211 protein-coding genes, 4 tRNA genes and 3 pseudogenes (1 of these 218 cut by a window edge) are annotated in these 230,686 nt (G+C 66.0%); 114 read left to right on the forward strand and 104 right to left on the reverse strand.

Going from position 1 to position 230,686, the window contains the following annotated elements; translation table 11 throughout:
* Together TX76_RS00005 and TX76_RS00010 are read left to right on the forward strand one after the other, a co-directional pair.
* The coding region (locus TX76_RS00005; RefSeq protein ID WP_049898123.1) for a polysaccharide deacetylase family protein at positions 1-1,337 on the forward strand (1,337 nt) is incomplete at its 5' end.
* 526 nt (positions 1,338-1,863) lie between these two features.
* Positions 1,864-2,052, forward strand: a complete 189-nt coding sequence (locus TX76_RS00010; RefSeq protein ID WP_049898125.1) for a hypothetical protein — start codon at positions 1,864-1,866, stop codon at positions 2,050-2,052.
* 85 nt (positions 2,053-2,137) lie between these two features.
* Here the strand turns inward: TX76_RS00010 and TX76_RS00015 are convergent, their stop codons facing one another.
* The gene (locus tag TX76_RS00015) at positions 2,138-3,226 is read right to left on the reverse strand and encodes an asparagine synthase-related protein (RefSeq protein WP_049898127.1); all 1,089 of its coding nucleotides are present in this window, start codon (positions 3,224-3,226) and stop codon (positions 2,138-2,140) included.
* A 246-nt stretch (positions 3,227-3,472) separates the two neighbouring features.
* Positions 3,473-4,186, reverse strand: coding sequence for a class I SAM-dependent methyltransferase (locus TX76_RS17380; protein WP_154018961.1), 714 nt, complete (start codon positions 4,184-4,186; stop codon positions 3,473-3,475).
* Between the two features lie 119 nt (positions 4,187-4,305).
* Between TX76_RS17380 and TX76_RS00025 the strand changes: the two genes are divergently transcribed.
* The 3 genes from TX76_RS00025 to TX76_RS00035 all read left to right on the forward strand — a co-directional run bounded on the left by TX76_RS00025 (position 4,306) and on the right by TX76_RS00035 (position 7,361).
* Positions 4,306-5,217, forward strand: a complete 912-nt coding sequence (locus TX76_RS00025; RefSeq protein ID WP_049898129.1) for a glycosyltransferase family A protein — start codon at positions 4,306-4,308, stop codon at positions 5,215-5,217.
* 208 nt (positions 5,218-5,425) lie between these two features.
* The gene (locus TX76_RS00030; RefSeq protein ID WP_228842266.1) at positions 5,426-6,268 is read left to right on the forward strand and encodes an alkaline phosphatase family protein; all 843 of its coding nucleotides are present in this window, start codon (positions 5,426-5,428) and stop codon (positions 6,266-6,268) included.
* Between the two features lie 127 nt (positions 6,269-6,395).
* A complete protein-coding gene (locus TX76_RS00035; RefSeq protein ID WP_079890695.1) occupies positions 6,396-7,361 on the forward strand; it encodes a glycosyltransferase in 966 nt (321 codons plus the stop codon).
* 12 nt (positions 7,362-7,373) lie between these two features.
* Here TX76_RS00035 and TX76_RS00040 read toward each other — a convergent pair whose 3' ends face one another.
* On the reverse strand, positions 7,374-8,588 hold the full coding sequence (locus TX76_RS00040; RefSeq protein ID WP_049898131.1) for a glycosyltransferase family 4 protein: 1,215 nt from the start codon (positions 8,586-8,588) through the stop codon (positions 7,374-7,376).
* Between the two features lie 176 nt (positions 8,589-8,764).
* Positions 8,765-9,685 carry an alkaline phosphatase family protein gene (locus tag TX76_RS00045; protein WP_049898132.1) on the reverse strand — a complete coding sequence of 307 codons (921 nt, stop codon included), beginning with the start codon at positions 9,683-9,685 and terminating at the stop codon, positions 8,765-8,767.
* 136 nt (positions 9,686-9,821) lie between these two features.
* Between TX76_RS00045 and TX76_RS00050 the strand changes: the two genes are divergently transcribed.
* From TX76_RS00050 to TX76_RS00075, 6 genes are all read left to right on the forward strand, one after another.
* The gene (locus tag TX76_RS00050; protein ID WP_267462351.1) at positions 9,822-10,940 is read left to right on the forward strand and encodes a glycosyltransferase family 4 protein; all 1,119 of its coding nucleotides are present in this window, start codon (positions 9,822-9,824) and stop codon (positions 10,938-10,940) included.
* 249 nt (positions 10,941-11,189) lie between these two features.
* Positions 11,190-11,747 carry a DUF4330 family protein gene (locus tag TX76_RS00055; RefSeq protein ID WP_049898134.1) on the forward strand — a complete coding sequence of 186 codons (558 nt, stop codon included), beginning with the start codon at positions 11,190-11,192 and terminating at the stop codon, positions 11,745-11,747.
* A 502-nt stretch (positions 11,748-12,249) separates the two neighbouring features.
* Entirely contained in the window at positions 12,250-13,362 is a 1,113-nt protein-coding gene (locus tag TX76_RS00060; protein ID WP_154018963.1) for a hypothetical protein, read from the forward strand.
* A 197-nt stretch (positions 13,363-13,559) separates the two neighbouring features.
* Positions 13,560-14,684, forward strand: coding sequence for a glycosyltransferase family 4 protein (locus TX76_RS00065; protein WP_049898136.1), 1,125 nt, complete (start codon positions 13,560-13,562; stop codon positions 14,682-14,684).
* Positions 14,685-14,789: 105 nt separating this feature from the next.
* Positions 14,790-16,298: an oligosaccharide flippase family protein gene (locus TX76_RS00070; RefSeq protein WP_049898137.1), complete on the forward strand. Its 1,509-nt coding sequence runs from the start codon at positions 14,790-14,792 to the stop codon at positions 16,296-16,298.
* Positions 16,299-16,487: 189 nt separating this feature from the next.
* Entirely contained in the window at positions 16,488-17,606 is a 1,119-nt protein-coding gene (locus tag TX76_RS00075) for a glycosyltransferase family 4 protein (RefSeq protein ID WP_049898140.1), read from the forward strand.
* Positions 17,607-17,676: 70 nt separating this feature from the next.
* Here TX76_RS00075 and TX76_RS00080 read toward each other — a convergent pair whose 3' ends face one another.
* Entirely contained in the window at positions 17,677-18,441 is a 765-nt protein-coding gene (locus tag TX76_RS00080; RefSeq protein ID WP_079890697.1) for a DapH/DapD/GlmU-related protein, read from the reverse strand.
* A 73-nt stretch (positions 18,442-18,514) separates the two neighbouring features.
* Complete coding sequence (locus TX76_RS00085) at positions 18,515-19,471, reverse strand: hypothetical protein (protein ID WP_049898142.1); 957 nt, start codon at positions 19,469-19,471, stop codon at positions 18,515-18,517.
* 326 nt (positions 19,472-19,797) lie between these two features.
* On the opposite strand from TX76_RS00085, the gene TX76_RS00090 reads away from it, so the two are divergent.
* The 3 genes from TX76_RS00090 (at position 19,798) to TX76_RS00100 (ending at position 24,207) form a co-directional block, all read left to right on the forward strand.
* On the forward strand, positions 19,798-21,714 hold the full coding sequence (locus TX76_RS00090) for a sialate O-acetylesterase (RefSeq protein ID WP_079890698.1): 1,917 nt from the start codon (positions 19,798-19,800) through the stop codon (positions 21,712-21,714).
* A gap of 381 nt (positions 21,715-22,095) precedes the next feature.
* Entirely contained in the window at positions 22,096-23,730 is a 1,635-nt protein-coding gene (locus tag TX76_RS00095; protein WP_049898146.1) for an alkaline phosphatase family protein, read from the forward strand.
* A gap of 285 nt (positions 23,731-24,015) precedes the next feature.
* A complete protein-coding gene (locus tag TX76_RS00100) occupies positions 24,016-24,207 on the forward strand; it encodes a hypothetical protein (RefSeq protein ID WP_049898147.1) in 192 nt (63 codons plus the stop codon).
* Here the strand turns inward: TX76_RS00100 and TX76_RS00105 are convergent.
* Positions 24,200-25,714, reverse strand: a complete 1,515-nt coding sequence (locus TX76_RS00105; RefSeq protein ID WP_195155963.1) for an ArnT family glycosyltransferase — start codon at positions 25,712-25,714, stop codon at positions 24,200-24,202. The genes TX76_RS00100 and TX76_RS00105 overlap by 8 nt on opposite strands.
* A gap of 357 nt (positions 25,715-26,071) precedes the next feature.
* Here TX76_RS00105 and TX76_RS00110 point away from each other — a divergent pair, with 357 nt between their 5' ends.
* From TX76_RS00110 to TX76_RS00135, 6 genes are all read left to right on the forward strand, one after another.
* On the forward strand, positions 26,072-27,151 hold the full coding sequence (locus TX76_RS00110; RefSeq protein ID WP_049898151.1) for a metallophosphoesterase family protein: 1,080 nt from the start codon (positions 26,072-26,074) through the stop codon (positions 27,149-27,151).
* Positions 27,152-27,228: 77 nt separating this feature from the next.
* Positions 27,229-28,413: a glycosyltransferase family 4 protein gene (locus TX76_RS00115; RefSeq protein WP_049898153.1), complete on the forward strand. Its 1,185-nt coding sequence runs from the start codon at positions 27,229-27,231 to the stop codon at positions 28,411-28,413.
* 140 nt (positions 28,414-28,553) lie between these two features.
* Positions 28,554-29,930, forward strand: a complete 1,377-nt coding sequence (locus TX76_RS00120) for a hypothetical protein (RefSeq protein WP_049898154.1) — start codon at positions 28,554-28,556, stop codon at positions 29,928-29,930.
* Between the two features lie 10 nt (positions 29,931-29,940).
* A complete protein-coding gene (locus TX76_RS00125; RefSeq protein WP_049898155.1) occupies positions 29,941-31,284 on the forward strand; it encodes a sulfatase in 1,344 nt (447 codons plus the stop codon).
* Positions 31,281-32,792: a sulfatase gene (locus TX76_RS00130; RefSeq protein WP_049898156.1), complete on the forward strand. Its 1,512-nt coding sequence runs from the start codon at positions 31,281-31,283 to the stop codon at positions 32,790-32,792. The genes TX76_RS00125 and TX76_RS00130 overlap by 4 nt, the downstream gene beginning before the upstream one ends.
* Before the next feature lie 146 nt (positions 32,793-32,938).
* Positions 32,939-36,142 (forward strand): S8 family serine peptidase, encoded by a 3,204-nt coding sequence (locus TX76_RS00135; RefSeq protein ID WP_228842268.1) that lies wholly within the window; start codon positions 32,939-32,941, stop codon positions 36,140-36,142.
* Positions 36,143-36,239: 97 nt separating this feature from the next.
* Here TX76_RS00135 and TX76_RS00140 read toward each other — a convergent pair whose 3' ends face one another.
* Entirely contained in the window at positions 36,240-37,367 is a 1,128-nt protein-coding gene (locus TX76_RS00140; protein ID WP_049898158.1) for a glycosyltransferase family 4 protein, read from the reverse strand.
* A gap of 186 nt (positions 37,368-37,553) precedes the next feature.
* On the opposite strand from TX76_RS00140, the gene TX76_RS00145 reads away from it, so the two are divergent.
* Entirely contained in the window at positions 37,554-38,537 is a 984-nt protein-coding gene (locus TX76_RS00145) for an NAD-dependent epimerase/dehydratase family protein (RefSeq protein WP_049898160.1), read from the forward strand.
* Between the two features lie 191 nt (positions 38,538-38,728).
* Positions 38,729-40,279 carry an O-antigen ligase family protein gene (locus TX76_RS00150; protein ID WP_154018964.1) on the forward strand — a complete coding sequence of 517 codons (1,551 nt, stop codon included), beginning with the start codon at positions 38,729-38,731 and terminating at the stop codon, positions 40,277-40,279.
* A 416-nt stretch (positions 40,280-40,695) separates the two neighbouring features.
* On the opposite strand, the gene TX76_RS18230 is transcribed toward TX76_RS00150, so the two are convergent.
* Positions 40,696-41,148 (reverse strand): IclR family transcriptional regulator, encoded by a 453-nt coding sequence (locus TX76_RS18230; protein ID WP_049898163.1) that lies wholly within the window; start codon positions 41,146-41,148, stop codon positions 40,696-40,698.
* A gap of 181 nt (positions 41,149-41,329) precedes the next feature.
* Positions 41,330-41,440: pseudogene (locus tag TX76_RS18235) on the reverse strand (IclR family transcriptional regulator); the annotation flags it as partial.
* A gap of 335 nt (positions 41,441-41,775) precedes the next feature.
* Between TX76_RS18235 and dgoD the strand changes: the two are divergent.
* From dgoD to TX76_RS00180, 5 genes are all read left to right on the forward strand, one after another.
* Positions 41,776-42,924, forward strand: coding sequence for a galactonate dehydratase (gene dgoD / locus TX76_RS00160; RefSeq protein ID WP_049898164.1), 1,149 nt, complete (start codon positions 41,776-41,778; stop codon positions 42,922-42,924).
* A gap of 125 nt (positions 42,925-43,049) precedes the next feature.
* Positions 43,050-44,471 carry an extracellular solute-binding protein gene (locus TX76_RS00165; protein ID WP_049898165.1) on the forward strand — a complete coding sequence of 474 codons (1,422 nt, stop codon included), beginning with the start codon at positions 43,050-43,052 and terminating at the stop codon, positions 44,469-44,471.
* A gap of 1 nt (position 44,472) precedes the next feature.
* Positions 44,473-45,678 (forward strand): ABC transporter ATP-binding protein, encoded by a 1,206-nt coding sequence (locus TX76_RS00170; RefSeq protein ID WP_079890702.1) that lies wholly within the window; start codon positions 44,473-44,475, stop codon positions 45,676-45,678.
* Positions 45,675-46,700 (forward strand): carbohydrate ABC transporter permease, encoded by a 1,026-nt coding sequence (locus tag TX76_RS00175; protein WP_049898167.1) that lies wholly within the window; start codon positions 45,675-45,677, stop codon positions 46,698-46,700. Before TX76_RS00170 ends, TX76_RS00175 begins: the two co-directional genes overlap by 4 nt.
* Positions 46,700-47,560 (forward strand): carbohydrate ABC transporter permease, encoded by an 861-nt coding sequence (locus TX76_RS00180; RefSeq protein ID WP_195155964.1) that lies wholly within the window; start codon positions 46,700-46,702, stop codon positions 47,558-47,560. The genes TX76_RS00175 and TX76_RS00180 overlap by 1 nt, the downstream gene beginning before the upstream one ends.
* A gap of 2 nt (positions 47,561-47,562) precedes the next feature.
* Here TX76_RS00180 and TX76_RS00185 read toward each other — a convergent pair whose 3' ends face one another.
* Positions 47,563-48,234, reverse strand: coding sequence for a hypothetical protein (locus tag TX76_RS00185; RefSeq protein WP_049898168.1), 672 nt, complete (start codon positions 48,232-48,234; stop codon positions 47,563-47,565).
* A gap of 314 nt (positions 48,235-48,548) precedes the next feature.
* Here TX76_RS00185 and TX76_RS00190 point away from each other — a divergent pair, with 314 nt between their 5' ends.
* The 3 genes from TX76_RS00190 to gfo6 all read left to right on the forward strand — a co-directional run bounded on the left by TX76_RS00190 (position 48,549) and on the right by gfo6 (position 54,709).
* Complete coding sequence (locus TX76_RS00190) at positions 48,549-50,741, forward strand: glycoside hydrolase family 36 protein (protein WP_049898170.1); 2,193 nt, start codon at positions 48,549-48,551, stop codon at positions 50,739-50,741.
* The gene (locus TX76_RS00195; RefSeq protein ID WP_049898171.1) at positions 50,738-52,771 is read left to right on the forward strand and encodes a beta-galactosidase; all 2,034 of its coding nucleotides are present in this window, start codon (positions 50,738-50,740) and stop codon (positions 52,769-52,771) included. Before TX76_RS00190 ends, TX76_RS00195 begins: the two co-directional genes overlap by 4 nt.
* A gap of 852 nt (positions 52,772-53,623) precedes the next feature.
* Complete coding sequence (gfo6, locus tag TX76_RS00200; protein ID WP_049898172.1) at positions 53,624-54,709, forward strand: D-xylose 1-dehydrogenase Gfo6; 1,086 nt, start codon at positions 53,624-53,626, stop codon at positions 54,707-54,709.
* 63 nt (positions 54,710-54,772) lie between these two features.
* Here the strand turns inward: gfo6 and TX76_RS00205 are convergent, their stop codons facing one another.
* The gene (locus tag TX76_RS00205) at positions 54,773-56,248 is read right to left on the reverse strand and encodes an aldehyde dehydrogenase family protein (RefSeq protein ID WP_049898173.1); all 1,476 of its coding nucleotides are present in this window, start codon (positions 56,246-56,248) and stop codon (positions 54,773-54,775) included.
* A 169-nt stretch (positions 56,249-56,417) separates the two neighbouring features.
* Here TX76_RS00205 and TX76_RS00210 point away from each other — a divergent pair, with 169 nt between their 5' ends.
* Complete coding sequence (locus TX76_RS00210) at positions 56,418-57,326, forward strand: dihydrodipicolinate synthase family protein (protein WP_267462349.1); 909 nt, start codon at positions 56,418-56,420, stop codon at positions 57,324-57,326.
* A gap of 75 nt (positions 57,327-57,401) precedes the next feature.
* Here TX76_RS00210 and yicI read toward each other — a convergent pair whose 3' ends face one another.
* The gene (yicI, locus tag TX76_RS00215) at positions 57,402-59,807 is read right to left on the reverse strand and encodes an alpha-xylosidase (RefSeq protein ID WP_049898176.1); all 2,406 of its coding nucleotides are present in this window, start codon (positions 59,805-59,807) and stop codon (positions 57,402-57,404) included.
* A gap of 229 nt (positions 59,808-60,036) precedes the next feature.
* Positions 60,037-61,407 carry an ABC transporter substrate-binding protein gene (locus TX76_RS00220; protein ID WP_049898178.1) on the reverse strand — a complete coding sequence of 457 codons (1,371 nt, stop codon included), beginning with the start codon at positions 61,405-61,407 and terminating at the stop codon, positions 60,037-60,039.
* A 138-nt stretch (positions 61,408-61,545) separates the two neighbouring features.
* On the opposite strand from TX76_RS00220, the gene TX76_RS00225 reads away from it, so the two are divergent.
* Both TX76_RS00225 and TX76_RS00230 read left to right on the forward strand, forming a co-directional pair.
* Complete coding sequence (locus tag TX76_RS00225; RefSeq protein ID WP_049898179.1) at positions 61,546-62,517, forward strand: carbohydrate ABC transporter permease; 972 nt, start codon at positions 61,546-61,548, stop codon at positions 62,515-62,517.
* Positions 62,518-63,384, forward strand: coding sequence for a carbohydrate ABC transporter permease (locus TX76_RS00230; protein WP_049898180.1), 867 nt, complete (start codon positions 62,518-62,520; stop codon positions 63,382-63,384). It abuts the gene before it with no gap.
* Positions 63,385-63,431: 47 nt separating this feature from the next.
* Here TX76_RS00230 and TX76_RS00235 read toward each other — a convergent pair whose 3' ends face one another.
* The 5 genes from TX76_RS00235 to TX76_RS00255 all read right to left on the reverse strand — a co-directional run bounded on the left by TX76_RS00235 (position 63,432) and on the right by TX76_RS00255 (position 68,359).
* Positions 63,432-64,436 carry an Ldh family oxidoreductase gene (locus tag TX76_RS00235; RefSeq protein ID WP_049898182.1) on the reverse strand — a complete coding sequence of 335 codons (1,005 nt, stop codon included), beginning with the start codon at positions 64,434-64,436 and terminating at the stop codon, positions 63,432-63,434.
* A gap of 1 nt (position 64,437) precedes the next feature.
* Positions 64,438-65,610 carry a UxaA family hydrolase gene (locus TX76_RS00240; RefSeq protein ID WP_049898183.1) on the reverse strand — a complete coding sequence of 391 codons (1,173 nt, stop codon included), beginning with the start codon at positions 65,608-65,610 and terminating at the stop codon, positions 64,438-64,440.
* Between the two features lie 3 nt (positions 65,611-65,613).
* Positions 65,614-65,934 (reverse strand): UxaA family hydrolase, encoded by a 321-nt coding sequence (locus TX76_RS00245; protein ID WP_049898185.1) that lies wholly within the window; start codon positions 65,932-65,934, stop codon positions 65,614-65,616.
* A 181-nt stretch (positions 65,935-66,115) separates the two neighbouring features.
* Entirely contained in the window at positions 66,116-67,084 is a 969-nt protein-coding gene (locus TX76_RS00250) for a C-terminal binding protein (RefSeq protein ID WP_049898186.1), read from the reverse strand.
* Between the two features lie 12 nt (positions 67,085-67,096).
* On the reverse strand, positions 67,097-68,359 hold the full coding sequence (locus tag TX76_RS00255; RefSeq protein WP_049898187.1) for a mandelate racemase/muconate lactonizing enzyme family protein: 1,263 nt from the start codon (positions 68,357-68,359) through the stop codon (positions 67,097-67,099).
* 233 nt (positions 68,360-68,592) lie between these two features.
* On the opposite strand from TX76_RS00255, the gene TX76_RS00260 reads away from it, so the two are divergent.
* Together TX76_RS00260 and TX76_RS00265 are read left to right on the forward strand one after the other, a co-directional pair.
* Positions 68,593-69,720, forward strand: a complete 1,128-nt coding sequence (locus tag TX76_RS00260; protein ID WP_049898189.1) for an ABC transporter ATP-binding protein — start codon at positions 68,593-68,595, stop codon at positions 69,718-69,720.
* Positions 69,721-69,806: 86 nt separating this feature from the next.
* Positions 69,807-70,601, forward strand: coding sequence for an IclR family transcriptional regulator (locus tag TX76_RS00265; RefSeq protein ID WP_049898190.1), 795 nt, complete (start codon positions 69,807-69,809; stop codon positions 70,599-70,601).
* A gap of 997 nt (positions 70,602-71,598) precedes the next feature.
* Here the strand turns inward: TX76_RS00265 and TX76_RS00270 are convergent.
* Entirely contained in the window at positions 71,599-72,234 is a 636-nt protein-coding gene (locus TX76_RS00270; protein WP_049898191.1) for a cyclase family protein, read from the reverse strand.
* Between the two features lie 153 nt (positions 72,235-72,387).
* Here TX76_RS00270 and TX76_RS00275 point away from each other — a divergent pair, with 153 nt between their 5' ends.
* Together TX76_RS00275 and TX76_RS00280 are read left to right on the forward strand one after the other, a co-directional pair.
* Positions 72,388-73,902 carry a sodium:solute symporter family transporter gene (locus TX76_RS00275; protein ID WP_049898192.1) on the forward strand — a complete coding sequence of 505 codons (1,515 nt, stop codon included), beginning with the start codon at positions 72,388-72,390 and terminating at the stop codon, positions 73,900-73,902.
* A complete protein-coding gene (locus tag TX76_RS00280; RefSeq protein ID WP_049898193.1) occupies positions 73,899-74,129 on the forward strand; it encodes a hypothetical protein in 231 nt (76 codons plus the stop codon). Before TX76_RS00275 ends, TX76_RS00280 begins: the two co-directional genes overlap by 4 nt.
* A 13-nt stretch (positions 74,130-74,142) precedes the next feature.
* On the opposite strand, the gene TX76_RS00285 is transcribed toward TX76_RS00280, so the two are convergent.
* Complete coding sequence (locus tag TX76_RS00285) at positions 74,143-75,105, reverse strand: NrpR regulatory domain-containing protein (RefSeq protein ID WP_049898194.1); 963 nt, start codon at positions 75,103-75,105, stop codon at positions 74,143-74,145.
* A 278-nt stretch (positions 75,106-75,383) separates the two neighbouring features.
* Between TX76_RS00285 and TX76_RS00290 the strand changes: the two genes are divergently transcribed.
* Genes TX76_RS00290 through TX76_RS00300 form a run of 3 tightly spaced genes read left to right on the forward strand, consistent with a single transcriptional unit; the run spans position 75,384 to position 78,162 of the window.
* Positions 75,384-75,638, forward strand: coding sequence for a hypothetical protein (locus tag TX76_RS00290; RefSeq protein WP_049898196.1), 255 nt, complete (start codon positions 75,384-75,386; stop codon positions 75,636-75,638).
* Entirely contained in the window at positions 75,635-76,660 is a 1,026-nt protein-coding gene (locus tag TX76_RS00295) for an agmatinase family protein (protein WP_049898199.1), read from the forward strand. The genes TX76_RS00290 and TX76_RS00295 overlap by 4 nt, the downstream gene beginning before the upstream one ends.
* Entirely contained in the window at positions 76,657-78,162 is a 1,506-nt protein-coding gene (locus TX76_RS00300) for an aldehyde dehydrogenase family protein (RefSeq protein WP_049898201.1), read from the forward strand. The genes TX76_RS00295 and TX76_RS00300 overlap by 4 nt, the downstream gene beginning before the upstream one ends.
* 133 nt (positions 78,163-78,295) lie before the next feature.
* On the opposite strand, the gene TX76_RS00305 is transcribed toward TX76_RS00300, so the two are convergent.
* From TX76_RS00305 to TX76_RS00325, 5 genes are all read right to left on the reverse strand, one after another.
* Positions 78,296-78,793 (reverse strand): phosphatase PAP2 family protein, encoded by a 498-nt coding sequence (locus TX76_RS00305; protein ID WP_228842269.1) that lies wholly within the window; start codon positions 78,791-78,793, stop codon positions 78,296-78,298.
* A gap of 115 nt (positions 78,794-78,908) precedes the next feature.
* Positions 78,909-79,373, reverse strand: a complete 465-nt coding sequence (locus tag TX76_RS00310) for a hypothetical protein (protein ID WP_049898204.1) — start codon at positions 79,371-79,373, stop codon at positions 78,909-78,911.
* 27 nt (positions 79,374-79,400) lie between these two features.
* Positions 79,401-80,189 (reverse strand): CDP-alcohol phosphatidyltransferase family protein, encoded by a 789-nt coding sequence (locus TX76_RS00315; protein WP_049898206.1) that lies wholly within the window; start codon positions 80,187-80,189, stop codon positions 79,401-79,403.
* A gap of 138 nt (positions 80,190-80,327) precedes the next feature.
* Positions 80,328-80,711 (reverse strand): DUF7475 family protein, encoded by a 384-nt coding sequence (locus TX76_RS00320; protein WP_049898207.1) that lies wholly within the window; start codon positions 80,709-80,711, stop codon positions 80,328-80,330.
* A 58-nt stretch (positions 80,712-80,769) separates the two neighbouring features.
* Positions 80,770-82,743, reverse strand: a complete 1,974-nt coding sequence (locus tag TX76_RS00325; protein WP_049898208.1) for an aldo/keto reductase — start codon at positions 82,741-82,743, stop codon at positions 80,770-80,772.
* 153 nt (positions 82,744-82,896) lie between these two features.
* Here TX76_RS00325 and TX76_RS00330 point away from each other — a divergent pair, with 153 nt between their 5' ends.
* The 5 genes from TX76_RS00330 to TX76_RS00345 all read left to right on the forward strand — a co-directional run bounded on the left by TX76_RS00330 (position 82,897) and on the right by TX76_RS00345 (position 85,921).
* Entirely contained in the window at positions 82,897-83,766 is an 870-nt protein-coding gene (locus tag TX76_RS00330) for an alkaline phosphatase family protein (RefSeq protein WP_049898558.1), read from the forward strand.
* Positions 83,767-83,927: 161 nt separating this feature from the next.
* On the forward strand, positions 83,928-84,725 hold the full coding sequence (locus tag TX76_RS00335) for an HAD-IIA family hydrolase (protein WP_049898209.1): 798 nt from the start codon (positions 83,928-83,930) through the stop codon (positions 84,723-84,725).
* Positions 84,726-84,795: 70 nt separating this feature from the next.
* Positions 84,796-85,047, forward strand: a complete 252-nt coding sequence (locus TX76_RS00340) for an MTH865 family protein (RefSeq protein WP_049898211.1) — start codon at positions 84,796-84,798, stop codon at positions 85,045-85,047.
* A 71-nt stretch (positions 85,048-85,118) separates the two neighbouring features.
* A complete protein-coding gene (locus TX76_RS17900) occupies positions 85,119-85,268 on the forward strand; it encodes a hypothetical protein (RefSeq protein WP_195155965.1) in 150 nt (49 codons plus the stop codon).
* Positions 85,269-85,348: 80 nt separating this feature from the next.
* Positions 85,349-85,921: a peroxidase-related enzyme gene (locus tag TX76_RS00345; protein WP_195155975.1), complete on the forward strand. Its 573-nt coding sequence runs from the start codon at positions 85,349-85,351 to the stop codon at positions 85,919-85,921.
* Positions 85,922-86,036: 115 nt separating this feature from the next.
* On the opposite strand, the gene TX76_RS00350 is transcribed toward TX76_RS00345, so the two are convergent.
* Positions 86,037-86,336 carry a MazG nucleotide pyrophosphohydrolase domain-containing protein gene (locus tag TX76_RS00350; protein WP_049898215.1) on the reverse strand — a complete coding sequence of 100 codons (300 nt, stop codon included), beginning with the start codon at positions 86,334-86,336 and terminating at the stop codon, positions 86,037-86,039.
* Positions 86,337-86,424: 88 nt separating this feature from the next.
* On the opposite strand from TX76_RS00350, the gene TX76_RS00355 reads away from it, so the two are divergent.
* Entirely contained in the window at positions 86,425-87,021 is a 597-nt protein-coding gene (locus TX76_RS00355; protein WP_049898217.1) for a winged helix-turn-helix transcriptional regulator, read from the forward strand.
* Between the two features lie 27 nt (positions 87,022-87,048).
* On the opposite strand, the gene TX76_RS00360 is transcribed toward TX76_RS00355, so the two are convergent.
* Positions 87,049-88,269 carry a permease gene (locus tag TX76_RS00360; RefSeq protein ID WP_049898219.1) on the reverse strand — a complete coding sequence of 407 codons (1,221 nt, stop codon included), beginning with the start codon at positions 88,267-88,269 and terminating at the stop codon, positions 87,049-87,051.
* 159 nt (positions 88,270-88,428) lie between these two features.
* Between TX76_RS00360 and TX76_RS00365 the strand changes: the two genes are divergently transcribed.
* Positions 88,429-88,773 (forward strand): four-helix bundle copper-binding protein, encoded by a 345-nt coding sequence (locus tag TX76_RS00365; RefSeq protein ID WP_049898221.1) that lies wholly within the window; start codon positions 88,429-88,431, stop codon positions 88,771-88,773.
* 72 nt (positions 88,774-88,845) lie between these two features.
* Entirely contained in the window at positions 88,846-89,100 is a 255-nt protein-coding gene (locus TX76_RS00370) for a hypothetical protein (protein WP_195155966.1), read from the forward strand.
* 63 nt (positions 89,101-89,163) lie between these two features.
* On the opposite strand, the gene TX76_RS00375 is transcribed toward TX76_RS00370, so the two are convergent.
* Together TX76_RS00375 and TX76_RS00380 are read right to left on the reverse strand one after the other, a co-directional pair.
* Positions 89,164-90,111 (reverse strand): diacylglycerol/lipid kinase family protein, encoded by a 948-nt coding sequence (locus tag TX76_RS00375; RefSeq protein ID WP_049898225.1) that lies wholly within the window; start codon positions 90,109-90,111, stop codon positions 89,164-89,166.
* A 118-nt stretch (positions 90,112-90,229) separates the two neighbouring features.
* Positions 90,230-90,418, reverse strand: coding sequence for a hypothetical protein (locus TX76_RS00380; protein ID WP_049898227.1), 189 nt, complete (start codon positions 90,416-90,418; stop codon positions 90,230-90,232).
* 97 nt (positions 90,419-90,515) lie between these two features.
* Here TX76_RS00380 and TX76_RS00385 point away from each other — a divergent pair, with 97 nt between their 5' ends.
* The 3 genes from TX76_RS00385 (at position 90,516) to TX76_RS00395 (ending at position 93,489) form a co-directional block, all read left to right on the forward strand.
* Complete coding sequence (locus TX76_RS00385) at positions 90,516-91,268, forward strand: halocyanin domain-containing protein (RefSeq protein WP_079890705.1); 753 nt, start codon at positions 90,516-90,518, stop codon at positions 91,266-91,268.
* A 75-nt stretch (positions 91,269-91,343) separates the two neighbouring features.
* Entirely contained in the window at positions 91,344-92,366 is a 1,023-nt protein-coding gene (locus TX76_RS00390) for an NAD(P)/FAD-dependent oxidoreductase (protein ID WP_049898228.1), read from the forward strand.
* A gap of 127 nt (positions 92,367-92,493) precedes the next feature.
* Positions 92,494-93,489, forward strand: coding sequence for an MBL fold metallo-hydrolase (locus TX76_RS00395; protein ID WP_049898230.1), 996 nt, complete (start codon positions 92,494-92,496; stop codon positions 93,487-93,489).
* 274 nt (positions 93,490-93,763) lie between these two features.
* Here the strand turns inward: TX76_RS00395 and TX76_RS00400 are convergent, their stop codons facing one another.
* Complete coding sequence (locus TX76_RS00400) at positions 93,764-94,585, reverse strand: HD domain-containing protein (RefSeq protein WP_049898231.1); 822 nt, start codon at positions 94,583-94,585, stop codon at positions 93,764-93,766.
* Between the two features lie 118 nt (positions 94,586-94,703).
* Positions 94,704-95,183 (reverse strand): redoxin domain-containing protein, encoded by a 480-nt coding sequence (locus tag TX76_RS00405; protein ID WP_049898233.1) that lies wholly within the window; start codon positions 95,181-95,183, stop codon positions 94,704-94,706.
* Positions 95,184-95,267: 84 nt separating this feature from the next.
* On the opposite strand from TX76_RS00405, the gene TX76_RS00410 reads away from it, so the two are divergent.
* The 8 genes from TX76_RS00410 (at position 95,268) to TX76_RS00445 (ending at position 103,492) form a co-directional block, all read left to right on the forward strand.
* Positions 95,268-95,585: a Sec-independent protein translocase subunit TatA/TatB gene (locus TX76_RS00410; protein WP_049898235.1), complete on the forward strand. Its 318-nt coding sequence runs from the start codon at positions 95,268-95,270 to the stop codon at positions 95,583-95,585.
* 38 nt (positions 95,586-95,623) lie between these two features.
* Positions 95,624-95,696, forward strand: a tRNA-Arg gene (locus TX76_RS00415).
* Positions 95,697-96,245: 549 nt separating this feature from the next.
* On the forward strand, positions 96,246-97,631 hold the full coding sequence (locus TX76_RS00420) for a hemolysin family protein (protein ID WP_049898237.1): 1,386 nt from the start codon (positions 96,246-96,248) through the stop codon (positions 97,629-97,631).
* A 198-nt stretch (positions 97,632-97,829) separates the two neighbouring features.
* Positions 97,830-98,699: a universal stress protein gene (locus TX76_RS00425; RefSeq protein ID WP_049898238.1), complete on the forward strand. Its 870-nt coding sequence runs from the start codon at positions 97,830-97,832 to the stop codon at positions 98,697-98,699.
* A 508-nt stretch (positions 98,700-99,207) separates the two neighbouring features.
* Complete coding sequence (locus TX76_RS00430; RefSeq protein ID WP_049898240.1) at positions 99,208-100,497, forward strand: MFS transporter; 1,290 nt, start codon at positions 99,208-99,210, stop codon at positions 100,495-100,497.
* A gap of 81 nt (positions 100,498-100,578) precedes the next feature.
* Complete coding sequence (locus TX76_RS00435) at positions 100,579-101,577, forward strand: ABC transporter ATP-binding protein (RefSeq protein WP_049898241.1); 999 nt, start codon at positions 100,579-100,581, stop codon at positions 101,575-101,577.
* Positions 101,574-102,359: an ABC transporter permease gene (locus TX76_RS00440; protein ID WP_049898242.1), complete on the forward strand. Its 786-nt coding sequence runs from the start codon at positions 101,574-101,576 to the stop codon at positions 102,357-102,359. Before TX76_RS00435 ends, TX76_RS00440 begins: the two co-directional genes overlap by 4 nt.
* A gap of 86 nt (positions 102,360-102,445) precedes the next feature.
* The gene (locus TX76_RS00445) at positions 102,446-103,492 is read left to right on the forward strand and encodes a YhjD/YihY/BrkB family envelope integrity protein (RefSeq protein ID WP_049898243.1); all 1,047 of its coding nucleotides are present in this window, start codon (positions 102,446-102,448) and stop codon (positions 103,490-103,492) included.
* Positions 103,493-103,510: 18 nt separating this feature from the next.
* Here the strand turns inward: TX76_RS00445 and TX76_RS00450 are convergent.
* Together TX76_RS00450 and TX76_RS00455 are read right to left on the reverse strand one after the other, a co-directional pair.
* Positions 103,511-103,611 (reverse strand) — tRNA-Gly (locus tag TX76_RS00450).
* 41 nt (positions 103,612-103,652) lie between these two features.
* Positions 103,653-104,300 carry a class I SAM-dependent methyltransferase gene (locus TX76_RS00455; protein WP_049898245.1) on the reverse strand — a complete coding sequence of 216 codons (648 nt, stop codon included), beginning with the start codon at positions 104,298-104,300 and terminating at the stop codon, positions 103,653-103,655.
* Positions 104,301-104,517: 217 nt separating this feature from the next.
* On the opposite strand from TX76_RS00455, the gene TX76_RS00460 reads away from it, so the two are divergent.
* Positions 104,518-104,976 carry a DUF5793 family protein gene (locus tag TX76_RS00460; RefSeq protein ID WP_049898247.1) on the forward strand — a complete coding sequence of 153 codons (459 nt, stop codon included), beginning with the start codon at positions 104,518-104,520 and terminating at the stop codon, positions 104,974-104,976.
* Positions 104,977-105,028: 52 nt separating this feature from the next.
* Positions 105,029-106,414 (forward strand): phosphohexomutase domain-containing protein, encoded by a 1,386-nt coding sequence (locus TX76_RS00465; RefSeq protein ID WP_049898248.1) that lies wholly within the window; start codon positions 105,029-105,031, stop codon positions 106,412-106,414.
* Between the two features lie 45 nt (positions 106,415-106,459).
* On the opposite strand, the gene TX76_RS00470 is transcribed toward TX76_RS00465, so the two are convergent.
* Together TX76_RS00470 and TX76_RS17390 are read right to left on the reverse strand one after the other, a co-directional pair.
* Entirely contained in the window at positions 106,460-110,095 is a 3,636-nt protein-coding gene (locus TX76_RS00470) for a 5'-nucleotidase C-terminal domain-containing protein (RefSeq protein WP_049898250.1), read from the reverse strand.
* A 104-nt stretch (positions 110,096-110,199) separates the two neighbouring features.
* Positions 110,200-110,340, reverse strand: a pseudogene (locus TX76_RS17390) (amidohydrolase); the annotation flags it as partial.
* Positions 110,341-110,414: 74 nt separating this feature from the next.
* On the opposite strand from TX76_RS17390, the gene TX76_RS00480 reads away from it, so the two are divergent.
* Positions 110,415-112,058 (forward strand): thiamine pyrophosphate-binding protein, encoded by a 1,644-nt coding sequence (locus TX76_RS00480; RefSeq protein WP_228842272.1) that lies wholly within the window; start codon positions 110,415-110,417, stop codon positions 112,056-112,058.
* 79 nt (positions 112,059-112,137) lie between these two features.
* Here TX76_RS00480 and TX76_RS00485 read toward each other — a convergent pair whose 3' ends face one another.
* From TX76_RS00485 to TX76_RS00500, 4 genes are all read right to left on the reverse strand, one after another.
* Complete coding sequence (locus TX76_RS00485) at positions 112,138-113,241, reverse strand: 3-hydroxyacyl-CoA dehydrogenase (RefSeq protein ID WP_049898253.1); 1,104 nt, start codon at positions 113,239-113,241, stop codon at positions 112,138-112,140.
* A 4-nt stretch (positions 113,242-113,245) separates the two neighbouring features.
* Positions 113,246-114,565, reverse strand: coding sequence for an APC family permease (locus TX76_RS00490; protein WP_049898254.1), 1,320 nt, complete (start codon positions 114,563-114,565; stop codon positions 113,246-113,248).
* A 226-nt stretch (positions 114,566-114,791) separates the two neighbouring features.
* Complete coding sequence (locus TX76_RS00495) at positions 114,792-114,971, reverse strand: PIN domain-containing protein (RefSeq protein WP_228842273.1); 180 nt, start codon at positions 114,969-114,971, stop codon at positions 114,792-114,794.
* A gap of 226 nt (positions 114,972-115,197) precedes the next feature.
* Complete coding sequence (locus TX76_RS00500; RefSeq protein WP_195155967.1) at positions 115,198-116,895, reverse strand: hypothetical protein; 1,698 nt, start codon at positions 116,893-116,895, stop codon at positions 115,198-115,200.
* Between the two features lie 181 nt (positions 116,896-117,076).
* On the opposite strand from TX76_RS00500, the gene TX76_RS00505 reads away from it, so the two are divergent.
* Positions 117,077-118,204, forward strand: a complete 1,128-nt coding sequence (locus TX76_RS00505) for a hypothetical protein (RefSeq protein WP_079890707.1) — start codon at positions 117,077-117,079, stop codon at positions 118,202-118,204.
* 149 nt (positions 118,205-118,353) lie between these two features.
* On the opposite strand, the gene TX76_RS00510 is transcribed toward TX76_RS00505, so the two are convergent.
* Positions 118,354-119,064: a class I SAM-dependent methyltransferase gene (locus TX76_RS00510; protein WP_049898257.1), complete on the reverse strand. Its 711-nt coding sequence runs from the start codon at positions 119,062-119,064 to the stop codon at positions 118,354-118,356.
* A 94-nt stretch (positions 119,065-119,158) separates the two neighbouring features.
* Complete coding sequence (locus tag TX76_RS00515; RefSeq protein WP_049898258.1) at positions 119,159-119,569, reverse strand: pyridoxamine 5'-phosphate oxidase family protein; 411 nt, start codon at positions 119,567-119,569, stop codon at positions 119,159-119,161.
* A 135-nt stretch (positions 119,570-119,704) separates the two neighbouring features.
* Between TX76_RS00515 and TX76_RS00520 the strand changes: the two genes are divergently transcribed.
* The 3 genes from TX76_RS00520 to TX76_RS00530 are packed head-to-tail and all read left to right on the forward strand — an operon-like array spanning position 119,705 to position 121,494.
* Complete coding sequence (locus TX76_RS00520) at positions 119,705-119,977, forward strand: MarR family transcriptional regulator (protein WP_049898259.1); 273 nt, start codon at positions 119,705-119,707, stop codon at positions 119,975-119,977.
* Between the two features lie 42 nt (positions 119,978-120,019).
* Positions 120,020-120,826 carry an MBL fold metallo-hydrolase gene (locus tag TX76_RS00525; RefSeq protein ID WP_049898260.1) on the forward strand — a complete coding sequence of 269 codons (807 nt, stop codon included), beginning with the start codon at positions 120,020-120,022 and terminating at the stop codon, positions 120,824-120,826.
* Entirely contained in the window at positions 120,820-121,494 is a 675-nt protein-coding gene (locus TX76_RS00530) for a YkgJ family cysteine cluster protein (protein ID WP_049898561.1), read from the forward strand. Before TX76_RS00525 ends, TX76_RS00530 begins: the two co-directional genes overlap by 7 nt.
* A 334-nt stretch (positions 121,495-121,828) precedes the next feature.
* On the opposite strand, the gene TX76_RS00535 is transcribed toward TX76_RS00530, so the two are convergent.
* A complete protein-coding gene (locus TX76_RS00535; RefSeq protein ID WP_049898261.1) occupies positions 121,829-122,566 on the reverse strand; it encodes a proteasome assembly chaperone family protein in 738 nt (245 codons plus the stop codon).
* Between the two features lie 170 nt (positions 122,567-122,736).
* On the opposite strand from TX76_RS00535, the gene TX76_RS00540 reads away from it, so the two are divergent.
* Positions 122,737-123,645, forward strand: a complete 909-nt coding sequence (locus tag TX76_RS00540; RefSeq protein WP_049898563.1) for an RsmB/NOP family class I SAM-dependent RNA methyltransferase — start codon at positions 122,737-122,739, stop codon at positions 123,643-123,645.
* Positions 123,642-124,190 (forward strand): DUF7122 family protein, encoded by a 549-nt coding sequence (locus tag TX76_RS00545; protein WP_049898262.1) that lies wholly within the window; start codon positions 123,642-123,644, stop codon positions 124,188-124,190. The genes TX76_RS00540 and TX76_RS00545 overlap by 4 nt, the downstream gene beginning before the upstream one ends.
* Before the next feature lie 15 nt (positions 124,191-124,205).
* Here the strand turns inward: TX76_RS00545 and sugE are convergent, their stop codons facing one another.
* The 3 genes from sugE to TX76_RS00560 form a co-directional block, all read right to left on the reverse strand.
* Entirely contained in the window at positions 124,206-124,526 is a 321-nt protein-coding gene (sugE, locus tag TX76_RS00550) for a quaternary ammonium compound efflux SMR transporter SugE (protein ID WP_049898263.1), read from the reverse strand.
* Positions 124,527-124,587: 61 nt separating this feature from the next.
* The gene (locus tag TX76_RS00555; protein ID WP_049898264.1) at positions 124,588-126,117 is read right to left on the reverse strand and encodes a DUF790 family protein; all 1,530 of its coding nucleotides are present in this window, start codon (positions 126,115-126,117) and stop codon (positions 124,588-124,590) included.
* Positions 126,118-126,425: 308 nt separating this feature from the next.
* Positions 126,426-127,760, reverse strand: coding sequence for a DEAD/DEAH box helicase (locus TX76_RS00560; protein ID WP_049898265.1), 1,335 nt, complete (start codon positions 127,758-127,760; stop codon positions 126,426-126,428).
* 78 nt (positions 127,761-127,838) lie between these two features.
* On the opposite strand from TX76_RS00560, the gene TX76_RS00565 reads away from it, so the two are divergent.
* Positions 127,839-128,489, forward strand: a complete 651-nt coding sequence (locus TX76_RS00565) for a nucleotide exchange factor GrpE (protein ID WP_049898266.1) — start codon at positions 127,839-127,841, stop codon at positions 128,487-128,489.
* Between the two features lie 26 nt (positions 128,490-128,515).
* Here the strand turns inward: TX76_RS00565 and TX76_RS00570 are convergent, their stop codons facing one another.
* The gene (locus TX76_RS00570) at positions 128,516-129,217 is read right to left on the reverse strand and encodes a YqjF family protein (RefSeq protein ID WP_195155968.1); all 702 of its coding nucleotides are present in this window, start codon (positions 129,215-129,217) and stop codon (positions 128,516-128,518) included.
* 228 nt (positions 129,218-129,445) lie between these two features.
* On the opposite strand from TX76_RS00570, the gene dnaK reads away from it, so the two are divergent.
* The 3 genes from dnaK to TX76_RS00585 all read left to right on the forward strand — a co-directional run bounded on the left by dnaK (position 129,446) and on the right by TX76_RS00585 (position 132,325).
* A complete protein-coding gene (gene dnaK / locus TX76_RS00575; protein WP_049898267.1) occupies positions 129,446-131,386 on the forward strand; it encodes a molecular chaperone DnaK in 1,941 nt (646 codons plus the stop codon).
* A 70-nt stretch (positions 131,387-131,456) separates the two neighbouring features.
* Positions 131,457-131,744, forward strand: coding sequence for a DUF211 domain-containing protein (locus TX76_RS00580; RefSeq protein ID WP_049898269.1), 288 nt, complete (start codon positions 131,457-131,459; stop codon positions 131,742-131,744).
* Positions 131,744-132,325, forward strand: a complete 582-nt coding sequence (locus TX76_RS00585) for a VIT1/CCC1 transporter family protein (protein WP_049898271.1) — start codon at positions 131,744-131,746, stop codon at positions 132,323-132,325. Before TX76_RS00580 ends, TX76_RS00585 begins: the two co-directional genes overlap by 1 nt.
* A gap of 218 nt (positions 132,326-132,543) precedes the next feature.
* Here TX76_RS00585 and TX76_RS00590 read toward each other — a convergent pair whose 3' ends face one another.
* Complete coding sequence (locus TX76_RS00590; protein ID WP_049898272.1) at positions 132,544-134,289, reverse strand: Rieske (2Fe-2S) protein; 1,746 nt, start codon at positions 134,287-134,289, stop codon at positions 132,544-132,546.
* A gap of 612 nt (positions 134,290-134,901) precedes the next feature.
* On the opposite strand from TX76_RS00590, the gene TX76_RS00595 reads away from it, so the two are divergent.
* A complete protein-coding gene (locus tag TX76_RS00595) occupies positions 134,902-135,447 on the forward strand; it encodes a plastocyanin/azurin family copper-binding protein (protein WP_049898274.1) in 546 nt (181 codons plus the stop codon).
* A gap of 128 nt (positions 135,448-135,575) precedes the next feature.
* A complete protein-coding gene (locus TX76_RS00600) occupies positions 135,576-136,358 on the forward strand; it encodes a hypothetical protein (RefSeq protein WP_049898276.1) in 783 nt (260 codons plus the stop codon).
* A gap of 45 nt (positions 136,359-136,403) precedes the next feature.
* Here the strand turns inward: TX76_RS00600 and TX76_RS00605 are convergent.
* A tRNA-Gln gene (locus tag TX76_RS00605) sits at positions 136,404-136,476 on the reverse strand.
* Between the two features lie 328 nt (positions 136,477-136,804).
* Here TX76_RS00605 and TX76_RS00610 point away from each other — a divergent pair.
* Positions 136,805-137,197 carry a hypothetical protein gene (locus TX76_RS00610; RefSeq protein WP_049898277.1) on the forward strand — a complete coding sequence of 131 codons (393 nt, stop codon included), beginning with the start codon at positions 136,805-136,807 and terminating at the stop codon, positions 137,195-137,197.
* A gap of 26 nt (positions 137,198-137,223) precedes the next feature.
* On the opposite strand, the gene TX76_RS00615 is transcribed toward TX76_RS00610, so the two are convergent.
* From TX76_RS00615 to pan1, 6 genes are all read right to left on the reverse strand, one after another.
* Positions 137,224-137,655 (reverse strand): metal-dependent transcriptional regulator, encoded by a 432-nt coding sequence (locus TX76_RS00615; RefSeq protein ID WP_049898567.1) that lies wholly within the window; start codon positions 137,653-137,655, stop codon positions 137,224-137,226.
* 160 nt (positions 137,656-137,815) lie between these two features.
* The gene (locus TX76_RS00620; RefSeq protein ID WP_049898280.1) at positions 137,816-138,298 is read right to left on the reverse strand and encodes a rubrerythrin; all 483 of its coding nucleotides are present in this window, start codon (positions 138,296-138,298) and stop codon (positions 137,816-137,818) included.
* Positions 138,299-138,383: 85 nt separating this feature from the next.
* Positions 138,384-139,595 (reverse strand): Fe-S cluster assembly protein SufD, encoded by a 1,212-nt coding sequence (sufD, locus tag TX76_RS00625; RefSeq protein ID WP_049898281.1) that lies wholly within the window; start codon positions 139,593-139,595, stop codon positions 138,384-138,386.
* A gap of 21 nt (positions 139,596-139,616) precedes the next feature.
* Positions 139,617-141,050, reverse strand: a complete 1,434-nt coding sequence (gene sufB / locus TX76_RS00630; protein WP_049898282.1) for a Fe-S cluster assembly protein SufB — start codon at positions 141,048-141,050, stop codon at positions 139,617-139,619.
* A 30-nt stretch (positions 141,051-141,080) separates the two neighbouring features.
* Complete coding sequence (locus tag TX76_RS00635; RefSeq protein WP_049898284.1) at positions 141,081-141,998, reverse strand: ABC transporter ATP-binding protein; 918 nt, start codon at positions 141,996-141,998, stop codon at positions 141,081-141,083.
* Positions 141,999-142,484: 486 nt separating this feature from the next.
* Positions 142,485-143,699 (reverse strand): proteasome-activating nucleotidase Pan1, encoded by a 1,215-nt coding sequence (pan1, locus tag TX76_RS00640; protein ID WP_049898286.1) that lies wholly within the window; start codon positions 143,697-143,699, stop codon positions 142,485-142,487.
* A 388-nt stretch (positions 143,700-144,087) separates the two neighbouring features.
* Here pan1 and TX76_RS00645 point away from each other — a divergent pair, with 388 nt between their 5' ends.
* From TX76_RS00645 to TX76_RS00665, 5 genes are all read left to right on the forward strand, one after another.
* Positions 144,088-145,638, forward strand: a complete 1,551-nt coding sequence (locus tag TX76_RS00645; protein ID WP_049898288.1) for a metallophosphoesterase family protein — start codon at positions 144,088-144,090, stop codon at positions 145,636-145,638.
* Positions 145,635-148,343 (forward strand): AAA family ATPase, encoded by a 2,709-nt coding sequence (locus TX76_RS00650; protein ID WP_049898291.1) that lies wholly within the window; start codon positions 145,635-145,637, stop codon positions 148,341-148,343. Before TX76_RS00645 ends, TX76_RS00650 begins: the two co-directional genes overlap by 4 nt.
* Positions 148,343-149,635, forward strand: a complete 1,293-nt coding sequence (locus TX76_RS00655) for a DNA double-strand break repair nuclease NurA (protein ID WP_049898293.1) — start codon at positions 148,343-148,345, stop codon at positions 149,633-149,635. The genes TX76_RS00650 and TX76_RS00655 overlap by 1 nt, the downstream gene beginning before the upstream one ends.
* Positions 149,636-149,705: 70 nt before the next feature.
* Positions 149,706-150,389, forward strand: coding sequence for a hypothetical protein (locus tag TX76_RS00660; RefSeq protein ID WP_049898296.1), 684 nt, complete (start codon positions 149,706-149,708; stop codon positions 150,387-150,389).
* Complete coding sequence (locus TX76_RS00665; protein WP_049898297.1) at positions 150,386-152,089, forward strand: ATP-binding protein; 1,704 nt, start codon at positions 150,386-150,388, stop codon at positions 152,087-152,089. The genes TX76_RS00660 and TX76_RS00665 overlap by 4 nt, the downstream gene beginning before the upstream one ends.
* A gap of 59 nt (positions 152,090-152,148) precedes the next feature.
* On the opposite strand, the pseudogene TX76_RS00670 reads toward TX76_RS00665, so the two are convergent.
* From TX76_RS00670 to TX76_RS00680, 3 genes and pseudogenes are all read right to left on the reverse strand, one after another.
* Positions 152,149-152,382 (reverse strand): annotated as a pseudogene (locus TX76_RS00670) (DUF7346 family protein); the annotation flags it as partial.
* A gap of 24 nt (positions 152,383-152,406) precedes the next feature.
* Positions 152,407-152,748 carry a DUF7322 domain-containing protein gene (locus tag TX76_RS00675; protein WP_049898301.1) on the reverse strand — a complete coding sequence of 114 codons (342 nt, stop codon included), beginning with the start codon at positions 152,746-152,748 and terminating at the stop codon, positions 152,407-152,409.
* A gap of 44 nt (positions 152,749-152,792) precedes the next feature.
* Positions 152,793-152,984 carry a DUF7331 family protein gene (locus TX76_RS00680; protein WP_049898302.1) on the reverse strand — a complete coding sequence of 64 codons (192 nt, stop codon included), beginning with the start codon at positions 152,982-152,984 and terminating at the stop codon, positions 152,793-152,795.
* Between the two features lie 132 nt (positions 152,985-153,116).
* Between TX76_RS00680 and TX76_RS00685 the strand changes: the two genes are divergently transcribed.
* Both TX76_RS00685 and TX76_RS00690 read left to right on the forward strand, forming a co-directional pair.
* Positions 153,117-155,903, forward strand: a complete 2,787-nt coding sequence (locus TX76_RS00685; RefSeq protein ID WP_049898304.1) for a DNA-directed DNA polymerase — start codon at positions 153,117-153,119, stop codon at positions 155,901-155,903.
* A 517-nt stretch (positions 155,904-156,420) separates the two neighbouring features.
* Complete coding sequence (locus tag TX76_RS00690) at positions 156,421-157,335, forward strand: alkaline phosphatase family protein (RefSeq protein ID WP_049898306.1); 915 nt, start codon at positions 156,421-156,423, stop codon at positions 157,333-157,335.
* 392 nt (positions 157,336-157,727) lie between these two features.
* On the opposite strand, the gene TX76_RS00695 is transcribed toward TX76_RS00690, so the two are convergent.
* On the reverse strand, positions 157,728-158,120 hold the full coding sequence (locus TX76_RS00695; protein WP_049898307.1) for a hypothetical protein: 393 nt from the start codon (positions 158,118-158,120) through the stop codon (positions 157,728-157,730).
* 241 nt (positions 158,121-158,361) lie between these two features.
* Between TX76_RS00695 and TX76_RS00700 the strand changes: the two genes are divergently transcribed.
* The gene (locus TX76_RS00700) at positions 158,362-159,600 is read left to right on the forward strand and encodes a sulfatase-like hydrolase/transferase (protein ID WP_049898309.1); all 1,239 of its coding nucleotides are present in this window, start codon (positions 158,362-158,364) and stop codon (positions 159,598-159,600) included.
* Positions 159,601-159,611: 11 nt separating this feature from the next.
* On the opposite strand, the gene TX76_RS00705 is transcribed toward TX76_RS00700, so the two are convergent.
* Complete coding sequence (locus TX76_RS00705) at positions 159,612-160,649, reverse strand: lysylphosphatidylglycerol synthase transmembrane domain-containing protein (RefSeq protein WP_049898311.1); 1,038 nt, start codon at positions 160,647-160,649, stop codon at positions 159,612-159,614.
* A 121-nt stretch (positions 160,650-160,770) separates the two neighbouring features.
* Here TX76_RS00705 and TX76_RS00710 point away from each other — a divergent pair, with 121 nt between their 5' ends.
* Complete coding sequence (locus tag TX76_RS00710; protein ID WP_049898313.1) at positions 160,771-162,531, forward strand: CRTAC1 family protein; 1,761 nt, start codon at positions 160,771-160,773, stop codon at positions 162,529-162,531.
* 22 nt (positions 162,532-162,553) lie between these two features.
* Here TX76_RS00710 and TX76_RS00715 read toward each other — a convergent pair whose 3' ends face one another.
* Positions 162,554-163,864: a DUF7405 family protein gene (locus TX76_RS00715; RefSeq protein ID WP_049898314.1), complete on the reverse strand. Its 1,311-nt coding sequence runs from the start codon at positions 163,862-163,864 to the stop codon at positions 162,554-162,556.
* Between the two features lie 183 nt (positions 163,865-164,047).
* Positions 164,048-164,980: an alpha/beta fold hydrolase gene (locus tag TX76_RS00720; RefSeq protein WP_049898315.1), complete on the reverse strand. Its 933-nt coding sequence runs from the start codon at positions 164,978-164,980 to the stop codon at positions 164,048-164,050.
* A 245-nt stretch (positions 164,981-165,225) separates the two neighbouring features.
* On the opposite strand from TX76_RS00720, the gene TX76_RS00725 reads away from it, so the two are divergent.
* The 3 genes from TX76_RS00725 to TX76_RS00730 all read left to right on the forward strand — a co-directional run bounded on the left by TX76_RS00725 (position 165,226) and on the right by TX76_RS00730 (position 166,500).
* A complete protein-coding gene (locus TX76_RS00725) occupies positions 165,226-165,522 on the forward strand; it encodes a hypothetical protein (RefSeq protein ID WP_049898317.1) in 297 nt (98 codons plus the stop codon).
* A 136-nt stretch (positions 165,523-165,658) separates the two neighbouring features.
* On the forward strand, positions 165,659-165,820 hold the full coding sequence (locus TX76_RS17395) for a hypothetical protein (protein WP_154018965.1): 162 nt from the start codon (positions 165,659-165,661) through the stop codon (positions 165,818-165,820).
* Between the two features lie 5 nt (positions 165,821-165,825).
* The gene (locus tag TX76_RS00730; protein WP_049898319.1) at positions 165,826-166,500 is read left to right on the forward strand and encodes an MBL fold metallo-hydrolase; all 675 of its coding nucleotides are present in this window, start codon (positions 165,826-165,828) and stop codon (positions 166,498-166,500) included.
* Between the two features lie 506 nt (positions 166,501-167,006).
* On the opposite strand, the gene TX76_RS00735 is transcribed toward TX76_RS00730, so the two are convergent.
* A tRNA-Leu gene (locus TX76_RS00735) sits at positions 167,007-167,091 on the reverse strand.
* A gap of 356 nt (positions 167,092-167,447) precedes the next feature.
* Here TX76_RS00735 and TX76_RS00740 point away from each other — a divergent pair.
* Positions 167,448-169,919, forward strand: a complete 2,472-nt coding sequence (locus TX76_RS00740) for a DUF11 domain-containing protein (RefSeq protein ID WP_228842274.1) — start codon at positions 167,448-167,450, stop codon at positions 169,917-169,919.
* Between the two features lie 151 nt (positions 169,920-170,070).
* On the opposite strand, the gene purF is transcribed toward TX76_RS00740, so the two are convergent.
* From purF to TX76_RS00765, 5 genes are all read right to left on the reverse strand, one after another.
* The gene (gene purF, locus TX76_RS00745) at positions 170,071-171,510 is read right to left on the reverse strand and encodes an amidophosphoribosyltransferase (RefSeq protein WP_049898324.1); all 1,440 of its coding nucleotides are present in this window, start codon (positions 171,508-171,510) and stop codon (positions 170,071-170,073) included.
* On the reverse strand, positions 171,511-171,684 hold the full coding sequence (locus TX76_RS00750; RefSeq protein WP_005044428.1) for a 50S ribosomal protein L37e: 174 nt from the start codon (positions 171,682-171,684) through the stop codon (positions 171,511-171,513).
* Positions 171,681-171,920 (reverse strand): LSM domain-containing protein, encoded by a 240-nt coding sequence (locus tag TX76_RS00755; RefSeq protein WP_049898326.1) that lies wholly within the window; start codon positions 171,918-171,920, stop codon positions 171,681-171,683. Before TX76_RS00755 ends, TX76_RS00750 begins: the two co-directional genes overlap by 4 nt.
* Positions 171,921-171,986: 66 nt before the next feature.
* Positions 171,987-172,883: an NAD-dependent epimerase/dehydratase family protein gene (locus TX76_RS00760; protein WP_049898327.1), complete on the reverse strand. Its 897-nt coding sequence runs from the start codon at positions 172,881-172,883 to the stop codon at positions 171,987-171,989.
* 100 nt (positions 172,884-172,983) lie between these two features.
* A complete protein-coding gene (locus tag TX76_RS00765) occupies positions 172,984-174,042 on the reverse strand; it encodes a M20/M25/M40 family metallo-hydrolase (protein ID WP_049898568.1) in 1,059 nt (352 codons plus the stop codon).
* Positions 174,043-174,170: 128 nt separating this feature from the next.
* On the opposite strand from TX76_RS00765, the gene TX76_RS00770 reads away from it, so the two are divergent.
* Both TX76_RS00770 and TX76_RS00775 read left to right on the forward strand, forming a co-directional pair.
* Positions 174,171-174,692: a hypothetical protein gene (locus TX76_RS00770; protein ID WP_049898329.1), complete on the forward strand. Its 522-nt coding sequence runs from the start codon at positions 174,171-174,173 to the stop codon at positions 174,690-174,692.
* A gap of 38 nt (positions 174,693-174,730) precedes the next feature.
* Entirely contained in the window at positions 174,731-175,765 is a 1,035-nt protein-coding gene (locus TX76_RS00775; protein WP_049898331.1) for a zinc-dependent metalloprotease, read from the forward strand.
* A 24-nt stretch (positions 175,766-175,789) separates the two neighbouring features.
* Here the strand turns inward: TX76_RS00775 and TX76_RS00780 are convergent, their stop codons facing one another.
* From TX76_RS00780 to TX76_RS00830, 11 genes are all read right to left on the reverse strand, one after another.
* Positions 175,790-176,002 (reverse strand): hypothetical protein, encoded by a 213-nt coding sequence (locus tag TX76_RS00780; RefSeq protein ID WP_049898333.1) that lies wholly within the window; start codon positions 176,000-176,002, stop codon positions 175,790-175,792.
* Positions 176,002-176,412, reverse strand: coding sequence for a nuclear transport factor 2 family protein (locus TX76_RS00785; RefSeq protein WP_049898335.1), 411 nt, complete (start codon positions 176,410-176,412; stop codon positions 176,002-176,004). Before TX76_RS00785 ends, TX76_RS00780 begins: the two co-directional genes overlap by 1 nt.
* 30 nt (positions 176,413-176,442) lie before the next feature.
* Positions 176,443-176,991 carry a hypothetical protein gene (locus TX76_RS00790; RefSeq protein WP_049898336.1) on the reverse strand — a complete coding sequence of 183 codons (549 nt, stop codon included), beginning with the start codon at positions 176,989-176,991 and terminating at the stop codon, positions 176,443-176,445.
* A 120-nt stretch (positions 176,992-177,111) separates the two neighbouring features.
* Positions 177,112-177,408 carry a hypothetical protein gene (locus TX76_RS00795; protein WP_049898337.1) on the reverse strand — a complete coding sequence of 99 codons (297 nt, stop codon included), beginning with the start codon at positions 177,406-177,408 and terminating at the stop codon, positions 177,112-177,114.
* A 45-nt stretch (positions 177,409-177,453) separates the two neighbouring features.
* Positions 177,454-179,334 carry an FAD-binding protein gene (locus tag TX76_RS00800; protein WP_049898339.1) on the reverse strand — a complete coding sequence of 627 codons (1,881 nt, stop codon included), beginning with the start codon at positions 179,332-179,334 and terminating at the stop codon, positions 177,454-177,456.
* A 94-nt stretch (positions 179,335-179,428) separates the two neighbouring features.
* Positions 179,429-179,794: a HEPN domain-containing protein gene (locus tag TX76_RS00805; RefSeq protein ID WP_049898341.1), complete on the reverse strand. Its 366-nt coding sequence runs from the start codon at positions 179,792-179,794 to the stop codon at positions 179,429-179,431.
* Entirely contained in the window at positions 179,787-180,116 is a 330-nt protein-coding gene (locus TX76_RS00810; RefSeq protein WP_049898343.1) for a nucleotidyltransferase domain-containing protein, read from the reverse strand. The genes TX76_RS00805 and TX76_RS00810 overlap by 8 nt, the downstream gene beginning before the upstream one ends.
* A gap of 63 nt (positions 180,117-180,179) precedes the next feature.
* Positions 180,180-181,052, reverse strand: a complete 873-nt coding sequence (locus TX76_RS00815) for a succinate dehydrogenase/fumarate reductase iron-sulfur subunit (RefSeq protein WP_049898344.1) — start codon at positions 181,050-181,052, stop codon at positions 180,180-180,182.
* Positions 181,053-181,058: 6 nt separating this feature from the next.
* Positions 181,059-181,433 carry a succinate dehydrogenase gene (locus TX76_RS00820; RefSeq protein ID WP_049898346.1) on the reverse strand — a complete coding sequence of 125 codons (375 nt, stop codon included), beginning with the start codon at positions 181,431-181,433 and terminating at the stop codon, positions 181,059-181,061.
* Complete coding sequence (gene sdhC / locus TX76_RS00825; RefSeq protein WP_049898347.1) at positions 181,433-181,825, reverse strand: succinate dehydrogenase, cytochrome b556 subunit; 393 nt, start codon at positions 181,823-181,825, stop codon at positions 181,433-181,435. Before sdhC ends, TX76_RS00820 begins: the two co-directional genes overlap by 1 nt.
* Before the next feature lie 108 nt (positions 181,826-181,933).
* On the reverse strand, positions 181,934-182,959 hold the full coding sequence (locus tag TX76_RS00830; RefSeq protein WP_049898349.1) for a succinylglutamate desuccinylase/aspartoacylase family protein: 1,026 nt from the start codon (positions 182,957-182,959) through the stop codon (positions 181,934-181,936).
* Positions 182,960-183,113: 154 nt separating this feature from the next.
* Between TX76_RS00830 and TX76_RS00835 the strand changes: the two genes are divergently transcribed.
* Positions 183,114-184,463 carry a putative ATP-dependent zinc protease gene (locus TX76_RS00835; RefSeq protein ID WP_049898351.1) on the forward strand — a complete coding sequence of 450 codons (1,350 nt, stop codon included), beginning with the start codon at positions 183,114-183,116 and terminating at the stop codon, positions 184,461-184,463.
* Between the two features lie 211 nt (positions 184,464-184,674).
* On the opposite strand, the gene TX76_RS00840 is transcribed toward TX76_RS00835, so the two are convergent.
* From TX76_RS00840 to TX76_RS00850, 3 genes are all read right to left on the reverse strand, one after another.
* Positions 184,675-185,211: a DNA-3-methyladenine glycosylase family protein gene (locus TX76_RS00840; protein ID WP_049898569.1), complete on the reverse strand. Its 537-nt coding sequence runs from the start codon at positions 185,209-185,211 to the stop codon at positions 184,675-184,677.
* A 642-nt stretch (positions 185,212-185,853) separates the two neighbouring features.
* A complete protein-coding gene (locus tag TX76_RS00845) occupies positions 185,854-186,717 on the reverse strand; it encodes a 2-oxoacid:ferredoxin oxidoreductase subunit beta (protein ID WP_049898354.1) in 864 nt (287 codons plus the stop codon).
* Positions 186,714-188,480 carry a 2-oxoacid:acceptor oxidoreductase subunit alpha gene (locus TX76_RS00850; RefSeq protein WP_049898356.1) on the reverse strand — a complete coding sequence of 589 codons (1,767 nt, stop codon included), beginning with the start codon at positions 188,478-188,480 and terminating at the stop codon, positions 186,714-186,716. Before TX76_RS00850 ends, TX76_RS00845 begins: the two co-directional genes overlap by 4 nt.
* A 191-nt stretch (positions 188,481-188,671) precedes the next feature.
* Here TX76_RS00850 and TX76_RS00855 point away from each other — a divergent pair, with 191 nt between their 5' ends.
* The 4 genes from TX76_RS00855 (at position 188,672) to TX76_RS00870 (ending at position 191,951) form a co-directional block, all read left to right on the forward strand.
* Positions 188,672-189,313: an FAD-dependent oxidoreductase gene (locus TX76_RS00855; protein ID WP_049898359.1), complete on the forward strand. Its 642-nt coding sequence runs from the start codon at positions 188,672-188,674 to the stop codon at positions 189,311-189,313.
* A gap of 328 nt (positions 189,314-189,641) precedes the next feature.
* Positions 189,642-190,310 carry a hypothetical protein gene (locus TX76_RS00860; RefSeq protein ID WP_049898362.1) on the forward strand — a complete coding sequence of 223 codons (669 nt, stop codon included), beginning with the start codon at positions 189,642-189,644 and terminating at the stop codon, positions 190,308-190,310.
* Positions 190,311-190,323: 13 nt separating this feature from the next.
* On the forward strand, positions 190,324-190,878 hold the full coding sequence (locus TX76_RS00865; RefSeq protein WP_049898364.1) for an NUDIX hydrolase: 555 nt from the start codon (positions 190,324-190,326) through the stop codon (positions 190,876-190,878).
* A gap of 122 nt (positions 190,879-191,000) precedes the next feature.
* Complete coding sequence (locus tag TX76_RS00870) at positions 191,001-191,951, forward strand: alpha/beta fold hydrolase (RefSeq protein ID WP_049898366.1); 951 nt, start codon at positions 191,001-191,003, stop codon at positions 191,949-191,951.
* A 15-nt stretch (positions 191,952-191,966) separates the two neighbouring features.
* Here TX76_RS00870 and mce read toward each other — a convergent pair whose 3' ends face one another.
* From mce to TX76_RS00895, 5 genes are all read right to left on the reverse strand, one after another.
* Entirely contained in the window at positions 191,967-192,353 is a 387-nt protein-coding gene (mce, locus tag TX76_RS00875; protein WP_049898368.1) for a methylmalonyl-CoA epimerase, read from the reverse strand.
* The gene (locus TX76_RS00880; RefSeq protein ID WP_049898369.1) at positions 192,350-194,032 is read right to left on the reverse strand and encodes an acyl-CoA mutase large subunit family protein; all 1,683 of its coding nucleotides are present in this window, start codon (positions 194,030-194,032) and stop codon (positions 192,350-192,352) included. The genes mce and TX76_RS00880 overlap by 4 nt, the downstream gene beginning before the upstream one ends.
* Positions 194,033-194,458: 426 nt before the next feature.
* Positions 194,459-195,760 carry an MFS transporter gene (locus TX76_RS00885; protein ID WP_049898370.1) on the reverse strand — a complete coding sequence of 434 codons (1,302 nt, stop codon included), beginning with the start codon at positions 195,758-195,760 and terminating at the stop codon, positions 194,459-194,461.
* Positions 195,761-196,223: 463 nt separating this feature from the next.
* The gene (locus tag TX76_RS00890; protein WP_049898372.1) at positions 196,224-197,291 is read right to left on the reverse strand and encodes a S66 family peptidase; all 1,068 of its coding nucleotides are present in this window, start codon (positions 197,289-197,291) and stop codon (positions 196,224-196,226) included.
* Positions 197,292-197,433: 142 nt separating this feature from the next.
* Positions 197,434-198,021 carry a GNAT family N-acetyltransferase gene (locus TX76_RS00895; RefSeq protein ID WP_049898374.1) on the reverse strand — a complete coding sequence of 196 codons (588 nt, stop codon included), beginning with the start codon at positions 198,019-198,021 and terminating at the stop codon, positions 197,434-197,436.
* Between the two features lie 99 nt (positions 198,022-198,120).
* On the opposite strand from TX76_RS00895, the gene TX76_RS00900 reads away from it, so the two are divergent.
* Complete coding sequence (locus tag TX76_RS00900; protein ID WP_049898376.1) at positions 198,121-200,142, forward strand: AMP-binding protein; 2,022 nt, start codon at positions 198,121-198,123, stop codon at positions 200,140-200,142.
* A 28-nt stretch (positions 200,143-200,170) separates the two neighbouring features.
* Here TX76_RS00900 and TX76_RS00905 read toward each other — a convergent pair whose 3' ends face one another.
* The 3 genes from TX76_RS00905 to TX76_RS00915 all read right to left on the reverse strand — a co-directional run bounded on the left by TX76_RS00905 (position 200,171) and on the right by TX76_RS00915 (position 202,451).
* The gene (locus TX76_RS00905) at positions 200,171-200,722 is read right to left on the reverse strand and encodes a GNAT family N-acetyltransferase (RefSeq protein ID WP_049898377.1); all 552 of its coding nucleotides are present in this window, start codon (positions 200,720-200,722) and stop codon (positions 200,171-200,173) included.
* Between the two features lie 80 nt (positions 200,723-200,802).
* Complete coding sequence (locus TX76_RS00910; protein WP_049898379.1) at positions 200,803-201,504, reverse strand: acyl-CoA synthetase family protein; 702 nt, start codon at positions 201,502-201,504, stop codon at positions 200,803-200,805.
* A gap of 530 nt (positions 201,505-202,034) precedes the next feature.
* Entirely contained in the window at positions 202,035-202,451 is a 417-nt protein-coding gene (locus TX76_RS00915; protein ID WP_049898571.1) for a TRAM domain-containing protein, read from the reverse strand.
* A 299-nt stretch (positions 202,452-202,750) separates the two neighbouring features.
* Between TX76_RS00915 and TX76_RS00920 the strand changes: the two genes are divergently transcribed.
* Together TX76_RS00920 and TX76_RS00925 are read left to right on the forward strand one after the other, a co-directional pair.
* Positions 202,751-202,987 (forward strand): DUF7123 family protein, encoded by a 237-nt coding sequence (locus tag TX76_RS00920; protein WP_049898381.1) that lies wholly within the window; start codon positions 202,751-202,753, stop codon positions 202,985-202,987.
* Between the two features lie 416 nt (positions 202,988-203,403).
* Complete coding sequence (locus TX76_RS00925) at positions 203,404-203,934, forward strand: GNAT family N-acetyltransferase (RefSeq protein ID WP_049898382.1); 531 nt, start codon at positions 203,404-203,406, stop codon at positions 203,932-203,934.
* Positions 203,935-203,974: 40 nt separating this feature from the next.
* Here TX76_RS00925 and TX76_RS00930 read toward each other — a convergent pair whose 3' ends face one another.
* Positions 203,975-204,424: a DUF7313 family protein gene (locus TX76_RS00930; RefSeq protein ID WP_049898385.1), complete on the reverse strand. Its 450-nt coding sequence runs from the start codon at positions 204,422-204,424 to the stop codon at positions 203,975-203,977.
* Positions 204,425-204,470: 46 nt separating this feature from the next.
* Positions 204,471-205,268 (reverse strand): NAD(+)/NADH kinase, encoded by a 798-nt coding sequence (locus TX76_RS00935; RefSeq protein ID WP_049898386.1) that lies wholly within the window; start codon positions 205,266-205,268, stop codon positions 204,471-204,473.
* 160 nt (positions 205,269-205,428) lie between these two features.
* Between TX76_RS00935 and TX76_RS00940 the strand changes: the two genes are divergently transcribed.
* From TX76_RS00940 to lrpA1, 6 genes are all read left to right on the forward strand, one after another.
* Positions 205,429-206,739 (forward strand): M28 family peptidase, encoded by a 1,311-nt coding sequence (locus TX76_RS00940; protein WP_049898573.1) that lies wholly within the window; start codon positions 205,429-205,431, stop codon positions 206,737-206,739.
* Between the two features lie 74 nt (positions 206,740-206,813).
* Positions 206,814-207,878 (forward strand): polyprenyl synthetase family protein, encoded by a 1,065-nt coding sequence (locus TX76_RS00945; protein WP_049898388.1) that lies wholly within the window; start codon positions 206,814-206,816, stop codon positions 207,876-207,878.
* A gap of 202 nt (positions 207,879-208,080) precedes the next feature.
* The gene (locus tag TX76_RS00950; RefSeq protein WP_049898390.1) at positions 208,081-209,529 is read left to right on the forward strand and encodes a sugar transferase; all 1,449 of its coding nucleotides are present in this window, start codon (positions 208,081-208,083) and stop codon (positions 209,527-209,529) included.
* 184 nt (positions 209,530-209,713) lie between these two features.
* A complete protein-coding gene (locus TX76_RS00955; protein WP_049898392.1) occupies positions 209,714-211,609 on the forward strand; it encodes a 2-oxoacid:acceptor oxidoreductase subunit alpha in 1,896 nt (631 codons plus the stop codon).
* 3 nt (positions 211,610-211,612) lie between these two features.
* Positions 211,613-212,557 carry a thiamine pyrophosphate-dependent enzyme gene (locus tag TX76_RS00960; protein ID WP_049898395.1) on the forward strand — a complete coding sequence of 315 codons (945 nt, stop codon included), beginning with the start codon at positions 211,613-211,615 and terminating at the stop codon, positions 212,555-212,557.
* Between the two features lie 77 nt (positions 212,558-212,634).
* A complete protein-coding gene (gene lrpA1 / locus TX76_RS00965; protein WP_049898396.1) occupies positions 212,635-213,063 on the forward strand; it encodes an HTH-type transcriptional regulator LrpA1 in 429 nt (142 codons plus the stop codon).
* 190 nt (positions 213,064-213,253) lie between these two features.
* Here the strand turns inward: lrpA1 and TX76_RS00970 are convergent, their stop codons facing one another.
* A complete protein-coding gene (locus tag TX76_RS00970) occupies positions 213,254-213,559 on the reverse strand; it encodes a hypothetical protein (RefSeq protein ID WP_049898397.1) in 306 nt (101 codons plus the stop codon).
* Between the two features lie 291 nt (positions 213,560-213,850).
* On the opposite strand from TX76_RS00970, the gene TX76_RS00975 reads away from it, so the two are divergent.
* From TX76_RS00975 to TX76_RS00985, 3 genes are all read left to right on the forward strand, one after another.
* Positions 213,851-215,263, forward strand: a complete 1,413-nt coding sequence (locus tag TX76_RS00975; RefSeq protein ID WP_049898399.1) for an adenylosuccinate synthase — start codon at positions 213,851-213,853, stop codon at positions 215,261-215,263.
* Positions 215,264-215,814: 551 nt separating this feature from the next.
* On the forward strand, positions 215,815-216,009 hold the full coding sequence (locus TX76_RS00980; RefSeq protein ID WP_049898400.1) for a methytransferase partner Trm112: 195 nt from the start codon (positions 215,815-215,817) through the stop codon (positions 216,007-216,009).
* Between the two features lie 17 nt (positions 216,010-216,026).
* Positions 216,027-216,662 (forward strand): DUF7524 family protein, encoded by a 636-nt coding sequence (locus tag TX76_RS00985; protein WP_195155969.1) that lies wholly within the window; start codon positions 216,027-216,029, stop codon positions 216,660-216,662.
* Here the strand turns inward: TX76_RS00985 and TX76_RS00990 are convergent.
* The 3 genes from TX76_RS00990 to TX76_RS01000 are packed head-to-tail and all read right to left on the reverse strand — an operon-like array spanning position 216,656 to position 219,924.
* On the reverse strand, positions 216,656-217,717 hold the full coding sequence (locus tag TX76_RS00990; RefSeq protein WP_049898402.1) for a DR2241 family protein: 1,062 nt from the start codon (positions 217,715-217,717) through the stop codon (positions 216,656-216,658). The genes TX76_RS00985 and TX76_RS00990 overlap by 7 nt on opposite strands.
* Positions 217,718-218,593, reverse strand: coding sequence for a CbiX/SirB N-terminal domain-containing protein (locus TX76_RS00995; RefSeq protein WP_049898403.1), 876 nt, complete (start codon positions 218,591-218,593; stop codon positions 217,718-217,720).
* 47 nt (positions 218,594-218,640) lie between these two features.
* The gene (locus TX76_RS01000; RefSeq protein WP_049898405.1) at positions 218,641-219,924 is read right to left on the reverse strand and encodes an MFS transporter; all 1,284 of its coding nucleotides are present in this window, start codon (positions 219,922-219,924) and stop codon (positions 218,641-218,643) included.
* A 224-nt stretch (positions 219,925-220,148) separates the two neighbouring features.
* Here TX76_RS01000 and TX76_RS01005 point away from each other — a divergent pair, with 224 nt between their 5' ends.
* Entirely contained in the window at positions 220,149-220,697 is a 549-nt protein-coding gene (locus TX76_RS01005) for a DUF7523 family protein (RefSeq protein WP_049898407.1), read from the forward strand.
* 26 nt (positions 220,698-220,723) lie between these two features.
* Entirely contained in the window at positions 220,724-222,229 is a 1,506-nt protein-coding gene (gene cysS, locus TX76_RS01010; RefSeq protein WP_049898410.1) for a cysteine--tRNA ligase, read from the forward strand.
* Positions 222,230-222,300: 71 nt separating this feature from the next.
* On the opposite strand, the gene TX76_RS01015 is transcribed toward cysS, so the two are convergent.
* The 4 genes from TX76_RS01015 to TX76_RS01030 form a co-directional block, all read right to left on the reverse strand.
* A complete protein-coding gene (locus TX76_RS01015) occupies positions 222,301-222,588 on the reverse strand; it encodes a GYD domain-containing protein (protein WP_049898411.1) in 288 nt (95 codons plus the stop codon).
* A gap of 426 nt (positions 222,589-223,014) precedes the next feature.
* A complete protein-coding gene (locus TX76_RS01020; RefSeq protein WP_049898413.1) occupies positions 223,015-223,287 on the reverse strand; it encodes a hypothetical protein in 273 nt (90 codons plus the stop codon).
* 154 nt (positions 223,288-223,441) lie between these two features.
* A complete protein-coding gene (locus tag TX76_RS01025; RefSeq protein WP_049898415.1) occupies positions 223,442-223,633 on the reverse strand; it encodes a hypothetical protein in 192 nt (63 codons plus the stop codon).
* A 118-nt stretch (positions 223,634-223,751) separates the two neighbouring features.
* Positions 223,752-224,426, reverse strand: a complete 675-nt coding sequence (locus TX76_RS01030; RefSeq protein ID WP_049898417.1) for a helix-turn-helix domain-containing protein — start codon at positions 224,424-224,426, stop codon at positions 223,752-223,754.
* A 369-nt stretch (positions 224,427-224,795) separates the two neighbouring features.
* On the opposite strand from TX76_RS01030, the gene TX76_RS17400 reads away from it, so the two are divergent.
* The 5 genes from TX76_RS17400 to TX76_RS01045 all read left to right on the forward strand — a co-directional run bounded on the left by TX76_RS17400 (position 224,796) and on the right by TX76_RS01045 (position 227,803).
* Positions 224,796-224,963, forward strand: coding sequence for a hypothetical protein (locus TX76_RS17400; protein ID WP_154018966.1), 168 nt, complete (start codon positions 224,796-224,798; stop codon positions 224,961-224,963).
* 204 nt (positions 224,964-225,167) lie between these two features.
* Positions 225,168-225,821, forward strand: a complete 654-nt coding sequence (locus tag TX76_RS01035) for a helix-turn-helix domain-containing protein (RefSeq protein ID WP_049898419.1) — start codon at positions 225,168-225,170, stop codon at positions 225,819-225,821.
* A gap of 368 nt (positions 225,822-226,189) precedes the next feature.
* Entirely contained in the window at positions 226,190-226,354 is a 165-nt protein-coding gene (locus tag TX76_RS17905) for a DUF7563 family protein (RefSeq protein ID WP_195155970.1), read from the forward strand.
* A 13-nt stretch (positions 226,355-226,367) separates the two neighbouring features.
* On the forward strand, positions 226,368-227,063 hold the full coding sequence (locus TX76_RS01040; RefSeq protein WP_228842275.1) for a helix-turn-helix domain-containing protein: 696 nt from the start codon (positions 226,368-226,370) through the stop codon (positions 227,061-227,063).
* A gap of 332 nt (positions 227,064-227,395) precedes the next feature.
* Complete coding sequence (locus TX76_RS01045) at positions 227,396-227,803, forward strand: hypothetical protein (protein ID WP_049898423.1); 408 nt, start codon at positions 227,396-227,398, stop codon at positions 227,801-227,803.
* Between the two features lie 2 nt (positions 227,804-227,805).
* Here TX76_RS01045 and TX76_RS01050 read toward each other — a convergent pair whose 3' ends face one another.
* The 4 genes from TX76_RS01050 to TX76_RS17915 all read right to left on the reverse strand — a co-directional run.
* Positions 227,806-229,134, reverse strand: coding sequence for a class-III pyridoxal-phosphate-dependent aminotransferase (locus tag TX76_RS01050; protein ID WP_049898425.1), 1,329 nt, complete (start codon positions 229,132-229,134; stop codon positions 227,806-227,808).
* Between the two features lie 59 nt (positions 229,135-229,193).
* Positions 229,194-229,469 (reverse strand): PadR family transcriptional regulator, encoded by a 276-nt coding sequence (locus tag TX76_RS01055; RefSeq protein ID WP_049898426.1) that lies wholly within the window; start codon positions 229,467-229,469, stop codon positions 229,194-229,196.
* A gap of 313 nt (positions 229,470-229,782) precedes the next feature.
* Positions 229,783-230,493, reverse strand: a complete 711-nt coding sequence (locus TX76_RS17910) for an ABC transporter ATP-binding protein (protein ID WP_049898428.1) — start codon at positions 230,491-230,493, stop codon at positions 229,783-229,785.
* Positions 230,494-230,686, reverse strand: partial view of an ABC transporter ATP-binding protein gene (locus TX76_RS17915; protein ID WP_049898430.1) — the end only. 626 nt of this gene lie beyond the right edge of the window; the window shows 193 of its 819 coding nt (coding positions 627-819); its start codon lies beyond the right edge, outside the window — the gene reads right to left on this strand; its stop codon occupies positions 230,494-230,496.

The raw sequence follows: 230,686 nt of genomic DNA on the forward strand, positions 1-230,686 counted from the left end.
GTGACGGTATCGCTCCGCGAGCGGGGCTGGGAAGTGCGGACGAAATCGACGTCGATACCCGGCGTGCGACTGGTGGCGTCGCGAACGGATCGGATAGCTACCACGTCTCGGGGGAGATAAGCGGTCTCACAGTCGATGGTGACGCGACCATCTATAGAAACGGAGAGCAAATCCATCCGGACTCGCCCGGCAACGGTACGGGCCTCAAGCTCGGTTACGACGCTCGCGCCCAATCACACCGTCGCGGGGACACGTTCGACGATTTCAGCAATCTCAACAAGGCAGGGGGTTGGTACGTAACGAACGGCGATTTCTCGTTGGATACTGAGTGGCAGTTCCACGACGACGACCCATCGTCCGCGCGTCTCGACGGTTACTCGGACGACGACCGTATCGGCATGGCGGTCGATTTCCCCGCGGGTCGGGCGTTCTCTCATCGCGATCTCTCGCTCGCCGTTCGACTGGGAGAGGCTGCTCACGAGACACTCCGCGTCGAGTTGTACGCGGAAACTGCGAGCGACCAGTTCATCACTACCCGATATCTCTCGCGGAAACACGGCTGGGTCCGGGTCGCGCTCGGGGCGTCGGACATCCGCGGATCGCCGGATCTCGGTGCCGTCCGCCGGTTCGGGATCGAGTGCTACACCGGTGGCAAGCGCGTCCGGATGAACATTGACGCCATCCGCACGACGCCGAAGCGAAACAAAGGGGCAGCCGTCCTGACGTTCGACGATGCCAACCGGACTCACTACACCAACGCTTTCACAGAGATGCGATCACGGGGGATGCCGGGGACTTGCGCGGTCATCCCGCGAGTGATCGGCAGTAATGGCAGTCTGACGCTCAACCAAATGCGGGAGATGCAGAGCGATGGGTGGACGATGGCGAGCCATCCCCAGGCAAAGGACGTGAGTGGTGGGTTGGGAAGTATTCCAGCCAGCGAGACGGAGCAATTGATGCGAGATACGAAACGATGGTTGTTGGGTCACGGCTTCGACCGCGGCGCACGGTGTCTCATATGGCCGTTCGGCGACTTCGACCGCGACGCGATGGAATTGGCGGGCGAATACCACGAGCTGAGCTTCGGCGGCGGGGCCACCCCCTGCGGAGGGACCGTCACCGAGGCGGCGTGGGTCCCCCGCGTGAACACCGACAACGTGAGCGAGGCACTCGCTGCTATCGACTACGCGGCGCGATACGACACCGTGGTCACGTTGATGGCTCATCAAGTCGGAACTTCGCGACTGCCAATGAGCGATTTTCGTAGGATACTCGACCGGATAGAGGTGCGTGATCTGGATGTGTTGACTGCGTCTGATTTCGCCGACGAGCAGTGATATTAGTTGGATTTCCCCACGCTTCAGCGGACCGTTCAGCGTCGTCGTTGCGCTTCGGTTACCACTGAACGCTCAGAGCACGAGCGAGAGCGCCAAGTCACATGACCGCGAAAAGCAGCTCGTCGGACGCCACGCAGTCTAAGAGGCGTACGGTATGTCGATTGAACAGCTCTCTATCCGGACCTTTTTCCGCCGGTTCGTGTCGACCGTCGGATTCGGTGGCGAACCCTCGAAGTCGACGTTGGCGAACTCGGTCGGCTTGTTGCCGGGGGCTCGATACCGCGCCACCTGCTTTTCTCCAAGTCGATCACCGCACCGTGCATGTCGCTGTCGTTGTGGATCGTCGAATCGCGCACGACGGACCCTGATCCGTTGCATATCACGCATACGAGGGTCGCCGACTGGCGGCCGTCGGTCTCCGTGATCCAACTACCCTGAAGGATCCACACTACCGTCCTGACATACGGTAGCCATTCGTTGCACCTGCTGCCCGAATCGTTTTGCCTACACCCCGTCACGACTACCCATGAGTGAATCCGGCGACGAATCCCGCGTCACACACGCGATCGAGCAGCTGTACGATGCCCAGGAAACGGTGAAGGACGCGCAGTCCGACCTCCGCTCGGCGGATCTACTGACAGAGCCGCGAGAGCAACAGTTCGACAGTGTCGAACGAGACCTCGACGAAATGGTCAAGGAACTCCAGGAACTGTAATTTCTACTCCACTGTAACTTAGTCACCGGTCGCAGGGTGTGTGTCAGAATTCTATCCAAAATATTCGGCTTTACCATATGTAATATTATTTATAGTTCGCTTCGATAAATAGCTCAAGCGACGCCAGAGTTCGCAATTCTTGTCCGAAATCACTACCTCGTTGATGATCGCTCCAGATGGTCCACGGATTCCACCACTCGACCACCCCCCGTTCGGCAAGCCGACCGATGAGCGATTTGACGACATCGCGGAACGATGTCTGATGCCGGAGAGCCATGTCGAAATTGAGGTACTGGCCGTTGGAGTGGAGTGTATGATCTTTTGTCATCTTATCCCAACAATATCGAAGATCTGCAACCTTGTTATTGAGAACGGACCATTTAGAATCCGCACCGAGGGGGTTTCCGGCCCGCGTCTGGGTAGGAAGGGAGAACAAATCAGGAAACATATCTTGGATGAGTTGCTTAAACAGTCGCCTGTCGTCACGATGGGTTTCGGGAACACTCAGGATGAACGACACCCACTCCTCGTGGTAAAATGGGGCTTGATCGTCCAACGGTACGGCGATGGGGTTAATAAAACACGGCTGTCGAACCCCGAAGTCCAACTGATCGCCATACGAAAGCGCACCAGCTTTGAGCCACTGGGTGGGGGGAAGTGTTGCTGTCGGGTCGAACCCACAAGGGACGAACTCGGCATCACACGACCGATTCCACACTGCGAACTGCTCGCAGGCCTCAGCCCAGTCCTCACAATCTGTCGAGAAGTTGCTCCGGTGCGCGCCGGCCAGTGCCTCACCGAAGAACCCACTCCAGAAAACAGTCTGGCCCTCAACGCGCTGTTTTGCGCGCTTTCGAGCGGCATAATTGATGTACCCCTCAAAAACTCTGTTCGGGTGATCCAGCTCTCTAGCATAGTTAAGAAGATCGTCATGTGACCACTGAGTCTTCGAGGGACTGAGATCAATCGGGATATTTTCAACACCAGTGACATCCGCGACGCGACGGGGAATGTCGAAGTCCCACGTCCCCGGAATGCCGTAGGTAACGGTCAGAATCTGCGATGGACCGACGTGTTCTAAGAGAAGTCCAAGGATGGTCCGCGAGTCGAGACCTCCACTGAGCGGGACGATGTGCGTTGCGCCTCTGGGACACGATGCGAATGTTTCGTCCATCGCCTCTCGGAGGGCCTCTTTCCCAGCATCAAGAAGATTTACTCCCCTCTGCTTGTCTGTATCTACATTTGTACCATTAGTAAATCGGCGATCAAGTGTGCTACAACTTTCATGAGGAAAATAATCCGTAGTAAAGTGTGTTCTCAATGACGGCACGGGGAAGGTTCATGCACTTGGACCAAGTCCACCTTTAATAAAGGTGTCTATATCATAGGATAGTGGCTTTCTGAGTAGAAGTCTCACGAGCTATCGATTAAAAACAAGAAGGTTTTTCGGAATCCACGTTGTTTTCTCAACGTTTATGTGATCGCGGAGATACCGTACTGCTTGCTCGTCGTAAGTCATCCCTTGTGAATGAAATTTATCAATCCAATATTTTCGTGGCTGTGTGTTGACGTGATGAGTTCCACCTTGTCCAGGCGTTGCAGCGGTCATCACGATGGTGTCTCCCGCCCCAACAAGCGTCTTCACAAGCCCGTCAGCGGACTTTTCGGGGAGATGTTCGGCCAGCTCGAAACAGAGTACAAGATCGTAGGTGTGATCGACTGTGTACCGATTCCGGAGATCGTACTGTTCCAAATACTCGTCTGGAATTACTGCATGGTCAAATGCCGCTCTGTTCCCGTCAACGCCATGCACGGTTGCTCCATCTTCGAAAAACACTTCGAGGTGAGCACCAATAGCGCAGCCGAAATCAATCACGCTATCAGGACTATACTTGCTGTTAATGACTTCAGACACATTGTGCGCATCGGATCGCCAAGGGTCCTGTCTGCGCCGTGCATAGAAGGACTCCTCGTAGATGTCGTCCAATTCGAAAAGTCCGCGTTGGTGCCCAGCGAACAACGCTCGCTCCCATATCCGTTGACCATTCTCTTGTATCTGCTTCCATTTACGGTATGGTGGCCGAAGTACGCGCAACGCGGCTTTGGGGGCGTGTTGGTTAACCCACTGCTTCATGGAATAGTCTGAAGCCCCCCTTGCGAATAAAACGACTCCTTCTTAATCGGATCTTCTGAGAGGATATCCCACCCCTCCAAATCAAAAAATAAATACTGTTTGCAATACTGATCCGCTCCATGCCTGATATTGCGCTCGGCGTCGTGGTTCTGACCCGCACGGACAAACTCAGCGGACTACTCGAGTCAGTCGAGCAGCAACCTATCGACAAGGTCTATATAGCGGACAACGGGAAAATGACGCCCGAAAAAGAGCAGCTCTACAACGAAGATTTTGCATTCGAGCTCGTGGTTCTCGATCTAGAGTACGATATTGGACTAGGATATAGCCGTGACAGTATCGTGAAAGAATTTGACGAGGACTATCTGTTCGTTGTGGATAGCGATCACGAACTCCCACATAACGCAATGCTCTTGCTTGATCAGTTGGAGGAGCGTCCTGATATCGGCGGGATCGCCGGATCACTCATCGAACCCGACCAAGGAAAGCTGTGGCAAGATGCCAAGGATTTCCATGAGGAAGGCAATGACTTAGTCCGTGGCGCACGGTACGAAGAAAAGAATATCGAGTACATTTCTGGCTCGCCCTTCGTCGAATTCGATTTCATCCCGAATGCAGTGCTATTCCGCAAGGAGTGTCTTCAGGACTACTCGTGGGATCCCGAATATCCTCTAGGCCGTGCTCACGCCGATTTTTACCTCGGACATTGGCTGAATACTGACTGGAAGTTTGGTATCTCTCCCGAAGTGCTCTTCCGACATTACCCCGGAGGAGATACGGAGTACATATCCCACAGACGTGCCGACGAGAAATATGAGTTTGCTGAAAAGTATTTCCTCGGTAAATGGGGATACGATGACTTCCGTACTGACTATCGGTACTGGTACTCTACCCACTACGAAGACCTAACGATTGTTGGACGGGCGAAGAGGTACTATCAAGAGGAAGGTTCGAAAGCGTTTCTCAAAAAGTCGATTCGCTCAGCCCCCGACATCGCTCGGAGGAATATCTCTATGTTCATGGACAGGTGAGTAACCGAGCATCTCGGGTTTAGCCGTGTAGCGTAAGATGATTCAGTAACTATTTGAAGAGACCAAACGGACGATTCGACAAATGCTCCCTGAGTCGGTAAAAAGAGTAGCTGAAAGCGTCGAAAAGAACGGCCTACGGCATACCCTTAGCATTCTCGCGAAGATGTGCTACCGGGGGCCGTGGTTCACTCTCACGTCTCGGTATCCGATGGGAACGAACGTCTACGAGCGCGACTGGGACGCGTTACTCATTCTGGATGCCTGTCGCGTCGACGCACTCGAAGCAGTCGCCGACGAGTTCGATTTCATCGACGATGTCGATAGCATCTGGTCGCGAGGAAGTACTTCTCAGGAATGGATGGCCCAGACGTTCACGCGAGAGTGGCGCGATGCAATCGCCGACACGATCTATCTGGTCGGGAACGGATTCGCCAAGCAGACGTTCGAGGAGGGTGGACGGCCGATTCTGGACTTCAATCCGCTCTCGTTCCCCGCCTTCGATGTCGTTGATGCAGCGGATTTCAAACTCTTGAAAGGAGTATGGGGGACCGGCCACGACGACCGCCTCGGGAACGTCCCGCCACGCTACATCACTGATCGAGCGATCGAGCTCGGACGCGACGAGACTTCGGAGCGACTGATCGTTCATTACAACCAGCCGCACGCGCCGTACCTCGCGAACGCGGTCGCCACTGACAGTGCCCCCTCCTCCTTCGAGTCGGACCCGTTTCCGCCGCTCCGTCGTGGAGAGCTATCCAGGGAGAAAGCGTGGGCGATGTATCTCGACAACCTCCGGCTCGTCCTGAACGATGTCGAACTCCTGCTCGAAAACCTCGATGCCGAACGGGTGGTGATCACGGCGGACCACGGCGAGGCGTTCGGCGAATGGGGCCAGTACGGCCATCCGAACGCGAGCCCGCTTCCCGCCGTCAGGAAAGTGCCGTGGGTCGAAACGACCGCGTCGGATGCACGGACGCACACGCCAGCCGAAGAGGACAACGAGACCTCGACTGATATCGAAGACCATCTAGCGGACCTCGGTTATCTGTAACGAAACCTGGCCGACGAAGGAGTGATCTCTGTGGTCGATACGATCAGCGATCTCGCATATAGCATGTGTTTCGTTCCTGTTCTCGAAGAGAAACGAATAAACGTCGTTGTGATCTGTGTCCCGCGTGATGAACGCAGCGGAAGAAGCGGACACCGCTCGACCACTGGTTTCGGTGGTCATCCCGGCGTACAACGACCCCGAGGGAGTTCGAGTGACGCTCGAATCGGTTCTCGCGCAGACGTACCCCGAAACATCCTACGAGATCATCGCCGTCGACAACGGCTCTGACGACGGGACGCAGTCGGTGATCAGAGCGTTCTGCGGACAGTATCCCGATCGACTCTCCCTGGAAATCGAAGACGAGATACAGGGTCCCGCTGCTGCCAGGAACGCCGGAATACGAAGCGCGAACGGCTCGCTGCTCGCGTTCATCGATGCCGACATGACCGTCGAGGAGACGTGGCTCGAATCGGTCGTGGCGGCGATGACCGAAAACGACCGGAGCTACATGGGGTGCAACGTCGAACTCTACGACGACAGCGACGAGGAGACTCTCGTTGCGAAATACGACAAGACCTTCGGCTTCCGGATGGAGCGGTACATCGAGGAGAGCGATTTCGCGGGAACTGGCTGTCTGGTGGTTCGGCGGTCGGTGTTCGAGGAAGTCGGAACGTTCGACGATCGACTCCGGTTTTCGGCCGACCGCGAGTTCGGCCGCCGCGTTCACGATGCTGGGTTCGACCAGCACTTCGAACCCAGCATCGTCATGTATCATTCGGCTCGTGCCACTGTCTCTGAGCTGATCGAAAAAAGCATCCGTACTGGTCGTGGTAAAACTCACCTGCGGACACGGTTTCCGGAACGGTTCGAGACGCGAAGCCTGCTCGACCCGCGGAAATATCTCCCGCCGCATCCGGTTCGTTTTTACCTTCGGGCCACCCGAACGGAGCAACTCTCGAAGCGGGATCTCATCGGACTGTTCGCCATCGTTTACCTCAGCAAACTGTGTAGAGCTCTCGGTGAACTGTATGAACTCGCGGTCGGCCACAACGAGACGTTATCCTCGAAAGGAGTGCAGAACCCATCCCGTTGATCGGAACGACAGCTACAGCACCTGTTCGTAGAGTTCGACGAACTCCGGGACGACTGTCTCGGCCCGGTACTCCGCTGCCGTCCGTTTTGCGTCGTCGGAGAGGGTGGGCAGTTCGTTGTTCTCCACGAGCTCGATTATCGACCGCGAAAAATCGCGTACTGTCCCATCCGTCGTCCGGCCCCCGCTGCCGATGATGTCACCGACGCTGCCAACGTCGCTGGAAACTACCGGCGTCCCCGCCGCAAGCGATTCGAGAAAGACCCGTCCGAACGGTTCGTCCCACCGGCCAGGATAGAGAAACAGGTCGTGGGCAGCGTACACGCCCGGCAGTTCGTCGTTCGGGAGCTGACCGGTGAACGAGACGGCAGAACGGAGGTCTCGTTCCCTCGCTTGCTTTTCGAGTTCCGAACGGAGTCCGCCGTCCCCGACGATGGTCAACTGAAACTCACGTGGCGATCGCCGACGGAGCTGTGTGAGAATCGGGAGCAGCTTGTCGACGCCTTTGTGCCTATCCAATGAACCCACGTACAGGAGTTCGTACGGTTCGCCGAAGTCGCTCTCGTGTTCCCGACAGAACGTCTCGTCAAGCATGTTGGGTATCACTCGAATACGATTCCGAGGAAACCCGAAGTCAGCGTACGCTGCCTTGACGTGGGGAGAGAGTGCGTGATAGCCGTCGATCCGATCGGCGTTCCGGCCGCTTTCTCGAACCAGTTTGAGGTAACCCAGTCTGCTTGCCGTGCGGTACGCACTGCTGTACTCGTCGTGACCGCCGCTCGTCGCGAGCGAGCAGGCGGTACATTTCATCACGCCGTTGCTCGTACATGGCTCCCGGTCCAGGTACCGAAGATCGTTTTTCGGGCAGATGCCGCGGTAGGCGTTCAGCGTCACGACTGTGGCGGTCGATGTCCGTGACCCGATTTCGGCCAACGCGGGGGTACTTGGGGAGTAATAGCTGTGAATCAGGTCGTACGCATCGAACTCGTTTGCTCGACTGCGGAGCGCTTGATTCAGTCGTACACCCGAATGGTACGGGTAACCGGATAGCTCGAGGAACTCGAGAGGGAGCTCGGTGTCCCCTTCCTCGGAACTGGGTGGGCGCTCCGTGCAGTACACGGTGACGTCGTGTCCCCGCTTGGCCAACTCGAGCACGATCCGCGATGCACTGTGAGCTGCTCCCGTTCCTTCGCTCCGTGGGTATTCCGGATGGACGAATGCGATCTCCATATCTATAGCAGAAATTCGTATTCGTCTTCGAGGTGGTTCACGCTTCGATCTGAAATCGGATGGCTCTTTTCAGTGTCGGTTGCGCATATTATGATCGACAGATACTACTCAGAAGCTACCGCAATTATACCGATAGCTGACAGCCGGAAACAAGAGCCAAGGCCCGTGCGTAACCGCTATTCGGTATAGCCCAGATCTCGAAGCCGGTCAGCCACTACCTCGCTGTCTACCTCGTTCGACTGTGTGACGGGTGATTCTCGCCGAATCTTCCGCCGAGGACCGTCCTCCCGGACCAACCAGGGTACTGTGATCAGTTCGTCGGTATACACGCCTCGTGGGTGGCCCCACTCACGCATCGGGATCGGGAACGCGCGCTCGCCCACCATGTTGCCGTGGTCGGCCGTGACGACCGTTTTTCCGTCGAGAGCATCCATCAACTCCTCGACGTGTGGTAGCGCGCGCTCCAGGTTCGCCTCGTAGATCCGCCAGACGTCGGCCTGGTCGGCATCGAGCGCGCCGTACAACAATTGACTCCAGAGGCTTTCGCGTCGCGCGCCGGTGAGGTGTCCCTTGTCGAAGTCGGTTCCCGAATCGATGAACGGGTAGTGTGGCTGCATGTAGTGGACGACGAGGCGTTTGTCGGGGTACTCCTGCGCCGTACGCGTCGCGTACTCCGTCACCGTCTCGGGAAGCACCGTTCCGTACTCCTCGTCCCACCCTTCCTCCTGCCAGACGTGGATCACGTCGTGGAACGTCGTGCGTATTGACTCACGGTTTCGGTAGAGTTGCGGATTGGCCGTTACGTAGACGGTATCCCGGAGATCACGATCATCCATGTTCGCAGACAGGAACTCGGTGGTCGCGGAGCCTTTCGACTGGCGGCGTTCGAGTCGGCCCGGTAGTTCCGAGCACCGCGCGAACATATCGTATCGGCAGGCATCAAGAACGAGGAGGTTGTCCCAATCTTCATCGAAGACACTGACGCCGTCGGTATTGTGTTCACGACGACCGAACCGCCGGTGGTAGAGTCGGTTCGCGTACCGGAAAAAAAGCACCGGATTGTTGATCGCCCGGCCCAGCCGTGAACTCGTGTCCATACTACTGGGTGACGCGAGGAGGGAATGAGGGTTGTGGTCGGGCTGTCTGCGTGTTAGCACAGGAAGCACCGACCGACAGCGAACGAATGAAATGATATATCACCCGCTGCGGACGACGACGTTTATAGTGCCCCAGATGTCACGGTCAGTTCTCATCGACGCTAGTCCTCTTGGAGGAGGGGTTTCCGGGGCGGGCCGATACGCTTACGAACTCCTCGATACACTAGTGCCGATGGCTCGAGAACTTCGTTTCGAAATTATCGTCCCGCCGAGAGACAGCCGGAACTGGGACATCGATCACTGGTCGAAACGAAAGAACGTCACGACGACTCCGGCTGATATCAGGGGTGTCGGTCCCCGGCGACAGTTGTATTTCCTCAGACATTCCTTCGAATACGATTTGTTTCATTCGCTTTCATCGTATCTCCCACTATTCGTCCGGGGGCGGTCTCTCGTCACCGTCCACGATCTGAAATACGTCCACTTTCCCTCGTACTTTCGGGGTCTGGGATCGCTCAAACACCGCTATATCACCGCGATGATTCGGCGAAGCGCTCGTACCGCCGACCACGTTCTTACCGTTTCGGAGCACACCCGCTCTGACATCGTCACGGAGTTCGACGTCGAGAGTGAGAACGTCACAGTCGTTCCACACGGTCCTGGAGGTGCACGGACTGACATCGACGGATCGTCCCCGGTCGATGGTTCGTATCTGTTTTTCGTCGGCTCGCTGCGTCCACATAAGAACCTCGCCACTCTCGTCGACGCCTACAACGAACTTCGGAGTCGGGGTGACGGAACGAATGTGAAGCTGGCTATCGCTGGCGCGGAGTACGGCGATAGCCTCGCCGAGCTACGAGATCGGATATCCGTCCCGTACCGAAAGGACGTTGAGTTTCTCGGCCGAGTTGACGACGATACGTTGGCTCGGCTGTACGCACACGCTACGGCGTTCGTTTATCCTTCCCTGTACGAAGGGTTCGGATTGCCTCCGCTCGAAGCGATGGGACACGGAACGCCCGTCATCGTCTCCAATCGAACCTCGATTCCCGAGGTCGTCGACGACGCTGGTATCTACATTGACCCGACGGACACGTCTGCTCTCGCCGATGCCTTGGAGCGTGTGTTGACCTCCGAATCAACTCGTGACTGCCTGCGAAAACGCGGACGACGGCGATATCAAGAATTCTCATGGGAACGAACGGCGAGCGAGACGCTGGCCGTCTACGAGAAATTGATAGCTGAGGAACATTAGTTCGTTGATCGCTCCATCAGTTCGAGGCGCTGTCTGTCGGTGCGTGAAGTCAGTCGTGCGCAGCATCGGGAGGCGTTGATGACGAACGGTTGACTCAGATGTCGTGGACTGCTGAACGCTGATTCGATACGGAGGATCCTATCCGATAACGGCAACGCGAGTGAGAGGGCAACGAGCGACTGTGCCGGGTATCGCTACACTTTTGTCCGTGTCCCGTCGGATTTCGTCACGGACTTGTCTCCGAGACTCATGAAAGGCATCGACGAAAACGGGCGACTGTTCGGGACCGTGAACGTTATCGACGCGGTCGGCATAGTGCTCCTCATCGCTCTGATCGTCTCAGCGGGTGCGGTCTTCGTCTCGGTTTCGTCGACGGACGGTGGGGCCGAGACTTCCGGAACCGCGTCCGAAGACGCCACCGGAACCGTGTCCGGGAACGCCACCGAAACCGGGGGATCGAACGCAAATCGGTCTTCTATAGTTGTCCGATTTCAGTTACTCGACGATGCACCCTATATCGTTGAAGCCATCGACGAGGGGCCGGTTCCGGGCAACGAGAACATCACGGCCGTACTGGGTACGTCCCGAACGACACCCGTCGAGACGGGACCCAACACGACCTCCAACGCGAGTCTCCGGCTCCGGCTCGACGTCACCGAACAGCAGGGTCGTGTGCAGTTCGAAGGCGAGCGGCTCTATATCGGCAAGGAAGTCCAGCTCGACCTCGGTGACGTCATCGTGAACGCCATCGTGACGGATTTCAGGACGAGTCGTACGACGACCACGAACGCACGAACGCGGACCTGATATGGTTGACACGTCTGGGACGGGGACGAAGTCGAGAGGCCGTATCCAGCGATGGGTCGACGGATCGCGCTCGGTACGGATGGCCGTTGTCGGTTACGACGACGTTTCAACCCGTTTCGCCCGCTCGTTCGTCGGCCATGGCTGGCGGACGATCCGCCGCTGGCTCCCGGATTCACGATTCTACGGCTGGCTGACAGCTGACGTGAGCGCTACCTCGACGTTCGGTTCGTACTCGTACCACGCGCGAGCATGGCTGTTCGTTCTGCTTGGCATGATGATTCTCGGCATCGTCGCCGCTACCCGCTTTCTCACCCCGTGGATCGGTGTCGTCGCGCTTGCACTCGGCGTGTCGCTGTTCGGTCTCCGTCAGTACTGGCGAGGCAACACTCTCCTCGCGCTGTTGGCGGCGGGATATCTGTTCCGGCTCGGTATCGTCGTTCTCAACTTTCGGTTGGGCGTGTTGACTCAGCCGGACATCTCCATCAGTCACCACGAGCGAGCGATGGCGCTGGCTGACGCGTGGCTGAGTGGACAGCTCGGTGGTGTCCTCGAGACGGGTACTATGGAACGGCTCGTTGCCTATACACATGCCCCGTTTTATCTGGTCTTCGGTCGATGGCAACTCGCCGGTGAACTCGGGACAGCCTTCTACGGGACCGCGATCGGCTACGTCACGTATGCCATCGCAAAGCAAGTCACGACGCGCCGGAACGCCGTCCTCGCGGCGGGTGCTGTCGTGTTCTGGCCGTCCATCGTCTATCGATCCGTTGTCATTCAACGAGAGGTCCTCGTTGCACTTTCCATGCTAACGACAGTGTGGGTTGCTCTTCGACTTACGCAACCCAACCGGCTGTATGAGCACTTTCCAGAGGAAGACGTCTGGCGAACAGCACACTGGACGAAACGCCTTCCAGCGACCGATATTGCACTCCTCCTCGTGGCTGTCGGGGTGATATACATCACACGGAAGGAAAACCTCGCTGTGGTCGGAATCTCCCTCGTCGTCGCCCTCGCGCTCAGGAACCGGGACGTACCGTGGCGCTTCGTCGTGGTCGGGGGGCTCCTGCTGCCCGTTCTCGCCTATTTCACGCTCAATTTCGCCGACTTCGTCGGCGGGAGCACGGCGCTGACACCGGCAGGTCTTGACAGGTTCGCTCATCTTCGGGCTCGTGGTGGGAGTGCATATCTCACGGATCTCCACTATCGCTCGTGGCTCGACATCGCCCTCTATGCCCCCGTGAAAATCGTCTATTTCCTGTTCTCACCGCTACCGTGGCAGGTCGACAGTCTCACCGACCTCCTCGCCGGTGTCAGCGGTTGGGGGCTGTTCGTCGCTACCTTGCTTTCCGGACGGGGTTTCGTCTTGCTTCGAGCACATCCCGAAAAGCGAGCGACCCTGGCTGCCTACGCCATCAGCGGGATCACCGCGTACGCGATCATCGAGATGAACTCCGGCGCGGCGTTCCGGCGTCGCATCCAGTTCGTTCCGATCATCCTGCTCCTCGCCGTCGTTGCCCTCACCAGCGTCTCGTTTCGGCAGCGCTCCGACCAGGCCACTCGGGAGTCCATCGTCTCGGCGGAGACAGAAAGCACTACAACTATGCGCCGGGACTGATTGCGTACAATCGATAGACCATGTATCGAGCGATCCGTTCTCCCCCGTCGGATTACTGCGTCACGGTGCGGCGTTCGGCGACGAATCGTCAGATGGGCGATACGCGAGACACGGGTACGTCTCCCTAGCGGTCCCCGACAGCACCTGACCACGATATCGATGCACGCACCCGCCCAGATCAGACGGCTCCCCACTCCATGAGCGCCACCGAACCGGACGTCCTGCACGTCATCACCCGATCGGACTGGGGGGGCGCGCCGCGCATCGTCAATCTCCTCGCAGCCGAGGCCGCAGCGAACACCGCGGTGGCGTGCGGTACGGGCGGAAAACTCATCGACGAACTGCGGGCACGCGACATCCCGGTGTTCGAGCAACCGTCGCTGCGGAGCCCGCCAGGTCCCGCCGATGCGCGCGCGTTCGTCGACCTGTATCGCCTGCTCCGGCGCGAGTCGTTCGACCTCGTTCACTGTCACAGCACGAAAGCCGGGATGTTGGGCCGCTCCGCCGCGAAGCTCGCGGGAACGCCGACCGTGTTCACGGTCCACGGCTGGGGGTTTTACAACACGGGCTACGACTGGGCGGCACCGATCGTAACACGGAGCGAACGACTTCTCGCGCGGAGTACGGATGCCATCGTCTGTGTCTCGGAGAACGATCTCGCCGAAGGTCGTGAACGCGGTATCATTCAGCACACTCACAGTACGGTGATCCACAACGGCGTGCCGCCGGTATCGGTTCCGGCGGATCGTCGAACCCTCTTCGAGGAAGCCGGGATCGAACCGGGCACCGTCGTGGTCGGTGCGATAGCGCGGCTCGTCGACCAGAAAAACCCGATCGGGATCGTTCGGATCGCGGGCGAACTCCAGAAACGGGGTCACGACGCGACCGCGGTCCTCATCGGCGATGGCCCGCTTGCGGCCGACTGCGAGCGATACGCCGACGAACACGGGATCGAGATCCACCTGCTCGGGTTCCGCGAACGCGCGCTCGAACTCCTCCTCGATTTCGACGTGTTCGTCCTTCCGTCCCGGTTCGAGGGGTTTCCGCTCACCGTCCTCGAATCGCTCCACGCCGGCGTCCCGGTCGTCGCGTACGACGTCGGTGGGGTCGGCGAAGCGATCGTCGATGGCGAGACCGGGTTCGTGGTCGCGCCCGGCGACGCGACCGCGTTCGTCGACCGCGTCGAACGACTCGTCACCGACGCCGATCGACGCGACGAGATGGGGAACCGCGCCGAAGCGGTAGCGGCGAGCGCGTTCACCGCACAGCGGATGGCCGCGGAGTACGATCGACTGTACGCCGACGTTCTCGACAGAGCATGAACGAGTTTCACCGACAACACGAGATGAGTGGGACGTGAACGCGGCGATCGTCGTTGCGAACCGCGTTCTACGGGCTGATGACGCCGAACGCTCGTCGACGGACAGATGAAACGAAGCTTCGTCAAGGGGTTCGTCTCTATCCTCGGCGGGAACTTCGTCTCGATGTTCGTGTCGCTGCTGCTCACGCCCATCCTGATCAGAGTCCTCGGCAGTTCACAGTACGGCCAGTACGCGGTCGTGCTCTCGGTGTTCGGTCCGCTGATGATTCTCGTCAACGCCGGCCTGTTCCCCGGCATCCGGAAGTTCGTCGGCGAACATCCGAACGACCCCGCGTGGCGCGACGGACTGTTCGGGTTCTACACCCGGGTGGCGATCGGCTTCGCCGTCGTTGGGATCGTCGCCGTCCTCGTCGCGGTCCTCTCGGGGGTCATCGACGTGTTCTTCGGCGAGTCGTTCCGGCCCCTGTTTTACATCGTCGTGCTCATGATCCCGCTGTATCAGTTCTTCGTCCTCGGACGCGGCACTCTCATGGCGCTCGGGCTTGAACACTACTCCGAGCCGGTGGCGGCGCTCCAGCAACTGCTGTTCAAGGGACTCGGCATCCTGCTGGTTCTCGCCGGGCTCGGGGTCGCCGGCGCGCTGTTCGGGTACGCGATCAGTCTGTTCGTGGCGGCAGCCCTCTGTCTGGTGTTCGCCGTACGTCACGTCGAGCTGCGATCCGTGATCGACCCGCTCTCCCTGGACATCGAGAGACAGGAACTGCTCGGGTTCAACGTGCTGTCGGTCGTCCACGCGTTTCTCGCCAGCTCGTTGCTCAACGCGGACGTCCTGCTGATCCAGTTCTTTCGGGGCAGCAGCCAGGCAGGCTACTACAAGGCCGCACTGGTGGTGTCGGCGTTCCTCTGGTTCGTCCCGCGAGCGCTGAAAACCACCCTGTTGCACTCGACCGCCGAGCTCTGGGCCGAGGACAGGTACGACCGGATCTCCGCGCGTGCGAGCCGCCTGACACGGTACTCGCTGGTCTCGGTCATGCTGCTCGTTCTCGGACTGGGGGCGCTCGCTGACGCGTTCGTCTCGATCTACTACGGCGCGAGTTTCGCGCCAACGGTCACGCCGCTTTTGCTGTTGCTCCCCGGCACGTTCGGGTTCGCGCTCGCCCGTCCCCTGATGGCGATCGGCCAGGCGAACGGCAGCCTCCGAACGCTGATCGCTGCGACCGGAAGTGCCGCGGTGATCAACGTCGTCCTGAACTTCCTGTTGATCCCGACGTACGGGATGAGCGGCGCGGCGGTCGCGACCAGCGTCGGCTACGGCTCGATGCTCCTGTTCCATCTCGCCGGCGCACGAGTCATCGGGTACGATCCGCTCGCCGATCTGCGGCTGGGACGCGTCGTCGCGAGCGGCGCGCTCACGGGTATCGTGATCCTCGGTCTCGCGATCACCATCGGCTCGGACCTCGTCTCACTTGTCGTCGTTCCGCCGGTCGGCCTCGTCGTCTACGCTGCGGCGTCGATCGGGACCGGCGCGATCGGAACGACGGAGCTGCGAACGATCCTCCGGCAGCTCCCCCTCCCACGAGTGGGCCCGCTACAACGGTTGATCGGTTCCGAGTGACGGCACGGCCGATCGGACGTGTTCGCACGATCGTCGTCGAGGTCCCCATCGGACGACACCGAACCGACGGCAGCCGTCGGTTCGGCCGACAGTGTCGATGACGGTCGGCCCGGCGAGAGCTGTCGATCGGCTCCCGTACCAACGGTGTTTTTATGCGACCCGCGGGTTCGATGCTCTCACGACGCAGCGATGGGACGAACGAAACTCTACCCGGTCGGATCCGGTCGCCTCGAGAAGATAGCGCCCGCGCTGCGGCGGGCGTTCGACGTCGTCGAACCAGGTCGCGATCCCGTTCCCCGTTCGCTCAGAGCGGTGCCGGGGCTCGGCCAGGCCGGAACGCTCGTCGAGTACCTCGGCCCGATCGTCTCGGCTCCGGCCGTCGACGGCGAGAAGCCCGTCGTTCTGGTCGACTCCGTCGGTCTCTTTCCGTTGCTCGTGGGGATTCTGTGTGAACAGCGGGATGTCCCGTTCGTCGTCCGTCTCCGCGGCGGGATGTGGAAGGAGTTCCGCGACCGCGCCCACACCGAGTCACACCTCCGGCGGCACTCCCACAATCTCCACAAGGAGTTCGTGCGGAACCGGGTGCTGTCGCTGGCCGATCGCATCCTTCCGGTCTCACCGTTCCTCCGGGCTCAGGTCGCCTACGAACTCGAAGTCGATCTCGAACGGGTTCGGGTCGTCCACAACCCGCTCGAAACCGACCGGTTCGACGCCACGCCGGAGGGTCGGTTCAAACGGGCCATCGGGCTGGACGACGAGAAGTTCATCTCGGCGATAACGAGCTTCAACTATCGGCGGAAGTACGAGGGCATCGTCCACTTCGTGCCGGCCATCCAGCGGGTTCTCGAGGCCCATTCGGACTGGCACTTCGTGATCGCCGGTGCCGGAACCGCCTACGAGGAGGGGCGAGAGCGGATCCGCGAGCGGTTCGACGAACCGGTGCGGGACAGAGTCGTCTTCACCGGGTTTTACACACCGATCGAGGAGCTGCTCGTCGACGCGGACATCGCCCTCCACCTCTCCTTTCGGGACGCCGGACCGATGGCCGTGCTCGAAGCCCAGGCGGCGCGAACGCCGATCGTCGTCAACACCGGCGGCGGAATGGCGGGGTTGCTCGACCGGTCCGTCCGCGGGACGGCTGTGGTCGAGAACGACGACGAGCTGTACCACTCGCTGAACGAGTTCGTCGAGGAGCCGGAGCGACGCCGGGCGGTCGGTGAGCGAAACAGACGACACATCGAGCGGGAGTTCGCGCCAGAAACCGTCGCGGCGGAGTTCCGGCACGCGATCGACGACATGCTTTCGTAGGCGGTCGGACCCGACCGGTTATCGGCGAACCGATCGGTTCGAGGTTTGGCTGCGCGCTGTGTCCCCCCGATCACTCGATCACACCGTGGATATCGTCGATCTCCCGGAGATCGGTGGTGAAAAACCGCTTGTTTCGCCGCATTCGGTCCTCGTCCCACTCCCACCACGCTATGTCGAGCAACTGTTCCCGTGTCCGTTCGTCGAAGCGCCATCCTCTGTGCTCGGCCGGAACGCCGGCGACGATCGCGTACGGCTCGACGTCTCCAGTGACGACTGCTCCGGCTCCGACGACAGCCCCGTGACCGATCTCCACACCCGAGAGAACGGTGGTGTCCATCCCGATCCAGACGTCGCTGCCGACGCGGATCGGCCCCTTCGAGACCATCTCGAGCCGTTCGTCGAGAACCTCCGCGTAGAACTTCCATTGGGTGCTCGGTCTGTGCGTCGAGTGGTCGATTGCCTGAAACGACGTCCGTCGTCCCACCGGGGTGAACCCGCCGACGCTGATCTCGCCCCCGATGAACTCGATGTCCGCAGTGAGGTTGACGTATCGATCGAGGGAGACCGACCCCGTGACCTTCGAGTCCGGACCGACGTGGGCGTTCTCGGCCAGCGACACGTCGCCACTCAGGTGGCTCCCTGACTCGACGTGCGCTCCTGGACCGAGCGTCACGTCACCCGCGAGCCGTGCGCCGCGTTCGACGCATGCATCGTCCGCGGCACGGATGGTATCGTCGATCGGCGCACGGTTGATGACCCGCCGGACGATGGGCGGATAGCCAGTAGCCGTCGCTACCCGTGCACCGATCGCTTTCACGAGCGAGCGGCTCGACATGCTCTCACTCCAGCCCTCGAATCGGCATAAAGCTACGCGTTCGGCGAAGCGACGTCGCCCGAACGGGCGAGCACTACACGTAGCCGAGCGCGCGCAACCGTTCGTCCACCTCGGACTCGCTCGCGGTCGAGTGCGACTCCACCGCACCCTCGGTGATCTCGCGCCGCGGCGCGCTGTCGACGGTCGCCCACGGGACAGTCGTGAGGGCGGGGTGTCGACGGCACGGCGGATGGCCGTACGCACGTGGGCCGACGATGGGGGTCAACCGCTCGCCGACGAGGTTACCGTGATCGGCGGTGATCACGGTCCGTCCGTCGATCCCGTCGAGGAGTTCCGTGACGTGCTCCATGACGTATTCGAGGTTTCGTCGATACGCCGCCCACACGGTGTCACGGTCGACGAGGCCCTTTTCGAGCGCCTCCCAGACGTGGCGCGCACGGTCGTCGGCATGGGCGCTATCGAGCTCCGGTGTCCCGGACCACGACCAGAACTGGAGGTCGGGGTCGTGAACGAACGGGTAGTGTGGCTGGATGTAGTGGACGATCTGGCGCTTGTTCGGGTGCACGGAATGGGCGTCGAGCGCCGCGTCGGTGACGTGGTCGGCCGGAACCGTGCCCAACTCCGGATCGAATCCGTCGCGCCACACTTCCTCCACACGATGGAACGAGCCGGCGGCGTGGCGGGCCAGCATCGGGCTTCCCGCCACGTAGACCGTATCGCCGTACTCGTCGGGAAACGAGTAGCGCATCCACTCGCTCGTCGCGCTCGCCGGACTCCGCACTCGGCGATACGCGTCGAACCGATCCGCTCCGACAGTCTCTTCGAAGAGGTCGACACGACAGGCGTCGAGAACGACGAGCGTGTCCCAGTCGGCGTCCATCACGCTGCAGCTCTCACGGCGGGTGCTGGATGCGGCATAAAAGGGCGTGTTTTTCCACTCGCGGGCGCGACGGAGCCACCACCCCCGGTCGGTGCGATGGTCCCAGGCTTCCCCGAGGGCGTACCGCGCGAGCGCCGTCGCCGAATTCATAGGCGTTCCTCACCGCTCTGCTATGAAAAACTTTCTCTGTGTCGCCTGGATCGCGGATCGAGCCGCGTTTCGTTGATCGCGCGCAGAGAGCCGAAAGCACACCTGAACGACCCGTGTAGTCGATCCGTCCCGCGTACCATCCGGTCGACTACTGCAGGTCTACCCACGTTCCGTGTTCGTTGTCGGTATTCCCGCCGCCACACTCTTTCTATCGGTGCCAGCTACAGATCGGTGTGGTGTATTCGGCACGTTTCGACGCCTCCAGCGCGATTTTCGGAACCGTCGTCTCCGTTACTATTAACTATTCGTACCGTGACATCGTCGACATGGCAACACGACGTCGGGTTCTGAAGGCCGTCGGTGCTTCTGGCACTTTCCTGATCGGGAGTGGAGCTGCGGCAGCCGACGGGACGGCACGAACTACCGGGCGTTCGCAACCGAACGGTAGTGCAACTGCTTTGGATGATCGAATCGACGTCTTCGTGATCGGTGGGCAATCGAACGCCAAGGGTCTCGGTGACGCCAGCAAGTCGCCAGCCCCCCCATCGGGGACTGCTTACGAGTTCGAAAACGACACCGGAAATATCGTCGAACTCGATGATCCCGTCGGGGTCGGGCAGTATGGAGCCGCTACCGGGAGTGCGTGGCCGGCGTTCGCCGAGAAGTACTTCGACAGGACGGGACAGAAAGCCGCCTATATCCCGACGGCTGTCGGCAGATCAGCGCAGGTCGCGGCCGTCCGTGACGGTAGTCCGGATAGTCAAAACCACTGGGACGCCGGTGGTGCTCGCCGGGGAGATACAGTGAACATGACCGAGCGGGCGATGGATGCACTCCGCAACGAGGGATTCCAGCCGAGGCTGCGCGGGATGCTCTGGTCCCAAGGTGAATCCGACGCGAACGCGATCGACAGCGGGACGATCTCGATCGAGGATTACAAGCGCGCTTTCTCAGAGATGTTGGGATACTTCCGCAACAACATCCAGGACCACTTCCCGATCTGGATATTCCAGACCGGAAAGCCGAGCACCGGGGACACGAGCGGGTTCCGGAAGATTCGATCGGCACAGGCCGACTTCCCGACGACAGAACAGGATGTTCAGATGGTCTCGACGGTCCAGAAGAACTTCCCCGACAAGGGCTGGATAGCTCCTCACCGGGTCAGTACACAGGAACTCGGTGTGCTGTCCCACGTTTACCACTACTCGCAACGGGGCTACAACGTGATGGGTGAGACGGGTGCGGAGAATCTGGAGGAAAGTTCCACCCTCACGATCGAGGAAAACGACGGTTCATGGACGACGTACGGTTTCTCGGTCAGTGGGAAAGTAACTCCCCGGAAGAACGTCAGTGGGGTCGACGAGATCAGCGCCGACGGGACGCGCGCGACCGGCGGGGTGGTGAGTGGGTACGACAGTTACACTATCACCGGCGGGATCACGAGCCTCAGTCTCAGTAGCGACGCGACGCTGTACCTGAACGGTACGCAAGTGGACGTCGAGAAATACCTGCCGGACGTACTGACGGTCAGGAACCACGGCTCGTGGACGACCTACGAGTTCGCCGCCAGTGGCGGCGTCGCTCCGCGAGCCGGACTGGGGAGTGCCGACGAGGTCCACGCTGATACCGGCCGTGCGACCGGTGGCGTCGGGAACGGCTCCGACAGCTACTACATCGCGGGCGAACTCACCGACGTCAGCGTCGAGGGGACTGCCGACGTCTATCGAAACGGCGAACTGCTCGACGTGGGTGGTGAACGCACGCTCAGAATCGTTGAAACCGGAGATTCGTGGACCACCTACGGGTTCTCGGTGAGCGGGAGCATCAGCCCGCGGAACAACATCGGCGGGGCGGACGAGATCAGCGCCGATGGGCAGCGCGCGACCGGCGGGGTGATCGACGGCTCCGATGGGTACACCATCACCGGCGAGATCACGAGCCTCAGCCTGAGCGGCGACGCCACGGTGTACCTCGACGGCGAAGCTCTGAATGTGGAGGAGTACCTGCCGGACGTCCTCACCGTCGAGGGAAGCGGGTCGTGGAGCACCTACGAGTTCGCCGCCAGTGGCGGCGTCGCTCCGCGAACCGGATTGGGGGGAGCTGACGAGGTCGATGCCGACGCGGGGCGCGCGACAGGTGGTGTCGTGAGCGGAGACGACAGCTACCTGATCTCGGGTAAACTCACCACCATCAACGTGGATGGGAACGCAACTGTCTATCGCAACGGTCAGAGAGTTCAGTGAAATGAAACCGCCCACAACGAGCTAATTCGGCCGAAGATGACGGTCTGTGTCTGGGTGGAAACGCGCTTGTGACCCTCGGAACTCGCCCCTTGATCCGACGATGGCTACGTTCGAAAAACTGACGGAGGGTCTGCCGAGGGAACCGTTACAAGTATGGTGGCAGGTTCGTTTCGTTGGGCCAATGAGCATCCGTCAATCGGCACGTAGACGTATCCCGACGATTCACCCCGTCTTCCGTGCGGCTCGGTGCTCGACCGAACACCAGGCCGGAAGGGACCCCCGAACCGTTTCGGATCGTGCCGTCTCTGGCAGTCACCTCGCTGTCGATGCGTTTCCGCAGACAGCCGACTGGCGACACGAATCTCGGAAGATGGGGCGAACGTGAGCAACCCGCAGCTCCTGGTGATCGGTCTCGATGCGGCGTGTTTCGAACAGCTCGATCCCCTGCTCTCGGCCGGCGTCATGCCGAACCTGGCTGAGCTCGTCGACTCCGGACTCGCCGCCGATCTGGAGACGACCCACCCACCGTGGACGCCCTCGGCGTGGCCCTCGGTCGTCACCGGAACGACGCCGTGGAACCACGGCGTCTACGACTTCTATCACCACGGAAACGACGAGCCACGGCTGGTGAGCGCACGCGAGATCCGGACGCCGTTCGTCTGGGAGCTCCTTTCGGCGTGTGGTCTCGAATCGATCGTCGTCAACGTCCCGGTGACTCATCCGGCCCACTCGTTCCGTGGCAGCCTGGTTCCCGGCTACATCGCCCCGGAGGGTGCGGACTGTTTGATCGACGGCGAGCGCCAGCCGATGGCTGCCCTCGGCGACGACTATCGGATCTACGCACGCGACGTCGGCTCCAAACGCGAACGGATCGAGGAGTACGGACGGCTCACCGACTCGCGGGTGGCCGCGGCCGAGCGCCTCGACGGCCTCCACGACTGGTCGTTCATGATGGTCCAGTTCCAGCGCACCGATTCGGCCTTCCACACGATGGGCGACGATCAGCGCGCCATCCGTCAGGTGTACGGCCGGGTCGACGACGCCATCGGATCGCTGCTTGACCTGGCCGGGGAGGACTGCTCGGTGCTCGTGGTCTCGGATCACGGCATCCGCCAGTACGACCGCGTCTTCAACGCCAACACGTGGCTCCGTGATCGGGGGTACGCCGCGACGTCGCCCGAATCCGATCGCTTCGCGTGGAACGAGGAGACGAAACGCGAACGGAAGACCGACGGCGAGACCGACGCGGCGAACGGCACACTCCGACGTGGCCTCGGGGAGATGCTCGACGGACTGCGTGCGGTGGGCATCACGCCACAGCGAGCCGAACGGCTGCTTTCGACCGTCGGCCTCGACGAGCCGATCCGCCGGGCCCTCCCGACGGGCGTTCTTGTGGACGCTGCCGACGCCGTCGACGTGTCCCGATCGCGTGCGTACTGCCGGTCGGTGTCCGCGCTTGGACTCCGATGTAACGTCGTCGGCCGGGACCCAAACGGCGTCGTTCCGCAGGACGAGTTCGACGAGCTACGGCGCTCGCTCGTTCGCGAACTCTCCGCACTCCGCGATCACGCCGGCAACGCCGTCTTCGACGACGTGTACGACCGGCACGCGGTCCACGGATCGACCGTCGAGAACGACGCCTCCGCCCCGGACGTCGTTCTCCAACCGACCGACATGCGGTGGAAGGTTTCGGACGTCATCAAGGAGAACGTCTTCGAGACGACCGACGAGTTCAGTCACACTCGTCACGGGGCGCTGATCGCGGCGGGACCGACGGTCGGCGACTCCGGTGAGATCACGCCGAGCGTCGTCGATGTCGCCCCCACGGCCCTCCGTCTTCTCGGAGTCGAACCGCCGGAATCGATGGACGGGGCCGAACTCCCCGGCGTTTCGGTCCCCGGCGAACTGGAGTCGGTTCCGACCGTCCCGACCCGCGAGTACCTCGCGGACGCGACCCGGCAGAACACCGAGACGGTCGTTCGTGACCGGCTCCGGGACATGGGATACGTCGAGTGATCGGACCATCTCGCCACCGCCGGCCGCGAGCGCGATCGACGCTCCGGCCGCGGACGCGCTCGACACGACTAGGGCCCGGCTTGCCCCATGCAATCACCATGTCCTCGTTGGACGTTCAAACGAGCACGCGACACCGATGTGGTCCAACGGTGGCTGTTCCGCTCGATCGCTTCCGGCGACGACTGGCGACTTGGCGACCTGCGTCAGTGGTAAGCGGGTGAGCACGGGTCGTTCTCAGCCAAACGGCATGGGTAGTGTTAAGTCACCGCTCGCCGCCGTTCCCACATGAAACAGTACGTGACACTCGAAGATCGAGCGGCCTATCTCGGGGTATACTCCGGAGTCGTAGCCCTCCTGCTCGTCCCCGCTACCGTCCTCCCGATCCGCCTCTCGCGCGGCGCGTTCTGTGGGGCGTGCGTCGTCTCGGTACTGTCCTTCGTGACGAGTTACCTCGCCTTTCTCAAGCAAATCACGTGAAGCGGATCGCCGTCGCGTCCGCCGTCGGAACCTTCCCGACTATCTGGTAGTCCCGGCGGAGATCGGGGAGACGATCGTTGGCAACCAGCGCCAGCCGCACGTCTTCGTCTCCGTTGAGTCCCTCCGTGTCCACTCCCTCAAGCTGCCGATCAACCTGATAGGAAAACACGATGAGGTTCGCGCGGATCTCATCGTCGACGTAGACGGTCTCGCCGGGTTCGGCGAGATTCGCGAATGCGTTCCCGATGGCGCGCTGTTCGGTGTTGTACGAGCCGATCGGATCACCGCCGCTGGGGGGATAGTGCCCAGGGATCGCCACGAGTGCCGTGAGGCCGACAAGCGTGAGCACCACGAACACCTGATAGTTGATCGGCGACCGTCCACTGAGGCGCGGACGCACCGTATCGTTGAACACACCCACCGTCGCGGATCCAACCCGCCCGACGATCAGGGCGGCCGGGACGATCGAGGGGAGCAAATACCACTTGTGGTTCCCCCCTGCGAAACTGTAGACAAAGGGCACCGCAAACAGCCACCACAGGAGGACCGCATCCGCCTTCCAGCCGCCGCGTCGCGCCGGGAGCGAGAGCGCGAGCGCCCCGGCCGCGCCGAGGACGAGATACCTCGTCAGGCGGTAGTAGATCGGGAAGCGTCTGAAGAACGGGTAGTTCGACCGAGGGATGAGTGTTGCCGGGCCACCGCTCGTGGACTTCGCGCCGGTCGCCCGTCGGATGACCTGGTCTGCGATCATCTGTGAATAGAGCGCGTCGCCCCGGAGAACCGCCGCGGCGACGAACCACGGCAAGGTGACGACGAGGCCAACGAGCACGCCGCCCGCCAACTTCCGAGGTGGATAGTCACGCCAGCCGACGAGTACGATCGGGATAGCGATGACGAGGAACACGCTGGCGGCAACCCCCTTTGCGAGGACGGCCAGCGCGCCGAAAACGCCCGCCCATAGCAGATAGCGGCCGTTCTCTCTCCCCTTCCACACACACCACACGAACGCGGTTCCGAAGAGTGCGAGCGGCATGTCCGTCGCAGCGGTCCGCCCACCATGTGAGATGAAAAAGGCGGGTGGGAGACCGAGGAGGAGGAATCCCGCGGCGAGACCGGCGAACTCGTCGTAGCGGTCGGTCCCGATCAGGTAGACGAGAACTGCGAGCGCGACCGTCGCGAGCGCCGACGGAAGCTTCGCCGCGAAGCTCGTGACGCCGAACACCCCGATCGACAGCGCTTGGAGCCAGTAGACGAGCGGCGGTTTGTCGAGAAACGGCTGCCAGAGGTGTGGCTGACCGCGCCAGTAGACATGAGGGATGATCCAGTGGCCATCCTGAAGCGCGAACCGGGCGGCGCTCGCGTAGATCGCCCCGTCCCAGCGGACGAGTGCTGGGATGCCGAGACCGTTGAGATAGAGTACCAGCCCGACGACGGTCAGGAGAGTGACGCTGAAGTGGTGGCGCTGTATTTCGGGCGACGAAAATCGCCCTCCGAGATTGATTGACACTGGATGTTCGGGATACGTGGAACTTACTTCACTATTCTGGATCTTCGCCTGGCTCGCGGTTCGCCACCGGTACTCGGACGTGACCCGACAGAACACCGAAACGGTCGTTCGTAACCGGTGTCAGGACAGAGATACGTCGAGTGACCGGGCCGGACGGTTATCGAAGCGATGTGGACGGGGCGGTCAGTCACACGCAAGCGTCATGTATCTACTGTTGTTTATTGTGCACAGTTGTTCGGTCAGCGCGGGATTCGGACCGCGCAGCCGGACCTCATGTGTATCCTGTAACCAGTTTTATTGACGTAGAGCGATTGTTGACCGGTGGTGGCTATGTCAGATAGTGACAGCCGCAAGACGATGCGGAGACGCACCGTTCTTCAGGCCACTGCCGGGGCTGCGATCGTCGGCACTGCAGGGTCCACCACCGCTGCTTCCTCCATACAGGACGACGAGTCCGCCGAGTTTCGACGGGACGACTCGCCCGTTCGGTTCTCGCCGGCGATCCGGAACGCGGACCCGCTCAAAGTGGGGATCGTCTCGGACATCCACTGGCGTGACGAGCCCCGCCCGCAACACATCGTCTCGAAGGAGGTGGCCAAGGAAAACCTCCGCAGGGCTGCAACCGAGCTCAACGAATGGGGAGCGGACTTCGTCGTCCAACAGGGCGACCTCGTCGACGGATGCTGTGGTCGGGCCGAACGCCCGCCGGGGGCAATCAGACGCGGCATTCGCGAGGCGAGGGCGTTTTTGGACGACGTTCTCGACGCACCCGTTCACCACGTCCTCGGCAACCACGAGTACATGTGGCCGAACGCGGACATCGAACGGACGTACTCGATCTACGGCTGGGACGGACTCGAAGACACGTTCTACACGGTGAAACGGAAGGGAGTCACCTTCGCCGTGCTGAACTCCGCGTACACCGAAACGAACCGAAAACAGAATACCACCGATCACCGGATCCCGCAGGAGTGTCTTTGCTGGCTGCGTGATATCGTCGCGGAGACCGACGGTCCGCTGTTTTCGGTCTCCCACGTTCCGCTGACCGGTGGCGACGGCACGAAGTACGACTCCACACGAGGGGCGACCACGGCACTCGAACATCTCCACTCGGCACCCGGCTACGTCGGGGGGTTTTTCGGCCACTCGCATCACGCCCCGAACTGGAAGCGTGTGCGTGTCCAGACCGATAGCCGTGGATCACCGCACGTCCACACGTGCTCGCCGAACTACTTCGCCGAGGGCGACGCGGTTCGACACAGCCGTTCGTCAGAGCGTCTCGTCCCGTACACCAAGGTCGCCATCTCACCCGCCGGCTGGCAGGCGATCGCCTCATACGCGGACTGGGATGTGCGGACGAGCGCCAACTGGCGCTACGAGACGGACGCGCTCCGCTCGCTACGTCGGAACGACTGCTCTTCCAACGCTGGCGGCTGAGTCCGTGGCGGCGAGCATTTGCGACGGCTGTGGAGGAAGGAGAACCGATAAATACGGTGGAGCGGTGGCCTCGGACAGTGCACGTCTGCTATCTCTATCACAAGGAGTATCCGCAGAACAACGCGACCGCGACGAACGAGTTCCCCCGCATACTGTCGAGTCTCGGCGTCGACGTCACCGTCATCGCGGCACGGACCGCTCCCACTCAGCCAGCACACGAGGTAGTGGACGGCGTGACCGTACACAGAATCCCCACCGACAAATCGACCCGGAAATCGATCGAGCCGACCCGGTTCGGCTACCGGGGGTTGCGGAAGATCGACGAGCTGTGCCGGACCGATCCGATCGACGTGCTCCACATGCTCGGATTTCCGAACCTCGGCCTCGTCCTCCATCCGGTGCCGTGGCTCGACGCGCCGGAGAACGTCGTCGTCGACATCCGGGGTATCGGCACGAGCAGCAAACTCCTGAACTGGATCTCGCGGGTCGCGCTCAACGTCCAGGCGACGCTCGCCGACAACGTGAACACGCTGGACCGAGTCATGGCCGAAAGCGTTCTGCTGGACGACGACGCCGCGGAAATCGTTCCGCTGGGTGCCGATTTCGAGCGGTTTCGTCCCGGCGACGGCAGCGAGATACGCCGATCCCTCGGGCTGTCATCGACGGACGTCGTGTTCGGGTACACCGGCGTTCTCAACGAGTCGCGCGCCCTCGATCGGATGATCGAGGCGTTCGCCGCGGCCCATGAGACCCATCCGCAAAGCAAACTCGTCGTCGTCGGTGGCGGGAACGCCCGGGCCGATCTCGAACGAACCGCCGCCAGGCTCGGGTGTTCCGACGCGGTGATCTTCACCGGCGAGATCCCGTTCGCGGACGTTCCCGAACACGTCCGTGCGTTCGACGTCGGGTTCGCGTACATCCCGGATCGCCGGCCGTATCGGATCCAGCCGCCGCTGAAGACCGTCGAGTTCCTCGCGTCGGGGCTGCCCGCTCTCGCGACCGATACGCCCGGGAATCGACGGTTCGTCGAACAGGACGGTAACGGGCTTCTCCGTCCCGATTCGAAAGCGGCGTATGCGGACGCGATTCGTGAACTGGTCGACTCGCCGGCGAAACGGGAGGCACTGGGAGCGAACGCCCGTGCATCGGTTCGCGAGTACGACTACACCCACATCGTCGAGAACCGACTCCTCCCGCTGTACGAACGGATCGTCGCGGACGAACCGTCTCGCCCGCTACGGTCTCCGGAACGATCGTCGTGAGACGGGACTGATCCCCACACCGACCCCACGACTACAGCGACCCGAACGGGAACGCCCGTTCGCAAGAGTTTTTGTGCGTCCCTGAGGAGCGAAGACAGGCTCTCGGTGTGGGGGCTGGCCGAGATCGAACTGGATCGACAATGGAACTCGGGACACAGACATCCACCTGGCGGCCGAATCTGCGATTGGTTCTCGTACTCGTCGGAACCCTCGTCGGAGTCGGTCTCGTGACGCAGTTCCTGTTCGCCTGGTTCGGGGTGTTCGTCCTCGTCGCCGGGCTATCCGCTCTCGGATACCGTCAGTATCGGGCGGGCAAGTACCTCACGGCGCTACTGATCGCGGCCTTCCTGGTTCGTGCCGCCATCATCCTCGTCAACGCACAGCTCCACGTCCTCTCCCAGCCGCCGATCTCGGTCGAACACTCCGCGAACGCGGCGGCGCTCGCGGACCTGTGGACGCAGGGGGAGTTCCTCGACGGACCCACGATCCCGTCGCGCACGAGACGGTTCGTCGCGTACGTGCTCGCGCCGTTCTACGTGCTCCTTGGGTCATGGGAAGTCGCCGGCGAACTCGCCATCGCCGGCTTCGGGACGCTGATCGGCTACGTCGCGTACGAGCTCGCGGCCGAGGTGACGACGCATCGGAACGCCGTTCTCGCCGCCGGGATCGTCGTCTTCTGGCCGTCGATCCTCTACCGATCGGTCGTCATCCAGCGCGAGGTGATCGTCGCGCTCACCATGTTGACGATGCTCTGGATCGCGCTCCAGTGGACGGATCGAGAGCGACCACGGAACTGGGTGCAAGCCTGGCCATGGCTGCGCGACGTCGCCGCGCTCGCGCTCATCGCCGTGGTGATCTACCTCGCGCGGCGGGAGAACGTCGCCATCATCGCCGTCACGTTCGCCGCCGCGATCGCGCTCAGATACCGGCGCTCGCCACGATCCATCGGGCTCGTGGGGCTTCTCCTGGTCCCGCTGTTCGCCTATCTCGCGCTCAACATCGGCAAGCTCACCGGCGTCGGGACGGCGATCTCTCCACGGATCCTCGATAGGTACGCGCAGGGACGAAACAAGGGTGCGACCACCTACCTCACTGACCTCCACTACGAGTCGTGGTTCGATGTCCTGCTCTACCTCCCGATCAAGGTGTTTTACTACCTGTTTTCGCCGATGCCGTGGCAGGTGAACGGCGTCGCCGATCTCCTTGCCGGGGTTTCCGGGTGGGCGATGGCCGTGGCCGTTCTGGTGGCCGTACCGGGGTTCTTCTGGGCCCGGGGCGACGTCGCGAAACGCTTCACCATGCTGGCGTACGCCGCGAGCGGGATCGCCGCGTACGCGATCATCGAGTTGAACGCCGGTGCGGCCTTCCGGCGGCGCATCCAGTTCGTCCCCGTGATCCTCGTCTTCGCCGCGATCGGATTCGGCACTCTTTTCGCCCGGCTCGACGATCGCCGTTCCAGCACGACCGATCCGACGCCGCTCGATTCGGAAAACACTAACCCGTCCGACGTCGACTGACGAGAAACACATGTCGTCCTCACCGAACGTCCTCCTGTTGGTGGTCGACTCGCTCCGGTACGACGCGGTCTTCGGCGACGAGTCGTACGACACGCCGACGCTCGACCGCCTCGCCGACGAGAGCGTCGTCTTCGATCGCTGCTACTCCCAGGGGATCAGCACGGCCCCGGCGATGACCGCGATGCTCACCGGCCGGTACCCCCTCGAATACGGCGGCCACTGGTACATCGAGGACGAACAGCCCACCTTCGCCGAGCAGTTCCACGACAACGGGTACGCGACCGGCGCGATCCACTCGAACCCGAACGTCTCCCGACTCCGGAACTTCGACAAGGGGTTCGACACCTTCGAGGAGAACATCCTGCCGTTCGAGACCGACGGCCTGCTCGAACGTGCCCCGGACGACCTGCTCCGGTACGCCAACAAGTTCGTCCGACTGTTGCGACGGACGCCGTACATGCCCTCGCCACGGGTGAACGACCGTCTCGCGAAGTGGACCGAAGTGGCCCCGGAGCCGTGGTTCCTCTGGACGCAGTACATGGACGTCCACGGCCCGTACCTCCCCGGTGGCGAGTTCACCTACCGGAACAAGTTCCGGGCGGAGAAGCTGTGGCGAAAGGCGGCCGTCAACGCCGCCGAGGACGTCACGCCGGCCGAACACGAGGAGCTGCGAACGAACTACCGAAAGGAGGTCGAGTACTTCGACGACGAGCTCGGGAAGTTCCTCGCCCGCCTCGACTGGCGGGGCCAGCTCGACGACACGCTCGTCGTGGTCGTCGGCGATCACGGCGACGAGTTCTACGAACACGACGACTACGGCCACAGCAACCTTCCCTACGACGAGCTCACCCGCGTTCCGCTCCTCATGTCGTTCCCGGATGGGACCGACATCGACCAGCCTCAGCGCGTCGACGACCTCGTGCGCTGTGTGGATATCCTGCCGACGGCGCTCGATCTCGCGGGCGCGGAACTCACCGAGGAGATGGAGCAGCGCCTGGTCGGGGAGTCGCTGCTCCCGCTGCTCCGGGAGGGGAGCGCGCCGTCGTTCGACGTCGTCGTGACCGAAAAGGAGATCCGCGGCGAAACCGCGCTCCGGTTCGGGTTCCGGACCGAGCGCTGGAAGTTCCTCTACGACGGCAAGGCGGATCGAACGCTGCTGTACGACCTCGACGCCGATCCGGACGAGACCGAGAACGTCGCCGATGCCCACCCGGAGGTGGTCGACGAATTCGAGGACCACCTCGACGCCCGCCTCGAACGGATCGAACGGACGTCGGCGGGCATCCAGATCCCGGACCTCGCGTCCCAGCCTGGCGTCGAAGAGCGACTACAGGCGCTCGGCTACCAGGAATGAGCCGGCCGAACGTCGTCCTCGTCGTCATGGACACGGCGCGCGCCGCAGACGTCACGCTGGGAACCGGGGACGACGGCCTGGCCGGCGACAGCCCCGACGCCGCGATCGAAGGCACGGAGACGACGCCGACGATCCGATCGATCGCCGAAGCGGGGACGACGTTCTCGAACGCGTGGGCCGCTGCCCCGTGGACGCTCCCCTCTCACGCCTCGCTGTTCACCGGCACGTATCCCTCGAAACACGGCGCGCACGCCGACCACAAGTATCTCGACGACGATCTGCCGACGCTCGCGGAGTGCTTTCGGGACGGGGGCTACGAGACGGTCGCGGTCTCGAACAACACGTGGATCAGCGAGGAGTTCGGTTTCGGCCGCGGGTTCGAAACGTTCCACAAGACGTGGCAGTACGTCCAGTCGGAGACGGACCTCGGCGAGGTAGCCCGCACTACCGAGGGTATCGAGACCGTCCGCGCGCTCGCCGCGCGGCTCGTCGAGGGCAACCCGCTCGTCAACGTCGCCAACGCGGTCTACGGCCAGTTCTTCCGCAAGCGCGAGGACGACGGTGCGCGACGGGCCAATCGGGAGGTGGCCGACTGGCTCGCCGCTCGGGAGTCCTCCCGACCGTTTTTCCTGTTCGCCAACTACCTCGAACCCCATCTCGAGTACCGTCCTCCCGAAGCCCACGCCGAACGATACCTCCCCGACGGCGTCTCCTACGAGGAGGCGATGGCGATCTCCCAGGACGCGTGGGGCTACATCGCGGGCGATGTCGAACACACCGAGCGCGAGTTCGCCGCCCTCCGTGGCCTCTATCGTGCAGAACTCGCCTATCTCGACGAACGCATCGGCGAGCTCAGGGACACGCTCCGGGCAGCGGGCGAGTGGGAGGACACGGTGTTCGTCCTCACCAGCGATCACGGGGAGAACATCGGCGACCACGGGCTGATGGACCACCAGTACTGCCTGTACGAGACGCTGCTCGACGTGCCGCTGGTGATCCACGGCGGCGCGTTCGCCGGCGGCGGTGTCGTCGACGATCCCGTCCAGCTCGTCGATCTCCCGCCGACGCTGCTTGACGCCGCCGACGTGACCGCCCCTACGGCCCGTGAGACGTTCCAGGGACGCTCCGTGCATCCCAGCGCCGAGGTGGAGCCGCGCGAACGCGCCATCGCGGAGTACGTGGCCCCGCAGCCGTCGATGGACGCGCTCGAACGGCGCGTCGGCAGCCTCTCCCCCGAGGTGCGCCGCTTCGATCGGTCGCTGCGCGCGATCCGCGCCGACGGCTGGAAACTGATCCGGGGTTCGGACGGCTCGCGCGAACTCTACCGGCTCGAAGACGATCCCGACGAACGGAACGATCGTGCTGCCGACGATCCCGAACGGGCGACGGCACTCGGCGATGCGATCGACGAGTGGCTGGCGTCGTTCGAACACGCCGCCGCGAGCGGGGCGGTCTCGATGAGCGACGACACGGAAGCACGACTTGAAGACCTCGGTTACCTCCAGTAGCCGCGAACGGCCCACTTATCCGATGACCTACTGATACAAAGATTTACTTTAGTTCCTTCTCTGTCCTACCTATGGCTGGGAATACGCCTTTCGACCGTCGTCGTTTTTTGAAGGCTGCTGGGAGCTTCGGATTGCTCGGTAGTGCAGTGGAACCCGGAGCTGCCCGTCCTCAATCGGGCGGAGAACCGAACGAACTGCTCATCGGGGTTGCTCCTTCGACGAACGCCGTCCGAACGGCCGAACGCGCACTCCCGGCCGAGGCCCGAGTCGTCGGCCGAAACAGCACGTTGGGCTACGTGCGAGCCGAACTTCCCGAGCAGACATCTACGGCCGCGAAGGCCCGAGTCGCCGAGAGCGTCGCCAACCGGCCTGGCATCGAGTACGCGGAGCCGAACGCGATCTACGAGACCCTGCTGGTTCCGAACGATCCTCGCTTCGACGACCAGTACGCCCCCGAGATGGTGAACGCACCGAACGCGTGGGACACCACCCTTGGCGACGGTGACGTCACGATCGCAGTTGTGGATGAAGGTATCAAGTACGATCATCCAGATCTCGAGGGGAACATGGCAAGCGACGTCGGTCGGGACTTCGTCGATGACGACGACGATCCCTATCCTGACGATCTCAGCACCGAAGACCACGGTACACACGTCGCGGGCATTGCGGCCGCCGGGACCGACAACAGCGTGGGTGTCGCCGGCATCAGCAACGCGTCGCTGCTCAGCGTTCGTGCGCTCGACGAATCCGGTACGGGATACACCTCCGCTATCGCCGACGGCATCCAGTGGGCCGCGGACAACGGTGCGGACATCATCAATCTCTCGATCGGCGGCGGTGGATACACCGGGACGCTACAAAAGGCCGTCAGCTACGCGTACGGAAATGGCGTGTTGCTCGTCGCCGCTGCAGGCAACGATTACGGCGGTTCAGTCACCTATCCTGCGGCTTACAGCGAGTGCATGGCGATCTCGGCGCTCGACCCCGATGGCACCCTTGCCTCGTATTCGAATACAGGTCCCGAAATCGAACTCGCTGCGCCAGGAACCAACCTTCTCTCGACATGGGTCGATGATGGTTACAGCAGTTCGCTTTCAGGGACTTCGATGGCAACACCGGTCGTTTCGGGCGTTGCGGCTCTAGTGCTGTCGCAGCAAAGCTTCTCGAACGAGAAAGCGCGCACTCAGCTGAAGAACACGGCTGTCGATGTCGGGTTGACGAGCGAGAAACAAGGAGCCGGTCGGATCAACGCAGCGGCGGCTGTCAATGAGCCACTCCCGAGAGAACTGACGATCGCGGAGAACGACGGCGCGTGGACCACTTACGGCTTCTCGGTGAGCGGGAGCATCAGCCCGCGGAACAACATCGGCGGGGCGGACGAGATCAGCGCCGATGGGCAGCGTGCGACCGGCGGGGTGATCGACGGCTCCGATGGGTACACCATCACCGGCGAGATCACGAGCCTCAGCTTGAGTGGCGACGTCTCCCTGTACATGGATGGCGCGGAAGTGAGCGTCGAGCAGTACCTGCCCGACGTACTGACGATCGAGGGAAGCGGGTCGTGGAGCACTTACGAGTTTACCGCAACCGGTGGTGTCGCTCCGCGGAAGTACATCGGCGATGCCGACGAAATCGATGTCGACGCGGGTCGCGTTTCCGGTGGTGTCGGCAGCGGTTCCGACAGCTATCACATCGCGGGCGAGCTCACCGACGTCAGCGTCGAGGGGACTGCCGACGTCTATCGAAACGGCGAGCGACTCGACGTTGGTGGAGGTGGAGCCGAGGAGCACTCGCTCACGATCGCGGAGAACGACGGCGCGTGGACCGCCTACGGGTTCTCGGTGAGCGGGAGCATCAGCCCGCGGAACAACATCGGCGGGGCGGACGAGATCAGCGCCAGCGGGACGCGCGCGACCGGCGGGGTGATCGACGGCTCCGATGGGTACACCATCACCGGCGAGATCACGAGCCTCAGCCTGAGCGGCGACGCCACGGTGTACCTCGACGGCGAAGCTCTGAATGTGGAGGAGTACCTGCCGGATGTCCTCACCGTCGAGGGAAGCGGGTCGTGGAGCACCTACGAGTTTACCGCAACCGGTGGTGTCGCTCCGCGGAAGTACATCGGCGATGCCGACGAAATCGATGTCGACGCGGGTCGCGTTTCCGGTGGTGTCGGCAGCGGTTCCGACAGCTATCACATCGCGGGCGAACTCACCGACGTCAGTGTGGACAGCGGTGCGACCGTCTATCGGAACGGTGAAGAGACAAACAAGAGCGACTCTCCAACCATTGGCGTCTACAGCGGCCTCAGCGACGCGGATTTTAGTGCCGTTGGTCGAATGGAGGAGTGGCAAAACGCTCCTTACCCTGTTCAGAACCTGTTCGTTCCGTGGAACCCGGACGAGGGTCACATGAACTGGCTGTTCGATCGAATCCTCCCCCGGATTTGGAACGCAGGTCGGGTGCCGCTGATTACATGGGAACCGTACACGCCAGATACACGAACTTCGTCGGTCGACACCGCAGCCCTCGTCGAGCGCAACGAGTACGACGCGTACATCGAAAGCCTCGCGGACACCACTCCGGACGATATCGAGGTCCGGATCGGCGATGGAGAGTACGATCAGTACATCGATCGATGGGCCGGCCGACTACAGGAGTTCCTCACGGCTTCCACCGACCGGCGTGCGTACGTCCGGCTCGCCCACGAGATGAACGGCGACTGGTATCCGTGGTCGCCGACGGTGGGGAGCTCCTCGGCAGAGAGCTACGGCCGGATGTGGCGACACGTCCACGATCGGTTCGAGCGGCAGGGACTGACCGGGGACGCCGTCGACTGGATGTGGTGTGTGAACGCCGAGGATGTCGGCTCTCACTCCGCAGAGCAGCTGTATCCCGGCGATTCGTACGTCGACTGGCTCGGTCTCGATGGCTACAACTGGGGCCAGAGCCAGAGCTGGTCTGGATGGGAGTCGCCGGACAGCGTCTACGGCGGGATGCTCGACAGACTCCGCGACCTCGCCGACAAGCCGGTCTGCGTCGCGGAGTTCGCCAGCAGTTCGATGACGAAGTCGGGACACGACCCACAGCGAAAGGACGAGTGGATACGGAACGCCCTCACTTACTTCGACGACCGCGGGATCGACATGTGGTGTTGGTTCAACGAGGACAAGGAAACCGACTGGGCAGTCTTCGACGGCGCACGCGGGACCGAAACGGTGACACACGACGGCGAACAGGTCGACGCCTACCGTGCCTATCGAACGACGATCGATTCGTCCGCGACCGCCACCACGGACACGATGGCGTCGAAACCGGCGGCCGGCGACCCGGTCGCCGGCGACGACTGACCCACTCGGAACGCAGAGCCCGTCACACTCTCCGTCCCAACCTCTCTGACGACGCTCGACATATCGATGACCGATGAGCGAAAGGAGCCGTCTCCAGTCACCGATCTGCGTTCTCGTGGAGCGTTTTTAGTCGAGCCGTCGTCCGTGCGACCGTGTCGCTCCAGTCGTAGTCGGCAGTCACCAGTTCCCGTCCGCGTTCGCCGAGTTTCGTCCGGTGCTCCGGGGCCGACGCGAGATCGTCGAGCGCCGCTGCGAAGCCAGCGACGTCACCGACGGGAACAGTGCGCCCCACCCCTTCGACGATCGACCGCAGCTGGGGGAGGTCGCTCGTCACGACCGGAACGCCCGTCGAGAGGGCTTCGAGCACCGTCCGCGGCAACCCCTCGGCACGGCTCGGCAGAACGAACAGGTCCGCAGCACGGTACAGCTGTGGCATCTCCTCGTAGGGAATCGCCCCGAGAAACTCGACGGCCGAACCGAGATCGTTGTCGGCAGCGTGCCGTTCGAGATCCGCCCCGAGCGGACCGTCTCCGGCGAACACCAACCGTGCGTCCGGGTGGGATGCACGAACCCGTTCGATCGCCGCCAGCGCGTCGTTCGGCCGTTTCCCGCCAACCAGCCGGCCCACGAACAGGATCGTCGGATCGCCCGTCTCGATCAGATCGCTCGCCGGTCCGTCGGGGCGAAAACGGTCGGTATCGATCCCGTTCGGCACGATCTCGATGTCGGTTTCGACGCCGAACTCCCGCAGTCGTCGTCCGTCGGCAGCGGTGTAACAGAACACGACGTCGGCGCTGTCGAACGTGCCACGACCGAGCGTCCGGAGATACCACCGAAACAGCCACTCGGGGGCCGACTGCGAGTAGAGTCCGTGGTTCGTGATCGCGAGTGGGGTGGCGTCGAACCCGCGTTTCAGCGCCGCGAGATTGGTCGAGAAGTAGAGGTGTGAGTGGGCGTGAATCACGTCGTAATCGGCCGCCCCGCGGAGGAAGCGTGCGACACCGGCCGAGAGGTCGTTGCCGAGCAGTTCGGCGGTCACCGAACGGCGGAGCACGGTGTAGCCGTCGCGTTCCTCGTGCCGTGGTCGATCGTCATCGTCGGTGACGGTCAGCACCGTCACGTCGTGACCCATCGCGGCCTGGTCGCGGCTGAGGGCGTGCGCGTGGTAGGCTCCACCCCCCATCGTTTCCGGATAGAGTTTCTGGGTCACCCGCAGAATGCGCATCTGCCGTAGGGCGGTACCCGGGAGGACAAAAGCCGTTTGATCCGCCGGTGCCGACGAACGAGCCACGCTACCGTCATGTCTTCCGGAGTACGGAATCGCGGTTCGATCGGCTCGACATATCCGATCACCGACCAGCAATCCAGCAATCGGTACGCTTTAGCCGACGGTCGTCTCCCCTTCGAGGGAATGATACTCGTCACCGGCGGTGCGGGGTTCATCGGCGGGCATCTCGCCGAACAGTTCGTCCGCGACGGTCACGACGTGGTCGTGCTCGATGACCTCGATCCGTACTACGACGTCGACATCAAGCGCCGAAACATCGAGTGCGCCCGCGAGGCCGCCCACGGCGGTTCGGGGAGCTACGAACTGGTTGAGGGGGACGTTCGTGATGCCGACCTCGTCGCCGACCTGGTGGACGAGGCGGCGTACGTCTACCATCAGGCCGCCCAGGCCGGCGTGCGAACCAGCGTCGAGAACCCCCGACGGGTCGACGACATCAACGTCGAGGGGACGCTGAACGTCCTCGATGCGGCGCGTGCCTCCCCCGTCGAGCGGATCGTCTTCGCGAGTTCGTCGTCGGTCTACGGCAAACCACGCGATCTCCCCTACGACGAGGACCACCCCACGACCCCGATCAGTCCCTACGGCGTCTCGAAGCTCGCCGCCGAGAACTACGTCCGGGTGTACGGTGACCTCTACGACCTCTCGACCGTGGCGCTCCGTTACTTCACCGTTTACGGTCCACGGATGCGCCCGAACATGGCGATCAGCAACTTCGTCTCCCGGTGTGCGAACGGCGAACCACCCGTCGTCTACGGCGACGGCTCCCAGACGCGGGATTTCACCTACATCGACGACGTCGTCCGCGCGAACGCGAAACTGCTCGATACCGACGCCGCCGACGGCGAGGTTCTGAACATCGGCAGCACCGACACCGTTTCGATCGCGACGCTCGCCGAGGTGATCCGGGACGAGATTGCACCCGACCTCTCCATCGAGCACGGCGAGCGTCAGGCCGGCGACGCCGAACACACTCACGCCGACGTGACGAAGGCGGGCGACGTGCTCGGCTACGAACCCACCGAAGACATCCGGAGCGGTGTTCGGCAGTTCATCGCGTGGTATCGGGCGAATCGAGAGTGGTACGAACCGCTCGTCCGATCCTCCTGAATCACCCAGTTGACACTCGTCCCACTCGGCAATTACCACGGCTTCGGTTCCTCGAGAGCGACCACAAACTGGTTTGATCGGTCGAAGGCATCCACTTCAATCTCGGAAAACCCATGCGCCGGTCGTGTGGCCGTATCATGGGGACCGACAGATGTATGTCGTCCTGTGTCGTAGATTGTCAGAGATCGGACGTGAGTGGGATCACCACCTGGCGTTTCGACACGCCCGAGGGGGCCGTCCTCGCCGGCGACAGCGACGCGGTGACGTACGCGTGGACCGCCGCGCTGCTGACCGGCCTCCTCGCCGTCGTGGTCCCGGCGGTCGGCCTCGCGAGCGACCTCCCGACGCCCGCGCTCGTCGTGGCCGCCGGCGTGCTCTACGTCGCGACCGTTCTCGCGGCCGGCGTGGCCTTCGAGGGGTTCGCGGCGTCGGTGTTCGTCCTCGGGCTGTTCGACATCGCGGTGGTGCTGGTCGATGGCCCGGGGATCGCGACCCTCGATCTCGTGGCGGTCGACGTGGTCGCGATCCCGCTCTTTTTCGTGCTCGTCTACGACTGGCTCGCCGACCGAGGGCCGCTCCGGCCGACCGCCCGCGTGATCGCGGTGGTCGCGTTCGCCGGCTTCGTCGGCTGGACGTTTCTCGCCGCGCTCTTCGGCAGCGGTCCTTCGGGGCTGGCCGCCGGACTGTACGCGATCGAACAGCTCCGGTACTTCGTGGTGTTCGCGGTGGCGGCCCTCGTGGTGCGCCGGACGAACGCGTGGTGTGCGATCTACCCGTTCGTGATCGCCACTGCCGGACACCTCGTGATCTCGCTCGCCCAGATCACGAACAGTGGTCGGCTCGGCTTCCCGTTTCTCGGCGAGCCGCCCGATCGATTCTTCCAGCCGACGTTCACGCTCGGCGCGACCGAGATCGCCACCGGCTTCTACGCCGGTGGGTTCGTCGGCCACGGCCGGGAGCTGGCGATGGTCCTGTTCCTGTTCATCCCCCTCGTGCTCGCGATCGCGTTGCGTCACTCGTGGGGACACGTCGGGCTCGCCAGCGTCGGGATCGCCGCCTCGATGCTCTCGATCCGAGTTGCCAACACCGATGCCGGCTGGGCGACGCTGCTGCTGCTCAGTGCGGTGTTCGGCACATACTTACTGGGTGTAGGGCTCGTTCGGGCGAAACGAAAGTACTCGACGCTCGCGCTGGTGCCGGCGTCCACCGCCGTCGTCGCGTTCGCGCTCGTTCTCCTCCAGGGGTTCCGGGCCCTGGTCCGGTCCGACAGCGTCAACGGCGGCACACTGGTCGTGGGGCGGGGCGCGATCGGGGTACGGATCGAACAGTACGTGGTGGCAGTGCGGATCGCGCTCGCAAACCCGCTCTTCGGTCTCGGGGGGAAGAACCTGTATCTCGTCTCGCGAAGCTACGGCTTAGGCCCTGATATCGGCGTTCACAACACCTACCTCTCGAACCTCGCCGCGACCGGGTTCGTCGGGTTCGGGCTGTACCTCCTCGCCGCCCTGGCGGTGCTCTGGATCGCGGTCCGGCTCGCGTTCGACACGAGCGGCGACGAACGCGCCCTCTGGGTGGCGGTGATCTGTGCAATGTTCGCCTACCACGCTTACTCGTCGTGGATGATGTCATATCACTGGACCGTCGGCAACACCGCGTTCTGGCTGCTCGCGGGTGTCGCAGTCGGCGGCGCGGCGGCGCGCTGGCGCGATACGGTGACGTCGATCAGCGGTCGCATCGTTTAGGAGCCACGGCGTCGTGGTCCGGGTGTGCGTGAGGCCCATCTCGTCGGCGCGGCCAGTCGCCGTTCGGATCCTTTCCCGACGAAACCTACCACTCGCTGTTCGCCAACTCCGCCGACCGAAGTGAAGTGTTTCTCATTGACCCGATGCGGACTAAGCAAGAGCGCACAGCAAAATCGGCGTTTGAGTCCTCACTATATATCGGACCGTAGCTAGTCAGTTCACTCGCCTCTTGGATCGATCAGGACAGGCAGCGATCGGCGCAGTTGATCACCTCGGTCTCATGTCTGACGGCCACGGCTCTCTCCGTGGTCTCGAACCAGAGTGTTTCTCTGGGAACCTCCTCTACAACCCAGAGTGTTCTCAAATAGTGGACGATACGGCTTGAACCGTACCTGTATATTGTCTGTGCACGATAGTTACTGTGAGAGTGAGAGCTCGATGTCGTTCGCGTGAGTGAGCACGAGGCCGGGGAGGTCTTCCTCCAGTCGCTTGCCGGAGAAGCGTTCGCCGGGGCCGGCGACCGCGAGTGCGCCGACGACCTCGTCCTGACATCGGATCGGCGCGGCGACCGAGCGCACCCCCTCGAAGGCCTCGTCACGATCGAACGCGAGCCCTCGGTCGCTGATGACACCCAGCTCGTCGCGGAGGTCGGCCGCGCTGGTCGTGGTTCGTCGCGTGAGCGCCGCGAGCCCGTGGGTCTCGATGTACTCCTCGATGACCGTCGAGGGAGCGGCCGCGAGAACGGCCTTGCCGGGTGCGGTGGCGTGGAGCGGCACGCGGCTCCCGAGGCGAATCGGCAGCTCCCTCCCGCTGGAGGCGGTCACGGCGTAGACGGCGTGGCCGAACTCCGGAACGACCAAAGCTGCCATCTCGCCGGTCTGATCGGCGAGCGCGTCGACCTCGGGGGGCCCCGATCCGACAGAGATCCATCCCGTCGCGCACCCCCATCCCCACGTCGAGAAATCGGAGTCCGAGTCGGTATCGACCCCCGTCGTTGACGGCGAAACCGACCCGCTCCAGCGTCACCAGGTGGTTGTGCACGGCGCTCTTCGAGAGGTCGAGCCGCTCGGCCAGTTCGGTGACGCCCGCCTCCCGTACCTCCAGCAACGCCTCGATGACTCGGACGGACGTCCGCGTCGCACGAACCGGGTAGTCGGTCATGTCGCGTCGTTTGGCCGCCACGTGATTAACGGTGTCCACTATTGCCGAACGAACTCCGGCCGATCCGCCGACTCCGGAGACGGGACGCCGTGACCGGAAACCGCGTCCCCGACCTGCTTCGGGCGTATCACGACCGTTTTCGCCCACACCGGAACTCCAGGGCGTTCTCAAATAACGAACGGACGGAACATCAACCAACGCATTCTAAATTGAGAAACCGGCCGAGACGTCCTGAAATAGGCGACATCAGCACCTCCATGAAAATATTTAAGTATCACCTTTCCCTCGTTACCGACGGTTGATCATGATACTGTGTAGCGGGGTTCGTCGGTAGAATGCGCATCGTCGATTACGAACTGTACTCGGTACCGCCGCGATGGCTGTTCCTCCGGCTGGAGACCAGCGACGGGCTCGTCGGTTGGGGCGAACCCGTCGTCGAGGGGCGGTCGCGGACCGTCCGGACGGCCGTTCAGGAACTGCTCGACGGCTACCTCCTCGGGGAGGACCCGCTGCGCATCGAGGACCACTGGCAGACGATGTACCGTGGCGGGTTCTACCGCGGCGGTCCGGTCCTGATGTCCGCCATCGCCGGAATCGATCAGGCGCTCTGGGACATCAAGGGCAAACACTTCGGCGCGCCCGTCTACGAGCTGCTCGGCGGACGGGCCCGCGATCGAGTCCGCGTCTATCAGTGGATCGGCGGCGACCGACCCGAAGGCGTCGCCCAGGCCGCCACCAAGAAGGTCGAGGAGGGGTTCTCCGCGCTGAAGATGAACGCCACCTCGGAGCTCCAGCACGTCGACTCCCCCGCCGCGGTCGCGGCCGCCGTCGAACGGATCGCCCGCGTCCGCGAGGCCGTCGGGCCGGAGGTCGATATCGGCGTCGACTTCCACGGGCGCGCATCGAAGTCGATGGCCAAGCGCCTCGTGAGCGCGCTGGAGCCACACGAACCGATGTTCGTCGAGGAGCCGGTGCTGCCCGAGCACAACGACGCGCTGGCGCAGGTCGCGTCGCGGACGAGCGTGCCGATCGCGACCGGCGAGCGGCTGTTCTCGCGGTGGGACTTCAAGGAGCTGTTCGAGCAGGGCGTCGTGGACATCGTCCAGCCCGACCTCTCACACGCCGGCGGGATCACCGAGGTGAAGAAGATCGCGGCGATGGCGGCAGCCTACGACGTCTCGATGGCTCCGCACTGTCCGCTGGGGCCGATCGCACTCGCGTCGTGCCTCCAGGTCGACGCCTGTTCGCCGAACGCCCTCATCCAAGAACAGAGCCTCGACATCCACTACAACGAGACGAGGGACGTTCTCCACTACCTCGAGAACCGCTCGGAGTTCGCGTTCGACGACGGCTACGTCGAGCTGCCGACGGAGCCGGGGCTGGGGATCGACATCGACGAGGAGCGCGTTCGCGACAACGCCGGTGAGGTCGACTGGCACAACCCGGTCTGGCGTCACGAGGACGGCAGCGTCGCGGAGTGGTGATCGATGTACCGTACGGTTCCACCGGGCGAGGACGACTCCGGGGGCGGCGAACACTGGCCGCCACCCCCGGCGGCACGCACGGGCGGAGTATCGAGCGACGAACACGGCGGCCCCGAAACTGACCAATGACACGACCCAACGCGACCGACGACCGCAACGAACACGACGACATCACGCGACGACGGCTGCTGCTCGCGGGAGCCGTGGCCGGGCTCGGCACGACGGCCGGCTGCCTCGGCGGCGGCAGCGGCGACGGGACGAACGGAAGCGGCGGAGCCGGCAACGCGAGCGGGGGCGGTGGGAACGCCAGCGCGGGCGGCGGCAGCGGCGACAACGGGACGGGCGGCGGAACCGGCAACGCGAGCGGCAACGGAACCGCGGCGGCCGAAGCGACGATGCTGGACGCAGCCAGCTGGGGCGAAGGGATCGAGCAGGAGATCGTCACGGGGATCCTGAACGACTACGACAACTCGACGGACGGTATCGGTGTCAGATACCAGAACATCCCGAACGAGGAGTACTCCCAGACCCTCCAGACGCAGTTCGCCGGCGGCGAGGAGCCGGACGTGTTCTACCTCATCGCCGACGAGGCCCCACAGTTCATGCGCAACGGCGCGCTCCTGGGGCTCGACGAGTACGTCCAGAACGACGAGGACTACAACTTCGACGGCATCCTCGACAACCTGCTCGCCCCCTTCACCTACGAGGACACGGTCTACGGCATTCCCAAGGACTTCACGCCGGTCGGACTGATGTGCAACACGAACCACCTCGAATCGGTGGACGCGTCGATGCCGAAGACGTGGAACGAGTGGCAATCGGCCATGGAGAGCCTCAAGAGCTCGGCGGACGTCGAGTACCCGATGGCCGTCGGGAGTCAGCCGCGAAACACGCTCGTACAGCTCATCTGGCAGAACGGCGGCCGCGTTCTCAACGACGACATGACCGAGTCGCTCATCGGCTCCCCGGAGGCCATCGAGGCGATGGAGTTCCTCAACGGGCTCGTCGAGGACGATCTCGCCGGCATCTACGGCAGCGATCTCGAGGCGACCTGGGCGGGGCCGGCACTGGGCGAGGAGACGATCAGCACGACGATGTCCGGTGCGTGGGTCGTCTCCACGCTGGAACAGGAGTACAGCGAGGTCTACAAGGCGACCGAGGTCGGGATGCCGGTTCCGGAGGGCGGCGAGACGGCGACCGTCGTGTTCACGACGGCGTGGGCCGCGTCCGCGAACTCGAACGAGCCCGAAGCCGCCGCCGAACTCGTGAAATCCCTCACCAACGAGGAGGGGATGTGGGACTGGGTCAGCACCGGCACTTCGCTGCCCTCGCGGCAGTCGCTGCTGGACCGCGACTTCTACGACGACCGGCCGTTGCTGTCCGGGCTTGGCGATCTCGCCGAATCCGGTCAGGCGCTGGTGTTCGGACCGCAGACCACGGCCATCCTCGACACGATCATGACGGAAGCCGAGGCGGTGCTGACCGGCAACAAGAGCCCCGAGGACGCCATGAAAGCAGCCGAACGGCAGATCAACAGCGAGCTATAGGATGGGACGGACGACGCTCGACGGAGTGACCAAGCGGTTCGCGGGCGAGCACGACGAGGTGGTCGCGGTCGACGATCTGTCGCTCGAGATCCGGGACGGGGAGTTCCTCGTTCTCGTCGGTCCCTCCGGCTGTGGGAAGTCGACCACCCTCCGCACCATCGCCGGGCTGGAGACGGTCACCGAGGGTGAGATCAGGATCGGCGAACGCGAGGTCACCGGCGTCAAACCGAAAGACCGTGACATCGCGATGGTGTTCCAGAACTACGCGCTGTATCCACAGAAGACCGTTCGTGGCAACATGCGTTTCGGGCTCGCGATGACGACCGACCTCGACGACAGCGAGATCGAGCGACGCGTCGAGGAGGCCGCCGACCTGCTCGACATCACGGAGCTGCTGGACCGGCGGCCACGGGCGCTCTCGGGCGGCCAACAGCAGCGGGTCGCGCTCGGCCGGGCGATCGTCCGCGATCCGGCCGTCTTCCTGATGGACGAACCGCTCTCGAATCTCGACGCGAAACTCCGCACCCAGATGCGGACGGAGCTCCAGGAGCTCCACGACGAACTCGGGGCGACGACGGTCTACGTCACCCACGACCAGACCGAGGCGATGACGATGGGCGACCGGATCGCCGTGCTCGACGGGGGACGACTCCAGCAGGTCGGCACGCCGCTCGAACTCTACTACGAGCCGGCGAATCGGTTCGTCGCCACGTTCATCGGCTCCCCGTCGATGAACACCATCGAGGGCACGTTCGACGACGAGGCGCTCGTCTTCCCCGGCTTCACCTACCCGCTGACCGACGACCAGCGCGAGGCGCTGGCGGCGGGGCTCACCGGCGAAGCGGTCACGCTGGGGATCCGCCCGGAGGACATCCGCCTCGACGCCGAGAGTGGACCGCGGAGCGCCGAGTTCACCGCTAGCATCGTCGAGCCGATGGGCAACGAGAACGTCCTCCACCTCGATCACGAGATGGGCGAACTCGTCGCGACCGTCGGCGGCGGCCAGCTCGTCAGGGAGGGCGATACCGTTCGTGCAACGCTCCCCGCCGACCACGTTCACGCCTTCGACGGCGAAACCGGCGAGGCGCTGTTCAATCGGACCCGAACCGAGGAGACCGCCACCGGCGTGATCGGGACGGCCGGCGGGAGCGACGGAACCGGTGACCGGTCGTCGGGAGTCGGGAGCGTCGGGGGTGGCTCGTCGTGAGCACGCTCGACGACTCGATCAGTTCCTCGATCGGGCGTGCCGCGTCGGCAGTTCGGAACGCGGTGGGGCGCGTCACCGACCGTCCGACCGAGGAGAACAACTTCGCCGGGCTCCTGTTCGTTCTCCCGAACGTGATCGTGTTCACGCTGTTCTTGCTGGGACCGATCGTCTACGCGCTCGTCCTCTCCTTTCAGGAGTGGAACCTGTTTCTCGGCACCGGCGAACTCACCTGGGTGACGCTGTTCGGCGTCAGGCTCCCGCTCGGGAACTACGCCGATATCCTCCAGCCGTGGCCGTGGGAGAACAACTGGGGGGCGCTCAGAAGTCCGTCGTTCAACCTGTGGTGGTTCGCGGTCCGGAACACGGCGCTGTACACGATCGTCGTGGTGCCGACCCAGATCGTCGGGGGCTTTCTGGTCGCGCTCGCCCTCGACAGCCGCATTCGTGGCAAGAAGGTCTTCCGCACCGCCTTCTTCGTTCCCGTCATGCTGTCGGCGGCCGCCAGCGGCGTGATCTGGCGGTGGGTGCTCTCGAAGAACGGCGTCGTCAACGAGTTCCTCCGGCCGCTCGGGCTGGCCCACGACTGGGCGAACAGCCCCGAAACCGCGCTCGGCGCGCTGATGCTCATCGGGCTGTGGGGCGGGATCGGGTTCAACATGATCCTCTATCTCGCCGGGCTCCAGAACATCCCCGACGAGCTGTACGAGGCCGCCCGGATCGACGGCGCGAGCGGTCTCCAACGGATCCGTCACGTCACGTGGCCGAACCTCCGCAACACCCACTTCTTCGTCACGGTGCTCGCGATCATCGGCACCTTCCAGGTGTTCGGGATCGCGCTGGCGTTCGCGGAGGGCGGCCCGGCCCGCGCGACGACCACGGTCGTCGTGCTCATCTACGAGACGGCGTTCGATCAGAGCAGCTTCGGCCGCGCGACGGCGATGGCCTTCCTGCTGTTCGCCGTCGTCTTCGTGTTCAGCTACTACCGCTATCGGATCGAACAGCAGGACGAGGTGGCATACTGATGTCGAAATCGAGCTACGACTACCCCGGCTACGAACGCTCCGGCTCCCGGTACTGGGCGAAGACCACGATCCTGTACGGCGGCATCACCTTCGGTGCGCTGCTCTGGTCGCTCCCGCTCTGGTGGATGCTCTCGACCGCGCTTTCGGGGAATCCGACCGGCGCGTCGGTGTCGTTCATCCCGGCCGAGCCAACCCTGGCGAACTTCGAGGAGCTGTTCGCGACCGAACCGGTCGGCCGCTGGTTCTTCAACTCGATCGTGTTCGCCGGCAGCGTCACGGCGTTCAACCTCGTCTTCGACAGTCTCGCGGGCTACGCGCTGGCGAAGATCGAGTTCGTCGGCCGCGAGAAGCTGTTCCTCCTGTTCGTCGCGACGATCATGGTGCCGGCGATGGTGACGCTCATCCCCGTGTACGTCCTCCTCGCGGAGCTGGGCTGGGTGAACACCTATCAGGGGCTGATCGCGCCGTTGATCGCCCAGCCGATCGGGATCTTCCTGCTGCGCCAGCACTTCATGAACCTCCCGTCGTCGCTCGGCGACGCGGCCAAGATCGACGGCTGCAACGAGTTCCAGACGTTCTACAAGGTGTACCTGCCGCTGGCGAAGCCCGCGCTGGCGACGCTCGGGATCTACACGTTCGTTACGACGTGGAAGAACTTCGAGTGGCCGCTGATCATCGCCAGCGACGAGTCGATGTACACGCTGCCGGTCGCGCTGTTCGCCGTCCGGAACCAGTACTTCACCGAGTGGGGGCTGGTGATGGCCGCCGCCGCGGTCATCGTGCTCCCGGTCATCGCCGTGTTCCTCTCGGCGCAGAAGTACTTCATCCGCGGGATGACGCTCAGCGGGATGAAGGGATGATCTCAGCGGTCCCGCCGGTAGGTGGACCGGACCGCGGCCGCCCCGTCTCCGGCGAGCTCCTCGAACGCGACGATCTCGACGACCGCGAGCACCCCGGGAAGTACCAGGACGATCGCCACCCGGACGGTCGTCGCGGCCAGCAGTACGGCACCGACGCCCGCGGCGACGAGCACCGAGAAGGAGGGGTGGTCGACGAACGTCCCTCCGGCCCGTCCGACCGCTTGCCGGACGCCGAGCGGTGGGTCCGCTCGAACCCGGAAACTCGCTGCACGCAGACACCACACCGCCGCGACGACGACCGCGTAGAGTCCGGTCAGGGTCGCCAGCAGAAACAGGGCCGATTCCTGAGCCAGACCCACGACGTAGTAGAGCACGGTCAGGCCCGCCACCGCCGACAGCAGGAGGCTGTAGGGCAGTCCCGCGACGAGATGCCGGCGGAACGCCGCCACGAACAGGCGGGCACGCCCACGCTCGGACGGCGGGGCCCCGCTGTCCCGGCGGGTGACGACGACCGTCCAGGTCTCGACCAGCGCGAGGAGGGCCGCGCCCAGCGAGACCACCGGCAGCGACGCGACCGCGAACAGGAGGCTCGTAACGACGACGGTCGGGAGTTCGGTGTAGATCACGCGACCGACCGTCGTCGCCACGGTTCCCGGTCGCACTCCGGCACTCATTCTGTCACATCCACGCGACTGCGGCAGATAAATCACCTGCTCGCGCGGGCGCAGCGACGCCCGCGAATCGCCCCGTCCGAGTACCGAATCGACGGCTACCCCGCATCAGATGATGAATTTCTATCAACCCGAGTACGACGACGCTGTTGCATCGGAGTCGACCACCCGTACCCACCGACGCCGTGGTCCACGATGAGTGCGGACGGATCCGCGGAGACTGTCACCGTCGCCGGTCCGACCCGGTCGATCGACGTGGATACCGCACGGCGGGACGCGTGGGCGTGTGAACGGCCCGATCACGGGGGGTCCGCAACGTGACCATCGAACGAACCGCCGGCGAGACGACCGTCGGGTACGATCCCGCTGCCGCTCGACTTCGCGTCGAAGGCGGTGGCACGACGCTCGCGGAGGGACCCCTCGGAGTCGACGTCGACGGGGCCACTGCCCCCGACGGCCCCGCGACCGTCGCCGAGCGCGACGGGTGCGTCCGTGCTGTTCACGACGGCGATCTCGAAACGACGGTGACGCTCGCCCCCGCGGACGGGGCGGTGGACGTGACCGTCTCGATCACCAACGACGCCGACGAGCCGGTGCGACTCCACGGCTTCCACCCGCTTGCGGACGCGACGACGCCGTTCGGTCCGACGGACCGCGTCTTCGAGCACGGCTACCAGTCGTGGACGCCGACGGCGACGCTCTCGCTCGACGAGCGGTTCCCGACCGAACCGCCGGGCAACCGTCCACAGATGTGTGATCTCGCCGCACTCGCCGACGAACGGACGAGCCACTACCTGATCGCGCTCGCGGGCGACTCGGACACCGTGACGCTCGGCTTCCTCGACCACGCCGCCTACCTGTCGCGGTTCGACCTCGACACGGCGGAAGCGACACGTCTGTCGGCAGTCTGTCCCGCGGACGGGGTCGCACTCACTCCGGGCGAAACACGATCGAGCGCACCGCTCCGGATCGACGCGACGCGCTCGCTTCCCGACGCGCTCGACGCGCTGGCGGCCACCATTGGCGAGCGGATGGACGCGCGGGCGGCCGGGTCCGCGCCGACCGGCTGGTGCTCGTGGTATCACTACTTCACCGACGTGAGCGAACCCGACATCCACGAGAACGTCGACGCTCTCCAGGAGTGGGACCTCCCGGTCGACGTCGTGCAGATAGACGACGGCTACGAGACCGCCTTCGGCGACTGGCGCACGCTCGCCCCGGGGTTCGACGACATGGCGCGACTCCGCGAGGAGATCACCGAGACGGGATACACGCCGGGGCTGTGGCTCGCGCCCTTCTACGTGCAGGCGGACTCGGAGCTCGCCAGTTCGCATCCGGAGTGGCTGGTGACCGACGACGGCGAGCCGGTCGACGCCGGCGACCGCCACGGGCCGATGTACGGGCTCGATACGACCCACCCCGACGTCGAGCGGTGGCTCGCGACGACGTTCGAGACGATCGTCGAGGAGTGGGGCTTCGAGTACCTGAAGCTCGATTTCCTCTACGCTGCGGCGCTACCGGGCGAGCGATACGGCGACAGCACGCGTGCGAGCGCGTATCGACAGGGGCTCCGGACGATACGTGAGGCCGTGGGCGAGGAGGTCTTCGTCCTCGGCTGTGGCGCGCCGACCTTCCCGAGCGTCGGGTTCGTCGACGCGATGCGGGTCGGCCCCGACACCGCGCCGTACTGGCGGCAGGCGGACGATCCGGCCAGCGAGCCCGCCCACGAGAACGCGGTCCGCAACGTCCTGAACCGACAGTTCTGCCATCGACGGCTGTGGCTCACCGATCCCGACTGCCAGCTCGTTCGGGGGACGACCGACCTGACCGAGGCCGAACGTCGATCGTTCGCGACGGTGGTCGCGCTGACCGGCGGCGCGAACGTGTTCAGCGACGCGATCGCCGAGATCGACGCGGCGGGACGACGTCTGCTGGAACGAACGTTGCCACCGGTGACGGGCGGCCGAGTGGACGGCGTGGGCAAGGACGAGTTCCCCGATCGCCTCGTCTGCGAGCGTCAGGTCGACGGGACCGCTGCGATCGCGGCGTTCAACTGGTCCGACGAGCCCCGGACGGTGAGCGTCGACCCCGCCGAGTGGATCGACGCCGGAACGACGCGCACGTGGTCGGCGTTCGCCGGTGGTGTCAGCGGGGGCGCGATCGAGCGCGAACTGCCGCCACACGGCGTCGCGCTGGCGCACTGTGCGCCGGCACACGACCGACCCCATCTGCTCGGGGCTCGACACCTCGCCAACGCCGCCGACCGAGTGAGCGGCGTCGAGTGGAACGGCGATCGGACCACCGGGACGCTCGCGGTGTCGGCCGATGCCGAGCGCCCGTTCGAGCTGCTCGCGGCGACGCCCGGGGACTGGCGACGCGCGAGCGGGCGATCGGCAGAGAGCGACGCCCCCGTCCCGGACGATCCGGCGATCTCCGGCGGGTCGGCCACGTGGCTCACCGTCGAACCGGGCCGCACGGCGTTCGCCTTCGAGCAGGGGGAGCAGGGATGAGCGACGGCCCGACCGGTGGGGCCACGGTCCCCCGAACCGGTGTCTGTTACTTCCCCGAGCACTGGCCACGGGATCGCTGGGAGACCGATGCTCGGCAGATGGCCGCGGCCGGCCTGGAGGTGGTCCGACTCGCGGAGTTCTCGTGGGGCCGTCTCGAACCCGAGCGCGACGCATTCGATTTCGAGTGGCTCGACACCGCGGTGTCGGTGCTCGGCGCGGCGGGACTCGACGTGGTTCTCTGCACACCGACGGCGACGCCACCGAAGTGGCTCGTCGACGAGCATCCCGGCATCCTCCAGGAGGAAGCCGACGGGACGACCCGGGCGTTCGGCAGCCGCCGCCACTACTGCTTCAACGCGCCTGCCTACCGCGAGGAAACCGAGCGAATCGTCGGGCGGCTGGCCGCACACTACGCCGACGATCCCCACGTCGTCGGCTGGCAGACCGACAACGAGTACGGCTGTCACGGGACCGTCAGATGTTACTGTGACGACTGTGCGGACGCGTTCCGCGGCTGGCTCCGCGAGCGCTACGGGACGATCGAACGGCTCAACGAGGCCTGGGGGACGACCTTCTGGAGTCAGCAGCACGCCGACTTTCGGGAAGTCGATCCGCCACGACATACGGTCACCGACCACCACCCGTCACGGCTGCTCGACTACGCCCGGTTCGCCAGCGCGAGCGTCGCCGAGTACAATCGCCTCCAGACGGACCTCCTCCGGGCGGCGAACGACGAGTGGTTCGTGACGCACAACTTCATGGGTCACTTCCCGTCGCTCGACGCTCACGAGGTGGGTTCGGCCCTCGATTTCGCTGCCTGGGACTCCTACCCGACGGGGTTCGTGCAGGATCGCCGACAGGGGGAGCCGACGCCGGCGGAGCTCCGGGCGGGCGACCCCGATCAGGTCGCGCTGAACCACGACCTCTACGGCAACCCGTTCTGGGTGATGGAACAGCAGCCGGGCGACGTCAACTGGCCACCGCACGGCCCCCAGCCGGCCGACGGCGCAGTCCGACTGTGGACCCACCAGGCGGTCGCTCACGGTGGGGACGCCGTGCTCTACTTCCGGTGGCGGCGGTGCCGCGAGGGCCAGGAGCAGTACCACGCCGGGCTCCGTCGGCGCGACGGCAGCGCCGACCGGGGGTACGGGGAGGCCCGTCGGGTCGGCGAGGAGCTGGCCGGGCTGGAGCTGGCGTCGCCGGAGCGATCGGTCGCCCTGCTGTTCGACTACGAGAACGGGTGGGCGCTCGACGCCCAGCCTCGGGCCCCGGAGTTCGATTACTGGTCACACGTGGGCACGTACTACGGCGCGTTGCGTGCCCGCGGTGTGGACGTCGACGTCGTCCGCCCGGACACGTCGCTGTCGAGCTACGACGCCGTCGTCGCGCCGACGCTGTACCTCACGGACGACGCACTCGCGACGCGGCTGACCTCGTACGTTCGCGACGGCGGCCATCTGCTGGCGACGATTCGCTCCGGCGTCAAGGATCGACACAGCAAGCTCCACGCGGAGCTCCCGCCGGGACCGCTGTCCGACCTCGTGGGCGCGACCGTCGAACGCCACGAGAGCCTGCCCGAAACGCTCGACACTCGCGTCACGTACCGAGGCACGGAGTACGTCTACCGCACTCTCGGCGAGTGGCTGACGGCCGACCAGGCGACCGTTCGCGGCCGCCACGCATCCGGTGTCGCCGACGGTGAGCCCGCCATCGTCGAACGGGCCGTCGGTGCGGGATCGGTGACGTACTGTGGTGTCTGGCCCCGCGAGGACCTCGCGGACGCGGTCACGACCGCGCTGCTGGAACGGGCCAGCGTCGCCCACACCGACCCGCTGCCGACCGGCGTCAGGCTGGCCGAGCGCGACGGGCACGCCTGGGTGTTGAACTTCGGCCCGAACCCGGTCCGTGTCGACGCTCCAGCGGACGCGGAGTGGACGATCGGCGGAGCGACGGTCGATCCCTTCGACGTGAGCGTCGCTACTGCGCCTGCCCCGTCGCTGCGCGTCGAACCGACAGCCACCGACGACTGAGCCGCCGGTCACGCTGTCACGAGCCCTTCGGACCCTCCGGCGCTCGTGCCGTGCCTGGGCACTCACGACGACGGGCGGACGACCCTCGGTCACGTACTGGCGCTTACAGCGTGTGTCGCGGTGGGTCGTGTGTAGGCGTGAGCCCTCGGTTTCGACAGTCCCTGCCTTCGACCGAGCAATCCTGTCCGTCGGCATCACCACCGAGACGAACCGCGTGCGCGTTCACGCGTCCGCCGCCGTCGCCAACGAGAACGGACACCGCAGCCCTCTTCCATCGAGTGTCGCTCGTCGAACCGTTCGTCGAGTCATGCCCACTGGTTCCACGATAATGTAGACAACCATCTCTTCCTTGTCTCAGATATCATCATCGAAGAAACTCGAACACATCCAAACAATAGTGTGAGAACAGTCGAATCATCGTCCATCATATCAAGGACGGAGCGCTGTTACTCGATCAAAGGGTCCCATCATTTCGGGGGATTTAGAGCGTCTATCGGTGTCTGATGAACGAGTCGGTCACGGACTATCGTCTTCCTCATTCCGTGACGAGTTCAAAGTAGATTGGACTGAGACCACGAACAACCCATTTCAGGATTCAAAAACAGTACCGGAATCTCTAATCGAGTGGCCGGCACGTTCGAACGCGATCTGCGTTACGACTCTGTCCTTCGGTACGATCGCTGGCTACACGGGTAACGACAACTCCCGAAAGATCGCGGCCGTGGCGTGGAACGCTACCACGACGCTCGTTCAGTTGCCGGTGCATCTGCGTTCGATCGATCCGGATATGCACGAGCCGTTCCACGAGTCGTCTTCCGACAGCGTAATGCAATAGCACGCACCAACCGAGGCATGGACGTCGATGCGCTCTTCGAGGGAGCCTGCGCTCGCGACTGGGAGACGATCGCCGCCGACGAAGCTTCGACCGTTCGATTCGCCGTCGTCGGACTGGGCTGGTTCACGAAGGGGCGCGCGCTGCCGGCGCTCGAAGCGAGCGCCCGCTGCGAGCCCACAGTATTGGTGAGTCGAACGGCCGAAAAAGCGGCGCGCGTCGCCGCAGATACGGACGGCGCGACACGAGGGATCTCCGCCGACGAGTTCCACACCGGCTCGGCACGCGAGGAGTACGACGCGGTGTACGTCTGTACCCCGAACGCCCTCCACCGCGAGGCCGTCGAAACCGCGGCGTCGTTCGGGAAGGACGTCCTCTGCGAGAAGCCGATGGAGCGCGACAGCGAGCGGGCACGCGACCTCGTCACCACCTGTGAGGAGGCGGGCGTCGACCTCATGATCGCCTACCGGATGCAGACCGAGCCCGCAGTTCGCCGTGCCCGAGCGCTCGTCGAGGCGGGGTACGTGGGCGAGCCGATGGAGGTCCGGGGCGACATGTCCCAGCGATTGCTCGATCGGATCGATCCCGACCCGGACCAGTGGCGACTCGATGCGGCGCTCGCCGGCGGCGGCGCGCTGTTCGACATCGGCATCTACCCGCTCAACACCGCCCGATTTCTCCTCGGGACGGACCCGGTCGCGGTCGCCGGCCGGACGGGGAGCACCCACGACGCCTTCGACGAGGTGGACGAGACGGTTTCGTTCGCGCTGCGCTTCCCGACCGGTGTGGACGCGTCCTGCTATGCCAGTCACAACGCGCGCCAGTCGAGCGCCATCACCGTCACCGGCACCGAGGGGCAGGTCCGGGTCGAGCCGGCGTTCTTCCAGGACCAGACGCGACAGCTCCACCTCTCCCGCGGCGACGGACGTGCGTCGATCGCGTTCAGCGAGGTCGACCAGATGCTGGAGGAGTTCGACTACTTCGCCGATCGGGTACGCAGCGACGCGAGCATTCGTCCCGACGGCGAGCACGGCCTCGTCGACATCCAGGCGATGGAGGCGGTGTACGAGGCCGACGAGCGTGACGAGTGGGTATCGCTGTCCTGAGCACGTCGGGCGGATCGCTCCACTCGTCGGACCGATCGCGCCCCGAAACGAGGTGAAGGGTGGTTACGCGGTGAATCCCTGATGGAAGCCGACGAGCTTCTCGCGGGAGAAGTGTTCGACGGCGTACTTGATCCCCTCCTTGCCGACGCCGCTGTCCTTGAACCCGCCGTAGGGCATGTGATCGGTGCGGAAGCCGCTGACGGTGTTGACGTTCACCCCGCCCGCGTCGATCTCGTCGGCCGCACGCTTGGCCCGGTCGATGTCCTGGGTGAACAGGCCGGCCTCGAGACCGTACTCGGTGTTGTTCGCCTCGGCGATCGCCTCGTCGAAGTCGGAAACCGTGATCACGGGCACGAGCGGGCCGAACGTCTCCGCCGCCGCGGCCGGCATCTCCGGCGTCACGTCCGACAGCACCGTGGGTTCGAAGACGCGCTCGCCGAGATCGCCCCCGTACGAGCCGCCGTACTCGACCGTGGCCCCTGCCTCGACGGTGGCCTCGAACAGGTCGACCACCGTCTCGAACTGCTCGTCGTCGACCATCGCGGCGACGTCGGTCCCGTCCTCGAACGGATCGCCCACCGAGAGCGACGCGGCCGCCTCACTGAGCGCCGCGGTGAACGCCTCCGCGATCGGCTCGTGGACGAGCACCCGCTCGACGCTGTTGCAGACCTGCCCGGCGTTCGCACAGGCTCCACCCACGACCCGTTCGGCGGCCCGTTCGAGGTCCGTGTCCTCCCAGACGATGGTCGGGTCGTTCCCCCCGAGTTCGAGCGTGAGCTCCGTTATCCCGCTGTTCTCGGCGAGGTACTTCCCGACGGCCGTCGAGCCGGTGAACGAGATCGCCTCGACCGCCTCGTGGGCGAGGATCGCGTCGCCGACCGTCGAACCGCTCCCGGTCACGAGGTTGACCAGCCCGTCGGGCGCGCCGACCTCGGCGGCGGCCGCATCGAGGCGCTCGAACAGCGCGATCGAACTGAGCGGGGTGTTGGTCGCGGGCTTGCCGACCACCGCGTTGCCGGCCGCGAGCGCCGGACCGACCTTGTGGGCCATCAGGTTGAGCGGGAAGTTGAACGGCGTGATCGCCGCGACGACCCCGAGCGGTTCGCGCTGGGTGAAACAGTGACTCCGATCGAACCCCTTCTGGGCGTCCATCGGGACGTACTCGCCGAACAGCCGCTTCGCCTCCTCGGCCGAGAGCCGAAGCACCTGCACTGCACGGTCGACCTCGCCCCGTGACTCCGACAGCGGTTTGCCCTGCTCGCTCGTCATGATCCGCGCCACGTCCTCGGCGTCGTCCTCGAGTCGCCGTGCCGTCGCCATGAGCAGTTCGTAGCGTTCGTGCGCCGAGAGCGTCGAGGCCGCTGCTGCCCGGTCGGCCGCGTCGATCGCCGCCTCGACCTGCGCGGCGTCGACCATCGGCACCGACCCCACGACCGCGCCGTCGTAGGGATGGATCACGTCCGTCCGGTCGTCGGCATCGATCCACTCCCCGTCGACGAGATCGTTCTCGTCCAGCCGGGAGGCTTTTCGCAAGCTCATATCGGGGTGGATGCTGATAGCGATAATAAATCTTGTGCTCGGTGTGAACACCGTCGGTTCTTCCCGCAGTGTCGACCACGCTGGCGGTCGAACCGCTCGATCCGGTAGCAGCTCGACCGGGGTCGGGACCACCCCAATGTATAAATCTCCGTCCACCGACTGTCGACCCATGCAACTATCGGGAGCAATCGTTCCTATGGCGACGCCCATCACCGACCGTTCCCGGGAGGTTGACGTCGAAACCCTCGGCACGTTCACCGATTCGCTCGTCGACGCCGGCGTTCACGGTCTGTTTCCGGGGAGTTCGATCGGGGAGTTCCCGAGCCTGACGCGCGACCAGAACCGGGTCGTGGTCGAGACGGTCGCCGACGCCGCCGCCGACCGGACGACCGTTCTCGCCGGCTGTTGTGACACGAACCACGAGAACGTCGTCGAGCACATCGATGCGGCCGCGGACTGCGGTGCCGACGCGGCGGTCGTGGTCACGCCGTACTACCTGCGAACGACACAGGCGGGCCTCGAACAGTTCTTCGCGCAGATCGCCGATCGCGCCGAGCTCCCGATCCTCCTCTACAACATCCCCGCGCTGACCGGGAACCGACTCGCCGTGGAGACGGTACAGCGACTCGCCGACCACCCACGGATCGTCGGTCTGAAGGACACGTCGGACGACCTCACCTACCACCACCGGATCATCGCCGAGACCCCCGCGGAGTTCCTGGTCTTCCAGGGCTCGACGCAGCTGGCGGCGGCCTCCCTCGATCTCGGGGCCGACGGCCTGATCGCCGGGCCGGGGAACTTCTTTCCGGGTGCCATGCGCCGACTGTACCAGGCACACGACGAGAACGAACGCGGGGAGGTCTCGGACCTGATGCGGGAGGTCGTCGCCCCGCTGATCGGTGCGATGGAGGACGTTCCGACCGCGACGGCGATCAAGCACCTGATCGGGTACGGCGGCCTCGACGTCGGCGACCCGCTGTCGCCGCTCCCACCGCTCACCGACACGGAGCGGAACCGCCTCGAACGCACCTTCGACGGCGTCGCCGAGCGCGTCGAAGCGCCGGTTCCGGGCCGCTGAGTCGTCGTTCGCCGACCGGCGTCGCACCGACGACCCGCCGTCGACACCGGCCCTCGATCGTGGCCGACTCGTCCGCTACGCGAGGTTGACGAGCAGCGTTCCCTCGTCGTAGGCCCAGGAACCGGGCTCCGGCGACGCGGCGACCCGCTCGCTCTGTTCTCCGTTCACGACGACCGTCTCCGGCGGTGACTCGACGTTCCTCGCTTCGGCGGTGAAGAGATCGGAGCGACTTCCGGTATCGACCGTCAGTTCGAGCGACGTCCCGTCGAGCGTGGCTTCGAGGCCGACGAGTTCGTCGGCGTCCTCGTCGTAGAACGTGGTCTCGGTCGCGACGCTCCCCAGGCCGTCGGGCGTGATGCGGAGGGTGACGTCCGCCGGGGTTCCCGCCTCGACCGTCTCCGTCGCCTCGCCCATCGGCACGATGCTGTTCGCGCGCACGAAGACCGGCATCTCCTCCAGGTCGGTCTCGCGATGGAGGGTCTGGCCCCCGGCGTAGTGCTCGCCGGTCCAGAAGTCGACCCAGTCGTCGCCCGCCGGGAGGTAGACCGACACTTCGCCGGAGCGCTCGAAGACGGGTGCGATCAGGAGCGACTCCCCCAGGAGGTACTGGAGGTCGACGTCGTAGGTTCGGGGGTCGTCCTGGTACTCCAGCACGAGCGGCCGAACCACCGGGAGTCCGGTTCGGGTGGCCCGTTCGGCGAGGGTGTAGAGGTACGGCAGCAGGCGGTAGCGGAGACGGGCGTACTTCTTGAAGATCCGCACCGCTTCCTCGCCGAACGCCCACGGCTCGCGCGGCGTGGTGCCGTGACACCGGGTGTGACTCGAAAGCAGCCCGAACTGTGCCCACCGGACGTACACCGCCTCGTCCGGCGTTCCGCGAAAGCCGCCGACGTCGTGGCTCCAGAACGGGAACCCCGACATCGACATTCCGAGGCCGCCGCGCAGCGCCGACGCCATCCCGTGAAACGAGGTCTGGGCGTCGCCGCCCCAGTACATCGGGAACCGCTGACTCCCGGTCCACGCCGAGCGTCCCCACACGAGCGCCTCGTCCTCGCCGTTCGTCTCCTCGATGGCCTCGTAGACCGTCCGGTTGTAGAGAAACGGGTAGCGGTTGTGCATCGTCCGCCCGGTCAGGCCGTTCGCGAAGACGGCGTCCGCGGGGACCCCCTCCCCGTAGTCGGTCTTGAACACGTCGACGCCCATCTCCAGGAGGCGGCGATGTTTCGCCTGCCACCACGCTGCGGCGTCCGGATCGGTGAAGTCGACGATCGCGCCCGCGTAGTCACCTTGACAGAGGTCGTCCATCACGTAGGGTTTCCCGGTGCTGTCCCGGAGGAAATACCCCTCTTCGACGCCGGTCTCGAACGCCGCCGAGCCGACCGGCACGTAGGGGTGTTCCCAGAGCGAGAGATGGAAGTCGCGGTCGTCGAGCCAGTCGATCATCCCTGCGGGATCAGGGAACTGCTCGGTGTCCCACTCGAGATCCGTCGAGCGGAACTCCCGCATCCAGAACGGATCGAGGTGGATGACGTCACAGGGGATCTCCTCCTCCCGGAGGCGCGTGGCGACCGATTCGAGGTGCTCTCGCGATTCGTACCCCAGCCGCGACATCCAGACGCCGAAACTCCACTTGGGCGGACGGGCGGAACGGCCGGTGAAGGCGGTGTACTCTTCGATCACGTCGGCGAACGACGGCCCGTCGAAGAACACGAACGAAAGCGTGTCGTCGGCCACGTCGACGGTGGCGCTGGCGGTCGAGGTCGCACCGAGGTCGTACTCGACGCGGGCGGTGGTGTCGACGAGGAGGCCGAAGCCGCGCGAGGAGAGGTGAAACGGGACGTTCTTGTAGGCGTTCTCGGTCTCGGTCCCGAGCGGTTCGACGGTCCACGCCGTGAGCTGCTGGCCCCGCTTGTCGAAGTCGGTGAACTTCTCGCCGAAGCCGTAGAGATGTTCGTCGGGACCGAGCGAAAACGCGGTCCCGGTCCGTTCGATCCGGCGCGGTCCGTCGTTCCTGACCGATTCGGTGAACCCGAGCGGATCGACGCGACTCTCACCATGCACGTCGACGTCGGCGCGCTGCTCCTCCAGAAGGGGGGTCCCGTCCCGTCGCTCGACCGAGAACGACCACTCCCGGAGACCGATCGACACCCGCAGGGCGGCCGACTCGACGACGAGCGTCCCGTCGGTCTCCGTGACGTCGAGATCGACATCGGCGGCGATGGCCGACTCGTCGAGGTCGTTGAGCGACTCGGTCGGGCCGGCCTCGGGGTTCGCCGCGAACTCGAAGCGGAACGTCGACGGGTTGAGGAAGACGAGCGAGACGGGGCGGTCCCGGACGGCAGCGGCGTCGCCTCCTCCCTCGGCCGCTTCGGGATACTTGAAATCGGCGGCGACGAACCCGTTGTCGAGCCGACAGTAGAGCGTCACGCCGCTCTCGTCGATCTCGTACCGATCGACAGTCGTGACTGTGCTCCGTTGCATGCCCGCACGAAACCTGGGGTACAAATAACTGCTTCGTTCGGTTCACTCCCGCACGATCCCGTGGCGACGCCATGACCGTGTCCGCTCGGGGGTTCGGGAGACGACTGCGCCCGGGGCGGGGGTCGTTCCGCCGACCCGTATCCGGATGGAACGACCACGACGAGTGATCTGTGGGGGACGAGCGATCGATGCTTCGCCTTCGACGGTCCGGCCGAGGCGGAAGGACGACTCAGGCGTTGTTGACTTCGCTGTCGATCTGGCTCTGTGCGTTGTCGAGCGCCTTCTGTGGCTCCACGTCGCCGATGAGCGCCTTGTTCGCCTCGGTGAACACGATCGAGGAGAACGTGGTGTACTGCGGCGTCGAGGGGCGAGCGCTCGTCTCGTTGGCGATCTCGCTGAACGTCTCGACGAGCGGTGCCTCCTCGAACACCTCCTCGTTGTAGACGTCCTCCCGAACTGGTAGGCGGCTGTGCTCGACCGCGAGCCGTCGCTGGAGCTCCTTCGACGCGAAGTAGTTCGCGAACGTCTGGGCGGCCTCGACGTTCGCGGAGTACCTGTTGATGAAGATGTTCCACCCGCCGAGACAGGAGTTGTTGGCGTCCGGGTTCCCCTCCTGTTTCGGCATCCGCGTCACGTCGAACTTGCCGTCGACCGGGGATTCCTCGCCGCTCATCGCCGCGACGGCGTACGGCCAGTTGCGCATGAACAGCGTGTTGCCCTGCTGGAACGTCTGGCGGTTCTCGTCGGTACTGCTCGACGGCACCGACTCCGGCGTGATCCCGTGCTCCGAGATCAACTCGCGGGCGTGGGTGAGCGCCTGGACACCTTTCTCGCTGTTGACGACGAGCTTGCCGTCCTGTTCGACACCGCCGCCCATCCCCCAGAGCCAGTTGAGCCACATGATCGTCAGCCCCTCGTTCGGGCCGCCCTGCCAGATGTAGCCGTTCTCGATCTCGTCGTCCTTCTCGAGCACGTCCTTCGCGATCTCCACGACCTCGGTGTAGGTTTTCGGCGGATCGTGGCCGTACTCCTCGAGCTTGTCCGTCCGGTAGTAGAAGCCGTTGGCGTCGGTAAACAGCGGCATTCCGACCAGCGTTCCGTCGACCGTCGCGGCTTCGACCGGCGTCTCGAGCATCGCGTCGGTGTACCCCTCCGGATCGTCGACCGGCTCGATCCACTCGTTCGCCGCGAACTCCGCCGGCCAGATCACGTCCATCATCCCGTTGTCGAAGTCCGAGGACTGGGAGATGAACTGGTTGACGAAGTACTCCCGGGTCGAGGAGGACTCCGCGGTCGTCGTCTGTATCGAGACCTGGACGTCCGAGACCGCCTCGTTGAACAGCGGCGCGAGATCGTCGCTGAACAGACCGTCGTACCCCGGCGCGACGTGTTTGACGTTGACCGCGTTCCCGGAACTACCGCCGCCGGTCGAGTCGTTGCCGCTGTCACCGCCGTCGGTCGACCCGTTCCCGCCGGCCGAGTCGTTGCCGCTGCCACCGCCGCCGGAACCGCCGGTACAACCGGCCAGCCCGGCGACGCCCGCGACGCTCGCCGCCTTGATGAACTGCCGTCGCAACGTCTCCCGGTCTGCGTCTGCCATGCCATCACAAGGGATAACGTGTTCATAAGTATTCCTCATCTCGTCGTCGCCATTCCTCCTGAAACGAAACCCCGCCGACTCGGCCCGGCGGCCGTGGCGTGACTAGATTTATATGACTCGGCCGGCACTCACGAGTGTATGGCCAACAGAGGAGAGTCGACGGGCCCCGGGACCGCCCGCATCAGTGGGTATCGATCCGCACTCAGAGCGCGGCTGGAGCGCTACCGTGATCTCCGACTCAGCGAGTCGGAGCTCGCGACCCTCCTCCTCGCACCGGTGCTCGCGTTCCTGTTCGTGGTGTCGTTCTATCCCATTCTCGACACCGTCTGGGGGAGCCTTCACACCGGCTACATCCTGCCGACCCGCGAATCCGCGTTCGTCGGTCTGGAGAACTACGCGCGCCTGTTCGCCGACGGGAGCTTCTGGAACGCGCTGCAAGTGAGCCTCCTCTATACGTTCATCAGCGTTCCCGTCGAGCTCGTCCTCGGGCTCGCCATCGCACTGCTGTTGAACCGGCAGTTCAAGGGACGGTACATCGCTCAGGCGGCGATCCTGTTCCCGTGGGCGCTGCCGACGATCATCAACGCTCGGATCTGGGCGTGGCTGTTCCACGGCCAGTACGGCGTCATCAACGACCTGCTCGTGCGTCTCGGCGTCATCGCCGAACCGTTCGCCTTCCTCGCTCACTCCGATACGGCGCTGGCGGCGATGATCTTCGTCACCGTCTGGAAGACGACTTCGTTCATGGCGCTGATCCTGCTCGCGGGCCTGTCGAGCATTCCGGACCACCTCTACGAGGCCGCCCGGATGGACGGGGCCTCCCGGTGGCGGCAGTTCCGCGACGTCACGCTGCCGCTGCTCAAGCCCACCATCCTCGTCGCGCTGATCTTCCGCACGCTGCCGGCGTTTCAGGCGTTCGGCCTCCCGTTCGGCCTCGCGGGCGGCGGTCCGGGCGAGGCGACGACCACGCTCGTCCTCTACGCGAACGACATCACCTTCACGAGGCTGAGCTTCGGACAGGGTTCGGCCGCCGCCACGGTCATCACCTTCATCGCTCTCGGCATCAGCCTGCTGTACGTCACGACCCTCTACGAACCGGAGGTGCGATAGATGAGCGTTATCGATCGCTCTCGGTTCGACTGGAAGTCGCTTCAGTCGGTCGGCGAGAAGCTCGGCTTCTACGGCTCGGTCGCCGCGCTGTGTCTCGTCTCGTTTTTCCCCATCGTCTGGATCTTCCTCACCTCGATCAAGCCGGCGAGCCAGATCGTCCAGTTCCCCGTGCAGTACCTCCCGACGGAGGTGACCCTCGCGAACTACCAGACGGCGATCAACGAGGCCCCGTTCTTCCGGTATCTCGTGAACAGCGCCATCGTCGCCGGCGGGACCGCCATCGTCGCCGTGCTGTTGGGCGCGCTCGCGGGCTACGCACTCTCGCGACTCGAGTTCGATTACAAGGTGCCGGTCCTCCTGATCATCCTCTTCTCGGCGATGTTGCCCTTCTTCTCCCGGCTCATCCCGCTGTTCCAGCTCGCTCGCCAGACCGGGCTGTTGAACGACTACCTCGGCCTCATCCTCCCGTACTCGGCGTTCCAGCTCCCGTTCGCGGTCTGGATCTTCCAGGCGTACTTCAAGGAGCTGCCCGACTCGCTGGAGGAGGCGGGGCTGATGGACGGGCTGTCGCGCATCGGCGTGCTGTTCCGGATCATCCTCCCGGTCTCGGCACCCGCGATGGCGACCGCCGCGATCATCGTGTTCATCTACGCGTGGAACGAGTTCCTGTTCGCGCTGACGTTCATGACCCAGGACAGCATGCGGACCATCACCGTCGGGATCGCCCTCTATCAGGGCGAGTACACGTTCCCGTGGGCGACGATCTCCGCAGCGGTGTTCCTCTCGATCGTCCCGCTGATCCTGTTCATGGTGCTGTTCCAGCGAAAGATCGTCGAGGGGCTCACCGCCAGCGTCGGGAAGTCCTGACTCCCTCCGCTTTCGGTCCCCTCGCCAACCGATCTGACCGCCGGTCGTCAGCGATCGCCCGACAGTGACTGCACCCGCTCCCAGAGGTCGGCGTCGATCTCGACGGTCGACGCCGAGCGATCACGAGCCACCGATCGTTCGCCGGGCACTCGAACCCCCTCGGCTCCGGTGGCGATCCCCGACGACCGGAGGCGATCGAGAAAGGCGCTCGCCCGGTCGTCGAAATCGGGAACGCCCATCGCTGCGGGATCGATCGCCACGAACAGGTCGCCCTTCGTGCAGGGCTCCTCGGTGTGGTAGGTGCCGGTCACCTCCCTCCCCATCGCAGCGCCCACGAGCCCGCCGGCGAGCACCTCGACCGCGATCGCCAGTCCGGACCCCTTCGCGCCACCGAACGGCAGGATCGTTCCGTCGAGGGCGGCCGCCGGATCGGTCGTCGGCTCGCCGTCCGCGTCGAGCGCGACACCCTCGGGGAGCGCCTCGCCCGCCGCTCGACGGCGCTCGACGGTGCCGCGCGCGATCGCCGCGGTCGACATGTCGAGGTTGAACGGCGGGTCGGTCGGGAGCCCGATGGCGATCGGGTTCGTCCCGAGGATCGCTTCGCTCCCGCCGTGGGGCGGCATCGCGGGCTCGGTGTTCGTCAGTCCGATGCCGACGTAGCCCGCGCGCCGAAGCTCGTCGGTGTAGTACCCGAGCATCCCGAGGTGGTTCGCATCGTGGACGCCGACGCAGCCGACGCCGTGCTCGTCGGCCCGCTCCATCGCGGCGACGGTGGCCTCGCTGGCGACGACCGGGCCGAGCCGCGATCCGCCGTCGAGGGTCGCGGCCGCGCCGCCGTCCGCGGTCACCTCGATCTCGCCGTCGGGATCGACGTTGCCGGCCTCGATCCCGCGGACGAACCGCGGGAGCCGAAGGAGTCCGTGCGAGTGCTTGCCGCGCGCGTCCGCGCTCACGAGGACGCCGGCGGTCAGACGTGCGTCGGCCTCGCCGATGCCGTGGGCCTCGAACGCCGCGGCCGCGGTCTCGGTCGCGCGTGTCCGCTCGATCTCCATCTCAGGTGGAGGGGCCGATGCGGTGGATGGCGAACTGGCTCTCGCCCATCGCCTCCGACCCCGTCAGCTTCCCGTTCACCACCGCCTCGATCTCGGCCCAGAGCTCGTCGGTCGCCCACTCGAAGCTCCGGTCGCCGACGAGCGCTTCGCTCACGTCCACGTCGGTCTGTTCCGGCACCCGCTCGGCGCTCCCCGGGTTGCCCGTCACCTTCAGCGTCGGCATCACGGCGTTCGAGAGCGTGTGGCCCTGCCCCGTCGAGATCACCATGAACTGCGCACCGCCCGCGCCGATCCCCGTGACCGACTCCGCACCGTGGCCCGGCGTGTCCATGATGTACATCCCCGATCCGTCGGGGATCTTCGCGCCGTAGTCCACGACGTCCTGGATGGGACCGTCGCCGGATTTCACCAGCGCCCCCAGCGACTTCTCCTCGATCGTCGTCAGGCCGCCGTCCATGTTGTCGGGGGTCGGCTGGGCCCCGCGCACGTCGTAGCCCGTCGCCTGGAGTCGGTCCTCCCAGTGTTGCACCCGTTCTAAGATCTCCTCTCTGACCTCGTCGTTGACGGCGCGCTCCGCGAGTTCTTCCTCGCCGCCGAAGAACTCCGGCGTTTCCGCGAAGCATCCTCGGCCGCCGTGGTCGTCGATCAGCCGCCAGACCGCCCCGGCGGTCGCCTTGTGCTGGCAGAGCCCCGAGGTGGTGTCCGAGGTGGCGCAGTTGATGCCGAACGTGAGATGCGAGAGGTCGTGTGGTTCGCGCCGCATGGTGCTCGCGTCCTGGACCATCTCCCGTGTGGCGTCGACTGCGGCATCGAGGGCGTTCATCACACCCTCTTCGGCGTGGACGTTGATCGACGCGCTCGGGCGACCCGTCTCGGCCACGTCGGCCGCGAGCTCGTCGCCGTCGACGATCTCGCCGGCGTGAGCCACGACCACCGCGCCGTAGACGTTCGGATGGGTCGCGTAGCCGAGGAGGGTGCGGTAGGTCTGGAACACGTCGGGTTTGGTCTGACACCGCCCCAGCGGGTGGGTGATCGGCACGGTGTTTTCGACGATCTCCGCCGTGCGCTCGACGGTGTCGTTGGCGTAGGGGGCGGTCGAGACGACCACCACGTGATTCCTGATGCCGACGCTCCCGTCGGGCCGCTCGTAACCCAGGAACTCCGCGTCGGTCACGGATCACTCACCCCCCGCGGTCGCGGTGTCGGCCGCGAGATCCCCCCGACCGTAGTTCGACTCGACGTTGTGGACGTGGACGTACTCGCCGGCCGCGATGTCCTCGCTGGCGTCGCCGATGCTCGTGCCGTACTTCCGGACGGTCTCGCCGGTCGAGAGGTCCCGAATCGCGAGCTTGTGGCCGAACCGTACGTCCTCGGTGACGTCGATGCGCCGTTCCTCGTCGCCGACCGCGACGACGACGGTCTCGCCCGCCTCGACGTCCCGGATCGCGGTCGCGACGTTGTCCGTCGGATCGACGACCTGTATGTAGTTGTCCGCCATGCACCGGAGCCAACAGACCGCCCGATAATAACAGTTACTCCCGCGGGCGACGCCGGGCGGCCGACATCGCGACCGCTTCACGACGGTCGGTGCGGGCCGAACCGACGGGAGCGGACCGAACCGACGGAAGCGCGTCAAGCTGACGGGAGCGGACCGAACCGATGCTGTCGGCGGTCGGGGATTACTCGACCCCGTTGACGACGTTCCACGGACCGTCACCGACGAGGACGCTCCGGACGATCTCCGTCACCGTCCGGCGGCGCTCCTCGTTCGCCTCCGCGGAGTACCACGCGACGTGCGGGGTCGTGATGACCCGCTGGTGATCTCGGAGCGGGTCGTCCGCCGCGGGCGGTTCGTCGGGGAAGACGTCGAGCCCCGCACCGGCGATCTCGCCGTCGTCGAGCGCCGCACGCAGCGCCGCGGTGTCGACGATCGGGCCGCGCGCGACGTTGACCAGCGACGCCGACTCCCGCATCCGGGCGAACGCGTCCGCGTCGAACAGCTTCCGGGTGCCGTCGGTCAGCGGCGAGTGGACGGTCACGAACGCGGAGCGCGCCAGCAGCTCCTCGAACGGGACGAGCTCCGCCGGATCGTCAGCGAGGTCCGTCTCGGAAAGGAAGGGGTCGCTCGCGAGCACGTCCGCGCCGAGGGCGGCGGCGCGCTCCCCGACCGCCCGCCCGATCGCCCCGTAGCCGACGACGCCCACAGTCGAGTTCGAGAAGCGGTGGATCGGCGTCCCGACGCCACGGGACCAGCCGCCAGCGGCGACGTCGGCATCGTAGGTCGCGAGCCGCCGGGCGAGCGCGAGTATCAGCGCGAGCGTGTGGGTCGCCACCTCCTCCCGGCAGTAATCGGGGACGTTCGTCACGGGGATGCCGCGATCGGCGGCCGCCTCGACGGCGACGCTGTCGACCCCGATACCGTATCGCGCGATGACTCGACAGTCCTCCATCGCTGCGACTGCTGTCTCGTCGAGCTCGTACCGAAGGGTGACGACCGCGTCGGCGGTCGCGAGGCGGTCGTGGGTGTCGCGCGCTTCGCCCACGCCGCCGGGGAGCTCCACCACGTCGGCGAGATCGTCGAGGCCCGCGCGTTCGATCGAGAGATCGGCGAAATCGTGGTCGGTGACGACGACGGTGTGTTCTGACATGGGTGGGGTCCGTCAGACGATCAGGTCGTAGCCGTCCACGAGGTGTTGCTCGCAGACGTCGCGGTTCAGCCGAACGCCGAGCCCCGGTCCCTCCGGCAGATCGATGGACCCGTCGTCCAGGATCGGACCGGAGCCGTCGACCCGCTCGACCATCTCGTTCCACCACGGCACGTCCCGCGAGTGCCACTCCATGCAGAGGAAGTTCGGGATCGCCGCCGAGACGTGTGCGCCGGCGACGGTCCCGAGCGGCGAGGAGATGTTGTGCGAGGCGACCGGGACGCCGTAGAGATCGCAGACGGTGGCGATGTCGACGTACTCCCCCAGACCGCCACACTTGTTCACGTCGGGGGCGGCGATGTCGAGCGTTCCCTCCTGGGCGGCGGTGTTGAACTGAGCGGTCGTGACGAGGTTCTCACCGGTCAACACCGGCACGTCGAGCGCCCGCGTGACGCGCCTCTGGGCCGCGGTCTTCTCCGGCGGGACGGGGTCTTCGAGCCACGCCAGATCGAACCGTTCGAGCTTCTTGCCGAGTCGGATCGCGGTTTCCACGGTGAAGTTCCAGTGGAGGTCCATCCCGAGATCGACGTCGTCTCCGATCTCGTCGCGGACGGCTTCGACCAGTCTGACCTTGTGCTCGATGGCCTCGTTGTCCATCCGTCGGTTGGCCTCGTCGTAGTCGGCGTGGGTCGGCACGTCGAGGTCGAACTTGAGCGCCTCGAACCCCTCGTCGACCACCTCGCGGGCGGCCCGGGCGTACGACTCCGGCGTGTAGACCTCCCGGGGATCGCGTCCGCCCGCCTCGCCGAGCGACTCCCCGCCGTGGGTGTCACAGTAGATCGTGATCTCGTCGCGGTACTTCCCGCCCAGTAGCTCGTAGACCGGGACGCCGAACAGTTTCCCCTTGATATCGTAGCAGGCGGTCTCGATCGCGGTGAACGCCGCCTGACCGATGCGGCCGGTGCCGGTGTAGCGCTGTTCCAGGAGCTCGCGGAGCCGGTTGGTGTCGAGCGGGTTCTCCCCGGCGAGGTCGACCTCCATCCGATCGGCCATGTCGAGTGCGGCCTCCGCGCGGAAGGTCTCGCCCAGCCCGTACACGCCGGCGTCGGTTTCGACCTTCACGATGCCCCACGTGAAGTTGCCCGCGATCGCCATCGTCTCGACGCCGGTGATCGCCACGTCCCGCTCGGGCGGACGGTGTGTCTCGACCATGCCCATGTCCCGCCAGGGGACACCCCCACCTTGCTCGATGCGATAGTCCGGCTTTCGGTCGTTCATCGTCGACAACTGGCACATGGGGCGAATAAAGATTTGGGTTCCCGCTTTCACAGTCGCTGCCCTCGTCGTCTACGGGAGGAGCCGCGAGCGCCCGTCGCCGGCAGCACCACGGAGCTTTCACGCGGTGGCCCGTCACCGCCGAGCGGATCGGTGCAGTTCCGTCGTCGTGCGGCGTCCCAGGGGTGGATTTATGTGTACTGGTTCCGAACCGACGGAACACTCACAGCACTATCATGGGTCACCTCGAACTGCAACAACTGAGCAAGGTGTTCGACCCCGGCGAAGACGCGATCGTCGCGGTCGACGAACTGGATCTGACCGTCCGAGACGGGGAGTTTCTGGTACTCGTCGGGCCGTCCGGCTGTGGGAAGTCCACCACACTCCGATGTATCGCCGGTCTCGAAACGGTGTCCTCCGGGAGCATCACTCTCGAGGGTCGGGATATCACCCATCTCAAGCCGAAGGAGCGCGGGATGGCGATGGTGTTTCAGAACTACGCGCTGTACCCGCACATGTCTGTGAGGAAGAACATCGGCTACGGACTGTCGATCACGAGCGATCTCGGGGACGACGACATCGATCGCCGGGTGGACGAGACCGCGACGATGCTGGAGATCGAGGACCTGCTCGGAAAGAAACCGGCGGAGCTCTCCGGCGGACAACAGCAGCGAGTCGCACTCGGGCGGGCGATCATCCGGGAACCCGAGGTGTTCTTGATGGACGAACCGCTTTCGAACCTCGACGCGAAGCTCCGAACGACGATGCGAACCGAGATCCAGCAGCTCCAACGGGATCTGGGCATCACGACGATCTACGTGACTCACGACCAGACCGAGGCGATGACGATGGGCGACCGGATCGCGATCCTCGACGGCGGGGAGCTACAGCAGGTCGGGCCGCCGCTGGTGTGTTACCACGAGCCGGCGAACCGATTCGTCGCCGGGTTCATCGGTTCTCCGTCGATGAACTTCTTCACGGTCGAACGCAGCGGGCACAGTCTGGAGCACGAGACGTTCGTGTACGACCTCTCGGCCTCGACCGCCGACGTCGACACCATGCCCAACCGGCTGACCTTCGGTATCCGCCCCGAACACGTTCGGATCACCGACGGGAGTGGGAAGAACGTGATCCAGACCGAGGTCGAGGTCGTCGAGCCGATGGGCGAACGGACGTATCTCTACGTCGATATCGGCGGCGAGACCTACACGGTGAGTACGGAGGGGAGTCTCGCCGTCGAAGCCGGCGAGGAGATCTCGGTCGACTTCCCGGAGAGCAGGGTCCACCTCTTCGACGCCGAGACCGGCGTTGCGATCAAGAACAGCGAACCCGACGAGTCGATCGAACGTCCGCCACGAGCCTGATCCGGTCCGTCGCTCTCGCTCGTTCACCCCGGTAGCTCCGTTCGCGCCTCGCAAACAGTTAAGATCCCGGACGGACACGGGACGGTATGGACGAACGTGACGCGTCGATTCCCGGCGGACGGCGGGTGAAGGCCGTCGAGACGACCTGTCGAATCCTCACCGCGCTCCGTGACCTCGACGGCGCTGGTGTCACCGAGATCTCGGACCATCTGGGGCTGGCGAAAGCGACCGTGCACAGCCACCTCGCAACGCTCGCGGACAACGAGCTCGTGGTGAAACACGACGAGACGTACGACGTGAGTCTGCGGTTCGTCGACTTCAGCGAGTACGCGAAGAGTCGCGTCGACATCTACGAGATCACGAAAGCCGAAGTCGAGCGTCTGGCGGACGAAACCGAGGAGGTGGCGCAGTTCATGGTCGAAGAGCACGGCAAGGGAGTCTACCTCCACAAGGAGCGGGGGAACAACGCGATCCAGACGGCTTCGTACACCGGCAATCGGAAGGCGCTTCACTGCACAGCGCTCGGAAAGGCGATCCTCTCCCAGCTCTCTCGCGAACGTGTCGACCAGATCGTCGACGAGAAGGGGCTCCCGAGACAGACGGACAGCACCATCACGACCCGCGACGAATTGCACGCCGAACTCGATCGGATTCGCGAGCAGGGAGTTTCGTTCGACGACGAGGAGGTCCTCTCCGGTCTCCGGTGTGTCGCCGCACCGGTCCAGCACCCGACGGGTGACATGCCGGGCGCGATCAGTATCTCCGGCCCGACGACCCGCTTCGGGAAGGAGCGATTCAACGAGGAACTGCCGGAAATCGTCCGTGGAGCGGCCAACGTCATCGAACTGAACGCCACCCAGATCTCGAGAAGTACCGGCTGACGAACGGCTGTTCGCCGATTGCAAACGCCAATTTTCGGTCTTCGATCCGCTCAAACCTGACGAAAAGATCTCTTGTACCGATCGATCGATATCAGGAGCGTTTGCAATCGGCGAACGGGGACCGTCGACAATGTGGCTTCCGATGGGATCCACTGCGGAGATCCGACATGACACGACGAATGCTACCGCAATCCGTCCGCCAGCCTCACGTGTGAACTCGCCCGGCCGACGATCTGTTCGGGAGGGGCAAACGACTGGGTCGCTTCACCACTGACTCGGGTCCACGGTGCTCCACGAGCGGGTGCACCGATTTCCTGGTTACGGTGAGCACCCACGAGAGACGAAACTGAGTAACGGGGATACTACTGTTACAGCACTCCGACTTCAGCCGCGTACTCACTTCTCCCCGATCGGCCGTATCCTACTCGAACTGATCCTGGACATTAAAAACCATACTATTGATCGGTCTCTCGATCACTTCTGGACAGTCTGGCTTTCCTTTGACTCAACACGAAACGAGAAGTAGCTGCACGGAGAGGTGCCGAACCGTGTTGTGAGTGGATCGAGGGCCATGTACTCTCAACAGTCATAGGTACAAAGAATAATATAGCACATCTGCTCCCTCGACGTTCGGCGGTGTCGACGTGTCCGAGGCAGTCTGTAGGACGGTCGACAGGCGTCCGAACGAACTCTCGAAGATCTCACAGGAAACTCCACGAACACGGACCGTTGCCCGGACGCACGACACAGAGCGCCCCAGCAGAACCCACACTATCCGATAGCATCAACTGTGATGAACGTGGACTCTCGACGAGGAACAGCCGAACCAGCACGCGGACGGTTCTCACCCCCGTCTGGTCGAGATACCCGAAGCCGATGCGAGCGTGATGGCCGCCACGAGTGGACACGGATCGTCTGTGCCGACCGGCGTATCGGTGGGCATCCGATGGGAGCACCGTCGCCCGATCGGCGAGCCCCCGGCGTCCCGATGTCTCGATCACTCCACGATGCCGACCGCGCGAACGGGAGCGCCATCGCCCCCGAGCGCCAGCGGGTACGCGCGGAGTTCGAAGCGTTCGGGTAGCGCCCCGAGATTGCGGAGGTTCTCGACGACGAGATCGCCGGCTCCGAGAACGGCGTGGTGGGCTCGAAACCCGTCGGGTTCGCTCCCGGTGGCGTTCTCGGTCGGGGTGGGATCCGGGCTCAGCGTGTCCGTGCCGACCGCATAGCCGCGCTCGGCACACGCCGTGGCCGCTTCGGGCGTCAGATAGGGATGGTCGAGATACCGATCGGTCCCCCAGTGGGTGCTCCAGCCGGTCCAGAAGACGACGAGATCCAGCTCGCGATCGGGGACGCGTTCCCGCGTGATGGGATCCCGATCGCCCAAGTCCGTGCAGTCCACCTTCTCGGCCTCGAAGGCGAATCGGTCCAGTGCATAGGTGTCAAGAGTCCGTCCGCCAGGGATGACGTGGATCGGCGCGTCGACGTGGGTACCGGTGTGACTTCCCAATCTGGCGACGTCGACTCGGTACTCGTCCCGAGCGTGGGTCGCATGCGGTTCGACTGAGACCGATGGATCGCCCGGATAGACGGTCATCCCGGTTTCGATCCGATGGCTGAGATCGATCGGCACGTTCGGCGATACGCCGCGACCGACAAATACTGTGTGATGTGGTGGCAGAAGACTTATTAGCACCGTTGCCTAGCCTCGACCCGATGTGGCAACACATTACCACCGTGGGATCGGTCGGGCGGATCACGTCACGACTCCGTAGGGGGAGCGCCGATGGTTGATCAGCTCGGCGGGTTCGGTCTCCTCGCTTTCTGGGCGGTCGTGATGATCTCGATCAGCTACTTCATCTATCGACGCCAGGGGGTGAACACCACCTCGGAGTTCATCACCGCCGGCGGCCGTGCACAGGTCGGACTCGCGACCGCCTCGTTCGCGGTCACGTGGATGTGGGCCGGCGACGTGCTCGGGGTGCCCCAGTACGTCGGCATCACTGGAGTCGCGGGTATCTGGATGTACGCTGCTCCCGCGGTGCTGTCCTCGCTCGTGGTGATCCCGTTCGCGCTCCGGATGCGCAAGCTCTTCCCGCAGGGGCTGACGTACTCGGAGTACTTCATCAAACGATTCGACAAGACCGCCCATCTCGTCGTCGTCTTCGTCGTTCTCTACACGATGGTTCTGGGCGGGGTGATTCAGCTGTTCGTCGGCGGCACCGTGATCGGCGGTCTCACCGGTATCGATCCGAACCTCGTGATGGCGGTGCTGATGGGCGTCATCGGCGTGTACATCCTTCTGGGCGGGCTCTGGGGATCGATGACGACGGACTTCATCCAGTTCATCAGCGCACTGGTTCTGACCCTGGTGTTCGTTCCGCTGTTGGTGTTCGAGGTCGGGGGCCCAGGGGTCGTCTACGATCAGATGGTACAGAACCTGGGGTCCGACGCACCCGCGTTCCTCTCGCTGGCGAACCTCGACGCGATCGAGGGGCTGTTCCTCCCCTACGCACTCGGACTGGGTGTGTGGGGCGTCGTCTCGCTGGCGACGTGGCAGCGTGTCTTCGCCGTCCGTCGCGACAAGACTTCCCGATTCCTGACCATCGGGGGGATCGGTGTCTTCACGACCATCGCGATGTACGGTGTCATCGGTCTCGTCGGGCTGGCGACGTTCACCGACGCCGCTCCGGGAAGCCTCACGACCGAAGTGCTCGGTCTCATGCCCGAGTGGGCGGTGATCGCGTTTCTGCTGGTCGCCCTCATGGTGTTGGGGTCGTCCGTCGACTCGTATCTGACCGCGATCGCCAGCCTGACCGCGCGGGACATCTACTATCGTCACCTCGACACGGACGCGTCGGACGACCGGCAGCTCCGCGTTGCCCGCGTCGCGTCGGTCGGTTTCGCGGTGGTGATGTTCGTGGCGACGGTGCTCCTGCTGGATTCGATCAGCTTCACTCAGCTGCTGCTCGTCGGCGGTATCGGTGCCTCCGCGCTCGTGGGGCCGTTCGCGCTGTCGCTGTTCTGGCGGAAGATGTCGAGTGCCGGCTTCGTCACCGGTATCGTCGTCTCACAGCTGATCACCGCGTTCCTGCTCGCAGCCAGCTACGACGTGGTCGTGACCGGTCCCGATTTCATGCTGTGGGAGATCATGGCGATCGGCCATCTCGTCTCGACCGGGCTCGGGGCTGCAGTGAGCATCGCTTCCCCCGACGAGTTCGAGTTCGAATCCATCGCCCAAGAGGGATCGTCGGTCGCGACCGACGGTGGTTCGTCCGATCGGGACGGTGACGCAGCATGATGAGCCAGACCCTCTTTACCGGCATGATCGTCGTGTTCTGGCTCGCCGAGTTCGTCTTCGGGACAGTCGTCGTTTACTGGTTCCTCACTCAGGGGCTGGGCGACGAACGAGGCACGGCAAGCGGTCCCGTGCGGACCCTCGAGGACCGATCGTACACGGTTCGGTCGCTCGTGATGTGGACTGGCTTCTTTGCGGTGCTCCTGGTGGGGATCGTCGTGGGTGCCTGACGTCGGGACCGACTCACCGCTGTCCGGCGACCGTCGGCACGGGATCGAGTGCAGTCCGCGCGCGAACCCCCTCGAGCGAGCGCCACTCGTCGAGCAGGTCGTGCTCCTGCAACAACGCCAGCGCGATCTCGCCGGCCCCACCGTAGGTGAGCGACACGAAATCCCATCCGGGTGTGCCGACCGGAAACGGTCCCGACTCGCGTGGTCGGCGGAGGTCCACGACCCCGCCGAGCTGCTCACGGGTCGCCGTCGAAAGGGTTCGTGTCTCCTCGAACCGAGTCAGCGGGACCTCGCGGTTGTCGACGATCAGCACCCCCGTGCCGGCCTCGAGATAGCTGGTCACGTCCGTCCTTCCGGCGTCTATCAGCAGACTCACGACGTCCATCGTCGAGCCCTCCCCGCTGATCGTGTCCGTATATCGGGTGACACGTCCGTCGTACTCGACGAGTCCCGCGGTGATGAGACGGGCGTTGATGCCACGGGTGAGGAGGACGCCGTCGAGGGTGACGCTCGATGGGATCACCAGCTCCACGCCCTCCCCATCGTACTCGGTGTCGACCAGCACCGGTCCGATCGCGGACGTGTGGAGCCGGGAGAGCACGTCGAACGCGGCGTCGGCGTCCGAGTCGGCTATCCGTCCCATCCCCACGATGCATTCGCCCCTGTCCTCGGTCGGGTCGTAGGTCACCTGGCTGGTGAGCGTCGCGATCCGTTCACGGACGCGCGCCAGGCGACTCCCCACGTCGCCACGAAGCAGCTCCGCCTTCCCCTCCTCGGTGAGTCTGCGACCCTTTCCAGCCACTTTCTCGGTGAGTCCGTCGGCATCGAGTTCCGAGAGGAGCAGGCGGATCGTCCGGTCCTTGATGGAGTAGCCGCGGCGTTGCATCAGATCGACGAGCCTGATGCTCCCGATCGGCTCGTCTTCGTCGATCAGACGCAACAGATCGTACGTCCGACGGTCCATCTCTGTCCCCATTCGCTGCGTGACTCGTCGGGCCGACGACCCAAAAAGTCCCCGTGTCTCACGGTCGGCGTTCCCCGCAGCGATGACGGACCGCCTCGTGCGCCGACCCGGGGACCGAGTGACGACCGCGAACCCGTCTGGATCCGGATGCAGTCCTCTCCGCCCTCTCCGAACGCTCGGAACCGCCAGTCCGGGACGTCGACCGCGCCGGCTGCGCGCACCTCAAGATTTTTAGGTGACCCGATCTCCATCACGAACACGGTGGCATACAATTGCCACACTGTCAACACATGTCCCAGCAAGCCAGTTCCCGATCGAACGAGCACACGGAGACGGTCGTCCACGGTTGCAGCTACGCCCACCCGAGCCGACCCGTCGCCGACCTCGCGGAACGGCCGGTCGAAACCACGCCGGGCGATCTCCGGCAGTCGTTTTTCGGCAACGAGAACGTGCGCCGGTTCCGAGCGCCACTCGCCACCGAACGAGTCCAGTCGGGTCGTGGCGTCGAGGTGTTCCGTGCGGCACTCACCGGAGGGGCGACGTGACGGAGCATAACGGGTTCGCCCGCGATGCCGCCGCTCACGATCCGGGTGTCCAGCTGCCGTATGCCGGAATCGACACCTTCCTGAAGGCGGAGTATCGAGACGTCGGGAGCCTGTCCGACGTCGATGCCGGGGTGATCGGGGTTCCCTACGACGGTGCAGTGAGCAATCGGCCCGGCGCGCGCTACGGTCCGCGGGCGATCCGTCGGGCGAGCGGGTGGTGGGCGTACCTCTCCGGGTACAAGGGGGGGCTCACGGACATGCGGACCGGAAATCAGGTGAACTTCGGTGCACTCTCGGTCGCTGACTGTGGGGACGTGCCGGTCTTCCCGATGGATCACGAACGGACAGCCGAGAGCATCGAGACGCACGTGGGGGCCATCGCCGAGCAGACGGTTCCCGTCGTGTTGGGCGGTGATCACTACTGCACGGCACCCGCCGTCAGGGGCTTCGCTGCGGGGGCCGGGCACGAGACGGTCGGGCTCGTGCAGATAGACGCACACACGGACACGAGTACCGCCAGTCCCGTCTTCGGCGACGAGTTCCACGGATCGAGTGCCGCGCTGGTCGCCGACTCCCCGTACAGCGACTATCGTCACATCAGCCAGGTCGGGATCCGTGGCTACGAGTCACCGGACTTCTTCGAGTTCGCCGACGAGACCGGCCTGAACCTCTACACGATGCGTGACGTGGCCGAACACGGCATCCGTCACGTCGTTCGGGACGCGGTGACGGCAGCCGCAGCGGAGACGGACGCGGTGTACGTGACGTACGACATCGACGGCGTGGACCCGGCCGTCGCGCCGGGGACTGGCACGCCGGAACCGGGCGGGCTCTCCGCCGACGAAGCGCTCGCCGTCGTCGAAACACTCGGCCAGCACGATGCCGTCGGCGCGATCGACCTGATGGAGGTTGCCCCGGGATACGACGACAGCGAGGGGACGCAGCGCCTCGCTGCGTATCTGCTGGTGAGCTTTCTCGGCCGTCGGTTCGCCGAGTCAGGGGTCGATCACGACCACTCATGAACGATCGAAACGTCACCGACGACCTGGCGACAGCCCACGAGCGAGCCATCGAACGGGCCACCGACGGACGACGGTTCGCCGCGTGGATCGACGGGAGCGCTCACGAGGCCGCATCGGGGGCGACCTTCGCGACGCGCGATCCCGCGACCGACACCCCGATCACCACCGTCCCACGGTGTGACGAGCCCGAAATCGACGCCGCTGTCGAGGCCGCTCGAACGGCCTTCGAGGGTGCTTGGAGCGCTCTCTCGCACGAGGAACGGGCCGATCGGCTGCTGGAGTGGGCCGACCGGCTGACCCGACACACCGACGAGCTCGCGCTGCTGGAATGTCTCGACACCGGGAAGCCGCTCGAATTCGCCGAGGCCGAGATACGGGAGGGGATCGGCTACATCGAGTACTACGCCCACCTGCTCCACGGCGATACCGACGAGCGGGTCCCGATCGACGGTGAGACCCACGCGTACACCCGGGAGGAACCGTACGGTGTCGCCGGCCTCATCGTCCCCTGGAACTATCCGGTTCTGTTGAGCTGTTGGAAACTCGGTCCCGCACTGGCGGCCGGCAACTCCGTCGTGCTCAAGCCCGCCGAACTGACCCCTCTGACCGCGACGCGGTTCGCACAGCTGGCCGAGGGACTCCTGCCACCGGGAACGCTGAACGTCGTTCACGGGCTCGGCGACGAGGCCGGCAGTGCGCTGACCGGTCACCCGGGGATCGACAAACTCTCGTTCACCGGGGAGGACACGACGGGCGAGATCGTGATGGGCGCAGCCGCCGAACACATCACTCCCGTCACGCTCGAACTGGGCGGCAAGTCACCGTTCGTGGTCTTCCCCGACGCCGATCTGGAAGCGACCGCTGCCACCGCAGCCGAGGGGATCCTCTACAACGCGGGTCAGTCCTGCGATGCGCTCTCACGAACGCTGGTTCACGAGGCCGTTCACGACGAGTTCCTCGAACGCTTCGTCTCGGCGGCCGCCGAGTGGACCGTCGGCGACCCCCTCGCGGAGGACACGACGATCGGACCGCTGGCCTCCGAACAGCAGCTCGAAACGGTACACGAGTACATCGAGCTCGGTCGGGAAAGCGACGCGGAACTCGTGACCGGCGGCGACAGCAGCGATGGGGCGGATGTGGGGTGGTTCGTCGAGCCGACCGTCTTCGATGGGGTCGCGAACGACAGCCGTCTCGCCCAGGAGGAGATCTTCGGCCCCGTGGCCTCGGTCGTCTCCTTCGGGAGCTACGACGAGGCGATCGAGCTGGCCAACGACGTCGACTACGGGCTGGCTGCAGCGATCGCCACGGAGGATCTCTCGTTGGCACATCGGGCCGCCGCGGACATCGAGGCCGGCACCGTCTGGGTCAACGACTACGCACGGTTCTCGCCGGGACTGGCGTTCGGTGGCTTCAAACGGTCGGGTATCGGGCGGGAGTGCGGGCCGGAAGCACTGAACGAGTATCGACAGCAAAAGACCGTCACCATCGCCCTGAACGGGTAGCCAACGGACAGGGCGATCGAAACACGATACCGTTCCCCGGACCGGGATCCGGTCTGGATTCGCCGGCCCCGAACACACGATCGATGCCTACGAGGCGTTCGACTCCATCGAGGGCGATCGACGGACGAAGACGTCACGACGGTCGTGCCGAACGACGCTTCACTCGTTGAGCGACGAGGAACGCCACGACACCGATCAGGACGCCCGCTATCGTGTCGCTCACGTAGTGAGTTCCGAGATATATCCGCGAGACCGCGACCAACGCGGCGACTGCAGCGACCGGCAGCGTCGCCAGCGTGTCGGAGCGACGTGCTATCAGCGCGAAGACCGTGACGCTGGCTGCGTGTCCCGAGGGAAACGACGTGGTCGCCGCCTCGGAGCCGATCCGCAGACAGACCGGGTGCGGTGGAAACGCCCGCTGGACGGTGAGCATCAACCCACCGACGACGACGCCGGTGAGCACGAGCGCAGGCATCGCGACGTCCAGCTCGTCGTCCCACCCCGCCAGGTGGAAGAGCCCGAGAAACACCAGGGCGGCCGCCGCCGACCCCAGGCCGGTGACCGACGTCATCACCTTCGTCACGAGCGGCTCCCTGAGCTCGGCAATCGCCTCGGCGACGACCCTGTCCACGGCGAAAATACGGCCCACGAGGGCGTTGAATGGCTGTCTCATCCGGAGTCGGTGGGTCGAACGGCCCGCGGAGGAAAAAGGGCCCTGTCACCCGTTGGCGACCGAAACGCGGCGTTCACCCGCTCGGACCGGGGAGGATCGAGCGACGCTTCACGAGGACGAGCGCCAGCGCTCCCCAGAGGGCGCTCTCGACGAGAAACGACGGCGTCCAGAGGTAAAACAGCAGGAACTCGCCCGGCGGGATGCCCAGCGGGTCGGGTGGAACGGTCAGCGGCCAGCCCAGAAACAGCGCGTCACCGGGTCGACCGTTGAGCACGACGTGCAGCGCATCCAACAGCAGATGTGAGCCCCAGCCGACGGCCACCGCGAGCCCGGCTCTGCTCGACAGCGCGAGGAGGACGAAAAGCGGGGCACCCAGGGCCGTGTGGCCGACGGAGTGGTACAGATCGGCGATCCCGAGGAGCCCCAGCGGCTTGTCGACGACGTCCGGTATCGCGGCTCCGACGACGAGCCAGACCGACGAGAGCCGTGACTCGTGGCCGACGACCGCGGCCACGAGCAGGTGCGTCGGAAAGAGCATACCGACCCGTGGTCACGACCACCCAATTCAGTTGCGTCCGGCACGGCCGTCGATCGGGAGCCAGCCGGCGACGTAGCCGTAGTCCCGAACGAACACGGCGAGCGACGGGGCGAGCACGGCGGGGGCGACCGCCACGACGAGATCGGTCGGTATCGCCGGTGCGAGCGCGATCGTGAGAAACACCATCTGGACGCCGGCGAGGTACTTCCCGAGGTCGCTGTCCGGCCGATCGAACAGCGTTCGGCCCCGTCGCTGGCGGCAGTACTTCGCCCCGCGGAAGACGTACCGCGCCGCCGACAGCGAGAGATACCACACGGGGAGCTGGCCCCAGAGGACGGCCACCACCGGCGCAGCGACGAACCCGAACGTGTCGAACGCCATGTCGAGCCGTTCGCCGAGTTCGGTCGGGCGTCCGACGGTTCGGGCGACGAGCCCGTCGACCCTGTCGAGGGCGGCACCGACGCCGTAACAGGCGGCTGGGACCCACGCCAGCGACGTGTCCGGCGGCACGACGACGAACCCGGCGACCACCGCGAACAGTCCCCCCCGGAGCAGCGTCACGGCGTTGGCGACGCCGAGCGACCGCAGACGGGTCCCGAGACCCAGGCTTCGGTTGGCGGTGAGGTTCCGCGTGAGGTACCAGAGCTGGCCGGTCCAGAGTCCGCCGACGACGAGAGCCGGGTGGAGCGGGCTCTGCACGACCACTGCGGCCGGTATCAGCGGATAGCTCACCACCAGAAGCACTCCAGCGATCGCTACGAGACCGCCCACCTCCAGGCTCAGCCGCAGCGAGCCGCCGTGCGGTGCCTCGCTCATCGGAACCTCCCTGTCCGCGTCCGACTGCGGCCGCTCATCCCGCTCCCGTGCCGCCCGTCGGACGTTCACTCATCGATGTCTCCCGAACCCACTATCAGTTGGGCCGCCCGTTCATAAACCATCGCGTAGTGGCGTCGACTACCGGAGCAGGCGAACGAGGACGACGAGCAGGACGACCTGGGCGATCTTGTCGATAGCGCCGAGCGTCCCCACGTCGCCGGGGAACGACTTCGATCCACCCGCGAAGTTGATGTAGTACCAGAGCACGATCTGGAGGAGCGTGTACGGAATCCCCACGAGATAGACGGTCGACCGGCGGTAGCCGACGAGGACGAGCGCGATGGCCCCCAGAAAGCCGAGCCCCGCGAGAACGAAGCTGATCCCCAGTCCCGAGGGCACCAGCCGAACACCGAGAAACAGGTGGACGAGGGCGGTCACGGCTGCCGCGGCGATGCCCACCCACACGACGCCGGGCAGTGACTCCGTCTGCAGTCCCGTCTGCCCACTCTCCGTCGCTGTCATGGTTCCCGTACGCACGTGCCCTCATTAAATGTGGCCCCGAATCGCACGCCGCTCCCCGTCACGATCGGTCGAAGTCGGAATCCCGAAGCTCCTCGATACGGGCACACTCTTCGGCCGTGAGCCGCACGCCCCCGGCTTCGAGGTTCTCGACGACGTGCTCCGTCTCGATGCTCGATGGAATGGGAACGACGCCTCGGGTGACGTTCCAGGCGAGCACGACACCGGCCGGCGAGAGATCGCGCTCGGCGGCGATGTCCCGGACGATCGCCTCGTCGAGCAGGCCCGTGGCCGACAGCGGCGAGTGTGCGACGACCCTGATCCCGCGTTCATGACAGTACGACACGAGGTCGGTTCGGGGTCGGTACGGATGCCGCTCGATCTGAACGAGCGCGGGTGGCACCGATCCCGTATCGAGGATCACGTCCAACTGTTCGCGGGAGACGTTGCAGACGCCGAGCGTCCGTGCCCAGCCGCGCTCGTGGACCGTCTCGAGGTTCGCCCACGCCTCTTCGAGGGAGACGCCGGCCGTTTCTCTCTTCCCGGTGTCGTCCTCCGGGAACGTCAGCGCCTCCTGTTCGTGGATCGGCTTCTCGGCCAGTCGCGCGAGCCGTCCACGGTGGGCCCAGGCCTCGGGCCAGTGCAGCGCATAGCAGTCGAACGCCTCGATACCGAGCGCCGTCCGGCTGCCCGCACAGGCTGCCAGCAGGTGCGGCAACTGATGATTCGTCCGCCACACCTTCCCGAGAACGAACACGTGATCGCGGTTCGGGGCCCCCGGTGCGGCCAGCAGGTCGCCGATGCGGTGTTCGTTGCCGTACAGCTCGGCGCTGTCGAGCAGCCGATAGCCGGCGTCGAGCGCCGTCGCGATCGAGTCGACCCGCTCGACGTACTCGCCGTCGCGGTACCGCGAGCAGCCGAACCCGACGGGCGGGAGACGGAGCGCCGCCTCGCGCTCGTCGCTCCCACCGGCACGGGCGGGTCTGACGGTCGGTGCGGTGATCGGTTTCTGGACTGTTCCGTGTGCCGGAACCTCGACCGACCGCTCCTCGCTGGCCGCCCGCTCGATGGCGTTACAGACGGCGACGACGTGAGCGCCGCAGCGGGCACTCGTCCGTGGGGAGTCGCCGGCGGCGATGGCGGTCGCGAACCGTTCGACCGCGTCGAGGTACGTGGCGGATCGATTCGGTGTCTGTGGGGGTACGTTCGTGTACTCCCGTCCCGCCCGGCGGAACTGCACGGTATCGGTCGTCGCCGTCATCGCCCCGGCTCCGTCGAGATACACCGACCCGTCGTCGCCGTGGAGTTCGAGCCCGTAGAACTCCCGACCCCGGTGGGGCGTGTACATGCTCGCGGTCAGCCGCACCGTCGGCCCGTCCGCGAACGACAGCATCGCCTCGACGTGACTCGTCTCCGGCTGGCCGGGCTCCCTGTCGGGCCAGACGTCGAGGACGTCCGCCGTCCGAACCTCGTGTACCGGACCGAACCACGCGACCAGTAGCGTCAGCGGGTAGACGCCGCCGTCGTACAGCGGCCCCACGTCGAGGAACGCCTCCGGCCGGTGGTGCCAGTCGGTCACCCGGCCGACGTGGGCGTGGGCGTACCCGATCCCGACACGGCCGAGTCGCCTCTCGGCGAGCAGACGGCCGGCGATGCGTTGGGCCGGATACAGATGCGACAGCGGAGCGCAGGCGAGCCCGAGCGACTCGCGTTCGGCCGTCGCCAGCAGGGCGGCGGCAGTATCGGCCGCCAGCGCGAGCGGTTTCTGTGAGTAGACGTGCCGGCCGGCGGACAGTGCCTCCGCCGTGACCGTGGCGTGGGCGGCCTGGTCCGTCAGGTTCACGACCAGCGGCGCATCGACACACTCCAGCGCCGCCTCGACGTTGTCGAACGCTCGGGTGCCGTGTCTCTCGGCGAGCGACGCGGCTCGCTCGGCGTCGAGATCACAGACGCCGGTCAGCGAGAGCCGGCTGTCTGTCGTGAGAGCCGCGTACTGTGTCGCGATGTCGCCGGCCCCGACGAAGAGACACTCCACACCCACCACTGTGGCGGCGAGGAGATAAACCCCGCCCGCATCGTCGTCCGCCTTCTCGTCGCCGTGAGCCGATCGGCGGACGTCGAGCGACGGGGACGACCGGGGAACCGTTTTGTTCGCCCGTCGCGTGGGGTGATCGTGGTCGAACCGGGGATGAGCCGTCGCGGCACCGTGTACCTCCGCTGTCTCCAGGCGGTCGGCCGGTACCTGCCGTACGGCACGACCGTCTACGAACGCGACTGGGACGTTCTGGTGGTTCTCGATGCCTGTCGCGTGGACCTCCTCCGAACGGTCGCCTCGGCGTTCTCGTTCGTCGGCCGCGTCGAGACGATCCGATCGGTCGGCAGCTCGTCCTCGGAGTGGCTGGAGAACACGTTCCGTGGCCGTCCCGAGGCCGACCGGACGGTGATGGTCACGGGGAACACGTGGACGGACCGATACCTCACCGCCGGGGACTTCGGGGCGCTCGACGAGGTCTGGAAGTACGCGTGGAACGACGATCTCGGGACCGTGCCCGCGCGAGCGATCACCGACCGCGCGATCGCGCATGCACGACAGTCGGACCCCGAGCGGCTGGTCGTCCACTACATGCAGCCTCACCACCCGTTCGTGCCGGACCCGATATCGGCCGACGACGGGCTCGCACGGACCGGGACGCACACCCACCCGACCAACCCGTGGGTGCTGCTGCGACGCGGCGACATCACCACCGATCGCGTGTGGAACGCCTACGAGGCGAACCTCCGGTACGTTCTCGACGAGGTCGAGACTCTGCTCGCGAACGTCGACGGCCGGGTGGCGATCACCGCCGATCACGCCAACCTGTTCGGCGAGTGGGGGCTGTACGGCCACCCGATCCACACTCCGGTCCCGGCCCTGCTCGCCGTCCCGTGGGCCGAGACGACCGGTCACGACCGTCGGACCCGGGAGCCCGATCTGACCCCGCCCGAGTCGCTCCCGGTCACCCGGGTTCACGGAGCCGACGACGATCGAGAACGACTCGATGCGCTGGGATACGTCTGACGTGGCTGCGGTCGCGACCGCGGCGGGCATCCACGCCGTCAGCCGGTGGACGAAACGCCGGCGGCGGGTCGCCGTGACGTCACGGCACGCCCGCCGCCCCGAAGAACAGGGGGTTCGCCGACCGACGGGGTTTCCCCCGCGGCTCCCCGTAGAGCGATCGAATGGCTTCCCGTGGTGCGATCGTCGATCTCGACGGCACGGTCTACCGCGGCGGCTCGCTCCTCGCGGGCGCTCGCGAGGGGCTCGCAGCCCTCCGTGACGCAGGGTACGGCGTCCAGTTCGTCTCGAACAACCCCTCGAAGTCGTCCGCCGAGTTCGCCGACCGACTCACCGATCTGGGGCTGGCTGCCGATGCGGACGAGATCGTCTCGGCGGCGGGTGCGACCGCGCTCGCGCTCGAACGAACCCACCCCGGCGCGCGGCTGTTCGTGATCGGCTCGCCGGGTCTGTGCTCGGTCCTCGAAGACGCGGGCTTCACGCTGGTCGACGATCCCGAGACCTGTAACGTGCTCGTGACCTCGTACGACCGCGGGTTCGCGTACGACGACATGACCGACGGGCTGCGCGCGATCGAGGCCGGCGCGGCGTTCGTCGGCACCGACCCCGACCGGACGATCCCGACCGCGGACGGTCGCGCGGTGCCCGGTTCGGGCGCGATAATCGAGGCGATCGCGGGGGTCGTCGATCGCGAACCCGACTGGATCGCGGGCAAACCCGCGGAGGCGATGGCCGAGACGGCGCTCGACCGCCTCGACTGCGCCCCCCACGAATGTCTCGTGATCGGCGACCGGCTCGACACCGACGTCGCGATGGGCGAGCGCCACGGAATGACGACGGTGCTCGTCCTCACTGGCGTCACCGATCGGGCGACGCTCGCCGACAGCGACATCGAGCCCGATCACGCGATCGAGAGCCTCGGCGACGTCGCGTCGGTGCTCGCGGCGATCGACGCGGGCTGACGACAACCGCGGCAAACCGATTCGAGGTTCCCGAACGTTTTTGGTGTCAGTCGGCGATGGCGTGAGCGCTATGGCAGACGAAGACGAACTCCGCTCCCAGATGACGAACGCGTTCGAAGAGGCCGACTACCCGATCTCGAGCCCGATGGATCTCGTGCCGGCGCTGCCGAACGGTCCCTCGACCAAGTTCGAGTCCGGCGACTTCTCGATGACCGCGATGGAGCTCAACACCAAACTCGACGGCGGGAACTTCCCGTACGAGAGTCCCGACTCGTTCGTCGACGACATCATCGAGCAGCTCAAAGCCCAGGACGAGCTCTGAGGCGCGGGCTTCCTGCCCGTCTCAGATTCCGCGAAGGCTGGAGTTAACCCGGCCGCCGCCGAAGGCCCGCCATGGCCGGCCTGGTGGCGGTGTTCGAGACGGTCGTGGAGGTGTTGTTCCGGACGTTCGGGCCGTTCGTCATCCCCGCGACCGTCTTCGCCGTCGGGCTCGTCGGCTACGCCGCGCTCTTCCTGTTCAACCGGTGGTTCGGCGATCGGTGAGGTCTCCGCCGTCGCTCGACGGTCGTCACCGACCCAAGGGCTAAGCGGCAGCGTGCCGCCGATAGAGCATGGTCGAACCCATGCGCGAGTTCGAGACGCCCGCCGTCGAGGAACTGCCCGAGGACCTCCAGGAACGTATCGCGGCCGAAACCGAGGACGCAGGCTTTACGCCGAACGTCTTTCGGGCGTTCGGATACCGACCCTCGCACTTCCGGGCCTTTTTCGCCTACCACGACGCGCTGGTCGAGCACACCGCCCTCGAACGCGAGGAGATCGAGATGATCGTGGTTGCGGTCAGCGGCGCGAACGACTGTTACTACTGTATCGTCGCCCACGGCGCGCTCCTGCGGATCTACGCCGACGACCCGCTGCTTGCCGACCAGCTCGCCGCCAACCACCGCGCCGCCGACCTCGACGACCCCCATCGCACGATGCTCGACGTCGCGGTGAAGCTCACCGACTCTCCTGGCACTGTCGATTCGAGCGACGTCGACCGGCTCCGCGAGGTCGGCTTCTCGGAGAAGGCCGCGTGGGACATCGCCAGCGTGACCGCCTTCTTCAACCTCTCGAACCGGATGTCGACGTTCGCGGACATCCGCCCGAACGAGGCGTTCCACACCCTCGGGCGGGATGAAACGGGTTCGACCGACTGAACCGAGCCCGCCCTGCCGTCCGGCCGCGTTCCGGCCGTCGACGCCGGAAAGAACGGACGTGGCGCGCGGAGCGCTGTAGCCCGAATCTTGCCGGCGAGGCGGTCCGCGGACGCCGTTACGACGTCGGACTTCCGGACTCGTCGATGCGTTCCTCGTACTTCGCCAGGCTGCTGTCGAGCGCCTCGCTGGCGTCGATCCCGGCGGAATTTCCCATCTGGAGGGCCGTGAACAGGACGTCGCCGAACTCGTCCTCGGTCACGGTTATCTCCCCCGGCGAATCCCCGTACTCCGCCGATTCGATGGCGTCTTCGGCGATCTCGCCGACCTCCTCGACGAGGTTCAGGAGTCGGTACTCGGTGCTCATGTCGAGGCCGTGTTCGTCCACGAACTCGGCGACCTTCTGTTGCTCTTCCACGAACCACCCACAGCGCGACGTCACAAGAAACCGGGGGCTCGTCCCGGTCCGCCGGAAGCGATTTCACCGCATCGCGCCTCCAGCCGGTATGCGCGGCATCGACGACACCGACCGCGAGATCCTCGCCATCCTCGCCGACGACGCCCGCCGCTCGTACCGCGCGATCGCCGACGAGGTCGATCTCTCGCCGCCCGCGGTCTCCGATCGCGTCGACCGACTCCGCGAACTCGGCGTCATCCGCGGGTTCACGCTCGACCTCGATCGATCGCTGCTCGACGATGGAAGTCCGGTTCTCGTCGAACTCCACGTCCGGCCGACGACACTCGACGACGTCCGGGCGGACGTCGAGGCCGCCCCAGCGACCGAGCACGTCTTCACCACCGCCGACGCCCGGATCGTCTTCGACGCCAGGCCCGACGGGCGCGACGTCCGCGAACTCCTCGCCGAGGCGATCGACCTCGACGAGATCAGGGAGTACGACGTCCGCCCGCTGTCGAGCACGTCGTGGACGCCACAGATCGGCGACGCGGCGTTCGCCCCCGAGTGCGTCGAGTGTGACAACACCGTCGACGAGGAGGGCACGACCGCGTGCCTCGACGGCGACCGCTATCACTTCTGCTGTTCCTCCTGCGAGGCGCAGTTCACCGAGCGCTACGAGGCACTCCGCGAGGGCGCGGCGGACTGACCGCCCGGAACCGCCGGGGACCGTCGTTCAGTCCGCGTGCGCCATCGTGCCCTCGTCGCCGCCGCTCGACTCGAAGAAGGTGACGTAGATCTCGGCGAGGAACACGGCGGAGAAGACGACGTTCAGGATCGTGGTGTACCCGCTCGGGGCCGTCCCGCCGGCGCTGCCCGACTGTGGGATCAGTTCCAGGGTGGCCCACGTGTAATGGATCACGATCCCCGAGACCGCCGCGAGCGTGAAGATCGAGACGAACAGCACGGCGGCGAGGCGCGCGCCGTAGTACTTCCGGTACATGTTCACGATGTGGGGGACGATCAGGTCGGCGAAGATGAAGCTCATGACGCCGCCGAAGGGGATCCCGGCGTTCCAGAGCACCACCGCGAAGGGAATGTTCGCGACCGAGCAGACGAACGTCAGCACGCCGACGGCGACCCCGATCACGCTGCCCAGCGCTACCCACGCGAACGTGCCCTCGGGCGCGATCGAGAACAGGCCCGTCCAGAACGACCCCGGGACGAACGCCGCGATCAGCGCCGCGACCACGAAGCCCGCCGCGATGTCCTCCCAGAGCATGTCCCACTCGCCGATCGCGTTCCGGAAGGCGTTCTTCCAGCCCTCCCTGGTCAGGAGCTTGTCCCGCCACGTGTCGTCCGTATCGCGATTTCGATAGGTCTCCATGCACGACTGCGAGCAGAAGTGCTCGGTTCCGCCGTCGGTCTCGACCGAGTAGGTGTCCTCTTCCTCGGGATCGACCTCCATCCCACAGATCGGATCGCGGGCCCCCTCGTCGTCGAGGTTCTCGCGGGCGGCCGCGAACCACTCGTCGGGGACGACGTACTTCGTGATCCCCGCGAGCAGCAGGATCATCAGAACCCCGCCGAACACGTCGGCGGCGACGAACTGCCAGCCCAGGAGGATCCACATCACGAGCCCGATCTCGATCACGAGGTTCGTGCTCGCGAACTGGAAGGCCCCGAACGACGCCTCCGGCGAGGCCCCCTTCTCGAAGATCGACTTCGTGGTGGCGACCGCGCCGAACGAGCACGACGACGAGAGGAAGCCGAAAAACGAGCCGAGACCCAGCGCTCGCAGTCCCCGGCCGCCGAGGAGGTCGGTCATCCGCTCCTCGGTCACGAACGCCTGGACCGCGCCCGCGATCGTGAAGCCGAGCACGAGCGCCCACCACGTCTCCCACGTCATCTCGGCGACGAACCGTCCCGCCTCGACGAGACCGTCGACGATGGCCATGTGTGCGATAGGGCCTCCGGAGTTACGTGAATTCCGTCTTCGAAACCAAACCGCGGGACGCGACCGGGACGATCGGCGACGAACCCTTCTCGTCGGATGGGCGACTTCGGTTCGTTAGCCACAACGGACGAAAGCCGACCTCCCGAAGAACAGGCTGCAATGGCGCTCCAAGAGATCGATCACCTCGACGACGACGCGCGCGAGTGCCTCGACAACTGCCTCGAAGCCGCCCCGGTCTGTGAGTGGTGTGCCGACGAGTGTGCGGGCCACGGCGAGGAGATGGCCGAGTGCGTCCGGCTCTGCCGGGACGTCGCGGACATCGCGTCGCTCCACGCCAGGCTGATGGCACGTGACTCGGCGTACAGTTCGGACCTCGCCGAAACCTGCGCGGACGTCTGTGAGGCCTGTGCCGACGAGTGCGAGGGACACGACCACGACCACTGCCAGGCCTGCGCGGACGTCCTTCGGGACTGCGTCGAGTCCTGCCGACGGATGGCGTCCTGAACGGCCGCCGCCGTCGCCAGCTTTTCTCGATGTATCGGAGAAGCTAACAGTCGTGTCCACGTGGCCGGGTTCATGTCGCACTCGCCGGACGACAGATACGGTCGCACGCTGCTCGCCGTCGCTACCGCGCTGACGATCGTGATCGTCCTCTACAGCGTCTTCATCGCCGGCCAGCTGCTCCTCGGTGTGTTCGTGATCGTCTCGGTCGTCGTTCCGCTGTTCGTTCTCTATCTCCTCTATCGGATCGCTCGCGCCAGCGAACGCATCGCGACCGCGCTCGAATCCCGCACCGACGTGGGGACGAACGACGAACACCGGCGACGCTGAGGCTGTCTCGTTTCCTCGCGGCGTGAGCCGCCCCGATTCGTCTCACTCAGTCCCGAACGGAGCTCAGTCGGTCGGATCGGGGTCGTACTCCGGGCCGACGGCCATCCTGAGTGCGCCTGGCCGCACCTGGAGGTCGAGTTCGTCGTGGGTGCTGATCTCGCCGTCGAGGCTGAAGTCGATCGGGCGGTCGTGGCCCACGATCCGGAGCCGGCGGGCGAAGAACCGATCGACGTGTTCGGTGTCCCGACCGAGGAGCTGCTGCCCGATCGCCTCCGCGACGCGATCGCTCTGTGGCATCTCCTCGATCACCGTCACGTCGAAGAGGCCATCCTCGACGTTCGCCTGGCCGATCCGGTTGGTGAACCGCCGGGAGTTGCCCACCAGAACGCAGAGCGCCTCGCCCGACCACGACCACGTCTCGCCGTCGGCGACCGCGTCGATCGTCACGTCGAGCGGGTCGAACGTCGTCGCCTGCTGGACGCCCGTGATGACGAACGCGAGCGGGCCGAACCGCTCCTTGACGTCGGAAGTGGTCGCGGCGCTCGCGTCCGCAGTCAGCCCCGCGACGCAGGACTTCACGAACGGCTCGCCGTCGGCGACACCGAGGTCGATATTGCGGACCTTGCCGGTGTCGAGCATCGCGAACCCGTGTTCGATCCCCTCGATCCCGAGATCGGTTGCCACGATGTTCGCCGTGCCTGCGGGAATCACGCCGAGCCGGACGTCGTCGAGTGCTTCAGCCGCCACGAGCCCCTCGATCACCTCCTTCAGCGTGCCGTCGCCGCCGCACGCGCCGAGCACGCTGACCCCGTCCGCTGCGGCCTCCCGCGCGAGGTCGGCCGCGTGACCTGCCTCGACCGTCTCATGCACGGTGTAGCCGCGCTCGTCGGCGAGACCGTAGACTGTATCGAGATGATCGCCCGACCCGCTCTCGGGGTTCACGACGACGCGTCTTTCGAGGTCGTCGGTCGACGCTCCGCCGTCGGTTCGAACGGTGGTCGGGGGTTTCATCGTCCTGTCCGGCGTTCGCTCGGTGGCCGGGGAAAATAAATGACGGGGCCTGCAGCCGCCGTGGTTCACAGGTCGTCGGCTCTCGTGCGGTCACGGATCCCGTCGACGCGATCCTCGATCACGAGCACGCGCTCGTCGGCGTCGGCGCGAGCGGCCCGACCTCGCGGGTGAGCTGGTCGCCGAGGACCCAGACGGTCATCGCGACCTCGTTCCCGATCGCCGGTGCGGCGAGTCGTCCATAGCCACACGAGGGACGACGACTGCTAAAGCCGTCCGGCCACGGCGATCGATTCGGCTTTCGATTCACGGGCCGTCGTTCGACAGTATCGCCTGGCCCGTAGGCGGTCCCCCCGAGGACGGAATCGGCGGTCTTTTGGGCCGAACGAGCGAACCCGGATCGACAGATGAAACGCGACGACGCTCTCGACAGGCGAACCGTTCTCCGGAGTGCGGCCGGCGTGCTCGTCGCCGGAGCGCTCGCCGGGTGTTCCGGTGGCTCCGGCGACGGCGGATCGAACGACACCGGGGACTCGGGAACCGAAACCGGGGCGACCGGCGGCGACGCGACGACGGACGCCGGGACCACCAAGGTAGAGACCACGGCCGTGGCGACCGACGCCGAAACCACCGCGCCCGGAACGGAATCGGGCGACGGGACGACCGACGCCGGAACCGCTGACGGGACGGCGACGAGTACCGACGCCACCGGGAACGAAACCCCGGCGTCGAACGCCAGCACCGCCACCACGGGCACGAACGCCACGGCGACGACGAACGGGACATCGGGGACGACCGTCGGGACGGGAGCTGTCGACGAGTATCTCTCGGAGGCGAACGGGTACGACGGCTCGGTGACCGACGAGACCGGCTCCGACGCCATCGAGGTCGCCGTCGGGACCGGCAATCGCGGGTTCGGGTTCGATCCCGCGGCGGTCCGCGTCTCGCCGGGCACCACGATCACGTGGACGTGGACCGGCGAAGGCGGCGCGCACAACGTCCTCTCCGAGGGCGACGGTCCGCTCGACAGCGGGGAGGCGGAGATGGGCGAGAGCGTGACCTACGAGGCGACGCTCGACTCGCCCGGCGTGTACCCCTACTACTGCGAGCCCCACCAGTCGCTCGGAATGAAGGGCGTGGTCGTGGTCGCGAACCAGTAGCTCGCGCGCGAATCGCGCCGCTCCGGCGATCGCGATCCGGTCCGTTATGGGGCTCGCGACCCTCCTTCTCCCCACATGGGAGACGAAAACGAGTTCGACGTCGCGGTGGTCGGTGGCGGGCCGGCCGGTCTCACGACAGCCCTCTACACCACCCGGCTGGGCCACGATACCGTGGTCGTCAACCGCGGCGGCGGGCGCGCCGCGATGATGCGTGACACCCACAACGTGATCGGCGTCACCGAGGACGTGAGCGGCAACGAACTCCTCCAGGCCGCGATCGACCAGATCCAGAACTACGGCGCGGAGTACCGCCGCGGCTCGGTGACCGACGTCGAGGCGACCGACGGTCGGCGGGCGTTTCGGGTCGAGACGGCCGACGACGAGATCGCGGTCGATCGCGTGGTGCTCGCCACCGGGTTCTCGGACGAACACCCCGACCCGCCGCTTCCTCGTACTGGCCGCGGCCTCCACTACTGTCTGCACTGTGATGCGTACATATTCGTCGACGAGTCGGTGTACGTGATGGGCCACGGCGAGTCGGCCGCCCACGTCGCGATGATCATGCTCAACTTCACCGACGAGGTCGACCTCCTGCTTCGGGGCCACGACCCCGAGTGGTCCGCGGAGACCGACCGCCAGCTCCGCGCGCATCCGGTCGAGATCGTCGAGAGCGAGATCGAGAGCAAGTTTTCGGACGAGGACGATCCCGACTGGCTCGGCGGCTTCGAATTCGAGGACGGCACCCGACGGGAGTACAAGGGCGGGTTCGCGATGTACGGCTCGCAGTACAACAACGACCTCGCGAGGGGGTTGGACTGTGAGATCACCGACGACGGGACGGTGGCGGTCGACGATCACGGGCGAACCTCCGTCGAGGGCGTCTTCGCGGTCGGCGATCTCACGCCGGGCCACAACCAGATCCCGGTGGCGATGGGCCAGGGCGCGAAGGCGGGCATCGCCATCCACTACGACCTCCGGCGGTTCCCGATGAGCGTCGAGGCAATCGAGGCCGCCGGCGGGGTGGACGACGAGGACGTTCCGGCGGTGTCGGCCGACTTGCGATTGAGCTCGGCCTCGCGCGCCGCCGGCGACGACTGACCGGAGCGCTCGACACCGCGGGTGGTATGTGGGTGGGGGGCGATAGCGAGGGTATGCAGGCCGATCGCGGGGACGACCGGAGCCCGAACGGACGCGGTCGTGGTGACCGATTCACTGGAGGACCGCGATGAAACGGATCCGGCTCGGCAACGCGGTGTTCGAGGGGCTGAACAACGCCTACGTGTTCGGGGCCGATCCCGAGGCCGAGACCACCGTGATCGATACCGGTGTCGCCACGCCGGACGTCCGCGAGCAGTTGGAGGAGGGGCTCGCCGACTGTGGACTGGACTTTGCGGACGTCGACGAGGTGCTCCTCACGCACTGGCACGAGGACCACGTCGGGCTCGCGGGCGCGATCCAGGCCGCGGGCGACGCGACGGTCAGGGTCCACGCCGACGACGCGCCCCTGGTCGAGCGTGATCCCGACGCGTGGACCACGATGAACGAACGCCAGCGCGCGCTCCTCGACGAGTGGGGCGTGCCCGACGAGCCGCGCGAGGAACTGCTCGACTTCCTCGACAGTCACGACGAGCTGACCGGCCCCGAGCCGACGGTCGAGCCGTTCGCCGACGGCGACCGCTTCTCGACTCCGGAGGGCGATCTCGAAGCGCTCCACCTCCCGGGGCACGCCGCCGGACTCTCCGGGTTCGTCGTCGACGGCGAGGACGGTCGCGCGCTGTTCAGCGGCGACGCCCTGCTTCCCCACTACACGCCGAACGTCGGCGGGGCGGACGTGCGCGTCGAGGCTCCCCTCGCCAGATATCTCGAAACGCTCGAACGGATCGTCGACGGCGGGTTCGATCGTGCCCATCCGGGCCACCGCGATCCGATCGACGATCCCGCGGGACGTGCAAAGGAGATCGCCGCCCACCACCGCGAGCGCACGGGACGGGTGGTCGACGTTCTTTCGGAGGTGGGGCCGGCGGACGCGTGGACGGTGAGTGCGGAGCTGTTCGGCGACCTGTCGAGCATTCACATCCTCCACGGGCCTGGCGAGGCGTACGCCCACCTCGATCACCTCGCCGCGGGCGGCGTCGTCGAACGCACCGAAAAGGAGTACCGGCTCGCCGAAACCGATCCGGCGCTCGACGAGCTGTTCCCGGCGATCGCCACGTCGGCCTGACTCGATCGCCAGCGACTGTCGAGTGCCGTGACTCCCGACTGGACCTGGCCGAGATGCGTGCGGAGTAGTGCGGTGCGGGCCTGGCGGATGAAGGGCGAGCGAGTGCAACGAGCGAGGGCTTCGGCGGTGCTGTGTGGAGCGGTTGCGGAGAGCGTAACAGTTGTACCGCGAGCGACCGAAGGGAGCGAGCGGGAGTTTTTAGTCCAGGTTTTTGGAGGGGGTTCGACCGAGTGAGCGTAGCGAGGGAGGACCCTCTCTAAAAAAGTGGGTGCCTCTAGAGCTCGATGCGTTCGATCAGTCGGTCGTCGGTCTCGTGGGTCGTGACGGCGGTGATGCGGATGTGGTCTTCGAGGCCGGAGCCGTTGAGCTTGGCCTTCAGGAGGGTGTCGACTTGATACACGCCGGCGGCGTCGGTCATCTCGATCTCGACGAGGACGGGAGCGCCGTCGCCCGGTTCGAGCGAGACTTCCTGGATCGCCTGGCTCGACACGGTGTTGATCCCCCGCCCGCCCTGCTCGTAGGGTTTGCGCGAGCGGCCGTGCTCCATATCGAGCGCGTCGGCGACCCGGACGACGCCGGCCTCCAGCGTCAGCGGCGTCTCCGGGGTGTGATGACAGAGGATCGCGTGGAGCACCTCGCCCTTGACACGGACGCGGGCCTCGGTGTCGTAGAACCCGAACTCGGGGAGCACCCGGTCGAGCACGTCGGCGGCGAGCGGGATCGAGTAGTAGGGGTGATCCGAGCGGTGGACGACGTGGCCGATGTCGTGAAGGGTTGCGGCGAGCGCGATGATGACTGGCTCGTCGGCCTCGTCGAGACCCTGATCGCTCGCGCCATTGAACTGGACGTTCCCGGCCTTGAGCAGGTCGTAGAGACAGAGCGCGCGATTGCGGACGATCGAGATGTGCTTGGCTCCGTGGTCGTTGTAGCGCTTGCGCGCCACCGGGTTGACGTTCTGGGCGTCGAGATAGGCCTGGATCTCCGGGTCGCTCTCGACGAGTTCGAGCACCTCGTTCACCCGCTCGTCGGGGAAGGCGTGATCGGCTTCCGGGCTGTAGACGCGACCGTTGCCTGCGGCGTCGGCGCTGTCACTCATGCGATGGTGTTCGACAGCCGGAAGGAAAACTCATCGGCTTGCTCACCGTCGGGCGAGAGATCGCGGCGATGCAGCATGCAGCGCCGACGCAACCGCCGATCCGTAGTCGTCGGCCGCCTCAGGCTGCGTCCCGAGCCGCTGCCTCGACCTCGTCGTAGTCGGGTTCGACGCCGGGATCGTCGCTTTCCCACGCGTAGGTGATCGTGCCGTCGCCGTCGACGACGAACACGGCGCGCTTTGCGACCTCGTCGATCCCCAGTTTGTCGAACGCCATCCCCACATCGTAGGCGTCGACGACGTCGTGGTTCGCGTCGCTCACGAGATCGTATTCCAGACCGTTGTCCTCACGGAAGGCGTTGAGCGCGAACGGCGAGTCGACGCTGACGCCGTAGACGCTCGCGCCCGCGTCCGCGAAGGCTCCGAGGCGGTCCTGAAACGTCCGCATCTCGCCGGTGCAGACGCTCGAAAACGCGCCGGGGAAGAAGGCGAGCACGATCGGAGCCTCGTCGAGGCGATCGGCGAGCGTGAACGTCTCGCCGAGATCGCCGTTCGCGAGCGGTGCGCTGAAATCGGGGGCCGTGTCGCCGGTGTCGACCATCGATCGCGATAGCCACGACAGCCTCAAAACCCTTCCTACCCGAGCAAAAAGCCTATAACTCACACATCGTAAGTCGTAGCCACGATGCTCGGAGCCATACTCCAGATACCAGGCGTCCCCGGTGGGCCGGAGGTGTTGATCATCCTCGTGATCATCGTCTTCCTGTTCGGGGCGAACAAGATCCCCGAACTCGCCGGCGCGCTCGGCGAAGCTCGCGGCGAGTTCGAGCAGGGACGGTCGGAAGTCGAGAACGAACTCGAGGAGATGCAGGACGTCGCCCAGGGTAACACCGATCCGTCTGGCGGGACGAACGCGGCGAACGACGCCAGTTCGGGGGGCGATACGGTCGATCACAACCCGCCCGAAGTCAACGAGAAGAACACCGAAGTCGAGAGCAACTAACCACAACGGCTTTTCGGCCCCGCCACTTCGCCCCGCCGGGGCGTGTGGCCTAGCGGATAGGGCGAGAGGTTCCTAACCTCTCGATCGCGGGTTCGAATCCCGTCACGCCCGCTTCGCGGCCGTGACGTACTCCCACTCGCTACGCTCGTGGGGAGTCCCGCCACGCCCGCTGTCGTGTTGCGAACGGTGGTGAGCAACCGACAGCGCACCGTGTTGGATGCGAAGCAGGGAGTGGAGTGAGCGGCGGGAGGCGCTCGCTTCGCTCGCGCGAACGGGATCTCTCCGTACAGCACCACACGATCCCTCGGACGCTCGCCCCCTCGGCAGAAGTCGAGACTGACACTCTCAATACACACGTTACGCATGATCGGCGTCCGTGCTTCGGCCGTTTATGACGAACTCGTGGACGTAACGGACCTTTCGCTGGTGTCTTTTGACGATCATACTCGCCGATCCTACGGGGTTGGAGAAGACGACGAAAGCACTTGAGACGGACGACACTTCTCGAAAAAGGTCTTTGGCCCGCCGTGTTTAAATCGATTCCAGCCGGGCGATACCACCAAGGAAATAGCCCAGCGCGCCGATGTCGGTGTGCGCGGTGACACCGATGCCGGGTGCATAAGGGTTACTTTCCCGCTCCAGAAATAGGCGGTATTGAGGATGTCCCCCGTACTCACAGCAGTATCTGGGACCAGCATCACACTGTACACTGTGCCGGTCATCGGTGTCGAACTGGGGCAGGCGGAAATCACCGCAGTCGGCGTCCTCATGATCCTGCTGCTCCTCATGGGGTCGGGCTTTTTTTCGTCGTCCGAGATCGCGCTGTTCTCCCTGCCGGCCCACCAGATCGACGCGATGGTCGAGGAGGGCAAACGTGGCGCACGCGCGGTCAAGTCCCTCAAGGAGGACCCCCACCGCTTGCTCGTGACGATCCTCGTCGGCAACAACATGGTCAACATCACGATGTCCTCCGTTTCGACGACCCTCGTCGGTTTTTACTTCGATCCGGGGACGGCAGTCCTCGTTTCGTCGTTCGGTATCACGTCGATGGTCCTGATATTCGGCGAGAGTGCACCCAAGTCCTACGCCGTCGAGAACACCGAACTGCACGCACGGCGCGTCGCCCGAGGACTGAAAATCGTCGAGAAAGTGCTGTGGCCGCTCATCACCCTGTTCTACTATTTGACGACAGTGGTGAACAAGATCACCGGCGGCAGCGCGTCCATCGAGTCGACGTACGTCACTCGCGACGAGATTCGAAACATGATCAAGACGGGCGAGCGCGAGGGCATCCTCGACGAGGAGGAACGGCAGATGCTCCAGCGCACGCTGCGATTCACCGACGCCTCCGCCAAGGAAGTGATGACGCCCCGCCTCGACATGGCGGCCGTCTCGAACGGCGCGACCGTCGAGGAAGCCATCGAGAACTGTATCCGGTCGGGACACGCCCGCCTGCCGGCCTACGAGGGCTCGCTGGACAATGTGATCGGCGTCTTCGATATCCGCGAGCTCGAGGACGCCGACTACGACGCCTTCGCCGACCTCGAGGTAGAGGACGTGGTCAATCCGACCCTCCACGTTCCCGAGTCGAAGAACGTCGACGAACTCCTCTCGGAGATGCGCGAGAACCGGCTGCACATGGTCATCGTCATCGACGAGTTCGGTGCCACCGAGGGTCTCATCACGATGGAAGACGTGCTCGAGGAGATCGTCGGGGAGATACTGGTAGGTGGCGAGGACCACCCCATCGAGTTCGTCGACGACAACGAGGTACTGGTCCGCGGCGAGGTCAACATCCACGAGGTCAACGAGGCCCTCGATATCGACCTTCCCGAGGGCGAGGAGTTCGAAACGATCGCGGGCTTCATCTTCAACCTCGCGGGCCGTCTCGTCGGGCAGGACGAGGAGTTCGACTACGAGAACGTGACGCTGCGGGCCGAACAACTGGAAGACACCCGCATTCAGGAAGTCCGGATGACCGTCGATCGCGACACCGCCGATCCGGTCGAAGAGGAGTCGCCACCCGGCGACGGCGAAACCGATTGACTGGCTGTCTCTCAGCCGCTTAGCCGTAGGAGGAGGTTTTCAGTGACGCTGGTTTGAAGTCGAGACTGGCCCAGTCGATACGTGGAGGGGAAGTGTCCTGCGATCGTCGGTGTGATCTCCGGCGGTTGGAAGTCACCATCCCGAGAGACGGGTGGAAAACCATTAGGACTCGGCAAACGAACCCCGTCTCATCGAGTCATGTACGAGAACATCCTCCTTCCGTATGACGGTAGCGAGGGCGCAGCCGAGGTGCTTCATCACGCCAGCGAAGTCGCTCACTGGGCCGACGCGACCATTCAAGTGCTCTACGTGGCCGATACGACGCGCGACAGCGTCACCGTCGTCGGCGGCGAACCCGTCGATGTGCTCGAACGGAAGGGTGAAGAGATCGTCGGGGAAGCCGCGAAAACGCTGGACACGCTCGGCGTCCCGTACGATACCGACGTCGCTCAGGGTAATCCGGCCCCGACGATCGTCGACTACGCCGAGCGGTACGACCAGGACCTGGTCGTGATGCCGACTCACGGCCGCGAGGGAATCTCGCGATATCTCGTTGGCAGCGTCTCCGAGAAGGTCGTCCGGCTCTCCTCGGTTCCCGTTCTCACAGTCCGGATGCAGCCCGACGAACAGCTGACGTTCCCCTATGAGACCATCCTCATCCCGACCGATGGGAGTTCCGCTGCGACGTATGCTGCCGATCATCTCGTCGAGTTTGCGGCGTCGCTCGATGCAAGCGTCCACGTCCTTTCGGTCGTGGACGACGCTGGACTCGGCCTGGACGTCCGGTCGGCGACCTCCGGAAACGAAAGTGAACAGGCCGCGACTGACGCTGTCGAGACCGTCGTCTCAGAGGCCGAAGCACGTGGTGTCGGGACTACTGTCAGCCATATCGAACACGGGACGCCCGCCGAGGTGATTCTCGACACCATCGAGTCGCACGACGTACACGCCGTCGGGATGGGGACGACCGGGAGACGTGGCACGGATCGTATCCTGCTCGGCAGTGTCGCCGAGAAGACCGTCCGCTCGGCACCGGTTCCCGTCATGGCCATCGCGGAATCGGAGTAATACAGTCGTCTCAACGTCGTCAAGCACGGACAACGGAAGTGATCCGCGGACGATTCGTGAGAGTAACCCGCTTCTATATGATCCGCGGACGATTCGTGAGAGTAACCCGCTTCTATAGCCCCGACGATGACCAGTGTCCGACCGGCTGGCTGCATTCCCGATCACAGTCTCGACATCACCTGTCTCCACCAACGGTTCAGCCTCGTCCAGTCCGTGATCGGCGACCCGATCCTCGAGGAACTCCCGTCCTGTCGTCGGGTCGGGAGCATCGGCTGGCACCTGCTCTACGTCCGATCACGAGTGGATTCGCTCGAACTCACGAATTACGACACCGCTAAACCCTCTATATCTCAACTACCCCACTCGCGTCCTCGCCCTCGATCCACCAGGGGCGTACCGCCGCCGCTCCCGCACCCGGATAGTATATGTTCAGTGTTAGCGTACCAGAACCCTTCGAACATCCCCGGAACAGCCGAATTTTTCAGTCTCCATCGCCGATTTCGAGGTAGTGTCGGGAAGCAGTGGCGGTTCGCTGGGCCTCTTCAGAAACCGGGAGTTCGTCGCACTCGCGAGCACCGCGTTCGCGCGCTCGCAGGCGTACTCCACCATCCTGATCGCGCTCGCGCTGTACGCCGACCAGTTCGGCACCACCGGGACCGTCGAGGGGCTGTTCGGCACGGCGTTCGCGCTGGTCCAACTGCTGATCGTCCTCCCGCTCGGCCGGCTGATCGACACCCACAACGCGAAGCGGTTCCTGCTCGTCGGCCTCGTCCTCAACGTTCTCACCTTCGTCGGCTTCTCGCTGGTCGGCGACGTCACCGGCGTGATCCTGATGCGCGTGCTCCAGGGGTTCGGCGCGAGCATACTCTGGATCACCGGTTCGGCGGTCGTCGGCGAGCTCAGCCCGAACGAGGAGCGCGGGAAGTGGCTCGGGACCTACAACCAGGTGGGCGCGTTTTCGAGCCTCGCGGGCGATCTCGTCGGCGGCCTCCTCCTCTTTGCCTACGGGTTCACCCTGACGTACGCCGTCCTGAGCGTCGTCACCCTTGGCGCGACGGTCGCGGTCTTCTTCTTCCTCCGGGACAACCCCGGTGGGCGGAGCGACCCCGAGGCGGCCACCGGTGTCGAGACCCTCCGCCGGCTGCTCGACCGGACCGCGATCCGCGCGCTCGTCGTCCTCCGGCTCGGCCTCAGTTTCGGCAAGATGGCGGTCATCATCTTCCTCCCGATCTACGCCCGGACCGAGTTCGGGATGAACCCCTTCCTCGTCGGGATCGTGCTCGCGGGCGGCAAACTCACGAAATCCTTACTCCAGGGTCGGGTCGGGAGCTACACCGATCGGATCGGCCACAAACACCAGTTCGTGATCGCGGGCGCGCTGGTGTACGCGCTCGGCGCGGCGATCATCCCGCTCGCCGAATACGCAGGTGCGGTGTTCCCCGCCCTCTCGACGAGCGCGTTCGGTGGCGTCACGCTCGCGCCCGCCTTCTTCGTGCTGTTCGGTGCGTTCGCGGTCATCGGCGTCGCCGACAGCCTCCGGCTTCCCGCGAGCATGGCGCTGTTCGTCGAGGAGGGCGAACACTTCGACGCGGTCGCAGCGAGCCTCTCGCTGCGCTCGATCGGCTGGAAGGTCGGCCAGGTCGCCGGTCCCTTCACCGTGGGTGCGATCTGGGACGCGACGGGCGTGTTCGTCGCCTTCCTGACGGCCTCGGGATTCATCGTGGTTGCCACAGGAGTGTTCGCTGCACTCTACAGCCTCGATCCTGCACCGAGCGCGACGCCCACGCCGGGCGACTGATCCGTAAGAAGCCACGCCGGATTCGAACAGTTTCGGGTCGAAGCCAACACGCTTAATCGCTCTCCGACCCACCATCCGGTAGTGTCGCTCGCGATTTCGACGACGGATCTCGAAAAACACTACGGCGACGTGCAGGCACTCGACGGGCTCTCGCTGTCGGTCGAGCGGGGCGAGTTCTTCGGCCTCCTCGGACCGAACGGCGCGGGCAAGACCACGTTCATCAACGTCCTCGTCGGACTCGTGCGGAAATCCGGCGGCGAGGCCAGCGTGTTCGGCCACGACGTCGAAGCGGAGTACCGCGAGGCCCGCGACCGGATCGGGCTCGCGCCCCAGGAGTTCAACGTCGACCGCTTTTTCCCGATCCGTGAAGTCCTGATCCACAAGGCGGGGTATCACGGGATTTCGACCGCGGAAGCGGGCGAGCGCGCCGACGACGCCCTCCGAACGGTCGGGATCTACGACAAGCGCGAGACCCGATTCGACTGGCTCTCCGGCGGGATGAAACGACGGTTCATGCTCGCCCGCGCGCTGGTCTCCGATCCGGATCTCCTGATCCTCGACGAACCCACCGCCGGGGTCGACGTCGAACTCCGCCGGGACCTCTGGGAGATCATCACCGAGCTCAACGACGACGGCACCACGATCCTCCTCACCACCCACTACATCGAGGAGGCCGAACGCCTCTGCGACGAGGTCGCGATCATGGACTCGGGGCGGAAGGTCACGGTCGCGAGCCCCGACGAGCTGATGGCCCGCGGCAACGACACGATCAGGCTCCAGCTCCGAGAATCCCCGGCGAGAGTCCCCGCGATCGACAACGACCGGGTCGAGAGCGTCGATCTCGACGGCGACCACCTCATCGCCACGGCCTCACAGGGTGGCGAGGTCGCACCCGACCTCATCCGCCAGCTCGATCACCAGGGCCACACCGTGATCGACATCGACATCTCGCGGACCTCGCTCGAAGAGGTGTTCGTCGAGCTGACCAGGCGCGACGAAGCGGACGAAACCGACGAGGTCGATCGGGCCGACGGGACCGATCGAGCCGACGAAACTGAATCACCGGGGGCCTCGACATGAGCGTCGTCTCGACCGGCCTGCGAACCCTCGTCCACCGCGAGATCCTGCGGTTCGTTCGCCGGCCACGGAACACGTTCCTGCCGCCGCTGATCACCAACGTGCTCTACTTCTCGGTGTTCGGCGTGATCCTCGGTGCGCGCGTCGGCGCGATCGAGGGGGTCGACTACATCCTCTACATCCTCCCGGGGCTGATCGTGCTCGGCGTGATCGCGAACGCCTTCGAGAACGCCTCCTTCTCGATCTTCCACGGCCGATGGAACGAGTACATCCACGAGATTCAGACCTCGCCGCTCTCGTACACCGAGATGGTCGGCGCGTACGTGAGCGCGAGCGCGCTCCGTGGCGTGATCATCGGCGTCCTCATCGGGATCGTCGGCGCGGTCATGATCCCGTTGACGATCGGGACGGGCGTCGGCCTCGCGAACCCGATCTACGCGCTCGCGTTCGTGCTCGTGATCGCCGTGCTTTTTGCGGGTTTCGGCGTGATGGGCGGGCTGTGGGCGCGCGACTTCGACTATCTCACCGTGTTGAACCAGTTCATCATCCGACCTCTCGTGTTCTTCGGCGCGGTCTTCTACCCGCTCGACGCGCTTCCGTCGGTGTGGCGGACGGTCTCGCTGGTGAATCCGATGGTCTACATGGTCGACGGCGTTCGCTACGGCTTCCTCGGGATCGCGTCGATCGAGCCGAACGTCTCCCTCGCCGTCCTCGCCGGCGGGGCCACGGCGGTCGTGACGATCGACGTCTGGCTGTTCCAGCGCGGTTACGGACTGACCGAGTAGTCACTGCTGCACGGTAGCGCATCGTCGGCCGATCGTCGCCGCCTCGTCTCCCGCACGCTTTTGCAAGTCCGGACAGTGGCCGGCGCATGAACGCGACTCTCGAACGCGCCGTCACGGTGGGACGAGCGATCGTTCACGAACTCCGGGTCGAGAAGGTGACGTTCGTGGCGGGCTCCATTGCCTACCACGCGTTCGTCTCGTTGCTTCCCTTTCTCCTCCTCGTGATCGCGGTGCTGTCGGCCGTCGGCAACCCGCCCGAGGAGGCGATCGTCTCGCTCGCCGGCGCGGTGCTCACGGAGGACGCGGGCGACGCGCTGTTGCGCGAACTCGACGCCGCCGGTGCGTCGACCGGCGTCTCGGCTCTCGGAGGCGTCGTTTTACTCTGGGGCGCGCTCCGTATCTTTCGGGGACTCGATACCGCGTTCTCCGCGATCTACGAGACCGAGGCGCACAACACCATCGCCGATCAGTTCGCCGACGCGGTCGTGGTCTTCCTCACCGTCGGTCTCGCGATCGCCGTGGCGTGGGGCGTCGATGCGGTGCTCGCCACCGACGGCCCGGGGCTCGGCGCGTGGCTGCTCGAGCGTCTGGTGCTCGTCTGTGGCCTCGGGCTCGTTCTCCTCCCGATGTACTACGTCTTCCCCGACGCCGACGTGTCGATCCGCGAGGTGGTCCCGGGGGTGGTGGTGGCTGCCGTCGGGCTCGTCCTGTTCGTCTCGGTGTTCCAGTTCTACGCCGCACTCAGAACCGGCGAGGACAGCAGCGTCATCGTCGGTATCCTTGTCCTCCTCACATGGCTCTACGTCAGCGGGCTCATCGTCCTCGTCGGCGCGGCGGTGAACGCCGTGCTCTCGAATCGGAGCCAGGACGTCGACATCGACCCCGTGATCGGCTTTCACACCACCGACAGCACGCGGGCCGCGGACCGCGACCGCCTCGCCGCCGACCTCCGCCGCGTGGCGACGAGTGTCGAGGAGGGTGACGAACTCCGCATCGTGGCGGGCGAGACGGACGTGCGCCTCGCGTCACCGCGCCGTGCAACGGCCGAAACGAACGACTCGGCGCTCGATCTCGACGACGAAACGCTCACCTTGGAGTTCGAGTGGCCGCCAGGCGAGACGACCGAGCGGTGATCGCTGCCGGGAGTGGACTGCACCAGCCGAGAATCGAACTCGGATCATGGGCTGTCTTCACGCGAACGAGGGCCGTCCGGGTATGGAAGGCCCAGGTCTTGCCATTAGACCACTGGTGCTCACTCGGTTCTCTTGCGGCGTCGACTAAGGACCTTTCCCTTTAGCTGCACACGACAGCGTAGCAGTTCCCCGCCTCCTCGAACGTCCGTTCGACGTCCAGCGCGCTCGCTGCGACGTCCCGTTCGAACTCATCCGGGTCGTAGATGTGGTAGTACCGGGGGACGGTCTCGTCGCCGGGCAGCGTCCAGTCGACGGTGGTGTCGAACCCCGCCTCTCGGTCGAAGTTCTCGTGGCTCGTGCTCCACGCGCTCACGAGGGCGCGCCCGTCAGGCGCGAGCACACGCGCGAGTTCGTCGAGGCTCGCGACCCGATCGGCGCGGCTCGGCAGGTGGTGGATCGTGGCGATGTAGACCCCGAGCGCCACGCTGTCGGCGGCGAGCGGGAGGTGGGTCGCGTCCGCCTGGCAGAGCGCGATCTCCTGATCCGTCTTCCGCTCGCGCGCGGTGTCGAGCACCGTTCGGCTCGCGTCGATCCCCACGACTCGCTCGGTGCGGTCGGCGAGCAGCGCCGCGTGGCGGGCGTTGCCACAGCCGAGGTCGAGCCCCCACGCGTCGGTCGTCGGGGCCGCGCGCTCGACGAACCGCTCGACCGCCGGCCACGGATGCGCGCGCGTTTCGGCGAAGTGACTCCCGATCCGATCGTAGGTTTCCCGCACCCCGCGGCGCGTGGGGGGATCGTCGTCGTCCATTCGGTGGGTCGCGTTCGACCCGCGCCCTCCTCATACTGTCGGACAGAGATGATTGAATATCGGATGCCCAGCGTTGCCAGGTAGCCGATGGATATTCCGCCTCTGTCCGACAGTATCAACCGTTCGCCTCGGCGATCCTCGACCGAGCGGTCACCCGCGGATCGACCACACCGGCGTTACGTTCATGACGCCAGGCGTTGTAGACGGACCACACCGAATGAGGCGCGAGTACTTCGACCTCCACGTCAGCAACACCGACTGGGTGGCGGCGGACGGTTCACCCGCGAAACCCACCGTCACCATCGACTTCGACGGTCCGAGCGAGGTGCTCGAGGAGCGACTCGCGGGAACCGACGACGGCCTCGTCGCCGCCGACGAGACCGACGTCAACTACCGCCTCCACGCCGACGACGGCGACGGCGTGCTCTCCATCACCAACCGCATCACCGGCGACTTCGTGCTCGAACTCAACGCCGACGCGGACGGTGTGCTCGGGTTCATCCGAGCGGCGCGCGCCTACGGCGAGGCCACCGACGGCGAGGGCCGGTATCGCGTGATCGTCCGGTTCGAGGGCCGGGACGTGCTCGCCCAGGACAAATCGACGTTTCTCGTTTATAATAGCGACGGCAACCTCGTGCGCCAGCACAGCCTGATCCCCGGCGGCGTCGAGCTCTGAGGCGCACGCCGGAAACCACCCGCCCTAAATACTGCCCGTTCGATCCCCGATCATGACGCTCTTTGGGACCGCCGGCATCCGCGGTGACGTCCGCGAGCGCCTCACGCCCGACCTCGCGCTCGCGGTCGGCCGCGCCGCCGGGGCCGACGCCGCCGATCGCGCTTCGACTGCCGAGTTCGTGATCGCGCGCGACGGCCGCGAGACCGGCCCGGCGCTCGCGGCGGCGCTCGAAGCCGGCCTCGAAAGCACGGGCGCGGCGGTCCGACGCGCCGGCATGCTCCCGACCCCGGCGCTCGCCTTTGCCTCGCGCGACCGTCGCGGCGTGATGGTCACCGCGAGCCACAACCCGCCGACCGACAACGGCCTGAAGCTGTTCGAAAACGGCGAGGAGTACGGCGACGACGCCGAAGCCAGGATCGAGGCGCGCGTCGCGGAGCCCGACCCGCCGACGGCGTGGCACGAGTGGGGTAGTGCAGAGCGGATCGAGCCCCTTCGGGACTACCGCGATCGGATCACTGAGTACGCCGCGGGCCACGGAAGCGCACTCGACGGAATCGAGCTCGTCGTCGACTGCGGCAACGGGATGGCGAGCCGCGCGACTCCCCAGGTGCTCGGCGCGCTCGGGGCCGAGGTCACCGGTCTGAACGCGAACGTCGACGGCCACTTCCCCGCCCGCGGCAGCAAGCCCACGCCCGAGACGCTCGGCGACCTCCAGGCGTTTCTCCGCGATGGCGGCGAAGCCGACGGAACCGACGATCCCGTGCTTGGGATCGCCCACGACGGCGACGCCGACCGAGTCGTCTTTCTCGGTGGGGATGGCGAAATCGTCCACGAAGACACTATCGTGGCGATCCTCGCCGAGCACTACACCCGCGCGAGCGACGCCGCCGACCCGGTGGTGGTGACGACGCCGAACGCCTCCTCGCGGATCGACGAGCGGGTCGCGGTGGCGGGCGGCCGGGTCGAGCGCGTCCGACTCGGGGCGCTCCACGTGGGAATCGCAGCGGCGCGCGAAGCGGGCGACGCCGATACCTCGATCGTCTTCGCGGCCGAGCCGTGGAAACACATCCACACCGCCCTCGGGCCGTGGATCGACGGCGTGGCGAGCGCGGCGGTGTTCTCGCGGCTGGTCGCCGATCGGGGACTCGCCGCGCTCCGCGAGCCGATCGCCGAGCGCCCCTACCGGAAGGTGAGCGTCGACTGCCCCGACGATCGAAAGGATGTGGTGATGGAGCGGCTCGCGACGACGCTCCCCGAGGCGTTCCCGGACGCCGACGTCGAGACCGAACACGGCGTCCGGCTCGATCTCGACGAGGGGTGGGTGCTCGTCAGGCCGAGCGGCACCGAGCCCAAGGTCCGGGTGTACGCCGAGAGTGAGCGGGTCGAGGAACTCCGCGAGCGGGCGGTCGAGACGGTCGAGGTGGCCGTCGAGAACTGAGCAGCGAATCACGCCAAATCCGCCAAAAACGTCGCGAGCGAGTGTCTATATCGTGGCTGCTTGGATGCCGTTCGGCATCTCGATCGCCGCCGCGTTCTCGCTGTCGTTCGCCGCATCGGAGCCGATCCGCTCGATCCGACCCTCGGGAGCCGGTGCGACCGTCTCGCGGGCCTGCATGTACTCGATGACGGTGGTGGCGAGCAGCGTGTCGGTCTCGCTCACTCGTGGCTTGTCGGCGAGCGGGTAGTTGTCGCCGCCCTGGGCGATGAAGCTGTTGACGGTGAGCGTGTACGTCGCGTCCTCGTCGAGCGCTTCGCCGCCGACGGTCACGTTCCGGACCGTGTCCGCGCCCTCCGCGTCGTCGGTCCAGTCGAAGGTGATGCCGCTGACCTGCGAGCCGACCTCGCCCGAGCCGATCTGGCTCGCGAGCACCGACTGCAGCTCGGTCCCCGTCACCTCGACGGTGACGAGCGTGTTCGCAAAGGGCAGCGTGTTGTAGACGTCGCCCGCCGTGATGTTGCCGGGACCGTACACCCGGTCCGAGCGGATGCCGCCCGCGTTCGTGATGGCGACGTCCGCGCCGGTCTCGGCCCGCATCGCGTCGGTGATGAGGTTGCCGTAGCCCGTCTCGCCGGCGAAGTTCGAGGCGAACCGTGCGTCGAGCGGCGACTCCGAGCGGACGATCACCTCGTCGAAGCTGGCGTTCGTTCCCGGCAGTTCGGCGCTGCGGTACTCGTTGATGATCCCGGATGCCGTCTCGTTTTTCGGGATCTCGTCGGTGACGTTGATGATCCGACCGTCCCACTCGACGACCTCGCCGTTCTCGATCGTGAGGTTGAGCTCGCCGAGATGCTCCGCGCGGGCCTGTGCCTCGGTGATCACAGTACCAGACGTCTCCTGGGGCGGATAGTAGATCTCGTCGTCGCCGACCGCGATCGCGTCGATCGCACCGTCGTCGGCGCGGGCGAGCTCCTTCGCCTCCGGAACCCCGATGTGCGCGAGTGCGATCACGGTGTCGACGTTCTCCTCTGCTTTCAGCATCGCGGCGGTTTCGGGACCGACCTCGCGGAAGTCGGTGAGTCGGGTCGCGTTCTCGCCGAACTCGATGTTGGTCTTGTTCCGGATCGCCGCGTCCGCGAGCCCGATGAGCCCGATCCGGACGCCGTCCCGCTCCACGATCTCGTAGCGCTCCGCGCCGTCGATCGGTTCACCCGTCGAGGCGTTTTCGAGGTTCGTCGCGAGCCACGGGAACTCGGAGGCGTCTGAGGCGTTCGCGAACGCCGCGAGGCCGTAGTCGAGGTCGTGGTTGCCGATGGTGTCGGCGGCCGGATCGACGAGATTCAGCACGTCGACCGGCGCGCGCCACTGGCTGACCGGCCCGAGCGCGTGCGGCGCGATCTGGTCGCCGCCACCCACCACGACGGTCGGGTTGTCGTGGGCCTGCCGGCGCTGCTCGATCAAGGTGATCAGCCGGGAGAAGTTGCCGTCCTTCGCGGCAGCGGTCTGGATGTCGTTGTACGAGAGGACGGAGAGCGTCGTCGCGTTCTCGGTACTGTTGGCTCCGTCGTCGGTCGCGTCGGATCCGTCTTCATCGGCTGCTTCGTCCGTTTCGTCCCCGTCCGCCGCTCCAGCATCCGGGAGATCGACGGTGAGGGTGTGGGTGCCGGACTCGTAGGTGTCGGTCTGTGCGTCGACGAACACCTGGTCGTCCTCGTCCTCGGGATCCCAGATCGGATCGGGTTTGGTGTAGCTCGCGAGCGAGAGCGTCACCGACTCGCCGTCGGCGACGGTGAACGTGATCGTCGCGGTGCCGTTCTCGACCGCGATCTCCTGACTGTCGATGCGCTCGGCGAGCGCCGCGTCGGTGGTGAACTCACCCTCCGAACGGCGGGTGATCGCCTCGTCGGTGCTGCCGTGGGCGAAGCGGATCAGCTGATCGTTGGTGTAGGTGCCGTCCGGCCAGTCGAGGCTCTCGATCGGCTCGCCCCTGACGAAGTCGACCTGATAGTACGTCGCTTCGGCGTCCGGCTCCTCTCCGACAGTAATCGAGGCGGTGTCGACGACAGCGCTACCATTTGTCGTGTATGGGCCATCAGCCTCGCCGCCGGAGGTGATGAAGTCGTAGACGCCGTTTTCGTTCGAGTCGAAGTGTGGCATCGCGATCAGCGTCCCACTCTCTTCGAGAGTCGTGTCCTCGGCGAAGCCCTGGCCTGGCACGTCGAACAGCGTCACCTCGACGTTCTCATGGGTGCCGGCCGAGAGCTTCTCGGACACACCAATGACACTACCGAGCACGTTGTCGTTGAACAGGCTCGCGTTGTGGATCGCGACGAACCCGCCCTCGGACATCGTGACCGACTCGACCGTCACGGTCGTTCCATCGGTAGTCTGGTTCTCGAACGTGACCGACGCGGACTGTGCTTTCTCCCCGCCGTCTCCGATTTTTCCTAGGGGAGCGAAGACGCTTCCGTTCGCAAATGCCGTGATGTTCGCGGAAACGACGTTCGCCCCCGAGTCGACGGTGCTTCCGGGTACGGTCGACCAGGCACCGTCGTATCTCCACAGCGCGAGTGTCGATTCGTCGACTTCGCCGAGGTCGTCCTCCTCGTAGCTCACGCTCAGATCGAGGAACGAGTCGGGGCTGTTGGCGCTCGCGTCGACGTACTGGCCGATGTTCGTCCGATCCTCCGGATCGGCAGGCATCGAGTCGACCGCCCGAACCACGACGTCCTTCGATTCGAACGAGACCGTCGCCGAGTCGAGTTCCAGGTTCCCGACTGTGTTGTTGACCGATGGACCTTCCTGGGGATCGCTGTCCGAGTAGTAGGCCTGATCGTTGCCGCTCGCCGTGTTGTTCGTGATCACGTTCCCGCTGCTCGATTGGAGGTAGATACCCTGATCGTTCTCCGTTATCGTGTTATCTGCGACGTGGATTCCACCGGCTCCGAAGGTAAAGGCGAAGCCTCGGGAGTTCGAGGTGACCACGCTGTCGTGTATCGCACCGCTGGCGGCCTCGTATACGATGCCGGCTCCCCAGTCGCTCACGGTGACGTTCGTCACGGTGACGTTGGTAGCGCCGGAGCGACCGAAAGCCACGATTCCGCTGGTCGGGAAGTCATCGACACCGTCGATCGAGTGCCCCGCACCATCGAGGACGACGTCGCGAGCGAGGACTTGGATACATTGGTCGTCCGTGCTGTCCTCGATGTCCGCGGTGAGCACGTAGCGGCCGGGTTCGTCGATTCGCACACACGAATCGATTTCGGAGGACGAGGCTGGCGATGCTGACTCTTCGACAGAGGGTGCCGCGGAGGTCGTTTCGGTTTCAGTCTCACTCGCCTCCTCGGTGGGAGCTGTCGTCGCGGTTGTCGTCGCGGTTGCGGTATCCGACGGCGTCGCCGTCGGGAACGCGTCTTCACAGGCGATACCGTCGCCGTCATCATCGAGGTTTGACTCGTCGTCGTCTGGGTCAAACACTGCGTTCACTTCTTCGCGCGAGTCGAAGTCACTACAGTCGTATGGGTCGGGTGTGTCACCGTCGTTACTCGGTGTGGGTGTCTCCACACCGCCGTCGTCCTGAGCAACGACACCAGGCGGTGCGGCACTCAGAACGCTTCCTGCCACCACCCCGATCACGACGAGAGCAGCGATCAACCGTGCTGCCGGACGATCCGTCTTCATGGTACTAGGTCACACGTCACAGTAAATCGTGATATATCTATCGGCGTCGAAGCCAGGCCACGCACTCCAACAGCCCACCCCACCGTGATCCGCGAGAAGAAAACCAGTGCAGTAGCGTCCTCGGTGGCCAGTTTCCCGAGCATGGCGGCGTCGCGCATCTCGCCGAACAGGTCCAGATCGCTCTTCGAGGCAGCGCCCTCAGTGCCGAGTGCGACCGTCACGCCCGCATCGGACATCCGCTGGACGGCCCAACGGTTTTCTCGGTCGGGGGTTTCGAGGGCCGTATGCGACGTGTTACCCGTCAGTGGGGTGGTCGGTGATGCGAACGACCGATGCCTTGGTCGCGCTACTCGAGCGCACGGACATCGAGACGGTCTTCGGCTTCCCCTGCGAGCAGATGGATCCCTACTACGCGAGCCTCGGGAGTTCGTCACTCCGGCACGTGCTCGCTCGCAGCGAAGCGAGCGCCGCGCTGATGGCCGATGGTTACGCGCGTGCGTCGGGGCGCGCCACCGTCGTCGACGGTGTCAGCGGCCCCGGCGCAGCCTACATCGGCGTCGGGCTGGCCGAAGCTTCCGGTGCGTCCTCGCCGGTCATCGCGCTGACGGGTGGAAACGAGCGCGAGACACGCGGCGACGGCGTGATACAGGACGGCGACAACGAGGCGATCCTCGACCCCTTCACGACGGCCACCGCCGACCCCGAAACGCCGGATCGGGCCGTCGAAGCCCTCGAACACGCACTCAGGGAAGCAACGGCCGGTGTCCCCTCTCCGACACACGTGAACCTCCCCGAGGACGTGTTGCGCGAGGAGACCGATCGCACCCCCCGGGACGACGTCGATGCGGCCTATCCCACCTCGCGCCCGCCGGCCGACGACGCCGACGTTCGTGCGGTCGTCGAGCTGCTCGACGGGGCAAAACGCCCGGTCGTCGTCGCCGGGGAAGGGGTCGTCCGCGCCGACGCGACGGCGGAGCTCGCCGCGTTCGCCGAGAACGCAGCCGTTCCGGTGGTCACGTCGATGAACGGAAAGGGCGCGGTCGTCGAGACGGAGCCGTACGCGCTGGGCGTCGTCGGACGGTGGGGGTTCTGTCAGGTGGCCAACGACGCGCTCGCGAACGCGGACCTCGTCTTCGGCTTCGGGACTCGATTCGGCGAGCTGACGAGCGTCGGCTGGTCGCTGGTGCCCGAGGACGTCCCGCTCGTCCACGTCGACCGTGACCCCGCGTGGCTCGGGCGCAACTACAAGCCAGCGGTCGCACTCCGGGCGGATCTCGAACCCACGCTCGCGGCGTTCGCCGACCGTGCCGATGGCACCGACGACCGGGCGGCCCGCGTCGACTCGCTCGCCGCCGACCGGGCCGACTGGCGCGAGGGGTTCGCTACCGATCTCACGAGCGATGACACGCCGATCAAACCCCAGCGCGTCGTCGGCGAGTTGAACGAACGGCTCCCTCCCGAGTCGGTGCTCGTGAGCGCGACGAGTTTCCCCGGCTTCTTCACGGGAGCCTTCTACGAGACCGAGCGGACGGGGACGAGCTACCTGCAGGCACGCGGCAGCGACGGTATCAACGTCGCGCTACCACAGGCGCTCGGCGTTCAGGCAGCACTCCCCCAGACGCCGGTCGTCGTGCTCTCGGGCGACGGCGGTATCGGGTATCACATCGCCGATCTGGAGACCGCTGCTCGCGAGGACCTTCCGGTTACCGTCGTCGTCACGAACAACGACTCGCTCGGCTCCTCGAAGATGAGCCAGGCGGGCAGCTACAGCGTCGATGTCTCGACCGATTTCCATCCCGAGGTCGATTACGCGCAGGTCGCACGGGGGTTCGGCTGTGACGGCGAACGGATCGAAGCGCCCGAGCGCGTCGGTCCCGCCATCGCCGACGCACTCGACAGCGATCGACCCACGCTGCTCGATATCGCCGTCGATCCGTTCGCCGCGCCGCCGCTGCTGGTGTAGTCAAGCTCGGGTGGACTCCCTCGCCCCGCTCGCGCCGACGCGCTCGCCGAGGAGGGCGGGCGAGCGCCCCACACTGGAGCTAAAACACCGGGTCGAAAACCCCGGCACCGGTCTCCGCGTATCGCCGTTCGAGTGCCTCCCTGAGCGCGTCGGCTCCGAGCATCGATTCGATATCGAACGGTCCGATCGACCCGCCGGAGCCACGTTTGAGCACGTCGTCGATCGTCGAGGGCTCGCCCACACCGTCGGCGACGAGGCGATGAGCTTCGTTGACCAGCGCAGCGACGATGGGGGTGACGTCGTGTGGCTCGTCCACCTCGGGAACGAGACAGGTGCCGTCCTCCCACTCGAAGAATCCCTGCCCGGTCTTCATGCCGAGGGAGTCCGCCTCGACCATCGTCTCCATGCGGCTCCGGAGCTCCGTCGGTGGAGCGTAGCGTTCGCCGTAGGCTCCGGCGAGGTTGTCGACGGTCGCGAGATGGACGTCGATGCCGATGAGATCGATGAACTCGAGCGGGCCGCGCTCGAAGCCCACGGCCGTCGCGCCGCGGTCTATCGCCGCCGCCTCGGCTCGGCGGAGCTCCCACGTCCCCGCACACTTGATGCTCGCCGAGAGTCGCGAGAGGCAGTTGGCCCGGTGTTCCGCCTCGAGCCGTATCGGCTCGTGGCCGATCGCCGTCGCGACCGCACGGGCGGTGTCGAGGGCGTCGTCGCTCGCGTGGTCGCCCGCGATCTCGACGACGTCCCGCTCGATCGCGGGGTTCGCGAAGTGAAACAGTACCACACGCTCGGGACGGTCGGCCCCGACGGCGATGTCGCTCGGTGTGAGCGAGGACGTGTTCGTGGCGATGATCGCCTCGGCATCGAGGACTGCTTCGAGGTCGTCCACGAGGCTGCGCTTCAGGTCGAGTCGCTCGGGAACCGCTTCGACGACGAACTCACAGTCGGCCAGCGCAGCGAGATCGCTCGCGTAGTCGAGCGTGGCGAGCGGTTCGTCCGCCGTCTCGATGTGGCTCGCCGCGAGCGCCCCCCGCAGCGAGCTGCGGTGGTACTCGCGAGCCGATTCGAGTGCGTCGGCGTCGATGTCGACGAGCGTGACCGGGAAGCCGCCGTTGGCGAGCAGTCCCGCGATGTCACGGCCCATCAGCCCCGCGCCGACCACGCCGGTGGAGGCCGGTTGCATGGTATCACCACTCCGTCCGGGTGCTCTTGACCGTTTGGCTTCCGAACCGTGTGCGAACGAGGTAATAACACCCGCCGATCGACAGCGCGGTGAGCCAGATGGCGAACATCGCCGGCGACTGCGAGGCGACCAAGACGAGCAAGACGAGGTTCGAGACCACGGCGAGCGCGCCAGCGGCACCGATGGTTCGTGGCGCGAGCGGGACCGCCGAGGAGCCGACCGTCCCGTGAGTGCGCACGACGGCGATGGCCGCGAGCATCACCGGGACGACGAGGAAGACGCCGCCGAAACTGAGCAGCGAGCCCAGATTCGCGACCGGCAGCGGCGACAGCAACATCGCGACCGAGAGCCCGTAGATGAGAGTCAGTCCCCAGTGTGGCGTCCCGAAGCGCTCGTTCCTCACGGTGAGCAACGCTGGAAACAGCCCGTCGGCGGCGAGCACTTCGAGATACTTCGGCGTGATGATGAACACGGCGTTCATGCTCGTCGCGATCGCGAACAGCGCGCCGCCGACGACGAACGCCGACTGGAGCGTCCCCGAAAGGAAGCGTTCGGCCGGCACCGTGAGCGCCGCGTTGGCCATCGCGTCCGCACCGACGGCACCGACGGCGACGACCCCGACGCCGACGTAGAGCACCAACACGAGCGGGATGCTCAGCGCGAACGACTGGGGGATGGCCACCGTCGCATCCCGGACGTCGCCGCCGATGTCGACGACGAAGTTCGCACCGAGGCAGACGAAGTAGAGGATCCCCGCCGCCGTGACGACGCCGACCGCGCCGTTCGGAAACAGCGGCGTCAGGTTCGCCGTCTGGACTGCCGGCACGCCGAAGACGACGAACATGCCGAGAGCCCCGACCAGTACGACGAACATGAGGACCTGTGCGATCGCGGCCAGGCGGATCCCGAGGAGGTTGAGGAGGAAAAACGCCGTGAGGAGCACGACCCCGACCGTGGTCGGCGCGACCGGCGTCAGTGCGGCGACGTACTGGCCCGCCGTGAGCGCGTACAGGGGCAGTCCGCCGCCGAGCATGCTGATGCCGAGTCCCCACGCCGCCAGAAAGGCCAGCGGGACCGAAACGAACCGTGCCGGATAGCGATAGTTGCCCCCCGTCGTCGGAAAGAGCGAGCCGAGCATCGCCGTCGGAATCAACCCGAGGATGGCGATTCCAAGCGCGAGACCGAACGCGACCACGACGCCAGCGCCCGCGATGCCAACGGCCACGCCGGTCAGGCTGAACAGCGCTCCGCCGACGATGAGACCGACTTCGATGGCGACGGCCTGTAGCAGCGTCACACCACCACCATTGGTAGCGTCCGGCATACGAGAGGAACGGGGAGTCGTGGCTTAAAATTTGACACCGCGGTGGACCGGATTTCCAGAGAACGGATGGTTTGGCTTCCGGCTGTCGGTCGAGAAGCCTGCTACTACCCCTGCACGACCGGAGACTCCTGGGCAATCGAAATCAGAGGGACGCGTTCGTGGCTCCCGAGAAACGCCTCGTCGGGAATCCGGTCGCAAGCATCGTGACGAGCAGGGTCGAGTCTCTCTACGCGGGGTCCGAGCGAAACCGGGACGGATCGACGTCGAGGGGGAGGTCCTCGAAGCCATCGTCCGCCCCGACGACGAGCGTCGCGTGACGATCCGCGGCGAGCGCGACTGCGTTGGTGTCCGCAAGCGAAACATCCCCGTTTGCTCTGATCTCGCCAGCGAGTCGCCACGGGGACACTCGGACCGACAGTCCTCGCTGTTCTCTCGCGTGAAGGTCGCGATCGGCAGTCCTCTGTGATGCCTTCGTCGGCCAGCCCCGATCCTCCACCACCAGCCAGCGGATCCCCGCAGGGAGATCAGAGACCGTCGTGGATCCTGGGATCGGATACCAAGCAGATCAACTCACACCGACACGTGAACCCGGCCTGTCTCCGTCCTCTGACTCCGTGGTGATCCACCACACCCTAACTGAGCACGACACTCCCCGAATCCCACGGTTTCAGCTCCGGTGGCTTCCGACCCGAATCGGTGCCCCGGTCCAGGGATCGAGCGTCGTCGTCGACGCGAAGGACGACGACATCGCCGCGGACCCGCGTCGCGAACGACAGCCGATCGGGGAGCGTCTCGACGGTTCGCGGTCGGATCAACTGGACCTGCGGCGACGACCCGTGGAGAGCGAGCCACGCTTCGACGGAGTACGACAGGAGCGGCGTCACCGACCGGGCACTCCGCGGGGTGGCGTTCCGCGCGTCGAATCGGTTCGGAAAGTCGACGAGGTAGACCGTGGTGGCGTTCGGCGCTCCCTCGAGGCTATCGTCGACGCCTTCGAGCGATCGCTGGTTGAGTTCACCCGCAGCCTCCCACCCGTCGTCCGGAGAGAAGACCGGCGAAACGGCGACGGTCGTGACGAGAACCACGCTCACGACGGCGACGACGAGACTCCTGCCGAGATCGACAGTCGCGTGAGACCGCTCGATCCGCGTTCGGATCCGATCGAGGCTCTCCAACAGGAGCGTCACGAACCCGGCCAACACGGGCACGAGCACGCCGTAGGCATTGCGGATCCCGAACCCGAAGGACTGCGGCTGGAGGAGGATCTGCCGCGCGAGAAGCAGACCGACGAACGGCCCCACGAACCAACACCCGAAAAAGATCAACCGACGGCGCATCGGGGTGACGAGCGGCTCACGGCTCGTCAGGGCCACGAAACCGACGCCACCGAGCACGATCACGCCGGCGAGAACGGCAACGACCACGTGAGGTGCCGGAACGAGGGCTCCCACGCCACCGAAGCGGACCGGCAACACGGCCCAGAGAGCGTACTTCCCGGCGGTCGACAGCACGTTTTCGAGCGTGTATCCCGGGAGCTCGGCGAAGGGAGTCGACGGGCTGTATCCTCCGAGACCGCCGAGAACCGCCACTCTGATCCCGATGTAGAGCAGCGTGAGGGCCGCGAACGGTCCGACCGCAGCGAAGGCGTTACCGAGTCGTTCCCGTGCTCGATCGTGACTTCCGTGAAGGACGGCCCAGACCCCGACCAGTACCGGCACCATGAGAGCGGTCTCCTTCGATCCGAGCGCCAGTGCATACCCCGCGAGTGCGGCGACGAGTGGCCGATACGGTCGCAACGTCCACCCACGATTCTCGGCTCGATGTCGTCGCCAGCGGCGGTGCCACCGCACGAACAGCGAGACCGTCCCCAGCACGAAAACGGTCAGGAGAACGTCCTGGCGACGTGCGATCACGGGCACGACCTCGACGGTCACGGGGTGGACGGTGAACAGCAGCCCGGTCAGATAGCCGGCCAGAGGGCGGCCCGTCACGTCCGCGATCGCGATCACCGCGAGGACGGTCGCCACGACGTGCAAGACGAGGTTCGTGAGGTGGTACCCGAAGGGTGAGAGCCCCCAGAGCGCGTGATCGATCGCGTACGTCACGCTGGCGACCGGTCGGTAGAACAGTGCTCGTGTGACGAAATCCGAACCGGCCATGAGGGGGCGCGTGAACAGGTCGACGATCCCCGCCGACTCGGTCACCCGGCTCGTCTCGATCAGCGGCAACGTATCCGTGGCCACGAACCACAACTCGAGGGTGTCGGAGTGGGCGAGAAACGCGAGCATGGCGAGCGGGAAGAGATATCGGAGATCGAGACGCGACTCCATCGGGCGTGAACGTTCGGCCGATGCCTGATAAGCAGGTCGAACGTCGATGGACGTCCCCTTTGAGCGCCGTGGGGCGTCCCCCGGCTCGCCATCGACGAATAGTGGTCCCAGGCTCGGGGAACCGTCTCACGGTTGGGTCCGATCGGCGTCGGGCCACAAACCTCACGTGACTGCTCGCCGGATGCCGATCGTGGTCGACACGAACGGCCGTTCGCCTTTCGGCTCCCTCCGCCGGTGGTTTCTCGCCGCCGATCCGATCAAACGGCTCTGTGCATGGCTGACGGTAGCCGTCTGTTTGATCGTGATCGTCGTCGGCTCCCCGCCCGTGTACTCGCTTGACTCGCTGTACACCGACCACCTCCACCACGCCTACGCCGCGTGGGCGCTCCTCAACATCGGGCCGGAGGTTTTCACGACGCCGATCGCACAATGGGAGTTCGGGGCCTTGCGGCCGTTCGTCAACTGGCCATCCCTCCCCTATCTCTACCCGTTCGGCTCGCTGCTCCTGTTTTTGCCGTTCGGAGCGGTGAACAACCTGGGACTGCTCCCCGCTCCGGCTGTCAACCTCGCGATGGTACTGACCTTCGGGTTCGGCGGTGTCGGAGCGGTGTGGCTGCTTGCCCGGACCGTACGCGGAACCTATCATCCGGTCCTCGCTGGAGCCGTTCTCCTCGTTGCCGTGCCGCTCTACGTGTTCTGGGGGATGAACGGTTTCTTCGATACGATTGCTGCCGCCGTGGCGCTCTATGGGGTCCTCGCGTATCGACAGGAACGGGATGGAGTCGCCATGATGGCGCTCGTCGGCGCGATCTCCCTCCACTACCGACTCTGGTATCTGGGGCCGCTGGCGATCGTCGCTCTAGTGCGGTACGTCCGGACACAGGAGTGGATGATCGACCGGCGAGTAGGGGTAGTGGGTGTCCTCGGTGGCGCGACGACGGTGTCGTTCGTCCTGTCGCTCCCCGGGTTCGCACGACTGAGCGAGACGGCACAGTTCAATCCGAGTCCGATCGCCGTGACGACCGGACTCTCCCCGATAGTCGCGGGCGGGCTCGTCTGTGGACTCGCTGTTCTCGCCGTCGTCTACCGGTACGAGTCGGATTTGGCCGCGCTGGCGACGGTGACGTTGGCGGTCGCGTCGGTGTTCGTTCTCACACAGTGGTCACCGTGGTATCCGATCCTCCTGACGCCGGTGTTCGGGCTCGTCGAGCACCACCGGAGTCACCTCACTGTGGCAGCGGGCTTTTACGGGCTGACCCTCCTGGTCGGCTACCTCGTGACGAACCACTCGTTGCTACGGGTTCTGTAGCCAAGCAGACGTGGCTCGGAGACGTCACAACTGTTCGCCGGACCGACACGTCGTCGATCCCGAGCGAGGACGTGTCGTTGCCTGGCACGGTCGTCGCGCTGCCGTCGACGCCGGTCCCGTCGGTCGGTGTGACGCTCCGGTACGCCGGGCTACCCTCTCAGTCGGGTATCCCAGTACGAGACCGACGCCAGGTAGTCGCTCGCTGGCGAGCCCATGATCGCCGTGTCGACCTCCCGGAGGCGAGTCGCGAGGCGATCGGGGAGCTCGCGGTAGAGCCCGTACGGGAAGAAGAAGTCGTGGTCCTCGTCGGCGAGCCGGAGGCCAGCGCCGTCGAGCAGCCGTTCGATCTCCACCCTGGCGTAGAGCCGCGAGCCCATCGGAAGCAGCCAGTTGTAGATGCTCCGAGTGCTGAACCGGCGGAACGTGTCGAAGACCACCTGATCGCGCGCGACGCGCTGCATCTCCGCGAGGAAGGAGGCGGGCGTGTCGGCGAGATGGAAGAATCGCATGGCGATAACAGTTTGAAAGTGATCGTCGGGGAAGGGGAGCCGGGCGGCGTCGCCGCGCATGAACTCGAGGTGGTCGGCGACGCCCGCCGCGCGGGCCTTCTTCCGTCCCTCCTGAAGCATCGCTGGCGAGATGTCGAGGCCCACGATGTCCGCGCCGCGCTCGGCGAGCATCGTGGTGAACCTCCCCGTGCCGCAGGCGATCTCGAGCATTCGCTTGCCCTCGACCGGCCCGACCGCCGAGAGCACGGCTCGTTTCTCGCGCTCGTCGATCAGCCGGCCGCCGTCGGAGAACCGTTTCGACTCGTAGTCCGCGGCGACGTCGTCGGCCTGGTACCACTCCTGTCCCTTCACGCTGTTCGGGTTTGGCTCGCCCGGGGATAAAACCGTACTGGATGCGCTCGACGGGTCGGTGGCCTCTCGTCCCCCGCTCCCTCGGGATGGCCCCTCAATCGGCCCCGCCAGCCACGACGTCGTCGGGCCGGATTCGTATCTGGACGCGCGCGCCCTCCTCGTCTTCGAGGCCGGGATACTCCTCGACGTCCATGTATCGGCGGGCGAGCTGGTTGATGTGTTCGACCGCCCCGTCCTCCGTGAGCTCGTCGACTTCTCCACGTACTGAGACGAACCGGTAGGGGTCGTCGGGATCGACCATCGAGAGGCCGACCTTCGTCTCTCGGGTAACGTTTTGCTCCTTCCGTCGGCCGCGCTCGGTGTTGACGAGCACGCGGTCGGCGTCGACGTCGTAGTCGACCCAGACCGGCGTCACCTGGGGCGTGCCGTCGGGCATCACCGTGGCGAAGTGGGCGTACGTCTCGCGCTCGAACAGATCGTGGAACGACTCCGGGATCGACGCCATGTGCTGCGTTCGCCGTCGCTCGTCAAAGCGGTTGTGACCACGGAATATAAGGACATACTCACAAACTCATGTGGCCGTATTATACATGCGAATATATGGAGAAGGTTTACGGGTGCCCTCGGTGGAGGAGCGGGTATGAGTGCCACGACGGACCAAGCACAAGCCGACGGTGCGCTGTCGCAGACCGAGTACCGCGATCGCCTGCGCGAGCTTCCCCCGAGCGCGAAGCTCGTCGCCAAGGTTCTCGAATCCGACTCGCCGCTCTCGCAGGGCCAGCTCGCCGACGAGTCGCTCCTCCCCGACAGAACCGTCCGCTACGCGCTCAACAGGCTCGAAGACGTCGAACTCGTCGGCTCGCGCTACAGCTTCCACGACGCGCGCAAGCAGGTCTACTTCCTCAACACGTAGCGCTGACGAACGGTTTTTGCCCCGTCGCGTTCGTCGACCAGCATGGAGCCCGAGCGGGTCCCGATCCCGGTCGACACCGCCGCGCCCGGTGGCACGACGAACGCCTACGTTCTCGGGAGCGATCACGCCGTGCTGGTCGATCCCGCGGCCGCGACGCCCGAACTCGACGCCGCGCTCGACGGTCGCCGGGTCGACACGGTCCTCGTCACGCACACCCATCCCGACCACCTCGGTGGCGTCGCCGCGTACGCGAAGCGGGGGGCCACCGTGCTCGCGCGGGCCGGATACGAGGACCGCTTCGAGCGCGCGACCGGCGTCGTTCCCGACGGCGTGATTCGTGACGGGGCCACGATCGAGACCGACGCGGGGTCGATTACTGTGGCATCGACGCCGGGCCACGCGCCGGATCACGTCGCGCTCGCGTTCGACGGCGGCGCTCTCGTGGGTGATCTGGTGATCGCGTCGGGCAGCGTGGTCGTGGGATCGGGCGAGGGCGACATGCGCGGGTATCTCACCGCGCTCCGGCGGCTCCACGCTCGCGATCCCGAGCGGCTGTATCCGGGCCACGGGCCGGCGATCGACGAACCGAGGGAAGTTTTGGAACGGCTGATCGCCCACCGCCTCGACCGGGAATCGGCGGTGCTGCGGGCGGTGCGGGAGGGTGCGGAGACGGTCGCGGAAATCACCGACGCCGCCTACGAGAAGGACGTCTCGGGGGTGCGCGATCTCGCTGAGGCCACGGTCGAGGCCCACCTCGAAAAACTCGCCGTCGAGGGGCGGGTGGCGTGGGACGGCGTACGGGCGAGCGCCCGAGAAGCTTTGCGGCACGGGGGCGAAACGGGATCGTGAGCCTCGAATCCGAACTCGACCGGGCGCGCGAACTCGACACCGGGGACCTCGCCGACGCGATCGAGTCGATCGGGTTCGAGTGTACGCGGTGTGGGGCGTGCTGTAAGGCCGCCGAGACCGATTCCGGGGAGCGGGAGGAGCACACTGCGACGGTGTTTCCGGACGAGATCAGGAACCTGCAGGAGCGAGGCGAATATGATTGGCGGGACGTCGCCAGGCCGATGCCGTACGGACTGACCGACGGCCCCGAAGGCCCGGAGGGCGAGACCTTCGAGTGGGCGCTTCAGACCGACGACTGTGACGACTGCACGTTCTACGCCGAGGCCGACGACGGAACGGGGGCGTGCACCGTCCACGACGATCGGCCGCTGATCTGTCGGACCTACCCGTTCAGCGTCGCCGTCGAGGGATCGAGCCAGCCGATGGGCGAGGCGGTCGATCAAGTGGGATCAGTTCGCGCCCACGAGTGTGAGGGGCTCGGCCGCGATATCGACCGCGAGGACGCCGAGGAGTTGGCTGCCGCGCTCAAACGCCGCGCGGTGCGTGAGCTCGAAGAGGCGATCGCGGTGCGAGAAGAGTACGCCCCTGCCGACCCCGGGCGTGGCGAGGTGGTCGTCCACGACTCCGAGGGCGCGAAACGACCGGATGGCGAGCCGATCGAGGAGTAGCGGCTGCGGCCGCGGCGCGGTCGCGGTGCGGTTGCGGAGCGGCTGCAGTCGCGGTGTGGCTGCGGCTGTGGTTGCAGTGCGCCTGCGGTCCTGGTGGATCGAGGGCGAGGACGCTCGCGGCTTCGCCGCTCGCCCGTTCCGAGGCGTTTCACTTCGTTCGCGCCTCGCAGCCGAGGGCTCGGGCGGTGCTGTGGGGTTGCGGTCGCGGAGAACGCTACCACACCCACCGTGAGTGAGCGTAGCGAACGAGCGGGAGTTTTTAGCGTAGATTTTTGCAAGCGGGGGTGGGCGACCGAGCGCAGCGAGGGAGCGCACCCCCCGCAGTAAAAAGGTACTACTGGAACATCCGAAGCGGCTCGGCCTGGGAGCTCTCGTCGTCGGCCTGCTGCATCCGCTGGGCGAGCTGCTCGCGGGCGTCCTGGATCTCCTCGGCCTGGTCAACCAAGGCGTCGGTGTCGACGTCGATGCCGGTGATGGGTTCGACGCCGCCTTCGAGCACCGCACGGGCGGCCTCGGGATCGGGGAACTGCGGGTTGGTCTCGGCGATCAGCCCGACGCTGTCGAGGCCTTCTTGGCCAGCGCGATACAGCAACGCGCCGGTCGGCCCGCTGACGAGGCCGCCCTCGGCAGGCGGGACGATCCCGGCCTCATCGAGCAGGCGCTCGCCTTCGCCGGTCGAGACGCCGTAGACCTCGGGGACGGTGTCGGACTGGTCGGGGAGGCCGCTGAGGTACAGCGGCGTGACGTCGTTCGCGTCGAGCCAGCCGGTGATGCAGGACGCAAAGCCGGTCGCATCCGAGGGCGACACCGGCACGTCGCTCTGGAGCACCAGCAGATCGCGGTCGGGATCGGCGTGGAGTCGGACGGGCGGCCGGAGCGGGGAGCGCTCGCCCCGATAGACCGCCGCCTGGGGGACGCCCTCACACCGGACCGCGGCGTAGTACTTCATCTCGAAGGCGTCGACGAGATGATCGGCCACGATCTTCCCGACCAGGCCGACACCGGGCAACCCCTCGACGAGTACCGGCGCGTCGAGGGACAGGTCTTCGGCGACGACATCGATGCGTGCCATGTGTTTTCTTTTCACCCAACCGACTTAACTCCGACCCCACTGTCGACGTGTCGTTCGAGATTTCAGGGACCCGCATCGCTTCCCTGGCGTGCGGCCAACGTCTCGGGTCGGACGGCCGACCGACGATACACTCCGAAATCGACAAACGATCCGACGCCGATCTCCAATCAATGGACGTGCTCTCCCGATACGAGCCGCTGATCGACGATTTCGCGGCCTTCCGGGCGGCCTGCGAACGCCCCCTCCCCTCCGTGGTCCGAGTCAACGGGATCAAGACGACGCCCGAGCGCGCCCGCGCTGCCCTCGAGGAGGAAGGGATCGATCACGAACCCTGCGAGTGGCATCCCGGACTCCTCCGGCTCGACACCGACCATCCGGGTCGGACGTGGGGCGCGTTCCACGGCTGGCTCCACGGCCAGGAGGAGGTGTCGGCGCTGCCCGCCCTCGTCTGTGATCCCGAGCCCGGTGAGCGCGTCTGGGCCGCCTGCGCCGCGCCCGGTGGGAAGGCCACCCAGCTCGCGGCGCGCGCCGACGACGCCGGCCTCGTGGTCGCCAACGACCGCAACCTCGGCCGGCTCTCGGCGTTGCGGTTCAACGCCGAACGTCTGGGCGTGACCTCGATGGCAGTGACGAACCGCGACGCCCGGAACTACTCGCTCGCACCGTTCGACTTCGACGAGTTCGACCGCGCGCTGTGTGACGTGCCGTGTTCGTGCGAGGGCACAGTTCGAAAGAACCCGGACGCGCTCGATGGGTGGTCGCTCGGCTACCTCGACGAGATCGCGAGCACTCAGGAAGCGATCCTCCGGCGGGCGATCCAGGCCACCCGATCCGGTGGAACGGTGGTCTACTCGACGTGTACGTTCGCCCCCGAGGAGAACGAGGCGGTGCTCGATCGAACCCTCGACAGCGAAAACTGCCGGCTCCTCGATTTTGACTGTGCGCTCGACAGCCGTCCCGGTATCACCGAGTGGGAGGGCGAGCGCTTCGATTCGAGCGTGCAGCGGGCCAAGCGGATCTACCCGCACCTGAACGACACAGGGGGCTTCTTCTGTGCGAAGTTGGAGGTCGGCGGATGAGCGAGCCGAGCGACGGGCTCGCCGAAAACGACGGGTCGCGGTTCGATCGCCTGCCCGCCACCGCCGCCGAGCGCGAGGTCGTGGGCCGGGCGACCCGCGAGGCGGTGCTCGAATTCTGGGACGAACGGTACGGCATCGATCCCGCGGTCTTCGCCGACTACACGTTCTGGGAGAAGGGGTCACGAAAACTCTGGGCGTTTCGTGGGGAGATCGACTCGCCGATCGCGATCGAGAGCCTCGGGATCACCTTTCTCCGAACGCGCCAGGAACACTGGAAACCCACCACCGACGCGGTTCAGCGCTTCGGCCGTCACGCGAGTCGGAACGTGCTCACCCTCTCGCGCGAGCAGGCACGGCGGTTCGTCGCCGGCGAGGATCAGGAGATCGAGTGGGATGGCGACTGGGGGTATCTGATCGTGGCCCACGACCTCGCGGGCGAGCGCGAACCGCTCGGCGTCGGGCTCTACCTCCACGGCGAACTCCGCTCGCAGATCCCGAAGGGGCGTCGTCGGGAGCTCCGAGGGGTGGATGCGGGCGAGCCATGAGCGCGCCGCGGATGGTCAGTGGGCGGTGAAGTTCAGTCCGACGACGCCGAGGACGATGCACGAGATGAATCCCACGCGAGCGACGCTGACCGGCTCGTCGAACAGCACGACGCCGAGGGTCGCCGCCCCGACCGCACCGATGCCGGTCCAGACCGCGTAGGCCGTCCCGATCGGGAGCGACTCGACCGCCCGCGCCAGCAACAGCATGCTGACGACGAGCGCGACGACGGTCGCGATGCTCGGCAGGAGCTCGGTGAAGCCCTCGGAGTATTCGAGACCGATGGCCCAGCCGACCTCGAACACGCCGGCGACGACGAGCACGAGCCACGGGTTCATACCCCCGTTCCGACGACGACGGTGATAGGGCTGCCGACACCGGGATCGAGTCTGTCGACGGTTACTTCTCCCGGACGACACCGCCGCTCAACCCCGCCCACTCGATCCGATAGCCGAGCTGCGACAGCACCGCGCTCGCGTCCTCGATACCGTGCGCGGCAAGGCGTTCCTCGACCGTCGAGAGTTCGATTCCCGGTTCGATCTCGTCGGCGAGCGTATCGAGCATCGTGGGGCGAACGAGCGTGCGGCCGACCCGCTCGTGCTCGGGGAACTCCCGGCCCTCGATCGCGGTCTCGCTCACCCCGTGATCGGCCGCGAGCGCGGCGAGCCCGATCACGTCCGGTTCGGGAGCGAGTTCGTCGGGCAGTGCTGCCGCCTGCTCGTCGTTCAGTCGGTCCTCGTATCGCCGGAGCGCGTCGCGGACGTCCGCGAGTCGCACGGTGCCCGAGTACGGGATCGCGCGGGCGTCGCGAGCTTCGAGAGCCTCGCCGACGCCGAGCGACTCGTCGACCGCCACGAGCAGCTCGACGTTCTCCAACCCCTCGATCTGGTCGAGCTTCTTCGCGACGTACTCGGGCGTCCAGAACCCCATGATCTCGAAGAACACGCGGAACGGCCCGTACTTCCAGTCGAACGCGAAATCGGGGATCATCACCCGTGAGCCGGTCGCGAGCGGCTCGGGTTCGCGCACGAGCTCCCAGTCGAGATCGAGCGATTCGAACCGCGCGGCGAAGTCCGCTTCCACAGTACTATCGTACTCGACTTCGACCACGGGCTCGGTGCCAGGCACTCGAAGATCGTCGCCCGTGAGCCGGAGTTCGCGCTCGGTCCCGCGGTCGTCGATGGTCGCCGTGAGCTCCCACTCGCCCGCCTTCGTGATCGTCCGGAGCAGCCGGGCGAACCGCGTGCCGTACCGCCGCGTCCGCCGGAACAGGCTATCGGGACCCGTCACCACCACCTCGCGGTCCGAGAGCGCGCTTGCGGTCGAACCGGGGCTCGCGTCGGTGCTCCGGATCTCGTACAGCAATCGAAGGCGCTTCACCGCCGAGACGAGCGCCTTCGGGTCCGCGCTTCGCACTCGGAGCTCGGTCGCGTCGAACAGTGCTGTTTGGGCGAGCGAGAGGTCGTACTGCGCGCAGAGTTCTTCGGGACTCCACGGTGACTCGAACGCCGCGAGAATCTCGCGTTCTTCGAGGTCGGCGTACAGCGAGTGCTCGACGGCTTCGGTAGTGCTGTCGAGTCGGTCGGCGGCCGCCGCGAGTGCCTGGCCGCGCTCGGCCGCAGTCACGACACTCACCGACTCCGCGGCCGCGAACGTCGCGCGCCTGGCGCGCTCGGGGTCGATCTCGGCCCGTGTCTCGAAGGTGGCCTCTCGGTCGAGCAGCTTCGCGAACCCGCGGACGAGCTTGAAGTCGTCGGCATCGCGTTCGAGTTCTTCGAGCGCGTCGTCGAGTTCGTGGCGGGGCTCGCCGACGTGGCCCTGATAGATCCCGATGACCCGCGCTGCGAGCGGGCGGTCCTCCCGGGTCGAAAACTGCGGGTGGTAGCCGCCACCCGCGCGCGACACCCGGAGGAGGTCCTTCGTGAGCACACCGGAAATGGTGGCCCGTCGTATAAAAATCGCACCGCGCTACCCGACTGTCAGTCGAGAACTCGTTCACACCCGTCGTCCACTCTCGGCAGCGGTGGCGCGCGGCTGCGCGCCGTTCATCGGCGCGCAACTCGCGTGCGAGGGATGACCGAGTGGAGTGAGCAGCGCGAACGGAACGAGGGAGTCGGCTGGGGAGGCTCGTGGTCTGTGGTTCTCATTTGAGTCGGCAATCGTAGCGGTTCTCACGACAGCGACAGTCACGGCAGCCGTTTTGCGGCGTACCGACGAATAGCCAAACAGCCCGAGTGTCACCGTCGCCGCTCGGCCACCCGCTCCTCGGCGGTCTCCTCGGTGACGACCTCGTAGAGCAGCGCCCGCCCGCTATCCTCTGTCGGACGCAGAATCCGCCCGAGCCGCTGGGTGAACTCCCGGGTCGAGCCGCTTCCCGACAGCACCACCGCCACGTTCGCGGCCGGCACGTCCACGCCCTCATCGAGCACGTTCGCCGCCACGACCCGCGAGTAGGTCCCTTCGCGGAACTTCGCGAGGATCTCCCGGCGCTCGGCTGCCCCCGTCTGGTGGGTGATCGCTGGGATGAGAAACCGCTCCGAAAGCCGATACACGAGGTCGTTGTGCGCGGTGAAGACGATCACGCGGTCCTCGCGGTGGCGATCGAGGAGGTCGGCAAGCGTCTCGACTTTCGCATCCGCGTTCATCATCACCTCGCGGGCGCGCTGGTTGGCGAGCAGCGCCTCGCGCGCCTGGGGGTCGTTGCCCGAGCGCATCACGAGCTTCCGGTAGTCGCTGCCGCTCCGCATGTCGAGGTTCGAGGCCGCGAGGTAGTTCGTGAACGTCTCGCGGTGATCGTCGTATGCGGCGCGCTCCGCGTCGGTGAGTTCGACTGCGAGTCGCTTGATGTCGTATGCCGCGAGGTGCTCCCCTGCCAGATCGTCGGGGGCGATGCGGTGGACGAGCGGACCGCAGAGATCCTCGACGGTCTCGTGTGCGCCGTCGGGCCGTTCGAACGTCGCGGTCAGCCCGAGCCGTGCGGGTGCGGCGAGCAGGCGCGCGATCTCGCGGTAGCCCTCACCGCCGAGGTGGTGGACCTCGTCGAAGACCACGAGCCCGAACCGGTCACCGATGTCGTCGGCCCGGAGGTAGGCGGAGTCGTACGTCGCGACCGTGAGCGCTTCGACGTTCTGCTCGCCGCCGCCGAGTTGGCCGACCTCCACGTCGAACTCGGTTTCGCACTCGCGTCGCCACTGTTCGAGCAGATCGATGGTCGGCACGACCACGAGCGCCGCGGTGTCGAGCGTCTCGATCGCCGCGAGCCCGATCACGGTCTTCCCGCTGCCGGTCGGGAGTTCGAGACAGCCCCGGTCGCCGTTCGCGCGCCACGCGTCGAGCGCTTCCTGTTGGTAGTCCCGGAGTTCGTACGCCGACGCCACGTCGAGCGAAGGGGCGTCGAGCACGCGGTCGTCGTAGGCGACGCCACGCTCGTCGAGCGCCTCGCGGAGCGTCGCGTAGTGGACGGCGGGCGCACGCGCGGTCTTCGAACGCGGGTCGGTCTCGACGAACGGGAGATCGGGAACGTCACCCTCGATTCGAATGGTCCCGTCCTCGAACGCGAGCGTGACGGTCACGCGGTCCCTCGGTGTTCTGCGGGCTTAACGCTGGGTGATTTCTGAATCCTTTTACCCGCGTGTCGGCTGGTTTCGACCATGACCGACGACGCGGACGCGACCGAGCCGAGCGAATCGGCCGAGAGCGCGGCGGACGAGCCGACGTCAGAGGCGGGTTCGCCATCGGAATCGGCGACCGAGGGCGCGGCGGCGGGAGCGGTCGGCGAGGAGCTCGAAGCCCGCGTCGAAGACGCCTCGACCGAGGAACTCGCGCGCGAAATTGCCGGACTCCGCGACCGTGCGGCGACGGCCGAGCGCGAACTCGAAACTCAGACCGACGAGATCGACGACCTCGAATCCAAGCTCAAGCGAAAACAGGCCGACTTCCAGAACTACAAGCAGCGCACTCAGCGCCAGCAGGAGGATCTCCAAGAACGCGCGACCGAGGACCTCGTCGAGCGCCTGCTCGACGTTCGGGACAACCTCGCGCGTGCGCTCTCCGAGGACACCGACGCCGACATCCGGCCAGGCGTCGAGAGCACGCTCGCGGAGTTCGACCGGGTGCTCGCCGAGGAGAACCTCGCGACCATCGAACCCGAACCGGGCAGCGAGGTCGACCCCCAGCGCCACGAGGTCATGATGCGCATCGAGAGCGACGAACCCGAAGACACGGTCGCCGAGGTCTTCCGGCCAGGCTACGAGATGGGCGAGAAGGTACTTCGGCCCGCCCAGATCACCGTCAGCGAGTAGCGGTCGTCGACAGCGTCCCGAGTCAACTACTCTTCTTGCAGTCGCTTGCTCGGCGAGGTAGTGATCTCGACGCCAGGGCTGTAGTAGTGAACCGGTTCCCTTACTGGATCGGCGAACCCGTTCGCTCGGAAGATGGTGTTCTCGTCGATCCGTACGTTCGCGGGGTAGAGCGGCCACGGATCGTGTTCGACAGTCGAGTACCGCACCGTGCCGTCGGGGGCCTCGGTGTGAAAGCGGTAGCGCTCGGTCAGGAAGGTCGCGAGGGGGTCCGATTCCGGGTCGAACCGCTCGCCCGCGGGTTCGTAGGTGGCGGCGAACTCCACCGGCCGCGCGCCGGGGTGGAACCGACGACTCTCGAACCGACTCGTACCGCTCTCGCTTCGACGGTGGTTCATGCGGGCGTAGTAGTACGGCAGGTGGTGAAAGAGGCGTGCGCCAAGCACGCCCAGCACGCCCTCGGCGTCGAGGCTGAAGAAGTAGACGCTGGGGGTGTCCTCACAGGTGACGTAGGTTCGGAGGTTGAGTTCGGGGAGGTCGACACCGAGTCGGGTGGGAAGCCCGCGCGGGCGGACGGCCGCGTTCGTGAACGGCACCACCGAGAGCCACGCGCTCCCGTCGTAGGTGTCGACGGCGAGCGCGTCCGGCAGGTGTGCATCGACGAGGTCGGGATCGACGGGCCAGTTGGCGAAGAGAAGCTCCTGCCAGTCCATCGCGAGGGCGACGACCATGGATGTGGAAGGGGCCACGAAGGCTCGTGTGTTTCGCCGTGGACACGAGCCGAGAGCGCGTTCGGTTGATCGCCCGCCGAGCGGTCGTATTGCGGTCGGAATATAGGTCGGTGACGATCACGGCTCGCGAACCGCGAAACCGCAACCGGGGAGTACGATCAACGAGACGCGGCTGGTGACGCATCTTAGCAACTTTTAACCCGCCGAAAGCGATACGCGTACCCAACAATGGCGAGCAACAAGATCCTCGGTATCGATCTCGGCACGACGAACAGCGCCTTCGCAGTGATGGAGGGTGGCGACCCCGAAATCATTGTGAATGGCGAGGGAGATCGCACCACACCCTCCGTGGTGGCTTTCGACGACGACGAGCGACTCGTCGGCAAACCGGCGAAGAACCAGGCGATCCAGAACCCAGATCGGACCGTCGAATCGATCAAACGCTACATGGGAGAGGATCACACCGTCGAGATCGACGGCGAGGACTACACTCCGGAAGAGATCTCGGCACTGATCCTCGGCAAGATCAAACGGGACGCCGAGGAGTACCTCGGCGAGGAGATCGAGAAGGCGGTGATCACGGTGCCGGCGTACTTCTCGGACAGCCAGCGCCAGGCGACGAAGGACGCCGGCGAGATCGCGGGCTTCGAGGTCGAGCGCATCATCAACGAGCCAACAGCGGCCTCGATGGCGTACGGCCTCGACGACGAGTCCGACCAGACCGTGATGGTCTACGACCTCGGCGGCGGGACGTTCGACGTCTCGGTGCTCGATCTGGGTGGTGGGGTCTACGAGGTCGTCGCCACGAACGGTGACAACGACCTCGGCGGGGACGACTGGGACGACGCCATCGTCGACTGGCTCGCGGCGGAGTTCGAGTCAGAGCACGGGTTCGATCTTCGGGAGGACAGGCAGGCCCTCCAGCGGTTGAAGGACGCGGCCGAGGAGGCCAAGATCGAACTCTCGAACCGCAAAGAGACCACGATCAACCTCCCGTTCATCACCGCCACGGACTCGGGACCGGTCCACCTCGAAGAGGATCTCACCCGCGCGAAGTTCGAGTCCCTCACGTCGGGCCTCATCGAACGGACCGTCGAGCCAACCGAGCAGGCGCTCTCGGACGCTGACTACGACGCCGACGACATCGACGAAGTGATTCTCGTGGGTGGTTCGACTCGGATGCCACAGGTCCAAGAGCAGGTTTCGGATCTCGCCGGTCAGGACCCCCAGAAGAACGTCAACCCCGACGAGGCCGTCGCGCTCGGCGCGGCGATCCAGGGCGGCGTGCTCTCCGGGGACGTCGACGACATCGTGCTGCTCGACGTCACTCCACTCTCGCTCGGGATCGAGGTCAAAGGAGGTCTCTTCGAGCGCCTGATCGAGAAGAACACCACGATTCCCACGGAGGAATCGAAGATCTTCACCACCGCGGCGGCGAACCAGACCCAGGTCCAGGTTCGGGTCTTCCAGGGCGAGCGCGAGATCGCCGACGAGAACGAGCTGCTGGGCGAGTTCCAGCTCTCGGGGATTCCGCCCGCTCCTGCAGGGACGCCTCAGATCGAAGTGACGTTCAACATCGACGAGAACGGTATCGTGAACGTCGAGGCCGAGGATCAGGGCTCGGGCAACAAGGAGGACATCACCATCGAGGGCGGTGCGGGCCTCTCTGACGACGAGATCGACCGGATGCAGGAGGAAGCCGAGGAGTACGCCGAGGAGGACGAGCAGCGGCGCGAGCGCATCGAGGCCCGCAACGAGGCCGAGAGCGCCGTCCAGCGCGCGAACTCGCTCCTCGAAGAGAACGAGGAGGAGGTCGACGACGATCTCCGCGCCGACATCGAGGACGCGATCGGCGACGTCGAAGCAGTTCTGGAGGACGAGGACGCCACGACCGAGGAGCTCCAGGACGCAACCGAGGAGCTCTCGACCGAGCTTCAGGAGATCGGCAAGCAGATGTACCAGCAACAGGAGGCCGCCCAGCAGGCTGCGGGCGGAGCCGGCGGCGCGGGTGCCGGCCCTGGCGGTGCGGCGGGCGGGCCCGGCGGCGCGGGCCCCGGAGGAATGGGTGACATGGGCGGCGACGGCGCGGCCGACGACGACGAGGAGTACGTCGACGCCGACTTCGAGGATGTGGACGAAAACGACGAAGACGAGGAATCGTCTTCCTGACGGGACTCGCGCGACGAGCACATAGTTACATCAACACCTCCTTATCGGTGCGGCTCCGTACTGGAGTCGTATGGCCACGATCCGCCAGCTGGTGCTGGACGTTCTCAAACCCCACGAGCCGACGATGCTCTCGATCGCCCAGGAGATCGCCGACACCGACGGCGTCGATGGGGTGAACGCCATTCTCATCGAGATGGACGAGGAGGTTCGCAACATCAAGTTCACCGTCGAGGGCGATGACATCGATTACGACGAGGTGACGGCGGTGATCGAGGATACGGGCGCGACGGTTCACTCGGTCGATCAGGTCGCCTGCGGTGAGCGCATCGTCGAGGACGCCCCGACGCCTCAGGACTGATGAGTGCGGACTCGGGGTCGCTGCGCGAGCGGATCGGAACCGACGTGATCGGCCCGATCGCCAGGCGGTATTTCGTCTCGAACGGGTTCGACGGCGCGCTCACCGGAGTCGGCGTCACGGTCGGCGCATACCTCTCGGGGATCGACGACGGGCTCACCGTCATCAGTCTCGGCCTCGGTGCGGCCGTCGGCCTCACCACCTCCGGAGTCTGGAGCGTCTGGGAGATCGAACGGGCGGAGATGCGCGCCGAGATCCAAGAAACCGAAGAGGCGATGCTCACCAATCTGAGTGACACGCAGGTCGAGCGTGACAAGATGAGCAACCAGGTCGTCAACGCGCTGATGAGCGGTCTCGGCCCGCTGCTCGGGCTCGTGGTGCCGCTCACCCCGTTCCTGTTCGAGGGGGCGGTGTTCACGCTGTTCGAGGCGACGCTGGTCTCGGTCGGGATCGCGGTCGGCGTGTTGTTCGCCTTCGGCGCGTACATGGCTTCGATCTCGCGCCAGCGGTGGTACGTCGCCGGCATTCGCATGGGGCTTGCCGGGATCGTCGTCGCGGTTCTCAACGTCTTTCTGCCGGGATAGCTGTAAAATCCCGTTCCGACTGTTGGTTGGTGGGGGTTGGCAGCCATGGTATCAGTAGCCGATTCGTCGACAACGAATCACGGTGCAAATGAGAGACCGCAGACCACACACCTCCCCAACCGACTCCTTCGCCTCACCTCGTTCGGCTCAGTCATCCCTCGCACGGTGTCCGCGCGCGCCACCGCCTTCGGCAATGAACGGATTTCGGCCCACAGTCGTTACTCCACCTCGTGGAGGCGCTCGCCCCGGTGGAGCCGAGTTGCGATCGAAAAGGTCTGCTCGTTCGAGCGCCGGGTCGGGAAGTGCGCGGCCATGTAGCGCGCACACGCCATCAGCGCCATCCGCTGTTCGTCCGCGTCGTCGACGACCTCGAACCGGCCGAACGCGCCTTCGACGTTCTGGAGGGTGTGGAAGTTCGCGTCCTCGCGGAGCAGTCCCCGACCGAGCGTGCGCTTCAGGTCGTCGGGATCGCCGCCGGCGTCGAAGTGCTCGCTCACGAGCGCCGCCGCCTGGTTGACCTGTCCCTGCTCGTCGAACGCGTCGAGCAGATCGGCGCGAACGTCGGCGGGATCGCGATCGGACTCGTCGGGATCGGGCACCGGCGCGCGCGGCGAGTTGAGGAACCGATCGAGGTAGACGCTCATCGCGCCGTCGAAACACGCCCGGTAGAGTTCGGTCGCGTCGGTCTTCCGGGTCGCGCGGTGGACCGCGTTCGCGTAGGTGAACGTGTGGTGGACGGTGTTCCAGTCGTTGAACTCGTTGTTCGTGGCGAACCACAGCACCCGTCGCGTGGCCGCGCGCGCGACCGCGTCCGCGAGCTGCCTGGTCGTCGCGCCCGCCTTGATCGCGTCGGTCAGCGCGTCGATGATCGCCTCGGCGTCCTCCGAAAGCAGCGTCTCGACGAACTCCTCGGGGCGCTTCCAGTCTTTCCCCTCGCCGGCCGCCACGAGGTCGGGCAGGAGATCGTTCGCGTCGGCGCAGAGACTGGCGATGTCGACGGGCTGTCGCCACGACGAGAGCTCCTCCGAGCGGGTGGCGTCGGTGATCTGGGCGACCGTCGAGGCGAGTGCGGCGTCGGCGTGCTCCTCCCAGCCGAGATGTCGAGTGGTCTCGAACGCGGTGTTGATGAAATCCAGCGTGTGGCCGGCGTTCATGTAGCGGTGATCGGTCGCGGCGGTGAACACGATTTCCGCGACGTCCTCGGGCGGGAGGGAGTCGATCGCGGTGAGCAGACACCGCTCCGCGCCGTCGGTGTCGCGCACCTCGCAGGTGTTCCGGAACCACGACTTGAGCCGCGACTTCGAGAGGTCCCGGTTGTCGAAGGCGTACTGCTGGAAGCGAGGCGGTTCGCCCGCGGAGTCGTCGGCGACCTCGCGGACCCCCATGAACATCGCGCGGCGCTTGTCGCGGCCGCCGACGTGGCCGTGGAGGTTCGCCATGCAGCCGAGCGTGGTGAGGCCGCGACCCCACCCCATCGCGCGGTACCTGGTGCCGAAGTTGACCGCCGTTTCGAGCGGCGTGTAGAACCCCTCGCCCTCCTCGTCCAAGCCGATGACCGACTTCGCCATCACGAGCGAGATGTTCTCCTGGAGACCGTCGGCGAGCCGGTTGCGCCGCCGGGTCGCGGGTGGCACGTCGGGTTCGGGGTCGGGATCGAGATACACCTCACCCTCCCGCACGTCGGTCGGGAAGGTCTGGACGTCGTCGGCGAAGAGGTCGAACGTGTCGCCCTCCTCCAGCTCGAAGCGCGCGTGGTGCCAGTGACACGTCAGAATGCCGTCCTCGACGGTGCCGCGAGTGAGCGGGAACCCCATGTGCGGACACCGGTTGTCGACGGCGTAGACCTCGCCCTCGTGGTGGAAGAGTGCGATCGGTCGGCCGTCGTTGCTCACGACCTGCCGACCCTCGTCTTCGAGATCCGACAGCGATGCGACCTGGACGTACTCCGTGTCTTCGACCGCCATGTGCGTGCGTTGGTGGCATACCTACAAAACGGTTCGCTGAAACGACTTTTTGTTGTTCGATTGGTGTTTGTGAACGACGACGCTGACGATCTATGAAGGGTGATATCTACCAGCGTTGCGGTGCTGAGCGGTGGCGGCCCTGGCGTCTCGGCGAACGAAGTGAGCCGAGGCTTAGGGGAGCGAAGCTCGCCTGGTGGATGAAGGGCGAGCGACCGGAGGTCCCGCGGACCATGCGAACGGGCGCGAAGCGCCCGTGAGCAGACGAGGCGAGCGAGAGCACGGAAGAGCGAAGCTCTTCCGGAGGGAGCGAGGGCTTCTACGATGCAGTTGCGGGAAGCGCCGGCAGTCCTACCGCGAGCGACCGTGGGGAGCGAGCGGGCGTTTTCAGTGCAGGTTTTTGCGAGGAGGGTGCGCGAGCGGTGCGAGGCGCGAACAAAGTAAGCGTGGTTCGAGACGCCTTCGGCGTCTCGTCATCACGAGAGAGCTTCGCTCTCTCGAACGACCTCGTTGCGAACGGGGAGCGAATGCGACCCGTGAGCGCAGCGAGCGCACCCGACGAAGTAAAAAAAAGTGCATCGTAATGTTCAGTACGCGCCAGTCGGTAGGCCTGGTATGAGCGAGACCGACGCCGACGAGCCGGTGAGCCGACGTGGGTTCCTCCGGACGGCAGCGGGGACGGCGGCCGTCGCGGGCGCGAGCGGGACGGCGGCAGCCCAGGAGGGTGAGGGCGGTGGCGGCGGGGCCACGGAAGTCACCGTCGGGCCAGGCGGCAGCCTCACGTTCGACCCCGAAACGGCGACGATCGCGCCCGGGTCGGCGGTGAAGTTCGTCTGGGATTCGGGCGGCCACAACGTCAACCCCGACGACGGCGACTGGGGTCACCAGCCGATCGAGGATTCGGGTTTCAGCTTCACGACGCCGCCGTTCGAGGAGACCGGCTCGTTCGGCTACGTCTGTGACCCCCACGAGCCCGCCGGCATGATCGGCACCATCGAGGTCAGCGAGGGTGGTGGCGGTGGCGGCTCCTCCGAGCCCGCGGTGCCGAACAGCGCGAAGACCCTCGGCATCGCCGCGATGAGCTTCATGCTGTCGACGCTCGGTCTCGCCTACGTCTTCATGAAGTACGGTGGCGACTACGAGAACACGAGCGAGGAGTAGCGTTGCCGGAACCGAGCCTGTGTCGTCCCCGCTCCGTGGTCAACGATACCGACCTCACGGCTCGTCCATCGTCGCGAGGGTTCGTGCGACCACACGATTGAACTGGACCGGACCGCAAACGGAGGCCGATGGAGATCCTTTCCCGATTCCGACAGCCGGAACACGTCGGCGAGAACCGCTGCACTCCGTGTACGGTGGTCAACGTCGGGATCGCGGTCGTCGCGTGTGGCGTTCTCGGACTCTGGACCGGGGGCGTCGGCGCGATGGCGTTCGCGGCCTGTCTCGCCGTCATCTACCTCCGTGGGTATCTCGTCCCCGGCACGCCGACACTAACGAAGCGCTATCTCCCCGATCGCGTGCTTCGGCGGTTCGGGAAGGCACCGGCCCGCTCGTCGACCTCCGAGGCGTTCTCCCCCGAGGAGCTCCTGATGGACGCCGACGTGATCGGCCCGTGCGAGCACGCGGATGACCTCTGTCTCCAGCCCGACTTTCGAACCGCGTGGCGCGACCGGATCGAGGTCGTTCGGGAACGCGACCCGGGAGCGACACACCTCGAACGCGCGATCGACGACCCCGGTGACGACCTGACGTTCGAGACGGTCGACGGCAACGTCGTCGCGATCCACGACAACGCGACCGTCGGCCAGTGGAGCTCCGCAGCCGCGATCGTCGCCGACGTGGCCGCGACCGACGTCCTTCCGGCGTCGGTGTCGTCGTGGGGAACACTGACGCCCGTCGAGCGGCTTCAGCTCCTCGGTAGTCTCCGGCTGTTCCTCGAAACCTGCCCGGCGTGTGACGGCTCCGTGGCACTCGGCGAGGAAGTCGTCGACTCGTGCTGTCGGTCGTACGATGTCGTCAGCGCTGTCTGTCGTGGCTGCGACGCTCGCGTGTTCGAGATCGAGTGGACCTGACGACGATCCACCCGTTGCGAAGCGACACAACGATCCTCCGCGATATAGTCCCGCGCAGATTCGAACTGCGGTCAATGGCTCCAAAGGCCATTATGATTGGCCACTACACCACGGGACTCCTCGCTTCACTCGTCGTCCCGCGTACCTCGAAAACCCTTCGGGTTTTCTCACCACCACGGGACTGCACTCGCTGCGCTCGTTTGTCCCGTGAGTCTCGCCTCATGGTTCGAAAGACGCGAAGCGCCTTTCGTCATCTCGGAGCGGCTTCGCCGCTCCGACGAGCCATCGAAGTGCCGAAGGCACTTCGAGATCACGAAACGGCGAAGCCGTTTCGAAGACTACGTTCGACGAGACACCACGGGACTTCGTTTCGGAGTATCGCCGGACCACACTTGAACGCTTCGAGACCACCCCTTTTCCGCCAGGCGATCCGAAACGCCGTCGACGTGGACGACGAACGGAGCGCGCCGCCGGAGCCACCGACCAGGCTGGCCGACGGAGCGCTCGCCGCAGCCGTCCTCGTCCTCGCGGTCGCAGTCATCCGGATCACGCGGATCGACGTCTCGCCGTCGGCGATTCTGCTCGGTGCTGGCTCGACCGTGGGGTTCGAACTGCTCGCCGGTCGCGATCCCGAACGCGTCCGACGGGTCTGGGCACGGCGAGGCGTCAGAGCCGCGGTCGTCGGGGTCGCACTCGCTCTCGGTGTGCTCGCCGTCGTCGTGCGCGCTGCGTGGTTCGTCGTCGCTGGCGCAGGCGCGCTCGGCTGCTACCTGATCGTGCTCGCGCTCGTCGCGTGGGGGATCGTTCCGCCGCCGGAGTCGTGGACCGACGGGCCCTGACGGTGCGCTCGATCGCGTCCGCGGGGTCAGTCCGCCGCGCCTGGTTCGGCGTCGAGCAGCGCACAGACGTCCTCGTCCGGGGCGAAGCAGTCGGGACACTGTGGCTCGCGATCGATGATGGTGTCGAGGCGCTCGGCCACAGTTTCATCGATCACGCTTTCGAGCTGGCCGGCTTCGGCGCGGAACTCCTCGACGCCGAGCACCTCCACCAGGAACCGCTCGATGATGCAGTACGTCTGGAGCGAGTCACGCGCGCGTTCGATCCCCTCGTCGGTGAGCGTGACACCCTTGTACTTCTCGTGGTCGGCGAGCCCGCGGGATTCGAGCTTCCCGATCATCTCGTTGGCGCTCGCGGGGCTCACGTCGAGAGTGTCGGCCAATCTACCTGTGGCCGCCGGGCCGTTCTCGACCTGCTGGACGAGGTAGATCGCCTTCAGGTACTGCTCGGCCGTGTTCACGGCGACCACTCCCCGTGGCCGCCGTGAGTAGCGTGGGACTCCTGCGGAGTCCCACGGACCATTCGAGCGGGCGTTGCCCGCTCGAAGACAGGGAGCGCCCGAAGTGTACGATCGTGCTCATCGTCGTTCCCCTCCCGGTCGGTCGATGAGATGACCCGGCTCATTCGCGATCCTCCATGAGTTTCGTGACTTCCTCCGCCCCCTCGGCTTCCTCCTCGCGGATCGCCGACAGCGTCCCGACGAGCCGCTCGCGCTCGATCCCGAACTCACCGGTGCTCGCCTCGATCGCGGCGACGAGATCGTCGTAGAATTTATAAGCAGTTTCCTCGTTCGCGAGCTGGTCGTAGAGCACGCCGTCGGTGTCCCGATCGCGCTCGTAGTGGTCGGCGACGAGCGGCTCGATCTGCTCGAAGGGGATCTGTTCGGCGTCGAGTTCGTCGATCAGCGCCGCGAGCCGGTCGCGGTGCTCGGCGGACTCCTCGGCGGCGTGTTCCAGTAGCGCCTCGATCTCGGGGTCGAGATCCGCCTCGAACGACTGGGCGTGCTGGTGGGCGCGCGCTTCGACGACCTCCTCCAGCACGACCCCGATCTGGAGGAGACGGGCGAGCTGGTGGTCCGAGGCCACCGGCTGGCTCACGCTCACGGCAACCACCTAAAAAGAACGCGCTCGAAAACCGATGCCTCGTGGACGTCCATACCCTGGTTCGCGGACGGAAGGACTTAAGCGATTACTCCCGCAGCCGCTCGGCCACGAGATCGGAGAGGTCGTCGCGGAACTCCTCGACCGCGATCTCCTCCAAGACTGGGACGAAGAAGCCCTCGACGAGCATGTTCCGTGCCATGCGTGGCGACACCCCGCGCGAGGTCATGTAGAACAGGTCCTGCTGGTCGACCTGGCCCACGGTGGCGGAGTGGCTCGCCTCGGTGTCGTGGTTGTTGATGATGAGCTTCGGTGAGGCGTCGGCCTCCGATTCGTCGCTCAGCATCAGGGTGTTCTCGCGCTGGTACGAGGAGGTGTCCCACGCGTCCGAGCCGACGTCCTGAACGCCCTCGTAGACCGATCGGGCGTCGTCGTCGAGCACGCCGCGGGTCACGAGGTCGGCGGTCGTGTGCTCGGCCTCGTGCCAGACCCGCGCGGCGACGTCGAAGTGCTGGTCGTTGTGACCGAAGAAGGCTCCGACGATCTGGGACTCCGACCCCTCGCCCTGGAGATGGGTCTCGACCGAGGACTTCGTGAGCCGCGAGCCGACGTTCCCCTCGATCCAGTTGATCGTGGCGTGGCTGTCGGCGTGACCGCGCTTGAGGGTGTAGGTGTACGTCTCCTCGTCGACGTTCTGGAGCGAGCCGTACTGGACGTTCGAGTTCTCGCCCGCATCGATCTCGACGAGCCCGCTGTAGTAGCGCTCGCCGTCGACCTCGTCACCAGTCGTCTGTCGTTCGAGGATCGTCACCGAACTCGATTTCTCGGTGACGACGAGGGTGTAGTTGAACAGCGACTGGGAGTTCATCCGGGTCCGAACGGTGACGTCCTCGGCGTCGACGCCTTCGGGGACGTAGACGACTGTGCCGGTGCTGAAGAGCGCGGTCGAGAGCGCCGTGAGGTAGTTCTCCTCGGGGTCGACGACCGAGCCGAAGCCCTCGCGGACGAGCTCCTCGCGCTCGTCGAGCGCTTCCGCGATCGACATGACCTCGACCTCCTCGGGACCGACCTGGTCCTTCTCCTCGGCCGCATTGAGGGGATCGACGAACCCCGCGAAATCGAGGTCGTAGAGGTTCGTCCAGTTGCGTCCTGGAGTTCTGATGACGTCGGGCATCTCTAGCCCTTCGAGCGCGTCGAGCGCGTCGAGACGTGTCTCCAGCAGCCACTCGGGTTCGTCGAGTCCCTCGGAAATCTGCTTGACCTGCTCCTCGGTGAGGTTTGCGTGTACCTGTGTACTCATTGCGATAGTCCGGTGGGGAGCTTACCCGAGGCTCCCTTCCATTTCGAGTTCGATCAGCCGGTTGAGCTCGACCGCGTACTCGATGGGTAGTTCTTCGGTGATCGGCTCGATGAACCCGGCGACGATCATCTGCTTCGCGTCGTCGTCGTCGAGGCCCCGGCTCTGGAGGTAGAAGACGTCCTCGTCGCCGATCTTCCCCACAGTAGCCTCGTGGGCGACGTCGACCTTCGACTCCTCGATCTCCATGTACGGCATCGTGTCGGAGGTCGACTCGTTGTCGAACATCAGCGCGTCGCACTCGACGCTCGTCGAGGAGTTCTCCGCGCCGTCGGAGATGTGGACCAGGCCACGGTAGTTCGTGCGCCCGCCGTCCTTGCTGATGCTCTTGGATTCGATCGTGCTCTTGGTGTCGGGCGCGTTGTGGTAGACCTTCGCGCCGGTGTCGATGTTCTGGCCCTCGCCCGCAAAGGCGATCGTGATGTGGTTGTCCGTCGCACCACGACCCTTCAGGATGGTCGAGGGGTAGAGCATCGTGGCCTTCGAGCCCATCGAGCCCGAGATCCACTCCATCGTGCCCTCGCGCTCGCAGATCGCGCGCTTGGTGTTCAGGTTGTAGGTGTTCTTCGACCAGTTTTGGACGGTGGAGTACTGGACGTGGGCGTTCTCGCCGACGAACACTTCGACGCCGCCGGAGTGAAGGTTGAACTCGCTGTACTGTGGGGCCGAACAGCCCTCGATGTAGTGGACCTCCGAGTTCTCCTCGGCGATGATGAGGGTGTGCTCGAACTGGCCCATCCCCTCCGAGTTCATCCGGAAGTACGCCTGGATCGGCATCTCGACCGTGACGTCCTCGGGGACGTAGACGAACGAGCCACCCGACCAGATCGCGCCGTGGAGCGCCGCGAACTTGTTGTCGCTCGCCGGGACACAGTTCGTCATGAAGTGCTCCTTGACGAGTTCTTCGTGCTCCTGGACCGCCTTGTCCATGTCACAGAAGACGACGCCCTTCTCCTCCCAGCGCTCCTGCATGTTCTGGTAGACGATCTCGGACTCGTACTGTGCGCCTACCCCGGAGAGGGCGTTCTTCTCGGCCTCGGGGATGCCCAGCTTGTCGAAGGTGTCCTGGATCTCCTCGGGGAGGTCGGTCCAGTCGTCGACGCCGCCCCGGGTGTCGATATCGGGCCGGATGTACGGCACGATCTGGCCGATGTCGACCTCCGAGAGGTCGGGCTGGCCCGGCCAGTCGGTCGGCATCGGCATCGCGTGGAACTGCCGGAGCGCGCGCAGGCGGCGCTCCAACATCCACTCGGGTTCGTCCTTGTCCTCGGAGATCAGGCGGATGGTCTCTTCGTCGAGATCGCCCTTTTCAGCCCGGAACGCCGAACTCTCCTCCTTCTTGAACTCGAAGCGAGCTTCCGAATCGGTCTCGCGCAGGTGGTCTTGGTCGGAACTCATGATGTGTGTTGTGTAGTGGTCGAAGCCTTATCAGGCTGTCTCGTAGGCTTCCTCACGGACCCAGTCGTACCCCTCGTCCTCGAGCTGGTGGGCCAGCTCCGCGCCGCCGCTTTTGGCGATCTTGCCGTCGAGCATCACGTGGACGTGATCGGGCTCGACGTAGTCGAGGATCCGCTGGTAGTGGGTGATCTGGAGGATGCCCGCGCCCTGTTCGTCCCGCAGCGCGTTGATCCCGTTCGAGACGTCCTGCAGCCGGTCGATGTCGAGCCCGGAGTCGATCTCGTCGAGCACCGCGATCGACGGTTCGAGGATCGCGGCCTGGAGCACCTCGTTTTGCTTCTTCTCGCCGCCCGAGAAGCCCGCGTTGAGGTAACGCTGGGCGAACTCCGTGTCCATGTCGAGCTGGTCCATCTTCTCGGCCATGATTTCCTGGAACTCCGCGACGCCGACGTCGCCCTCCTCGACGTCGCCCTCCATCGGCGAGGTGTCGTAGCCCGCGTCCTCGTCGTCCGCGTCGGCCTCTGCCTCCTCGCCTTCGTCGTCCTCGAAGAGCTCCTCGCGCTCTTCGAGCTTCGCGTTCAGGGCGGTGCGGAGGAAGTTCACCATCGTGACGCCCTCGATCTCGGCGGGGTACTGGAAGCCGAGGAAGACGCCGAGCGCCGCGCGCTCGTTGGGTTCGAGATCGAGGAGGTTCACCGTTCGCATGTCCTCGGGGATCTCGATGTCCTCGAACTCCTCTTCGTCGAGATGGACGAGCACCTCGCCGTCGGTGACCTCGTAGGCGGGGTGGCCGGCGATGACCTTCGCGGTCGTCGACTTCCCAGACCCGTTCGGTCCCATCAGTGCGTGGATCTCACCCGATCGAACTTCGAGATCGACCCCGTCGAGGATCTTCTCGCCGCCCTCCGCGACCTGTGCGTGGAGGTTCCGCAGCTCTAAGCGTGCCATGGTCCTATCGTCCGTTGGTTGGCGCGTCGACCTGATAATGGTTTTCATTCACCGGTAACGATTTTCGATGGAGGAAATTATGTTTGTCGCGAGCCAAAGCCGCGCGGGCCAGGTCGGCTGGAGGGGAATCGCACTTCGTGCAGCGCTGCGCGGTAGCGGTTGGCGATGTAGTCGCGGAGGCGGAGCAGTGGCGGTGTGGAGCGGGAGGAAGCCACGCGGCCGCGTTTATCGCGGCCGCACGGGGAGGGACGGGGACTTCAGCGCGTGCCGCCACGAGGCGCTACGCGCCTCGGCCCGTGAGCAGACGCGACAGCGCGGGTCGCGCAATGCGGTCCTGGTGTCCTGCCGAACGAAGTGAGGCAGGGCTCGGGAGAGCGAAGCTCTCCCGGCGGACATGAAAAGGGCGAGGAACCGCCGCCAGGCGTCCGGCCGAGCGCAAGCGAGGCCGGATGCGCGGGCCGGTGGCCCGCGCAGTTCCGAGGGCTTTCAGGCGAAGGTTTTGGTCACGTCGCCGGTCGCCTCCTCGTCGGCTTCGATCTTCGCCCACGCCTCGTCGAAGTCGGTCATCCGGACCTCGGTGCGCTCGTCGCGGATGGCGAACATCCCGGCCTCGGTGCAGACGGCCTTGATGTCCGCGCCGCTCGCGTCGGCGGCGTCGGCCGCGAGCTGCGAGAACTCGACGTCGTCGGCGAGGTTCATCTCCTGGGTGTGGATCGCGAAGATCTTCTCGCGGCCCTCGGCGTCGGGTTTGGGGACCTCGATGAGCCGGTCGAACCGACCAGGCCGGAGGATCGCGCGATCGAGCATGTCGAAGCGGTTGGTGGCGGCGATGATCCGAACCTCGCCGCGCTCCTCGAACCCGTCCATCTCGCTGAGGAGCTGCATCATCGTCCGTTGGACCTCGGCGTCGCCCGATGTCTTCGAGTCCGTTCTCTTGGAGGCGATCGCGTCGATCTCGTCGATGAAGATCACCGCGGGCTCGTGCTCGCGGGCGACCTCGAAGAGATCCCGGACGAGCTTCGCACCCTCGCCGATGAACTTGTGGACGAGCTCCGAGCCCGCCATCTTGATGAACGTCGCGTCGGTCTGGTTCGCGACCGCCTTCGCGAGCATCGTCTTGCCCGTTCCGGGCGGCCCGTGGAGCAGCACACCCGATGGGGGCTGGATCCCGACGTCGTCGAACATCTCGGGGCTCTTCAGGGGGAGCTCGACGGTCTCGCGCACCTCGTTCATCTGTTCGGCGAGCCCGCCGATGTCGTCGTACACGACCCCGGGGCTCTCCTCGACCTCCATCACGCGTGCCCGGACGTCGGTCTCGTCCGAGAGGTCGGTCACCACGGAGAGGGAGTTGTTGACCGCGACCCGCGAGCCCGGTTCGAGCTTCTCGCGGAGCTCGTCGGTGACCTCGGTGAGCGCCTCCTGGTTGTTGCCGTGCTGTTTGATGATGACGCCGTCCTCGGCGACTTCTTGGACCGTGGCGACGAACAGCGGCGACTGCTTCAGCTTCTTGTTCTCGTGGTTGAGGCGTTCGAGTTTCTGCTGGAACTTGTTGTTCTCGGCGTTCGCGTCGAGCAGCTTGTCGCGCATCTCCTCGTTCTGGGCGTCGAGGATGTCGATGCGCTCTTCGAGCGAATCGATCTTCTCCTGGTGTGAGGCGTCGGTATCGTACGGTTGCTCCACGTCGTCCACCGTATCGGTCATTGCCAGCGATAGGGCGCTGGTTCATAAGAGACTTCGGGTCGCGCCGATCGCTCGCTGTCTCATAGGGATTGTTGTGAGTCATTTCGGTATGCCGCCGACCCGTGTCGGCGGCTACCGGTAAACAGTCACAACAATCCCTCTCAGTAGGCGATCAGCGCTCGCTTGCCGGTGTTCATTCTGGGACGACCATCAGCTGGGTGTCATAAAGCCACAGCGTTATAACTTTCACGAGGGATACAACGCGATATACATGAGTCCCCTCCTGCCGGCCGTTCTCGAAGCATCATCACGGCCTCGCTTCGTCCGTTTCCAGCGGCCGACACGTAGCGATGTCGTGGGTCGATCGTATCGATTCTCGGGTATGCAACTGAACTGCACATAACCGATCATGCGCTTGGCTCATCTCGCCGACATCCACATCGGACACCGCCAGTACGGACTCGACAAACGAGAGGACGACATGATCGCGACGCTTCGCCACACTCTCGGCGAAATCGGTGACAGCGACGTCGACGCCGTTCTCCTGCCGGGTGATCTGTTCCATTCCCGGGACCTCCGTCCGAAGAACCTCGACAGGGTCGAAGACGCCCTCCGAGAGTGCGTTCCCGACGATGTTCGTGTGCTCGTCTCGCGCGGAAACCACGACGAGAACCTCTCGCCACGGGACGTCACATGGCTCAGCTATCTCCACCGCCGTGGTCACATCGTTCTGCTCGAAGCCGATCTCGGCGGCGACACCGCAGCGGGGTTCGATCCGTTCGATCCCGACGAACCGGGCGAACACGCCGAATTCGTCGATCTCCCTGACGCCGACGTGGGCGGCCCGGTTCGCGTCTTCGGCCTGCAGTGGCGTGGTGCGCGGACGGCGGACGCGCTCGAACGGGTTGCCCGTGAAATCCGTGCGACGAACGACAAACATGGTGAGCCGGCGTACACTGCTCTACTCGGGCACTTCGGTATGGAAGACGAGGTACCCGCACTCGGCGGCACGATCACCCACACCGACCTTCGGGAGGTCCGGGAGGTCGTCGACTATCTCGCGCTCGGCCACATTCACAAACGCTACGAGGCCGCCGGCTGGATCCACAACCCGGGTTCGCCCGAGGCACACGACACCCAGGAAGGCCGTGACGACTGGGAACACGGCTACTACCTCGTGGAACTCGAACCCGACACGAACGCCGATGGTCCGGGGGCACTGGCTCACGACCCGACCCATCACGCGTCGAAGCGTCGGGCCTACCACCCGATCGAGTTCGACGTCACCCCGTACGACTCGCCAGGCAATCTCGAAGCGGCGTTCCACGAACACGTTCGCGAGGAGCGCGACGCTATCGAGACACGCTGCGAACGGGACGTCCACACCGGAAGGGGTGGGAGTCGGCGACCACCGCTCGTCGATCTTCGATTCACGGGGACGCTCCAGTTCTCCCGATCCGATCTCCGGACGGGCGAACTCTCCGCACGAACGAAAGAGGCGTGTGAGGCACTCCACGTCCAGACCACGGTCGGCGTTCGGACGGCGGACGTCGAGGCGTTGCTCGCCGAACTCGAAGACGACGGCGCGTTCGTCGACGGCAGACTCGACACCTCAGTGCTCGAACGCCAGGTCTTCGAGACCATCGCCACCGAATCGGAGTACGGCGACCGCGCCGACGACGTCGCGGACGTCCTCGAACGCGCCCACGCGATGGCCCAAGACGGCGAGAACCCGACGGACGTCGCCGATACCGTGAGCGAGCGTCGCCGGGAACTGTTCCCCGAGATGGCCGACGACGTCACTATCGACGTTCCCGAGGATCCCCTCACGGACGAAACCGACGACGCCCGAGACACCGCCGCGACCGACGACGGTGCGAACGAGACAACCGTCTCGGACGCCACGACGACGGCAGGACTCGGCGAGTTCGCGAGTCCCGATGGGGGTGACGCCGAGTGAGGATCACTTCCGTCGCGCTCGAAGACATCAAGTCCTACGAGGATCGAACGGAGATCCCGCTGGCCGGCGGCGTGACGGCGATCCTTGGCGAAAACGGTGCGGGGAAATCCACCGTTCAGGAGGCCATCGGTTATGCACTGTTCGACTCGCTCCCGTTCACCACGAAGGATTTCGTTCGTGAGGGGGCTTCCTCGGGCAAGGTCGAAGTGACCTTCGAGCAGGAAACCACCGACGGCACCGAAACCTATCGCGTGACGCGCCACGCGGGACGATCGAAGTACGAGGTCGCTCGTCAGGACGGCGACACCTGGCTCGATCAGGAGATCGACAGCAAGGCGTCGCTCGTCGAGTGGCTCTGCGCCCGATTCGGTCTCGCTGACGGCGACGAGCTCTCGGATCTCTGGGAGTCGTGTATCGGCGTTCCGCAGACACGATTCCTGGCCGACTTCGCACAGACCGCCCGCGGTCGCAAGGCGACGTTCGACGCACTCCTCGACATCGACGCCTACGAGGAGTCGTTCGGCGGCACGCTGAAGGACGCTCCCGATGCCATCGAGGCCGAGCGAGCGTCCGTTCGCGAGGACGTCCGGGAGCTGACCGGCGAGGTCCAGGCGCTACCCGAGCGACGAGCGAAGGTCGCGGAGCTCGCCGAAGAGATTTCGTCGCTCGAAACCGCCATCGAGGAGACCGAGCAGGAACTTCGAGATGCGGAGGAGCGCTACGATGAACTCGCGGCGGTCGAAGACCGCATCGATGACCTCGAAGGCGAGCTGCAAGCGGCGGAGAACGACATCGAGTCCACAACGGCCGCGCTCGAAACCGCGCGCAAGGAACTCGGGCGTGCGCAGGCGGCAGCACAGCAGTGCGAAGCGGCGAGGGAGGGCCACGAGCGATACCTCGACGCCGAGGAACGCGAGGAGTCGCTCGAAGAACGCGAGGCTACCCGCGACGAACTCCGCGAGCGAAAGCGCGAGCGGGAGGGCGAGATCCAGCGACTCGAAGAGAGGGTGGACGGGCTGGAAGCGGACGTCGAGAAGCACAAATCGGCAGCGGCGACGATGGAGGAACTGGCGGACGCGAAGGAACGCCACGACGAGGTCGACGAACGCATTCGAGAGGGCGAGCAGACGAAGACGACCATCGAGACGCTCGACGAGACCATCGACGAACTGGCCGAGGAGATCGACACCACCGTGGGCGAGATCGTCGAGAACCGTCGGATGATCTGTCGGATCGAGGAAGAGCGCGAGAACGCACCCGATCTCGGGGAGCTGGAGTCTCAGGTCGGCGACGCGAAAGCCGAACGCACGGCGCTCGCCACCGAACGCGACCGGCTTCGCGAACAACTCGAACGACTTCGCGACGCCGACGCGGACGCGGCGTGTCCGACGTGTGGGCAGCCGCTCGCCGCCGAGCACCGCGAGGAAACCATCGCCGAGCGCGAGGCGCGGCTGGACGAGATCGACGACGAACGCGCGACCCTCGCGGAGCGGATCGAAACGCTCGAAGAGCGCCTCGACGCAGCGAAAGCGGTTCAGGAGCGGGTCACCACCCTCTCCCTCCGATACGAACAGCGCGACGATCTCGCGGAAGAACTACAGGAGCTGAAAGACGAGCGCGAGGACGCGATCGAGCGACGAGACGCGCTCGAAGCCGAGGTCCCCGATCTGGTGGAGCTGCGCGAAACCCGTGCGGAGTTGGCCGACGCCCGCGAGACGTACGTCCAGGCGATGACTAGGGCGGCGGACACCGCCGACGCCGAGGCGGAGCTGGAGACCGTCCAGGAGACGCTCGCCGACGAACGGGACGCACTTGCCGATCTCGAAGACGAACTGCGTGCTTACGGAGATCTCGACGAGAAACTCGCCGAGGTCAGGGAGACGTTGCGCGAGACCGAGGCGGACCACGAAACGTTCGTCCAGCACCGCCAGCAGGCCGCGGAGGTCGAGGAGCGTACGGAGACCGTTGAGGAACTGGAGGCCGAACTCGACGCCGCCGAGGCGACGCGCGACGAACACGCCACGGCGCTGTCGTCGACGCGTGATGAGTTCGATCCCGAGGAGTACGCCGAACTCGACGAGCGCATCACGGAGCTGACCGAGGAGGTCGGCGGCTATCGACAGCGAAAGGAAGCTCGCGAGGCCGACCACGAGGAAGCTGCAGCGGCAGTCGAGCGTCTGGAAGGCAAGCTGGCGGAGCGATCCGAGAAAGTCGAGCGCCTGAAAGAACTCGCCGCCGATCACCGGTTCGCGACGTGGGTCCGCGAGAACGTCCGTGCGGCGGGACCGAAGATGCGCGAGGTCATCACGAGCCGGATCGGCGAGCGCGCCAACCAGCTCTTTCGGACGATCCGCGGACGGGCTGCCGAAACCCTGGAGTGGACCAGCGATTACGAGATCGTCGTCGTCGATGCCGACGTGCGCAAGTCCTTCGACACGCTCTCTGGCGGCGAGAAGATGGCCGCCGCGCTCGCGGTCCGGCTGGCGATCTTAGAACAGCTCTCGTCCATCGGGATCGCCTTCCTCGACGAACCCACCGCGAACCTCGACGCCCAGAAGAAAGCGAACCTCGTCGAGCAGTTGAATCAACTGGAGGCGTTCGATCAACTGGCCGTGATCAGTCACGATACGGCTTTCGAGACCATGACCGATTACGCCGTCACCGTGACGAAGGATCGCCAAACAACGGAGGTGAACGCCGACTGATGGTGTTCGATACACGGAGCGCGGCGGCCGCACTCGACGAAAACGTCGAGGACGTCGAGGAGTACCTCCGGGAGGACGACGATCTCGTTGAACGGTATCGTGAGGCATTCACGGAGGTCTCTGCGTGGGGTTCGGCGCGGATCAACAACGCTGGAGAAATCGGGAGCGGGAGCGAATCGTATCCGGGTGCGAAGCCACCACAGTCCGATGGAGTGTTTACACCTGAGTTCGACACACACGGCGGCTTGATTCACGGTCACGAGGAGAGCGAAACGTGGGAGAGCCACGAGGCGGTCAACGACTGGGCACGGGACGTTTTACGGGGGGTTCCGATGCTGGCGACCGACGGATCCGAGATACCACCGACGACGCAGTTCAACCTCCCGGTTGCGTACGTACAGGCGGCGTGGTGTCTGAACCACCACGTTCCGGAGGGCCGCCTCGAACGCGACCTCGACGGTCAACTGCTCACGCCGGCCGAACTCTCCCGGGAAGCCGACGACGGCGACTATCGGTTCGTGGACTCGTCGCTCGTCGGCCAGCGTCGCTACGAACACGAAGGCGAAACGGTCGTTCGACGGATGGAAGCGCTCGCGGAAGCACGCGACGCCGGTGAGTTGGATCGGCCACCGATCGTCCTGTACGACGGCCCGCTCGTCCTCTCATTTACTAGTGTGTTCGACCACGAGACTCGCCGGCGCTACATCGAGACGATGCGTGAGATCGTCGCCGCCAGCTACGAACGACGCGTGCCGCTCGTCGGTTACGTCGCGGGGACGGATGCGAGCGACCTCGTGAAGATGGTGCGACGACTCCAGCCCGAGACGTTCGGCGAGAACCGAATAATCCCGGATTCACGGGTCCTCTCGGGACTGATGGGGACGTGGGGTGACCGAACGGTCCCGTTTGTCTGTCGGCGCGACGGTACCGTCGATGACCTCTTCGGGTCCAGCGAGCGCGGGGATCACGATGTCTCCGGCGAAGTATTGTTCTCTTATCTCAACGTTCCACCCGGAACGGGGCTGGACCGGATCGAGTTCCCTGACTGGCTGGTCCACGAGGACGGCCCTGAGGGGTACGAAACCATGTACGACTACACTATCGAGATGGTCCGAGCAGAGGCGGCCGTCGGACGGGGCTACCCCGAACTCCTCCAGCAGGCCGACAGCGACGCAGTGCTCGACCAACAGGATCGCCAGCGGTTCCACCGACTGCTCCAGAACTGGGCTGAGGAACACGACATCCCGCTCGAATGGGACGCGAAGGCTCTAAGCAAGGAGCGCCGCCGGTGATTACCACTTCATCGATCGTGCCGTGCGAGTACGGCGATACACGACCACAGACTCACGCTCAATTCCATTCATGAGTACGGACACACCTACCGACGCGGCAAGTGACGTGGCGAGCGTCGCCGACTGTCTCGCCATCGGGAGCATCGTCAACTCGAACAGCCACATGGATTACACCGTCGAGATCTACAACCAGCACGACCGCGACCGCGATCCCGAACCCCAGGAGTACGGGTTCGGCCAACCGGTGTTCGTCCATACGACGATCGACGGTACGCAGTACGTGATGATGGGTGTCATCTACGACACACAACTTGTAGATCCCGATCAAGGTCGTACTGGCCCCCGACTCGCACAGGACGACCAACACCAGTTCACGCCGGGGTACGTCGAGGAGCGGACCACGCTCGCCGGTGTCGCCCTGCTCGGTACTGCCGAAGTCACATCGGACGACTCGATCCGTTCACCCGAGCACGGAATGCCGCCGTGGACGCTGTCCGTCGACGACACCGTTCTTCGGTGTCCCGATGCGGTGACCGTCGCGTTCCATACCGACGAGGATGGCGGGCTACGGATGGCGTACTGGGATCGGCTTCTCGACGTGGCCGGCGATTTCGGTGCGGAGGTCACCCTCGCGATGATCGAACGGCTTCGGGACGCCTTCGATGAGGGCGATTCCAACCAGCAGGTCCTCGACGTCATCGAACGGAACGTCCGCTGGCAGGCATCGACCGATCGCGGGGTGGTCCGTCGATGAGCGGTCGTCCGAACGAGACGAGCGAAAGAGTCGACACGACCGGCGGCGGCAAGATCGTCGGCACGGTTGTCGAGCCCGGCGACGGGCCGAACGAGTTCGTGTTCGTCACGCCCGACGAGCAGACGGTCAAAACCGGCGAGTTCATCACCTACACCGTCGCCGTCGAGGGCACAGTCAGGGACGTCATCGCGCGGGTCACGAACCGCGAGCAGTCCCGCGGTCTGCCGGCGTCGTTCATGGCTGATCCCGAAGTCGCACCCGACACCGTCGCGGCGACGCTCGGCGTGCCGAACGAGGACGTCGACCTCTACCGACTGACGGCGACGGTTGTCGGGTTTTATGATGGGGGCGAAGACGGGATGAAGACGTTCTCGAACCCGCGTCAGCTCCCACGGCCAGGCGAGCAGTTGTGCACTGCACCTGACGGGTTGCTCGAAGCCGTACTGCCGAATCTTGGTGTCGACGATCCGAACGAAGCTGATCCGGCAACGATGGACGGCCTCGCTCACGTCGGTTGGCTGCTCAACCGACCCACTGAGGCAGTAAATCTGCACCTTCCGATCGACGAGTTCGCCGCGACGCATCTCGCAATCCTCGCCTCGACGGGCTCGGGCAAATCGTACACGGCGAGCGTGCTGATCGAGGAGATGATGCAGCCCTCCTCACGGGCGTCGCTGCTGGTGTTCGACCCTCACGGCGAGTACGACACGCTATCGGATATGCAGAGTGATGATTTCCGTGGTGATGATGGCTACATACCAGAGGTTGAAACCTTCCCGCCAGACCGACTCCGAGTGCGGATTTCGGATCTAAACCTTGGTGATGTCCTCTCAGTTATGGACGATCCGAGCCCCCGAATGGAAGAACGCCTCGCGGCGGGCTGGCGATCCCTCCAGAACGACGACAGCAAAGGCGAAACGTGGGGCGTTGACGATCTCATGAACAGAATGCATCATATATATTCGGACGATGAGGAGGGTGACACGAGTGTGAATGCACTCGAATGGCGTCTTCGGCGTGCTCTCGAGCAAAACGACCTATTCGACACCAGCGAAAACGTTCCGCTTGCTGATCTCGTCGCGCCGGGCAAGTGCACCGTCCTGAAAATGGATACCCTTGACCAACGCGACCAGCAGATGATCGCGACGGTTCTGCTCCGCCGGCTCTATCAGGCACGCCTCGATCACGAGCGCGGCCGCGAATCACCCGTCGACTTCCCGCTGTTCGCGCTGTTCGAGGAGGGTCACCGGTTCGCGCCGAGCGCCGGGAGCGCACCCTCGCTGGGAATCATGCGCACCATCACCTCCGAGGGCCGGAAGTTCGGGTTCGGGATCGGCGTCGTGAGCCAGCGCCCCTCGAAGATCGATCAGGACACTCTCTCGCAGTGTGGAACTCAGATTACGATGCAGATCCAGAACCCCGCGGACCAGAAGGCTATCGAGGAGTCAGTCGAGGCGGCTGGCGAAGAGGTCCTCGACGAACTCCCGGGGCTCACACCTGGCCAGGCGGTCCTCTCGGGCGACGCGATGAACACCCCGGTTCTCGTCCGGGTCCGCGAGCGCCACACCGAACACGGTGCGGCGGGATCGAACGCGACCGAAGCCTGGCGCGAGAGCTACGCCGCCCGCCAGCGCGAACCGGTCGGATCAGAAGCACCGGACATGGGTGGCGGGGAGTCGTCGGGCGTCGACGAACTGTGACCGAGGACGCCTGGTCGCATGATTAGCTGTCTCCGCTCCCGACTTCGATACCGAGTTCGTCAGCCGTGCGCTCGTTCGAGCGTCTGGCGCGCTCGATCGGTGGTCCGATACCCGCGCTCGCCGGCCACCTCCGCTTCCGCGAGCAGCCCCGCCGCCCGGAGCTCCGCACACAGCCCGTGGAGATCGCTCTCGCAGAGGTCGTACCGCGACAGCAGCGTTCGCACCGCGAACGGCCCATGAGTGTCGATCTCGCCCAGTAGCGCGAGCGCGCGGTCGTCCTGGACCTTCTCCATACTCACCCTACCGACCACGGTCGGTTAGCGGTTTTGATACCCTCGGTACCGGCGGTAGCCGTTCGCGAGCGCCACCAGTCCGATCGCGATCCCGAGCCCCGCGAGCCGCCACCGACCCCGGAAGTATCCCATCAGCAGTCCCAGCGTCGCCGCGATCACGCCGATCTTGAGCGCGAAGACGCTGCCCCAGAACGCCCGGAGCAGCTCCGGTGACGCGTCGACATCGGACGTATCGGGGACCGAGACCGTCGGATCGTCGGGACCGAGCTCCGCGTCGAGCGCCCCGACGTCGATCCCGAGATCCGAACCCGGGAGGGAGTCGCCAGCGTCGTCCGGTGTCGAATCGCCCGGCGGGTCGTCTGACACACCCCTCTGTCGGGTCCGTCGAGCAAAAAGGATTCCGTACGGGCTCACACCTGATCTGCGAGCCGGAGCGCGTCGCCCGCTTCGAGCCACGCGAGCGGGTTCGCGGCGTCGTAGAACACGACGCCGTCGTCGATCTCGTAGCGTTCGGTGGTTTCGAGGCCTACCGGCGGCGACGGTTCGTCGGCCGTCCGCGCGGGCGGATCGGGTAGATCGGGTCGATCGGCAGCGTTCGTCATACTCTAACACGGTATCACGTACCACGTAATAGGGTTTGTGGATTCGGCCGACGTTGCCCGGCGGCCGAAACGACACTCCGGGGCGAGGGGACGACCGCGGGGATTTTTAGCGGCGGGGGCGAACTCCCCTCCATGACCGAGGAGGGGACCACGCAGGCGACGCTCGGCGGCAGCGCCGATCCGGGCGGGAGCGAGTCGGCGGCGGCAGCGGCAGCCCGCGAGGTCGCCGGCGACGGCGGGGCGAACGCCGAGCTCACCGATCCCGCCGCACGGCGCTACCCCGACGCCGACGGTACTGTCGAGATCGCGGTGACCCAGGTCGACTACACGATCGAGGGCAGCGGCCGCGACGAGACGCCGATCATCCACGTCTTCGGCCGCACGGACGAGGACGAGGTCGAACACGTCCGTGTCCACGAGTTCCGGCCCTACTTCTACGCACCGTCGGAATCGCTCGTCGAAAACGACGACCGGCTCGATCACGACCGGATCACCGGCTGGGAGGAGACGGCTGCGGACGGCGACTCCTACGAGAGCATTCGTGGCGAGTCCCTCACCAAGATCTTCGGCCAGACCCCGCGCGATGTCGGGCAGATCCGGGATCGCTTCGATCACTACGAGGCCGACGTGCTGTTCCCGAACCGATTCCTGATCGACAACGACGTGACGAGCGGGCTCCGGGTGCCCGAACGACGCGCATCCGACGACGCGCTCGTCGTTCCCAACGGCGAGGTCGAGCCGATCGAGATGCAGGCCGAAGCCCGGGTCTGCACGTTCGACATCGAGGTCGACGACCGCTCGGGGTTCCCCGAGGACGGCGAGGAGACCATCGTCTGCCTGTCGAGCCACGACTCCGCCCGCGACGAGTACGCCGTCTGGCTCTACGAAGCGCCCGGCGGCGAGGCGGGACCCGAGGAACTCGCAGCGTACGAGGCGATCGACGGCGGCGGTGCGGACGGCGAAGACGGCGGCGAGAACGGCGACAACGGGAACAACGTCGACGCCGACGTGTACCGATTCGCCACCGAGGAGGCGATGCTCGCGGCGTTTCTCGATTACATCGAGGACACGAACCCCGACGTGCTCACGGGCTGGAACTTCGCGGACTTCGACGCGCCGTACTTCATCGACCGGCTCGAAGAACTCGGCGGCGCGGATCACGAGGAGCACGATCTCGACCCCGACCGGCTCTCGCGGGTGAACGAGGTCTGGCGGTCGGACTGGCAGGGGCCGAATGTCAAGGGTCGCGTGGTGTTCGACCTGCTGTACGCCTACCAGCGCACCCAGTTCACCGAGCTCGACTCCTACCGGCTGGACGCCGTCGGCGAGGTCGAACTCGGCGCGGGCAAGGAGCGCTACCCGGGCGACATCGGTGACCTCTGGGAGGACGACCCCGAACGGTTGCTCGAATACAACCTCCGGGACGTAGAGCTCTGCGTCGAGATCGACCGCCAGCAGGGCGTGATCCCGTTCTGGCAGGAGGTCGCGTCGTTCGTGGGCTGCAAACTGGAGGACGCCACCACGCCGGGCGACGCGGTGGACATGTACGTGCTCCACGAGGCCCACGGGAAGTTCGCGCTTCCCTCGAAGGGCCAGCAGGAGACCGAGGAGTTCGAGGGCGGTGCGGTGTTCGATCCCATCACCGGCGTGAAGGAGATGGTCTCGGTGCTCGATTTGAAGTCACTCTACCCAATGAGCATGGTGACCATCAACGCCTCGCCCGAGACCCAGGTCGATCCCGCGACCTACGACGGCGAGACCTATCAAACACCCACGGGGGTCCACTTCCGGAAGGAGCCTGATGGAATGATCCGCGAGATGGTCGACGAGCTCCTCACCGAGCGCGAGGAGAAGAAGGCTCGCCGCGACGATCACACCCCAGGGACCGGAGCGTACGAGCGACTCGACCGCCAGCAAAGCGCCGTGAAGGTCATCATGAACAGCCTCTACGGCGTGTTCGGCTGGGATCGATTCCGGCTCTACGACCGGGCGATGAGCGCGGGCGTGACCTCCACCAACCGGGAGGTCATCGCCTTCACCGAGCGCGCCGCGAACGAGCTGGATTATCAGGTCGCCTACGGCGACACCGACAGCGTCATGCTCGAACTCGGTGCCGACACCACGAAGGACGACGCCATCGATCAGGCGTTCGCGATCGAGGATCACATCAACGACGCCTACGACGAGTTCGCGCAGGAGACGCTGAACGCCGACGACCACCGCTTCCAGATCGAGTTCGAGAAGCTCTACCGACGGTTCTTCCAGGCGGGTAAGAAGAAACGCTACGCCGGCCACATCATCTGGAAAGAGGGCCAAGACGTCGACGACGTCGACATCACGGGGTTCGAGTACAAGCGCTCGGACATCGCCCCGATCACCAAGCGCGTCCAGCACGAGGTCATCGATCGCATCGTCCACGGCGAGGACTTGGACGAGGTCAAGACGTACCTCAGAGGCGTCATCGACGGGTTCGACGAGGGTGAGGTCGACGTCGAGCAGGTCGGCGTACCGGGCGGGATCGGCAAGCGCCTCGACGACTACGACACCGACACCGCCCAGGTCCGGGGCGCGAAGTACGCGAACCTCCTCCTCGGAACGAACTTCCAGCGCGGCAGCAAACCCAAACGCCTCTACCTCGATCGCGTCGACGGCCGGTTCTACCAGCGCCTCGAAGCCGAGCGCCCCGAGATAACGGAGCACCCGCTCTACGACGAGTTCCGGCGGGACGTCAGCGAGGGCAAGGGCGTCATCTGCTTCGAGTACGCCGACCAGGTCCCCGACGAGTTCGCCATCGACTGGGAGAAGATGCTCGACAAGACCCTCAAGGGACCGATCGCGCGCGTCGTCGAGGCGGTCGGCATCTCGTGGGACGAGGTCAAGTCCGGCCAGACCCAGACCGGGCTCGGAAGCTTCACCTGAACGTTTTTACTGCGGAGGGTCGCCGAAGGCGACCCCCGCTTGCAAAAAGCTTCACCGGAGCGGCATAGCCGCTCCGAGCCCTCGTTCGCTCCGCTCACGAGGACATGAAAAACTCCCGCTCGCGCCTCCGGCGCTCGCGGTGAGAACGCTGGCACTCTCCGCAACCGCCACGCAACCACCAACCGCACAGCACCGCCCGAGCCCTCGGCCCTTCGGACCTCGCCCTCGATCCGCCAGGAGAGCAAGCTCTCCCGAGCCCTGTGTTCGCTCCGCGAACGCAGGACGCCAGGCCCGTAACCGCACCGCCGCCGCACCGCTGCCGCAGCCGCCCCGCACCGCGACACGTCGGGGTCGTGACCGTTCACGTCGCGTCGAGGCCAATTTGGTATCCGACCATGTCATGGGCCCACGCGCCGGATTTCGATCGACGGTCGACGGACGATGGCGGCGAACCTCGCCGACACCTCACACAGGTAAGTATTAATCTTTTTAAGTTCGCCCCCCGCCGATTCATGCCATGCGCAGACTCGGGCGGCACGTCGCCGACGCCTACCGCAACCTCCGTCACGGTGGGCCCGACGTCATCCGGGAGTTCCTCTCGCGAGCGTACTTCGGCACGGTGCCCTCCGTCGATCCCGACCCCGTCTACGCCGAGGACTGGGACCTCCTGATCGTGCTCGATGCCTGCCGGGCCGACCTCTTCGACGAGGTGGTCGCCGACGGCAGCTACGAGGGCCTCTACGGCGGCGAATCCCGCATTTCGGCGGGCAGCACCTCGACGGAGTGGATCGAAGGCGTCTTCGGCGACGCCGACCCCGACGACCTCCGCGATACGGCGTACATCACGGGCAACCCCTACTCCGAATCGCATCTCGACGAGGAAGCGTTCGGCCTCGTCGACGAGGTTTGGCGGTACGCCTGGGACGACGAGCTGGGAACGATCCCCGCGCGGCCGCTGACCGACCGCACCATCGCCGTCGGCCGCGAGCGCTCCTTCGACCGGATGGTGGTCCACTACATGCAGCCCCACTTCCCCTCGATCCCCGACGACGACCGCGATACGGGCGTCACCCTCGACGAGTTCGGCGACGAGTCGATGTCGGTCTGGGAGGAGCTCCGCTTCGGTCAGCGAACCGAGAGCGAGGTCTGGGAGAGCTACCGCAAGAATCTCGAATACGTGCTCGGCGAGGTCGGACTCCTGCTTGATCACGTCGACGCCGAGCGAGTGGTCGTGACCGCGGATCACGGCAACGCCGTTGGCGAGGCGGGGCTGTACGGCCACGCCGAGGGCGTCGCGCTCCCCTGCCTCCGAGAGGTGCCGTGGTGTAAGACCACCGCGACCGATCGCCAGGTCCACGAACCCGCCCAGTACGACGCCACCGCGACCACCGGCACGACCGCCGCCCGCCTCGAATCGCTTGGCTACGCTTGAGGACCTGAACCTTTTTACTGCGGGGGATCGCGCTCGCTCCCTGCGGTCGCTCGCGCGACCCCCAAAAACGTTCACCGGAGCGGCGTCGCCGCTCCGAGCCCTCGCTCGCTTCGCTCACGAGGACATGAAAAACTCCCGCTCGCTCCCTTCGGTCGCTCGCGGTGGGATCGCTGGCACTCACCGCGACTGCCACCGCAACCGCCCGCCACCGCCCCGCCACCGCCACGCAACCGCTGACCGCACAGCACCGCCCGAGCCCTCAGCCGTTCGCTCCGCTCACGGTGGTTCGAGAGAGCCAAGCTCTCTCGTCATCACGAACGGCTCCGCCGTTTCGAACGACTTCGCCCTCGATCCACCAGGAGAGCAAAAACCAGGGTGGCATAGAACGGTTCTCAGTCGGCTGCGAGGGGATCGTTGACGCCGAGCGCTCGGCTGGCGGCCAGCACCGTTGCGGGACCCATCATTCCGATAACGAACATCGTCAGGTTGCGGGCCTGGCCAGTCATGAACTCCAGAACGAACGCGTTGTACGCAGAGACGACAACGAACCCGATGTAGGCAGCCGCCAGAACTGCGTTGGCCCGCCGATCGTTGGAGTCGCGGCCGGGACCGACCGCCCGACCGGCGATGACTACCGCCGGACCGACCGCGACGCCAGCCGCGATCAGGAGAGCGTCTACCATCCAGCGCTCCCGGAACTCGATGATGACTACGGCAGCGAGCACCGCTGCGAAAGTCACGAGGGAGACCACCCCCAGGACAGGGCGCAGGGCGTCGTTTCCCATCGATCGAACGTCCCGCCAAGGCAACATCAATGCCACGATTCTATGGATCGACTATCGCTGAGTAGACCTTCTATCCGTACATTCGTCGGACGACCATAACAAGGTAGGTGAATCGTTCTATGACACCCCCGAGCAAAACCTTCCTGAATTAGCCCGCCTCTGGTCCACCGCTTGCCTGCCGACCACCGACCCGACTCCGGAAAGTCCTTGACCGACGGGAGCGCCATCCCGGACAGTAGCCGTGCCCTCGAAACCGAACCTCCTCGTGCTCTGTGTCGACTGCCTCCGCGAGGACTGCCTCGCATCGAACGCGTCCGACACGCCCTTTCTCGACGATCTCCGTTCTTCCGGAATCGACTGCGAGCAACTGTTCGCGACCGCGACCACCACGACGCCCGCGGTCGCGAGCCTCCTCACGGGCTCGTACTCCGAGCGCAACGGCGTCCACTCCCTCCAGTACGGCCGTCTCGACGCGGACGTTCCGACGCTCCCCGAAATCCTCGGCGAGCGCGGCTGGCACACCGAAGCGCTCGTGACCGGCCCGCTGGTCGATGAGACGGGGCTCAATCGGGGGTTCGACGTCTATCGTCATCGGGAAGAGGACGAGTCGCTGTTCGGTGCCTGGCGCGACACTGCCCGCGACCGCCTCGCCTCGCTCCCCGAACCGTTCGCGGCGTTCGTCCACTGCTGGGAACTCCACGAGGACGTCGACGTGCCCGCTGCGTACGACGCACCGGCCTACGGCGATACCGGATACACGCGTGCGCTCAGCGCGCTCGATCGGGAGCTCCACGATCTCGTTGCGACGGTTCCCGAGAACACGCTCGTCGCGGTCCACGGCGACCACGGCGAGAGCATCACCCACCGCCACAACCCGCTCCGGCTGCTCGCCAAAAGCGTCCGCGACGCGTTCCGGTACTACGGCGGCGTCGACACCCGCTCCGTCGTCGACCGAGTGAATCGCGCGCTCGACGGCCTCGGCCCCGACGTCGCCGATCACTTCCTCGAAAACGGCCACGGGGAGAACGTCTTCGACTTCGCGACCAACGTCCCCTTCGTCCTCGCCGGGCCGGGGATCGACCCCGCGACGATCACCGCCCAGACCCGCCAGGTCGACGTCCTCCCGACACTGCTCGCGGCGCTCGGGGCTGATTTCGAGAGGGGGATCGACGGTGAATCACTCCTGCCGGCGGACGACGTCACCGACCGGCCGGCGTACCTGCGCGCGTGCGGCGCGTCGCTCCACCGCCGGCGCAACTGGGCGCGCGCGATCCGCCACGACGGCGCGAAGTACGTCGAGTACCCCGATCGTGCGTGGTCGGCCGAACTGTACGACCTCGACGCCGATCCCCAGGAGCTCGTCCCGATCGAGGCCGACCGGCTCGCGGCGCGGCTGCAACGTCGCCTCCCCACCGACGAACTCGGCGACGCCGAACGCCTCGACATCGACGCTCGGCTCCGCGACCTGGGCTATCTCTGAGGGGGCTGTCGCTACGTCGGTCGGCCGGTGATCGACGCGCCGCGGACCCGGATCGTCGCCGCCGCGGCCGCCCCCAGACTGTTGGTCAGGAAGAATCCCCCGACGCTGTGGATCGTCACCGCTGCGGTCGCGGTCGTCGGGCTCGCGCCCGTCACGAGCACGAGCAGCGTGATGTTGACCGTCTCGATCCCGCCGAGGCCGCCGGGCGTCGGCACGATGCTCGCGGTGGTCCCGATCGGCACGACGAAGAAGGGAACGTAGACGGGGACCGACGCGCCGACCGCGAGCAGCGCGACCCAGAGCCCGAGCGACTGACACGCCCAGCCGGTCGCCGAAAAGGCGAGCGCGGCCACCACCCGCCGGCGGTCGCCCGCCACGCGCTCGACCGCTTCGACGAAGTTCCCGATCCGGGTCGCGATCTCGTCGGGTTCGAGGGGGTCGCCGGGGAGCACGCCAGAGATTCGTCGGATCACCGGAGACAGATGACTCACGATCCAGCGCTGAAGATCCACACGCCGCCGCCACGCGAGTGCCGCCAGTAGTGGTAGTCCAACCGCCGCCACGATCACGCTGGCGACCAGCACCGCGAGCCCGTCGCTGAGTGCGACCGCGGTGGCGTAGTAGCCCACCCCGACCACCGCGAAGGAGAGTGAGGGAACGAAGTTGAGCGCGTCGAGGCTCGCGATGCTCGCGAGTGCGGTCTCGAACTCGGTGTCGGAGATATCGGTCAGCAGCCACGCCGTGACCGGTTCGCTGCTCGCCTGGCCGAAGGGCACCACGTGGTTGATGAACGCCGCAGCGGCGGTGACGAGCACCGCGTCGAACGCCGAGAGGTCGACGCCGAGCGCCGCGAGGATACACCGGAGGGCGAGCCCCCACGCGAGGAGCCACGCCACGATCGTCGCGGCGACCACACCCACAAGGGGGAGGCTGGCGCGCGAGAGCGCGGCGAGCACGTCCTCGACGCCGACGAACCAGAACAGCGCGGCGAACACGGCCCCGGCGGCGGCGAACCCGACGAGGGCCGTCGAGAGGGTTCCGCGACGCATACCCGTCCCACACGGGGGGAGCGCTTGAACCCGGCGGAACCGCTCGCCCGATCGGGGATCGATCTTCGTTTCGGGTCCGGAGTGGCGGTGAGTTTATCCCGCCGACTCCCGACCGTGGCGTATGCGCGTCGGGCCCCGCGTGATCGTGCTCGTCGCCGCCGTGGTGCTCGCGGGCTGTCTCGGCGGGGCGAGCGACGGCGCACCCTCGAACAGTGCGCTCTCGTTCGCTGCGGCCGACGACGCCGGCCTCGCCTACGAGACGACGGATTCGGGCCTCGGCAACGGCAACGACAGCGTCTACGCTGCGGACTACGACAACGATCTCCACACCGATCTCCTCGCCATCGGCGGCGACGACCTCGCTCTCTTCCACAACACCGGTGGATCGTTCGAGCGCTCCGGTGCGCTGCCCGAAATCGCCGGCCACGTCCAGAGCGCGCTCTTTTTCGACCGCGACACCGACGGCTGGCAGGACCTCCTCGTGCTCCGGCGGAACGCCACACCGGTCTTCCTCGAAAACCGCAAAGGGGAGTTCCACCGGGCCGACGTAGGTCTCGACGACGAGCTCGCGATCCCGGTGAGCGCGAGCGCCGCCGACTACACCGGCGACGGGTGTCCCGACCTGTTCGTCGCCCAGTACGGCGACTGGGAGAACACCACCCCGCGCGCGTGGAACGCGCCGACCACGCTGATCGAACAGGACAACGGCAACCCGAACCTGCTCTACCGGGGGACCTGCGCGGACGTCACGAACGAAAGCGGCGGGTTCGAGCGCGCCACCGACACCGGGATCGAGGGTTCACACTGGAGTCTCGCGACCAGCTTCGTCGACCTCAACGCCGACGGACGGCCCGACATCCACGTTGCCAACGACTACTACAACGACACGATCTACTACAACGAGGGCGACGGTACGTTCGAAAAGCGCGTGCTCGGTGCGGAGACCGACCGAAACGGGATGTCCTCCGAGACGGCTGATCTCGACGGCGACGGCCGGCTCGATCTGTTCGTCACCAACATCTACTTCCCCGAGAACACGAGCGCGCTGTCCGAACAGGAGCGCGAGCTGTTCGAGAGCTTCGTCGAGAACCGTCTCGGCAAGCGGATGCGTGGCAACAACGTGCTGCTCGGAGCAAACGAGACGAACGGAACGAACGGTACCGACGGGACGAACGGAACGAACAACGCCGGCAGCACCAGCAGCACTGGCGACACCACCAGCACCACCGCCAGCGACGCGGGATTCACCTACGCCGGGAAGCGTCTCGGCCTGTACCGGGGTGGCTGGGGTTGGGCGGCGGCGATCACGGACTTCGACAGCGACGGTGAGCAGGACGTGTTCCACACCACCCAGACCGTCATCGCGTTCGACGACTCGAATCCGCGATATCCGACACCGATGACGTGGGTCCAGCACGACGGCGACTTCTACCGCCAGAGCGCGACCGACATCGGGTTCGAATCGACCAACGGCCGCGGGGTCGCCCATCTCGACTACGACCGTTCCGGGACCGCGGACCTCGCGCTGGCGACCTACGACGACCGCCACCGACTCTACCGGAACAACGCCTCGCAGGGCAACAGCCTCCAGGTTCGCGTGAAGTCGGGGAGCCTGAACCACACCTCGCTCGGTGCACGGGTGTCCGCCACCGCCGGCAACGACACCCAGCTCCGGGTGAACACCGCGAAGGCCGACTACCAGTCCCAGGACACCCGCTTCCTCCACTTCGGGCTCGGCGAGAGCGAGTCGGTGTCTGAACTTCGGGTCGCGTGGCCGGACGGCACGGAGCGCGTCCTCGAAAACGTCTCCGCGGGCCAGCGGATCGTCGTGACGCCCGGCGGGATCGCCGACCGCGCCGACTACCGGAACGCCACCGGGTGACGATCACCCCCATGACCGATCGCTACCCTCGGTCGGGTCGCGGCTCCGGCAGCGCTCGGAGCGAGCGCGGTGGGATCAGGTAGGTCGCCCGCCGTTCGACGTCGAGGAAGTCGACGATTCCGCTGTGGTGGGGGTCGGCACCCCCGAGATCGTTCATCGCCTTCCGCGCCTCGACGAAGCTCGCCATCCCACGCTGGATCGAGTTGAAGTTCATCCCGGCGTCGTGGTCCGGCGACGTCCCGACCCCCTCCGACCGCCGGAGGATCTGGGGGTCGAACTCGTCGTCGCGTGCCCGTGCAGCCTTCTGTGCGTGGCCCAGCCGGCCGTGCTCGTCGGCCTCGGCCTCCAGATCCTCGGCCATCTCCTCGGTGACGCCGCTTCGGCCGCCGAGGTTCTCGCCCGTTTCGCCGACCTCCTCCGTGGTGTGTGCGGTGCTGAACATCTGGGTCACGCGGGCGTCGGCGTCGAGGTCGTACCACGCGTCGAGGTCGATCCCCAGGCGCGACGAAAGCTGCGTCGTCCCGCCGGCGAACGGTCCCTCCCGAACCGTCACGCGATCCTCGGCCGGATTGGTGTCCTGATAGCCCGACTTGTACCCCATCGAGAGCGGGGCGTCGTCGTCGATCGCGTCGTGGGCCAGTTTCTCGGCCGGCAGTCCTCGCCCCACGACGCCGGTGCGGCGGTCGACCACCGAGAACACGTCGCCGAGATCCGTTTCCATCTCGATCCCGTTGAGCGTACCCTGATCGCCGAACAGCGCCTCCTCGACCGCGAGCGGGACCGAGCCGTAGTCGCTGTTCAAGGTGAGGAGCGCGTCGGCGCTGTCGGCGCGGTCGGTCGGCTCGTCGAGCTCGTCGAGCACGGCCGTCGGCGTCGGGAGGTCGATGTCAGTAGGGAGGGACGCGTCGAACCGTGCGAAGTACGCGGGGGCGTACCCGAGCATGAACAGGAGGCCGTCGTTGAACGTCGCACCGGCCGCGCCGCCGGTGCCGCGCTCGAACGCGCGCTCGACGGTCCGGAAGGCGTTCTCGACGGTCTCGCGCTCGGCGTCGGTCGGCGGTATCGACCCGGTGTAGTCGAGCGAGACCAGCACCTGGTGGCGTGGGAGGACGGTGTCGCCGTTGGCGTCGGTCACCAGGAACTCGTTCCACGCGTGCTGGCGCTCGGGGAGCGTCGCGAGGTCCCCCGGGCCGCGGGGGAACTCGGGCCCGCTCTCGGCGTCGGCGTTCGCCTCGGCGTCGAGACACGCTGACAGCGCGCTCGCGCCGCCGATCGCCACCGCGCTCTTCACGAACTTGCGGCGATCGATCGGCTGGGGCGGATCCGATGGCACGGGCGGCGTACGGAGCCGGAACGGAAAGCTGTATCGTCGCGTGACTGTGTTTCCCCGGAAGAGATGCTCCCGTGATGCCCGCCGTGGTGTCCCGATCGTCGTCCGTCGATCGCTTTTCGGACAGCAGAACCGATCCCCTCCAGCGACGTGCCGAACGGCGGTCTCGATCGCCGACAGTGTGGCCTACGCCGGTGGCGTTCCGGCGACCAGATCGACGAACTCCGTCGGATGCTCGACGTGCGGGAGGAGTTTGGCGTCGTCGAACACCACGAGGCGCGCGTCGGCGGTCTCGGCGAGCTCCCGGCCGCGTTCGAGCCCAGGGAGGTCGGCGTCGCGTCCCCAGACGATCGTGATCGGGCAGTCGAGCGCAGCGAGCCGGTCGTCGAGGTCGATATCGGGATCCAGAAAGCCGCTCACGAACGACGCGGGTGCGAACCGCGCGCCCGGCTGGTGGGTCGTTCGCCAGCGATACCGGATGAACTCCTCGGTGAGGATCGACGGGTCGGCGACGGCGTGATCGCGCTCGAAGTACCGGAGCGAGGGTTCGCTGGCGAGAGCGTTGAACAGCGTCTCGCCGACGAACGGCGAGCGGAGCAGCGAGCGGAGCCACACCCGCTTTTCAGGTACCGTCTCGGCGGTCGGACAGACGAGGACGAGTTCGGCGAAGTCGGGACCGTCCTCGTCCCCGGCGGCAAGCGCGGCATACGCGCCCGACAGCGACGACGCGACACAGACCGCGTCGTCGGTGAGATCGCGCGCGAACTCGGTCACGAACGTGGTGTAGAGCGACGCGGAGTACACGAGGGGCGGGCGGTCCGAGCGCCCGAACCCGGGGAGATCGGGCGCGATCACGTGGTACTCGTCGGCGAGTCGCTCGAAGACCCGATCGAACTCCCGGCTCGATCCGGCGGCGTTGACGCCGTGGAGGAGGAGACAATCGGGGTCGTCGGGATCGCCCGCCTCGGCGTAGGCCACGTCGAACCCCCGCCAGCGGTAGGTGTGCTGGGTGCCGGGGAGTGCGGGATCGAGCACGCCGGCCCGTCCGGTGAGTGCACGATTGGTCACGGCGACGAGTCCCGCGCTCGCGAGGGCACCGGCGACGGCACGGAGCTTCATGTGGCCGCTAACGGCCAACCACGATTTATACGTGGTGATGGATCGCGCTCGCCGATCGACGGCGGATGGACAGCAACCGGCCGACTTCGATGGATGGACGACGAATCGATCGGCACGCTCGGGCAAAAAGTGACCCAGGACTATCAGTATATCAAGGTATTTCGGCAAGAATGGTTACTCTATGCGCCGAATTATTTATATGCCGGTGTTCGGTTACTCTACGCGAACGTGAGTGGTGATCCGATATGCCTGAAACGCCAGCCATCGATGCCGAGGACACAGCAGCGGAGAACGCGGGCGCGTTCGTGACGGAGTCGGCGGCGCGCGTCGCCGTGCTCGAACGCCTCGTCGAGGGGCCGGCGGCCCCCGGCGAGATCGCCGCCGAACGATCCGTCGACGCCGCCAGCGTGAAGCGAGCGACGGAGGCGCTTCGCGATCGCGCCCTCACCGAACTTCTCGTCACCGACGACGAGCGCGTGTACGGGCTCACCGCGAAGGGCGAACGGACCCTGTTCTTCCTCGAAGCCGAGGGGAAGATCTAGGTACTGCCCGAGCGGTTCCGAACGGGCACGTACGCGCAGCGAGCCACGCCGACGAGCGTAGTCGGGACAGTTTCGCCTGACCGAGCGGCGAGCGTTTGGTTGCCGAAGCGCGAGGTCAGCCTCCCGTGACGGAGTCGTGAACTGCGTCGGCGTTGCGGCCGACGGCGAGGAGCACCAGGCACCTGCGGTCGTCGCGGCGAACGTGATCGTGAGTCGGAGTGCGGTGGGACGTTCGGCGGTGGACGACCGCCGTCGGTTCGACGATGCGAACGGCTATCACGGACGCGCGACGACGTGATCCCGATGGACCTTCCCGACCACGTTCACGCGCTCTCGCTCGACGTCGCGTTCGAGGGGCGCGAGATAACGCTCCACCCCTCGGCGATCGAGACCGAGCGCGGACTCCTGTTGCTCGATACGGGCCTCCCCTCCACTATCGACCAGCTCGCCGACCGCCTCGACGCCGCGGGGTTCGCCCTCGACGACGTGGTGACGGTGCTGGTGACCCACCAGGACGGCGATCACGCTGGCGGCCTCTCGGCGGTCGTCGAGCGGTCGGGAGCCACGGTCGTCGCCCACGAGCACGACGCGCCGGCGATCGACGGCCGCGAGGATCCCGGTGGGCCGCCCGGTCGAGAGCGGTACCCGCCTGCGCGCGTCGATCTCGAACTCGGCGGTGCGGCGACCTTCCACACGCGCGCCGGGCCGGCGAGGGTGGTGCCGACGCCTGGTCACACCACTGGCCACGTCTCGGTCTTCCTGCCCGAGGAGCGACTCCTGATCGCCGCGGACGCGCTGACCGTCGACGAGGACGGGCTCGCCGGTCCCCGTCCGGACGTGACCAGGGACGTGGATCGTGCGCTGTCTTCCGTGGCTCGTCTGGCCGACCTCGACATCGATCGAACGCTCTGCTATCACGGCGGATTCGTCAAGGAGGGGACCGATCGGATCGCGGCGATCGCCGACGGGTCGGACTGACTGTTTGCCTGGCGGTGCGGTCGGAGGGGGCGGTGCGGTGCCTGGTGGATGAAGGGCGAGCCACGAACGAAGTGAGTGGCGAGGGCTTCGGCGGTGCTGTGCGATTTGTGGTAGTCACAGCGGTTGCACCGCGAGCGACCGTAGGGAGCGAGCGGGCCGAGGAACCCCTGAAAGGGGTGACGCTGGCTTTTTCCCCACGTTTTTGCGAGCGAGGGAGCGCGCTTCGCGCGCGACCGAGCGTAGCAAAAAGTGGTAGTGCGTGGGACCGGATTTGAACCGGAGCCAGACGGTCCGGCTCGCTGCGCTCGCCGGCTGCGACTGGCAGGGTTCAAATCGCTCCGTTCGATTTTCACGGCTCTCCCGTCCGGTCGAGCCGGAAAATGCGTGGGACCGGATTTGAACCGGAGCCAGACGGTCCGGCTCGCTGCGCTCGCCGGCTGCGACTGGCAGGGTTCAAATCGCTCCGTTCGATTTTCACGGCTCTCCCGTCCGGTCGAGCCGGAAAATGCGTGGGACCGGATTTGAACCGGCGGACCTCTACAGGACAGCGCCCTCAACGCTGCGCCGTTGGCCTAGCTTGGCTACCCACGCGCGGTTCGTCCGTATCCTTCGTTCGGGTAAAAGCGCTTCCATTCGACGACTGTCTGGCCGCGACTCTCACGCAATGGTTACTCTTCGACAATGGGTAATCTCGACCGAACAACTAATACTGTTGTCAATCATCCACCTCTCCCCTGACTGAAATCGTTCGAATACCTCCAGAGAGTGTGCAGTTTCCGTACTGTACTATCGGATAACTTGTTCTAGGAAACACGATTGATTATAGTGCTGTACTAGTTTCCAGAGATTTCTTTAGACACAAATCTAAGTGAATCGGCGACGATACCATGTGTCGTATGGTAGCAAAAGTCGCAGCAAAAACGGTCGGAGTAGCACTTGTCGTCTGTTTGTTCGTCGTACTCGGAGCGACGGGGGCCGCACTCGCAGTCGGGCACGACACCGCCGGATCGGACAGCACGACACTACAGGAGGATGATGGGCGACAATCACTCCATCTGAGCAGTCAGTACAGCCTGGCAGCGAACTGTAGCGATACATGCTGTACGGGCGAAAAAGACAGCGATGTCGTCGATATCGACGGTGATCGTAATCAGGTACGGGTCAACGCCGACGCGGCGGATGTCGGCGGAACCACTGGTGACTGTACGACGAACGCCGACAACGATATCGTCGATATCGAGGGTGACGGCAACGCCGTTCGCGTCGATATCGATTCGCCGGACACCGACGACGCAGATGGGGAGAGCACGACTGGCGACGAAGGTAGCGGTACTGACGGTAGCACCGATGGCGGGGCCGATACCGCTGGCGGAGCGGATGGTGCAGACGGAACGGACGGAGCAGATGGTGCTGATGGAGCGGACGGAGCTGACGGGGCAGATGGGACGGACGGAACTGACGGAAGCGATGGGAGCGACGGTGCGGATGGAACGGACGGAAGTGATGGAAGCGACGGGGCAGATGGGACGGATGGTGCTGACGGAAGCGATGGGAGCGACGGTGGGGACGGATCGGACGGAACGGATGGCGATGACAGCGAAGACGGAACGGACGGTGCGGATGGGGACGACGGGTCGGACGGTGCGGATGGGGACGACGGATCGGACGGTGCGGATGGAGACGACGGATCGGACGGTGCGGATGGGGACGACGGATCGGACGGAACGGATGGCGATGACAGCGAAGATGGAACGGACGGTGCGGATGGGGACGATGGGTCGGACGGTGACGACGGTGAGCGAACTATCGTCGTTGAGGGTAGCGAAATCACTGTCGACAACGACATCAGCGACGAACGGGTGCAGGAGATCATCACTCAGATCCAAAACAACGTCGATACCGACACGACGGTCACCACCGAGACGGTCAATCGGATCGTCAACGAGAACAACATCAACAACACCGACATCAACAACATCGATCTCAGTGATCTAATCGATATCATCAACGATCCCGACGACGAGACGCCTGACGATGGGAACGAAACTCCAGGTGATGGCAACGAAACACCGGGCGACGGCAACGAAACGCCCGACACCGCCGATATCAGCGTGACGAAAAGCGCGAACATGGACGAAGTCGAGCTGAGCCTTCTGGAGGGTGGCGGGATCCTTCAGGCGAACGAGCCCGTGACGTTCACGGTGACGGTGACCAACGAAGGGCCCGCCACGGCGACGGACGTGACCGTCGACGACGAGGACGTCATCGCGGACATCGACGACCTCACCGACACGACGGCGTTCCTCGTCACCGATTCGAGCGTGAGTCAGGGTGATTTCAACGCCGTCACCGGTGAGTACGACGTGGGATCGCTCGATCCGAACGAGTCCGCGACGCTCACCTTCGACGCGCTCGCGGTCTCGACCGACGCCACGCTCCTCGACGACCCGCTCGCGGAGCTCAACGCGACCAACGTGGCCGAACTGGACACGGTCACCCCCGATGACCCGAACGTCGACAACGACGTCGGCAGCACGGAGGTCACGCTGGTGAGCGTCCTCGACGGCGTTCCCGGGGACCCCGGCGACGGCAACGAAACCGGCGAGATCAACGTCAGCGATTGCCGTGACGCGCTCGTGACGGGGAATCTGACCAACGCAACCGTCGAACTGGACCTCTTCAACGTGGCCACGGGCGACAACGAAACCGTCACGATCGGTCCGATCAGCGGAAACGAGAACGTCTCCGTCAGCGGTCTCGACGAGGTGGCGAGCATCGATCTCAGCGCGGCAGTCATCGAGGAAGCGCGGCTGCTTGATGCCGATGGCACCGTTGTCGACACCGACACGACCGCCGATCTCGGCGTGTGTGTCGACGTGCTCGGGATCGAACTCGTCGATCTCGACACGGGACTGCTCCTCGATGCCGACGTGCTCGACGATCTCGACGATCCCAACGCGACTGCGCTCGTCGATCTCGTCGCCGAACTCGACGACACCGAGATCGAGCTGCTGAACGAGGCGGTCGACACCGGCGAGATCACGAATCGTGAGATCGTTGACCTCGCACGGGCGTTCGAGAGCGGCGAGGTCACGCCGACGGAGCTCGACGACCTGCTCAGCAATTCCGTCGACCAGCTCGGGGATGCTCTCGACTCGCTGCTCGGCGACATCCTCCCGCTGGGCGCAGAACAAGCAACGTCGACGAACGCAACCGCCACGAGTGGCGGTGAGAACGCATCGGCGACGACGAACGCGAACACCACGGCCAGCGAGATCGGAGCCACGACGAACGCCAGCACGACGACCACCGGCGGCAACGGATCGAGCAGCCTCGGTGACACCCTCGGAGCGTTCGGTATCGTCGCCGTCGGTCTGACAGCCAGTACGATGCTGCTACGGAAACGGCGACGAGAGTAACGACCCAGTCGACTCGAACCTCCCGTTCGCGATTCCGTTCATCCCCGGGGCAGCGTCTTCACACGATAGCCACGGAGTGAGAGGGGACTGTTTCGAGAGGAGAGTACTGTCGCCGTTCCGGCATCCGACCCCCGGAGCGAACAGCGGTCGCTCAGTCGTCGGCGCTCGCCCGGCCGCCGACGGTGGGCCGCGACACCTCGCGGTCGGTTTCCTCGCCCGCGATGTCGTAGGGGTACTCGCCGGTGACACAGCCCATACAGAGGTCCTCTCGGGGAGTGTCGAGCGCGTCGGCGACCGCTTCCCGTGAGATGTAGGCGAGACTGTCGGCACCGATCACTTCACACACCTCCTCGGTCGAGCGGCCGGCGGCCAGCAGCTCCTCGCGGCTCGCCATGTCGATCCCCATGTAGCAGGGCGCGACGATCGCGGGCGAACCGATCCGGAGGTGGACCTCCGCCGCGCCGACGTCGCGGAGGAGTTCGACGAGCTGGGTCGAGGTCGTCCCCCGGACGATCGAGTCGTCGATCAGGGTCACAGTTTTGCCCTCGACGGTCGATTTGATCGGGTTGAGCTTGAGTCGGACCGCACGCTCGCGCTCGTCCTGAGTCGGCATGATGAACGTCCGGCCGACGTATCGGTTCTTCATCAGCCCCTCGGCGAACTCCACGCTGCCGTCGCCCTCGTTCGCGGCCTCCGCGTAGCCCGAGGCGAACGCCCGCCCGGAGTCCGGCACCGGCATCACGACGTCGGTGTCGATACCGCTCTCAGCCCACAGCTGTCGGCCGAGTTCGCGACGGGCCTCGTAGACCAATTCGCCGTCGATCGTCGAGTCGGGTCGGGCGAAGTAGACGTGTTCGAAGAAACACCGCGCGGTGTGATCGGGTTCGACGAGTCGGTGGCTCTCGTAGCCTGCGCCGTCGGGTTCGAGTACCACGAGCTCGCCAGGTTCGACGTCTCTGATGAGTTCGCCGTCGAGCGCGTCGATCGCCGCACTCTCGCTTGCGAGTACGTAGCCGTCCTCCAGCTTCCCGAGACACAGCGGCCGATTGCCCTGCGGATCGCGGAGGCCGAGCACGCGGTCGTCGTGCATCACGGTGAGCGAGTACGATCCATGTATTTTGCCCATCGTCCGCTCGACCGCGTTCACGAGATCGCCGTCGAGGAGGTTCCGCGCGAGATCGTGGGCGATCACTTCGGTGTCGCCGTCGGAGGTGAACGCGTGGCCCAGTCCGGCGAGCTCGTCCCGCAGCGCGTCCGCGTTGACGAGGTTGCCGTTGTGAGAAAGGCCCAGCGACCCGCTCTTGAACGAGACCGAAAAGGGCTGGGCACACGAGGAGTCGACGCTGCCCGCAGTCGGATAGCGGACGTGGCCGATCCCGTTCGGGCCGTTGAGCTCCGCGATGTCGGCCTCGGAGAAGGCGTCACCGACGAGCCCCATCTCGACGTGGGAGTGTTGCTGGAACCCGTCGTGAGTGACGATCCCCGCCGACTCTTGGCCGCGGTGCTGGAGGGCGTAGAGCGCGTAGTAAAGCGGCCGCGCGGCGGCGCGGTCGGCGAGCGAGACGCCGACGACCCCGCACTTCTCGTCCATCTACTCGCCGGCCTTCTCCTGCCACGCGTAGTCGCGTCGCTTCGCGGACTTCCCGAACCCACACGACGCGCAGACTTTCTTCGTCTTGTGGTAGGAGGCTTCGCCACAGCGGCGGCATTTCACGTGCACAGTTTTGTTCTTCTTCCCCTGGCTCGGCGTTCCGGACCCGGTCATGGTGTTATCGTGACGACGTTGTCCCCGCGGATAATCGTTGTGCTCTCGACCGTCTCGACGCCGACCTCGCCGGGCGTCGGCGCGTCCGCATCCCCGCTCGCGGGTTCGAGCACGATGTTCATGTGCTGGTCGTAGCCAGCGAGCGACCCGGTGTAGATCTCGCCGTCTTTCAGCCGTACGGCCACGCTCTCGCCGAGGGTGGCTTCGAGCACGTCGAGGGGACGTCCTTCGGTCATGACGCGTACTCGTCCGGTACGACTCTTAAGCGTACCGTCACGGATCGCCCGGCCGTCGTCGCCCGGCTACCGCCGCCCGCGGACGAACGCCGGCCCGTCGACGTCCTCGGTTTCGGCCTCGCGCCACGAGTGCTCGGGCTCCCACCCGAGCAGATCGCCGGCCTTCGCCGTCGAGAAGCCCGATTCGGTGTCGTCGAGATCACACTCCTCGGGGAGGTCGCCGTAGCCCGCCTCGATCGCCTCCGTCGTGGAAACGTCGAGATAGGTGTCCGCGGCGAAGGCGTTGAACACCTCGTGACCGTCGAAATCCGTCGTCAGAGCGGCCTCGACGATCCCGACCACGTCCCGGACGTCGACGTACGACCAGAGGTTGCCCGATCGGCTCGCACTATCGAGATCGAACCCCTCGCGGATGGCTGTCACGGCGTAGCTGCCGGGGTACTGGATCCACGATGGGCGGATCGTCGCGACCTGCACCCCGAACGCGTTGGCGATCCGCTCGGCGACGGCCTCGCCGGCGAGCTTCGAGGTCTCGTAGGCGTTCCACGGGGCGGTCGGATGGCTCTCGTCGATCGGGAGGGATGCGGGGAGTTCGGGTTCGGGCCAGTGCGTTCCATAGACCGTCTCGCTCGACGCCCACACCACGCGCGCGTCGGCCCGCCCGGCGGCTTCGAGGACGTCGAACGTGCTCAGGACGTTGTTCCGATAGACGTCCCCGCCAGCGTGGTTCTCCTCGTGAGGAATGTTCCCGAAGTGGACGACGGAGTCGGGATCGGCGTCCACGATCGTCTCCCACGTCGGCCCCTGCTCGGTCAGATCCACGGCCCGGAAATCGACGTCCTCGACCCGGATTTCGGGAAGCTCGCGGTCGATCGCGATCACCTCGTGGTCCTCCCTGAGGCGATCGACGATCCAGCTGCCCGAACCGCCGAGCGCGCCCGTGACGACGACCGTGTCGGTCATGCTGGCTCGCGGAGCGCGAATCGGTTAACCCTCCGCCTCCCGGCGAACCCGTTCGCCCTCGATGACTCGTCCGGCGGGCGTCCCGTCGTTTTTCGTCGACTCAGATATCGACGGCGAACGAGGTGTCGACGTCGACGCGTTCGGCGAACGTTCCCAGTAGCTCGGCGAGCGCATCGAGGTCCTCGGTGTCGATCACCTCGACCGGGGTGTGCATGTAGCGGTTCGGCAGCCCGAGGTTCAGCGACGGGATGCCGCCGCGCTGGGTGAAGAAGGCGTCGGCGTCGGTGCCCGTCCGCGAGCCGGTCGCCTGGAGCTGAATCGGGATCTCGGTGGTGTCGGCGGTCGTGCGCATCGCATCGACCAGAACGGGATGGCTCGCGCCGCCACGGGTGACGACCGGTCCCTCGCCGAGTTCGATCCCGTTGCTGCGCGTGCCCGGCGTCGCGGGCTCGTCGGTGGCGTGAGTCACGTCGACCACGATCGCGGCGTCGGGCGCGAGATCGAACCCGACCATCCGCGCGCCCTGGAGACCGACCTCCTCCTGGACGGTGCTGACGGCGTACACCGTGGCGTCGACGTCGGCCTCGCTCGCGCGGCGGAGGCCCTCGGCAGCGGCCCACGTTCCGATCCGGTTGTCCATCCCGCGGGCCGCGAGCCGCGTGCCGTGAAGTTCCTCGACAGTAGAGGCGATCGTGATCGGGTCGCCGACCTCGACGAGTTCGCGCGCCTCGTCGCCGTCTTCGGCCCCGATGTCGACGTGCTGTTCGGCGATGTCGGCGGTCTCGTGGTCGTCGCGCAGGTGGATCGCGGCCTGGCCGATGACGCCCGGGACGGACTCGCCGTCGGCGTGGATCGTGACGTGCTGGCCGCGCGACACGGTTTTATCCGCACCGCCGATCGAACCGAGGTTGACGAACCCCTCCTCACTGACGTCCCGAACGACGAACCCGATCTCGTCGGCGTGACCGGTGAGGGCGATGCTCGGTGCGTCGGTTGCGCCCTCGTGGACCGCGACCGCGTTGCCGTAGTCGTCGGTGCGGACCTCGTCGACGAACTCGCTCACGTACTCGGTCCAGATCGCCTGGCCACGGGTTTCGAACCCGGACGGGCTCGGGGTTTCGAGCAGGTCGTCGAGGAACGCGCGCTGGCTCTCGTTCACGGCCACCGTATCGACGCCGTGGGTAAGAACCACTCGGAAAACGAGGTGTACGGGAAGGAAAGGACGGCAGGGAAAACCGGCACTGGAAGCCCAAACGAATAAGCCAACGGCCCGTGAAGAGGGGCCGCATGGCAGACAAACTGACGCTGCTCGAACTCCACCTGCACAGCGACGAGAACGAGTTCACGAGCGATTTCCAGTTCAGCTCCGACATCGGCGAACTGCTGCGCGACCGCCTCGGCTTCGGCTCCGAGAGCTCGGAGTCCGACGATTTCTCCACCGACGCCGACGACGACGCGTCGTTCGACACCGATACCGACGTCGACGACGACACGTCGTTCGAGAGCGAGCCCGACGCCGGCGTCGATCCGCTCGGTGCGGACGGTGGCAGCGGCAGCAGCGCGGTCCAGACAACCGATGACGACGAGGCGAGCGACACCGTCGTCGAGATCGACGAGGACGTGGACGAGGAGGAGACGGAGTCCTCGGGCAGCGCGCTGCGCAAACTGTTCGTTCTCGGACTGCTCGTCGGGCTCGCGCTCGTCGCCCAGTGGTATCTCGGCGGCGACGACCTCGAAGACGAGTTCGCGATGGACGACGACGAGTTCGGCGTCGACGACGACGGCGAGGACGAGTTCGAGGAACTGTAGAGGCGAAACCCTTTGTCCGCGCGGCGATACTTTCTGACGTGAACCTCCTTCGTAGCGCCAAAGCGGTGACCGAAGCCTCCGGCGACGGGCTGATCGACTGGGCCGCCGTCGCCGAGGCCGCACGGGCCGCCACCGACCCGGGCGACCTCGCGCTCACCGCCGACGAGCGGTCGGGCTACGCCGCCGACGTCCGCGACGCCCGAACCCGGGTTCGGGAGGTCGCCGGCGTCTCCTTCGATCTCCCCGACACCATCGAGGTCCAGCACCGTCACCACTGGATCGACGCGAACATCGCGACGTTCGAGCGCATCATGGGAACGCTCGACATCGAGGGACGGACGCTCGTTCCCGGTCTCGCACGGGTGGCGAACACCGGCTCGATGACCGTCGCGCTCGCCTTCCTCGCGAACAACGTGCTCGGCCAGTACGACCCGCTCTTGCTCGCGGAGGGCGACCGTCGTGGCGCAGTAGGCGGAGGCACAGCGAGCGGGGGCGCAGCGGGCGAGGGAGGCGAGGGTGCGGCGAGCGGAGCCACGGATCACGCGCTCTACTTCGTCCATCCGAACATCGGGCGGGTCGCCGACGAACTCGATGTCTCGCGCGCACGATTCCGGCGGTGGATCGCCTTTCACGAGGTAACTCACGCCGCGGAGTTCGGCGCGGCTCCGTGGCTCTCGGGCCATCTCGAAGCCAGGATGGAGCGGGCGGTCGACGCGCTCGGCGAGGGGAGCCTCGACCGCGAGGCCTTTCGCGAACTCGACGCCGCGATGACCGCGGTCGAGGGGTACGCCGAACTCCTGATGGATCGGGCGTTCGACGACGAGTACGCAGACCTCCGCGAGAAAGTCGAGGCGCGACGACGCGGCCGCGGGCCAGTCGCCCAGCTCGTCCGTCGGCTTCTCGGGATGGGGATGAAACGCCGGCAGTACGAGCGCGGCAAGGCCTTCTTCGAGACCGTCGCCGACGCCCGCGGGGTGGAGGGGGCGAGCGTCGTCTGGGATCGACCGGAAAACCTGCCGACGAACGCGGAGCTCGACGCGCCCGAGCAGTGGCTCGATCGCGTGGTCCGCTGAAGCTCGAAAACCGGCCCGTCCCGTTCAGCTCCGAAAGCCGAGCCCGCGGGGGAAGGCGAGCCACACAACGACAGCCCCGACGACGAGTCCGGCACACGTCGCGAGCGCGAAGACGAGGATCGAGGAGTCGCCCTGGAGCGTGATGAGACCTGCCGAGAGTCCAACGAGCACCACAAATCCGATCTTGAGCCGGCGCGACGCGGTGAGGCGGTCCTCCCGCGAGACTGGCCCGACCATCACCGCTCCTCGGCTGTGTTAGCGGTCGCCTCGCTTTCGGTATCGGCGTCTGCGGTGCTCACGTGCATCCCGACGAACGCCCACTCGTCGTCACGGCGTTCGAGCGTGCCGCTCCAGCGGGTCTCGTGCTCGCGGTGCTCGCCGTCCTCACCGCGCCACGCCATCAGCACGTCGTCGCTGAACCACGCGGTCGAGTCGTGCTCGGTCACCCGGAGTTGGCGGCTCTCGACGGTCCAGTCGGTCGTCGTCTCGGTCTGTTCGCGGAGGCCTGCTTCGATCTCCTCGTACCCGGCAAGCCGATCGGTGATGCCGAACTTGACGACCGACGCCGACTCGGCGAAGAAGGGAGACAGCGGTTCGCCCGCCCGGAGCGCGTCGTAGTACGCCTCGATCGTGGCTTCGGCGGTCATACCGGCCGGAGGGGAGGACGGGATTTACGCCTACTGGAAGCCACGATTGGTGTCGTTTTCCTCGACGAGGTCGTCGAGTTCGGCGTCGAGCAGGCGTTCGGCCTCCTCGAACTCGTCGGCGAACTCGTCGAGCCCCTCGGGGCGATCGTACTGGTCGTACTCCATCGGGCCGTAGGCGGGGCTGTCGAGCGCACCCATCACGTCCTCGAACAGGGCGTCGGGCGTCGTCGGCGCGTCGGCGTGGGTTTCGAGTACGCTTTCGAGTTCGGTCGCCGCTTCTTCGGCTTCGTCCTCGTCCTCCATCGGGGACTGGACGCCGAAGCGACCCGCATCGCCCTCCGGAAAGAGCGGATCGAGATCGTCGTCGATTCGCCGGGCGAGTTGCGTGCCGACGCCCTGGACCTCGAAGGGGTTCTTCGCATACGTTTTGAGCTGGAAGACGCCCGCCGAGGGGTGACCGAGGTACATGTCCTCGCCGATACCCCGGTCGCGATCGCCAGCGACCGCTCGCCAGCCGCCGGGGTCGGCCCCCGAATCAGTCACCTCCTCCAAGATGTCCTGCCAGTCGCGAACGCGCATACCTCCTCTATCGGCGTGGTCCGTATCAACCCACCGCTCGCGGCCCGATGTCGGATTTTGGTTTGGTGGCTGCGGTGGCGGTGCGGTCCTAGCGTCTCACCGAACGAAGTGAGGTGAGGCTCAGGAGAGTTTGCTCTCCTGGTGGATGAAGGGCGAGTGACCGAAGGGAACGAGGGCTTCGGCGGTGCTGTGCGGAGTGGTCGCGGAGAGTGCCAGCGGCTGTACCGCGAGCGAGCCGCGAAGCGGCGAGCGAGCGAGCGGGTGTTTTTCGTCCAGGTTTTTGCGAGTAGCGAGGGACGCTTCGCGTCCCTCGTACCGTGCGAACGGGCGCTTTGCGCCCGTGAGCAGAGAGTGGTGGCCGACCGTCGGGAGGCCACCCGACGTGGTTCGAAAGACGCCGGAGGCGTCTTTCGTCATGCCGAGACGGCTTCGCCGTCTCGTAGCAAAGTAAAAAAGTGGGTTCTAGTAGCTGCGAACCTTCGGCTCGTACTCTTTCTCCTCGCCTTCGAGGATGACCGGCTTGTAGTAGAGGTCGGGGGAGCCGTCGCTCCACGCGAGCATCGAGTGTTTGATCCAGTCCTCGTCGTTGCGGTCCTGATAGCCCTCACGCCAGTGTGCGCCCCGGAACTCGGTGCGCGCGAGCGCCGAGAGGGTGATGGCCTCGGCGAGGTCGATCAGGTTTCTGGTCTCGATGGTGTGCTGGAGGTCGGTGTTGAACGTTCGCGAGGGGTCGGAGACGTAGACGTCGTCGTAGGCCTCCCGCGCCGCACGGATGTCCCGGAGTGCCTGTTTCAGCCCCTCTTCGTTGCGGAAGACGTTCACGTTCTCGGTCATCGCCTCTTGGAGCTCGGCGCGGATTTCGGCGTGCTGGCGACCCTCGTCCTTCTCCATCAGGTGCTCGATGCGGGCGCGCTCGGCGTCGAGCGCGCGCTCGACGGTCTCGTCGATCCCGACGAGCGCCGCGCCACCGTCCGACTCCGTCTGACGAGATCGGCCGTCATCGGATGTCCGACCGCCGTCGGCCGCGACGTCGTCGGGCGAATCGAGTGCGCCTGGCGATACCGGACTGTCGTACTCGGCGCGCTCGATGCTCGCGGAGGGGCCGGTCTCGATCTCGGCGGCCTCCATCTCCTTGCCCGCGGCGTGACGACCCGCGCGCGCGCCGAAGATGATGAGTTCGGGCAGCGCGTTCCCGCCCAATCTATTCGAGCCGTGGACCGAGACGCAGGCGCACTCGCCCGCGGCGTAGAGGCCCGTGATGCAGGTCTCGCCGTTCTCGGAGACCTCGATCCCGCCCATCTCGTAGTGCTGGCCCGGCTTGACCGGCATCGGGTCGTCGAGGGGGTTCACGCCCTCGAAGTCCTCCGAGAGGTGGATGATGTTCTCCAACCTGTCGGTGATGCGCTCCTCGCCGAGGTGGCGCATGTCGAGCATGACGTGATCGTCGTCGAATCCGCGGCCCTCGTTGACCTCCGTGAGTTCGGCGCGCGCGACCACGTCCCGGCTGGCGAGCTCGCCGACGTTGTTCGCGTACCCGTTCTCGAACATGAAGCGCTCGCCCTCCTCGTTGTAGAGGATGCCGCCCTCGCCACGGACGCCCTCGGTGATCAGCACGCCGGTGGAGGGGAGCGTAGTGGGGTGGAACTGGACGAACTCCATGTCTTCGAGGGGGACGCCCGCCCGGTAGGCCATCGCCTGGCCGTCGCCGGTGTTCGCGACCGCGTTGGTGGTGTGATCGTAGACCTGTCCTGGGCCGCCGGTCGCGAGGATCACGCCGTTGCTGGCTTTGAACCCCTCGACCTCCCCAGTTTGAACGTCGTAGGCGATCGCGCCGTGGCAGACCCGGTCCTCGGGGTCGTCGTGGTCGGTGACGGCGAGCTGGGTGACGTACCACTCGTCGTAGACCTGGATGCCGCGTTTGACGACCTGCTCGTACATCGTGTGGAGCAGGTGATGGCCCGTCTCCGCACCGGCGTAGGTCGTGCGGGGAAACGAAAGCCCGCCGAACGGGCGCTGGCTCATCCGGCCGTCGTCCTCGCGCGAGAAGGCCATCCCCCAGTGTTCGAGCTGGATGACCTCGCTCGGGCTCTGCTGACAGAGGGTCTCGATCGCCGGGGCGTCCCCGAGGTAGTCCGAGCCCTTCATCGTGTCGTAGGCGTGGTCCTCCCACGAGTCGCCGTCCCGGAGTGCGGCGTTGATCCCGCCTTCGGCGGCCCCGGTGTGGCTCCGTACGGGGTGGAGTTTCGAGACGAGCGCGACGTCCGCGCCCTCCTCGTGTGCCGCGATCGCCGCGCGAAGGCCGGCCCCGCCCGCGCCGACCACGATGACGTCGTGTTCGTACATCTCTTGGTCACGGTTCGACCTACCGAGACTTGAGGCTGTTCATGCCCGGCCTGCCGTTCCGGATTGTCTGAGGCGTTCGAACGAACGGACCGTGCTACACCAGTGCTTCCATGTCGGCAACGAACTCCTCCGCCCGCTCGAACAGCTCGTCGACGTTCGCCTCGATCGGGTCGTGGTCGTAGTCGGCCTGCTCGCGATAGTCGCGAAGTTCGTTCAGAAACCGTCCGTCGGCCCCGCTCGCTTCGCCCTCCAGGACGATCTCCTGGCCGAACAGTGAGATCACTGCTCGGTGACTCCCTGGTTCGAACCCCTTCGCGTAGAGCACGGCTTGGGCCGCGTGAAAGCAGGCGTAGTACAGCCGGTTGACGACTGCCTTGTCGGTGCCACCGTCCCGCAGCACCGCCGCGTCCGACAGCGCATCGCGGGCTTCCTGTAACTCCTCCGCAGCGTAGTCAGCCATGCGAGCGCCCGTCCCGGAGCACGTTCTTGATGAACGGGTGGTCTTTGCGCTCTTCGAAGTGATCTTTCGCTTTCACGTGGACCGACACCACGACCCCGTATTCGAGTTGGACCTCGTAGGCGATGTCGCGGAGCTCGTCCGCGTGCTCGGTGGTGTCGAGCACGACGAACACGTCCACGTCGGAGTCGATCCCGTGCGCCTCGCCCCGTGCCGCGCTCCCGAACAGCAGCAGCTCGTGGATCGAATTGCCGAACGCGTCGTGTGCTCGCTCGGCGAACGCCTCGAACGCTCGCTGGTGTGGACGCGACGCCGCTGCGCTCATTGGGGGTTGTTGTGTCTCCGCGCGCATTTATTTATCCCCAACTGAACGAACTATGCGCTGGCTCTACCAGAACTTCAGGTTGTCCTTCACGGCCTCGCGCTTCATCTCCTGGATGTGCTCGGTCAGCGGGATGTCCTTCGGACAGACCTCGGTACACGAGAACTGGGTCTGACACCGCCAGACGCCGTGCTCTTGCTCCAGAATGTCCATCCGGTGTTGCTTCAACTCGTCTTCCTCGCGCTCGTCCATCGCGAAGCGGTAGGCCTTGTTGATCGCCGCCGGGCCGAGATACTGGTTGTCGCCCGCCGCGATGTTACACGAAGACTGGCACGCGCCACACCAGATGCATCGCGTACTCATCTTGATCTTCTCGCGGTTCTCTCGACTCTGGCGCTGTTCCTCATCGTCGGGGGTGTCTCCCTGAAAGTACGGCTCGACTTCGTGCATCTGGTCGTAGAAGTGCTCCATGTCGACCACGAGGTCCTTCTCGACCTCCTGGTGGGGTAGCGGCTCGACCCGTACCGGGGTGTCGAGATCCGCGACCTGGGTCTGACATCCCAGTCGCTGTGACCCGTTGATGAACAGGGCGTCCGAGCCACAGACTGCCTGGCGACACGAGTGCCGGAAGGTGAGCGAGGGGTCGTACTGGTCGCGCGCGTACATCAGCGCGTCGAGCACCGTCATCCCTCCCTCGAAGGGGATCTGGAAGTCGTCGAACCGGGGCTCCTGCTTGGCCTCGACCTCCGGATCGTACCGGAACACCTTGAGGGTGATCCGATCCTCGTCCCCGCCGGCGGCTTCCTCGGCGCGCTCCTGACGCTCCGCTTCACCGGCGCGTTTTCGTTCGAGCCGCCGGTCCTGGGCGGTCTCTTCTGTGGGTTCGGTCTCGGATACTGTCTCGCTCTCGGTCTCCTGCTGTGGGATTTGCGTGCTCATTGTGGGTTAGAAGCTCACGTCCATGCCGGTCATCGCCAGCGCGACGCGAACGCCCTGGACGACGAGGAGGACGCTCGCGGCGACGAGCACCGCCGCCACGGCCTTCTTCTGGGCGCCGTCGAGGCCCTGGTTCACGAGGGCGTTGTAGACGCCGTTGACGCCGTGGAACGTTGCAGTCACCAGGAAGAGCACCATCGTGGCGAAGTAGCCAACCTGGCTCATCCGTGCGGTCGTCCCGGCGAGGGTGATCTCGTAGGCGTGGTTCACGAAGTGCAGCAGCATGAAGTGGAAGGCGAGCACCACGATCAGGAACGCCGCGGTCAGGCGCTGGGCGAACCACCGCCAGCCACGCCGATCGAACGAGGAGTAGCGCTCGGCCATCAGAACGCCCCCGTGAGAAAGGTCGGAACGCTCGCGATCGCGATCAGCCCCGTGACCACGAGCGAGGCGTAGAAGCTCTTGTCCTGGGAATCGAGCCCCACCCCGAGATCGACGAACAGCAGTCGGATCCCGTTCAGGATGTGAAAGACCGCGACCGCGAGCAGGCCGACCTCGAGGATGCGCACGAGCAGGAGTGCTTCGAGCCCACCGAGCGTCCGGTTGTACGTCCCCGCACCCGAGATCGCCGTACTCAGGACCGCGATGTGGGTGAAGAGGTAGCCCACGAGCACCCAGCCGGTGAACTTGTGAAAGATCCACGCCCACATCCCGGCCGAGAAGTCCCGCCACCGCCCGAAGTCCTCGACGAGACCCCGTTTGTACGACTGACTCATGTGTCCGGAGGGTGGGACCGATCCGGTATAGTCGTTACGTACCCGGACGAGCGTGCCGTTGCCGGATCAGGGGGAATTGAGTTCCGTGCGGTCCGATCGGTCGCGGGGCTACGCGCGGTCGCCCTCGCGGCGGGCCTGCTCGCGCTCGAACGCACGCCGCGTCGACGCGTCGAGTTCGACGAGGTGACAGACCGGGTTGCCGGGGTAGACGAGCGGGTTTTCGAGCACGCCGACCACGAGTCCGGTGAAGGGTGCGACGACGCTCTCGCTCTCGGTCTTGAACGGGTCGGTGATGGTGCAGACCGACTCCCCCTCGCGGACGAGATCGCCGCCGTCGTAGTGCATGTCGACGAGGCCGCCGACGTCCGCCCGGAGCCACGTTTTTTCGGCTGCGCCGTCGATGACGGTGCGCCAGCCCGGCCACCGAACCGCGTCCGCACTCCGCATCCCGAACTCCGCGAGCACGCTCTCGACGCCGAGGAGCGCCCGGTCGATCAGGTCGCGCTGGAACCGGTGGGCCTCGCCCATCTCGATCGTGACCGTGGCCGTGCCCCGCTCGGTGGCTTCCCGTCGGAGGGTGCCCTCCGGACCGGAGCCGTCGATCACGACGTTCGAACCGAACGACTTCGCCACCCGCTCGACGCCCTCGGCCTCGGTGTCGGCCCGGACGTGGAGGGTGTTGGTTCGGCCCCGGGTCGAGGTGTGGAAATCGAGGCCGAAATCGCCGGGCGAAACGAAGTTCGCGAAGATCCGCCGCGCCATCCGCCGGGCGCTGGTGCCGGTCTCGTTCCCGGGAAACGATCGGTTGAGGTCGCGGTCGTAGATCGGGAGGTAGCGCTGCTGGGCGAGGAAGCCAGGGACGTTGAGCACGGGGAGACAGACGAGGGTGCCGTGGAGGTCCGTGTGATCCCACTCGTGGGCCACGGTCCGCACGACCTCGACGCCGTTGAGCTCGTCGCCGTGGGCCGCCGCGGTGAGCACCCCGATCGGGCCCGGCTCCGCCCCGTTGACGATGGTGACCGGGATCCTGACCGGATCGCCCATGTAGGTCTCGCTGATGCCGTACCTGATGTTCTGGGTTTCGCCGGGCGCGACCTTCCCGCCGTCGTAGGTGAAGGCCCCCTCGTGACTCATCACCCCCGCTCCGTCAGCCGAGGGTAAAAACCTCCGCGTCCCCGTCGTCCGTCGCCGACCACGGTCACAGATCGCCGTCCGTCGACCGTCGGTCCGTCGGTGGTTCAAACGACGAAACGCCACAACTTTCACCGGAGCGCGGCGATCGAAGGCCATGACGAACGCCGACGACCCCGTCCGAGTGGGGGTGTTGAGCCTCCACAACAGCAAGGAGACGAAGGCCATCCTGAACGCGGTCGAGGACCTCGGCCACACGCCGGTGTGGCTCCGGCGGGAGAACACCGCGGTCTCGATCCGCGACAGCGAGGTCGGCGTCGAGCCCGAAATCGACGTGGTCGCGAACCGGCTCCTGCTCTCGAACACCGAGGAGCCCGCTGAGGGGCTCGGACTCGCGGCGACGTTCGAGCGGATCCGCCCGATGCTCAACCGGCCCGGTCCGACGCTCACCGCGATCCACAAGTTCGCCACCGCCGCGCGGCTTGCCGACTGGAACGTCAGGGTACCGGATGCGCTGCTCGCACTCTCGAACGACCGGCTCAATCGTGGTCGCGAGCAGTTCGGCGACGTCGGGGTGTACAAGACCGCGATCGGCACTCACGGCGGCGGGACGTGGAAGGTCGATCTCGACGAGCCCGTGAACCCCAAAGTCGGGAATCGACAGGCGTTCCTCCAGGAACTCATCGAGCGCGATGCGACCGAACACCGCGATCTTCGGGTGTACGTCGTCGACGATCGGATGGTGGGCGCGATGCACCGGTACGCCCCGGAGGGCGACTGGCGGACCAACGTCGCGCTCGGTGGCGCGGTCGAGAACGTCACCGACGAGATCCCCGACGAGGCCAGAGAGACCGCGCTCTACGCCGCCGACGTGATGGATCTCGACTACGTGGGGGTCGACCTCATCGAGGGGACGGATGGCTGGCACGTCCTCGAAATGAACCCGACCGCGGGGTTCAAGGGCCTCTACGAAGCTACTGGTCGGAGTCCCGCGCCCTACATCGCGAAGTTGGCGATCGAGCGCGTCGGCGGGGAGGTCGACGACGACCGCGTGGCGGAGATCGCGACGACGCTCGACGACTCCACGCCGTCCAGCATGCCACGGCCCGAACGGCCCGCACCGGGCCAGACCCCACTGATCGGCTACATCGAGGACGTGGTCGTGAGCGGCACCAGCGGGTCGCGATCGGCGCTCGCCAAATCCGACACGGGAGCGACGCGAACCAGCATCGACACCTCGCTCGCGGCCGAGATCGGGGCCGGCCCGATCAAGAGCATGACTCGCGTCAGGTCGGGAAGTTCGAAGTCCGGGAAGGCGCGACCGGTGGTCGACCTCGTGGTGGGGATCGGCGGCACCCAGCACACCGTGACCGCGAGCGTCGAGGATCGGAGTCACATGAGCTATCCGCTCCTCCTCGGTCGGGACATTCTCCAGCACTACCAGGTCGACGTCAGGCGACGCGCCGACAGCGACGACGCCGCGGAAGCGGAGCGCCTCGAAGAGTAGCATCCGTTGGGCGAGCAGAGCCGGCAGTCCTCGTTCACGTCGCTGTGGCGAAACCTGTGGACGATGGAACGTGTCCGTATCGAGGAGAGCGACGCGAAAACGGGGAGGGGACGGACAGACGATCATCGGTCCTCCCGCGTCCCGACTGGGCGGTGGCAAGTCAGCCGGGATGTGTTCGTTCGGCTGACGAAGCAAAAAAGCTGTCGGCCGATCAGGACTCGTAGTGTGCCCAGATGTAGCGAACGGCGATCGATCGATACGGCCGCCATTGCTCCGCGAGATCGTGCATTTCCTCGCGGGTCATCTCGCCGTACAGCGATTCGATCCCGCGGCGCACCGCGAGGTCGCCGATCGGGAACACGTCCTCCCGTCCGAGAACGAAGAGCAGGTACATCCGGCCGGTCCACCCCCCGATCCCACGGATCTCGCTGAGCCTGTCGATCACTTCCTCGTCGCTCGCGTCCGCGAGGCCCGCTCGGGTGAGGTCGCGTTCCTGAAACGCCCGTGCCGCGTTCCTGACGTACTCCGTCTTCGCCTCGCCGAGCCCGGCGTCTTCGAGGGCTTCCGGGTCGGCTTCGAGCACCGTTTCGGGCGTGACCGCCTCCAGCAGATCGAACACGCGCTCGCGCACCGCGGCTGCGGAGGCCGTCGAGATCGACTGGTTGATGATGGCGACCACGAGCCGCCGGAACTCGTCCTCGGCGGGTTCGAGCTCGATCGGACCGTGTTCGTCGATCAACCGATCCATGACGGGATCGTCGCGGAGGTGATCGTGAGCCTCGGACACGACTGCGGGAACGCGGTGAAAGAGAATACGAGTTGCGTTCGCGGTAGATCGGCCGGTTGCGGTGCGGTCGCGGTCGTGGTGCGGTCCTGGCGTCTCGACGAACGGAGTGAATCGAGGCTCAGGAGAGCTTTGCTCGCCTGGCGGATGAAGGGCGAGCGAACGGAGTGAGCGAGGGCTTCGGCGGTGTGGTCGCGGAGAGCGCCAGCAGTCGTACCGCGAGTGAGGCTGCAGGCCGAGCGATCGGTTTTCCATGAACGTCCGTTAGAGCGAAGCTCTAACGCAGCCTCTTGGAGAGCGAAGCTCTCCAATGGTCGGCGAATCTTCGATTCGCCTCGACATCGGAAGTCGAAGACTTCTGAGGACGTTTTGCAAGGAGGGGGTCGCGCGAGCGGTGCGAGGCGCGAACGGAGTGAGCGTGGTTCGAGACGCCTTTGGCGTCTCGTCATCTCGGAAGACCGGCGGTCTTCCGACGACTCGTCGAAGTGTCGAAGGCACTTCGAGATCCCGAGGGAGCGAAGCTCTCTCGGGCGACCTCGAAAGCGAACGGGCGCTTCGCACCCGTGAGCAGACGCAGCGAGCGCGATCCCCGCAGTAAAAAGGTTTTCAGTAGAACTCGCGAACCAGATCGGTGGCGTCCTCGGGTGCACCGTCCGGAATCTCGGCCATGTTCTCGTCGAGGCCATGGCGCTCGTTGTACGGGACCGATTCCTCGTCCCGATAGATCACGCCTTGGTACTCGGTGTCGTCGTCCATGATCTTCGCCTCGGCGGCGTCACGATCGGACGAGTCGTGATCGGTCTCGTCGAGGTCGACGATCGCGTCCCGGAAGTAGTCGTAGGTGTCGACGTCGTTGAACGTCACACACGGACTGTAGACGTTGACGAACCCGAACCCGTCGTGCTCGACGGCCTCCTGGACGATCTCGGTGTGGCGCTGGGCGTCCGAGGAGAACGACTGGGCGATGAAGCTGCCGTCGGCGGCGAGCGCGAGCGCGAGCGGGTTGACCGGGGCCTGTTTCGGGCCCTCGGGCGAGGTCGCGGTCTCGAAGTCCTCGCGACTGGTGGGCGAGAACTGCCCCTTCGTGAGGCCGTAGATCCGGTTGTCCATCACGACGTAGGTCATGTCCATGTTTCGTCGGACTGCGTGGACGAAGTGACCAGCGCCGATGGAGTAGCCGTCGCCGTCGCCGCCCGAGACCATCACTTCGAGGTCGGGGTTCGCGCTCTTGACGCCGATGCCCACCGGCAGCGCGCGGCCGTGGACGCCGTGGAGCGCGTAGCTGTGCATGTACGTGCCGATCTTGCCCGAGCAGCCGATGCCCGCCACCACGAAGGTGTTGTCGGGATCGTTGCCGGTGTTGGCGAGCGCCTTCATCATCCCGTTCATCGTCCCGAAGTCGCCGCAGCCGGGACACCACGTGGGCTGCTTGTCGGACTTGAAGTCGGTGAATCTGACGTCTGAACTCATGTGGGGACCTCCTGGGTCGCGTCGAGTTTCTCGGTGATCCGCTCGGCCAGTTCGTCGGCCTTGAACCGCACGCCGTTGTACTTGTTTATCCGTTTGACCCGGGTAAGGGTGTCGCCTTCGACCACGTCGGCGAACTGCCCGGTCGCATTGCACTCCACCACGATGACCTCGTCGGCGGCCTCGATCTCCTCGGTGAGGTCGGGCCGGGGGAACATGTACGGCACCGAGAGGAAGCGAACGTCGATGTCGGCCTCGTCGAGGAAGCCGATCGCCTCGCGCATCGCGCCCTCGTTCGATCCCCACGAGAGCACGAGCGTATCGGCATCGCTGTCGCCGAACTCGCGGTAGTCCCAGTTTTCTTCCTCCTGGGCGGTCTCGACCTTCTGGTTGCGTTTGTCGACCTGTTCGATCCGAACCTCCTGCTCCTCGGTCCGGCGGCCGAGTTCGTCGTGTTCGAGCCCCGTGGTCATGTGTGCGCCACCCGACGTTCCGGGCAGCGTGCGCGGGCTGATACCGTCGGCGGCCGGGAAGTGGGGCTGGAACTGGTCGCTGTCGTTGAGCCACGAATCGATCTCGTTCTCGTCGACGAGCTTGCCGCGGTCGATTTCGACACTGTCCATGTCGAACTCCTCGGGTTCGAACGTCTGTTCGGTGACCGCAAGTGCGAGATCGCCCACCAGATAGACCGGGGTCTGGTACTTCTCGGCGAGGTTGAACGCCTCGATCGTCTTGTGGAAACACTCCGACACCGTGGTCGGCGCGACCACGAAGCGGGGGATCTCGCCGTGACCGCCGTACAGGAGCATGTCGAGATCGCCCTGCTCCTGTTTCGTCGGCATTCCGGTCGAGGGACCAGACCGCATCACGTCACAGATCACGAGCGGCGTCTCGCTCGTGGCGACCAGTCCGAAGGTCTCGGCCATCAGGTCGATGCCCGGCCCGGAGGTCGCGGTCATCGAGCGCGCGCCCGCCCGCGCCGCGCCGAGCGCCATGTTGATCGCGGCGAGCTCGTCCTCGGCCTGCATCACGTGGCCGCCGTAGCGTTCGAGCCGCCCCTTCAGGTACTCCATCACGTCGGTCGCGGGGGTGATGGGGTAGCCCGAGTAGAACCGACAGCCCGCGGCGATCGCGCCCATGCCGATGGCCTCGTCGCCGTTCAGCAGGACGTAGTCGTTGTCGGTTGTCTCGATGTCGTAGTCGAACCCGTCGTGGTCGAGCTCCTCGACGACGTGCTCCTCGCCGAGCCGGGCGGCCTGGCGGTTGTTCGCGACGATCGACTCCCCTTTGTCGCCGAAGCGCTTTTCGAGCGCCTCGTCGAGGTTCTCGATCGGGAAGTTCGCGACTTCACAGGCCGCCCCGAGCGCGACGATGTTCTGCATGAGCGCGCCGCCGGCGTCCTCGGCGAGGCGCTTCAGCGGGACGGGGAGCCCGATCATCCCTTCGGGAGCCTCGAAGTCCTCCATCATCGTGCGCTCGCCGTCGTAGATGATGACCGAGCCCTCGTGGAGTTCGTCCATGTTCTCCTCGACCGTGCGCTGGGTCAGCGCGATCAGGATGTCGAGCCGATCGACGACCGACTCGACGCGCTCGGTCGAACTCCGGACCTTGTAGGCGGTGTATCCTCCCCGGATCCGCGAGGCGAAGTCCTTGGAGGTGAAGACGTGTCGGCCCGCCCGCGAGAGCGCCTGCGCGAAGATCTTCCCCGTGGAGTTGATCCCGTCGCCGGCCTCCCCACCGATGGCCCAGTTCAAATCGTCTGGCATGTGCTGGGTCCGGGTATGCTATCTGCGGACGAAAAGGCTTCGGAACGACCGTCAACATTGTCGACGACAGTGTATCCGTATTCGCTTGCGAGTACCTGATTCCAGCCGATCGATCTCGTCACAGCCTCCGATGGGACTCCTCTCAACGGGTGTATCGAAGTCCCTTTGGCGGACCCACGCCCAGCGTCAGCATGGAAGCGACACGAACTCGCGTGCGCGACAACCGGGAGGTCGGCCCGGAAACCATCGCGCTCGACCTCGAAACCCCCGACGGATTCGACGCCAGGCCCGGCCAGTTCGTCAAGCTCTCGCTCGACGTCGATGGAGAACGCCGCTCGCGGTTTTACACGCTCTCTTCATCAACGGTAGATGATACGTTCGAAGTCACCGTCGGTGTCGACCCCGACGGCGAGGTCGCCCCCTACCTTGCGGAGCTCGAAGCCGGCGATTCGGTGACGATGGCGGGGCCGTTCGGCAGCGCACACTACGAGGACGAATCTCGGACGACGGTCCTCGCGGGCGGTCCGGGGGTCGGACCCGCGGTCGGAATCGCCGAGCGCACCCTCGACGACGGCGGCGAGACGGCGGTGGTCTACCGCGACGACGATCCCGTTCACGAGGACCGACTCGACGCGCTCCGCGAGGCCGGCGCGACCGTGCACGTCGTCGGTTCGGCCGCCGATCTGACCGACCCGACGGCGGACGCACTCGCCGGTGACGAGAACGAACAGGTGTTCGTCTACGGGTTCGCGGACTTCCTCGACGCCGCAACCGATGCGCTCGCAGCTGCCGGCGGCGATCCCGACAGGGCAAAGATCGAGAACTTCGGTTGAACCACCAGGTTTTTACTTCAGGGCATCGCGCGCTTCGCGCGCTCAACCCCTCGCAAAAACCTGGACGAAAAACATCCGCTCGCCCACTCCGTTCGCTCGCGGTAGAACTACTGGCGCTCTCCGCAACCGCCACCGCACAGCACCGCTGAAGCCCTCACTCGCTTCGCTCCTTCGCCCTTCATCCGCCAGGCGAGCAAAGCTCTCCTGAGCCTCGATTCACTCCGTTCGTCGAGACGCCAGGCCCGTACCACGACCGCCACTACCCCGCCCGACCACCGCTAAAACGAGTACCCGACGGATAGATGTCGCGTGAGCCCGACCCACACCCATGAGCCGACACCGGTCCGGATCGACGACTTCCCGCCGACGATACCTCGCGCTTGCGGCCGCGATCGGCGGGTCACTCGCCGGCTGTCTCGGTGGTGACGGCGGGGGCGACGACGAGGAGTCCGGAACGACGGGGACGAACGGGACGGGGACGGCCACCACCGATGGAGCCGAGACGACTATGGCCGACGAAGCCGGCACGAACACCGCAGCGGGAGCCGGGACGACCACCGCCACGGCAACCGAATCGGCGACGCAGACGACTACGGGCGGCCAGCTCGATCTCCGCGAGGCGAACGTCGTCGGCGTCGAAGTCGAGTCGACCGACGGCGGCTACCGCTTCGACGTGACCCTCTATCACGACGACGACGGCGAGGACGGCTACGCGAACTGGTGGCAGGTCGAGACCCTCGGCGGAGAGCGACTCGGCCGGCGCGAGCTCCTCCACCCACATGGAACCACGCGATTCACCCGTTCAGAAACGATCGAGGTGCCGGATGGGACGAGCCGCGTCGTCGTCCGTGGTCACGATCAGACCCACGGCCACGGCGGCCAGGCGATGGTCGTGACGCTCGAAACCGGTGCGACCGAGACCGTCCGACAGGGTCCCGAACCCCAGTCGTTCGACGGGAGCGGATCCGGAACGGCGACCACGACCGACGGCGGATGACGGGAAGTCGCGAATGACGACGGAGAACGACGCCCGTGCGGCGGTCGGGGCCGAACGCGAGCGCCTGCGCGAACGGTTCGGCGCGTTCGCGGTCACGGAGACGCGCGTCGAGAACGACCCCGCGTTCTACGAGTACGGCCTCGATCTCGTCCGTGAGAGCGGCATGCTCGCCGACGCTGGCGCGCTGGTCCGCGATTCGCGGGACCGGGTTCTGCTCGTTCGCCATCCCGACACACCCGAAACGTGGGGAACGCCAGGCGGCGGCTACGAGACGGCCGACGACTCGCTCGCCGCGACGGCGGTCCGCGAGGTTCGCGAGGAGACCGGCGTTCGCTGCGAGGTGACTGACGTGCTCGCCATCCGCGTCAAAACCATCGAGCACAGCGAGGAGCCGCGGTCGTACCCGATGCTGACGGCCGAGTTCGCGGCCCACAGCGCCGAAGGCTCCGGAGTGCGCTCCAGGCAGCCGGCATCGGCGACCGACGACGACGAGGTGCTGGAGGCGCGGTGGTTCGTCGAACCGCCCGCGGCGCTCCACGACCGCACGCGGGACCTGCTCGGGGAGTAGCGCTCGCCGAATCTCGCCGCCACCCGGTTCGATCGTCGCCCGGAAACGGCAGTGCCTGGTTCGCGTGCGGAGCGCGCCTCGGCCGCAGGAACACTGATACGAGTGGCGTGGCGATCGGGGGCATGGTCGACGCTGCGGGCACGATCGCGGAACTGTTCGGGAGCGACGAGGCGACGCCGGCGGGAGCGACGATGCTCGACGTGGCTCGCGACATCCGGGCGAACCCCCGGACGATCGACTGCCGCGACGGACGCCAACTCGGATACGCCGACTGCGGCGATCCCGACGGCGACCCCCTACTGGTTTTCCACGGCTTCCCGAACTCGCGGCCCTTCGGCGCACTGTTCGACGCGGCGGGTCGCGAACGCGGCCTCCGGATCATCGCGCCCGAACGCCCCGGGTTCGGCGTCTCCGATCCCGCCCCGGACCGCGCGGTCGCCGACTGGGCCGACGACGTTGCCGACCTCGCCGACGCGCTCGGCCTCGACTCGTTCCCGGTACTCGGGATCTCCGGCGGCGGTCCCTACGCGGCGGCCTGTGCCGCACGACTGCCGGAGCGGATCGAGCGTGCCGGCATCGCCTGCGGTCTCGCCCCGCTCGACTCCGTGGCGTGGCGCGATCGCCTCCCGTTTCTGATCGCCAGGCACGCGAAGCCACTGGCGAAACTCTCGCTCTGGTCCGACGGGCGAACTGCCCGAAGGAACCCCGAGGCGTACCTCGAATCCACGGTCGAATCGACGGCCGCGGCCGACGCCGACCTCTGGCGCGGCGAGGTCGGACAGGTACTGTTGGAGAGCGACTACGAGGCGGTCAGCCGCCACGGCTACGGTCCGCTCGCGGACGAACTCGCCGTGTTCGCCGGCGACTGGGGGTTCGATCTCGGTTCGATCGACGTCCCCGTGTTCCTCTGGTACGGCCGGGCCGACCGGATCGTGCCGCTCTCGATGGGGCTGTACTACGCCGAACGGATCCCGACCGCCGAGGCCCACGTCTACCCCGACCAGGGTCACCTCTCGATCGTTGACGACAACGAGACCGGGATCCTCGACGCACTCGTCGACGGCCAGCGGTAGCACGGAAACGCACGGTCAGTGTTCGACGAACTCGATCAGGACGCCGCCGGTCGATCCCGGATGGAGGAAGGCCACCTCGTGGCCCCACGCGCCCTCCCGCGGCTCGTCGTCGATCAACTCGACACCGTGCTCGCGCGCCCGATCGAGCGCGGCCGCGATGTCGTCGGTTTCGAGCGCGAGATGGTGGATGCCCGGCCCGCTGCGATCGAGATACCTCGCGATCGCGCCCTCGCCGTCGAGCGGTTCGAGGAGTTCGAAGTAGCTCCCGTCGCAGTCGAGGAAGACGACGGCCATCCCGTCGAACGTCTCCTCGTGCGCCACCTCGAACCCGAACAGGTCGGTGTACAGTTCTGCGAGTGCGTCGGCGTCGTCGGTGGCGATGCCGGCGTGATCGACGTTCATAGCGCGGCCCCGCCCTGGTGCTCGCCGAAGACGTCCCGCATGGTATCACAGATTTCCCCGGTGGTGGCCTCGGCCTTCACCGCGTCGACGAGGTACGGCATGAGATTGTCGTCGCCCGCGGCGGCGTCGTGGAGCGCCGAGAGTGCGTCCTCGGCGGCCGCGTCGTCGCGCTCGTCGCGCACCTGCTCAAGCCGATCACGCTGGCGCTGCTGGTCTTCCTCGGTGACTTCCTCGATGTCGACTTCGGGCTCCTCGTCGACCTCGTACTCGTTGACGCCCACGATCACCCGCTCGCCCTCGTCGATCTCCTGCTGGCGCTCGAACGCGACATCTTGCACCTCACGCTGGACCCACTGGTCCTCGACGGCCTGGAGCATCCCGCCCTTGCCGTCGACGGTGTCGAGGATGTCGAACGCCTCCTCCTCCAGCTCGTCGGTGAGGCCCTCGACGTAGTAACTCCCCGCGAGCGGGTCGACCGTGTCGGCCGCGCCCGACTCGTGGGCGAGGATCTGCTGGGTCCGAAGCGCGGTGCGGACGCTCTCTTCTGTGGGCAGTGCGAGCGCCTCGTCTTTCCCGTTCGTGTGGAGGCTCTGGGTCCCGCCGAGGACGGCGGCGAGGCCCTGATACGCCACCCGGACGATGTTGTTGTCGATCTGCTGGGCGGTCAGCGTCGAGCCCGCGGTCTGGGTGTGGAACTTCAACTGCTTCGAGTCGGGATCGTCGGCGTCGAAGCGCTCGTCCATGATCTTCGCCCACATCCGCCTCGCCGCCCGGAACTTCGCGACCTCCTCCAGGACGTTGTTGTACGACGCGAAGAAGAAGGAGAGTTGCGGGGCGAAATCGTCGACCGCGAGGCCGGCCTCCGTGGCGGCCTCGACGTACTCGATCCCGTTCCCGAGGGTGAAGGCGATCTCCTGGGCCGCCGACGAGCCCGCCTCGCGGATGTGATAGCCCGAGATCGAGATGGTGTTGAAACTCGGGACCTCGTCGGCGCAGAACTCGAAGATGTCGGTGATGATCCGCATCGAGGGCTCCGGCGGGTAGATGTAGGTGTTGCGCGCGACGTACTCCTTCAGAACGTCGTTCTGGATGGTGCCCCGCAGTTCCTCGCGGTCGACACCCTGGCGATCGCCGACCGCGATGTACATCGCGAGCAGCACGCTCGCGGGCGCGTTGATCGTCATGCTGGTCGAAACCTCGTCCAGGGGGATGCCCTCGAAGACGGTCTCCATGTCGTGGATCGAGTCGATCGCCACGCCCGACTTCCCGACCTCGCCCGCGGCCATCTCGTTGTCCGAATCGTACCCCATCTGGGTCGGCAAGTCAAAGGCCATCGAGAGGCCGGTCTGGCCCTCGTCGATGAGGTACTGGAAGCGCTCGTTGGTCTCCCTTGCCGTACCCATCCCGGCGTACTGGCGCATCGTCCAGAGCCGGCCACGATACATCGTGGGATACACCCCCCGAGTGTAGGGCTCCTCGCCAGGGAAGCCAACGTCCTCGCGGTAGTCGCGCTCGCCAACGTCGTCGGGGGTGTAGAGCCGATCGACCTCGTGGCCCGCGGTGTCGGTCTCGAAGGTGTCCTTGCGCTCGCCGAACCGATCGAGGACGGGATCGAGGGTTTCTGCCTCCCACTCCTCCTTGGCCGACCGGATGTCGGCGAGGTCGTCGGGATCGAACATACCCGCTCGTAGGGTCGACGTGACTTTAATCGTTGTTCGTCGGGACCGTGGTCGCTCTCCAACCCACTTTTTTACTGTGCTACGAGACGGCGACAGCGAGGCACTACGCGCCTCGGGCCGTTCGCGCGGCGTAGCCGCGCGAAGAAGCCGTCTCGGCATCGTCAAAAGAGCCGTCGGCTCTTTTGGACAGTGCGATTCCTTCGGAATCGCTTGCAGTCGGGCGGCTTCGCGCGCCTGCGGTGTTCGTTCGCGGTTCGATCACTGACACCACCGCCTCAGTACCGCTCCGCGACAGCCACACGCCTCCCCAACCGATTCGCTCGGTCGCTTCGCTTCCTCGCTCATCCCTCGCACGTTCTGCGCGCCGTCGGCGCGCATTCATCGCGCGCCAACCACCACACGAAAAGTCACGGCTGGAATGACCCACTACTCGTCCTCCTGCTCCGTCTCGATCTCCACGTCGAAGTCCTCCGGTGTGGCCGCCGCGACGGCGGGGAGCCGTCGAAGCCGCGGGCGCAGGAGGACGTAGATCGCCGTGAAGCCGAAGCCGCCCGCGGTCAGCGCCATCGTCGGCGTCGTTCCCAGCACCGCGGCGACCGCGCCACCGACGAGCGAGCCAAGCGGGAGCGTCGCCCCGGAAGCGGTGCCTTTCGTCGCCGAAACCCGACCCAGCACGTCGGTCGGGAACACCCGCTGGTTCAGCGTCGAACTGAGCACGCTCGAAGCGCCGACGGGTACCCACGCGAGGCCGAACAGCACAACCGAGAGTGCCGGCGACGACACGAGGGCGGCCGCAAGCCAGCAGCAAGCACCCACCCCGTGAGCGAGGAGCAGCCGGCCGTAGGGAACGCCCTCGAACCACGGACCGACGAACGAGCCGACGAGCCGACCGATCCCGAGCGCGCCCAGCAGCAGGCCGTAGACGGCGGGACCGCCGAGACCGTCGCCGAACGCCGGCAGTATCGCCAGCGCGACGCCAGTCGTGAAGTTCGCCACCGCGGTCGTCAGCATCAGTTCGACGAACACCGTCCCGCGGAGCACCCCGATCCCGGCCCGGAGGTCCGAGACGTACGAACGCAGCACCGAGCGCACGGTTGCGACGGTCGGCTCGGTCCTCGATCCCGTGCGCTCGTCGACCTCCGTCGCGGTGCCGAGCCTGATACCGGCGAACAGCAGTGCGGCGACGGCGAACGTGGCCGAGTCGGCGAGGAACAGGGTCGTCGCGCCGAACAACGCGACGAAGCCGCCGCCGAGCGCGTCGAACACCATGTCCAGCCCGAGCGTCACGGTCGAGAGCGCCGCGTTCGCGCCGGGGAGGCGCTCGTCGTCGACGATCCGGGGCAGCAGCGCTGTCTCCATCGGTGTCATCAGCAGCGACGCGAGCATCAACACCGGCGCGACGACGAACAGGACGCCGACGTCCAAGTACCCTGTCGCCGCCGCCAGCGGCAGGGCCAGCACGACGGTGCCTTGGATCACCTGCGAGCCGACGAGGACGCGTTCGAGTGCCAGACGATCGACGAGTGGTCCGGCGAACACCTGGAGCAGCCACGGCAACAGCAGTATCGCGTTCAGCGCGCCGGTGACCAGCGTCGAGCCGCTCAGTTCGAAGGCGAGCCAGAGCATCGCCACCGTGTAGAGGCTGTCCCCGGCGTTCGTGACGAACTGTCCGGCGAAGAAGCGCCGGAAGTCGGCGTTGCGCCACAGCCCCCGATCGAGGGCGCTCATCGACGACCACCTCCGAGGGGCGTCGGCAGGGCTCCACGCGGAGCGGGCGAGCGGCTCCCACGCCAGCGGCTCGGGTATCGGCGCGGGCGGTTCGGTCGTGATTCATGTGTCGGTGCGCGGTCGTGCGAGCGCCGGCACTGAGCCGGCGACTCGGCGGATATCGGCATATGCGTGCGTGGTCGAGAGGAAATGCGGCTACCGAGGAGGTAGCGAAACGAACCCGAGTGCTGCGGCTATCGGGCCCGTCAGGCAGCGGGAGGCGAGAGGGGATCGAACACCGGACGAACCGTAGGCCGGCGAGTCATAAGACAGTTCTTCGCATCGGTTCGCGCGGCCGGTAAAAAGCGTACTGGTTCCGTGTGGGCGGTGGTTCCCGCTGTCTACGCCCACGATCTCGTCGGGTTTTATCGCGAATTCACCGCAGTCGATTCTCCCGCCGCGGACCGGAACGGACGCCAGTCAACTACGCAGGCCCTCCCCCGACGACGATCCGCTCCTCGATCGGGTCGACGACCGCTTGGCTGCCGATCGGGAGCGGAACGGTCGGGTTGGTGTGGCCGAAATCGAGATCGAACACGACGGGGATGTCCGGGTTGTACCGCTCCAACTGGCCGGCGATCGCCTCGCGCTGGCGGTCGCGGTACGCGGCGCGCTCCTCGTCGTCGGGCTGTTCGCGGTGGCTCCTCGTGGCTGGTCGACCGACGAGCACCGCGCCGAACCGATCGAGCAGGCCGCGCTCGCCCATGCACATCAGGGTCCACTTCACGCGATCGGCGCTCGGCATGTCCTCGGACGTCTCGATTGCGAGCACGCACCCATCGAGCGCGTCGGGATCGGGAAAGTAGCGCTCGGTCATCAGATGCCACTCGACGATCGCGAGACAGCCGCCCCAGATCCGGCCCTCGGCACGCTCCTCGCCGCCCCGCCACGTCCAGCCTGGGTTCGGCTCGTACGTCGGCGTGTGGTCGGCGTACGCGTCGTCGGTCCAGTCGACCACGTCGTCGGTCCACTCGGCGGCCGGTTCGAGTTCGCCGAGTGACTCCTCGAAGAATGCCCGGCGAAGGTAGCGCTCGGTGTACTCGTGGAGGTGTCCGGGCGTCGCGATCTGGTTCATCAACTGACCGCCGTTGTACGAGACGATCCCGAGATCCCAGAGATAGAGCTGGAGGTTCGTGTTGTCGCTCATCCCGTAGAATCTGGTCGGGTGCTCACGGAGCACGTCGGGATCGAGGTGGGGAAGCACCCGAAGCTGATCGTCGCCGCCGATGGTCGCCACGATCCCCCGAACGTCGGGATCGCGGAAGGCGTCGTGAACGTCGCGAGCGCGCTCCTCGGGGTGAGCTTCGAGATGCTCGTTTCCCTTCTCGGCAGTCGGGTAGACGACCGGTTCGAGGTCGAACGTCTCGCGGAGGCGCTCGACGCCGAGATCGAGAACGTGTGGGGCGTCCGCCGCGCCGCCGCTCGCGGGCGCGACGATCGCGACGCTGTCACCTGGATCGAGTGCGGGCGGCACGACGAACTCGGGTGGCATGGTTCCGTCTCGGAAGTCGAGATGAAAAACGCTCCGGCCGTTCGTACTGTCGGTCAGACGGCTTCGACGACCACCATCGAAAACCCGAAGTCGGGAGCACGAACGACTGCCCCGGTGAGCAATGGTTTTCTGACCGACAGTATCACCCGGTGTCGTACTTGTAGGTCGCGTTCTCGCTGTCGATCCCGAAGTCCTCGGGAGTTTCTTCGACTGCGGGTTCCTCGTCCTCGACTCCGTCCTCGGCGGCGTGTTTGAATCGCTCGCGCAGCTCGGACGGCATGGTGAACGCCCCGACGTCGACCTGCGTCGGGACGGCCTCGGGAACGCTGCCTTCGCGTTTGACGTCGAGGCGCTCGGCGAGCTTGTTCGGGAGTTCCCCGCTCTCGACCCGCTCGAAGCCGAACTGTTCGAGGTACTCGGGTTCGTCGGTCAGCGAGTAGACGGTCTCGAACTCCTCGTCACCGGCGCGGTCGACCAGCCGCTCGACGACGTGTGCGCCGACGCCCTGGCCACGCCACCCTTCGAGGACGCCGATCCCGGTGAGTTCGCAGAACTCGCCGTCGTCGGTCCGGTGGATCCGGATCCGACCGAACCCGGTCTTCCGGTTGCCGGTCTCGTCGACGGCGATGACGTAGTCCCGGGAGCGAAAGGCGGCGTCGTCGAGGCTCATGTCCTCGATGTGGTCCAGAAGCCAGACTTCCTCGCGGTTTCTCGCGTTCCGGACGTACATACTCCAGGATGGGTCGCCGGCCAGTAAAAGGGTTTCCGGGTATCGGGAACGAAAGACGATGGGGAAACTCCTTTCATGTCGTGCGGTGTCCCCTCCAGTATGGAGTCCCTGGGCGAGTTCGACGAGGTGGTTCACGAACCGACCGAGGAGTTCGTCGAATCCACGAACGTCCACGCGTTCATGCAGGAGTACGGGATCGACGGCTACGACGAACTGATCGCGCGAACCTGCAGCGACACCGGGATCGACGAGTCGGGCGTCGACTGGTTCTGGGACGAGCTCGTCGAGTACCTCGGCATCGAGTTTTTCGAGGGCTACGACAGCGTTCGCAACGACAGCGAGGGGCCGCAGTTCACCGACTGGTATCCCGGTGGGTCGATCAACGTCGCCCACAACACGCTCGATCGGTACGCCGACGGCGACACCGCCGACGACGTGGCCTGCGTCTGGGAGGGCGAACCGGGCACGGTTCGGGAGGTGACGTTCGCGGAACTCCACGAGGGGGCGAACCGGGTGGCGAACTGCCTCGAAGAACGCGGCGTCGGCACCGGCGACACTGTCGGGCTCTACATGCCGATGGTCCCGGAGGTCATCGCCATTCTCTACGGCTGCTTCAAGATCGGCGCGATCGCGGTCCCGATCTTCTCGGGGTTCGGCGTCGACGCGACCGCCACCAGGATCGCGGACGCCGAACCCACAGTTCTATTCACTGGTGACGGGTTCTATCGCCGGGGCGACGAGGTCCGGCTGAAGGGAGCCGCCGACGAGGCGATCGCGGATGCCGGCCACGTCGGACACACCGTCGTCTACGATCGGCTGGGACTGACACCCGACGAAGGTGGGGATGGCGAGGATACGGGCGAGGTTCCGTGGGACGACGCGCGCGACGAGCGCTGGGACGAAGCGGTGGGCGAGCAGTCGAGCGAGTACGAGACGAAGGAACTCGACGCCTCCCAGGAGTCGATGCTGCTCTACTCCTCGGGCACGACCGGCAAGCCGAAGGGGATCGTCCACACCCACGCCGGGATCCTCGTGCAGTGTGCGAAGGAGATCCACTTCGGGTTCGATCAAAAGCCCGACGACAACTTCTTCTGGGTGTCGGATATCGGCTGGATGATGGGGCCGTGGACGCTGATCGGGAATCACGCCTTCGGTGGGAGCGTGGTGATGTACGAGGGCGCGCCCGACTACCCCGAACCCGATCGGTTCTGGTCGATGATCGACCGCCACGACGTCACCCAGTTCGGGATCTCGCCGACCGCGATCCGCGCGCTCAGAAAGCACGGTGATGAATGGGTCGAGGGACACGACCTGTCGAGTCTCCGGCTGCTGGGGTCGACCGGCGAGCCGTGGGATCCCGAGTCGTGGCTCTGGTTCTACGACCAGGTGGGGGGTGGCGACACGCCGATCATCAACATCTCCGGCGGGACCGAGATCTGTGGGTGTTTCCTGATGCCGATGCCGATTCAATCCTTGAAACCCTGTACGCTCGGTGGCCCGGGGCTGGGAATGAACATCGACATCGTGGATTCGGCGGGCGAGTCGGTGGCCGACGCACATGAAAGAGGCTTTCTGGTGGCGCGTGACTCGTGTCCCTCGATGACCAAATCGCTGTGGAGCGGCGATGAACGCTACCTCGAAGAGTACTGGTCGAGCTTCGAGGACCCGCCCCTCTGGGACCACGGCGACTGGGCGCAGAAGGACGAGGACGGGCTCTGGTTCCTCCACGGTCGGGCCGACGACGCGCTGAACGTCGCCGGGCGGAAGGTCGGTCCCGCCGAGGTCGAGGGCGCGATCATCGACCACGACGACGCGAACCAGGCCGCCGCGGTCGGCGTCCCCGACGACACCACCGGGACGGCGGTCGTGGCGTACGTCGTGCTCGAAGATCACGCCGAGGCGTCGGACGCGCTCCGCGAGGAACTCCGGGAGCAGGTGGGCGAGGAACTGGGCAAGCCGTTCAAACCCCGCGAGGTGCTTTTTGTGGAGGGATTCCCGAAAACCCAGTCGGGGAAGATCATCCGCCGAGCGATCGCGTCGATCTACCGGGGCGAGGAGCTCGGCGACATGGGCTCGATCGAGAACCCGGACGCGCTCGACGCCATCGAGCAGGCACGATAGCTACTCGCCGTCCGATCGCCCTCCACGATCACTCGTCACGCTCTCGCCACTCCTCGCGGAGCAGTCCATACTGGAGCATGTCGCGGTGCTCGCCATCGACGAACATGAACTTCCGGCGGCGACCCTCTTCGGTGAACCCGAGCGATTCCAGCAGGCCACGCGAAGCGTCGTTGTAATCGTAGGCCTCCGCACCCACGGCCGGCGTGTCGTACTGCCGGAAGGCGTACTCGACGGCGAGCGAGACGGCCTCCTTCCCGTAGCCCTCGCCGTGAACCTCCGGAACGAGCCAGTAGCCGAGCTCCGGACGTTTGTAGTCGATGTCCGTCACGTTCACGTTGCCGATCCGCCGGACGTCGCCGTCGTCTGGTTGGCCCGGATCGGTGTCGCTCCCTTCGAGACAGACGAGGAACCGATCAGTGCCGTCCTCGCCGGTCACCTCGTACCCCTCCCGGTTCCTGACGGGGTTGCCGAGCGGATAGCGGATCTCGGGCTCGACCGAGCGCTGGAGGAAGGGGACGTCCTCGCTCTCGACCGTCCGGAGCGTGACCCGCTCGCCACTCGTGACGCGTGCGCCAGGCATGCCTCGACGGCGATCCCACAGCGTATAGCGTCTTTCGGCCGTCAACCATCGATCCGTGTCCGCGGGCCGCCGTCCGGGGGTCAGCGAACCGCGGTGGGGTCGATGATGGTCTCCTCGGGTGCGCTCCCGGTTGTGATCGCAACGTCGCCGATGGTTTCGTCGTCCGGGAAAACGACGGTTGCGCCCGCGAGCAGCGGGGCGACGAGGCCGGCCGCGACGGTTCCGGGGAGGGTGAGCGACGCGCGCACCGCGACTGCGTCGCCAGCGTCCAGTCCCGCTCGCTCGACGGTGCGCTCGGCGGCGGCAAGGAGTTCGGCGTGGGAGAGCGATGACTCGGCGGTGGCGAGCGCCGGGTCGTCGGCCGCGACGTCCGCCGGCGCGAGCGTCGGGTTCTCGCTCCAGACATCGCGTTCGAAGTGCGCCGTTTCGGAATTGTCCGGCGAGTCGCCGTAGGCGACGCGGGTGCCACCAGGCGGGAGCTCGAAGTCGTCGATTTCCTCGACTGGTGCGACGACCGTACAGGCGTCGATCGACGTGGGTGGATCGAATCGCGCGACGCCACCGAGCGACGCCGTGCCGAGAAAGGCGAGCACCGCCGCGGGCCGTCGTCCGGCGATCCCGACCGTTCGTCCGGGTCGGACGCCGCAGTGGTGCAGGAAGTTGCCGGTCTTCCAGGCGTTCGTGAGGAGTCGGCGGTAGTCGTGATCGGTGTCGCCTGGCACGCGGAGCGCGGGGCGGTCGCTCCGGCGATCGCGCGCGAGCAGCCCGCGCAGCGTGTCCATGCCCGTGATTCGGGTGGGTGACCCAAAACGCCGCCGGCTGCGGCGGCGGTGCGGCCGCGTTTGCAGTGGCGGTGCCTGGCGGATGAAGGGCGAGGCCCGCGGAGCGGGGCTCGCGGGTTGTGCCTTCCCGCCCGCTCGTTTCGAGACGCTCACTCCGTCCGCGTCTCGCGGCCGAGGGCTTCGGCGGTGCGGTTCCTCGGTGTCTCGACGAGCGAAGCGAGTCGAGGCCCAGGAGAGCAAGCTCTCCTGGTGGATCGAGGGTGAGGCCCGTAGAGTCGAGGGCTTCGGCGGTGCTGTGCGGAGCAGTTGCGGGAAGCGCCGGCAGCTCTACCGCGAGCGCCGCAGGCGCTCGCGGGGTTTTCCATGAACGTTCGTCAAAGTGAAACTCTAACGCAGCCTCTTGGAGAGCGAAGCTCTCCAATGGTCGGCGAATCTTCGATTCGCCTCGACATCAGAAGTCTTCGACTTCTGAGGACGTTTTTGCGAGCGGGGGTCGCCGAAGGCGACCCTCCGCAGTAAAAAGGTTCGGTTCAGTCGATGATCTCGCCGACTGCGAAGTTCGACTTCACCTCGGTGACTTCGACCTTGACGCGCTCGCCGATCTCCGCGCCGGGCACGATGATGACGTAGCCCCGCTCGACGCGCGCGATCCCGTCGCCCTGCTTGCCGATGTCCTCGACCTCGACGTAGCGCATCTCGCCGATGTCGACCGGCGGCTGGGGCTCCGAGGAGGGACGGCTCGATCCCGAGCGCGACCCGCCCGAACTCGCCGTGCTCGACTCGGCGTCGGTGCGCTCGCGCGAAACGAGCGCCACGCGGTAGACCTCGCCGGCCTCGACCGAGCCGGTGTCGATCTCGCGGCGTGGCACCTCGACGGTGTAGGTGTCGTCGTCTTCCGCAGTGACCTCGGCGTTGAACAGACACAAGAGCTTGTCAGAGATTTCCATCGCGTAGTCCTCCGTCACGGCCGTTGGGGGCGAACGGTAAAGAACTACCGCACGGACGGTCCCCAGGACGGTCGTGCTCGATCGCGGCCGGCCGTGCTCGCCGGGTACCACCGATCGAACTCCGATCGACCCTCGGCCGAACTCGATTACCCCGCTGTACCAACCACGACCTCGAAATCCACAGCGCGCCTGGTCGTGAGGTTCTCACGGGAGCAACGAATCATCGAAACCGGCCGACAGCGGTCGGATTACCCTGCTGTACCAAACCCGCTTTAGGGTATCGCTTCGTTCGTTCGAGCATGGCAGCCAGCAGCGCAACGGCCGACCTCAGCCGCAAACAGCGCCGGATCCTCGAGTACCTCCGCGAGCACGCCGGGACCCAGACGTACTTCAAGTCGCGGCTGATCGGCGAGGCGCTCGACCTCACCGCGAAGGAGGTCGGCACGAACATGACCGCCATTCGGGACGGCGAGTGTTCGCTCTCAGTCGAGAAGTGGGGCTACTCGTCGTCGACGACGTGGAAGGTTACGACCTGAAAGCCCTCGGAACTGCGCGGGCCGGTGGCCCGCGCATCCGGCCTCACTTCGTTCGGTCGGACGCCTGACGGCGGTTCCTCGCCCTTTTCATGTCCGCCGGGAGAGCTTCGCTCTCCCGAGCCCTGCCTCACTTCGTTCGGCAGGACACCAGGACCGCATTGCGCGACCCGCGCTGTCGCGCGGGCACGCGCTGCCGCCTTCCCCTTCCCCGTGTTCGCACGCCCGGCGCTGTCGCGCTCAGGCGCGCTCACGGCCACCGCGCCGCACCGCTCCGCAACTGCACACACCGTCTCCGCGACCGCACGGTACCGTCACCGCGCCGCGCCCGTCGTCACTACGACGCATCCGCCGGAGCCGCCCGACAGCGACCGACGAGCGCACAAGGTTGATGCCTCTGGCCGAAATCGATTCGTAGTATGCCTGGTCCCGTATTCCTCGACGGCGAGCGCATCACCCTCCGAACCGTCGAGGAAGAGGATCTCGAGTTCCTCCAGCACGACATCAACGATCCCGAGGTCTGGCGGTCGCTCGGTGCGGTGTCGCCGGTGAACGCCGAACAGGAGCGCGAGTGGTTCGAAGGGATCGGCGACGACGGCGTGTCGCTGCTCGTCTGCGTCGAGGGCGAGCCGGTCGGGATGATCGGCCTCTCCGACGTCGTCGAGGTCTGGGGTCGCGCCGAGGTGGGCTACTGGGTGACACCCGATTCGTGGGGCGAGGGGTACGCGACCGAGGCCACCGACCTCCTCGTGGGTTACGCGTTCGACCAGCGCCGGCTCAACAAGGTCGTCGCCACCGCCTTCGAGCACAACGCTGGCTCGCGGCGCGTGCTCGAAAAGGTCGGGTTCGTCGAGGAGGGCGTCCATCGCGAGGAGGCGTTCGTGGACGGCGAGTTCGTCGACGTCCACCGATACGGCCTCCTCGCTCGCGAGTGGCGCGAGCAGCGTTGACCCGGGTTCCCGAGCGCCCCCGAAACGGAACCGAACGGAGTCAGACGACCGCGTTCCAGACCGGGGCGATCACGAAGAAGAGGGAGAGATAGGCCGCGTACAGCAACACGACCATCGAGGCGGCGATGGCCCCGTTCGGTCGGCTGAGGCTGCGGTCGTTGCGCGCCTCGACCCGCAGCGCTTCGAGCTCGAAGAGGTCGGTGACGAACATTCCGACGACGAGCACCGAGAGCACGACCCCGGAGTGGAGCTCGACGGTCATGAGGTAAAACGAGCCGAGGATCAACAGGATCGTCGAGGCGGCGTGAAGCGGATGCTGGCCGACGGCCTCGGCACCCTGCTCGCGCGCATCGTTGACGTTCGACCGGTGGGCGATCGCGCGCGTGACGACGTTGGCGACCGCGAGAACGACGAGGACGTACAGGATGAGTGGGTGGTCGCCGCTCCCGAGGACCGCGTCGATCGGCCCGAACAGCGAGAGAGGTTGCATAATCGAGCCTCCGTCGGGATCCCATTAGAGCCTTTCCCATCCCGTCTCACACACGGCTCGGGGACGCGAGCCGGAGCGTGCCGTCGCGGACGATCTCGACGGTGGTGCCTGGCGCGACGCTCCCCAGCGAACGCCCGTCGACGAACAGCTCCACGTCGGCGTCGTCGCGCTCGACGGTGAGCGCGATCGCCGACAGCGGCACCACCCAGTGGTCGGGATCGGTCGCGAACGGCGCGATCGGCACCACCGCAGCGGCGTCGCTGCCGGCGACCACGACCGGGCCGCCCGCGGCGCGTGCGTACCCGCGACTTCCGGCGGGCGTCGCCACCACCACGCCGTCGGCGCGAACTCGTGCGAGCGGCGCGTCGCTCCCGACGGACGTGTCGGCAGCCCCTGGGTCCCGATCGGACCCGGTGTCATCGGTGGCGACCGCGAACTCCGAGATGGTCGCGGGTTCGGCAGTCATCAAGGCGATGTCGCGGAGTGCACGGCCGTCGACGGTCGGGGTTTCGACCGCCATCACCGGCTGCTCGCGAACGGGGTACTCCCCGGCGAGGAAGCGCTCGATCCCGTCCGAGCTGTCCCCACGAGGAAGCGACGCGATCCCGTCGACGTCGATCGGGAGAACCGGACCGCCGACGCCGGCGGCGACGCACTCGCCCAATCCGGCGTCACCGACGGCCACCACGGCGTCGGCGTCGGTGGCGGCGGTCGCGCCCCGGCTCGCGGCGACGACGCCACCGGCATCCGCAACCGCATCGACGATCCCGGTCGGGTCGGCCTCGGGCGCGACGACACCGACGCTGGTCGCTCCGTGATCGCTCGCCGGCTCGCCATCGCTCATCGATCCTCGTTGCGCGCGGCGGGGCAAAAGACTGCGGACTCGGCGCGATCGATCGGACGCCGGGACCACTCCACCATCGATCGTGGTCCGAACCGGCCCCGCGTTCGAGCCGGCCTCCGCTTCCCGAACCCTCAAGCGGAGTCGAACCGATCGGTGGCGCATGACCGAGTGGATCGGCGACGTCTTCACCAGCGACACGGGCTGGAACCACCTCGAAACCCTCGTCGACATCGGCGATCGGATGGCCGGCAGCGACGGCGAGCGCCGCGCCGCAGAGGCCACCCGCGACGCGCTGGCGGGGGTCGGTGCGCGGAACCCTCGTCTGGAGGAGTTCGACATTCAGGGGTGGACCCGTGGCTCCGCGACGATCGGTGGCGGCGACCGCAGCCGCGAGACCATCGCGCTCCCGCGGAGTCCGGCTGGCGAGGTTGCAGGCGAATTCGTGGACCTCGGCTACGGCCTCCCAAGCGACTTCGAAGAGACCGACATCGAGGGGAAGGTCGTGATGGTCGCGTCGAACGTCCCCGGCCACTACGATCGGTTCATCCACCGCCGGGAGAAGTACTACTACGCCGTCGATGGGGGTGCGGCCGCGTTCGTCTTCCGGAACCACGTCGAGGGCTGCCTCCCACCGACCGGGAGTGTCGGCACCGAGGACTCGCCGATCGGCGAGATTCCCGCACTCGGGGTGAGCAAGGAAGTCGGGTCACGGCTCTCGCGGCGTCGGGAGGGCGAGATGGTCGAGGTGTCGGTCGCGGCCGACGTTCACGACGCGACCAGCCAGAACGTTCACGCCGATCTCGGCCCCGACACCGACGAGGCGGTGTTGGTGACGAGTCACGTCGACGCCCACGACATCGCCGAAGGGGCGATGGACAACGGGGCCGGCACCGCCGTCGTCGTCGAGGTGGCGAAGGCGCTCGCAGACCGCGAGACGGAACTCGACACCCGCGTCCACGTCGTCGTCTACGGTGCCGAGGAGGTCGGCCTGGTGGGGTCGGCTCACGACGCCGACGAGCGCGATCACGATTCGATCAAGGCCGTGGTGAACAACGACGGCGTCGTCCGTGGACGGACGCTCAGCGCCCACACCCACGGGTTCGACGCGCTCGACGATCTCGTCACCGGGGTGGCCGACGAGTTCGACCATCCGGTCACGACGATCCCCGACCAGGGCCCGCACAGCGATCACTGGCCCTACGTCCAGTGGGGCGTTCCCGGCTACCACCTGATGAGCGAGACGGGCGACGAGGGTCGGGGGTGGGGGCACACGTTCGCGGACACGCTGGACAAGCTCGAAGTCAGGAACCTCCGCGAACAGTCGATCCTCCTCACCGAACTGTGCGTTCGGCTCGCGGACGACGAGTTCGTGGTCGAGCACGAGGACCCGGAGACGATCGCGGCGGCACTGGAAGCCGAGGACCAGGCGGCGGGCATGAAGGTCATCGGCGACTGGCCCTACGACGGATGACCCGACGGCGATCCCACACTCGGGGGCCGGTGGAGAGCGAGCCTTTTTAGCCCGCCGCCGCCGGTCACACTCGTATGCGCGACGTGCTCGCGGCGTGGCGGCCGGTCATCGACAGGGAGATCGAGCAGTTGCTCCCCCGCGAGGTCGACGACGAGTACGTCACGAGCGCGTTCGGCGAGCCGACCTACGAGTACGACCCGGTCGCCATCCAGCGCGCGCTCCCGGACCCGATCTGGAACCTGCTCGACCGCGGCGGCAAGCGCTGGCGCGCGGTGGTCTGCTGTCTCCTGATCGACGGGTTCGGTGCGGACCCCCACGAGTACCTCCCCTACGCCTGCATCCCCGAGATCCTCCACAACGGCACGATCATCGTCGACGACGTCGAGGACGGCGCGACGATGCGCCGCGGCGAGCCCGCGCTCCACGACGAGGTCGGACTCGACATCGCACTCAACGCCGGCAACGCGATGTACTTCCTCCCGCTGAACATCGTCGCGCGCAACCCTGCCGATCTCGACGCCGGGACGCGACTCGCGATCTACGAGATGCTGATGTACGAGCTCAACCGCACCCATCTCGGCCAGGGGATGGATATCCACTGGCACAACGACGGGGCCATCCGGATGAGCGAGGCCCAGTACCTCGAGATGTGTGCGTGCAAGACCGGCTGTCTCGGCCGGATCGTCGCGCGGCTCGCCGCGCTCATCACCGGCCAGTCCGACGAAGCCGAGCGTCGCGCCGCACGCTACGCCGAGCGGATGTCGATCGCGTTCCAGATCGGCGACGACATCCTCGACGTCGAGACCGCCGACGAGGACGGCGGCGCGTTCGGCAAGGGCGTCGGCAACGACGTGCGCGAAGGGAAGAAGACGCTGATGGCGATCCACGCCGCGAACGAGGCGACCCCCGAACGGGCCGCACGGCTCGAAACGATCCTCTGGGCGGACGAGAACACCGACGCCGAGATCGAGGAGGCGATCGCCATCCTCCGCGAGACCGACAGCGTGGCCTACGCCCGCGAGCGGGCGCTCGAACTCGCCGCGGAGGCGCGCGACGCCCTCGGCGAGCTCGCCATCGACGACGACGTCGCCGACGACCTCGCGGCGTTCACCCGGTTCGTGATCGAACGCGACGCCTGATCCGCCCTCGAAACAGAGCCGGCGAGTCGGAAGCGATCTCTCGACGGCCCCCGTCCCACATGCACCGGATCGAGACGAACCCACTTTCGGTTGTGGCTCGTTCCGGTTCGCCGCTCGGACGATTGGTTTTTATCGATCGAAGGGGACCTTCCACAATGCTTATGCCCGGCGAATCGGTCGGTTAGGGTGATCGACCTAACGCATGGAGCTCACAACGGGGTTGCGGTATCGGGTCGCGAGCGGCCTCGGGACGGTCGTTCTCACCGTGCTCTCGATCGCGGTGGCGAACCACCCGTTCGCCCAACGCCTGCTGACGTCGCTTCCCCTGTTCGGTCGGCTCGAACCGACGACGCTCACGAACGGTGCGCTGACGCTCGCCGCGGTCACGGCGCTCGTCGTGGTGTTCGCCGCCCTGCTGCCGCTGTTCAAGCCACGACCGCGGCGGATCCTCGATACGATCTCGCTTGCGGTCCGGCGGCTGCTCGGTGCGTGTCTCGCGCTCGCCGCGATCGGCTACCTCGACTACACCTACCGACTGCCGCGAACGACGCTCGTGACGATGACGGTGCTGCTGTGTTGCTGTCTCCCGGTGTGGTTCGTCGTGATCCGTCGCCGACCGGTGGCCGGGAGCGAGCGGGTCGTGCTGGTCGGCGACGATCCCGGAGCGATGGAGGAGCTCCTCGAAACCACCGACCTCTCGGTCGTGGGGTACGTCGCGCCCACGATCCAGTACGATCCCGCTCCCACGAACGGTGAGCCGCCAGTGCGGTTCGCCGACGGCGGCACGCACCAGCGAGCCGGGCTCGACGACCTCGAGTGCCTCGGTGGGCTCTCCCGGCTCGGCGAGACGTTCGTCGAACACGACATCGACACGGCGGTGCTCGCGTTCGAGCGGTCGGATCGTGCGGATTTCTTCAGCGCGCTCGCGGAGTGTTACGACCACGGCGTGCGCGCGAAGGCCCACCGAAAACACGTCGACAGCGTCCTGACCACCGACACGAGCGTGGTCGGCCTCGTCGACATCGAACTCGAACCGTGGGACTGGGAGGACCGGGCACTGAAGCGGGCGTTCGACGTCGTCTTCGCCGCGATCGGCCTGGTGGTGCTCCTCCCGATCATCGTGCCGATCGCGGTCGCGGTCAAGCTCGACAGCCCCGGGCCGGTGCTCTACGGCCAGGAACGCACCGCGGAGTTCGGCGAGACGTTCGAGATCAAGAAGTTCCGCAGCATGGTCGACGACGCCGAGGCCACGACCGGGGCAAAACTGAGCGAGGAGGACTCCGGCGGGGTGGACCCCCGCGTGACGCGAACCGGTCGGGTGCTCAGACGGACCCACCTCGACGAGATCCCCCAACTCTGGTCGATACTGGTGGGTGATATGGCGGTCGTCGGACCGCGACCGGAGCGACCCGAACTCGACGCCGACATCGAGACGGGAGTCGCGGAGTGGCGGCGGCGGTGGTTCGTGAAGCCTGGCCTGACCGGGTTCGCCCAGATCAACGGCGCGACCGGCCACGAGCCCGAGCAGAAACTCCGGTACGACACGCAGTACATCCACCAGCAGTCCTTTTGGATCGACGTGAAGATCGTGGTTCGCCAGGTCTGGCAGGTCGTGAGCGAAGCGGCGTCGGTGTTCGCCGACGACGAGTGATCGGAGGATCTTCGTCCCGGAGCTAGCGAGGAGCGGCCGCGGTCACACGATCGGCACGCGATAGGCGATCGTCGATGATCGTATATGTGAATATATGCCAAACCCACATGATAGACTAATATCGATCTGCTGGAAACCCTTTTATAACATCGTCACAAACGCCACCACACGCGCGAGGACAGCCATGACAGGAAACGAACTCATCTGGCGGATCGCGGGCGGTTCCGGCGACGGGATCGACTCCACCAGCCAGAGCTTCACCAAGGCACTGATGCGGGCTGGATTGAACGTCTTTACGCACCGACACTACCCGTCGCGCATCCGTGGCGGCCACACCTACGTCGAGGTCCGTGCGGCCGAGCACGAGGTGAAATCCCGCGGCGACGGGTTCAACTTCCTGCTCGCGCTCGGCGACAGCTTCGCACGCAACCCCCAGGACGAGGCCTACTACGGCAACGAGGAGGCCAAGCCGCTGTCGGAGAACCTCGACGACCTCCGGGAGGGCGGCGTGATCGTCTACGACGAGGGGCTGCTCGACGAGAGCGAGATCGACGACTTCGAGGAGCGGGTCGAGGCGAACGACTGGCACGTCTACCCGATGGATCTCCGCGGCATCGCGCGCGAGCACGGCCGCGAGATCATGCGCAACACCGCGGGCGTCGCCGTGACGGCCGCACTCCTCGGAATGGACACCGACCCCTTCGAGGAGCTCATGAGCGACAACATGGGTGGGGACATCCTCGACGACAACCTCACCGTGCTGGAGGAGGCCTACGAGACGGCGGCGGACCTCGATCACAGCCACGACCTCGAAGCCCCGACCGCCGACGAGCACGACGAACAGCAGGTGCTGCTCAACGGCTCGAACGCGCTGGCGTACGGCGCGCTCGACGAGGGCTGTCGGTTCATCGCGGGCTACCCGATGACCCCCTGGACCGACGTGTTCACCATCATGACCCAGCATCTCCCCGAGGTGGGCGGGATCTCCGAACAGGTCGAGGACGAGATCGCCGCCGCCTCGCTCGCCATCGGGGCCTCTCACGCCGGCGTGAAGGCGATGAGTGGCTCCTCGGGTGGCGGGTTCGCGCTGATGAGCGAACCGCTCGGACTGGCGGAGATGACCGAGACGCCGCTCGTGCTCGTGGAGGCGATGCGCGCGGGGCCCTCGACCGGGATGCCGACCAAACCCGAGCAGGCCGACCTCGAACACATCCTCTACACCAGCCAGGGCGACTCCAATCGTGTAGTGTTCGCGCCGAGCACCGTCGCGGAGTGTTACGACCAGGCGCGCGAGGCGTTCCGGGTGGCCTACGAGTACCAGATCCCCGCCGTGATCGTGATCGACCAGAAGCTCTCGGGCGAGACGATCAACGTTCCCGAGGCCCACTTCGATCGCGAACCCAACCCCGATCTCGGGAGCACGCTGACCGAGGAGGAGATCGCGGAAGCGTCCCACCACGCCTCGGGGAAGTTCAACCGGTTCCAGCACGATCCCGAAGACGGCGTGAGCCCCCGATCGATCCCCGGCCAGTCCGACGGCCGGTTCCTCGCGTCGGGCAACGAGCACACTCCCCAAGGGCATATCTCCGAGGACCCCGACAACCGGGTGGCCCAGACCGACCGCCGCCTCCGCAAGCTCGACGCGATCCGCGAGGACTTAGACGACACCGAACTCGACCGGCAGACGCATTACGGACCGGACGACGCCGAGTACGGCATCCTGACGTGGGGCAGCCAGCAGAGCACCGTCGAGGAGGCCGTCGAGCGGCTCAACGACGACGGGCACTCGGTGAAGGCCCTCGGCGTGAGCGACCTGATGCCCTACCCGAAAGCCGACGTCACCGAGTTCCTCGAATCGGTCGAGGACTGTCTCGTGGTCGAGATGAACGCGAGCGCACAGTTCCGCGGGCTCACCCAGAAGGAGCTGGGCCGCTTCGGCGAGAAGCTATCGAGTCTGCTGAAATACAACGGCAATCCGTTCGAACCGGCCGAGATCGTCGAGGGGTTCGAAGTGCAGGTGAACGGCGGCACCGAACCCCCGACGGCGCAGGTCCGGATCGAACCCGCCGCAGGTGATTAATCAATGAGCAAGTCATTCAGCGCGATCGACGGTGCGGACGAGGAGGGAATCGACCGGGAGGCGTTCACGCCGGGCATCGAGCCCCAGGCGACGTGGTGTCCCGGCTGTGGCGACTTCGGCGTGCTGAAGGCGCTGAAGGGCGCGATGCCCGAGATCGGCCGGACGCCCGACGAGACGCTGCTCGTGACCGGGATCGGCTGCTCGGGCAAGCTGTCGAGCTACTTCGAGTCCTATGGTTTTCACTCGATCCACGGCCGATCGCTGCCCGTGGCCCGGGCCGCGAAGCTCGCGAACCCAGGGCTAGAGGTGATCGCGGCGGGCGGCGACGGCGACGGCTACGGGATCGGTGGGAACCACTTCATGCACACCGCCCGCGAGAACCACGATATGCTGTACATCGTGTTCAACAACGAGATCTTCGGGCTCACGAAGGGCCAGACCTCCCCCACCAGCCCGAAGGGCCACAAGTCGAAGACCCAGCCCCACGGCTCGGCGAAGGACCCGATCCGACCGCTCTCGATGGCGCTGTCGGCGGGCGCGTCCTACGTCGCCCGGACCGCGGCGGTCAACCCGCGCCAGGCGACCGAGGTGCTGGCCGAGGCGATGGAGCACGACGGGTTCGCCCACGTCGACTTCCTGACCCAGTGTCCCACCTGGAACAAGGACGCCAAGCAGTACGTCCCCTACACCGACGTCCAGCAGTCCGACGACTACGACTTCGACGTTGCGGACCGGCGCGAGGCCGCCGAGATGATGCACGAGACCGAGGACAAGCTCTACGAGGGCGAGGTTCTCACGGGTCGATTCTACGTCGAGGAAGACCGACGATCCTACGGCCAGGAGAAACGCGAGACCGGGGAGATGCCCGAGGAGCCGCTGGCCGAGCGGTACTTCGACGACGACTACGAGTGGGAGCGCAGCTACGACCTGCTCGACGTTCACAAGTAAGCCCGCCCCGGTTCTGCCGACCCGAGCCGTGGTTTTCGATTCGGAAGATATTTTTTCACGCGCGCCAACTATCGACCATGAGTGCGGACGCCACCGAGGATCGCATCCTCGCCGTTCTGGAGGAGGATGCCCAGGCCTCCTACGCCGAGATCGCGGATCGGGCCGGGGTCTCGAAGCCCACGGTCAGGAAGTACATCGACAAGCTCGAGGGCGATGGGGTGATCGTGGGCTACTCCGCGGACATCGACCCGAAGAAGCTTTCCGGGCGCTCGATCGCGCTCGTCGGGATCGAGGTCGAGAGCGGGCGCTACGTCGAGGCGACCCGTGAGCTCAAGGATGCACCCGAGATCGAGACCCTCTACAGTTCGAGCGGCGACCACACCCTGATGGCCGAGATCCGCGCGCCCGACGGCGACGCGGTCGGCGCGATCATCGCGGACGTGGTGCTCCCGATCGACGGCGTCACCGCCGCCCATCCCTCCTTCCTTCAGGAACGGCTGAAGTGAGGTCACGACGCCCGTCGTGAAACGCCGCACTCACCCGAAATCGACGGCTACCGGTTGTTTCCGGAACACGCTACACGACGAGAGGTTCACAGACGCTCTCACGCGGCGCGAGGGTCGGGACGTTGCACACCGCGAGACGGCACTGTTCGGCCGATCGCTACCGAGGGAAACGAGGTGCCGTCGGGTCGCGTTACGATTCGATCTCCGCCGCGTCCTCGATCTTCATCCCGTCGAGCTTCTCGACGATCCCGTCGATCTTGCCGTCGAGGTCCTCGACGAACTCCGCGGTACGCTCGGTCGTGATCGCACCCTGGCTCGACGGCTCGATGAGGGTCTCCTCTTCGAGCACGCGCAGCGAGTACCGCACCTTGTGATGGGGGTAGCCGGTCTCGTTCGACATCTTCACGATCCCGATCGGCTCGCTCTCGATCACGATGCGCAACACCTGCAGGTGTCGCTCCAGCATATCGACTTCCTTTTCGAGTCGGTCTATCATGGCACTTGTTAACTCGTGGAGAGACGGTTTAAAGGTTACTGCCGCGAACGGCGGGAGACTCGACGAGCGGCGAGTTCGGCCCGCTCGATTTCGCGTCCGGCCGGTCCGGGCCGCCGTCTCGGTTCTCGGAAGCGCTATGGATGGTTATCACATATACGTTCCGGCCGACGGTAACTGTCACCAATGAGTGCCCGGGAACGGTGTCGTTCTTGGACGGTCGCGGCGAAGCGCTCAGCGAGGAGCGGCCGTCACACCGTAATCGGTTTATCCCGAACGTCGGAACTCTCGGTCATGACCGTGACGATCGTCGGCGCGCAGCTCGGCGACGAGGGCAAGGGCGGGATGGTCGACCGCTGGAGTGAGACCGCGGACGTAGTGTGTCGGTACCAGGGCGGCGACAACGCCGGCCACACCGTCGTGTACGACGACCGTGCGACCGACGGTGGAGCCACGACGGCGGACGCCACCGACGCCGGCGACGAAAACACCGAGTACAAGCTCTCGCTCGTGCCGAGCGGCGCGATCCGGGGCAAGACCGGCGTGCTCGGCAACGGCTGTGTGATCAACCCCGCGACGCTGTTCGACGAGATCGAAGGGCTCCGCGAGCGCGGTCTCGACCCCGACGTGCGGGTGGCCGAGCGCGCCCACGTCATCTTCCCGTACCACCGCGCGCTCGACGGTATCGAGGAGGACTCGAAGGACGATCACATCGGCACCACCGGCAACGGGATCGGACCGACCTACGAGGACAAGGCGGCCAGGCGCGGGGTCCGGATCGGCGACCTCCTCGATGCCGACGTGCTCCGCGATCGACTCGAAGGACTCGTCCCGCAGAAACGCGCGATCTGTGAGTCCGTCTATGGGGTCGATCCCGACGCGTTCGACGGCGCGTTCGACGTCGACGAACTGTTCGCCGAGTACCGTTCGTACGGTGAGCGCCTCGCCACGAACGACATGCCGGTGAACTGCGGGGCGTTCCTCGACGCACACCGCGAGCGCGGCGATCGGCTCCTGTTCGAGGGCGCGCAGGGCACCGCGATCGACCTCGATCACGGCAACTACCCCTACGTGACCTCCTCGAACCCGACGGCCGGCGGTGCAGCCACGGGGACCGGCCTCGGGCCGACCGTCGTCGGCAGCGGTGAGATCGTCGGCATCGTCAAGGCGTACCTCTCGCGGGTCGGGGCGGGGCCGCTCCCGACCGAGATGGGGTTCGTCGAGGGCCAGACCCCGGCGGGCGGCGGCAACCGCGACATGACCGATCTCGCCGCACACATCCGCGAGGCCGGCGGCGAGTACGGCACCGTCACCGGCCGGCCGCGGCGGATCGCCTGGCTCGACATGCCGATGCTCCGCCACGCGGCGCGCGCGAGCGGCTTTACCGGACTCGCGATCAACCACGTCGACACGCTCGCGGGGATCGAGGAGATCCGTGTGGGTCACGCCTACGACCTCGCGGGCGAGACCGTCACGACGATGCCCGCGACCACCGAGCGCTGGAGCGAGTGCGAACCCCAGTACAGGACGTTCGACGGCTGGTCCGACGCCGACTGGGACGCGGTCGCACGCGAGGGCTACGACGCGCTCCCTGCGAACGCCCGGACCTACGTCGAGTACGTGGGCGACGAACTCGATGTCCCGATTTTCGCGATCGGCGTCGGTCCCGACCGCGAGCAGACGATCGTGCTCGACGATCCGTTCTAAAACCCACTTTTTTACAGAGGGTTCGAGGGAGCGAGCGAAGCGAGCGACTGAGGACCCTCTCGAAAAACCTGTCTTGCTGAGCGAAGCGAAGCAAGGCTCGGAAGACGAGCGAAGCGAGTCTTCCGGTGGACTAAAAACACCCGCTCGCTTCGCTCGCGTGGATGCTACGCTTTCCCCGGCCGCTACCACACAGCACCGCCCGAGCCCTCACTCCCTTCGGTCGTTCGCCCTCGATCCACCGAGGAACCACGTCGCCATCGCACAACACCGCAGAAGCCCTCGCTCGTTTCACTCGCTCACGGGTCGTTCCTCCCCGTTCGCGCGTTCGGCGGTGCTCACTCCGTTCGCACCGCCCGACGCTCGCCCTTCATCCACCAGGATCGCACCGCCGCCGCAACCGCCCAGCAGCCGCACCGCTGCCGCCACCGTTCGCCGCAGCCGCACCGCCCAGCAACTGCACCGCCCGCCGCCACCGCTCTCGCACCGCGGGCGAGCGCCACGTTTTTATCACCGCCGGGCCTCGCCTCGCGTATGAGTAGGGGTGAGCACCGATGAAGGAGTCGCTGATGGACATCATCCGGTGTCCGATGGACAAACAGGAGCTCGAACTCGAACCCATCCAGCGAAACGACGACGAGGTGCTCGAAGGGCGACTCGTCTGCACCGAGTGCGGCGAGGAGTACCCCATCGAAGAGGGGATCCCGAACCTCCTCCCACCGGACATGCGCGACGACGCGCCGGCCTGAGATGCGGGGAGTCGACCGTGCCTGAGACACTCGCCATCCACCTCAATCGCGATCGCCTGCACTCCATCGAGGCTCCCGACAGCTTTGCAACCGCCGACTCGTTCGTGGTCGAGATCGAGAACCACGGCGAGGCCGCCCACGCCCACCTCCGGCTCGACGACGGGCTCGGGGAGATCGCCTCGCTCCCGACGGGCAACCACTACATCCGAACCGGCGCGGTCGAGCGAGTGCCGATCAGCGTCCACGATCCCGGCCCCCTCACGGGAACGCTCACCGTCGCCACCGCCTACGGCAGCGAGACCCACGATATCGAGATCGCGGTCGAGCCGACCGCCGGCAAGCAGGCCGTCGAGATCGACGAGTCGCTGATCCAGGGGTCCAACACGACCACGGCGCGCTCGTCCGGTGCAGCGAGCACGACCACGACCGCCTCGTCGGCCTCTCGATCGAGCACGTCGAGTTCGCGGTCGACCACGACGCGGTCGACTGCCGGACGGTCGTCGGGTCTCGAAACCCCGGGCCTGCTGGCCGGTACCGCGCTGGTGATCCTGATCGGGATCGGGCTCCTCTTTCTCGACGGGCTCGCGATGTTCGTCGGCACGATCGCGGTGCTCGGCGGGCTCGTGGTTGCGGGCTATCTGCTGCTCTACTGACCGCCCGAGACGTTCTCGAAGCTGCCGTCCTCGTCGGTCAGTTTCGCCCGGAGATACCGCGCCCGATACCGGTTCGCGCCGTCGCCGACGTCGGCCTCGCGGATCTCGTCGGTCCGTCCTTCCGCGACCGCGCCGACGATCTCCTCCAGCTGGGTCTTCTCGCTCGGCGTCAGCTCGAACTCGTAGGTGCGCGAGTCCTCGCTCTCGAGGATCGCCCACTGGCGGGCGGCGGCGATCACGAGCGAGCACGGCTCCCGGCAGGGGAATTCGCCGTCGCCGCGCGGGGCGTCGAGTTCGGCTTCGTCGTCCTCGTCCCACTCCCGACGCTTGAGACACTGCGAGTCGACACAGCACGCTCGGGCGAGGTTCTCGACCCCTTCGGGATCGAGTTCGTCGACTACGTCGTAGATCCCGGTCTGGCGCTCGGCGGTCTCGCGGAAGTGCGTCACGTCGAGATCGCCCTCGCGCTCGCGCTGCCAGTTCGCCACCGTCGCCGGGTAGAAGAACTCCACAGTGCGAACGAGGTCACGGCCGTCGAGCGCCGCGAACCGCCAGCCCCGCTGGAGCGTCGGCGCGGTCTTCAGCGGTCGGTAGCGACCGTCCGCGTCGAGTGTGGCGATCTCGCGGGCATCGAGCGGGTCGTCGTGGAGCGCGAGCGCGTCGGGCTCGGCGTTGGCGTCGTCGACGTGGCGGAGCTCGTAGACGCGCCCGCCGTCCTCGCCGAGTTCGGCGGTGACGAGGAGCTGTCCCCACTCCCTGGAGAGGCCCTCGACGAGCGCCTCGTAGCGCTCGCGCACGCCGAGGTCGTCGGCGCGCTCGATCCACCGGCAGTACGCCGCGCGCGCGCCGCTCGCGTCCGCCCAGACGTGCCAGTTCGAGACCAGCCACGGGTTTGCCTCGGCGAGCGCGTCGAACCCCGCCTCGTCGAGTCCCTCGTGGGTCGCCTCCGGAGTCGCGAACGTGTATCCGTCCTCGGTTCGCTCGGCACGGAGCCCGTCGCACGAAACGCCGTCGGTCGCGGCCTCGCGGAGCGCGTGCAACTGAGCGTCGTTCATTCAATCGCCCGCCGCCGCAGTCCCGCCGGTGCGCTGTCGAACCAGGTCGAGCGCGTTCCCGACGTCCGCGCCGGCGTCGGCCGCGCGTTCGAGGAGGACGTCGGCCATCAGCGCCTCGGTCCCGACCGCGCCCGCGTACCAGATCCGGGTGCCGTCGACTTCGGTAGGTATGTCGTACCCCTCTCGGTAATCGTCGGTCAGCCCCATGTCCTCGGGGATGTCCTCCTGGGTGTGATAGCCGTCGGCGACGAACAGGGGCACGACCACCACGTCATCGCTCTCGAAGAACTCGGTCACGTCGTCGACTTCGGGTTCCTCGTCCATGAACAGCGCGTGGACCTCCTCGAACCGGCCGGTCTCGCGGACCCGCTCGGCGTGGTACTCGGTGGCCTTCGCGCTGTTCTCGTTGCGTTTCGTGCCGTGGCCGACTACCGCGAGCCCGAATCCCTCGCCGACATCGGGATCGCCCGTGACGCTTTCGGCGCGCTGGACGATCACGTCGGTCATCGATTCGTGCGTGCCCGCCGGACCGCAGTAGTGAACCGTCTTGCCGACGTCCTCGGCGGTGAGCGTGACGTGGTCGGCGTCGGTCCCCTCGGAGTTCCAGTCCGCGACGTCCCACTCCTCAAGACGGAGCTCGCGCGGGATGACCTGCTCGGTGAAGTACCCCTCCGAGACGAACAGCGGAACCACATAGATCTGCTCGCTGTCGAGCGTGCGGAGCACCTCGCGAAAGGAGGGCTCTTCCTTCCAGAACGCCTCGCGAACCTCCTCGAACGCGCCGGCCGCGCGGATCGTGTCGGCGTGGGCAAAGGCCGGATCGTGCGAGCCGGGATTCAGGTGCGAGCCGTGGGCGGCGATGACGAGCGCCGGCATACGGGAATCGAGGAGTGCGACGGGCTTAGTGGCTTCGCCTCCGGGGTTCAGTCGTCGCCCGGCACCGCCGTGCGGGAGACCGTGGCGTCCTCGCCGAACAGCGTCGCGGCCACGAGCACGCCGGCGAGCACCACCAGCGCGACACACAGCAGGTACTCGACGGTGAACCCCACGACGTTCGCGAGCGGGAGCGCGATCAGCGGGCCGGCGCTCGATCCGAGATCGCCGAAGACGTTGTAGACACCACCGAGTTTGCCCGTGTCGTCGGCGGGGCTGATGTCGCCGAGGTACGCGAGCAGCGGCGGGTTGGTGCCGCCGACGCCGATCCCGATGAGCGCGACGCCGGCGAGCGTGCTCGGGAGGGTCGGCACGAGCGCGAGCAGCCCGAACCCGGAGCCGAAGACCGCGAGCGCGGGCAGCGTCAGGAGTGCGCGGTTCGAGAGGCGATCGGAGACCGAGCCGACGATCACGGTGGTCACACTGGAGAAGAGCACGCCGACGGCCATCACGATCCCGCTCGCGCCCGCGCCGCTGAGAAAGCCGATCTCGATGGCGTTCGCCGCGGCGTAGAGCACCACCGTCGAGAGCAACACGCCGGCGAACAGGAATCTGACGGTGAAGTTGACCGCGCCCACGGTGAAGATCCGGACGTCCGCACGCACCATCCGCGGGAGGTCGGTCAGCCCGCTGCGCTCTCCAGCGTTGGGTCGGATGTTCGGGAGCACGGCAAACGCGACGAGGAAGGCAAAGAGGCCCGCGCCGCCGGCGGCGAGAAAGGCCGCGGTGTAGCCGAGCGTGTCGGCGAGGAGCCCGCCGAGCACGAGACCCGCGGGGAAGCCGAGGCTCTGGCCGCCGCGCATGTACCCGACCCACGTCCCGCGGTTGTCGGGGTTCGTGACCCGGGTGATGGTGCTGAACGCGCCGACGAAGACGAACGCCGAGCCGACGCCCCAGACCGCCCGCGAAAGCAAGAAGACCCCGCCGGCGTCGAGCACCGGGACGAGCGTCGCGTTCAGGCCGAGGACGTAGCCGAACGGGGCGAGCCCTTGGAGGAAGAACCCGGCGAGCATCGGCCGACGAGTACCGACCCGATCGAGGATCTGTCCGGCGGGCGTGTTGACCACGAGCCGGACGATCCGGTTGGCGGAGAGGATCAGCCCGACCAGCAGCGCCGAGATGCCGAGCACGTCGCCGAGCGCGGGCAGGGTGGGAAAGGCGACGCCGCCGCCGACTCCACCGAAGAACACCCCTGCGACGAGCGCTCCCGCGACGTACCGAACCGAGTGGTCGGTGCCGGCGACGGCACCGCCGTCGGGATCGCCGTTGCTCATCCAGTGAGTTCGGGAACCACGTCACGAACGATCCCGCGGCGTTCCGCGCCGGCTTCGTGTGTCTTCGTCCGTTCGACTCGTACCACACTACCCATACTGACTAGTCGGTCAGACGCCTCAAAAGGACTTCGTTCGCCCGAAAACAGCGGCGACGCCGATCCGATACGGCGACGAAACGCGGTCCTCGCGACGGGTTTTTCGGGGTTCGGGTCGCGGGTGGAGTCATGTCCCTCGCAACCGATACCAGGCAAGCGGTCCGGCGGAACCCGTTCGTCCATACTGCACTCCGCGCTGGGGTATTGAACTACGCCGCCGCCGCCCGCTTCCTCGACGTGGGCGAGACCGACGCCGTCGTGGCCGCACTCCGGCGCTACGCCGAGGACCTCCCCGAGTACGAGACCGCAACCCACGAAGCCCGAGTGACGATGCGGAGCGGGCTCGGCATCGAGGGCGGGAGCGACTCCGAGAGCCACGAAATCGACGACGAGGACGACAGGAATGGCGAGGACGCGCTGCTCGCGGTCGGCGGAGCCGGGCTCGTCGACGGCGGCTCGCTGACGGGCGTCCTCGCGACCGGCGACGTCGACGCCCGGGCGCTCGCAAGTGCGCTCGATCGCCTGGCGGTCGCGGACGTCGGCGTCGCCGCGGCGGGCGTCGCGGGCGGGGCCCTGGTCGTGGCGGTCGAGCGCCGCGACGGACCTGACACTGTCCGGATCGTCGAGGACGCGCTGGCAGCGGTTCCCGAGCCGACGACCCGGAGTCCGACGGATTGAAACGCCGGCCCGCGTAGGAGAGAGTGATGACGCTGCGCGTGACGAACACGCTCTCCGGGGAGCAGGAGCCGTTCGAGCCACAAGATCCCGACGAGGTGCTCCTCTACGTCTGTGGGCTCACGGTGTACGACCCGGCACACCTCGGCCACGCGCGCCTGTGGGTCCACGCCGACGTCATGGACCGCTGGCTCTCCTATCGCGGCTACGACGTGCGCCACGTCGAGAACTTCACCGACGTGAACGAGAAGATCGTCGCGCGGATCGGGGCGGAGGGACACGGCGACTCGGAGGCGGCGGTCGCCCGCAAGTACATCCGCGAGACCCTGCGGGACATGCGCTCGCTCAACCTCAAGCGCGCGGAGGTCTACCCACGGGTCTCGGCGCACGTTCCCGAGATCGTCGACCTCGTGGAGACCCTGATCGAGAAGGGGTACGCCTACGAATCGAGTGGATCAGTGTACTTCGACGTCACGGCCTTCGAGGACTACGGCAAGCTCTCGAACCACGACATCGACGAGATCGAAGCGCAGGGCGATCCCGACGAACGCGGCGAGAAGCGCCACCCCGCCGATTTCGCGCTCTGGAAGGCCGGGGCCGAGTCCCCCGAAGACCTCACGGAGCACCGACCGGCGGACGCCGACCCGCTCTCTGAACCGAGCGGCGAGACGTGGGAGTCGCCGTGGGGCGAGGGCCGGCCCGGGTGGCACATCGAGTGCTCGGCGATGAGCATGGCGACGTTGGGGGAGACCCTCGACATCCACGTCGCCGGTCAGGACATCGCGTTCCCGCACAACGAGAACGAGATCGCCCAGAGCGAGGCCGCCACCGGGGAACGGTTCGCGCGCTACTGGCTCCACGTCCGGCTGCTCGAAACCGGCGGCGAGAAGATGAGTTCGAGCCTCGGGAACTACGCCACCGTCGAGGCGGCGGTCGCGGAGCTCGGCACGAACGCTCTGCGAACGTTCCTGCTTTCTGCGTCGTACGGTCAGCGACAGACCTACAGCGACGCCACCGTCGAGGAGGCCACGGAGCGCTGGGAGCGCCTCGACCGCGCCCACGAGCGGTGCGTCGCGGCCATCGACGGCCCCGACGCGGGGGCGAAGGTCGAGGACAGCGAACTCCGGGAGGCGGTCGCGGACGCTCGGGAGGCCTTCGAGACCGCGATGGACGACGACTTCAACACCCGAGAAGCGCTGTCGGCGCTGTCGGAGATCGCGACCGCTCTCAACGCCCACCTCGACGCGGAGGGGTCCTACGATTACCGGGGACTCAGGGCGGCGGTCGAGGCGTTCGAGGAGCTCGGTGGCGGCGTGCTCGGCCTGGCGTTCAGCGACGACGACACCGAGGGTGACGTGCGCCTCGCCGACGAGCTGGTCGAGCTCGTGCTCGACGTGCGCGAGTCCGAGCGCGCGGCGGGCAACTACGACCGGGCCGACGCCCTTCGGGCCGACCTCGAAGCACTCGGGGTGGCGATCGAGGACACCGACGACGGCCCCCGATTCGACGTTGAGGAGTCGGTCGAATCGCGATAAGGGGATGACTCGGTGGGTCGTGAACGCTGTCCTCGGAGCGAACTCCCGAACAGTGGTTCGACGTCGCGAGGTCAGATATCGTCGACGAGTTCGCCGATCCGTTCCAGTGGGAGCGTCCGCATCGTGTTCGTGTCGAGACCGTGGCGCTCGATGGCCTGCGAGACTTGAAACGCCGTTTCGCCGCTCTCGACCTCGAAGGCGAGATGGAAGTCGTAGTCCCCGAGAACCACGTACGTCTGGAGGATTTCGCCGCCGAGGCCTTCGATGTCCTCGCGGATGGTTCCCCAGACCGATACCAGCTCCTGGGGGTTCTGGAACTCGTCCTCGTTCACGTCGATGCGGGCGATGTAACTGGGCATGGTCGTTGTTCGGGCCGCGACCCTAAAACCACAAGCCCTGAACGAACACGAATCCGCCCGGCGGGAGGGGACCCTTCGGAGGATGTCACGCAACGGAGGCCCTCCGGTGCGCCAGGCGTGCTGGAGTCCGAAGTCCCGTGAACCGTTCTCGGTCAGCCCCGACAGACGGACGGCCTTGGATATCCACTCTCCTTCCCCGCCTTGGTAGGTCTACGTACAGGAGATACGCTCACAGCATCGGGTCGGTCGCACGATCCGAGTGGCGAGCACGAGTTCGACGTCCGGCTCGGACGACTCGTTAGTCGGAATCGTGATAAAACGTGATTCGACATCAGCTACTGCCCGCATCGCTCGTCGTCACGGGCACGATGTCGGCCCGACAGCCGGACTCGCGCCGAAGAGTGTTCGGCCGGCATCACTGTTCCATCAGCGCCGGTCGAGCTGCTCCAGTGCTTCGTCGAGATGGCGCTGGCTGTCGGCATCGCGGGCGAGCACCGTCCGTTTCCACGCACCGTCCTCGAAGGCGAGATCGATCACCGTGCGGTCGGCGAGAGCCACGGCTCGTTCGAGGCCATCGTTCCGGACGGTGTGTTCGCGGGAGGCGAGTTCGATGAACCCGTCCACGATGGTGCGTGCTCTGAGTCGCTCGATATCGGCCCGCTTCAGCGGGCGGGAGGGCAGCGGATCGAGCAGTTCCATGGCTACACGAGCGTTGGATCCGCAGCGACAAGCACTCTCGGCTGGAACGGCGAAGGCGTTTTTATACCCTCTCGACAGGGACGGCATTGCCGGCTCTGGCCGCAGCTCTCGATGCCCGTCTCGGCGGTGGGTGATCGCCGTGGCCGGACGGCGGCTACTCGCGGCGTCGTTTCTCGATCTCGGTGATCTCGACCGTCCAGTCCGGGACGTCCGTCGACGGATGGCGCACGTCGATGCCGCCGTCGGGATCGATGTGGTTGTCGTGGGCGGCGTGGACGAGTGTCTCGACTAGCGTTTCGAACTCCGCTCGTGTCGTTGGATCGAACTCGGAGTCACGAAGTGGCATCGTCCTTCGCTGTCGACATCTACGAGATGTCGAACCATCGAGGTTCGGCTTCGACAGCGAAGGGTTTTATCAATCGTCGCATCACGCCGGGCTTCAGGCGGGACGGGGGAGCCGTCGATCACTCCCGGTGGCCCGAAAGCGACGTGTCGGCCGCGGTGAGCAGCGTCGCCGTGATGAGGGACGACTCGCCGCGGCGGAGCCGCTGTGACACCGCCGAGTCGGAGACCCCGAGCGTCTCGCCGAGTTCGCTGATCGTGGTTCCGCGGGGAATCGAGAAGTAGCCCCCGTCGTAGGCCGCGGTGAGTGTCTCCTTTTGATCCGTCGTCAACCCGAACCGCGACCGCGACGCCGCCTCGACCGGGTTGTGTACTCGGTCCAGTTCCATGTCGACGCCGTCCTCGATCCCGGCGCGATAGAACGCCGACAGCGAGTCGTACTCCGGAAAGCGGAGCTGGAACTGCCACTCGTCGTCGGTGCCGACCGCCTCCAGCACGGCCACCTCGTACGCCACGAGATTGGCGAGGAAACTGTCGACGTCCTCGGTCCACTCGATCCGGAACAGCACCCGATCGTCGAACGCATCGACCTGCGTGACGGCTTCGACCACCGGCTCCTCGCCGAGTGCGGCTTCCGCAGTGTCGGCATCCGTCGCCTCGATCCAGAAGTAAGGTAAGGCGAGGCCGCTCGATGGAACCAGCTGTTCGATCTCGATGCGGTCGGCCGGCACGGCCCGCATCGTCTCGCCCAACACGAAGTCCTCGCTCGGGATCGTGATATCGGCGATGACCGTCACCGCCCTGCCTCGGGAGAACGACGCTCGTCGAACCGCGTAGAGTGGGCTATGACTGCCAGTCGAACCATGGACGGGTGTCGTCCCGGCATGGATATCAAGGTTGTTCATCTGGGGGGAGTCGTCGGCTGGCGATCCGCCAGCGCGCCGGACGCGCCGTGTGCGGACGGCACACATGGACATCCAGTTGGAAGGTTTATCCCACGAGGGACAGTAAGGAAGACACGAAGCACGACTCCGAACACGATCCCTGTTTCACAGTGCCGGGTGCCGCTCGGTGCCGTGATCCTCTCATGTGGAACCTCCGTGTTCCAGCACGACTTCACACCGGAGGACCCACCGATGACATCATCAGGCCCGCGGAACGGCCGCATGACCGAAGCAGAGTTCGTCGCCGGACTCGACCGACTCGTCGCCGAGGCGCGTGACGCGAACGTCTCGATCGAGGGCGCGTACAACGTCCGCTCGCCGCGTCCCGCCGACCCGGATTACACCGTCGAGGTCTCGGAGATCGCCGACAGGCACCGACTGATCGAGTGAGGAGACGTGGAAGGGAACCGCGACGAGCAGCCCCGTCGGTGTCTGCGCCCGATATGAACGGCTTGGATCTCAAAGCCAGCGTTACTTGATACGTCCGTTCCAACGGCGACCACCAGCAGACGTGAGCCGGATCGAACGAACTGTCGGGAGGGGAGCTGATTTACGCATGGACCACTGGCGAGTACGTACGAACAGGGAGGGAGTGTGAGCGTCATCATCGAAATCGCGGTGCCGGCGGCGGAGTTCGCGCTCGGTCGATCGCTCGAGAGCATCGAGAGCACGCAGTTCGAACTCGAACGCATGGTGCCGACCACCGACGCGGTCGTCCCGTTTTTCTGGGCGCACGACGCCGACCCCGCGGCGCTCGAAACCACCCTCGAAGCCGACGAGGACGTCATCGGCGTCCGGATGCTCGACGAACTCGACAGCAGAACCCTGTTCCGCGTCGAGTGGGTCCCCGATATCAACGGTCTCGTCCGGAGCATCATCGAGCACGATGCGGCGATCCTCGAAGCGATCGGCACGAACGACCGCTGGGAGTTCCAGCTCCGCTTTCCAGACGATACCAGCGTCTCGACGTTCCGGACGACTCTCGGCGAGTCGGACGTCACCTTCGAGCTCCGGCGGATGTACAACCCCGACGACCCCGAAACCGACGTCTCGGGACTGACGCCCGCCCAGCGCGAGACGCTGTTGCTGGCGCTCGAAGGGGGGTACTTCTCGATTCCCCGCGAGACCAACCTCGTGGAGCTCGCCGACGAGCTCGACATCTCGGACCAGGCGGTCAACGAACGGATGCGCCGGGGGATGACCAAACTCGTCGCGGCGTCGCTGACTGCGGGTTCCGACGCCGAGTGAACCGATGCGGTTCGCCGGTTTTCGTTGCGTCACGATGCTCGGCGGATCGTGGTCGACGGTGAACGGCACGGACTACCGTCCGACAGCTTCACGGACCGGGGAAAAACCCACCGAGCGCGGTCTCGACGTGGTTCGGCTCGTCCGCGAGGTCGTGCCCTTCGGCGTCCATAGTGGGCCGTGCTGACGGGGAGGCGAAACATGGGTGGCCTGCATGGATGTCGAGACGGACGAGTACCCGACGGCCCCGGTGTCGACACGAGACGACTGTCGGCCGACAGTAGGCGAAGCCGACACGGAAGATCGGCCTTGACACCCATGTCTCAGTACCTTCCCGACGGCGAAAGTACCCACGTTGGGAGGAAGATCGCATGCCATACTGCCAGAACTGCGAGTCGTTCGTGACCGACCAGTACGCGCGGGTGTTCGCACCACCCGGGATACACGGCGTGCGCGTCTGTCCGCAGTGCGAGGACAAACTCCGCGAAGGAGCCGAGGTCCGCGAGGCCCACTCGCCTCGCCACACCAATGACTGAACGTGTCGGGACAGTGAGCCCACCGGAACCGCAGTCCCTCTCGGCGTCCACGAGCGCGAGCACCGCGCGGTTCGCCATCCCGGCCGAGAAGTTCGCGCTCGCCGACCTGTTCGAGCGCGTGTCCGACGCGCGCGTCGAGTGTGAACCCGCGGTCGCCAACCCCGACGACCACGCCCTGCTGGTGGTGCGGGCCGACGGGCACGAGCGGTCGGTCGACGCCGGGGTTCGATCCGATCCGGGCGTCGGGGCGGCCGAGCGGTTCGGCGAGCGTGCGGACGGCTGGACGTACCGAGTGACGTGGGCGGGGCGTCCTCGCCGGATCATTCGGCGGCTCGTCGCCGCGGACGTCACGCTCCTGTCGATGCGAGGGCGGGGCGGCCGGTGGAAGCTCAGAGTGCTGGCCGCCGATCGGGACGGGGTCGCCGAGGCCCACGACGTCCTCGACGATCTCGACTGTGCAGCCGAGTGCCGGATGGTTTCAGCCTTCGACGGCGAGGGGACGAGCCACGCCGGGCTGAGCGACGAGCAGCGAGAGGCGCTCGTCACGGCGTTCGAGGCCGGCTATTACAACGTTCCGCGGGACGCCACGGCGAACGAACTCGCAGCGGACCTCGGCATCAGCCATCAGGCGCTCTCCGAACGGTTCCGGCGCGCGTGCGAGCATCTCGTCGAAACTGAACTCGTTTTCGGCGACACCGATCGTTTGTAAAACATCGCTCCGAAACCATGTCAGAAACCGATCCAAAGGACGGCGATGACTTGACTCGAGAATGCAGCAGTTGCGGTGATTCGGTGCTATCGGTGTATCTCGAAGACGGACTGTGTCACCAGTGCCGGCGGGAATGACTCAGAACTCACGACAGCGAAACCGTCTCGGCTGGAAAAGGAACCGAAAACCAAAGCGGAAGAGCCCCCGTCTGCCCATGCTGGTCCCCTCGATCTGTCGATCCCCCACACCGTCCAGCGGTCCGCCACGGCCCAGCGAGGCCGTCGGCCGAACACCGAAACACCCGTAGTCTGCCGAGACGATGGAAGGAACGAATGAACTCCGGCGAACACTTCCTGCTGAGCGTTCCGGTGGTCGGGCGGGTACTCGCGGCGATCGGCGATCGCTACTCCCCGCGTCAACGAGCGGCGCTCGCGGGTTACGGACTCGGGCTCGGCGTACTGATCGACCTCGATCACTTCGTGCTCGCCAGGCTCCGCGTCGGCGACTGGCGGCACGTCCGGAACTGCCTCCGGGACCCGAAGCGGGTGTTCTTCGAGCAGGACAGCATGTTCGCGGGCACCGGCGAGATGGCGAAGCTCCGACTATTGAGTCACGTCGTCATTGCCGGTCCCCTCACCGTGCTCACGGGACGGATCGACCGACGGCTCGGCGTTCTGACGGGCGCGATACTCTACGTCCACGTGCTCGCCGACCTCCTTCGGGACAACGAGATCGTCTGAGCCTACTCCCGGATCGCGTCGAGTAGTAGGGTCGCGCCGAGGTCGATCTCGCGCTCGGTGACGTCGAGCGGCGGGAGGATGCGGAGGGTCTTGTGACCGCAGGCCAGCGTGAGCAGCCCCTGCTCGAACGCGCGTTCGAGCGCGCCGTCACGCTGCTCGGGAGTGTCGAACTCGAGCGCCAGCATCAGGCCCGTGCCGCGCACGTCGATCACGGGTTCGGGGTCGGCGTCGACGACGCGCTCGACGAACTGGCGACCCCGCTTGGTGGCGTTCGCGAGGAGATCGTGTTCCCGGATGGCGTCGATCGTGAGCGCGCCCTGCATCGAGGAGAGGATGTCGCCCGCGCCCCACGTCGAGGAGAGCCGGCCCTCCTCCTCGGGGAAGACGTCCGACCGGGAGATCGTCGCTCCCACACGAAGCCCCTTCGCGGCGGTGATGACGTCGGGCTCGATCGGGTAGTGATCCGCACCCCACCACTCACCCGTTCGTCCCATTCCCGACTGGATCTCGTCGGCCACCAGCGCGATGTCGTACTCCTCGCAGACAGCGGCGACCTCCGACGCGAACGCCTCGCTCGGCGGGTAGTACCCGCCCTCGCCCTGGATCGGTTCCATGATAAGGTAGGCGACCTCATCGGGCGCGACCGAGCCGGCGGCCTCACTCAGCATCCGGCGGAGCTGTGAGGTGTCACCGGCGAAGAAACCACACGAGCAGGAGTCGGCGTCACAGGATCGATCGCGGCAGAACGGCACGTCGTGGATTCCCGCAATTTCGGGAAAGTCGTGGCGGTAGACCTGTTTCGAGCGGTTGAGCGAGAGCGCGCCGAGCGTTCGGCCGTGGAACGCGCCCTCGAAGGTGATGCCGTAGGAGCCCCCGCCGTCGTAGCAGATCTTGATCGCGTTCTCGACCGCCTCCGCGCCGGAGTTCGACAGAAAGACCCTGTCCATCCCGTACTCGCCGGTGATGTCGGTCAGTCGCTCCATCAGTCCCGCCGGCCCCGGGAAGTCGGGATCGTCGGCCGGTCCCGATCCCACATAAAAGTCGTGACCCGCGATCTTCAGTGGATCCACGAGATCGAACTCCGCCATCGGCTCCATGATCTTGGGGTTGTTGTACCCGAGCGGTGCGGCCCCGACGTGACAGGTGAAATCCATCAGGACGTTGCCGTCGACGTCGGTGCAGAACGGGCCGTCAGCGGGGGCGGTCGGGTCCCAGACGAACTCGTAGACGTGGGTGCTCGGCGCGGCGACGCGGTGCTGGCGATCGACCCAGTCCCTCGCGCGCTCGCCCGGGAACCCCCGGACGCGCGGCTCCGCAGTAGCGCGGTCCATGTCGCAGCCGGGCGGGCCGGGTTCTTAACTAATTCGTTGTGGTTCGCGCAACTCTTGCATCAGACGTCGACGTACTGTGACTCCCACTCGCGTCTCGCCTCGATCTCGCGCCGCCCTCGTCGAGTGAGGTCGTAGTAGTTGGTCCGCCGGTCGAGCTGCCCCTTCTCGACGAGTCCCTTCTCGACGAGCGTGTCGAGGTTCGGGTACAGCCGGCCGTGGTGGATCTCGGTCTCGTAGTACTCCTCGAGTTCGTCCTTGACCGCGAGACCGTGTGGCTCGTCCTGGCCCGCGATGGTGTACAGCAGGTCGCGCTGGAAGCCGGTGAGGTCGTGCATGTCCCATCGGACAGTATGTGTTTGATTATCATAAACATGACGGAACTGTCCGTCATCGAGGAGGACGAAGCCACCGAGAATCCGGGCCACGAATCGTGTTCGTGGCGGTTCGATTCTCGGTCGCCGTGCTCGTATCAGACTCGACATTACCATCAACCTTGCGAGACGTGCGTCACGGTATGGTCTACCGTGAACGGATACGAGCGCCGGCGTCACCATCGCGCAGTGGATCGTCTTGCCAGCCGTCACGGTCGACACCCACCGTGGTGGGCCGTTCGATGGACGACGCTCCGCGAGTCCGCTCGCGACCCGATCAGCCGCCGAGGTACAGCTCCGAGACCTCGGGGTTGTCGAGGAGCGTATCGGCGTCGTCGGCGTACGCGACCGATCCCTGGTCGAGGACGTACCCCCGCTCGGCGATCGAGAGCGCCTTGCGCGCGTTCTGCTCGACCATCAAGATCGCCGTGCCCATCGCGTTGACCGCCTCGACGTCGGCGAACACCTCGTCGGCGGTGTTGGGCGCGAGCCCGGCGGAGGGTTCGTCGACGAGCAGGACGTCGGGCTCCATCACGAGGGCGCGCGCGAACGCGAGCACCTGGCGCTGACCTCCCGAGAGGGTGCGAGCCTTCGCGCTTCGCTTCTCCGAGACGATCGAAAAGCGGTCGTAGAGCTCGTCGATCACCGGGCCGAGGTCGTCGTCGCGGGCAGTCCCGCCCATCCGGAGGTTCTCCTCGACGGTGAGCGAGCCGAACACGTTCTGGGTCTGGGGCACGTAGCCGATCCCCGCCCGAACGATGTCCTCGGGGGCCATCCCGCCGATCTCGTCGCCGTGATACCTGACCGCGCCGCGCCACGGCGTCAACAGCCCGAACACCGTTCGCAAGACTGTGGACTTCCCGGCCCCGTTGGGACCGATCAGACAGGCGATCCCGTCGGCGTCGAGCGTCAAGGAGAGATCGTCGAGCACCTGGACGTCGCCGTAGCCGCTGTCGACGTTCTCGACGGCGAGGATAGGTGAGGTCATCTATCCGCCCCCGCCGAGATAGGCGTCGATCACCCGGTCGTCCTCGCGGATCGCCTCGGGCGCGCCCTCGACGAGCACGCTCCCCTGATCGAGCACGATGATCGGGTCGGCGAGGTGCATGATGAACTCCATGTCGTGTTCGATGATCAGGAAGGTGACGCCCGCTTCGTTGAGCGCGGCGATCCGGTCGCGG

The organism is Halococcus agarilyticus (assembly GCF_000334895.1).
Lineage (GTDB): Archaea > Halobacteriota > Halobacteria > Halobacteriales > Halococcaceae > Halococcus > Halococcus agarilyticus.

Bases quoted from the DNA above. Each gene is read 5' to 3' on its own strand.
- TX76_RS00010 (WP_049898125.1), top strand. From the start codon at position 1,864: ATGAGTGAATCCGGCGACGAATCCCGCGTCACACACGCGATCGAGCAG.
- TX76_RS00015 (WP_049898127.1), bottom strand. From the start codon at position 3,226: ATGGACGAAACATTCGCATCGTGTCCCAGAGGCGCAACGCACATCGTC.
- TX76_RS17380 (WP_154018961.1), bottom strand. From the start codon at position 4,186: ATGAAGCAGTGGGTTAACCAACACGCCCCCAAAGCCGCGTTGCGCGTA.
- TX76_RS00025 (WP_049898129.1), top strand. From the start codon at position 4,306: ATGCCTGATATTGCGCTCGGCGTCGTGGTTCTGACCCGCACGGACAAA.
- TX76_RS00030 (WP_228842266.1), top strand. From the start codon at position 5,426: ATGGGAACGAACGTCTACGAGCGCGACTGGGACGCGTTACTCATTCTG.
- TX76_RS00035 (WP_079890695.1), top strand. From the start codon at position 6,396: ATGAACGCAGCGGAAGAAGCGGACACCGCTCGACCACTGGTTTCGGTG.
- TX76_RS00040 (WP_049898131.1), bottom strand. From the start codon at position 8,588: ATGGAGATCGCATTCGTCCATCCGGAATACCCACGGAGCGAAGGAACG.
- TX76_RS00045 (WP_049898132.1), bottom strand. From the start codon at position 9,685: ATGGACACGAGTTCACGGCTGGGCCGGGCGATCAACAATCCGGTGCTT.
- TX76_RS00050 (WP_267462351.1), top strand. From the start codon at position 9,822: ATGTCACGGTCAGTTCTCATCGACGCTAGTCCTCTTGGAGGAGGGGTT.
- TX76_RS00055 (WP_049898134.1), top strand. From the start codon at position 11,190: ATGAAAGGCATCGACGAAAACGGGCGACTGTTCGGGACCGTGAACGTT.
- TX76_RS00060 (WP_154018963.1), top strand. From the start codon at position 12,250: ATGGCGCTGGCTGACGCGTGGCTGAGTGGACAGCTCGGTGGTGTCCTC.
- TX76_RS00065 (WP_049898136.1), top strand. From the start codon at position 13,560: ATGAGCGCCACCGAACCGGACGTCCTGCACGTCATCACCCGATCGGAC.
- TX76_RS00070 (WP_049898137.1), top strand. From the start codon at position 14,790: ATGAAACGAAGCTTCGTCAAGGGGTTCGTCTCTATCCTCGGCGGGAAC.
- TX76_RS00075 (WP_049898140.1), top strand. From the start codon at position 16,488: ATGGGACGAACGAAACTCTACCCGGTCGGATCCGGTCGCCTCGAGAAG.
- TX76_RS00080 (WP_079890697.1), bottom strand. From the start codon at position 18,441: ATGTCGAGCCGCTCGCTCGTGAAAGCGATCGGTGCACGGGTAGCGACG.
- TX76_RS00085 (WP_049898142.1), bottom strand. From the start codon at position 19,471: ATGAATTCGGCGACGGCGCTCGCGCGGTACGCCCTCGGGGAAGCCTGG.
- TX76_RS00090 (WP_079890698.1), top strand. From the start codon at position 19,798: ATGGCAACACGACGTCGGGTTCTGAAGGCCGTCGGTGCTTCTGGCACT.
- TX76_RS00100 (WP_049898147.1), top strand. From the start codon at position 24,016: ATGAAACAGTACGTGACACTCGAAGATCGAGCGGCCTATCTCGGGGTA.
- TX76_RS00110 (WP_049898151.1), top strand. From the start codon at position 26,072: ATGCGGAGACGCACCGTTCTTCAGGCCACTGCCGGGGCTGCGATCGTC.
- TX76_RS00120 (WP_049898154.1), top strand. From the start codon at position 28,554: ATGGAACTCGGGACACAGACATCCACCTGGCGGCCGAATCTGCGATTG.
- TX76_RS00125 (WP_049898155.1), top strand. From the start codon at position 29,941: ATGTCGTCCTCACCGAACGTCCTCCTGTTGGTGGTCGACTCGCTCCGG.
- TX76_RS00130 (WP_049898156.1), top strand. From the start codon at position 31,281: ATGAGCCGGCCGAACGTCGTCCTCGTCGTCATGGACACGGCGCGCGCC.
- TX76_RS00140 (WP_049898158.1), bottom strand. From the start codon at position 37,367: ATGCGCATTCTGCGGGTGACCCAGAAACTCTATCCGGAAACGATGGGG.
- TX76_RS00145 (WP_049898160.1), top strand. From the start codon at position 37,554: ATGATACTCGTCACCGGCGGTGCGGGGTTCATCGGCGGGCATCTCGCC.
- TX76_RS18230 (WP_049898163.1), bottom strand. From the start codon at position 41,148: ATGGCAGCTTTGGTCGTTCCGGAGTTCGGCCACGCCGTCTACGCCGTG.
- dgoD (WP_049898164.1), top strand. From the start codon at position 41,776: ATGCGCATCGTCGATTACGAACTGTACTCGGTACCGCCGCGATGGCTG.
- TX76_RS00165 (WP_049898165.1), top strand. From the start codon at position 43,050: ATGACACGACCCAACGCGACCGACGACCGCAACGAACACGACGACATC.
- TX76_RS00170 (WP_079890702.1), top strand. From the start codon at position 44,473: ATGGGACGGACGACGCTCGACGGAGTGACCAAGCGGTTCGCGGGCGAG.
- TX76_RS00180 (WP_195155964.1), top strand. From the start codon at position 46,700: ATGTCGAAATCGAGCTACGACTACCCCGGCTACGAACGCTCCGGCTCC.
- TX76_RS00185 (WP_049898168.1), bottom strand. From the start codon at position 48,234: ATGAGTGCCGGAGTGCGACCGGGAACCGTGGCGACGACGGTCGGTCGC.
- TX76_RS00195 (WP_049898171.1), top strand. From the start codon at position 50,738: ATGAGCGACGGCCCGACCGGTGGGGCCACGGTCCCCCGAACCGGTGTC.
- gfo6 (WP_049898172.1), top strand. From the start codon at position 53,624: ATGGACGTCGATGCGCTCTTCGAGGGAGCCTGCGCTCGCGACTGGGAG.
- TX76_RS00205 (WP_049898173.1), bottom strand. From the start codon at position 56,248: ATGAGCTTGCGAAAAGCCTCCCGGCTGGACGAGAACGATCTCGTCGAC.
- TX76_RS00210 (WP_267462349.1), top strand. From the start codon at position 56,418: ATGCAACTATCGGGAGCAATCGTTCCTATGGCGACGCCCATCACCGAC.
- yicI (WP_049898176.1), bottom strand. From the start codon at position 59,807: ATGCAACGGAGCACAGTCACGACTGTCGATCGGTACGAGATCGACGAG.
- TX76_RS00220 (WP_049898178.1), bottom strand. From the start codon at position 61,407: ATGGCAGACGCAGACCGGGAGACGTTGCGACGGCAGTTCATCAAGGCG.
- TX76_RS00225 (WP_049898179.1), top strand. From the start codon at position 61,546: ATGGCCAACAGAGGAGAGTCGACGGGCCCCGGGACCGCCCGCATCAGT.
- TX76_RS00230 (WP_049898180.1), top strand. From the start codon at position 62,518: ATGAGCGTTATCGATCGCTCTCGGTTCGACTGGAAGTCGCTTCAGTCG.
- TX76_RS00235 (WP_049898182.1), bottom strand. From the start codon at position 64,436: ATGGAGATCGAGCGGACACGCGCGACCGAGACCGCGGCCGCGGCGTTC.
- TX76_RS00245 (WP_049898185.1), bottom strand. From the start codon at position 65,934: ATGGCGGACAACTACATACAGGTCGTCGATCCGACGGACAACGTCGCG.
- TX76_RS00250 (WP_049898186.1), bottom strand. From the start codon at position 67,084: ATGTCAGAACACACCGTCGTCGTCACCGACCACGATTTCGCCGATCTC.
- TX76_RS00255 (WP_049898187.1), bottom strand. From the start codon at position 68,359: ATGAACGACCGAAAGCCGGACTATCGCATCGAGCAAGGTGGGGGTGTC.
- TX76_RS00260 (WP_049898189.1), top strand. From the start codon at position 68,593: ATGGGTCACCTCGAACTGCAACAACTGAGCAAGGTGTTCGACCCCGGC.
- TX76_RS00265 (WP_049898190.1), top strand. From the start codon at position 69,807: ATGGACGAACGTGACGCGTCGATTCCCGGCGGACGGCGGGTGAAGGCC.
- TX76_RS00275 (WP_049898192.1), top strand. From the start codon at position 72,388: ATGGTTGATCAGCTCGGCGGGTTCGGTCTCCTCGCTTTCTGGGCGGTC.
- TX76_RS00280 (WP_049898193.1), top strand. From the start codon at position 73,899: ATGATGAGCCAGACCCTCTTTACCGGCATGATCGTCGTGTTCTGGCTC.
- TX76_RS00285 (WP_049898194.1), bottom strand. From the start codon at position 75,105: ATGGGGACAGAGATGGACCGTCGGACGTACGATCTGTTGCGTCTGATC.
- TX76_RS00290 (WP_049898196.1), top strand. From the start codon at position 75,384: ATGTCCCAGCAAGCCAGTTCCCGATCGAACGAGCACACGGAGACGGTC.
- TX76_RS00300 (WP_049898201.1), top strand. From the start codon at position 76,657: ATGAACGATCGAAACGTCACCGACGACCTGGCGACAGCCCACGAGCGA.
- TX76_RS00310 (WP_049898204.1), bottom strand. From the start codon at position 79,373: ATGCTCTTTCCGACGCACCTGCTCGTGGCCGCGGTCGTCGGCCACGAG.
- TX76_RS00315 (WP_049898206.1), bottom strand. From the start codon at position 80,189: ATGAGCGAGGCACCGCACGGCGGCTCGCTGCGGCTGAGCCTGGAGGTG.
- TX76_RS00320 (WP_049898207.1), bottom strand. From the start codon at position 80,711: ATGACAGCGACGGAGAGTGGGCAGACGGGACTGCAGACGGAGTCACTG.
- TX76_RS00330 (WP_049898558.1), top strand. From the start codon at position 82,897: ATGAGCCGTCGCGGCACCGTGTACCTCCGCTGTCTCCAGGCGGTCGGC.
- TX76_RS00335 (WP_049898209.1), top strand. From the start codon at position 83,928: ATGGCTTCCCGTGGTGCGATCGTCGATCTCGACGGCACGGTCTACCGC.
- TX76_RS00340 (WP_049898211.1), top strand. From the start codon at position 84,796: ATGGCAGACGAAGACGAACTCCGCTCCCAGATGACGAACGCGTTCGAA.
- TX76_RS17900 (WP_195155965.1), top strand. From the start codon at position 85,119: ATGGCCGGCCTGGTGGCGGTGTTCGAGACGGTCGTGGAGGTGTTGTTC.
- TX76_RS00345 (WP_195155975.1), top strand. From the start codon at position 85,349: ATGCGCGAGTTCGAGACGCCCGCCGTCGAGGAACTGCCCGAGGACCTC.
- TX76_RS00355 (WP_049898217.1), top strand. From the start codon at position 86,425: ATGCGCGGCATCGACGACACCGACCGCGAGATCCTCGCCATCCTCGCC.
- TX76_RS00360 (WP_049898219.1), bottom strand. From the start codon at position 88,269: ATGGCCATCGTCGACGGTCTCGTCGAGGCGGGACGGTTCGTCGCCGAG.
- TX76_RS00365 (WP_049898221.1), top strand. From the start codon at position 88,429: ATGGCGCTCCAAGAGATCGATCACCTCGACGACGACGCGCGCGAGTGC.
- TX76_RS00370 (WP_195155966.1), top strand. From the start codon at position 88,846: ATGTCGCACTCGCCGGACGACAGATACGGTCGCACGCTGCTCGCCGTC.
- TX76_RS00375 (WP_049898225.1), bottom strand. From the start codon at position 90,111: ATGAAACCCCCGACCACCGTTCGAACCGACGGCGGAGCGTCGACCGAC.
- TX76_RS00385 (WP_079890705.1), top strand. From the start codon at position 90,516: ATGAAACGCGACGACGCTCTCGACAGGCGAACCGTTCTCCGGAGTGCG.
- TX76_RS00390 (WP_049898228.1), top strand. From the start codon at position 91,344: ATGGGAGACGAAAACGAGTTCGACGTCGCGGTGGTCGGTGGCGGGCCG.
- TX76_RS00395 (WP_049898230.1), top strand. From the start codon at position 92,494: ATGAAACGGATCCGGCTCGGCAACGCGGTGTTCGAGGGGCTGAACAAC.
- TX76_RS00400 (WP_049898231.1), bottom strand. From the start codon at position 94,585: ATGAGTGACAGCGCCGACGCCGCAGGCAACGGTCGCGTCTACAGCCCG.
- TX76_RS00405 (WP_049898233.1), bottom strand. From the start codon at position 95,183: ATGGTCGACACCGGCGACACGGCCCCCGATTTCAGCGCACCGCTCGCG.
- TX76_RS00410 (WP_049898235.1), top strand. From the start codon at position 95,268: ATGCTCGGAGCCATACTCCAGATACCAGGCGTCCCCGGTGGGCCGGAG.
- TX76_RS00420 (WP_049898237.1), top strand. From the start codon at position 96,246: ATGTCCCCCGTACTCACAGCAGTATCTGGGACCAGCATCACACTGTAC.
- TX76_RS00425 (WP_049898238.1), top strand. From the start codon at position 97,830: ATGTACGAGAACATCCTCCTTCCGTATGACGGTAGCGAGGGCGCAGCC.
- TX76_RS00440 (WP_049898242.1), top strand. From the start codon at position 101,574: ATGAGCGTCGTCTCGACCGGCCTGCGAACCCTCGTCCACCGCGAGATC.
- TX76_RS00445 (WP_049898243.1), top strand. From the start codon at position 102,446: ATGAACGCGACTCTCGAACGCGCCGTCACGGTGGGACGAGCGATCGTT.
- TX76_RS00455 (WP_049898245.1), bottom strand. From the start codon at position 104,300: ATGGACGACGACGATCCCCCCACGCGCCGCGGGGTGCGGGAAACCTAC.
- TX76_RS00460 (WP_049898247.1), top strand. From the start codon at position 104,518: ATGAGGCGCGAGTACTTCGACCTCCACGTCAGCAACACCGACTGGGTG.
- TX76_RS00465 (WP_049898248.1), top strand. From the start codon at position 105,029: ATGACGCTCTTTGGGACCGCCGGCATCCGCGGTGACGTCCGCGAGCGC.
- TX76_RS00470 (WP_049898250.1), bottom strand. From the start codon at position 110,095: ATGAAGACGGATCGTCCGGCAGCACGGTTGATCGCTGCTCTCGTCGTG.
- TX76_RS00480 (WP_228842272.1), top strand. From the start codon at position 110,415: ATGCGAACGACCGATGCCTTGGTCGCGCTACTCGAGCGCACGGACATC.
- TX76_RS00485 (WP_049898253.1), bottom strand. From the start codon at position 113,241: ATGCAACCGGCCTCCACCGGCGTGGTCGGCGCGGGGCTGATGGGCCGT.
- TX76_RS00490 (WP_049898254.1), bottom strand. From the start codon at position 114,565: ATGCCGGACGCTACCAATGGTGGTGGTGTGACGCTGCTACAGGCCGTC.
- TX76_RS00500 (WP_195155967.1), bottom strand. From the start codon at position 116,895: ATGGAGTCGCGTCTCGATCTCCGATATCTCTTCCCGCTCGCCATGCTC.
- TX76_RS00505 (WP_079890707.1), top strand. From the start codon at position 117,077: ATGCCGATCGTGGTCGACACGAACGGCCGTTCGCCTTTCGGCTCCCTC.
- TX76_RS00515 (WP_049898258.1), bottom strand. From the start codon at position 119,569: ATGGCGTCGATCCCGGAGTCGTTCCACGATCTGTTCGAGCGCGAGACG.
- TX76_RS00520 (WP_049898259.1), top strand. From the start codon at position 119,705: ATGAGTGCCACGACGGACCAAGCACAAGCCGACGGTGCGCTGTCGCAG.
- TX76_RS00525 (WP_049898260.1), top strand. From the start codon at position 120,020: ATGGAGCCCGAGCGGGTCCCGATCCCGGTCGACACCGCCGCGCCCGGT.
- TX76_RS00535 (WP_049898261.1), bottom strand. From the start codon at position 122,566: ATGGCACGCATCGATGTCGTCGCCGAAGACCTGTCCCTCGACGCGCCG.
- TX76_RS00540 (WP_049898563.1), top strand. From the start codon at position 122,737: ATGGACGTGCTCTCCCGATACGAGCCGCTGATCGACGATTTCGCGGCC.
- TX76_RS00545 (WP_049898262.1), top strand. From the start codon at position 123,642: ATGAGCGAGCCGAGCGACGGGCTCGCCGAAAACGACGGGTCGCGGTTC.
- sugE (WP_049898263.1), bottom strand. From the start codon at position 124,526: ATGAACCCGTGGCTCGTGCTCGTCGTCGCCGGCGTGTTCGAGGTCGGC.
- TX76_RS00565 (WP_049898266.1), top strand. From the start codon at position 127,839: ATGACCGACGACGCGGACGCGACCGAGCCGAGCGAATCGGCCGAGAGC.
- TX76_RS00570 (WP_195155968.1), bottom strand. From the start codon at position 129,217: ATGGTCGTCGCCCTCGCGATGGACTGGCAGGAGCTTCTCTTCGCCAAC.
- dnaK (WP_049898267.1), top strand. From the start codon at position 129,446: ATGGCGAGCAACAAGATCCTCGGTATCGATCTCGGCACGACGAACAGC.
- TX76_RS00580 (WP_049898269.1), top strand. From the start codon at position 131,457: ATGGCCACGATCCGCCAGCTGGTGCTGGACGTTCTCAAACCCCACGAG.
- TX76_RS00585 (WP_049898271.1), top strand. From the start codon at position 131,744: ATGAGTGCGGACTCGGGGTCGCTGCGCGAGCGGATCGGAACCGACGTG.
- TX76_RS00590 (WP_049898272.1), bottom strand. From the start codon at position 134,289: ATGGCGGTCGAAGACACGGAGTACGTCCAGGTCGCATCGCTGTCGGAT.
- TX76_RS00595 (WP_049898274.1), top strand. From the start codon at position 134,902: ATGAGCGAGACCGACGCCGACGAGCCGGTGAGCCGACGTGGGTTCCTC.
- TX76_RS00600 (WP_049898276.1), top strand. From the start codon at position 135,576: ATGGAGATCCTTTCCCGATTCCGACAGCCGGAACACGTCGGCGAGAAC.
- sufD (WP_049898281.1), bottom strand. From the start codon at position 139,595: ATGAGTACACAGGTACACGCAAACCTCACCGAGGAGCAGGTCAAGCAG.
- sufB (WP_049898282.1), bottom strand. From the start codon at position 141,050: ATGAGTTCCGACCAAGACCACCTGCGCGAGACCGATTCGGAAGCTCGC.
- TX76_RS00635 (WP_049898284.1), bottom strand. From the start codon at position 141,998: ATGGCACGCTTAGAGCTGCGGAACCTCCACGCACAGGTCGCGGAGGGC.
- pan1 (WP_049898286.1), bottom strand. From the start codon at position 143,699: ATGACCGATACGGTGGACGACGTGGAGCAACCGTACGATACCGACGCC.
- TX76_RS00645 (WP_049898288.1), top strand. From the start codon at position 144,088: ATGCGCTTGGCTCATCTCGCCGACATCCACATCGGACACCGCCAGTAC.
- TX76_RS00655 (WP_049898293.1), top strand. From the start codon at position 148,343: ATGGTGTTCGATACACGGAGCGCGGCGGCCGCACTCGACGAAAACGTC.
- TX76_RS00660 (WP_049898296.1), top strand. From the start codon at position 149,706: ATGAGTACGGACACACCTACCGACGCGGCAAGTGACGTGGCGAGCGTC.
- TX76_RS00665 (WP_049898297.1), top strand. From the start codon at position 150,386: ATGAGCGGTCGTCCGAACGAGACGAGCGAAAGAGTCGACACGACCGGC.
- TX76_RS00680 (WP_049898302.1), bottom strand. From the start codon at position 152,984: ATGACGAACGCTGCCGATCGACCCGATCTACCCGATCCGCCCGCGCGG.
- TX76_RS00685 (WP_049898304.1), top strand. From the start codon at position 153,117: ATGACCGAGGAGGGGACCACGCAGGCGACGCTCGGCGGCAGCGCCGAT.
- TX76_RS00690 (WP_049898306.1), top strand. From the start codon at position 156,421: ATGCGCAGACTCGGGCGGCACGTCGCCGACGCCTACCGCAACCTCCGT.
- TX76_RS00695 (WP_049898307.1), bottom strand. From the start codon at position 158,120: ATGGGAAACGACGCCCTGCGCCCTGTCCTGGGGGTGGTCTCCCTCGTG.
- TX76_RS00705 (WP_049898311.1), bottom strand. From the start codon at position 160,649: ATGCGTCGCGGAACCCTCTCGACGGCCCTCGTCGGGTTCGCCGCCGCC.
- TX76_RS00710 (WP_049898313.1), top strand. From the start codon at position 160,771: ATGCGCGTCGGGCCCCGCGTGATCGTGCTCGTCGCCGCCGTGGTGCTC.
- TX76_RS00720 (WP_049898315.1), bottom strand. From the start codon at position 164,980: ATGAAGCTCCGTGCCGTCGCCGGTGCCCTCGCGAGCGCGGGACTCGTC.
- TX76_RS00725 (WP_049898317.1), top strand. From the start codon at position 165,226: ATGCCTGAAACGCCAGCCATCGATGCCGAGGACACAGCAGCGGAGAAC.
- TX76_RS00730 (WP_049898319.1), top strand. From the start codon at position 165,826: ATGGACCTTCCCGACCACGTTCACGCGCTCTCGCTCGACGTCGCGTTC.
- purF (WP_049898324.1), bottom strand. From the start codon at position 171,510: ATGGACGAGAAGTGCGGGGTCGTCGGCGTCTCGCTCGCCGACCGCGCC.
- TX76_RS00750 (WP_005044428.1), bottom strand. From the start codon at position 171,684: ATGACCGGGTCCGGAACGCCGAGCCAGGGGAAGAAGAACAAAACTGTG.
- TX76_RS00755 (WP_049898326.1), bottom strand. From the start codon at position 171,920: ATGACCGAAGGACGTCCCCTCGACGTGCTCGAAGCCACCCTCGGCGAG.
- TX76_RS00760 (WP_049898327.1), bottom strand. From the start codon at position 172,883: ATGACCGACACGGTCGTCGTCACGGGCGCGCTCGGCGGTTCGGGCAGC.
- TX76_RS00770 (WP_049898329.1), top strand. From the start codon at position 174,171: ATGGCAGACAAACTGACGCTGCTCGAACTCCACCTGCACAGCGACGAG.
- TX76_RS00780 (WP_049898333.1), bottom strand. From the start codon at position 176,002: ATGGTCGGGCCAGTCTCGCGGGAGGACCGCCTCACCGCGTCGCGCCGG.
- TX76_RS00785 (WP_049898335.1), bottom strand. From the start codon at position 176,412: ATGACCGCCGAAGCCACGATCGAGGCGTACTACGACGCGCTCCGGGCG.
- TX76_RS00790 (WP_049898336.1), bottom strand. From the start codon at position 176,991: ATGCGCGTTCGCGACTGGCAGGACATCTTGGAGGAGGTGACTGATTCG.
- TX76_RS00795 (WP_049898337.1), bottom strand. From the start codon at position 177,408: ATGACGAAAGACGCCTCCGGCGTCTTTCGAACCACGTCGGGTGGCCTC.
- TX76_RS00800 (WP_049898339.1), bottom strand. From the start codon at position 179,334: ATGTACGAACACGACGTCATCGTGGTCGGCGCGGGCGGGGCCGGCCTT.
- TX76_RS00805 (WP_049898341.1), bottom strand. From the start codon at position 179,794: ATGGCTGACTACGCTGCGGAGGAGTTACAGGAAGCCCGCGATGCGCTG.
- TX76_RS00810 (WP_049898343.1), bottom strand. From the start codon at position 180,116: ATGAGCGCAGCGGCGTCGCGTCCACACCAGCGAGCGTTCGAGGCGTTC.
- TX76_RS00815 (WP_049898344.1), bottom strand. From the start codon at position 181,052: ATGAGCACGCAAATCCCACAGCAGGAGACCGAGAGCGAGACAGTATCC.
- TX76_RS00820 (WP_049898346.1), bottom strand. From the start codon at position 181,433: ATGGCCGAGCGCTACTCCTCGTTCGATCGGCGTGGCTGGCGGTGGTTC.
- sdhC (WP_049898347.1), bottom strand. From the start codon at position 181,825: ATGAGTCAGTCGTACAAACGGGGTCTCGTCGAGGACTTCGGGCGGTGG.
- TX76_RS00830 (WP_049898349.1), bottom strand. From the start codon at position 182,959: ATGAGTCACGAGGGGGCCTTCACCTACGACGGCGGGAAGGTCGCGCCC.
- TX76_RS00835 (WP_049898351.1), top strand. From the start codon at position 183,114: ATGACGAACGCCGACGACCCCGTCCGAGTGGGGGTGTTGAGCCTCCAC.
- TX76_RS00840 (WP_049898569.1), bottom strand. From the start codon at position 185,211: ATGGATCGGTTGATCGACGAACACGGTCCGATCGAGCTCGAACCCGCC.
- TX76_RS00845 (WP_049898354.1), bottom strand. From the start codon at position 186,717: ATGAGTTCAGACGTCAGATTCACCGACTTCAAGTCCGACAAGCAGCCC.
- TX76_RS00850 (WP_049898356.1), bottom strand. From the start codon at position 188,480: ATGCCAGACGATTTGAACTGGGCCATCGGTGGGGAGGCCGGCGACGGG.
- TX76_RS00855 (WP_049898359.1), top strand. From the start codon at position 188,672: ATGGAAGCGACACGAACTCGCGTGCGCGACAACCGGGAGGTCGGCCCG.
- TX76_RS00860 (WP_049898362.1), top strand. From the start codon at position 189,642: ATGAGCCGACACCGGTCCGGATCGACGACTTCCCGCCGACGATACCTC.
- TX76_RS00865 (WP_049898364.1), top strand. From the start codon at position 190,324: ATGACGACGGAGAACGACGCCCGTGCGGCGGTCGGGGCCGAACGCGAG.
- TX76_RS00870 (WP_049898366.1), top strand. From the start codon at position 191,001: ATGGTCGACGCTGCGGGCACGATCGCGGAACTGTTCGGGAGCGACGAG.
- mce (WP_049898368.1), bottom strand. From the start codon at position 192,353: ATGAACGTCGATCACGCCGGCATCGCCACCGACGACGCCGACGCACTC.
- TX76_RS00880 (WP_049898369.1), bottom strand. From the start codon at position 194,032: ATGTTCGATCCCGACGACCTCGCCGACATCCGGTCGGCCAAGGAGGAG.
- TX76_RS00885 (WP_049898370.1), bottom strand. From the start codon at position 195,760: ATGAGCGCCCTCGATCGGGGGCTGTGGCGCAACGCCGACTTCCGGCGC.
- TX76_RS00890 (WP_049898372.1), bottom strand. From the start codon at position 197,291: ATGCCACCCGAGTTCGTCGTGCCGCCCGCACTCGATCCAGGTGACAGC.
- TX76_RS00895 (WP_049898374.1), bottom strand. From the start codon at position 198,021: ATGTACGTCCGGAACGCGAGAAACCGCGAGGAAGTCTGGCTTCTGGAC.
- TX76_RS00900 (WP_049898376.1), top strand. From the start codon at position 198,121: ATGGAGTCCCTGGGCGAGTTCGACGAGGTGGTTCACGAACCGACCGAG.
- TX76_RS00905 (WP_049898377.1), bottom strand. From the start codon at position 200,722: ATGCCTGGCGCACGCGTCACGAGTGGCGAGCGGGTCACGCTCCGGACG.
- TX76_RS00910 (WP_049898379.1), bottom strand. From the start codon at position 201,504: ATGGACACGCTGCGCGGGCTGCTCGCGCGCGATCGCCGGAGCGACCGC.
- TX76_RS00915 (WP_049898571.1), bottom strand. From the start codon at position 202,451: ATGGAAATCTCTGACAAGCTCTTGTGTCTGTTCAACGCCGAGGTCACT.
- TX76_RS00920 (WP_049898381.1), top strand. From the start codon at position 202,751: ATGGCAGCCAGCAGCGCAACGGCCGACCTCAGCCGCAAACAGCGCCGG.
- TX76_RS00925 (WP_049898382.1), top strand. From the start codon at position 203,404: ATGCCTGGTCCCGTATTCCTCGACGGCGAGCGCATCACCCTCCGAACC.
- TX76_RS00930 (WP_049898385.1), bottom strand. From the start codon at position 204,424: ATGCAACCTCTCTCGCTGTTCGGGCCGATCGACGCGGTCCTCGGGAGC.
- TX76_RS00935 (WP_049898386.1), bottom strand. From the start codon at position 205,268: ATGAGCGATGGCGAGCCGGCGAGCGATCACGGAGCGACCAGCGTCGGT.
- TX76_RS00940 (WP_049898573.1), top strand. From the start codon at position 205,429: ATGACCGAGTGGATCGGCGACGTCTTCACCAGCGACACGGGCTGGAAC.
- TX76_RS00945 (WP_049898388.1), top strand. From the start codon at position 206,814: ATGCGCGACGTGCTCGCGGCGTGGCGGCCGGTCATCGACAGGGAGATC.
- TX76_RS00950 (WP_049898390.1), top strand. From the start codon at position 208,081: ATGGAGCTCACAACGGGGTTGCGGTATCGGGTCGCGAGCGGCCTCGGG.
- TX76_RS00955 (WP_049898392.1), top strand. From the start codon at position 209,714: ATGACAGGAAACGAACTCATCTGGCGGATCGCGGGCGGTTCCGGCGAC.
- TX76_RS00960 (WP_049898395.1), top strand. From the start codon at position 211,613: ATGAGCAAGTCATTCAGCGCGATCGACGGTGCGGACGAGGAGGGAATC.
- lrpA1 (WP_049898396.1), top strand. From the start codon at position 212,635: ATGAGTGCGGACGCCACCGAGGATCGCATCCTCGCCGTTCTGGAGGAG.
- TX76_RS00970 (WP_049898397.1), bottom strand. From the start codon at position 213,559: ATGATAGACCGACTCGAAAAGGAAGTCGATATGCTGGAGCGACACCTG.
- TX76_RS00975 (WP_049898399.1), top strand. From the start codon at position 213,851: ATGACCGTGACGATCGTCGGCGCGCAGCTCGGCGACGAGGGCAAGGGC.
- TX76_RS00980 (WP_049898400.1), top strand. From the start codon at position 215,815: ATGAAGGAGTCGCTGATGGACATCATCCGGTGTCCGATGGACAAACAG.
- TX76_RS00990 (WP_049898402.1), bottom strand. From the start codon at position 217,717: ATGAACGACGCTCAGTTGCACGCGCTCCGCGAGGCCGCGACCGACGGC.
- TX76_RS00995 (WP_049898403.1), bottom strand. From the start codon at position 218,593: ATGCCGGCGCTCGTCATCGCCGCCCACGGCTCGCACCTGAATCCCGGC.
- TX76_RS01000 (WP_049898405.1), bottom strand. From the start codon at position 219,924: ATGAGCAACGGCGATCCCGACGGCGGTGCCGTCGCCGGCACCGACCAC.
- TX76_RS01005 (WP_049898407.1), top strand. From the start codon at position 220,149: ATGTCCCTCGCAACCGATACCAGGCAAGCGGTCCGGCGGAACCCGTTC.
- cysS (WP_049898410.1), top strand. From the start codon at position 220,724: ATGACGCTGCGCGTGACGAACACGCTCTCCGGGGAGCAGGAGCCGTTC.
- TX76_RS01015 (WP_049898411.1), bottom strand. From the start codon at position 222,588: ATGCCCAGTTACATCGCCCGCATCGACGTGAACGAGGACGAGTTCCAG.
- TX76_RS01020 (WP_049898413.1), bottom strand. From the start codon at position 223,287: ATGGAACTGCTCGATCCGCTGCCCTCCCGCCCGCTGAAGCGGGCCGAT.
- TX76_RS01025 (WP_049898415.1), bottom strand. From the start codon at position 223,633: ATGCCACTTCGTGACTCCGAGTTCGATCCAACGACACGAGCGGAGTTC.
- TX76_RS17400 (WP_154018966.1), top strand. From the start codon at position 224,796: ATGACCGAAGCAGAGTTCGTCGCCGGACTCGACCGACTCGTCGCCGAG.
- TX76_RS17905 (WP_195155970.1), top strand. From the start codon at position 226,190: ATGCCATACTGCCAGAACTGCGAGTCGTTCGTGACCGACCAGTACGCG.
- TX76_RS01045 (WP_049898423.1), top strand. From the start codon at position 227,396: ATGAACTCCGGCGAACACTTCCTGCTGAGCGTTCCGGTGGTCGGGCGG.
- TX76_RS01050 (WP_049898425.1), bottom strand. From the start codon at position 229,134: ATGGACCGCGCTACTGCGGAGCCGCGCGTCCGGGGGTTCCCGGGCGAG.
- TX76_RS01055 (WP_049898426.1), bottom strand. From the start codon at position 229,469: ATGCACGACCTCACCGGCTTCCAGCGCGACCTGCTGTACACCATCGCG.
- TX76_RS17910 (WP_049898428.1), bottom strand. From the start codon at position 230,493: ATGACCTCACCTATCCTCGCCGTCGAGAACGTCGACAGCGGCTACGGC.